This window comes from Pandoraea sp. ISTKB (assembly GCF_001721285.1).
GTDB classification, from domain to species: domain Bacteria; phylum Pseudomonadota; class Gammaproteobacteria; order Burkholderiales; family Burkholderiaceae; genus Pandoraea; species Pandoraea capi.
In genome coordinates, this window is sequence record NZ_MAOS01000050.1 from 1 (window position 1) to 230,686 (window position 230,686).

Sequence of the window (230,686 nt, forward strand, 5' to 3'; positions counted from 1 at the left end):
TCTTCCACCGCGATTTCGTCGAACGGATTCATCGACATCTTCACGTTCGCAATGTCGACGCCCGTGCCGTCGCTCTTCACGCGAACCTTTACGTTGTAATCCACTACCCGTTTGACCGGTACCAAGACCTTCATGCGGAACTCCCTTGAATCAAAAAACCGGGCGGCCTGCCGTAACACGGCACTCGCCGCCCTCGAAGATACAAAATGACCTGCCATCCATTTGCGAACCGCGCCGCGCAGACACACTTGCGCACCGGTTCGCGAACCCACACCCGACGTTACTCGATTTCGCGTCCCTTCGTCTCGGGCAACAAGAACGCCGTAATCAACACGACGCAGTAGGCGCCGCCGGCAAACATGCCGATCGCGGTACCCAGACCGCTCGTCTTGGCCAGATAGCCGACCAGACTCGGAAACAGCGCGCCGATGCCGCGTCCGAAGTTATACGCGAAGCCCTGCGCGTTCGCACGCACGGCCGACGGAAACAACTCCGTGAGATACGCGCCCATGCCGCTGAAAATGCCCGACGCCGCAAACCCCAGCGGGAAGCCGAGGATCAGCATCTGATCGTTGGTCAGCTGGATCTGCGTGTAAGCGTAGATACTCACGCCCGAGAGCACGGCGAAGATCAGCAGGTTCGCGCGGCGTCCCAGCCGATCCGTCAGATAAGCCCCTGTCAGGTAGCCGATGAACGATCCGAGGATGATCACGAGCAGATAGCCGCCCGTGCCGATCACCGACAGATGCCGTTCCGTCTTCAGGAACGTGGGCAACCACGTCGTGACGGCATAGTACCCGCCTTGCACGCCCGTGCACAGCAGCGCCGAGAGCGCCGTCGTCTTGATCAGCGACGGCGAGAAAATCGCCCATGCCGACGTGCGTTTATCGGCGGATTCCTCGCGCTTGCGCGTGCGCTCGAACAATGCCGGTTCGGGCACGTTCTTGCGGATGAAGAGCACGAACAACGCCGGAATCACCCCGATCCAGAACAGCACGCGCCACGCATACTCCTCCGGCAGGAACGAGAACGACGCCGTGTAGCACAGCGCCGCCACCGCCCAGCCGATGGCCCAGCCGCTTTGCACCGTGCCCACGGCACGCCCGCGATACTCGGTGCGCACGATCTCGCCCATGAGCACCGAACCGACGGCCCACTCACCGCCGAAGCCCAGGCCCTGCAACGCGCGCAGCACGAAAATCTGCTCGAAGTTCTGCGCAAAGCCAATGAGCACCGTGCAGACGGAGAACCACAGAATCGTTACCTGAAGGATTCGCACCCGCCCGTAGCGATCCGCCAGCACACCCGCGAGCCAGCCACCGATGGCCGAGAACAGCAGCGTGACGGTCGCAAGCATGCCCGCCTGCCCCTTGTCGATGCTGAACACCGTGATCAGCGTCGAGATCACGAAGGTGAACACCATGAAGTCGAGCGCGTCGAGCGCCCACCCGCCGAACGCGGCAACAAACGTGTGCCGCTCGGTCTTGTTCATCTGGCGATACCAATTCATCTTGTCTCCTCTTGAACCTCAGGAACAGCGAGAGCGCGACATGCGCCCGATATCGGTAAACCGCAAACCGCGCACCCACCAAGACATCGAGTGGCAGAGGGGGCGGTCAGCGGCCTGCAAAGCCGTGTACGCCAGTTCGCCCTCAGTCGGTCTTCGGAAAACCGTACAAGCGGGCCGGGTTGTCTACGAGAATACGACGCCGCGTGTCGGCGTCCGGCGCCCACTGCGGCAGCAGATTACGCAGCGCGCCGGTGTTCGGCATGCGCGTGAGCGACACGTGCGGCCAGTCGCTCCCCCACACCATACGGTCCGGCGCATCGTCGATCAGCGCCTGCGCGAACGGCGTCACATCGTCGAACGTCGGAAAGCGCTCGCTGATACGGTACGCGCCCGAGAGCTTGACCCAGTATCCGTGATCGCGCACGAGCGAGCGCAGCGCCGAAAATCCCGGCGAGCCCAGTCCTTGCGCGACGGGCGTATGCCCCATGTGATCCACGATGCCCGGCACCGGCAGCGACGTCATGCGCGGCATGAGCTCAGGCAGCGCATTTACGTCCATCAGGAATTGCATGTGCCAGCCCAGGCCCTTGATGCGATGCGCCAGCGTCTCCATCGCCGCGAAACCGATACCACCGCCGAACAGCACGTTGATGCGCAGACCGCGAACCCCTGCCGCGTGCATGGCTTCGAGTTCGGCATCGGTCACATCCGGCGACACCACGGCGATGCCGCGCAGGCGATCCGGGTGACGGCGCAGCGTCTCGAGCATGTAGCGGTTGTCGGTACCGTAGACGCTGATCTGCACCAGTACGCCATACGTCATGCCCGTGGCATCGAGCATGGCGAGGTACTTGTCTTCAGGCGCCGGTGGCGGCGTGTAGCTGCGCTCGGGCACCATCGGGTACGCATCGCTCGCAGCCACCACATGCGCATGCGTGTCGACGGCGCCGCGCGGCACCTCGAACGTGGGTGGATCGATCTCCGGCAGCGGCCCAAGGCACAGCGGCGCTGCGGCGGCGGAAGTTACGGTCATGTCGACTCCTCAGGAGGCGCGAGGGCGACCGTGACAATGTCGGGCTCACGCCGGGTAAAAACGTCAGGCAAAGGTCAAAGCGAAACCGTCGACTCGGGACAATCGCCTGAACACCGGCGTGCCGGCGCCCGCCCGAGAATGAAGCGTTACAGCAGCTTGCCGGGATTCATGATGCCGGCCGGATCGAACACGGCCTTGATCTCGCGCATCAGACGCAATTCCAGCGGCGACTTGTACTTCGCGAAGTAGTCGCGCTTGAGCTGCCCGATGCCGTGCTCGGCGCTGATGCTGCCACCAAAGCGAGCCACTTCATCCAGCACTTCGGCCGTGATCGCCTCACCGTGCTTCGCCATGAAATCGGCCGGCTCGCCCGCCGGACGCGAGAGGTTGTAGTGCAGGTTGCCGTCGCCGAAATGGCCGAAGATGAACGGACGCACCTGCGGGCACACGCGACACACGCGGGCTTCCGCGCTCGTCATGAATTCGGGGATGCATTCGATCGGCAGCGACACATCGTGCTTCAGGTGCGGCCCGTCGGCGCGCTGTGCCTCGGAGATTTCCTCGCGCAGCTTCCACATTTCCTCGACCTGACCGAGCGTGGACGACACCACGGCGTCTGCGCACAGATCGCGCTCGATGGCCGTCTCGATCACGCGTTCGAGCAAAGCGTTCAGTGCCTGCTCGTCGGCCGTATCGGCGAGTTCGACCAGCACGTAACCGGCATGACGCTCGCCGAACGGCGCACGCACGCCGGGCACGTGGGCCATGACGAGATCGACGCACTCGCCGGTAAAGAACTCGAACGCCTGCATGCGCGGCCCGCATTCGGCGAACAGCAACTCATAGAGCTCCAGCGCCTGACGCGGCGACGTGACCGCCGCGATCACCACCTGACGCACCGGCGTGGGCGCGTACAGACGCAGCGCCGCCGCCGTGATCACGCCCAGCGTGCCCTCGGAGCCAATCAGCAGTTGTTTGAGGTCGTAACCGGTGTTGTCCTTGCGCAGCGTGCGCAGGCCATGAAGGATCTCGCCATTCGGCAGCACGGCTTCGACACCGAGCACCAGCTCACGCGTCATGCCGTAGCGCACGACGTTCACGCCGCCGGCGTTCGTCGCAAGATTGCCGCCGAGCTGACACGAACCTTCGGCAGCGAGGCTGAGCGGCAGCAGTCGGTTAGCGTCGCGCGCGGTGCGTTGCAGGTCTTCGAGAATGCAACCGGCTTCGGCGACCAACGTGTTGGCGATGGTGTCGAGACTACGCACGGCGTTCATGCGATCGAGGCTCAGCACCACGTTCTGCTCGGACTTGTCGGGCGTGGCGCCGCCGCACAGCCCGGTATTGCCGCCGCGCGGCACGACCGGCGTGGCAGTGCTCTGACACAGGGCGAGCACGTTGGCGACGTCCTGCGTCGTACGCGGACGCACGACGGCCTGCGCATGACCGCGATACATGCCGCGCCAGTCGGCGAGCCACGGCGCGATGTCGTCGGAGGAAGTGAGCACGCTGTCGGCGCCGATGGCGTCGATCAGGCGTTGAGCGAAAGCGGTGATGGTCATAGATTCACGCGTCGGGGGTTACGGTGTGGGGATGGCGTCTGAGGAGGCACACACGCTCAGGCAGGATTCACGCAGGTTCACTGCTGGATCGGCGCAATGGCGCCGGTGATGATGTCGCGCCCGGGCAGCGTCAGCCCAAGTCGCGCCGACGCCCGCAGCAAATGCGAGAGCGACGCCGCTTTCGCGAGCAGCGGATCGCGCGCCTTGATGGCGTTGAAGACCGCCAGGTGTTCCTGATGCACCTGCGCGGCGAGCCCTTCGTGGCGCAGCGTATTCGTGCGCGCCGCCTGCACGACCTGACGGATTTGCAGATTCAGGTATTGCAGCAGATCGGAGTAATAGCGGTTGTGCGTGGCGCGCGCGATGGCGACATGGAAGGCGGTATCGAACTCCACGCCGTTTTCCGCGTGATAGAGGTTCGTCTCCAGCTTCCCGAGAATGCTCTCGAGCTCCCGAATGTCTTCGTCGGTATGACGCACGGCGGCGAGCGCTGCGGCGGTACTTTCCAGATCGAGGCGAAGCTCGTAGACGCTGGCGAGGTCGGCGGCATTTTGTCCGACCGGCACTTGAAACCCGCTCTGCGGCGTGCGCGCCTTCACGGTCACGCCCGCGCCCTGACGGCTGTCGATCAGCCCTTGCGCGCGCAGCCGTTCCGTCACCTCGCGGATCACGGCGGGGCTCACGCCGTACGTCTCGGAAAGCTGCTTGCCGGTCGGCAGTTTGGTGCCGACGGGATACACGCCCTGCCGGATGGCATCCAGCAACTGCTGTGCAACCTGCTCGGTCAGGGTCCTGGGTTTGGCAGCCATGCGTTCAGATCGTCCGATACTTTTCAGGTTTGCATGTTATCTGAAAACTTTTCTTGAGAGATATCGCGTTAACCCTGATCTCACCTGTCGGGCGTCGCGTCCCCCGCCCTTTTACCAACAAAGCAAAAGCGGCGACGGAGACTCGCTCCCTCGCCGCCTTCGGTTCCCGCAATGCCTTAGCTCGACGTCCGGATTCGTGCGCGATTGACGTCGATCGCAACGGGACTCAGAAGCCGATCAGCGCTTCCGTCACGTGGCCGACGTTCGGCGGCGATGCGAAGCACTCGCTCACCAGTGCGCGCCATTGGGCGAAAGCTTCCGAGTTGCGGAAGTGCACCGTGTGGTCTTCCAGCGTTTCCCAGGTGACGACGAGGCTGTAGTGCGTCGGTTGCTCGATGGACTTGAGCAGACGCATGCCGTGGCAGCCCTTCGAGCCCTTGAACAGCGGCGCAGCCTTGGCGACACCTTGTTCGAACTCGGCTTCCTTGCCGGGCTTCACTTCGATCTGGGCGATTTCAAAGATCATGGTTTTCCTCTGAGATTTGTCCGTGGTCGTGCGGTTGTCGATGCTGCGATCCGATGCAACATCGCCATTGTTTTCTGCGTTCGCCTTGCGTTCGCACGGCTTGCGCGACTCGTTCGCTGTTTGCTCGCTTCCGCCGCGTGTTGGCCCGCCGGGGTTCGGCGTCGTCGCGGGATCGTCGGCAACGGACCGGAGTGGCGCCCCGTCGCCGCGAGAACGCTCGATTCTATACCGCGCGTTCGTGACACGCATCGCGTGCGCCGTCGCCCATCCCCTACCGACGCTTTCACGGCGCCCGCCACCGGCGGGCAACCGTGCGTGCACGACGATCGGTCATTGCTGCGCACGAGAGCACCATGAACGTGCACCAAATCTCCCACGGCATCGAATCGCCAGATAAAACCCCCATGTAAATCAAAGCGATAAATAAATCTGGCATTGCTCTTGCATATCTTCATTTCTCCTCACGTTTGCACCAAAAGAGCACATTCATGCCCAATTCCAATACACCCGGCGACGTGCTGTTCCTGCTGCTCGGCGCGATCCTGGTTCTCGCCATGCACGCCGGCTTTGCGTTTCTCGAACTCGGCACCGTCCGCAAGAAGAATCAGGTCAATGCGCTGGTCAAGATCCTGACCGACTTCGCCGTTTCGGGTCTCGCGTACTTCTTCATCGGTTATCCGCTCGCGTACGGCGTCGATTTCTGGTCGAGCGCCACCGTGCTGTCCGAGCACAACGGTTACGCGCTGATCAAGTTCTTCTTCCTGCTGACGTTCGCCGCCGCTATCCCGGCCATCGTCTCGGGCGGCATCGCCGAGCGCGCCAAGTTCCACCCGCAGTCGGTGGCCACGTTCTTCCTCGTCGGGGTGATCTACCCGTTCTTCGAGGGCATCGCGTGGAACGGTCACCTTGGCATTCAGGACTGGCTCACACGCACGCTTGGCGCTCCGTTCCACGACTTCGCCGGCTCGGTGGTCGTGCACGCCGTCGGCGGATGGATCGGGCTGGCAGCGGTGCTGCATCTCGGGGCGCGTCGCGGACGTTATAACGGGCAGGGTCAGGTGGCGGCACATCCGCCGTCGTCGATCCCGTTTCTCGCGCTCGGCGCGTGGATTCTGATCGTCGGCTGGTTCGGCTTCAACGTCATGAGCGCGCAGCGCGTGGGCGGCATTTCCGGGCTGGTGGCGGTGAACTCGCTGATGGCGATGGTCGGCGGCACGCTCGTCGCGATGTGGGTTGGCCGCGACGACCCCGGCTTCATCCACAACGGCCCGCTCGCGGGGCTCGTCGCCGTGTGTGCCGGCTCGGACGTCATGCATCCGCTGGGCGCACTTGTCGTCGGCGCTGTGGCGGGGGGTCTTTTCGTGTGGCTCTTCACGGTGACGCAGAACCGTCTGCGCATCGACGATGTGCTCGGCGTTTGGCCGCTTCACGGCGTGTGCGGCATCTGGGGCGGTCTGGCCGCAGGCCTGTTCGGCCAGACATGGCTCGGTGGCTTGGGCGGTGTGAGCTTCGTCGCGCAGGTCATCGGCACGCTGATGGGCGTGGCCATCGCCTTTGCCGGGGGCTATGTCGTGTACGGCGTCATCAAACGCGTAAGCGGATTGCGACTCGACGACGAGCAGGAATACTACGGCGCCGATCTCTCGATCCACAAGATCACCGCAACGCCCGAGCGAGAGACGAATTGGTGAGGCATGGCGAAGGGCGCGTAACCGAGTCGGCGCGCGCTCACAGCCACGTCGACTGAATATCGACGTACGTCGCATCGCGCTGCGTCGGCGGTTCGCCAGATGGTTTGGTATCCGATGGTTTGTTGGACGTCGCCTCCTGCCCACCGGCGCAACCCGACGCGCCCACAACGCGTTCGAGCAACGCCGCGCTCCAGTGTTGATAGAGCAGCAGCAGACGATAGGACGCACGCACCGGGGTCGCGCTGCCGCTCTCCCATGCGTCACCGGTCCAGCGCTGCCCCCAGGGACTCTCGGCGGGATTCAGACTGAGGTAGTTCAAACCGTCGACACACGAGGCATGACACGGCACGTCGAACTCGCTGCACGCGGCTTTGATCTGACTGGCCGACAAAGGATGGCGCGAGGTGAGTAAGCATTCGCGCAGCGTTGTGTGCGATGCCAGCTTCGTCAGCAGCGGCGTGTCGCAATGGCGGGCGAGCTGCGTCACGCGTGCGACGCGATCGAGCATCGTCGCGACGTCGTCCGGCGAGACGTGCGCCAGCCTGGCGTGAAGCGTCTCCCATCGCTGCGTGAGACGTCCGGCGTCATGCGTGAACGCTTCGTTGCGTGCCCACGTGCCGAGCAGACTCGTGACCGCGCGACACGAGTCGAGCATCAGACCCGCCACGCGCAGGATGCCCCGGTATCCGTCCGATATCGCCGATATCGGTGACGTGCCGGTGAACCACGACGGCATCCACAACCCCAGCCGCGCCGGCGGGATTGCCGTATTGGCAAACGTGAACAGCGTTGCGACGTCGCGGGAATGGGTCAACTTGCCGAGCGTGTTGCGCCACGACGTGGTCGCAGCAGGAGACGGCAACACCACGCACGCTTCGAGCAGACGGCACCCCGCCTCCATACGCTTGAGCACCTCGTCCACGGCGTGATGACGGATCAGCGTGGGCGAACCTAACGACTGAGTTAGTACTCCCTTCAAACCTTCGAACGCCAGCAACGTCCAGTCGGCCCACGGGATGCCGAACGGCGTATTCGCCGCCGCCATGTCGCTTGCCCCATGAAGCGACGGTTCGCCGGTCGTGTCCTGCGCTTGCTGAGCCTGCCGTTGATGGAAACACGCCGCAATGATCGCGAGCAGCGACAGATTGCCGACGAGCGACATGGCGTCGCGCGCGGCCCGAAAATGCCATCCCCGGTGCCCGGTAGCAGCGATCGTCTCCAGCCAGGAGGCGATCTCGGCCCCGACACGTTCGGCCGCCGCTTCGGGGGACGGCGGCGACGCGACGCCGTGAGTGGGCGCCAACATCGCCGCCACGCGCTGTCCGGTTTGCGCCAGACGCCCATCCCGCGCATGCGCGAGTTCGAACTCTTTGCGATAGAAATGCTGACAGGGTCCGGTCGTCGCCCACAAGCCCGCCCAGGCCTTGGCGAACGCGCGCGCCAACGCCGGATCGACGCGATGCGTCGCCACCGGCACGCCGTCCATCCGTGCATGTCGTGCGGCGTTCAACGCAGCATTCGATGCGTGCGTAAGCCGCGTACCGAAGTCCGCGCACTCGGCACGTTGGTACGCAGCGTCCTCGCGCATGCCTGCCAGCTCGATCCCCACTTCCGGCCGCTGCCGGATGCCCCAGTCCGGCCCCCAGCCGCTCGCGCCTGCACACTGTTGGTCCCACATCGCATCCTCCTGCAAGATCGTCGTCGGGCTCGTCGACAAACGCTCGATCGAAACCGTCGACTATAGGCAGACGACATCGCACGCGCGGCGCCTTATCGGGCGGGCACGCGTGCAAGCCCCGACACGACGGCGCCACCACGCGCAGGACGAGGCGAATGCGTGTCACCCCAGCGAGTACCCACTTACGCAACTTGTGCGCGACTTCTGCGTATTCCGGGCGAGAGGAGACGCGTCCCCTCTCGCCAAGTGCCAACGCGTCGCGGTAGACTTTCGCCCTATGACCAACACACCTGCTCAAGCGTCTGCTGCGCTGCCCTCGGGCCTGCCCCTCGTGCCGCTGACGCCCGACGAGATCCCGCTCGGCGAAGCGCTGCCGTGGGCCATCGTCGACCGCAACGGCGAGCCGCTGCTCGCCGCCGGCGATATCGTGCCGACACCGGCCGGACGCGACTGGCTGTTCACCTCGTTCGCCCCGCACCGGGTGGCGGACCTCGGCGTGGACGACGCAACGGGCGCCGACACCGATGCCGGGACGGCGACGCAAGTCCCCACTGACAATACGGCCCCTGCGGCGACAGGGTCCACACCGCCCCAGTACGCACTCACCGACCTCAATCTGCGTCCCGGCGACTGGCTGCAAATTCAATTGCCGCCCGGCGCAGGATCGCAACGTGTGCGCACGCGCGTGATCGGCCATGCGCCGAACCAGATGCTGTTCGTGACCGCACCGACCGGCCGCGCTGCCCCACCGACCCTGCAAGCGAGCGAACGGCTCGAACTGTGGACGTTCTCGGGCGAAGACATCTATCACTTCGTCTGCACGGTCGAGCGCGTGGAACGGCTGCCGTTCGATTACATCGTGCTCTCGGCACCGGCCCAGATCCGCCGCAAGGTGCTGCGCCGCTCGCAACGCGTGCCCGCCAAACTGGTCGCCTCGGTCGGCGTCGCCGACGCCCAGCATCTGGCGTTGTTGCAAGACGTCAGCGCCGAAGGTGTGTCACTGCTCGCCGATGCGGCGCTCGGCGCCCCCGGTGACAGCGTGAAACTGGCGTTCCGCGTACGCGTGGGCGACATCGACATGCCCATCGAAGCTACCGGCACGATTCGCGGCGTGCAACAAGGCGACGACGGCCATCTCCACGGCATCGAACTGCCTGCCCTCGAACCGTCGCATTACGTCGTGCTCAAGTGCTACGTGTACGAGCGCCTGCTCGCGCTCGGAGGCGCCTGATGGCCAAGACGAAGGCTCCCGAGGCCGAGCGCCCGCGCACCCTCGCCAGCCAGACGCTGTTCCGCGGCCTCGACATCGTGGAGGCCGTCGCCGCCGGGGTCGACACCGTGCCCGCGCTCTCGGCACACACCGGCATCACCCTGTCGACCACGCACCGGATTGCGTCGGCGCTGGTGCACGCCGGCTACCTGCGCTTCGAACCGCGTCGTGGCTATCGGCTCGGCAACAAGCTCATCGAATTGGGATTTCTGGCGTATCGCCAGATCGACCTGCCGCGTGTGGCGCGTCCGACGCTGGAAACGCTCGCTGGCGAAACGCAAGATACGGTGCATCTGGCCGTTGCCGACGGCTGGGAGGTCATGTACCTCGACAAATTGCCCGGACAACGCGCCGTGGAGATCAGCTCTCGTATCGGGGGACGTAAACCGATCTGCGTGACGGGCGTCGGCAAGGCCCTGCTGCTCGATCAGGACGAAGCGCAATGGCGCGCGCAGCTTGAGCACTACCAGACGCAGGTGCCGTCACACCCCGTGGATACGGCGGCGTGGCTCGCACGCATGCACGACTACGCGCGTCACGGCTATGCGTTCGATCTGGAAGACGACACCCCGCAGATCCGCTGCGTGGCCGCGCCGGTCTACGACGCCAGTCAACGCATCGTCGCTGCGATCAGCGTGTCGAGTACGACCAAGTACATGAGCCGCGAGCGGATGCAGGAACTCGTGCCGAGCGTGAAAAATGCCGCCGCGCAGATCAGCCGTCAGCTCGGCTGGTCGGGTCACGTTCACGCCTGAAAGCCCGCGCCCATAAAAAAACCGGCCCGTCTGACGAGGGGCCGGCATCGGCACCGAGATGCCAAGACTACGTGGGTAAGCCTGGGTAAACATAGGGGTACCGAAACGGTACCGGGAGACGCCGAAACGGCGCATCCCCCTATTCCATCGATCTATCTTTGTCGTGTTCCGTCGCGCATGCTGCCACTCAGGCAGCACGACGCTTGAGCAGGTCGAGCGCGACGTCGACGATCATGTCTTCCTGACCGCCCACCATGCGACGCTGGCCCAGCTCCACCAGAATGTCGACGGTCTTCAGGTCGTAACGCGCCGCAGCCGCTTCCGCGTGACGCAAGAAGCTCGAATACACGCCCGCATAGCCCAGCGCCAGTGTCTCGCGATCCACGCGCACGGCACGATCCTGTAACGGACGCACGATGTCGTCGGCCGCGTCCATCAACGTGTACAGATCGCAGCCGTGGTTCCAACCCAGACGCGACGCCGCCGCGATGAACACTTCCAACGGTGCATTGCCGGCGCCTGCGCCCATGCCCGCCAGACTGGCGTCGATGCGATCACAGCCTTCTTCCACCGCGACGATGGAGTTCGCCACGCCGAGGCTCAGGTTGTGGTGCGCGTGCATGCCGGTGAGCGTTTCGGGATTGAGCACGTCCTTGAACGCACGGAAACGGTCGCGCACATCGGTCATGCCCAGTGCACCGCCCGAGTCCACCACGTAGATGCACTGCGCGCCGTACGACTCCATCAGCTTGGCCTGCTCGGCCAGATGCTGCGGCGTGGTCATGTGGCTCATCATCAGGAAGCCCACCGTGTCCATGCCGAGTTCACGGGCATAGGCAATGTGCTGACGCGAAACGTCGGCTTCGGTGCAGTGCGTGGCGATACGGACCACGCGCGCGCCTGCGTCGTAGGCTTCGCGCAGGTCATGCACGGTGCCCACGCCCGGCAGCAGCAAGGTGGCGACCTTGGCGTGCGTCACGGTTTCGGCCACGGCGGCGATCCATTCGAGATCGGTGTGCGCGCCAAAGCCGTAGTTGAAGCTGGATCCGGCGAGGCCGTCGCCGTGCGCCACTTCGATGGAATCGACCTTCGCCTTGTCGAGCGCCGCCGCGATCGCCTTCACATTGGCGATGCTGTATTGGTGACGAATCGCGTGGCTGCCGTCGCGCAGCGTCACGTCGGAGATATAGAGCTTTTTCTGCGTCATGATGGTGTGTGTCTCCTGTTAGCGCGTGCGACGTTCAGGCCGCGAGCGCCAGGCGGGTGGCGGCGATGCGATCGGCGCAGGCCAGCGCGGCGCTGGTCATGATGTCGAGGTTGCCCGCATAGGCCGGCAGATAGTGCGCGGCGCCTTCCACTTCGAGGAATACCGAGGTCTTCAGACCCGTGAGCTTGCCCAGTCCCGGCACGTTGAGCGGACGCGATGCGTCGAACAGCTCGAATTGCACCTTCTGCTTGAGGCGATAGCCCGGCACATAGGCGTGCACTTTGTCGACCATCGCCTGAATGCTCGCTTCGATGGCAGCCTGATCGCCCGGCTCGGAGAGCACGAACACGGTGTCGCGCATGATGAGCGGCGGCTCGGCCGGATTGAGCACGATGATCGCCTTGCCGCGCGACGCCCCACCCAGCACCTCGATGGCCTTCGACGTCGTTTCCGTGAACTCGTCGATGTTGGCGCGTGTGCCCGGCCCTGCCGACTTGCTCGAAATCGACGCCACGATCTCCGCGTAGTGCACCTTCGCGACTTGCGAGATGGCCGCGACCATCGGAATCGTCGCCTGACCGCCGCACGTCACCATATTGATGTTGCGGGCGTCGAGATGCGCATCGAGGTTGATCGACGGAATCACGTAGGGGCCGATCGCCGCCGGCGTCAGGTCGATGACCTGCACACCGCGCGCTTGCAGCAACTCGTTGTGATGCGCGTGCGCTTTCGCCGACGTCGCGTCGAAGGCGATGCGGATGTCCTCGAAGCCGGGCATGGCCAGCAGGCCATCGATGCCGCCTGCCGTCACCGGCACGCCCAAACGCTCGGCACGTGCCAGACCGTCAGAGGCCGGGTCGATCCCGACCATCGCGCCCATTTCCAGATGCTCGCTGTTGCGCATCACCTTGATCATCAGGTCGGTGCCGATGTTGCCCGAGCCAATGATCGCTACTTTCTGTTTGCGTCGTTCCGTCACTGTCGTCTCCTGAACGTGTCCGTCCACCGGTATGAGCCGCATCGTAATTCCGCGACAACTTAAATGTCAATATGTAAACATTAATCTCATATATTGGGATATTGGAAATGATGAGCTTATCCACATTTTTTGTTCACAAGCCCGTTGATAACTTGCGGAAAAGCATCGCAAGTGACTGATCCGACAGGGAAGATTTCTCGCGCGCGAAAGTTGGGCCAGTTGCTGCAAATCGAGGCGGGACGCGGGTTGGCGGGTCGCTTCGTTATCCACAGAAATTGTTTGCAAGCCAGTGGACAACTCGCGGACAGCTATCCCAAGTGCTTGATCAGAAGGAGAAAAAACGTCGCGCGCATTTGCTGCGCCAAAGCGTAGGCATGTTGGCCTGCTGGCACACGGCAGCCATCGGCAAGTGAGCGGCGAGTTATCGAATTCACGGGCACGGCAGCGCGACCCCGCGTTATCCACAGAAAATGTTCACAACCCGGTGAATAACGCGTCGATATCCGAGGTATGTCGTTGACGCAAAAGGACTTGTTTGTCGCGCAGCAGGTTCAGTCAGTTTCAGCGCAATGATTGAACAGTGCTGGGAAATGACGCAAAAACGCAGCTATCAGAACTTCACGTGGGGCACACGGTCTAGTCCACACGCGACGAGAGACATTTGAACGCTGTCGATGCCGAGCTTCGGTGCCCACCCACCGAGCACACGGGCAATCGCCCATTCAATGTTCTGCGCGTACCCTGTCGACGCGCAAGCGCGACGCCATTCTCGCAACAAGCTTCACTCAACCATGACTACGAACCCCCGACTCACCGGGCGGCTCGCGCCATCGATTTCCGTCGCATCGCTTGCCCCACTCTCCCGGACTTCCCGCCTCACCCCGTTGGTCGCAACGACACTCGCGCTGACATTGTTGTCGCCGCTCGCGGTACGCGCCGACGACTCGCCCGGCGTCATTTCTACCTGGACGGGCGCCATCGCCGACGAGTTTCGCGAGATCGCGACCGAAGGCGCCAGCGATCTCTACGTCCCCTTGCACACGCATCACCTTCGCTTTGCGTACACCCGCGAGAAGATCGACCAGTTCAATGAGAATCCGTGGGGCCTCGGCTACGGACGCGTGCTGTCCGACGGCAAGAACGGCTCGCGCATGCTGTACGCGATGGCATTCAAGGACTCGCATAACGACTGGTCGCCGATGGCCGGTTACGGACGGATATGGAACGTGGCGAATGCGGGCCCCGTGCGTTTCGGCCTCGGCTACACCGTGTTTCTGATGTCGCGCTCCGACACGCTCGGCGGCGTGCCCTTCCCCGCCGCGCTGCCGCTCGCCGAGGTCGGCTTCGGACGCGCAGCAGTGGCCACCGCCTATGTCCCCGGCGGCAAGGGCAACGGCAACGTGCTGTTCATCTTCGGCCGCTACACGTTCGGCAAGCCCGGCTGATCGGGCGACGCCGGCGCGTCTTTGGCGTCACTCGCCGCCGGTGGGTCGGATTCGGGCATGGTGCGCGCGCACCACGCCCCGAACCCGGCGATATAGCAATAAGCCAGCGCAGGAACGAGGAACGACAGCACGATCCCGACGCCATCCGCCAGCGCGCCTTGCAGGTAGGGCAGCACCGCACCGTCCACGATCGCCATGCAGATCAGTCCACCGCCCTCGCTCACACGCGCCCCGAGCCCGCCGACCGACAACGAAAAAATCGTGGGGAACATGATCGCGTTGCCCAGACCACACGCCAGCAACAACCACATGGCGAACGACGCCGGCAACGCCATCGACACAAGAATCAGCGTCAGGTTGTAGAGCGCGCACAGCCCCAGCATCCACCCCGGCGATACCTTGCGCAGCAACCACGCGCCGACGAAACGCCCGACCATCGCCCCGCCCCAGTAAAACGCCAGATACCGGCTCGCATGGGCGTGATCGACGATCCCCGTATCCGTCTGCGTCAGATAGACGATCAGAAAACTTCCGATACTGACTTCCGCGCCGACATAAAGAAATAGCGCCACGATGCCGTAACGCAATGGACGGTGAGCCAACAGCTCGCGTACGTTGCCGAGCACGCCCGGCGGCGACGCGTCGTTGTCGCGCTGTTCCGGCAACGTGAGACGCCACAGGACGATCCCGCCCAGCACGAGTATCGCGGCGAGCCCGCCGTAGGGCGCACGCACAGAGTCGACGGCGTGAGCGTTCGCCGAAGTGGCGGCACCGACCTGCGGCGCGAGTATCCAGAGTGCCGCAAGCGGCGGCCCGACCGTGGTGCCCAGCGAGTTGAACGCCTGCACCAGCGTGAGACGGCTGGCCGCTTCGCCTCGGGAGCCGAGCGTCTCGACATAGGCATTCACCGCGACCTGTAACAACGTGATGCCGCTCGCGAGCACGAAGAGCGCCGCGAGAAAACAGGGATAGGAGACAAGCGCCGCCGCCGGAAAGAACAATGCGCAGCCGAACCCGGCCAGCCAAAGTGAGCTGGCCAGCGCCCGCCGGTAACCGACACGCGCGGTGTATTGCCCGGCGGGGTAGGACACCACGAAATAGGCGGCGAAGAAACTCGACTGAATGAGTGCCGCATCGCGATACGTGAGATCGAAGGCAGCCTTGAAGTGAGGCACCAGAATATCGTTCAGCGACGTAATGAGCCCCATTGCGAAGAAAAGCGTCGCGAGCATCGCGAGTACGCGATTCGCGGAAGGCATAGGGGAAGTCATTGACACAGTGGAGCGACCGGTGGCGCGACTGACGCCAGAGGCCGCAGTAGCAACAGAGGGTGAGACAGGCGGAGAAGCCGGTGAGGCATCCGGTGAAGCAGCGGGATCAGGCGTGCGGTCGACGGGCATGCATGGCTCCAGTGGACAACGGCAGGCGCGCGTTGAAAGCTCAATGAAGGGGGCAAGTTCGTGCAGTGTAGACCGCACTATCGATACCGGGATACGAGAGGAATCCGATTTTTGCGTGACGCCCCGATGTTCGCCGTGGCATCCGCATCGCTCGAAAAGGGCCCGTTATCCCTTGTTTTTCGCCGCTTTCGACGCTTGTCAGCCGACGTCTTTTGATCGACTATCCGCAGCATAGGACATGCCGCAACATTCGGGGAATCATCATGCGGAGTTTCAAATCTTTGGGAAAAGCGACAGGTTGGCTCGTCGCCGGCATGCTCGGCGTGGCCGGTGTTGCCGGTATGGCCGGGTCGGCGTACGCACAATCCGGCGGGACTTCGGGAGCATCGGGTACGTCCCGCGCGCCAGCCGCTGCATGCAACTGCGCGCAGATCATCGCGGACTGTTCGGCATCGGTGTCGGTGTTGCCAACGCGCGCGCTCAACGGCGTATTTTCCGCCGATGTCACGTTGCAGACCGACGCACCGTCGTGCGCCAAGGTCGATTACCAGCTCGACGACACGCCTTACGTCACGATTCTGCGTGACGGCGCGCAAGGCAGTCAGCGCCTGTACGGCACGCGCCCGCTCACCCGCAACAGCCTCTCGCACATGTCGTGTCACGTGTGCGCTGCGGCGCCGGCGCCCGTGCCTAACGACGGTCTGAGCGCCGACATGGTGCGTGTCGATGGCGCCCCCGGCACCTTCAGCGTGGCACCCGCACCCGCCGTGCCGACGGCAACGCCGACACCGGCCGTGTCCACCTACGCGCCGCCGGCCACTGCCGCGCAAAATGCGAGCATCGCCGCGACAGCGACACCCGATACGCCACTCCCGAGCACCATCGGCGACACGGCAGGGCTCAATGCCGTGAACGCCACGAGCGCGGCGAACACCAACTCACCTGAAGTCGCGCGCGACGTCGCCGCCATCAATGCGCCCGCCCCTGCCGGCACGACGATCGTCACGCCGCCGATTCCGCCCAACGCGCAAAACCTGGTTCAGACCAGTGCGCCTGCGCCGTTGCGTCTGGTGAATCCGTCGGGACGCTGGCGCGGCCTGTGCACGAATGCACCGCCGTGGTGGGGACTGTTCGGCAAACCGATGACGCGTCTGATGGCACTCGCCCTCAATGGCTCGCAGGTCACGGGCAGCGTCGACGACGTTGAGCCCAATGTTCACACCACCGTGCAGGGCACGCTCGCGGGCGATCGTCTGCAACTCGCAGGCAGCTACGGTGCGAAGCACGACATCACTTTCGGTGCCGACGGCACGACCCTCACCGACGCCTGGTGTAACGGCGACGGTCGCTGCGAAACCTGCGAAATGCAGCGTTTCTAAGGGTTTTCAGGCGATGACGGTCTCGCGCGACAGCGTGCGGGATCGTCGGCATCGCACAAAAATCCCATAAAAATTCGCGTCGAAAAATGCATCGAAAGGTGCGTCGGAATGTGCGCGAAAACCCGAGTCCGGATCGTCGAATGCATCGAGTGACACACGCCCTTGCACGGCATGTCCTCACGACAGTGCGAACGTAACGAATCGAAACCGGGTCGAAACCCGATCGAAATGCACCGCGAACGCCGCTCAGCCTTGTGCGGCAAGCGCGCAACATAATGCGCGCACTACTCGCATAAAGCGATTTCTTAGGTAGAATCGTCGGCGCAGCAAGACGTAACATTCGGGTGGCCGTTCTCCGACGGCACTTTCTTATTCTCATCGATTGGATCGATATGGCAACGGCAAAGAAAGCAGCAGCAAAGAAGGCCCCTGTGGCGAAGAAGGCTCCGGCAGCAAAGAAGGCTCCGGTAGCGAAAAAGGCAGCAGCACCGAAGGCAGCCCCGAAGGCTGCTCCGAAGGCAGCCGCTAAGGTTTCGCCGATCAAGGAAGCACTCAACAAGACCCAGCTCGCAGCACACATCGCCGAAACCTCGGCTGTCGCCGTCAAGGACGTCAAGGCTGTGCTCGCCGCTCTCGAAACCACGATCGTCAGCGCTCTGCACAAGAAGGGCGCAGGCGAATTCACGCTGCACGGCCTGTTCAAGGTCACGTCGCAACAAATCGCTGCCAAGGCGAAGCGTTTCGGCAAGGACCCGTTCACGGGTGAAGAGCGTTGGTTCCCGGCCAAGCCGGCTTCGGTGCGCGTGAAGGTTCGCCCGCTGAAGAAGGTCAAGGACGCCGCCCAGTAAATCTTGCCCTCGTGCCGCGGTGAGCTTCACCGCAGCGCGAACGGTCAGACGCTGACAGCAGTTCCTGAAGACGGTGCCGATGTTTCGGCACCGTTTTTTTTCGTCCGGAATTTTTGTCTTCTGTTGCGTCTTCTGTTACGGCTTGTCTCCCCCGATCGTCTCGCGTGCTGATGCGAAGACGGATCGCGACGACTGATTTCGTCATCCTCAACAACCTCGACGCGCCCCGTCATCCACTTCGTCCTCAGGGTTTTCTCTGGGGTTTTTGCGGAGTGGACGCCTGCCGAACCGGCCGCTACCATCGCTCGGGACACCCCCGTCGCCATCCGTCGTCCCGCCTCATAGGAACGGGCACGAGCGCACACGACATGCTCGCCACTGGCGACGTCTTCGCGAACTCAGGAGATCCGCATGACCCGCAAGTTTTCGCGTCACCCGTCGCAGGGCGAGTCGTCGCCAGTGCATCCGAACGCACATCGCGCATTGCCGGAACCAACGCGCCACGCCGCTACCCCGTCCCGTCGCAACTTCCTCGCCACGCTCGGCGTCGCGGCCATGCCCGCCAGTTTCGTCGGCTCGCTGGGCGGCACACTCGGCAGTCTGCTCACCGGCACCGTCTCGTTGTTCGCCACGCCCGCACACGCGCAGACCGTTGCGGACATCAAGAAGAAAGGCACGATCAACGTCGGCATGCTGATCGACTTCCCGCCGTATGGCACCACAAACGCACAGGCCCAGCCCGACGGCTACGATGCCGACGTCGCGAAGTTGCTGGCCAAAGACCTCGGCGTGAAGGTCAACATCGTGCCGGTCACGGGACCGAACCGCATTCCCTATCTGCTCTCCGGCAAGGTGGATGTTCTGGTCGCCTCGCTCGCCATCACCCCCGAGCGCGCCAAACAAGTGCAGTTCTCGAAGCCCTACGCGGCAGCGACGATCCAGTTGCTCGGCAAGAAAGGCGCGCCCATCAAATCGGCAGCGGATCTGAAAGGACTGCGCGTGAGTGTGGCACGCGCGAGCACGCAGGACGCCGCCGTCACCAAGACCGCACCGGAAGGCACCGAGATTCGCCGCTTCGACGATGACGCCGCCGCCATGCAGGCGCTGCTCTCCGGTCAGGTCGATGCCATCGGTTGTTCGGTGACGGTCGCCAACGTGATCAATACGCGTGCGCCCGGCCAGTTCGAACCGAAGTTCAATCTGCTGCAACAGGCGATGGGGATCGCCATGCGTCCCAATCAGCCGGAGTTGTTGGCAAGCGTGAACGACTTCGTCACACGCAACACGACGAATGGCGAGTTGAACAAGCTCTATCGAAAGTGGCTTCAGACGGACTTGCCGCAGTTGCCATAAATAGCCTGCCGGCGTCCCAGCTTCCCTTCATCGCTGCCACACCGTGCCGTCGCCGGACATCCATCCGGCGGCGCACACCCCTCCCCCATCCGCTCACCGGATATCGAGATCGTATCGAAATCGTCATTTCGATATAGTTTTTTGACGAATTCGATATACCTCCCGTCACTTCGAACGCCCCTGCAACCCCCGTTTTACCGTCATTTCCCCTACTGACCTCAAGGTCATCGAAAAAATAATTTTGCTTTCGATGCAATTTAGATATATCGTAAACACGTCTTAACTACATCGATAAGGAGTCGCATCATGCGTGGATCACGTGGCGATTTCATGGGCCGAGGCCCGTTGGACCTGGACAAAATGGATTTTGGCGACGAACGACGCGGTGGGCGTCATGGACGGCGCGGCGGTGGCGAAGGCTATGGTGAGGGGCGTTTCGGGCGCGGCGACGAAGGTCGTGGTGAGCGCGGCGAACGTGGCGGCCGGGGTGGTCGTGGCGGCGGTCGCCTGTTCAGTCACGGCGGCTTGCGCCTCGTGCTGCTGCATCTGATCGCACAACAACCGCGTCACGGTTACGAACTCATCAAAGCCATCGAAGAAAGCGTGAACGGAACGTATAGCCCGAGTGCCGGCGTCGTCTACCCGACGCTCACCCTGCTCGAGGAAATGGGCTACATCCGTGTGCAGGAGAACACCGGCGACAGCCAGCGCAAGTCTTACGAGATCACCGACACCGGCCGCGAGTATCTGGCCGAGAACGAGGACTCGGTGACGGAATTGCTGGCCCGACTCGCGACACGCCGCGAGCGCTCGGAGGACATGCCGCCGCAAGTCATGCGCGCGCTGCATAACTTCAAATACGCCGTGCATTTGCGTCTGGGCGCCGAGCCGCTCACGACCGAACAAGCCAACGCGTTCGCCGCGATTCTCGACGCGGCCGCACAACAACTGGAGCGACTCTGATGCAAGACAACGCTGCACCGAACGTCATCCCCGATCGCACGCCGCAGCGCGTGCGTCACGAACTGCGCTTTCGCCTGCTCGAAGTGCGCAACATCGAAACCCTCACGCCGAACATGCTGCGCGTGACCCTCGGCGGCGACGATCTCGCGGGCTTCACCAGCCCCGGCTTCGACGATCACGTCAAACTCTTCTTCCCGAATCCCGAGACCGGCGAACTGGCCGTGCCGCAAATGGGCCCGGAAGGACTCTCGAAACCGGCGCCGGGCGACGCACCGCGCCTGATGCGCGACTACACGCCGCGTCAGTACGACGCCGACTCGAAAACACTCGTGATCGACTTTGCGATGCACGAGTCCGGCCCCGCAACGCAGTGGGCACGCTCGGCCAAACCGGGTGACAAGCTCGGTGTCGGCGGCCCGCGCGGCTCGTTCGTCATTCCCATGAACTACGACGGTTATGTGCTCATCGGCGACGATACGGCGCTGCCGGCGATCTCGCGGCGTCTGGCCGAGTTGCCGGCCGGTGCACTCGTTTTCGTCTTTGCGGAAGTCGACAGCCCGGCGGACCGCCTGCGCTTTTCGAGTGAAGCCGATGTCGTGGTCGAATGGATTTACCGCGAAGGCGCACCGGCAGGCCAGAGCACCGCATTGATCGACGCCCTTCAGGTCGCGACCCTGCCCTCCGGCGACCTGCACGCATGGGTGGCGGCCGAGGCCAGCGTGGCGAAAGCCGTGCGACGTCACCTCGTCGAGAATCGCGGGCTGAATCCGAAATGGGTCAAGGCGGCGGCTTACTGGCGTCGCGGCGACGCTGCCGTTCACGAAAATCTGGACGACTGAGCCCGGGGGCAGCACGTGTATGCTTTCTATCCCCCGCTGAAGAAAGAGCGCTTGCTACGTATGAATAAGCCACTGCTGCCCGACAACAACCTGTTCGACGGCCTGCCCTCGCGCCCCGATCCGGCGGCGGCCGAGCAATTCGACACGCTGATCGCATGCCCGGGGATGCGCGTCGAGCGCATCGTCTCGACAGGACAGGCATCGCCCGAGGGCTTTTGGTACGACCAGCCGCAGCACGAGTGGGTCGTATTGCTCACGGGCAGCGCAGGCCTCGCCTTCGACGACACGCCGGGACAGACGCTCGTGTTGCGGCCCGGCGACACCATCGCTATCGAGGCCGGTCGCCGTCACCGGGTCGAGTGGACTGCGCAGGGCGAGACGACCGTCTGGCTCGCGATTCACTACGACTGACCGGCGCGCGGCGTCCCGCTTTTTGCCCCGTTCGTTGTCCCTTTGGAGAAATTCCCTGCCGTCTTTCGGAATTGCCTGATAGAAATGCCGGGAACAAATTCCGACTATGAAAACGCGCCCGGGGATGTCGAATTTCGGCACCCGGAGGGCGGTTCACCCATAGGGGGTACGACGACATGGAGCAACGCAAACGACACGACGGTTTCGAACGTTGGGCAGCGGGCGCGACGGCGCGTCAGGCCGGACGGGACGATGCTCGCTGGCGTGTGTTTCGCGCACCGGAGCAGGCGGACTTTCACGGGTTCGTCGTCTGGTGCTACACACAGGGTGTGTTTCTCGGTCAGGAATTCGACCGGCGCACCGACACCATCACGCACTGCTATGTGCGCAACGGCGCCTGGGCCGTGCAATTCGATTCCTTCGCCGAAGCCTGCGAGCGCGCTTTCGACATTCACGCACCCACGCTGATCCTGTATGCACCGGAGCGCAACGGCAGCGTCTTTATCACGAGTACGGAGCAATACGCCGATCGATGACGCAGGCGCCGGGGAACGCCCGCCGTCCTCCCATCGCGATGCCGCGTTGAGATCACACCGGCCAGCGGCGACGCTGACCGGTGTTTTTTACGCGTTTCAGGCGTAGTTACGGATGTCGTCGATCTCGGTCTGACCGAAATCGTCGCGCTCAGTGAGCGCCAGAATGCGTCGGGCGACGTCTTCGGGCGTCGACAGCTTGCCGCTCGCCTTCATCTCCTGAAAACGTGCCAGCGCCGGGAAGCTTTCCACGCTGCTGCTGCGAATCGTCTCCTGCATGCCGGTGTCCACCACGCCCGGGGCCAGCGAGATCGCCTGCACGCCATGCTCGCGATGCTCCGCATTGACCACACGCGTATACATATCCAGCGCCGCCTTGGTCGAACAGTAGACCGCCCAGCCGGCGTTCGGGTTACGACCGGCGCCCGACGAGATATTGACGATCTGGCGCTTGGCGGCGAGGCCCTGCGTGGCAGCGAGGAAACGCGCCGTGAGCAGCATGACGGACGTGACGTTCAGCGCGAACGCAGCGCCAATGGCTGCCGGTTCGGTCAGCGCAGCGCTGTTGGCGACCGGATTGACCGTGCCTGCGTTATTGATCAGCAGATAGCGACCGGCATCGCGCGGCAGCGCGGCGAAGATGCGCTCGGCCGTCTGCGCGGCAGCGTCGGTATCGGCGAGATCGACGGCGATCTGTTCAAGCGAGACGCCCTGCGCGCTGGCAAGCGCCGCGAGTTCGTCGTCCGTGCGACGTGCGAGCGTCACAAGTCGGGTGCCAGGGGTGAGCAAACCACGGGCGAGCGCCGCGCCGAGGCCACGGGAAGCGCCGGTAAGAATCGCAATCGTTTGGGACATGAGGAGAATCGCGGTCGGACAACGCCGCAAAAATAGACTGAGGGGACCGCCATTATCCGCGCATCCCCCGAACCCCGCTATACCGAACCAAAGTCGCTTTTTCGCGTGAATCGGGCAAACGCCGGTGAAAACCGTGAAAACGAGGGATGCACGGATAAAAGGCCCTTCGACGGTGCGTCAAAACGACACCGGGCGCCGCCGGAGCGAAATGGACTATTGCGGAATATAATCGCGAACTCGGAACGCTTATCACCTAGCCTATTAATAAGGCATCTGGCGAAGACCCTAGGAACGGTCAGCTCGCAGTGCAGCGCAGGGATTTATTGCGCGTCAATGCCCTGAATCACCAAGGTTGTCGCGGTAAACACAGGTGTTTTAAGTGCACTGCACATTACCGCCTTATGGGTATATATTCCCCCCTCATGGAAACGATACCGAAAATCATTTCGGCGCCAACTGCTGCGTCGGCCACAAGCAACACCGCACGTCCTGTGCCCCCGCGCCCGCGTCAATATGATGCGCGCCTGGCACGCTGGCTGGTCACGCCCCTCGTCAACACGCCGGTCACGCCGAATCACCTCACGACCGTCCGTCTGATCGTCGGACTGGCCTGCACCTGGGCGTTCGCGCAAGGCAACTATGCGATGGCCAACCTTGGCGCCATCCTGCTCGTGCTCTCGAACTTCATCGACCACACGGACGGCGAGCTTGCCCGCATCAGCGGCAAGACCAGCCGTATCGGCCATTTCTACGATCTGGCCTCCGACGCTTTCGTGACGGTGCTGCTGTTCGGCGGCATCGGCATGGGCGTGGCAGCCGCCGCGCCCGGCAAATTCCCGCTGCCGGTGCCGCTGTCGGCCTCGACGCTCGGCTGGATCGCCGGTGTCGCCGTCGCACTGATCTTCTTCCTGCGCATGCGCATCGAAGAGCGCGTCGGCAAATCGGGCACGAAGCAGGCGTCCGTGGGCGGATTCGAGACGGAAGACGTGCTGTACCTGATGCCGCTCGTCACGCTGTTCGACGGCACGCGCGGTTTCCTGATCGCCGCGGCCATCGGCGCGCCGCTTTTCGCGCTGCTGGTGATTGCCGATTATGTGCGCGTCATGCGTCGTCCGCTGCCGTCGAAGGCCGACGCCAAAGTCGCCGCCGATGCGGGCCAAACGACCCAGCCGGAGGCAGTCGCGCCGATGGCGCCCGCCGCATTCGCCGCAGACGCGGAGATCGAACGCGCGATGGACACCATCGACTTCGACGGGGTGACCCGCGAATTCAAGTCGCAGGACGCCTTCATCTATATGGAGAAGTTCCTGCCGCAGTCGGTCACGGAGCAACTGATCGCCGCCGCGCGCGCCGTCACGCCGAACGTGAACCGCAACTATCTTCCCGGCCACAAGCAGGGGGGCAGCGTGAGCCGTCATACGCTCGACGAGTTGGCCCCGTTTGTCGCCGAGTTGTATCGCTCACCCGCCCTGATGCGCTTTCTCGAGCGTCTGGCCGGTGAGAAATTGCTGCCATCGCCGCAGGACGACCCGCACGCGTACGCGCTGTATTACTACACGCGTCCGGGCGATCACATTGGCTGGCACTATGACACTTCCTACTACAAGGGCCGCCGCTACACGCTGCTGCTCGGCGTAGTGGACCAGTCGAGCTGCAAGCTCGAATACCGGCTGCACACGCGCAATCCCGGCGTGCCGCAAGTCGATGGCGCCGTGGCGTATCCGCCGGGCGCGCTGGTGTTCTTTGACGGGGACAAACTGCATCACCGGATCACGCCGCTCGGCGATAACGAGGAGCGAATCTCGCTCACGTTCGAGTACGTGACCGACCCGCGCATGGGCACTTGGCAGCGTTTCATCTCGAACATGAAGGACGCCATTGCCTATTTCGGTTTCCGGCAAGTGTTTCGTCAGATTTTTGGACGGACGAAACGCTAAATGAACCGGACCGCTATCGTTTCACTCACCCTCGGTTTCGCCCTTTTCGTCGCACTGCTGATCTGGCAGGGCACGGGATCGGTGATGTCTACGCTGGCCGTTGCCGGCTGGGGGCTGCTGCCCATCGCGGCCTTCCACCTCGTGCCGCTGGTGCTCGACGCTGCCGCCATTCAGGTGCTCGTGTCGAAGTCGTGCACGCTGGGCCGCGCTACGCTCACCCGCTGGGTCGGCGAATCGGTCAACAGCCTGCTGCCGGCCGGTCAGATCGGTGGTCCGATCGCGATGGTGCGTCAGATGAAGCAGCGCGGCATGGCTGGTCGTGAAGCCGCCGCCGCCATCACCGTGAGCACCACGCTCCAGGCGGTCGCACAGATCGTTTTCGCGCTGCTGGGGCTCGCCGTGTTCGGTATCGGCGCGTCGCACCGCACGGGCGATAGCCTGTGGTTGCCGATGCTGCTCGCGACCGCGCTCGTCTCCGCACTGCTCTATGCGTTTTACGTCGCGCAACGTCGCGGCATCTTCGGCTGGGCATTCCGCATGCTCTCGAAGATGTCGTCCAAGCGCGACTGGTCGTCGCTGCTCGACCGCGCCGACGCCGTCGACGAGATCGTGCAGCGCATGTACGGCCATCGTCGCCAGGTCCTCGCCAGCTTCCTGTTCAGTCTGGTGGGCTGGATCGTCGGCACGGCCGAAGTCTGGCTGATTCTGCAATTCATCGGGCACCCGGTGAGTTGGGTCGATGCCCTGCTGCTCGAAAGCCTCGGTCAGGCGATTCGCGGCGCTGCGTTCTTCGTGCCGGGTTCGCTCGGCGTGCAGGAAGGCGGTTATCTGCTGCTCGCCCCGCTCGTTGGTCTGCCGGCCGACGCCGCGCTGGCCCTGTCGCTGGCCAAGCGTACGCGCGAGCTGCTGCTCGGCGTGCCCGGCCTCGTCTATCTGCATTTCTCCGAACGTGGCTGGCGCCGCCAACGCGCCGCGCAACAAAGCGTGTCGATGCCGACCGCCACGGATACTGCACCGCTCTAAAGAAGGATATCGACCATGCGGGCCATCATTCTCGCAGCAGGCATGGGCCTGCGTTTGCTCCAGCCGGAAAACCAGCAGTCGCCCAAGTGCCTGCTGAAGTTCGACGGAATGTCGCTGCTGGAGCGCCACCTCCGCATGCTGGCGGCTGCCGGCATCACGGACGTCGTGCTCGCGCTCGGCTTCCATCACGAACAGGTGAGCGAGGAACTCGACCGTCTGAACTGGACACCACGCCCCAAGATTTATCTCAACCCGGAATTCAATCTGGGCAGCGTGCTCACGCTGCATGTCACGGCCGAAGCGATGACCGCCGGTGGCGACGTGCTCGTGATGGATGCCGACGTGCTCTACGACCAGCGCATTTTCAACGCGCTCGTCGCGGGTGAGACGGCCAACCGCCTGCTGATCGACCGCGATTTCGAAGTGGGCGACGAGCCGGTCAAGCTGTGCCTGCGCGACGGCGTGCCGGTCGAGCTGCGCAAGCAAGTCATGGTCGGTCTGGAATACGACACCGTGGGCGAATCCGTCGGCTTTTTCCGTTTCAACGAAGCGACGGCCACGCGTCTGGCGGAAATCACCCGCGATTACGTCGAATCCGGCCGCGCCAAGATGCCCCACGAAGAAGCCGTGCGCGACTTGTTGCTCGAGCGCGGCGCACAGTTTGAAACCGCCGATGTCACGGGTTTCCCGTGGATCGAAATCGACTACCCTGAAGATGTAAAGCGCGCCGCCGATGAGGTGCTGCCGCAACTTGAACCGCTCACGATGGTGTCCGAATGAACGCTCCCGACGCATTCACCCTCCCGCCGACCGCTACGCGCGCGGCACAACTGCGCGCCATGCTGCGCAGCAACCAGCTCGAATTCCTGATGGAAGCCCATAACGGCATCTCGGCACGTATCGTGCGCGAGGCCGGTTTCAAGGGCATCTGGGCGTCCGGCCTGACCATTTCGGCGCAGTTCGGCGTTCGCGACAACAACGAAGCGAGCTGGACGCAGGTCGTCGACAACCTCGAATTCATGGCCGACGCCAGCGATCTTCCGATCCTGCTCGACGGCGATACCGGCTACGGCAACTTCAACAACATGCGACGTCTCGTGCGCAAGCTGGAGCAACGTGGCATCGCCGGCGTGTGTATCGAAGACAAGGTCTTCCCGAAGACCAACAGCTTCATCGGCGGCGAGCGTCAGCCGCTGGCCGATATCGACGAGTTCTGCGGCAAGATCAAGGCCGGTAAGGATTCGCAGGCCGACGACGATTTCTCCATCGTCGCCCGCGTCGAAGCGCTGATCGCCGGCTGGGGCATGGAAGAAGCCCTGCGCCGTGCCGAGGCCTATCGTCAGGCCGGCGCCGACGCCATCCTGATCCACAGCAAGCTCAAGCGCGCCGACGAAATCGTGCAGTTCGCCCGCGAGTGGGGCAATCGCTGCCCGCTGGTCATCGTGCCGACGAAGTACTACAGCACGCCGACCGACGTGTTCCGCGAGGCTGGCATCAGCCTCGTGATCTGGGCGAACCACCTGATGCGCGCGGCCACCTCGGCCATGCAATCGGTCGCGGCCGATATCTACCGCAACGAAACGCTCATCAACGTCGAAGACCGCGTCGCGACCGTCGACGAGATCTTCCGTTTGCAGGATGCCGACGAATACACGCAGGCCGAAGATCGTTATCTGTCCGCCGCGAATGCACCGCGCTCGGCCATTGTGCTGGCCGCGAGCCGTGGCAAGAATCTGGAAAGCGTGACGACCGATCGTCCGAAGGTCATGCTGCCGGTCGCCGGCAAGCCGCTGCTGCGCTGGCTGGTCGACGGCTTCAAGAAGCAGAACGTGAACGACATTACTGTCGTGGGCGGCTATCGTGCCGACGCCATCGACACGGCCGGCATTACGCTTGCGATCAACGAGCGCCACGCCGAAACCGGCGAGCTGGCCTCGCTCGCGCGCGTGACCAATGCCTTCACGCAGGACACGGTCATCTCGTACGGCGATCTGCTGTTCCGCAGCTACATCGTGCGCGATCTGGTCGAGAGCGATGCCGACTTCACCGTCGTGGTCGACTCCACCGCCGCAGCCAATGCTGCCAACGCCAGCGTGCGCGACTTTGCGTACTGCTCGGGTGGCGACGACCGCGGTCTGTTCGGCCAGCAAGTGCTGCTCGAAAAGATCAGCGGCAACGCCTCGGACGCCGGACGCACGCCGAACGGCCGCTGGATTGGCCTGCTGGGCGTGCGTGGCGAGAACGGCCGTGCGCAACTGCAACGCGTGTTCGCGGCATTGCAGACGCGCGCCGACTTCGACCAGCTCGGCATGCCGGAGCTGATCAACGCCCTGGCCGCCGATGGCGCCAGGATCGAAGTGCAATACGTGCACGGCCACTGGCGCGGTGTGAACGACATGGAAGAATTCCGCCGCGCGGCCGACTTCGCCCATGGCCAGACGCCGTTCAACGGTGGCGCTCCGGAGACGCAAGGTGATTGAGGCTGGACAGTTCGTCGAAGCCGCGCGCAAGCACGGCTTCACGTGGTACACCGGCGTGCCGTGCTCGTTCCTCACGCCGTTCATCAACTACGTGCTGCAAGATCCGACGCTGCATTACCTGTCGGCGGCCAACGAGGGCGACGCCGTCGCCATCGCGGCAGGCGCGACGCTCGGCGAAGGCCGTGGCGCGCGTGCCGTCACGATGATGCAGAACTCGGGCCTCGGCAACGCCGTGAGTCCGCTCACGTCGCTCACGTGGACGTTCCGTCTGCCGCAGTTGCTGATCGTGACGTGGCGCGGCCAGCCGGGCATCACCGACGAGCCGCAACACGCGCTCATGGGGCCGATCACGCCGGCCATGCTCGACCTGATGGAAGTGCCCTGGGAGTTGTTCCCGACGGAACCGGAAGCGATCGGTCCGGCGCTGGAGCGCGCAGTGCGTCACATGGACGAGACCGGCCGCCCCTACGCACTCGTGATGCAAAAGGGCAGCGTGGCATCGTTCCCGCTGCAACCGGCCGAGCGCCCGGCACGTCCGGCGCAACCGGCACCGGTGTCCGTCGTGCGTGGCGTGGCCCCGTCCGACATGCCCACGCGTCGCGACGCCCTCGCCCGCGTGATCGCCCACACACCGCTCGAAGGCACCGTGGTGCTGGCCTCGACCGGCTTCTGCGGCCGTGAGCTGTATGCCCTCGACGATCGCGCCAATCAGCTCTACATGGTCGGTTCGATGGGTTGCGTGACGACGCTGGCGCTGGGTCTTGCGCTGGCACGTCCCGACCTGCGCGTGGTCGCCCTCGACGGTGACGGCGCAGCGCTCATGCGCATGGGCGCCTTCGCCACACTGGGCGCTTACGGTCCGTCGAACCTCGTGCATCTGCTGCTCGACAACGCTTCTCACGACTCGACCGGCGCGCAGGCAACGGTGTCGCCGACGGTGTCGTTTGCCGGCGTGGCGGCGGCCAGCGGCTATGCGCTCGCGCTCGAAGGCGATACGCTGGATGTCATCGAGCAACTGTTCGACGGCCGCACCGCCAGCCTGAACGACGGTCCGCGCTTCGCATGCCTGACCACGCGCCCCGGTACGCCGGACGGCCTGCCGCGACCGAAGGTCACGCCGGAAGCCGTCAAGTCGCGTCTGATGGATCACATTGCACAACGCGCACAGGCTTCGGCCTGAGCGTCTCAATGGCGGCTTAGCCACCGCATGACCGCCGCACAAATGCTGCTTAACTGCTGAAAACTGACGAGGAAGCTTCGCCATGCTGTTACTGAATCCGGGCCCCGTGACCCTGACCGAGCGCGTTCGCAAAAGCCTGCTGCAACCCGATCTGTGCCACCGCGAGCCCGAATTCTTCGACCTGCAGGACGAGGCCCGCGAGCGTCTGACGGCCGTCTACGGCCTCGATCCGGCCGTGTGGACGCCGGTGCTGATGACCGGCTCGGGCACGGCTGCCGTCGAGAGCATGACGGCCGGTCTCGTGCCGGAAAACGGTCGACTGCTGATCGTCGAGAACGGCGTGTACGGCGAGCGTATCTCGCAGATCGCCAAGCAGTACCGCATCGAACACGACGTCATCCATTTCGAATGGATGCAGGCGCCGGATCTGGCGCAAATCGTGGCCAAGCTCGACGCAGCAGGCGATCGTCCGTACACGAACGTAGCCATCATCCACCACGAAACGACGACCGGCCGTCTGAACGATCTGACGGGTATCGCACGCGTTTGCCGTGAGCGCGGCATCGATCTGCTGGTCGACGGCGTGAGCAGCTTCGCCGCCGAAGCCATCGATTTCAACGATTCGGGCATCGTGGCTGTCGCCGCGACCGCCAACAAGTGCGTGCACGGCGTGCCGGGCGTGTCGTTCGTGCTGGTGCGCAAGGATGCGCTCGCCAAGGCCTTCAGCCGCACGTATTACCTCGACATCGCGCGTCTGGCCAAGCTTCAGGCTGAACGCAACACGCCGTTCACGCCGTCCGTACAGGCTTACTATGCGCTGGTCGAAGCGCTGCGCGAACTGGCCGACGCCGGTGGCTGGGAGAAGCGTCACGCGCACTATGGCGCACTCGCCGAGCAGGCCCGCGCCGGACTGGCCGCGCTGGGTATCGACAGCGTGCTGCCGCCGAACGAGTCGTCGGTCGTGCTGCGAGCGTACAAACTGCCGGCAGGCGTCGACTATCCGCGTCTGCACGACTGGCTGAAGGCCGACGGTTTCGTCATCTATGCCGGTCAGGGCGGTCTGTCGAAGGAACTGTTCCGCATTTCCACGATGGGCAACCTCACAACGGCCGACATCGATCGCCTGCTGGCTTCCTTCGCCAAGCTGGTGAAGTAAGCGCGCAGACGGGCGCTCAGGACGTTTAGCCATGACCGATTTGCTAGCCAGCATCCACTCCCCGACCGAATTGCGCGCCCTGTCGCGCGCCGAACTGCGACGTGTGGCCGACGAACTGCGCGCCTGCGTGCTCGAGAACGTCTCGCGCACCGGCGGGCATCTGTCGTCGAATCTGGGCACCGTCGAGCTGACGATCGCCCTGCATTACGTCTTCGATACGCCGAACGACCGGATCGTGTGGGACGTGGGTCACCAGACCTACCCGCACAAGATCCTCACGGGGCGGCGCGAGGCCATGCCGACGCTACGTCAGTGGCAAGGCCTGTCCGGCTTTCCAAAGCGTGACGAGTCGCCGTACGACACGTTCGGCACGGCGCATTCGAGCACGTCGATCTCGGCGGCGTTGGGCATGGCGCTGGCGAGCAAGGTCAAGGGTGAGAAGCGTCATGCGATTGCCGTGATCGGCGATGGCGCCATGACGGCCGGTGAAGCGTTCGAGGCCTTGAACAATGCCGGCGTCTACGACGACCTGCCGTTCCTTGTCGTGCTCAACGACAACGACATGTCGATCTCGCCGCCGGTCGGCGCGCTCAATCAGTACCTCACGCGTCTGATGTCCGGCCAGTTCTACTCGGCGGGCAAGGAAAGCGTACGCAACCTGCTGCGCAACGCACCCGCGCCAATGCGCGAACTCGCACACAAGCTCGAAGAGCACGCCAAGGCCATCGTCTCGCCGACGGGCACGATGTTTGAGGAATTCGGCTTCAACTACCTCGGACCGATCGACGGCCACGATCTCGACGCGCTGATTCCGGCGCTCGAGAACATCAAGGCGCTCAAGGGCCCGCAGTTCCTGCATGTCGTCACACGCAAGGGTCGTGGCTACAAGCTGGCCGAGGCCGACCCGGTGCTGTATCACGGCCCGGGCAAGTTCAATCCGAGCGAAGGCATCCGTCCGGCCGCGCCGGGTACCGTCTCCGCCAAGACCTACACGCAGGTGTTCGGCGAATGGCTGTGCGACGCCGCCGCAGCCGACCCGCGTGTCGTCGGCATTACACCGGCCATGCGCGAAGGCTCCGGCCTGGTGGAGTTCGAGAAGCGCTTTCCCGAACGGTATTACGACGTGGGCATTGCCGAGCAGCATGCGGTGACGTTCGCAGGCGGACTGGCAACGGAAGGTCTCAGGCCTGTCGTCGCGATCTACTCGACGTTCCTGCAGCGCGGCTATGATCAGTTGATTCACGACGTGGCCTTGCAGAACCTGCCGGTCCTGTTCGCCATCGATCGCGGTGGTCTGGTCGGCGCGGACGGGGCGACACACGCGGGCGCATACGACATCGCGTATCTGCGCTGCATCCCGAACATGGTGGTCATGGCTCCGGCCGACGAGAACGAATGCCGCCAGCTGTTGCAAACGGCGCTTGGCATCGACGGCCCGAGCGCCGTACGTTATCCGCGTGGAACGGGGCCGGGCGTGAAGACAGAAGCTGGTCTGTCGACGCTGCCCGTCGGTCGCGCGCAAACGCGTCGCCAGAGCGCCGCCCCGGCAGGTCACCGGGTCGCGATTCTGGCGTTCGGTTCGATGGTCGCGCTGGCGGAACAGGTGGCAGACGAATTCGATGCCAGCGTGGTCAACATGCGCTTCGTGAAGCCGCTCGATGAAGCGACCGTGCTCGACATGGCACGCACGCACGATCTGGTGGTCACGCTCGAAGAAGGCGCCGTGATGGGCGGTGCAGGCACGGCGTGCATCGAAGCGTTGAATGCGCACGGCGTGCTGGTGCCGGTACTGCAACTGGGACTGCCCGACACGTACATCGATCAGGGCACGCCGGCGCAGCAGCTTGCGTCCGTCGGTCTCGATGCGAAAGGCATTGCCGAGTCGATCCGGCGGGCAATGGCCGAGCGTCTCGGTGGCAAGATCGAAGCCGTGTAATCACCGCAACACCGGGTCTCACGACAAAGCAAAACGGCACCTTTCGGTGCCGTTTTTCATTGCGCAGGGGAATCAGGACATCAGGACTTCGGCGGCGGCGCCGCGCCATCGCGCGGCTTGCCCATGAGCACCGGCTGAAAGAACACCGCACCGATCAACGTGCAGACCAGCGAGAGCGCCAGCAGCTTGCCCATGCTCGACGTGCCCGGATGGTGCGACAGCCACAGGCTGCCGAATGCGATGCCGGTCGTCGCGGCCGACAGCACGATCGCCTGCGTCAGCCCGGACGCCAGCAGACGATACTGCCCGTGCCGCCACGCGATCACGTAGTAAATCTTGAACGCGACGCCCACCCCGAGCAGCAGCGGCAAGGCAATGATGTTCGCGAAGTTCAGCGGCAAACCGATCAGCACCGTGACTTCAAGCGTGACCGCCGCCGACACGAGCAGCGGCACGAGCGTACGCAGCACGTCGCCGAAACTGCGCAACGCCAGCCACAGCAGCACGGTGATCGACAGCAACGCCCACACGCCCGCCTCGATGAACGCGCGGATGATCGTATTGGCCGAACGAAGGATCGAAATCGGCCCTCCCACGGCGTCCGGCGTCGTGCGCAGCACCGCTTCGGTGAACTTGCGCAGCATCACGTCGTCGCTCGGGTCGGCACCCTTCGCCACACGCGGGGAGATGTTCACGAGCGCGCGTCCGTCGGCGGCTACCCACTGCGAGGCGATGTCCTGCGGCAACGACTCACGCGTGACCTGCTGCGGTTGCAGCGCGTCGCGCAACTGGCCGAGCGCGAGCTTCAACGGATCGGCAATCGCATGATCGGCACGGTCGCGGGTGGCCGGATCCGCTGCGGCGAGCTTACGTAGTGCGGCGGCCAGACGTTGCGCCTCCTTGGCCCCCTCGCCGGGATAGTCGAGCGCGGCGTCTTCCAACTGACCTGCCGCCGTCTTGAGCGCCGACACGCGCGTCGCGTCCGGCACGCTTGCGAGCGGCGTCTGCGTGAGCACGGGCAGCAACGACTTCGCCGACGCCGCGATCATCGCCAGCTTGGCGGGTTGATCCGCCGGCAGGAACGTCGTGAGCGTCACGACACGCCCCACTTCCGGCACCGCGCGCAGTTTCGCGGCTTCGGCATCGGCGGCGGCCAGATCGGGCGCGAGCAACTGCACGTCGTTGACGCCCGCCTCCGGCGAGTTCGACAGGTCGATGAGCGTCGCCATCGACTCCGTGTGCGGGTCCTTCAGATGCAGCGGGTTGAAGTCGAAATGCAGATGCGCGAGCAACGGCAACCCGGCGATCACCAGCGCCAGCGTGCCGTAGAGCAACGGCTTGCGATGCTTTTCGGTGAAGTCGTCGACCGGACCGAGGCTGCGGAACCCCGGCGGGCTCGCCTCGCCCTTGGGCTTGAACACGCTGATGAGCGCCGGGAGCAACGTAATGGCGGACGGGAACGCCACGCACAGAATGCCCACGCCCGCGATCAGGCCCAGCTCGGACACGCCGCGATAGTCCGTCGGCAGGAACGAGAAGAAGCTCGCTGCGGTGGCGGCGGCGGCCAGCGACAGCGGCATGGCGATCGCCTTGCCTGCACGCGCAAGTGCGCCGCGCAGCAGTTCGTCGCCGCCCACGCCGTCTTCATGTTCCAGACGATGGCGTTCCTCGCGATAGCGCACGCCAAACTGAATGCCGAAGTCCACGCCGATGCCGACGAACAGCACGGCGAACGCCACGGAAATCATGTTGAGCGCGCCGACCATCATCAGGCCCAGCGCGAAGGTGACGGCCAGCCCCGCGAGCAATGTGATGAACACCGCGAGAATCATCTTGCCCGAGCGCACCGCCAGCCAGAGCACCACGAGCACGGCCAGCAGCGTGATGACGGCGTTCGGCCCGGCGTCCTGACGCACCGAGGCGAACTCCTCGTCCGACAGCGGACGGGGCCCCGTGAGACGCACCGTCGCCCCGTAACGCTCGGCCAGCTTCAGGTCGGCGACGGCTTCGCGAATCCGCGTGGCAGCGTTGGCGCCCGCTTCGAGGGCCGCGTAGTCCAGCACGGGCTGCACCTGCACATAGCTGCGCGCCACGGTGTCGGGGGCCACGAGTGCGCGCCACGACATCGCCGCCGGTCGCGACGGATCGTTGGCGAGCACGGCCTCGGAAGCATCGGCCGCGTTACCGAGCAGATGCGTCATGTCCGAGAGCTTCACCTGCCCGGTGAGCAGCGGCGTCTGCAACGTCACCGACAGCAGGTTCGACAACCCGGCCAGGCTCGGATCCTGAGCCAGACGGTTGAGCAGCGGCTTGGCGTCTTCAAGCTTGCCGGTGAGCGACTTCACGTCATCGGTCGAGGCGAACAACAGTGCGTTGTGTGCGAAGAAATCTCCCGCGCCGGGACGGCTCACCGTGCGGAACACATCGGTTTCCGTTTCCAGCTTCTTCGCCAGTTCGGCGGCGGCCTTGTCGGCAAACTCGGCGGCCGGCGCCTGCACGACCGCCAGCGTCAGGTCGGTCTTCTGCGGGAAAGCACGGTCGATCTCGCGACCACGTTCGGCAGCAGCGGTATTCAGATCGATCAGGCTGGAGATGTCGGTGTTGATCGCGAAGTGCTTGGCGACATACACACAACTCGCCACGACGAGCAGCAGCGAAGCGAAGATGACCGGGTACGCGTGCTTCGCCGAAAAACGGACGATGCGCACGACGAGCGAAGTCAGCATGTAGCGGTTCCGGAAGAAAATGGACGTCTCACCGTCGGACTCGGCGCCCTTCCCATCAATCGGCCCATGCGTAACGAAAGGTTAAACATCGGCACAAATGCGGAACCAATCGGGGCCAATGCCCGTCGATCAGCCCAGGGAATGCGACGAAACGGTGAATTTACAAAATCGCAGCAGTATACAGGGGCCGCATGAGCATCACGTGCACTACACTACGGCCTACTCCGAATTCCACTGACTCAGACAAGCTGGCATGAACAAATTTCTGGTGACGGTTGCCGCCGTCGCATTGAGCGGCATCGGTGGCGCGTCGAGCGCCTGGGCGCAGGCGAGCGCCAATCCGAACGACATGGTGAAAACGGCCGTGGAGACGGTCGTCAAGGGCGTGAAGGCCGATGCGTCCGCCAAAACGGGCGATGTCAACGCCACGGCCAAGGTCGTCGCCCGCGATTTCCTGCCCTACGCCGACTTCCTGCGCACCACGCGCTACGCCGTGGGCACGAAGGTATTCGACGCCGCAACGCCGGATCAGCAGAAACGCGTTTTCGAAGAATTCCAGCAACTGCTCGTGAACACGTTCGCGCTGCAACTCTCGCAGGTGCGCGGCAGCGACATCTCGTTCAAGTTCGATCCGGCCAAACTCACCGCGAACAGCAGCGATGTCGTGGTCGGTGCGACCGTCAGCGGCCCCGGCGACAACCTGTCGGTGGCCTACCGTCTGGCGAAGACCGACAAGGGCTGGAAGATCTACGACATCAACATGATGGGCGAGAACGTGGCCAATGCCTGGCTGATCCAGTTGTACCAGCCGCAATTCAAGGCACGCATCGCTCAGGGCGGCATCGATAGCCTGATTTCGTACCTGCACGAGAAGAACGAGCGTTTCGGCAAGTAAAATCAATAACTTAGCGCTCCGGATCACCGCCCGCCGGGCCGATCCGGCCTGCATTCAGCGACGTTCGACTGGGATCGCATCCGAATCGGCGCAGATCTCAACCAGATAGGCGCCGGTTCGTCAACATTTACGCAACACCTGCCGACGTTTTCCCACAGGGGGTCGTCAGCATAATTTGGCGGCGGCGGTTACAATCGCTGCTTGTCAAACGACCGGACGGCGGTCCCCCCACGGGTGCACGCGATTTGCCATCGAAACGGGCCTTGCGTGCGTCATGACGTCACACCGATCAGGATGTGGCGAGCCATGAACACCCGATAGAAACCGCCATCCCGGCCGACCTGAGCCGGAGAGCTGAATGCAAGTCCTACTTGCCCAACCCCGCGGGTTTTGTGCGGGTGTCATACGTGCTATCGAGATCGTAGAACGTGCGCTGGAGAAATACGGCGCCCCTGTCTACGTTCGTCATGAGATCGTCCACAACAAACATGTGGTCGATTCGCTCAAGGCGAAGGGCGCACGCTTTATTGCCGAGTTGTCCGAAGCCCCTGCGGGCGCTGTCACCATTTTCAGCGCGCATGGCGTCGCACGCGTCGTCGAGCAGGAAGCCGAGATTCGCGGCCTCAAGGTGCTTAACGCCACGTGCCCGCTGGTCACCAAGGTGCACATTCAAGGCAAGAACTACGTGTCCGCCGGACGCGAAGTGATCCTGATCGGTCACGCAGGCCATCCGGAAGTCGAGGGCACGATGGGCCAGATCGACGGCCCGGTGCACCTCGTGCAGACCGAAGCCGATGTCGACGCCCTGCCGCTTGCCATCGACACGCCGGTCTCCTATGTAACGCAGACCACGCTGTCGGTCGACGAGACTCGCGGTATCATTGCTGCGCTGCAACGTCGCTTTACCAATATCGTCGGCCCGAATACCAAAGACATCTGCTACGCCACGCAGAATCGCCAGACCGCCGTGCGCGAGCTGTGCGAGCGTGTGGACGTGCTGCTCGTGGTCGGGGCGACGAATAGCTCGAACTCGAACCGCCTGCGCGAAATCGGCTCCGAAATGGGGCTGCCGAGCTATCTCGTGGCCGATGGCTCCGAGGTAAATCCGGAATGGGTGCGCGGCAAAGCCCGCATCGGCATCACCGCAGGGGCGTCCGCGCCCGAGCGCATGGTCGAAGACGTGATCGACGCGCTGCGTCGCATCGACACGGTCGAAGTGACTCTCATGGACGGCATCGAGGAAACCATCCAGTTCCGCTTGCCGTCGGAATTGACCAAAGACGAGCCGGCCGCCGCACGCCACGCGGTCGCTGGCTAACGCTATACGAACAGGAGCCGAACTTGGCCATCCCCTTCCTGCAACAGGCGTATGTTGGCGCCTATCTGATGAAGCAACGCTTCAAGGGCAACAAGCGTTATCCGCTGGTGCTGATGCTCGAACCGCTGTTCCGCTGCAACCTGGCCTGCTCGGGCTGCGGCAAGATCGACTATCCGGATCCCATCCTGAACCAGCGCGTGTCGCTCAAGGACTCGCTGGATGCCGTGGATGAATGCGGCGCACCGGTCGTCTCGATCGCCGGCGGCGAGCCGCTGCTGCACAAGGAAATGCCGCAGATCGTCAAGGGCATCATCGAGCGCAAGAAGTTCGTCTATCTGTGCACGAACGCCCTGCTGCTCGAAAAGAAGATCGACGACTACGAGCCGAGCCCGTTCTTCGTCTGGTCGATCCACCTCGACGGCGACCGTGAAATGCACGACGCCGCCGTGTCGCAGGAAGGTGTGTACGACCGCGCCGTGGCCGCCATCAAGCTGGCGAAGTCGCGCGGCTTCCGTGTGAACATCAACTGCACGCTGTTCAACAACGCCGATCCCGAGAAGGTCGCCAAGTTCTTCGATTCGACGAAGGACCTGGGCCTCGACGGCATCACCGTTTCCCCGGGCTATGCCTACGAGCGCGCCCCGGATCAGCAGCACTTCCTGAACCGTTCGAAGACCAAGCAACTGTTCCGCGACATTCTCAAGCGCGGCAACGGCGGCAAGAACTGGACGTTCAGCCAGTCGAGCCTGTTCCTGGACTTCCTCGCCGGCAACCGTTCGTACCACTGCACGCCGTGGGGCAACCCGACGCGTACGGTGTTCGGCTGGCAGCGTCCGTGCTACCTGCTCGGCGAAGGCTATGCCAAGACGTACACGGAACTGATGAACACCACCGACTGGGACAAGTACGGTGTGGGCAACTACGAGAAGTGCGCCGACTGCATGGTGCACAGCGGCTTTGAAGCCACGGCCGTGAACGAGACGATTTCGCACCCGCTGCGTGCACTCGGTGTGGCGCTCAAGGGCGTGCGTACCGAAGGCGCAATGGCCGAGGACATCTCGTTTGCCAAGCAGCGTCCGGCTGAGTTCGTGTTCTCGAAGCACGTCGAGATCAAGCTCGACGAATTGCGCCGGGCCAAGGCGTAAATGCCGTCGCGAGTGCTGGTCACCGGCGCCTCCGGGTTCGTCGGTTCTGCGGTAGCACGTACGGCGCTCGCGCGCGGTCATGAGGTTCGCCTGCTGGTGCGTGGCACCAGCCCTCGCGCGAACCTCGCCGACCTGCCTGTCGAAGTCGTGGAAGGCGACATGCGCGACGCGGCATCGATGCAGCGCGCGCTTACCGGCGTGGACGCCCTGCTCCACGTCGCCGCCGACTACCGCCTCTGGGCGAAAGATCCCAACGACATCATGCGGGCCAATATCGACGGCACGCGCACCGTGATGGAAGCGGCGCTGCGTGCTGGGGTCGGACGTGTGGTGTACACCAGCAGCGTTGCCACGCTGCGCGTGCACGACGCCGTCGGCCCCGTCGACGAAACCTCCCCGAACGACGAAGCCACGACCATCGGCGTGTACAAGCGCAGCAAGGTCGCGGCCGAGCGTCTGGTCGAGCGCATGATCGCCAACGACGGCCTGCCCGCCGTGATCGTCAATCCGTCCACGCCCATCGGTCCGCGCGACATCAAGCCCACGCCGACCGGACGCATCATCGTCGAGGCCGCACAAGGCAAGATTCCGGCATTCGTCGATACGGGCCTGAATCTCGTGCACGTCGACGACTGCGCAGAAGGCCATTTGCTGGCGCTCGAACGCGGGCGCATCGGCGAGCGTTACATCCTCGGTGGCGACGACGTACTGTTGCGCGACATGCTCGCAAGCATCGCCGGCATGGTCGGACGCAAGGCGCCGAAGATCGCACTGCCGCGCTGGCCGCTCTACCCGCTGGCAATGGCAGCACAAGGCGTGGCGCGCTTCACCGGCAAGGAGCCGTTCGTGACGGTGGACGGCCTGAAGATGTCGCGTTATCACATGTTCTTCTCCTCCGAGAAGGCCAGGCGCGAGTTGGGCTACACCGCCCGCGCTTACCCCGAAGGCCTGCGCGACGCGCTCGCCTGGTTTGGTTCTGCCGGATATCTCTCATGACTGTTTTGGCCTGGATCGCCGCCCTGTCGCTCGCTATCTGGATTTATCTGCTGAGCTCGCAAGGCGGCTTCTGGCGTGCGCGTGAGCGCGACGATCTCGACGAAGACCGTCTGCCCGCACCGGCCGAATGGCCTGCCGTGGCCGTCGTCATTCCTGCGCGCAACGAGGCTGAATCGATCGGTCAGGTGGTCGAATCACTGTGCCGTCAGGACTATGCCGGACGGCTTCGTATCGTGGTCGTCGACGATCAGAGCAGCGACGGCACCGCCGATCTCGCCCGCGAAGCGGCTACGCGTGCAGCGGCCGACGGTCTCACGCGCCGCGTGGACGTGCTCAGCGGTCAACCGCTGCCCGGCGGCTGGACCGGCAAGATGTGGGCCGTTCGTCAGGGTGTGGCGTTCGCCAGCGACCCCGCGACGAACGACGACGGCATCGCGCCGACGTACCTGCTTCACACCGACGCCGACATCGCGCACACGCCCGAAAACGTACGCCGTCTGGTCACGCGTGCGACCGGCGACAATCGCGTGCTCGTCTCGCTCATGGCGAAGCTGCGCTGCACGGCGTGGTTCGAGCGCACGCTGATTCCGGCCTTCGTGCTGTTCTTCCAGATGCTCTACCCCTTCGCGTGGGTGAACGATCCGAAGAAGAAGATGGCCGCCGCCGCAGGCGGTTGCATGCTGATTCATCGGGCGTCGCTCGAAGCGGGCGGTGGCATCGAAGCCATTCGCGACGAAATCATCGACGACTGCGCCATGGGACGCCTGCTCAAGAAGCAGGGTTCGATCTGGCTGGGATTGACGGAGCGCGCCGTGAGCGTGCGTCCGTACGACAATCTCGGCGAGATTCGCAAGATGGTCTCGCGCACGGCTTACGCGCAGTTGCAGTACTCGCCGGTGCTGCTGGCGGGCACGATCGTGTCACTGCTGCTCACGTTCATCGTGCCACCGGTCATGACGATTTTCGGCTCGGGCATTGGTCAATGGCTGGGCCTCTTCGCGTGGATCGCCATGACGATCTCGTATCTGCCGATGCTGCGTTTCTACCGTCAGTCATCGAGTTTCGGGCCGCTGCTGCCCCTGGTGGCCGCGCTCTACACGGTCTTCACGTTCGACTCGGCGCTGCAGCACTGGCGCGGCCGTGGCGGCATGTGGAAAGGCCGCGCGCAAGCGCGCGGCCAGCAGTCGTCGTCGAACTGAATCCCTTCAGAGTAAACAGAAGGACGCCCCGGTCTCGACCGAGACGTTCCGCATCACTCGCCCGAACGCTGCGTGATTCGACGGTAAAGCGCCACCGCGGCTGCTCGGAGATCGCGGGCCCCATCATTGGGGGCCGCTTCGAGCACCTCGCCTTGCGGCGACAGTAGCGCACGCACACGATGTGCTGCGCGTGCCTCGTCAGACGCGAGTTGCAGCGCATGCCGACGCCGTGACTCGGGCAGCCTCTCTCTGATCTGCACCGCGCTCGTCTCTGGACGCCGCCGCAACGCCCTCGGTTCGTCCAACGCCTCGCGATCGAACCGACGATGATCCAGACCGGTGGACGGCATTGCAGGCAACATCGGCATGGTGGCTTCCAGACGCGACAATGCCAACGCGCGCACCGGATTCGGATCGATCAGCGGGCACATGCCCGGCGCATCGCCGGGGCGCGAAACGGATGCGCTCAGTCCCAGCACGACCAGGGCCGTCTGCAATGGCGTGGAGGGCTGCAGTTGCGACACAGCCGGCAACATCGCTCGCGTGGATTGCGCCTCGTCGGCAGCGTCCGACACGATATACGGTAGGCCGAGACGTTCGGGACATGTGGCGCGCCATTGCTTCGTGGTAGCGCACCATGTCCACGCCACCCCGACCCCGGCAAAACGCCAGCGGTAGGCGACATCAGCAATCTTTCGCGCCAAGTCGCGAATACGATCGAACAACGTCTGTGCGGCCCATGACACCGAAAACTCGGGGGCATCGGCAAAGTCACTCTCGACGTCGCTGTCGGAGACTTCGTCACTGGCCAGTTGCCAGGCCCGAACGACTTCAATGGCTTCATCGGCGTCTAGGCGGCGCCATACCTCGTAGGCAGCAGCAGGCGACAAGAATTCCATGCGTGTCGTGTATGTGTCGTTGATACGTTCGACGAACTGTCCGATCGTCTCCCGCGTCTCGACGTCGATATCTTCGAGACTTTCTTCGTAGGCAAACAAGCACAGCACGAAGTAGATCGAACGTTCCGATACACCGGATGGTTTTGGCGTCTGCGAGAAAAGCCTGTCAATCAACGCGTGGATAGCGTCACCCGGAACTTGCGACGCAGCGGGATCCTGCAGATCACGCAACGTCGTTGAGATATAGGTGCATGTTTGCAGAGCGGCGCGGAGGTGCTCCGGCCGCAAAGCCAGCAATGTGTCGTGCGTCGAACACGTCATCGCCGATTCCGCCGGATTGTGCCGCGTTGTCGGCACGTCATTCGCCACGGTCAAGTTAGGCGTCAGAGCGCCAGGGTTCGAGATGCTACCGATCATGAAATCTCCACCAGAATGGGTCGGAACGTCGACGTCGGTCGTGGCTAGCACGCGCAGCCGACTACCCACTCACCGGCGACGACGGTGTCGCAATCCCCATCGCCTCCCGCAAGCCTGTGGCGTGCGTAAGCAACGTGGGGATGCCCCGTCATCCTTTCCGACCAATCGGGTGGTCACTTTCAGGATTGGCTCCCGGTGCCGGAGCGCCACGAATCGCCCACACCGAAGCCATGTCAGGCAGGGCGGGAGATCGGCGCAAGCGGGGAGATACGCGACACAAACTGGGGGGATTCCCCAAGGGTTTCCGCGCACATCCCACTTTACGCGCGGCGCGCGCCGCGATTTCCCCCTGATTCAATGCTGATCATGACGCTGCGCGTCTCACGGCGCAGCCCATTGCTGCAACCCAGTCCCGAGGCACGTGAATGCTCTCAGAGGCGCCTCAAGCGCGGCGTTTTCAAGCGGATCGAGACACTTAGCCGTACCCGCATTGAAATATGTGCTGGTTCGCGGCACCTTCAACCACTGTTGCCTAGCGCTGTCCGAACACGCCTGCGCGACGACGCGATCGTTGCCATCCACCCCCAGGCACTGCGCTGGCTGACTCACGCGATGCAGGCGATATTGCGCATCATGACTGAAGATCTGATTCGCGTTGGGCGAGCAGTGATACAACCCGGCAGCCGCACCACCGCTCAACAAGTCCAGGCAATACCCCGAGAAGGTGTTTCTCAACTGCTTGTCCTGAAAAGGCGCCGACGGATTGGCACTCAGCGTACAAATTGCCTCTGTCGAACAGAACGATTTGGCAACCGACATGCAATTGCCGTAGGTATTGGTGCGGGTGCTGGAGGGTCTCACGGTTCCGCCATTCGCCGTGGGAACGCCATAGACCGCAATCGCTGTCGGAACAGCCGCGCAACTCGGCAGTTCGTTCTGCCCCTGCGAAAAATTCTCGACCCATTCGACCAGTTGCGATAGCCCGCCGTAAGAGGTCGGCACGACGATCGTGGCCACGGCGACTTGTGCATTGGTCTGAGTATCGATGATCGTCGCGCGCCATCCATCAGCCCCGTCCTTGGCAACCTTGATCTTGTACGTCACGCCCTCCTTCCATGCGTAATTGATCCAGCACTGCACACCGTTGCCTTCGTGGGAGAAGTAGCCGCAATTCGCACCCGCCGAGTCTCTCCATCCGGTCGCATTCCAGATCGAGAAATTCAATATCTTGTCGTAGCCGGATACACTCTGGAGTCCGACATATCCGGGATCCTGTGTTCCCGTGAAACTCCATTGATGCGCCCAATAGGTCCTTCCGTTGTATCCGGGCTCTTTCGTCACGGTGATGGTGAACTCCATATCGTGATATCCCCCGGAAACGACCGGAAACGTTCGATACACGATCGCCATGCCACCTGCAACGACCGCATGAGCCGGCCCGTGAAGCAATGCCAGGCATAGCGCCAGGCCTAATGCAGCCGCATGAAGTATTCTTCGAAGCGCGGTCATGACGTGCTCCTTTCGCCCAGATTCGATGGGACATCAACGACGCGATGTGCCGCCTCGTTCACACGAGGTCGCACCGGTCACGCTGCTATACCGTAGGGCAAAAGTCGTTCGCTGCCACCTGTCAACGTTGTCAGGTCAAGCGCGTCAAAGGATCAAATCCCGGCCATTGCCGCCCCAAACCCTTCGCCGAGGCGCAACGCGACGATCTGACGGCCATGCGTCATCGCCTTTTTGGCGCGTCCGGCGTCCTGCCCCACGCGTAGCAGTGCGGGCAGTTGGAGCGGGTTGCCCGCCAGCGAGCGGAGCACGCCAAGAATGTCGGTGGAACCGTCGCTACGCATCCCAGCGAGCGCCGCCGGGGGCAGCGACCGCTCGGCAGGATCGATCACCACGCGCGCCACGACGAACGGCAATCCATGCGCCTGCGCCACGCGCGCCACGATATGCGACTCCATGTCGGCCGCCGCCGCGCCGCTCTCGCGGAACAACGCGGCCTTGTCGGCGGCACTCACCACCGGGGCCGTCACGCCGGCCGTATCGGCGCGCAGGGCTCGCGGGATGGCACGATGCAATGCGTCGGCCCACGCAATGGACGTCACGTACTCGCGTGCCTGCTGCGGCATGTCGAGCACCTTGTGCGCAATGACCCACTGCCCGGCCTTCACACCGGGAATCAACCCACCGGCCGTGCCGAAGCTCACAAGACCACGGGCGCCCTCGCGCGCAATCGTCGCTTCGAGTTCGCCTGCCAGCGTGCTGTTCTGCGCACAGACGACTCGCACCCCGTCGCCCCGGGCGATGCGGGCTTCGAACGGCATACCGGTCACGATGACGATGGGCTGGCTCATACGCTTCCTTCAGCGATTACGACAATAGCGGCAATGGTGGCAACAACAAGCGACTCGCCCCGGCCATCGACGCGAAACCAAAAGCGCGCGATGCCGGGGCGACGAATTCCCGATTCAGGCGACGTGCGTCGATCTTACATGCCGCACGGCACCGGGCAATCGTTGCGCACCGTGAGGTTACGGTAGCGTGCGAGCGCCCACAGCGGGAAGAACTTGCGATAGCCGTGATAACGCAGATAGAACACGCGCGGGAAGCCCGTCGCCGTGTACAGTTCCTCGTCCCACAGGCCTTCCTCGTTCTGCGTGTTCAGCAGATAGTCGATGCCGCGCTTGACCGCCGGATGCTCGGCCTTGCCCGCCGCCATCAGACCGAGCAATGCCCACGCCGTTTGCGACGAGGTGCTCGCGGCCGCCTCATAGCCCTTGTATTCGAGCTTGTAGCTGTCGCCGTCCTCGCCCCAGCCGCCGTCGGCGTTCTGGATCGAGAGGAGCCACTGGGCTGCCTTCACCATCGCCGGATGCTCCGGTGCAATGCCCGCGCCCGCCAGACCGCACATGGCCGACCACGTGCCGTACACGAAATTCATGCCCCAGCGGCCGTACCAGCTACCGTCGGCTTCCTGATCGTCGAGGATGTACTTCAGCGCCAGCGCGGCAGATGCCTTGCGCTCCGGCGATTGCGGCAGTTGCGCGAGCATCGACAGGCAGCGCGCGGAGACGTCGACCGTCGGCGGATCGAGCAACGCGCCGTGATCCGAGAACGGAATATTGTTCAGATACAGATGCGTGTTTTCGGGTTCGAACGCGCCCCAGCCGCCATTGCTGCTCTGCATGCCGATGACCCATTCGGTGCCGCGATCGATGGCGTATCGCATCGGGCGCGTGCTCGCATCGATCTTGTCGTTCTCGAACTTTCCGGCGAGCTTCTCGTAGCGGTCCATAGCCATCGCCACCACGGCGGTATCGTCCACGTCCGGATAGTGCGGATTGGCGAACTGGAAGGCCCAGCCTCCCGGGCGCACATTCGGACGACGCGAAATCCAGTCGCCGCGCACGTCGAGAATCTGCAACGGGACGAGCCAGTCCAGCCCCTTGCCCGCCAGTTCGATGGCGCGCTTGTCCCCGGTTTCGAGCAGTGCGTGCGCGGACAGCGCGGTGTCCCACACCGGCGACAGGCACGGCTGCACGTATGTCTCATGATCGGCCGGCGTCACCAGCTTCTCGACCGACTTGCGGGCAATCGCGCGGCTCGGATGATCTTCCGGATAGCCAAGCACGTCGAACATCATGACCGCATTGGCCATTGCCGGATAAATGGCGCCGAGACCGTCCTCCCCGTTCAGACGCTCTTCGACGAACGCCACCGCACGCTTGACCGACTTCTCACGCAGCTTCTTGGGGAAGAACGGATCGAGCGCACGCAGCACATGATCGACGCCGGAGAAGAACGTGAACCAGAAACGGCTCTGATGCGGCGCACGCTTCGGAGGACCGACATCCTTCGGGCTGCCGATGAACAGCTCATCGATCTGCACGCCCTTCGGATTGCGCGCGAGCGGACGCTTGGCCTGCAACACGAGCAACGGCACGATCACCGTGCGCGCCCAATACGACACTTTCGAGAGATGGAACGGGAACCACTGCGGCAGCAGCATGATCTCGACAGGCATCATCGGCACCGCCTTCCACTCCAGCACGCCGTACAACGCCAGCAGAATGCGCGTGAAGACGTTCGAATTCTGCGCACCGCCGCGCGAGATGATGGCCTCGCGGGCGCGCACCATGTGCGGTGCGTCGACGGCATCGCCGATCATCTTGAGCGCGAAGTACGCCTTCACGCTCGCGCTCATGTCGAACTTGCCGTTGTAGAACAGCGGCCAACCGCCGTGCTCGCCCTGAATGCGACGCAGATACGCGGCAATCTTCGCCTCAAGTTCGGCGTCGACCTTCTCACCCAGATGATGACGAAGCAGCACGTACTCGGCCGGAATCGTCGCGTCGGCTTCCAGCTCGAAGAGCCAGTGACCGTCGTCCTGTTGCAGGTCCAGCAGCGCGGTGATCGAACGGTCGATACCGGTTTCCAGCGTCTGCGTCGCCATCGCCGTGCTCACCTTCTGGGCGAGTTCGGTATGCAGTTTGAGGTCCACGGCCGTGGCAGTGGCCGTGCGTCGCGCTTCCTTGTCGGAAGCATCGCGTATCGTATCCATGGCGTTCTTGCCTGTTCAAGGCGTAAAGACGATAAAGTGGCGCGCTTTACACATCGGTAAAAATGATGCGCCGATGAAACGTTCCTGCTGTGGGCGGTGCCGGCACGATGGCCGGCGAGCGCGGCGACAGTCGCCCGGGTCAGGCCCGGAGCAACATGTCGGCGGCACGATTGCCGCTGCGCAACGCGCCTTCGATCGTGGCGGGCAGCCCGGTGGCCGTCCAGTCGCCGGCGAGCACGAGGTTGCGCCAGCGGGTCTTCGCACCGGGCCGACGCTTGTCCTGCGCCGGCGTCGCCGCGAACGTGGCGCGCTTCTCACGCACCAGTTGCCACACCGGCATCGGTGTGGACGGAATCTTGCAGGCCTTGGCGACCTCTTCCCAGATGCGCAACGCGAGCGATTCCCGCGACTCGTCGAGCAGATGATCCGCGCCGCTGATAGTCACCGACAACCGCCCGTCGAACGAGAAAATCCAGTCGCTCACACCGTTCACCACGCCGATCATCGGCGGGCAGCCCGGCGGCGGCGGCACCTGGTAATGCGCATTGACGATGGCACGGTATTCGTCCGGCGTCGTCAGATCGGGCACCAGCGACGCGGCCACGTTCGGCGGCACCGCGAGCACGACCGTATCGTCGGCGGCCAGCGCCTCCGGGCCATCGCCGAAATCGATCGATTCGACGCGACTGCCATCGGCGGCGTAGTGCAGCGCCCGCACGCGGTGCTGCATCATGACGCGCGCGCCCTTGGCTTCCAGATAGGCCAGCGCGGGCGTCACGAACGTGACATCCAGCCCTTCGCTCGCGATCAACGGATGGCAGGCCTTGCCGCCGGGCACCAGCGTCTCGCGAATCACCGCGCCGGCCATCTGCGCCGAACCTTCCGCCGGATCGGCGTTGAGCACGGCGAGGAACAGCGGATGAATCAGCCGCTTGTACAGCGCGGGCGGGCAATTCATCGCGTCGGTCATCGTGGCGTCCGGCCCGGCGCGCAACAGCGGCGCCAGCGACAGATAGTCCGACCACTTCGTGCCGGGCACGCGAGCGCGCTTATCGAAAATCCACCACGGCACACGACCTTCCGACAAACGCACCGTCCAGCGCTCGTCGCTGTCGAGGTCGACGAAAGCGAACTCGGCGCGACCGGGACCGGTGAGCGTATGTTCGGACCCGATGGTGCGCGTGAACTCGCGCATCGTCGAGTTGCCCGAGAGCACCAGATGGTTGCCGTTATCGATCACGGCATTCAACTGACGGTCGAAATACGATCGGCAGCGCCCGCCGGCCTGCGGCGCCGCTTCGTGCAGCACCACGGGCACACCACGCGTGGCGAGCCTGACCGCGGCGGCCAGCCCTGCGAGACCGGCGCCGATGACGTGAACCGTGCCCGCCATCAGAAAGCCATCTGCCGCAGCAGCATCAGGATCAGACGCCAGCGCGGAACACGCACGCGCTCGCGGGGCACGGCAAAGCCGCGCGCAATGAGTTTGTCGAGAATCGCACCGTAGGCGCGCGCCATCACCGCCGGGGCGATCACCACGCGACGCGGATGCCGCGCCATGATCGCGCGCGCCCGGGCGTAGTGTTCACGCGCCTGCGCGACGAGCGGCGCACAGGCACGGTCGAGTTTCGCGGCGACGACCGTCTCCGGCGTCGCACCCACGATACCGGCGTCCGCCAGCGTCTCGCGCGGCAGGTACACGCGTCCGATGCCGGCATCCTCGTCGATGTCGCGCAGAATGTTCGTCAACTGGAGCGCCCGGCCGAGGTGGTACGACAGATCGATGCCGTCCTGCTCGGGCATGCCGAACACCTTGACCGACAGACGGCCGACGGCACTCGCGACACGGTCGCAGTAAAGATCGAGCGTCGGGAGATCAGGGGCGACGATGGGGCCGCACGCGTCCATTTCCATGCCGTCGATGACCGCCAGAAAGTCTTCGTGCTTCAGGCCGAATTGCTTGACGGCACGCGCCAGATTCGCGAGCGACGGCGTCGGGCGGCCTTCGTACAGATCGGCCAGATCACGTCGCCACACGGCCAGACGCGCCATGCGGTTCGCCGACGTGTCGTCGCCGTCGTCGGCGATATCGTCCACGGCGCGGCAAAAGGCATAAATCTCGAACATGCCTTCACGTTGCGCGGGCGGCAGAATGCGCATGGCAGCATAGAAACTGCTGCCCGACGCCACGCGTGCACTGCTTTGCTCAGGCGAAATTTCGATCGGTTCGGCGACGCTCACGAGGCTCCTCGTCCTACAGGGGAACAGGGTGACACTGCAAAACGCCGGAAAAATCCGGCAAAGGGTGAAGTATACCGGGGATTGGCACGACTTTCCCGACAGGATGAGGGGCGATGACATAGAATCTCGGGGCATTGCGCGCCGCCCTCCGACCTCGGTCGACCGGCCGATGCCGACCCGAGACGGTCGGTTTCAGGCCAGATGCGTTTCCGACACCCCGAATCCGGGCGGCATTGCCCTCATTTGCCTCACCAGCCTGATGACTTCCGAAGCCAAGATCGAGCACTACGAGAACTTTCCGGTCGCCAGCGTCCTGCTGCCGCGCGAGATGCGCGCGCCGGTCGGCGTGATCTACAACTTCGCCCGCACCGCCGACGACATCGCCGACGAGGGCGATGCCACCAACGCCGAGCGCCACGCCGGACTGGCCGCCTATCAGGCCGAACTCGACAAGATCGCCGCCGGCACGCCGACCTCGCCCGACAAGCCTCTGTTCGCCGCGCTCGCCCGCGTGATCGTCGAGCACCAGCTGTCGGTGCAGCCGTTCTCGGACCTGCTCTCGGCCTTCGATCAGGACATCGAGACCAAGCGCTACGGCACCTTCGCCGAGCTGCGCGACTACACCCGCCGCTCCGCCGATCCGGTCGGTCGCATCATGCTCAGGCTGTTCAAGCTTGACACCCCCGAGAACATCGCCTGCTCCGACGACGTCTGCTCGGCCCTGCAACTGATCAATTTCTGGCAGGACGTCGAAGTCGACTGGCGCAAGGCGCGCGTGTATCTGCCGCAAGACGACATGGCGCGCTTCGGCGTGACCGACGCCGACATCGGCGCGCAGAAGTACGACGACAACTGGCGCGCCCTGATGCGCTACGAGGTCGATGCCGCGCGCAAGATGATGCTGCGCGGCGCCCCGCTCGCCAACCGCGTGCCGGGCCGCTTCGGGCTGGAGCTGTGCTGCGTGGTGCACGGCGGGCTGCGCATTCTCGACATGATCGAAGCCGCCGATTACGACGTCTTCCGCCATCGTCCCCAACTCGGCAAGTCCGACGGCATTCGCGTGTTCCTGCGTGGCCTGTGCATGAAACTCAGCGGCACGCCGCCGAAGGCCTGACGTCCCGCCTCTGAGTCCTGCGCCGCCCAGCCTCCGCAGGATTCAGCGCCACGCGTGCCAGGCCACCGTGGCACCACCATTTACCTCATTTCTGGCGCTTCTCTACCGTCCACGCCTGCCTTACCGTGATGGGACAGTGCGCGCCGCCTCCCGATGAGCGGCGCGTTCCCCCATCCCCTCGCGGAGTCCGGGCACGTGAACCTGCCTGCCAGCCTGCAACGTCTCACCCCGAACCGTTCGTCCGTGCGCTCGCATGCGGGCGTGCTGTTCGCCATCGTCGTCGTGACCTGGGGCGTGAACTGGCCGGTCAGCAAGGCCTTGCTCGCGCACGTGTCACCGTGGTGGAGTGCGGCGCTTCGCTCGGTCGTCGGCATGGCAACGCTGTTCGTCATCGGCGCCATGACCCGGCGTCTGGTGTGGCCCAAACGTGGTGATCTGCCGGTCATCCTGAGCGTCGGCGTGCTGCATATGACCGTGTTCTCGCTGCTCGTCGCGCTCAGCCTGCAATACGTCAGTGCCGGGCGCTCTGCCGTTCTCGCCTACACCACGCCGCTCTGGGTGATGCCCGCCGCCCGGCTGTGGCTGGGCGAAGCGCTCACGCCGAGGCGGCTGATCGGACTGGGCTGCGGGCTGCTCGGGCTTGCCGTGATGTTCAACCCGCTGGCCTTCGACTGGCACGACCGCCACGCCGTCTTCGGCAATGCGCTGGTGTTGCTGTCGGCCTTCGTCTGGGCCATCGCCATCGTCCACATGCGTGCGCACCGCTGGGTCAACGGTCCGTTCGAACTCAGTCCGTGGCAACTGTTGCTCGCGAGTGTGAGCCTGTGCTCGATGGCTTTCGTCGTCGACGGCGCGCCGCGCGTCACCGGCTGGGCAGTCTTCTCGGGCCTGCTGACGTATGGTGGCGTGGTCGGCGGCGGCATCGCCTACTGGCTCGCGGGCGTCGTCACGCGTCGACTGCCGGCCGGGGTGACCTCGCTCGGCCTGCTCGGTGTGCCCGTGATCGGCACGCTGGCGTCGGCGCTGATCCTGCGCGAGTCGCTCGGGCTCGACGTCTGGCTTGCGCTGGCGCTGATCGTCGGCGGCATCGCGCTCGGCACGGTGCCCCGCCCTGCGACGCCATGCCGCACCGACACATCGTCCTGAGCGCCCCTGCGCTTGACCCATCGCAAAAACCGTTCGCCGCGCGAATGCCAGACTGCCGGAACTGCCCTGCCCACATGCCGCAGGCATAGCCGCGGGCAACTCTCGACGAACGGAACTGACATGAACGAGCAATGGTTGACGCTGGCCGGCCGCCGGCTGGTGCCGGTGGTGCAAGGCGGCATGGGAATCGGCATCTCCGCGCACCGGCTGGCCGGTACGGTGGCGAAGCACAACGGCATGGGCACGATCGCGAGCATCGACCTGCGTCATCATCATCCGGACCTGCTCGCCCGTATCGACTGCATGCGCGGCAGCCACAGCGCTGACGACATCAAGGCCGCCATCGAAACCGTCAATCTGATTGCGCTCGACCGCGAAGTCCGGGCGGCCAAGTCGATTGCCGGGGGCAACGGCCTCATAGCGGTCAATGTCATGAAAGCCGTGAGCGCGCATGCGTCGCTGGTGCGTCAGGCGTGCGAGAGCGGTGCGGACGCCATCGTCATGGGCGCGGGACTTCCGCTCGATCTGCCCGAACTCACCGCGTCGTATCCGCACGTCGCCCTCATTCCCATTCTTTCCGACTCGCGTGGCGTGAGTCTCATATTGCGCAAATGGATGAAAAAGGGACGGCTCCCCGACGCCATCGTCATCGAACACCCCGGGCATGCGGGCGGCCATCTCGGTGCATCGCGCATCGAAGAACTGGGCGATGCACGCTTTTCCTTCGACCGCGTGCTCGACGAATGCCGCGATATCTACGCGTCGCTGGGCGTCGAATGGACGCGTGTGCCGCTGATCGTCGCGGGCGGTATCCATCGGCACGAGCAGGTGCGGCAGTGGCTCGACAAGGGCGCGGCGGGCGTGCAACTGGGGACGGCGTTCGCCGTCACGGAAGAATCCGACGCGCACCCGGCCTTCAAGGAAGTGCTCGCCAGCGCGCGGCCAGAGGACATCGCGGAGTTCACCAGCGTGGCCGGTCTTCCCGCGCGCGCGGTGCTCACGCCCTGGCTGAAGAAGTACCTCTCGCGCGAGACCGCGTTGCAGGCCAAGGCCAAAGTGCGTCAGTGTCTGGAGGGGTTCGATTGCTTGCAGGCATGCGGGTTGCGCGATGGCGTGGCACGCATCGGGCAGTTCTGCATCGACCTCAAGCTCGCGCAAGCCGTCCGGGGCGACGTCGCGCGCGGGCTCTTCTTCCGTGGACGTGATCCGCTGCCGTTCGGCGAGCGCATTCGTCCCGTGGCAGACCTGATGCGTTACTTGCTCACCGGCGTATTGCCGGGTGAGTCGCCGGGTGAACTGCCGGGTGCAGGCGCCTCAGGCATGGCGGGAGGTGCGACGGGTGGCGTCGCAGCGGGCGTCGCGGCCGAAGCACGCTCGGCGATACGCTTGTCGAGGAACGCGGCCAGCGCGGGATCGTTCACGGTGAGATCGAACTGACGCTCGTCGACGGCATTGAAATAGCCGTCGCACAGTTCGGCCTTGGCGGCCTGCGTCGGCTGGTCGTCGATGGTGTTCGCGTAGACGACGAACTGACGCTCGACGAGCCTCGGAAACTGGTTGGCAAGCAGGTCGTCGAAGCGCCGCTTCGCCTCGGGATCGGTGTAGACGGCCCCCAGTTCGGCGCGCACGCGCTGCCCTTCGGCAAGATAGTCGCGATGTCTGGCTTGCCAGGCGCGCAACACGGCATTGCCGTGCACCTTGGTCGCCTCGCCATACAGCCCGCACTTCTGCACGAGCCGGTCGAGCACCTGCCCCACGCCTTCCGGCGAGGCGATGGCCGCGCCCATCAATTCGGCGTCGTTCTTGTACTGCGGGGGCTGTGCCGCGCAGACCGTCGCCCAGACGAGCGCCGCGCCCGCGCAGGCGAACCTGCGTCGCCATGCTATGCCATGTCGCATGATTGCCGCATCAGAGGAATGGCGGGCTCGGTGGCCCGCTCTTGGAGATATCGCATCGGCCCGGATGTCGATGGCAGCATCTTAGCCGAAGTTGCCGACTGACGACGCCGCGCCGTTGCAACGGTGGCATCGGGCCGTCATCAAAACGTCACCGACCGCGCTCAACCACTATCAAGCGCTATCGCCCGTCATCAGCCCGACGTCGGCACGACACAGGCATCCGGCCCCAGCTTCGCGACCACGAAGCGTACGAAGTCATCGAGCTTGGACGACACATAGCGCCCGGCCAGATGCACGAGATGCATCGGCTCGCTCAATTGCGCCTGCGCTTCGAGCACGCGCACCAGACGTCCCGCCTCGACTTCCGGCGCCAGCAGATACTCGGGCAGCAGCGCGATGCCCATGCCGTGCACCGCCGCCTGAAGTTGGGCGAGCGGATTGTGCGCGGTCAGACGTGCGTCGCGCGTCGGGCCTGCTACGCCCGTCATTCCCACATGACCACCCGCAGGATCGAACGTCCAGCGCCCGAGCAGATCGTCGTAGCGAAAGCCGAGGCAATCGTGTCCGGCAAGATCGGCGGGCTGGCGCGGAATGCCGCGCCGCGCGAGATAGCCGGGCGACGCGCACGCCACGCGCGTCACACCGCGCAGCGTATGCGCGATCAATCCCGGCTCCGGGCTGCCGCCCGCCTGAAACGCCGCGTGAATCCCCTCTTCCTCCAGATCGACGGCGCGGTCCTTGAGCGCGAGATCGAGCGCGACGTCCGGATGCGTCTGCAAGTACTCGGCGAAGATCGGCATGAGCAGATGCGAGCCAACGGTCGTAGGCGCGCTCACACGAAGCTGACCGACGGGGCGCGCCATCGCCGCCATCGCCGATGTCATCGAAGCGCCCGCAGGCCCGCCATCCCCCAAGGCATCGGCGTTCTCGATGCGCGCAAGCACTTCCGCACACTCGGTGAAGTAGCGCTCGCCCAGCGCCGTCGGCACCTGACGTCGCCCGCTACGGCGCAACAGCGGCTGGCCGAGCCGGGCTTCGAGCGCCTGCACGTGACGCGTCGCCGTGACCGGCGACATGCCGCAGGCCGCCGCACCGGCAGACAGACTCCCCGCGCGCACGACCTGCACGAACACCTCCATGCATTTCAGGCGGTCCATGATCAGTCGCGCAGCTTGGCCCGATCGATGGACATGTGCGTCGGCATCATGTTGTTGTTGGCGTTATGCATCACCCACAACGAACCCGCGACGATGATGGCGATGAGCCCGGCCGTACACAGGAAGATGGCCGAGTTCTGACGCTGGCTGCGCTTCGCCCCGATGTGCAGGAAGTACACCAGTTGCACGACGAGTTGCGCAACACACAGCACGACGATCGTCGCCAGCCCCCAGCCCGCCGGCACCAGCTTCAGCATCACCGCACCGAACGACGCGAACGTGAGCACCAGCGACAGAAAGAATCCGACGACGTAATCGCGCAGATGACTCTGCGAAGCGTAAGCGCCGTGATCGTGAACTTGAGCGCTCGTCATACGAACTCCCGCAGATAGACGAAGGTGAAGACACAGATCCAGACGAGATCCAGAAAGTGCCAGAACAGGCTCAGGCATTGCAGACGACGGCGCACCACCGGATCGAAGCCGAAGCGGCCGATCTGGTGAATCATCACCGCGAGCCACAGCAAGCCGCACGTGACGTGCAGCCCGTGGGTACCCACGAGCGTGAAGAACGCCGACAGGAACGCGCTGCGGCCCGGGCCTGCGCCTTCGTGCAGCAGCGCCGAGAACTCATAGACTTCCATGGAGACGAACGCCGCACCGAGCGCGAACGTGATCCACAGCCAGCGCTGCACGACACCCTCGTTGCCCGGGCGCATCGACAGCGACGCCAACCCGAACGTGAAGCTCGAGAGCAGCAGCAGCATCGTCTCGCCGAGTACGAACGGCAGCTCGAACAGCTCGCGGCCGGTCGGCCCGCCGGCCGTGTTCGCCGCCAGCACGCCGAACGTCGCGAACAGCACGCAGAAGATGAGGCAGTCGCTCATCAGGTAGATCCAGAAGCCGAGCGTGGTCGTCGCGCCGGCGTCGTGATGACCGTGAGCGTGGTCATCGGCCCCGGCCGAAGCGCCGGGAGCGTGGTGGGAATGAAGAGATGCCGAGGACATCAGGCGGCCTTTTGCAGAGATTGACGCGCAGGAAGCGCGACACGCAGGTCGGCAAAGCGGGCGTTTTCGATACGCTCCACTTCTGCCGCCGGCACGTAGTAATCGACGTCGCGGTCGTAGGTGCGCCACAGGAACGTGGCAATCGTCGCGATCAGGCTCGCCCCGGCCAGCCACCAGATGTGCCAGATCAGCGCGAAGCACATCACGAAGCTGAAGGCCGAGACAATGAAGCCCGTGCCGGTGTTACGCGGCATATGGATGTCTTCGTAGTGCGTCGGCTGCACGTAGGCAAAACCGCGTTCCTTGTCGTCCCAATGCTGTTCGAGCGAGTCGATGCGCGGCACGTGGGCGAAGTTGTAGAACGGTGCGGGCGAAGACGTCGCCCATTCCAGGCTGCGTGCATCCCACGGATCGCCGGTCAGATCGCGGTTGGCGTTGCGGTCGCGAATGCTCACGAAGAGCTGCACGCCGAAGGCCAGAATGCCCAGGCCGATCAGGGCCGCGCCGACCATCGCAACGATCAGGTACGGCTGCCAGTCAGGCTGAACGTAGTGGTTCATGCGGCGCGTCATGCCCTTGAAGCCGAGCACGTACAGTGGCATGAAGGCGAGGTAGAAGCCGATCAGCCAGCACGCGAACGAGATCTTGCCCCAGCGCTCGTTGAGCGTGAAGCCGAACACCTTCGGGAACCAGAACGTAATGCCCGCGAGGCAACCGAACACCACACCGCCGATGATCACATTGTGGAAGTGGGCCACGAGGAACAGCGAGTTGTGCAGCACGAAGTCCGCGCCCGGCACCGCGAGCAGCACGCCCGTCATCCCGCCGATGGCGAACGTCACCATGAAGCCGATGGTCCAGAGCGTGGCCGAGTGATAGCGGATACGGCCCTGATACATCGTGAACAGCCAGTTGAACAGCTTCACGCCGGTCGGGATCGAAATGATCGTCGTCATGATGCCGAAGAAGGCATTGACGTTCGCGCCGGAGCCCATCGTGAAGAAGTGGTGCAGCCAGACGAAGAACGACAGAATGCCGATCGACGACGTGGCGTAGACCATCGACTTGTAACCGAACAGCGGCTTGCGCGAGAAGGTCGCGATGATCTCCGAGAACGCCCCGAACGCCGGCAGGATCAGGATGTACACCTCGGGGTGGCCCCAGATCCAGATCAGGTTCACGTACATCATGGCGTTACCGCCCAGCTCGTTCGTGAAGAAATGCATGCCGAGGTAGCGGTCGGCGGTGAGCAGCGCGAGCGTGGCCGTGAGCACCGGGAACACCGCGACGATCAGGATGTTGGTGATGAGCGCCGTCCACGTGAACACCGGCATCTTCATCAGGTTCATGCCCGGCGCACGCATGCGCAGGATCGTCACGATGAAGTTGATGCCCGTGAGCGTGGTACCCAGCCCCGATATCTGCAACGACCAGATGTAGTAATCCACCCCGACGGTCGGGCTGTATCCCAGTTCAGAGAGCGGCGGATACGCGACCCAGCCCGTGGCGGCGAAATCACCGACGAACATGGACATCATGACGAGCACCGCGCCCATTGCCGAGAGCCAGAACGACAGCGAGTTGACGAACGGGAACGCCACGTCGCGCGCACCGATCTGCAACGGCACGATCACGTTCATCAGGCCCAGCACGAGCGGCGTGGCCACGAAGAAGATCATGATGACGCCGTGCGCCGTAAAGATCTGGTCGTAGTGATGCGGCGGCAGATAGCCGGCTTCACCACCGGCGGCAATGGCTTGCTGCGTGCGCATCATGATGGCGTCGGCAAAGCCGCGCAGCATCATGACGAGCGCCAGCACGATATACATGACGCCGATGCGCTTGTGGTCAACCGAAGTGATCCACTCTTTCCAGAGATAGCCCCACTTGCGGAAGTAGGTGATGGCGCCGAGCAGCGCCGCCCCACCGAGGAGCACGACAGCGAGCGTGCCCATGATGATGGGTTCGTGCCAGGGAATGGCGTCGAGATCGAGTTTTCCGAACATGACTTACTCCGTGAGCGCGCGCTGGGCGGCGGGTTGCACCCCGGCGTCACGCTCGGGACGCTGCGCGAGGAGCGCGCGGCTGTCCAGTTGGCCGTCCACGCGGCAATTGGCGGCGGCAATGATGTCGTCGATGGCACGGTTGCCCGAGACGCGCATGCCTTGCGAGCTGGCGTCCATCGGTCCCATGTATTTGCCGACGACGGCGTCGAACAGGCCCGGCATCACGTTGGCGTAGATGCCGACCGGCGCGGCGGTGCCCGGTTGTTCGAGCTTGACGTAGGTCGGTGCGTCGAGCGTATCGGGCACGGCCTGCGCTTCCTTCACCCACTTGTCGAAGTCGCCCTGCGAGGTCACGTGCGCCTTGAAATGCATGTCGGAGAAGCCCGGGCCGCTGTAGGCCGAGGACATGCCCGCATACGTGCCGGTCTCGTTCGCGATCAGGTGCAGCTTCGTCTGCATGCCGGACATGGCGTAGACCATGCTGCCCAGTTGCGGAATGAAGAACGCATTCATCAGCGATTCGGCCGTGATCTTGAATTCCACAGGCGTATCCACCGGCAACACGAGCTTGTTGACGGTCGCGACGTGATAGTCCGGATAGATGAACAGCCACTTCCAGTTCAGCGCGACGACTTCCACACGGATGGGTGCTTTTTCACTCGCCACCGGCTCGATCGGCTGATACGGATCGAGCTTGTGCGTCGTCTCCCAGATCATGACGGCGAGCGCCACCACGATAATGACGGGGATCGTCCACACGACGACTTCAATCTTGGTGGAGTGCGACCACTTCGGCGAGTACGTGGCGGCGGTATTGGTCTCGCGGTAGCGCCAGAAGAACACCAGCGTGAGCACGATCACCGGGATCACGACGAGCAACATCACACCCAGCGCGATCAGGATGAGGTGCTTTTCCTGTTCGCCGACGCTGCCTTTCGGATCCAGCAACTCCAGCGTGCAACCGCTCATGGGCACCATCGCCACTGCCGCGGCAAGGCGCGCGCACCACGTGTGCCAACGTGTGCCGGCTGTCGTGTCTGCCCTTCCTCTGCGGGTGGGCGAGACGTTATGCATGGACATCTTAAGCCTCTATGTATGTATATAACATTTGCGTTACGAATGCTACGCATGCGCATATTCCATACATCGCGACATAATGACGCACTTGGGAACCGATATCGCACTCGGTGCCCTCTCCCACCCGCAAGGGATTGAAAAATGAAAAGCGCCCGGAAATTTGGCTTCCGGGCGTCATTTCGACCGCAAATGAAGGCGCTTGCGGTGGAGATTACGGCATCACTTCATATACCTACATCAGAACCGCCATGTTGCCGACACGGACCCCGCGACGTCGGCATCTCCTGCTTTGTAGAAGTTGCTCGACAAGGCCGCCCCGAACACGATTCGCTTGGCCACCCGGTACGACACGCCGGCTTGCAGCCCAAGGCTGTCGCGCCCGACGACCTCACTGCGCGTCGTGAATGCGGCGCCCGGATAACCCGCGAACGTCGCACGCTGATTGATCGCCCCGCTTGTCAGCTCGTGGTTCCACGTCGCCTGAAGATTGGCCGTGAGCGCATCGCCCGAGACCATCGGCAGATCGAAGCGCACCTCGCCGCCCACCCGCGTGCGCAGCGAGTTGAACGTCTTGCTGTCGAGATGCAGACGCGCACCGTCGGTACCGTCTTCCGTGAGGCTCGGACGATACAACGCCGTGTAATCGAGCGCAGCCACCGGGCCTGCGCTGGTGGTGCTGTTCAACTGCCAGCGCCATCCGCCGCCGATACTGGCCGACGCCGTCGCCCCGGTCCACGTGCCGCGCGGTGAAGTGGAGTAACCGTTCACGGCGATGCTGCGGTCCATACGGCCGTCTTCAACACCGATCCGAGCCAACGCGAATGCGTGCGGGCCGGAAAGTGTGTCAGGCGCGTAGCGGGCATGCACGCCGAGGTCCAGTGCGGTGGTCTTGCCCGAGCCGGGTGTCTGTCCGTCCAGACGCGTCGACTGACCGCTGATTGCGCCGTGCGCGCCGAGTGTCCAGTCGCGCCCTTCGCCCGCCACCTTCTCCGCGCCGAACACGACACCGTAGGTGTTGCCGCTCGCCCCGGCCATGTCGCCGTCGCGGCCACGCCAGTAGCCGCTGCCGAAGGTCATCGCGAACCCGCGCCAATTGCCCGAGAGTGCGCCCTCCCCGGCCATGCCAGCGCCCTTCGTGCCATCAGCGCCCACGGCGGCAGCCACCATATCGGTGATCTGACGCTCCCGCAGCAGCCCGCCCGTGAACATCGCGCCGTAGGCGGCAGGCGTGAGTTGCGGTAACGCCTTGGCGATGCCACTACCGTCAGACGCCGAGAAGTCGAGCGCTGCGACGAGCGCTTGCAGATCGGCCCCCGCACTGCCGGCGATGCGATCGAGTACCGCCCCGACACGGCGGCTGTTGCCGTCGGTGCCGTACTGCGAATAGGCGTTGGCGGTACGCGCCACCTGCACACGGTAGGTATTGCTGCCGAGCGACGACGCCGTAGCCAGCAGCGTGGGCGACGACAGCAGCGTCGTCACGTTGGCGAACGCGCCGTTGATGCTCGACGCATTCAGCCACTGATCCGACGAGACGGTCATGCCGCTGGCGTACCAACCGCGTTGCGGCGCGATCGCCAGCGTGCCGTCGAGCGTTGCGGTGCCGCTGACCAGTAGCTTGCTGAAGGTGCCATCTGCTGCCAGCGACGAAACGAGACGGCCGGTGCTTGTCTGCGTGTAGTCGCCGCCGATGCTGATGAAACCGCCCGCCAGCAGCGGTGCGACCGTACCCGCGTTGATGAAGGTGCCAGCCGGGTCGAGCACGTAGCGGCTATTGCCGGTGAGCGTGGCGCCGTGGTTCACGGTCACGTCATGCACCGTGTGATCGCCGTTGATCTGGGTCGTGCCGCCCGCCATCGTCAGCGCGAGATTGCTGCCGACGATGTTGCCGTCGAAGCGCAGATTGAACGTGGGATCGGCCTGACTCGTGGCGACGCCATTCGCGTCGGGCGTCAAACCGAAGCTCAGTTGGGTCAGGCGCAGTGCGCCGGTGGTATCGCGCTGGGCGTACTTCGACACGATGTCACCGTAGAGCGCCGCCCCGCGCATGATGTTGATCTGTCCGACGTAGCCGTTCTCGGACATGTACAGCGAGGCGTACTTGCCTGCGAGTCGGCCGGTGATGTCGGCGCGCGTCACGAGCGGGCCGTCGAGTTCGTCGAGCAGCGGCAGCAGGTTCTGGCTGGCGTCGTACTTCACATAGATGTATGAACCGCGATAGTCGCCGTTATAGCCCGTATCGCCGAAATCGCCCAGCGCGTTATGGCCGAAGTCGAAGCTCGCGGCAATACCGTTTTCGCCCAGCGCCTGGACGTCACCACGTTGCACAAACGTATGGTCTTTCCCGTACGCGAACATCACGCCGCGACCGTTGCTGCCGTCGGCATAGACCCGCGTTCCCGGCAGCACGGTGACGTTGTTCCCGACGCCATCGACGCGAATGCCGGCCCCGCCCGCTCCCGCGCTCAGCAAGTCGGCACGCTGCGATACCGTGTTGTTGCTGCCGTAAATGTGCAGGCCGAGACCCAGCGTCGCCGTGTTGTAGGTATTCGGCACGTAGGCGGTGCCGTCCGCATTGCGCCCGAAGAACGGGTTGTCGTTCACGACGGTGAGGCCGTCGTTATAGATTGAGCGGCCGAAGAAATTGCGCCGGTCGATGTCATAGCCGATGTCTTGCAGCGCCGCCAGTTCGGCCTCCATGAACGCCGTGTAGTTGCGGTACGACTGGTGGCTCATCAGGCTGTTCTTGAGCTCGATATGCGAGTAGATCGGCGCATCATAAAAATCGCCCTCGGCCATCGCCCGTACCGGGATGCCCTTCATGGCGCCGTCGAGCACTTCCCTGACGTGATCGCCGGCGAAATACGCCGTGTCTTTGCGCGCGTCGAACGCCGTGGGGTCCACCGTCCCCACATTCTCGGGCGTCAGAATATTCTGCCCCGGCTGCGCCTGACGGTCGTTGTCGTCGTAGAGATGCGCCGACCAGGCGTCGAGCACCGTCGCGAACTGGTTCGTATGCAGGGTGGAGGACACCGTCGTTTCATGCACGTTGGCGGCAACGCCCAATGCGTGTGCCACCTCATGCAGCATCACGGCCGGCATGTCGGCCTGTGCGTTCAACGGGATCTGTGAGGCCGCGTACGGGGCCGTCGAAAAGTTCATGTCACCCAAGGTGATTTCACCGTGGGCGCCGTGATAGGTAGCGCGCACCAGCGGGCTATTCTGCAACGCCGCCTGCACGAGCGTGGGATTTTGGTCGCCTGTCGCTGTTGGGTCGTTCGGATCGAAGACGTAAGGACTGAAGGCGTGCGCGCCCTTCTCCGTGCTCATGCCGACGTTGATGGTGGCTGGCGAACTGCCCGGCGTCACCTTGATGACTTCGGCCCAATAGTTCAATGCGCCGCGGATCTGCTGGATTTGCAGCGGCGAGAGCGTGCCCGTCGAAAACTGGTTGTCTACGCCGTTATCGGCAAAAGCGCCATCGGTCGGGGAAAACAGCCGCGCCTGTATGAACGGCGTGCCGTAGCGGTCTTCAATATCGATTGGCGTGTAGGCCTGTGCGGCCGACGTCATGGTGCAAAGCGCCGCAAACGCGACGCTGGTCATCCGAATCGTCCTCATTCAGTACTCCGTATCCATTTATCGCTGCTGTAAGGCTTTGTAATGCGATGCGAATGGTACGGAGCGCCCTGTACGACGTCACTGCGATTTATACGGGGTTTGGCGACGACCACCGCCAAACCCTTGTGGAATAAGCACTTTTTTCCTTTCGAAGTCCTCAGCAGCGGCGAAATGGGTCTCGCCTGTATTAATCACAGTTTCGCCGTCGGGGGGTGATGACGATACTTCACTCAACGGCCAACGCAGCGAACCACAACGAAGCAAGCACGCAGCGCCAGCCGCCAAACCCACTTAACTGACTCAATATCGACTCAAGGAGAAACACCATGCCCGCACTCATCACCTACGGCTTCGCCTCGGTCCTCGGCCTGATCGGCACCATCGCCCCGATCTTCGGCTGATTGCAGCGCCTCCCCTTTCCATCCATACCGGAGAACACGACCATGAGCCTCCTCCTCAACCTCGTCGACAGCCTCTTCTACAACGACACCTGCATCGAGACCGGCATGCAGTGCGCCATCCACGTCGGTCACGTCTTCGGCTACTGAGCCGGACATTGCGCACACGCAAGGAGAAACGATCATGATCGACCACCTGGCATCGATGGCACACATTGCGATCAACATCGCCTTGGAAGTGCTGCCGCGCTTCGCCTGACCTGACGCTTCACCGTTCGCATCACTATCAAAAGGAGATTCACCATGGTTCGCGCTCTTGCTTACGGCATTTCCGAGCTCTATCACCAGTTCGGTCATCTGCTGCCCTTTCAGTTCTGAACGACGCATGCCGACATATCGCCGAAAAGGACCGCCCAGCGGTCCTTTTCTCTATGACGTGCCGATGTTATTGACCGAAATTCGTCGTCCGGTGATTTTTTTAGTACGATTTCGGCATTCCATTAAAAAAACCGGGGCCAGCGGGATGTCATCTCCCACCAAAGTCTTTTGCATTGAGGACGACCACGATTCGGCAGACCTGATTCGCGAGGATCTGACGGACCGGGGCTATGTCGTGAAAGTGGCGCATGATTTTTCGGCGGCATTGGCAACGCTTGCGGCGTTCATGCCGGACATCATCGTGTGCGACGTGAACGTGCCGGGCATGACCGGCTTCGAATTTCTGGAAAGCGCCCGGGGCATCATTCAGGGCGAGCGCAAGATTCCTTTCATCTTCCTGACGGGCAATGCCGACAAGGAATCCATCATGCGCGGGCACAGCACCGGCGCCGACGAGTACATGCTCAAGCCGGTGGATTTCGACGTACTCGACACGGTGATCCGCAAGTACACCGAGCATGAGGAGGCTCCGGAGGGCACGCCGCTGCCGTTCGGTCTCACCCGGCGAGAAGTGGAAGTGTTGCAATGGTCAGCCAAGGGCAAGACGTCGGCCGAGATCGCGATGATTCTCGAATTGGGGAAACGCACGGTCGACTTCCATATCGATAACGCCCGCGAAAAGCTGAACGTCGCCACGCGCACGGAAGCCGTGGTTCGCGCCGCCCTGCTCAACATCATTCAGCTCTGAGCGCGTTATCGCGCCGGGCCTTCTCCCCTTCTACGCATGTCGAAAGCGTCTTCTTCACCTTCATCGGCCGGTCAATCGCTTCCCATCCGGGGGCGGATGTATCTTTTGCTCGCGGTGTGCCTCGTGGCGATGATCGCCGTGGGCATCGCGGTGCACTATCAGGTCGATTCCGCACAGCAGCGTGCCATTGCGGCCGAGCGCGCACAGATCGAGAACTTGAGCGTTCTCGAAGAACTCAACGATTACATTTCCGACTTCCGCACGGTCGAGTCGGAGGCCCTGGCGCCAATGTCGCCCAAGGCGCTGGCGGATATCCGCACGGCAGCAGATGAGTTCGACGACAAGATCAAGGCGGCATCCGAGCGTTATCAAAAGGTGCTGGTGCACGACGAATTCCGTCTCGCCTTCTCGAAGTTCCAGTCGCAATGGGCGCAGTACCGCCGGACGTCGAATCAGGTGTTCCAGTTGGCGCAGGGCGGCAAGCTGAACGATGCGGCACGACTGTATCGCGGGGAATCGAGCGCCAAGTACACGCAGGCGAACAGCACATTCGGGGCGTTGGTGTTTCGCAGCACCGAGTCGCTGATCCGGGATGTCGAGGCGAAGAACACCGACGCCCGAAAGCATCTGCTGAAGATCGATGGACTGATCGTCGCGATGATCGTCGTCACGCTACTGTGTCTGATCTATGTGGATGCGGTGATTCTGCGGCCGCTCACGCATCTGATCCGGATGGCGGGGAACGCGGTGGCGGGCAAGGACAAGCTGCGGCTGCCGTGGCTGTCGCGCGGCGACGAAATCGGGACGTTGTCTCGCACGTTGTCGAAGATTCAGGACAGTACGGCGTCGTTGGTGCGCAATCAGAAGCTTGCGACGGCGAAGAACACGATTTTGCAGCGTGCGCTGGCGAATGAGGAGCGGCTGAACAACTTCCAGAAGACGTTCCGCTCGATGGCGACGCACGAATTCCGCACGCTGCTGAGTGTGATCGACGGTCATGCGCAGCGTCTGCTCAGCCCGCGCAACGAGGAGACGGATTCCCGTCCGCGTTACACGAAGATTCGCGAGGCGGTGGCCAAGCTGAACAACCTGATTCAGAACTGGCTGGATGCAGCGCAGAGTGCCTCGCTGGACGACCCGAAGTTCGGCAAACGCGCCGAACTCTCGCTCGTGGCCTTGCTGGAGGATGTGCGAGGCGTGGGCGCCGACATGTTCCCGAATGCGACGATTACGGTGCAGGCCCCGCAGGGGATGGACAGCCGCATGATCGGCGACAGCAATGTGCTGTTCCACGCGTTCATCAATCTGGTGAGCAACGCCACGAAGTACACGATGGCGCAACCCGCCATCGACATGAGCGTGTCGGATAAGGGCGAAGCGTTCGAGGTCGTGCTGCGGGACAACGGCACGGGTATTCCGGAGGAAGAACTCAAGGAGATCTTCCAGATGTCGTTCCGCTCACGCAGTAACGCTGTGCTGGAAGACGGCTCTGGCGTAGGACTGGCTGTGGTGTACGCCGCCATCGAATTCCATAAGGGGACGATCGACGTCACCAGTCAGGTCGGTGTCGGGACGACGTTTACGATTACGTTGCCGAAGCAGCCCGTGGTTGAGGAGGCGGTGGCAGGTTGAGGATTGAGGGTCACGATGACCCGACAAGGATTCATACGACGCTTTGCTCACGAGCATTGGGGGGGACCCAGCCCGTCCCCAATAGCAAGGCATCCAGTTTTTTATACAAGCAGCCTAACGCTGCGCATCTGCGCTTCGGAACACTCCATGCACGAAATCATTTGTCCTCATTGCAAAAAGGCGTTCAAGATCGACGAAGCTGGCTACGCCGATATTCAAAAGCAGGTCCGCGACAGCGAGTTCGATAAGCAGCGCGAAGAGCTGGAGAAGCAGTTGCACGAGCGGCTGCGGCTGGCCGAGCAGGAAAAGCAGAATGCCGTCGCACTGGAACAAGCCAGGCTGGCCGGTGAAATGACGAGCAACGCCGCCAACAAGGATGCAGAAATCCAGGACCTCAAGAACCAGTTGGAGGCGGCCGCCATGGCCAGCCGTCTGGCCGTGACCGAGGCCCTCAGCGGACTGGAAAAGGAACGAGATGGGCTGCTCCACCAGTTGACGCAGGCGCAAAGCGAGCAGCAAAGCGCGGAACAGCTAGCAGCCGCTCGGTTGCAGGTCGAGCTGGAGAAAGCCGCTGCGGCCAAGGATGTCGAAATCCAGAGGCTCAAGGCCCAATTGGACGGCGAAGTCCTGGCACGCCAGCTGGCCGTGACCACCGCCGTCAACGATGTGCAAAAGCAGCGTGACGAGCTTGCGCAGCAGTTGCATCAGGCCCAGGCCGAACAAAAATCACAGGCCGAGCTGGCTCAGGCCCGATTGGACAGCGAGCTGCAAAAAGCCGTCACCAGCAAAGAACTCGCATTGCAAACGTTGAAATCGCAGTTGGATGCGACATCAGTCAGCCACCAATTGGCAATTACCGAAGCCGTGGGCAAAGTGCAGCAAGAACGGGATGCACTCAAAAACAATCTGGACCGCGCCTCACTGGAAAAGGAACTGGCCGAAAAATCGCTCAAGGACAAGTACGAAACCCAGCTCAAGGACCGGGACGAAGCCATTGAGCGCCTGCGCGACATGAAGGCAAAACTCTCGACGAAGATGGTCGGCGAGACGCTGGAACAGCATTGCGAAATCGAATTCAACCGCATCCGCGCCAGTGCTTTTCCACGCGCCTATTTCGAGAAAGACAACGACGCCAGCGGCGGCAGCAAAGGCGACTTCATCTTCCGGGAGAGCGACGACGCGCAAACGGAAATCGTCTCGATCATGTTCGAGATGAAAAACGAGAACGACCAGACGGCTACGAAGAAAAGGAACGAAGACTTTTTCAAAGAGCTGGACAAGGATCGTTCGGAGAAAGGCTGTGAATACGCGGTGCTGGTTTCGTTGCTGGAGCCTGATAGCGAGCTTTACAACAGCGGCATCGTCGATGTCTCGTACCGCTACCCGAAGATGTACGTAGTGCGACCGCAGTTCTTCATCCCGATGATTACGCTGCTGCGCAACGCGGCCATGAACTCACTACGCTACAAGTCCGAGCTGGCCCTCGTGAAAGCGCAGAATCTGGATATCACTCGCTTCGAGAGCCAGTTGGACGACTTCAAGACTTCGTTTGGCCGTAACTGGCGTCTGGCGTCCGACGGTTTCGAAGAAGCCGTCAAGCGCATCGACGAAGCCATCAAGGATCTGGAGAAAACCAAGGACGCGCTCTACAAGTCGGCCAATAACCTGCGGCTGGCGAACGACAAGGCCGAAGACCTCACCGTCAAGAAACTGACTCGCGGGAACCCGACCATGGCGGCTAAGTTTGCGGAACTGAAGGGAGAAGATCCGACTGAGTCGAATTGATATGGGGTCAAAAGCGGGACGAGCCCTAACTGCGGCAACTTAGGCGTCGGGCTTTGAATATGCGAACATCTCATTACTTTCCGCTTTTACTCCTTGCTCTCGCAAGTACAACATAGGCCGACAACATTTATATGGGTGATCAGGTTGTTATCGTCATGGATTACGGCAGTCGTGACTTGACACGACTATATCAACTCGAAGACGAACTGGGCGTCATAGCGAAGCAAGCAAGTTCTGGGGAGCTTGATGGACACGAAGTTACGATAGACGGTCGCAAGGCGACTATTTATATGAAGAGCGTGGACGCGGATCGACTAATTGCGGCAATACGTCCGGTCCTAAAATCGCATGATTTTTCCCGCGACGCACACATTAGCCTTGACCGTTAGGAGCTCACGATCTTGGCTAGCCAAGCGTCGCTCTCGGCACGGAAACGGGCACCTTTGACTGGTTGCAATCGGCCAGAAGCAGCCAGTCGGATTATCGGCCAAGAGTCACCGTCCGACGTAGAAGTGAGCGGCCTGCGCGAAATGCCGCGCAGGCCCGATTGAATGCTGAGTTAGAAAGGCAAACTAACGAGAGCCCCTGTCATTTACTCTTTGTGGGGATACTAGATTTGCTCGGTTTGAGAGCCGGTGTATTCCCTGGTGTGGTTTTGTTGTCGCGGCGACGCTGATCCGGTTTTCCTGTTGATTTGGCTATCGGCTTTGGTCCTGGTTTAAGTGCCATGAATGCTCTCCTTTTTGGTTTAAGAATTACAACGTGCACGTACCTTCTGACTTGATTATAGGGGAACAGCCAGCAAAAAATTCGACCAAGCAGCCCGCTTTTCTGGATTTCATGTATGAATGTTGAGCGTATTCTTACTCACTCGCAACGAAAAGTGTCCCCGAGACCTCGGAGGGAGCAACGTCACAGCGCTTGTCGGAAAGATCGCTTAGGGGTGTGGATTCAACCGGTCGATGCAACAGGTGGAAATTGGCCATCAGCAGCCGCTCAGGCTAGACTGCTCACATTGGTCAATGCAGTAAAGAAACGGACAATCCGTCAATGGAAAAACCAGTCACGTTGGGCCAAACGTACCTCATAACGTTCGACTTTCTCCATGGGGAGCGGGAGTGGCTCAGGTGTTCGGATGAACCCGACCGGCTCCTAGACAGCCTTGCACTGCGGAATGCAGCTGAACGCTCAGGGCGTTCCGATGGATGCCGCGATATTGCCTGAATGGATTGAGTCCACCCGAAGGGTGTTCCAAAGTAATCAGATATCCAGCCGCTAAAAAACCCGTCCCTTGTCAGTTGCCGTAACCTCGGCATTTCCGTCGCCAATCATCTTAAGTGGCACCTCGCCGACGCCAATCGCACGTTCGACGAGCAATGTGTCGCCTTTAGTCACTAGCAACTCCTGAAGCTTGCCAAAATCTCCGCACCAAAGAGTTTCGACGTCTTGGTCGCGCGAGGTGTCGTGATTTTTCGTTAGTGCAACGGCCCGAACTTGGAGCCGGCCCGTTTGGGTGTGGCCACCGAGTTCCACTCCATAGTCAGGGACGGACGGATTCTTGACGACGACTCGTCCATCGCGTGCCCACGCCGTCTGCATTCCCTCATTGACCTCGTAGCCAAGCCGAGCCAGACCGTTCAGGATTACATCTCGCCGAGCCTGTGCGGCTTTTCGGTCCTGCTCCCGTGCGATTAACTCGCGGCATTCGGCTGCAAGCCGCCTAATCTCATTTAGCGTCGTTGCTGGGCCGCACTCTCTTATTTTGCCGACGAGCGCTTTTGCCCCAGCGCTAGCTTCGGCACTCATTTCTGAGGCAAGCTCGTGAAGCTCCTCGATAGCCGCGTTATGCGTGCGAGACGTTTTCACTGCACTTGCGAGATCAAGTATCAAGCTGTCAAGCAATAGGTTGCGGCGGGATTCGTTGACATCCCTTTCGATCAACCGTAACTTTTCCGCAAACGTGGCGACTCCGGATTCATCGAGGAGCACCTGCGCTTCTGCGATTTGACGGTCGACTCGGTTAATGAGCGGATTATGCATCCGCGACATATTGGCGACCTTCCACTCTCCAAAATCCTGAGTCCTTTCGCCCCCCAACAATCGGCCGGCAAGCTCCATCTGCGCCATACTGATTTCTCGCGAGGTTTCCGGTACTAGCAAGCCGAATCCGCGAGCAAGCAAAACATCTGCGTCTAAAACCTCTGCCCCCGAGGCAACAAGGGCAAGCTTTGATACCAAATCTTGCGGCGGTTCGACTCCCTTCGACTTGAGCGCGGCCAACAATGTCGTGGCGCTGTCTCGCCCTTGCCTCCGGCGCTTAACAAGCTGTTCTGCTTTATCGATCGCAATGGCTTGGCGCCGAATCATATCGTCCTTTAAGAAGGCAATTTCGTCCGTAACCTTCTTTTGCAGCTCCGAGAATGCGTCTGTCGCAATCAAGGCAGCAAGCCCGCGTTGACGCTCGCGGGTCGCCGCAATCTCTTCGGCAGAAAGCTCCCCGATTCGTTGTCCAGCCGCCGCCCAAGCGACTATCGCCTGATCGAGCCGCCGAAGATGCCCTTCACAAATAGCAAGCACTTCTTCGCGAGTGACAATGCGAACCACCTTCGGACCACTCATGCTGCAACCTCCGACTTCAGAGCGCTGTAAATCGCCGCCTTCAACCGACCTCGCTCCTCTTCAGCGTTGTGATACCAACCTTGCGATGAAACCCGGTGGAGGTTTGGAATGGCGCGCCGCAATACGGACGGGCGCCAGATTTCACGTGCACGGGCTCGTTGTAGCAACGGGTGACGAGGAGCGTCACATTCGATACCGATTGCGTACAAGCCCGTTTCTGGATCGGCGATGGCAAAATCAAGTCCGAAAGCGTCGCCTTCCTGTGCACTGACCGGAGACAGGCCAAGGTCGCGAAGGAACTCAAGGACATCCGTCGCGAAGCCATCATTGTCCGCAGTTCCGCGCAGTTTTGCATGCGCGCGCTCGCTGCTCATCCGCCCGAGGAGCGAACGGCCGCTTGGGAATTCTCCATTGGAAATTGCGCGCGCGTACTCCAAATATCCCTGAAGATAGTCACGCGGGATGGCCGGCTGTCTCTTGGTATTTAGCATGTCGGAAATGTCGCGGATTGGCATCGAGGTGACCAGCACGACCTTCTTTCTGGCACGAGTTACAGCGACATTCAAGCGCCGCTCCCCGCCCCTTTGTCCTAGCACGCCGAAATAGCGCTTGAACGCGCCTTGATTGTTGCGCCCAAACGTCGTCGAGAAAACGATAACGTCGCGCTCATCCCCTTGGACGTTTTCCACGTTCTTGACGAATACACCCATGTCTTCACCACCGTCGGAGCGATCAGCCTCTTCCCGATAGGCGTTACGGAAATCCTCGTCCTCTTCTGCACGAAGCTCAAGCCGCTCCTCAATCAGGTTAGCTTGCTTGAGGTTGAAAGAAACGATACCAACGGACGGTCGCTGGTCGTAAGGCTTCCTCCATAACTCGGCAAGGTATTCGACTACGCGGTCCGCTTCGTCCGAATTCGTCTGACGTTCATAGACACCATTCACGGGAATCAGCTCAAGCGGCTTGACCGCTCGAATCGTCCCTTCGGGGTGTCGCACCGGCACACTCAGTTCGTTGTCGTAGAAAGCAGCGTTCGAGTAACCAATCAATTCACGGTACTCGGACCGATAGTGGATCTGCAGCGTGGTTACAGGCAGGGAAGTCCGCGCCATTTGAAGGAGGTCAGGGCAATCCTTGATCTCACGACGATTCCAGGTGTCCTCGAAGAGTTCGCGCTCCTCCTCCGTAGCATTTTCGTCGAGAAACTCCCCGTCATAATTATCAGGCTCGTCGCTGTCTACACGGCCGGAGAAGAAGTTCGCCGGTGGCATCTGCTTTTCATCCCCGCTGACAACAGAAATGCTGCCACGGAAGAGCGTCGGAACAGCGTATTCCACCGGCATTTGCGACGCCTCATCGTAGACCACAGTATCGAACAGATTTGATTTAAGCGGCAGAACGCGGCTCGCCACATCCGGGTTCATCATCCAGACAGGACGCAGCGCCATCAATCCGAGCCCCGTGCCAAGCTCGATGAATTCGCGCAATCGGCGAGAGCGGCGCCCCGTCAAGCGTGTGACATCCTCCCAGTCTCGGGCTGAGCCAAGTCTGCTTCGGTCGATGCCATTGCGCAGTACTTCCCGATTAAGACGGCGCATTTCCTCGTCCGCGTTTGCCAGTGCCTCCACCTTTGCTGCCGTCTCCCCCCTATCAAGGAGGAGCTCTGGCGTTTCCTGCTCGAAACGGCGCTTCCAGCCAAGTCGAGCTTCACGATTTATCAAGCGGCGCACTTCCCAGTCGATGTCTTCTGGGGCGATACCTGCGAACACCTCCGCGTGTGGCCGCATCACTGCGAAAACCTCAAGGGCTTGGGGATTAAGATGCTTCGCTCGCGTCCGGAACTGTTGGAATGCGGCAAGTGTGGGCAGCGCATCTTTGATGCGATTGAGTGGCATTTGATAGGAGAGATTGTCCGCGACTGCGCTTCGGCACGCGTCCGCTAACTCAGGAACGATCCACTCTTCGAGTACGCGCAATGCCTCGAGACTGTGCTGACGAGCGTTATAGCGAATGAATGCTGTTTCAAATCCATCGAGTAGCTGTCTGACGGGCGCCTGATCTCCTGTCATTACGGCGGAATCAAACTCGTCGCCACGTGGCGCAATGGAGAGATGCTGCGAAAGCTCACGGATCTCTTCAAGTCGCCGAAGGCGGCTCAAACACTCCTCTGCGAGTGTCGGGCCACACGTCTGTGAGACGGTATCCAACTGCAGCGACTTGCTCGTCGCGTTTAAGGCCTCTCGCTCTTGCCGCCATGACTGTTCAAGGCGTGCAGCCGCCAGCAGCGCTCGAACGGCGACATCCGTCGTCGGGGCCCCGCAACTCGCGAGGTATTTTCTCAAGCCGCTACGTCTGATGTACGTGGTGGGATTGATGCGACTAATGAACGTTGGAACCCGTGTGGCAAGTGTCGCTCGCATTTCGATGGCGTTCAGCTCGACGAGGGGCAATTTAGCTAACGCGGGCGACAGCGTTTTGTCATAAGCGCCGCCGTCGATGGCGAGTAAATTCTCATGGAGCTGCTTTAGTGAGGCGTAATGCTTATGTCCCGGGGCATCCTCTCTGTTCGCCGGACGAAACAAAGGTAGCCATTGTGCAAGACGCTTGCGCTGTGTCTCGTCGAGGTTTACCAGTCGGATAGCGTTGCTATCGAGCCAGGCACGATATGGCGCTGGATCTTCGACGTCAAAGCGGGCTGGATGAGCGGCAAGCGTTTCGACACGTAACCGCTCGGCTTCGATGAAGCGAACGAAAACGTCGGTGTACTCCGCGATTGTTGCAGGGTCGGTAGCAAACGACTTCAGTTGGACCAACGCGCTCCCTTCAAATTTCGCGGGCAGCCAGTAGCGCGCCAGCGGGGCGCACTGTTCCTCAAGCGCCGTTAGCGAGGATATGTCCAACTCGGCCAACTTCCCCCTCAGTTGGGGAACGCTCGGTGGCGCTTCGCCAGCTTCCAACTGGATCAATTCGCCAAGCAAGGACCGGTAACTCAAGCCGGTTGACTCGTCCACATGGTGGAGCGCTTGATGTTGTCGGTCAAGCTCCCCCTCAAGCGCTTCAATCCTGGCGGCCATGCGTTCACGTTGGCGCGTCCAGTTGGTGTCAAACGGCGAGCCCCGGTTGACTGCATCGAGCTGCTCTCGAACTGCTCGGATGGTTGGCTCTCTATCCTTATTCACATCGTTGATCATGACAATGCGATCACCGAGCCCTTCTGCGACCAATCGCTTGTGCACGACTTCGAGTGCCGCATGCTTCTGGCAAACGATTAGCAAGCTCCTGCCTCGCCCAATTGCGTCTGCAACCATGTTGACGATCGTCTGGCTCTTACCGGTTCCGGGTGGCCCTTCGACCAAGAGACCCGGACCTTGTCGCGCCTTCATGATCGCGGATTCTTGAGACGGGTCGCTGGAGACGGTCAGAAAACGTTCGAGTTCTGCGGCCGGGCCGTCGGGTGCCTCCTGCACAGACTTGTCATCGAGTCGCAACATTGAGGCAAGCGAGGTTCCCGACGGCGATAAGACCTTCAATTGGCGCAAGTCCTCACCGATGGCTTGGCCGGCGAAGTCCACATGGAAAAGCACCGCGGAGCAGGCGAGACGAGGCTCGCCTGCGGGCACCTCGACCGCTGGCGACGGTAGCGCGTCAAGCTGACGCCGCTCGATGTTTGCCAACATCCCAAATGCGTCAATGACGTCAGCTACCTTCAGGGCCGAGCGACCCAATACATCATCGGCCGCGGCACGCCATGCTTTCACCGCATCCCTTCCTAACAGCCCCTCAAGCGCAGGATTCAAGCGCACCTCTTCGCGCTCACAATCGAAAGCCAACGCAACCTGACCACGAGCGCCAAGTTCCATCAGGAGTTTGACAGGCCAAAGCAGGATTGGAGTAATACGTGGACGCGAGCCACTACGGCTGTCCCGGGTATGCAGGAACGGGAAGCCCAGATACATCCCGTCAATACCCGTATCTCGCTTGTATAAAGAAGTTTGACGATGGAGCGTGTTCAGTCGGCTCTCCAGCGTCAGGTTTGCTCCGAAAATGGCGGGGTCGATGGAAACCGACTGTGCATTGCGTTGAAGTAAGTGCTCGAGCAATGCGGTACATGAATACCGCTCGCTATTCAGTTCATGAACGTCAACACGACCGGTCGTCTTGCCGATTGTCATGCGCACCAATGGACCGCGCAGTACGGTTGTGGCGACCTTCTTCTCAAAGAATTCCAGGATTTGCGACACATACTGTTGCTTCTGTGGCTCCAGCCACTGCTCGGTTGGCACCGAAAGCAAAACGAGGACCTGGTGCAATGGGAGGCGTCGCTCCAGGCGAAAATGCTCAGCCCAGCCATCGATAGAACTAATGCCAGTGTGCGCGAAGCCGGCGATACGGTCGTCGACCCTACGAAAGAGTTCAGGACGGGGATGCGTGAGCTCGTTGCGAGCCACTTCCTTGTCAAAAGTAAGAATCTGCTCCCGCTTAGCAATGTCGGTTGCTTGATTGAGAATTTCGTCAACGCTGCGGAACTGCGTGATCTTTGCACTCAGAAGGACAATGAGGTCTTCTTCGCTGACGATGCGACGTTCCGATAGCGAAAGCAAGCCCGGGTGCGTCGAGTCGGGTAAAAGGAGGCGGCGCGCGTCCCATTGCGCTGCGAGTTGGGCTCTAGACGTGGAAAGTACTGCGATTCGCAGCATGTCCTCATCCAGCTCAATCGCGTGATTGTGCGCTCGGTTTCGGACTTCATCGGTGCGCCTCTGAAGCCTCAAAAGCCATGTCTCAGTCTGCAAGCGCTCAAGGAAAGAGGGGATGGCCCCAGTTACCAAGTCGTAACCTTCTAGCGGGTTGATGAGCAACCAGCCTGGGGTGACAATCTCGCCACGCAGAATAAGTGGCATCTCGGGATTCAACAGCTTTAAAGCGATCATCAGACGCCAGTCGTCGTCCACGCCATCGAGTAGCACCGCTTGACGCAGGCCAGCGAGTTGCTTTGCCAAAACGCCAGCGTGTTCGGCCCATGTGACCACAAGACCTCGGCAGAGATGGTCGCGGGCCTCCTCCCAGTTCTCACGTTCTGCCGCCGCAAGCGCGAACATGCTAGGTTTCCGATACTGTTTGGCGCCGAGCGTGATACTTGCGCCTTCCGCTGAGTCAGTCTCCGTGGCCTGAGACGCCGGAGCATCGACCGGCTTACCATCGAGCCACGCTTTGACCTGGGGCCATTGCCAGCGTTGATGCCGATCACGGGCCAACAAACCTCGCAGAAGCAGGTGAAGTGATGGATCAAGGTCGTCGGGCGGCGTGACGCCATTTGCAAGCACGTGAATCAAAAAGGCTCGCGGATTGACGCCTTCAAAACACTTACCCTCGGTCAGTTGCTCAAGCAGGATCATGCCGAGGCTCCACCAGTCAGACGCCGCGGCAACGCCGCCAGCGATGGCTTCGGGTGCCATATAACGCGTCGTTTCGAGCGGAGAAACGATGTCGAGATCAAATTCTGACAGACGGGCCGATCCGAATCCGCTGATCACCAGATCAAGCGGATCTTTACTACGCACAAGCAATGTGCCCGGGCGGAGGTCGCGATGTCGCAAGCCTGCTTCCGAGAAGGCGTTGAGTGCCTGTCCAAGTTCATCGACTACGTGACGGATCGTTGCAATGTCCCGCAGAGCAATGCCCGCGTCGGCAAGCGTTCCGCCGCTAAGCTCTTCCGCGACTTCATAAGCCCGAGTATCCCACCGGCCGGTTGCGATGATCTCCGGAACGTGTTCGCGAGGAAGACGACGGACGACATCGTAGACTGACGTGTCTGGTTCAGCGCCGTCGCGGTAAAGCGTAAGTATTGCCTGCCGGTCGGTATCGCTATGCTGGGCAATGAACCGCTCGCGCACACCGTCCGTACTTGAAATTTGCCTGAGCAGGCGCCAACCGTCGATTTGCGTCTCGGCGTGTGTTTCGAATGTACCGCCGACGATATCAGTTTCACCAAAACTCGCGGCATCACTTTTGGCATTTTCAACGATGTTCGGATCTGCCCCGCATTCAAGGCACATCAGATCTCCGTCGTTCATCGTGTGCCCGTTTGTGCACGTCTGTTGTGGGAAGACTCTCGAGCCGAAATCGAGCTCTGAGTCGCCCTGTCCATCGCGGGTAACGATTTCCTGTTCGCGCCACCCGCGCGCCCTGATTGGCAGGCCAGACAGGTCCCAGTCACACTTGCCGCTGGCGACGATGCCCGCGCAGAACCATTCATCAACAGACCTTTCGGTCTTGCAGTTCGGGCAAAAACGCATCATTGCTGACATTTCCTGTCTTATCTGTTCGGCGCTTTGTCAGCGCTGATCTGGACTCGATGGCCCTGATCGGTCAATAGGTCGCGTAATCGCTGGAAGTCATCCCGGTTCGGAATTCCCGCGAACCAGACGCTACCGTCCTCATCGAACATGACGTCAAGCGACTTGTCGCTCTCGGTCAGCTCTCGCTCATACTGTGAATAGAGTGCCCTGCCACGCTCCGTGAGTATATGCAGCCGCTGGTTGTCACTACCGCGAAGAGGACGGGTGTGCGGGACATCTATTTCAAACGGGTCGGTGACGAGCGCATCAATTGCGCCATTAACCCGTTCCAGAGTGCCTGCGAGCGCCTCAAAGGAGTGGCCGCTGTAGACCAGAACATCAGCGCTAGATGCTTCTTGCAGGGCGCCGACAAGCGAGACTAGAGCATCCGGTTGATCAAATGGCTCCCCCCCGGAAATAGTGAAACCGTCGGCTTGAGGTAGCCAGATCCTGATTTGCTCCAACACCCGCCCGACTGTCGACTCGCCGCCGGTCATGGTCCACGTATCGGCTGATATGCATCCCGGGCAGCGTATGCTGCAACCTTGGAACCATATTCCGATCCGTCTTCCTGGCCCCAAGGATGTGACGGGGAAATGCAAACGTGACAGACGAATGTTCATGACTGTTGGTGCTTGTGCAATTGCAGTTCACCGTCGGCAATGTTGGTGACTAGAAAGCTATCGCCGGGCTTCGCATCCTGATCGAACATGCCGCGCGCGAGCGGGTTGATCAGATGCGCCTCGATCTGGTTACGGATGCCACGACCACCATTGGAAAGATCACTTAGGCACCGATGCTTGAGAGCAACCACCGACGGTGGGTCCAGTTCGATGGAAATTCCCTGAGAAGCAATGTCGTCGAGAGCGGCGCCGATCATCTGGTCAAAAATATCTTGCGCGACGTTCTCCCGGATGAAATCGAAAACAATAATGTTCTCGCCAATCCGGTTCAGGATTTCGGGACGGTTGAGCACCAACTTAAAGTGCCGTTGAATTTCAGAGAGCACTTTCGTGCCAATGTCGTCAAAAGAATCCTCTGGGACGACATTGGGTACTCGTCGCCCAAGCTCGGCCTCACGGAAAATGCCCAGATTCGAGGTGAATACGATCAGCGCCTCGGAAAAGTACACCCTGTCTCCTCGCCCTGACGTGAGCACGCCGTCGTCGAGAATTTGCAGAAACTTATCGAGAATTCGCGGGTGCGCTTTTTCGATTTCGTCGAAAAGCACAACGCTGAACGGTCGCTCCCGAATTGCGTTCGTCAACTCTCCGCCAACGTCATAGCCGACGTACCCCGGCGGCGCACCAATAAGCCGTTGGTCAGAATGCTCAGAGCTGAACTCGGACATATCGAAGCGAATATATGCGCTCTCATCGCCGAAAAGAAGGCTGGTAATCGTCTTCGCAAGCTCCGTCTTCCCCACGCCCGTCGGTCCAGCAAGAAACGCGACGCCGCGCGGCCTGTTGCCTTTTCGCTGCACACCAACGCCGGTCATAGCTCGCTTGACAAGGTCAAGCATGTGCGTCACTGCATGGGGTTGTCCCTTAACCCGCTTTCGGATCGTAAGCTCAGCGTTGCGGATCTTTTCACGATCAATTCGAAGCCACGGGTCTTCCGTGACGCCAACCTTGTAGCGTCTGACGGCATCGGCAATCTTGCCGATGGGGACGCTTTCGACACGAGCGAGGGTAGCGATTGCATTCATGTCTGCGAGCAATAGGCCCTCGGTACCATCGATGAATGCAGACTCGGCATCTTCCATGATGGCCGGTGTTGCCTCTCTTGAGCCAGGCACTCCTCGCAGAAGCGCTGGTGAAAGCGCGCGCCTAGCCGCGCTGTCGGGTTTGGAGACGGGCACATGCCTGATTCTCGGATTGCCAATAAGCAACCAGTCGGGCAAGTCGCTTTCCTTGTCAACAACCCAAAGTACAGTATTGAAGAATGGGCGACGCCGTTCGCCGGCCGGCCGTGGTGTGGACGTGTGTGATAGAACGAGTGCACGCGTAAAGAGATTGTGTTCTGCCGCGCTCAGTGACTCCGTCCGGACGGCTAGTCGAGAGGCAAAGTCTACGACAAGCGCTATCGGCGGGCCCTCCATCGCAATAAGTCGCTCTAGGCACGCGGTTAGCACGTCGATTCCGCCAAGCGCTGAATTTCCAACCGGAGTCAAGCCGAGACGCCGTAGCGTATCTTCGCCTCTTTCGACCTGATGTATGCGGCTTTCCGGAATGCTAAATCCGGAAACAGGATTCCAGACCACCAACTGAGCATAGCCGGCTTCGCCAAGGTTATCCGCGAGCGTATTCACAAGCGATTGAGCCGTGATCATTTCTGGCGCAACCTCGCAGGCCTGCAAATCTCTGACATTTCCGGAAAGGACAAACTGACTCTTCAACGGCAAGAATCGCAGTAAGTCTTTCAACCAGCGAGGATTTTCAAAGGCAGGCATGGCATATTTTAACGACTTAAAAGTAATGCAAGACGTTATCATAGCCTGCCACGCATCGGCATGCTAACGACAAGACATCGTTAGTTGTCGCGTAAAAATCACGTTCTAATGGCTTGATTGTTCGAGACTAGCCGGCACGGCATAGCCGATTTTTTAGTCGTCGCCAGCAATTGGACTAGGTGGAGAAGCAACTTCATGGAATGAAGGGCATGGTTCAAGCTTGTAGCTCATCCCTGGTGGGCGCAACGACGCTTGGCATGAGTACTTGAAAGATAATAATTTGCGGCAAATGAACCGCATTAATCCGGGATCTCTCATGGACGCGCTGGGAAGTATTTTTGTTGTTATTGGTGTGCTTACGGTAGTGGTCGGCGTATTCGGTTTTGTCGACACACGCAAGGTCGATCGTCGATTTAGAACCGGCTATAAGAACAATGAGCCGGACACAAGAAACTTCCCGCGATCTGGCAGAAGAATACTGTGGGGCGCAGGGATTTGCATTGTCGGTGCGGCACTGAACAATCTCATAGGAGCGCATAGTGTTCCCGGTCCGGCAAACTCGCCGCAGGTCACGGGCGCTTCTAATCGACTAGAGCAGCTTGAAGCACCCCCACGCTCGCTGGGAACTGCGCCGCAGTCCGCTGAGTCTGCGCAAGAAGGGCCCGTCAAGGACGTCCAATCGACAAACGAGCGAGTTGTAACTTCATCCCTTACTCCACACCGCGAACCTCCGCATACGTCTTGGGACGGCCAACAACCCGGGGGCGCCCAGACCTTTGTGACGAGTTTTGATTGTGCTCGCGCAACATCAAGCGACGAATTGCAGATTTGCAACGATCCAGGGCTTGCAGCGATGGACGTTGAGTTGGGACAGATGTATCGAACAGCGCTGGCATCTGTAGCGGATCCCGATGCTCTCAAACGCTCGCAGTTGGATTGGTTGTCATCTCGTCGTACATGTGGCGACAACCTGAACTGCCTGCGGCAAAAGTATGGCGAGAGAATTGGTCAGTTCAATGGCTCGCTGGGCGCAGCGCCGCTGCCTTCCTTGCAGTTCGAAGCAACGAAGCCCTGACGGGCTGATTCGCGTAGCTTGGCTGTTGCCGATTGGTTCGAGCGCGACGTATCCGTGATACTGGGCGCCAGCCGCTTATGCCCAATACAAATTGATCTGAATTATTTGACGATTAGGAGGATGACCGCCTCCAAATCATGGGAGCTTCGCCCCCCCCAGTACAGAATGTGGCTGGCGTTGAATGTCGTGGCTAAAGAATAGCGCAATGAGGTGAATATGGATTCTGCGCAGGACAAGATCACCGGAGAAATCGTTGAAGCCGAACAACTCTGGCTCATCGCCTCAGTCGACAAGGACCGATACGTGTGTCGCGGGTGCGGGATCAAGCTCACGCCCGCTGCTTATCGACCAGAAAACGTGGTCCGGCCCTACTTCACTGCGAGGGACACCGATCACAGACCGAACTGCGATGTCGACGGAGAGCGAAAGCTGGCTCGCAAGGGCAAGAAGCAACGCCTAAGCACACCGAGGGACGGCTTCCCTGCCCCGTATCCATCAAAGCTGGTCCTGCGCGATCGACGCATCATTACTGACGGGCCAGACTCCGAAGACAGTGATGCGACACGTGGGCGAGACGCGAGCGCCAGACGAACGACCGGCAGCGACCAAGATACACCGACAACAAGTCGTCGCCGTGCGGCAAACACAATTCGACCAATCTGCCGGACGTTCATAAACTTCCCATACGACCGAGATCTAGAACTGGATGTGCCTGGCGTCCTTGCCACAAAGTACATTTCCGTATTCAAAAAGCTGAAGTGGGACGAACTAGTCTCATACCCGGACGCTCGGATCTTCTATGCAGCCATTCGGTGGAGTAAACCCGTCGAATCAGACGAATATCTCGAGATCATTGTGGACGCGGGTGAACGCGATCAGGAAAAGCGTCTTACACAAGGGCACCGCATTCGAGTCGAATGGGCAGAATGGAGCAAGGCGAAACGCACATACGTTCGCAATGAGATTGAAGCTGCTCGCAAGGAAGCGATAGCGGCCAAAAACAGCGGTGCGAATGAAAAGGGATATCTGTTCTTTATTGGAGCGCAAGACGCCGGAGACGTATCGCTATTCCACGTAAACGACCACCGATTAATCTGTTGCCTAGTTGACGACATAACCTACCCCACAATTGCCAGGTAACGGTCAAGTCCGTCTCTAAGATCGGTCGCAGGTACTTCGTTGCGCTACATTTCGGGCTGCCAATGGAGCCAACTTAATTGGAGTCGTTGGCAGAAGCAGGCTTTTTCCTCGACCCAGCGCACAGACCGGAAATTGCACTTGCTCCGAACACGCGCTGCGTCATGTCATACCGTTCGTCGCCCGACGGAAAATCGCACTGCTGCCCGTCTGAGCATGAAGTTCGGGAGACGAACCTCGAGAAGGGTCGGTCACTTGAAACCGCCCTCGCCCAGAAGACCTTAATACCTGCGTCCTCAAATCGGTCAGGAGTAATCACGTGACACAGTGGGCCTCCAATAGGTCGCTCTGACCTGCCCCCCCCAATCTGCGGGCCTTTATAGCATCTCGCTGGGGTTGTCGCGCACGTTTCCGAACGACCACGAAATGCTCGCTCACGGCATGGTGATGTACGACGCCTGGTTCGCCTGGTGCCGCGAGAAGCAGGCGGAGACCCATCAGTGGCCTCCGCAGATGCCTTAGCCGCGTTCCCTGTTCGTGCACTACTGGAGTAAGGGGCGCTCGGCGGACTTGGCCACGATGGTTCCACAGGCGGCTACCGCGTGAGGCGGACAACGACAAAGCACGCATCAGGCGACCAAGCAAATGAAACACCTACTGTTACATCGTCTAAATAAGATTTAGCCCGCGAACTCGTGAGTTGAGAGCGGACACAACGAGTTCCCGACGAGCGGCCGCTCAGGGTCGGATAGCGACCTTCAGTAGACGCACACTCAATCTCCCTTTGCATGAAAGGAGATTGTCATGAACTCCGAGAATGTCGTGGTTAGCCATCGTGTGCCATGGAACAAGGGCAAACTCACCGGGCTAAAGCCGCCGCTAAAGCTCCGAGAAATTTGGGCGATCCGGACAAGGCTTCAGATGGCGTCGAACGTCCGTGAGCTTGCGATGTTTAATCTCGCAATCGATAGCAAGCTTCGAACTTGCCCTTGAGATGGCAGAGCAAACCGAGGTTTGATGTACCTCGGCCGGCGAGCGGTCGCTTGCAGGCCAGGAAGCGTCGTTCATCTCGGCGCTTGGCGTGACATTGGAGCGGCGCCTTCACATTCAATAGCGGTCATCCTTCACCAAACAAAGCGTTGACAACCATACTCGCAAACCGAACTATAGATACTCCGCAGGACACTTCCTAAAATACGTGCCAACTCGGAAAACTATGACCGCGAAGACCACGCGCACGATCAAATATTCAATGATCGGAGATATTCGAAAGGGCGACCTTTACGCACTGCTTTCGGTTTGTACCGACCATGACCTAGAGCCACTTCTCTCCCTAATCAAAGACCGTGTGAGCAGCTCGATCGAATCAGACGAAGATTACAAGAAATCCCCCTCACAACCGTCCCGGTTCTACCGCGCAATTGGTGACGAGATTCGAAGGTTTGGCGGCAATACGATGGCCAATACGGTGCGTCGGGGCGGTCCTGACTACAGTGAGATCGTCGGTGACGTATGCAAAAGATTTGGTGTTCCCTTGAACGAAAGCGATATTATCAAGAGCGAATCGGCGTTGCTGAACCTGTATCTGGACGTTGAGTGGTCGACGCTCCCCCATTCCGAGCGCGATGCCGCAGCGGAACGGGCGCGGGCCAAGGTGCTATCCGAAGCGACGAAGTTCTCGAACGTGGTCAAGGGCAACGCAGCCAAAGGACCGCTTGTGATATTCGGGCTTCCGGGAGTACCCGCACTCACAACACTTGCGCTTGCCGACCCCGCATATCGCGTTACGGCGCCCTGCGTACTGCATATTGCGTACGTGCGCCGCCTGGTCCTGGAGTCGATAGCGTCAAACTCCACCGCCGTGTTCGAAAGCGCTCCGGCGGTACCGCAGTCCTTGACGCGCTCCGCCACATTGGCCGTCGGCGAGACGGGCGCTGACTCGCTGGTTTCGCTGACGCGCATTTCCGAACCTGTCGTTGAAAACTGGCTGCTCGCGAGTAGCGGCGCCGATATCGGTAGACTTAGCCCGTTGTTCCAGGCGGTACCGAGCCTAGCCGCAGCTCAGAACGTTGCGTCTAACACCTACATGGAAGTGGTGATCAATGGGCCTCTGCTGAAGGCAAAGGGCACAGAAGGCTATCGGTTGATCGCGATGATCGATGGCAAACCGAGTCACGGTACCCTTCTCGATCCTTCGGCGCTGTCCAATATCGTTAACGCTGGCGCTCTCTTGCAGGTCGCTTCTGTCGCACTTGGGCAAAAGCATCTCGCTGACATCAACCGAGAACTCAACGAACTGAAAAAGACCGTCACGTCCATTGAGGATTTCCAGAAAAATGGTAGATTCGCGAAGGTCTCCGGGCTTGTCACATATCTCGAACAAGTCGCTCCCTCGGTGATGGCAGGCGAGGCGCCGGAAGGGTTGCCAATGGTTTTCGAAATGAACGAACAGACGCTTTTGAGCGTTCAAGGTCATCTGCGAGAGGACATCGCCCTGGCAATTAATGAGATCGCCGAAATCAGTGATCCTGACACCTTTGGTACCAGCGGCATACACACCGCACTCAAGGGACATCACGCGCGACTCGCAAGGCTTTGTGCGGAGATGCACGTCTGTATTCGAGCACGCGCAGCAGTTCTACAACTCGCCGTGACTCTCGGCCTAAGCGAAAACCTCAAAACTACGCGGCTTGACGATATCCGGGAATCGTTGCAAGACCTGCGCGAGGATGGCCCACTTATCGCCAGCGCAACCAACCTTATGCGTCAGAGGGCACAAGCGTTGTCTGCGGTAACAAACACGAATTCAACTGTTTCACAGCGCAAGCTGGAACTCCTAGCACTGAACCAGCAATTTATTGATCAGCTAAAGCTCTCCCGGGAAGACGTAGAGCGCGAACTCAAGGCTGCGATCGGGTTCTTTCGCCAGCAGGCTGAGCCCGTGCGATTGCTTCTAAAGCTGGATGGCGAGAGGATAATAGGCTCGAAAGTCGCGTAGTACAGCGGCCGATGCCCGAATGTCGGCAAAGGCCGCAAACTCGCCGGTCGATACGGCTGCTCGAATGGCTGTTCGTCTTTGGAAGCTGCCGAAGGGCTCGGGTTGCGTCGAAGGACTGTTATGGGTCGTCAGCGGTCCGTCGCAACTGGCGGAAATCGGCCAGTTTGAGACGTTCGACAAGTCGATCTCGTTGCTGAGCCACGGATCAGAACCCGGGTGCTGGCCGCCAATGAATAGATGGCGGAAACGGTTTTCCGATCATGAAGGCAATGAATATTTCCACAACCTGGTCGGACATGAACCACTCATCCGACCGCATGGGAATGTTGCCCCCGCCGAACACCAGAATTGTGCCGTCTGGACGGACTGGACTTGGCTTGTCATGGAATGCTCTCTGTCGCCGCGCCCCGTCAGTTTCGAAATGCTCAATCATGCAGGAAACGCCACCACCAGCAACCTGTACATAGTTTCCCCGGCTATCTGTCAGAGACGCATATGAGGACGGTCCATAAGTTCGCAGCGACTTAACGGCGCGGCTGATTTGAGTCTGCGTGGGTGCAGTGATACCTGCTTTACCTTCAATGTCGAATATCATTGGTCGATTTACTTCGATTCTAGCGGCGGATGAGTAGCATCGTACCAACGCCCCAGTCGTGGATGTTGAGCGACCGCTGTCGGCAAATCATAAGGACCGCATCGGGTCGGGATGGTGCGGACGGCAGACGGCCAGAAACGGTCGTCGGCAGGTCCTATCCAAGAGGCTCCGGTAGTCCAACTAGTACGGAGGAAAAATATGGGGATACCTAGTTGGCTGAGCGCCCCATGCGAGAATCCAAACCTTGAATTGGCAAGGGTGTTCGCAATCGCGCTGCTCACCGATACGCCCTACGCTAGAGAAACGCTCTCACACTGTTATTACTTAATCCCAACAGGGGGATGAAGCGCCGAACATTTCCGAAGTGTGGATCGACCACTTCTGGACGGCGATATCTGATACCCATCCTCAGGAATGGAGAAGGGCGACGGGAACCAGCGAATCCTTCGCCCGCTTCGTACATGCGAAATGGGGCAAGTGACGTGTGCAAGGATCATTGAGGACTTTCACGTCACTGGATGTCCATTTTGGGTCGGGATCGACCCGTAGCACGAGGCCACTACGGAACCGAAGAGCACGCTTCAAACAAGCCTAAAACGCCCTCTCCGACCCGATATTCAACGCAGACGACGCCAACACTAAACCAACCTCACCCCACCAACACCCCACTCGCCACCGCTGCACGAGCCGCAGCCGCTGCCAGACGTTGCGGATCACCACCATGCACGCGCATGAGCACATCACCGACTTTCACCCGCTCTCCAACAGCGCAAAGCAGATCCACACCCGCTCCCAGATCCTCGGGCGCACCGGCGTCGCGGGCGATGCCGGAAATCTCCCAGCCGTCGATAGCCGCGACGACACCGTCTGACGTTGCCACGACGTTCACGAATTCCGTGGAAGGCGTCGCATAAGGTTTGCGTCCCTGCGCGTCTACGATGCGTTCGAACGCGCGACGGGCCGAGCCGTCCGTCAGCAATGCTTCCGCGATAACCGGCGCCTTGACGACATCGCCGCCAAGCGCCGGGTCCCACGACAGAATCCGTGACGCGAACGTCAGCGCTTTCGCCCGCAGATCGGCTGGCGCAGCGGCGTCATTGTCCAGAACCTGCAACACATCACGCAGTTCCAGCGCCGGGCCGATGCCTCGACCGATCGGCGCACGGCCATCGGTGGCGAATGCCTGCACGGTCATGCCCAACGCTGCCCCGACCCGCTCGAACAGCGCGCCAAGTTCGCGCGCCTGCGCTTCGTCCGCCATCTTGGCCTGCGGCCCCCACGGCAGATCCACTACCACGTGCGTGGCACCGGCACAGAACTTCTTGGAAAGTATCGATGCGACCGACCATCTCCGCGTATCCAGCCGGAGCGGCCGAACCATCGCGTTGGTCACATCGTCGACGCGAGAGTGATTGAGACGTCCGTTCCAGACGATGCAGCCCCCGGCCTGCGCCACTGCTGCACGCATTTCGGTCGCATCGAGATCGACGCGTGTCGCCGCCTCCATCGCGTCGGCCGTTCCCGCCGCCGACGTGATCGCACGCGACGACGTCTTCGGCATGCACAATCCGTAAGCCACGACCAGCGGCACCACGATCAGCGTGATGCGACTGCCCGGCACACCGCCCATCGAATGCTTGTCGACGACGATCGGTCGTCCCCAATCGATGCGCGGCATCAATCGCGTGCGGGCACGCGTCAGCGCAACGATCTCGTTGTCGTCGAGCCCTTCGATCAACAGCCGTAGCAGCGCTTCGCCCTCTTGCGGCGCATAGCGCTCATGCATCAGGTCGTCGAGGAGTAACGTCCACGACGCCTCGTCAAGCGTTGCACCGGCACGCTTGGCTTCCGCCAACCCCAGACTCTCCGGGGGCGCCGCACACGTCTCCAACGCTTCGACGAAACGCGCGATGCCGATGTCACTAGTGCTGTCGTTCGACACGCGCACGAGCGGCACTTCTGCCGGATAGGCCGTGACGGTGCGAGCCAGTCGCGCAACGATCTGCTCAGGCGTCTCGCGCCCGCGCCCGGCGATGCGCATGGCAAGCACCTCGGCCGGTGCACTGACTTCAATGACGATCAGGCGCGGCACCCGGCCAATGAGCTTGGGCAGAATCGCCCGGGACCCATTGGCCACCACGTGACGGCCCTGCGCAAGATCGTCACGCAGCGTGGCATCAAGCCCGTAGTGCAGCCCGTGCGCCTGCCATGTGACGAGAAACGCGCCCTGCGCATCGCGAGCGGCGAACTCGGCTTCGGTCACGCCGATGTGCGCCTCACCCGGAGCGTCGCCCGGACGGGTAATCGTACGTGTCGCGAACACGTACCGGCCACTGTCGGCGAAGCGCTCCTGCGCCCCGTCGATCAGCGTGTCCTTGCCGGCCCCACTGGGGCCGACCACGAAGAAGAAAATCCCGGGGCGCGTCATGGTCGGCGTCGGCGTATCGAGTGTCGGTAGATGTCGATGCCCGGATCAGGCTTCGTCCAGGCCGATATCGACGGCCGGGGCCGACTGCATGATCTTGCTCGTCGAAATGTAGTCGACGCCCGTCTCGGCAATCGGGCGAATCGTATCCAGACGAATCCCGCCCGACGCTTCCACCTTGCACTTGCCGTTGATCATGGCGACAGCCGTCTTCATGTCTTCGACCGACATGTTGTCCAGCATGATCACGTCCACGTCGGTCTCCAGCGCCTCGCTCACCTGATCGAGGCGGTCGCATTCCACTTCCACCTTGGTAAGCATCGGCACGAGTTTGCGGGCACGCGACACTGCGGCCTTGATGCTGCCGGCCACCGCGATGTGGTTGTCCTTGATCATCACGCCGTTATCCAGCCCCAGGCGATGGTTCAGCCCGCCGCCACAACTTACGGCGTGCTTTTCCAGCATGCGCAGACCCGGCGTCGTCTTACGGCTGTCGAGCAGTCGGGCACGGGTGCCTTCGATGGCGGCGACATAACGCGCCGTTTCGTTGGCGATACCGCTCATGCGCTGCACGATGTTCAGTGCAGTGCGCTCTGCCGTGAGAATGCTGCGGGCGTTACCCGAAACGTGCAGCAGGATCGCACCCTTCGGGGCATGCTCACCGTCACGCACTTTCACATCGATCTTGAGCGTCGGATCGTAACGCTCGAAAATTCGCGCAGCCACTTGAATGCCGGCAACGATCACCGGTTCACGGGCGTTCATGACAAAAGCACCGGTGGCAGATTCGTCGATCATGGTCTGCGCCGTGAGGTCGCAATAACCGATGTCTTCGGTGAGCCACAGGTCGATCAGGCGGTCAACAGCAAAACGGTCGTACATGGCGGTTCCTCAGTCAGGACTCGGAAGGGTTATTCGTAGCGTACACACTTAAAATAACGCCTTCAAGGAAAACAATTCCCCTTGTCGGTAGAGAAAAACCCTATGTCTCTGATTGACCGTTAATTGACGGCCTTTATGGCATTGGCGGGAGCGGTAATTGACGGTGCGAGGCCATCGGTAGGCCTCTTATTTTTGTAGCGCATACACTTTTTGTTCGTGCTATACATCCGTCAGTGCCGAGTGCACACGCCCGAATTCTCGCCGGGCGGACGATTCACCCATCCCTTACAGTCATCGGGAATCGCCATGTCTTATATCTCAACGCCAAATGTGGTTGAAGCTGTGGCCACGTCGAGCGCCGACACCGACGCGGTCTACCGCAAGGTCACAGTGCGTCTCATCACCTTCTTCTGTCTTTGTTATTTCGCGGCTTATCTCGATCGCATCAACGTCGGGCTGGCCAAACTGCAAATGCTCAGTGCATTGCAGTTCAGCGATACCGTCTACGGGCTGGGCGCCGGTTTGTTCTTCGCCGGCTACATCCTGTTCGAGGTGCCCAGCAACCTGATTCTGCAAAAGGTCGGCGCGAAGCTCTGGATCGCGCGCATCATGGTCACGTGGGGCCTGATCTCGGGCGCGACGGCCTTCGTCTCGACACCCACGCAGTTCTATGTGTTGCGCTTCCTGCTCGGCGTAGCCGAAGCCGGGTTCCTGCCGGGCGTGCTGCTGTATCTCACGCGCTGGTATCCGGATGAGCGACGCGCACGCATCATCGCGCTGTTCATGGTCGGCCTGCCGCTCTCGAGCATGATCGGCAGTCCGCTGTCGGGCTGGATCATGCAGATGTTCGATGGCGCCCACGGTTTCGGCGGCTGGCAATGGCTGTTCGTGATCGAGGCCATTCCGTCGGTCGTACTGGGCATTGCGATCTTCATCTATCTGCCGAACGACATCGCGTCGGCACGCTGGCTCACGCCGCAGGAAAAAGCGGTGCTCGTCGCCAACCTCGACAAGGACGCCAATGTGCACAAACGCCACAATCTCGGCGCCGCGTTCTCCGACGTGAAGGTGTGGATGCTGGGACTGATCGACCTTTGCGTGCTGCTCGGCCTGTATGGCGTGAGCTTCTGGCTGCCGACGATTCTGAAAGACACCGGCGTCAAGGACCCGTACACGATCGGCTGGCTGATGGCGATTCCCAACGCACTGGCCGTTATCGGCGTGCTGGTTTGGGGCGCACGCTCGGATCGACTGCGTGAACGCCGCTGGCACATCGTGCTGCCCTTCCTGCTCTCCGCCGTGGCGATGTTCATCTTTGCGAGCGGCTCGCACGGCACAGCGATGACGGTCTTATTGTTCTCGCTGATCAATCTGGGCGCGGCGGCTGCCATGCCGGTGGTGTGGGCGGTACCGTCGACCTTCCTGAAAGGGGCGGCTGCGGCAGCAGGCATCGCGTTCGCCTGCTCGCTGGCCAACCTGGGCGGCTTCCTGAGCACCTACTTCATCGGCTGGCTGCGTGACACTTTCCACACGCAATCGGCCGGCATTTACGGGTTTGCCGCGTGCATGCTGATCGGTTGCGCGCTGGCATTGGCGTACCCGAAGCACGTCGTGAATCGTTGAAGATGGCTTGAAGTGAAGGCTGTGCGAATCGAATGACTCACATGATTTGCACAGCCTCGTCGGCTGAGGCAAGACGCTTCAACCGACGAGCGTTTTACCGGCTTCCACGTCCATGAGCGACGTCACAGGAAGACGATGTCGACGAGCGGTCAGATCCGCCGCAATCGACACCGCAATCTCCGGCGGCGTCCGCCCGCCCAGATACAACCCGACAGGGCCGTGCAACCGCGCAAGCGCCTCTGACGTCACCCCGAACAACGCCAGCCGCTCGCGACGCTTCTCGTTGTTGCGACGCGAACCGATCGCACCGACGTAGAACGCCGGCGACATCAACGCTTCCATCAGCGCGAGATCGTCTAGCTTGGGATCGTGCGTGAGCGCCACGACCGCCATGCGCGCATCGGGACGCATGCCGACGACGGTATCGTCCGGCATCGTGCGTACCAGCGTCGTGCCGGGCGTATGCCAGCCGTCCCGATACTCCTCGCGCGGATCGCAAACCGTGACGGCGTAATCGAGCGTGAGCGCAATGTTGGCGACGTACTGCGTGAGTTGCCCGGCGCCAATCAACAACAGCCGCCAGGTCGGTCCATGTGTGGTGACAAGACGCGTGCCGTCGAAGGTACAGGCATCTCCGTCGAGATGCTCGGCGAGCGGTGTGAGCGTGACGTGGCCCGTGGCCATGTCGAGCGTGCGGCGCATCGCCCGGCCGTTGCACATCGCCTCGATGAGCGCTGGCAACAGGCTCGCGCTCGACAACGTCTCGCGCACCAGTCGCATCGTGCCGCCGCAAGGCAGGCCGAAACGGTGCGCTTCGTCGGCGCTAACGCCATATTCGATGCATTCCGGCAGCCCCGAGGGCGCGCCGTCGCGTAGCAGGCGGTCGATCAGATCGTCCTCGATGCAGCCGCCAGACACCGAGCCGACGAGTCGCCCGTCATCGCGAATGGCCAGCATCGCGCCGGGCGGGCGCGGCGACGATCCCCACGTTGCGACCACGGTGTAGAGCTGCACCGCACGCTGCTGCGAGAGCCAGCGTGAGGCGGTTTCGAGAACTTCGCGATCGACGCTGTGCATGGGGGGCTCCGTAAATCGGGCGAACGCTCAGGGATGGTGTGCGGCGCGCGCACGGGCAGCGGCGCCGCTCAGGTTTTCCCATGCGGGCTGGTCGGGTGCGTAGCGCGTGCGGATGTAGGCGGCGAGTTCGGCCATCTGGCGATCGTCGAACGCGTCGCGGAATCCGGGCATGTAGCCGAGGCCTTCCGTCGCGGGCTGATCGATGCCGTTCATCAGCACATGCATAAGGTTGTCGGGGCTGGCCTGACTGACGCTCGTATTGAGCCCCATCAGCGGTCGCACGCCAAAGTGCCCCACACCGCCCGATTCCGTATGGCAAACGGCGCAGGCCGCCTCGAAGGCGCGACGACCGTTCTCGAGTCCGAGCGTGGTCGCAATGTCCACACCCGCAGCGCGATTACGCACGAGATCGGCCACCTTGGCCGTGTCGGGTTGCGGCGACAGCGACGAGATGTAATGCGCAATGGCGCGCACGTCGGATTCGGGCAACGCGGCAAGTCCGGACACCACAGGCGCCATCGGACCCGCGGCGACCCCGTGCTCCGGCGAGAAGCCAGTGCGTAAATAATCGAAGAGCGCCGCCTCGGTCCACGGCACCGGCGTGTCGGGAGTACCGACGAGCGGCGGCGCACGCCAGCCCTCCGCTTCGCCGCCACGCAGATACAGCTTGTCGCGCTCGGCGCCGAGCATATTGCGCGGCGTATGGCAGGCCCCGCAATGCCCCGCGCCGTCGACAAGGTAACGACCGCGATTCCACAGCGTCGACTGCGACGGATCGGGACGATATTCAGCGGTGTCGTGATACATCCAGTTCCACCCGGCGACCAGACGGCGCTGGTTAAGCGGGAACGGGAGTTCGGTTTTCGGTGGCGTATTCGAGACGGCCGGTTGCGACATCAAATACCCGTACAGCGCGAGCATGTCCGGCTCGCTCATTTTGGCAAACGATGTGTACGGAAACGCGGGGTATAGATGCGAGCCGTCACGTGAGATGCCCTCACGCATGGCGCGCGCGAAGGCGGCATACGACCAGCGACCGATGCCGGTCTCGGGGTCGGGCGTGAGGTTGGTCGAGTAGACGGTGCCGAACGGTGTTTCCAGCGCAAGGCCACCGGCATTGGTCGCGCCACCCCGGGTCGTATGGCAGACGGCGCAGTCGCCCGCCAGAGCGACCTGTCGTCCACGCTCCAGCGTCGCAGCAGACCACAACGTGTTGTCTGCTGCCGAGATGGGGGCAATTTCCGCGGGTCCGGGCAGCATGGCGCAGGCCAGTCCGACCAGCCCGCCGATCAGTCCGCCGATGCCGCCGCCCGCGAGCCAGCGACGCCAGCGTGCCGGGCGACGTCGGTCAGCAGGGGCATTTGCCGCGCCGGCAATCTCTGCTGCAACCGGATCGCGAAACGCCTGACGCAGGCTGGCCGGATCGAACGGCGGCCGACGCAGGCGCACGCCGGTCGCATCGAACAAGGCATTGGCGATGGCGGCGGCAGCCGACGCTGAGGCGTTCGCCAAACGGCGAGCGTCAGCCTCCGAGAGCTCGTGAGGCGCATGCGCGCCATCCGGCATCTCGCTTGCCTGTGTCAGCGCGCGTTGCAGCGCAAGCGCGACGGCAGCCTGATTGTCGTTGGGGTTATCGGTACCGGTTTCGTCGTGCGCCGCTTCGGCGTGCCATGCCATGCCCAGCGCGCGCTGCATCGCGTCGGTGATCTGCCACGCGGGCAGACCGCTCACGTGAGGGGCGGCGTCAGGCTCGCCCGTCGCGGCACCGGCGACCACGCGGCGAATCGCAATGTCCCCCGATTGCGGGTTGACATCCAGATCGACGATCCACGCCGACCAGGCATCCGGGGCACTGTCCGTCGCGTCAGAGGCGCCGCCATCGAAAGCGAAACCCCGACCGCGACGCCAGCCATCCGGTACGGCCGGCGCATCGGCGCGCTCCGGCAGTCCCCACGCGGCGCGCTGCGCCACCATGCGGATGACCTCACGCGCGCCGGCGTCTTGCCGGGGATCGAGATGGTGCAGGCGGTAGCTGACCGGGTCGTACCCGGCGTCCGCAGCCGCTTCGTCGATGAACGATTCGCGCGCAAACGTGTGCGCTTGCGGCGGAATTCGATGGCCGACATCGCTCACCTGCATGGCGCTGACGTCATGACGATAAAGCTGCGGTGGCGGCAGTGCATGGTTCTGCGATGCCACCATGGGAGGCGCGGCGTCGCCGGGGGTGGCATCGCTGGATACCTCTGCCCGGTAGTCCCAGGTGCGCAACGTGCCGTCGGCGCGCGTGCGCGCCGTCACGTCGAGCCGGGCGACGGCATCGCCGTCGAGCGTCGGCCAGCCGTAGGTCGCATGCGGCCCGTCGTCCGGCGTCGGCGATCCGAAGGCGGCCTCGGTGGCGGGAAGTGCATCGGCGTTGCCGGCGGGCACGACGCGGTGCGCGTCGCCATCGCCACGATGGACGCCATCGACGCTATCGATCCGTGTCATGTCGCAGGTATTGCGCCGCGCGATGCACGGCCTTGACGATTTCGTAGTGTGTCCCGCAGCGGCACAGATTGAAGCGCAATGCGGCGTGAATCTCGCTGTCGTCGGGTGTGGGATTGCGATCGAGCAACGCCTTGGTGCTCATGATCATGCCGTTCAGGCAATACCCGCACTGCGCCGCCTGCTCGTCGATGAAAGCGCGCTGGATCGGATGCAGATCATCGATCCGGCCCAGCCCTTCGAGCGTGGTGACCTCGCGTTCGCGAGCGATGCTGACCGGCACCACGCATGAGCGCGTGGGCTGACCGTCCACGAGTACCGTGCAAGCGCCGCATTGACCGAGCCCACAGCCATACTTCGGGCCGTTGAGCGCCAGATCGTTACGCAGCACGTAGAGCAGCGGCGTGTCCGGTGTCGCATCCGCCACAGTGTGGCGCTCGCCGTTCACACACAGCGTGACAGGTCCTGCGACGGTATTCGATACGGCCATGGATTACTCGCAGACGAAAAATCGGGGTGACGCCGTCCGTACCGGACGCCTCACCCCGCAGGTTCATGCAAGTCCTGTGCCTGCAAGTCAGGCGACGGCGCTCAGCGGCGGCGCAACCGTGCGCGAGGAAGCGGGGACGAGGGGGATCTCGAACACATCGTAACCGAACACCCAGGCCGGGTCCTCATTGGTGCGCAGCCAGGTATTGTTGTGGGACACGCGCTGCACCTCGGAGGCGCGCGCCGCACGGTTCGCCTCGTAAAGCGCGAAGGCATTGCCGTAATCGGTGACGCCCACTTCGTTCAGGCAGCGCGTGAGCATGGCGGCGTCTTCGATCGCCATGGCCGCGCCCTGCGCCATGTGTGGCTTCATTGGATGGCAGGCGTCACCCAGCATGACCAGACGACCACGACTCCACAGCGGCAGCGGGTCGCGTTCGAGCAGCGGCCACTTGGTGATCGTCGGCGAGACTTCGATCAGATGCTGCACGTCGGCATGGTAGCCGGCGAATGCTTCGAGCATCTCCTCGCGGCTGCTCGGCAGCATGGACACGCCAGCCGGCCATTCCTTCTGCGGCACCCCGGTCACGTAGTAATACTCGTCCTTCTTCTCGGTGACGTAGTAGACCATCATGTGGCGATCTTCCGACCACCACTTCACGCACATGTCGTAAGGCTTGTTGCCGAGCAGCGATGCCGGGAACACGGCGCGATGCGCGACATACCCCGTGTAGCGCGGCGGCTCCGCGCCCAGCAGATGCTCGCGAACCTTCGAGTTCACGCCATCGGCGCCGATCAGGATATCGGCCGTCTCGACGGTGCCGTCGGTAAAGGTCATGCGCACTTCGCGACCGGTGTCTTCCACCGATTGCAGGCACTTGCCGAAGCGGATGGTGCCCGGCGAGACGGCGCGCGTCATCAACTCGTGAAAGTCGCCGCGATGCACCGTCAGATAGGTCGCACCGTAGGTCTTCAATGCGAACTCACCCAGCGGAATCTGCGACATCGCCTCGGCCGTCTTCCAGTCGCGGCTGTACCAGTAGTCGGGGTGCGAGCCCATGACGTTGAGCGCATCTTCGATGCCCAGGCGACGCATGATCTTCATCACGTTCGGCCCCAGGTGAATGCCGGCGCCCAGACGCGAGAAGGCCGGGGCCTGCTCATACAGCGCAACGTCGTAGCCGCTGCGCTCCAGCAGACCGGCGGCAGCCGTGCCGCCCAGGCCTGCGCCGATAACGGCGATGCGTGGTTTGCTCATGAAAGCTCCTGATCGTGCGCCCGGCTTAGCCGTGAATCGGGGGAACATCCGGGCTGGTTGAGTTCGATGAATCAAAGCGTACACACGATAAATTTTGATCGCAAGAAGAAAAATGTCACGTCAGGGTTTGCCCCGATAAGAATCGATCAATTCACGCAATCGCCTTGATTCATGCGGCTTCATGGGCGGCAGCGAGGATTTTGTCTTGTGTTGCGAAAATATAATGTGTGCGCTAGAGTTTCTCGCACCTTGACCATTTATGGTGTGTGCACGGTATTGCTACCGTGCGCCACCCGGGTCGCCCAACCCTTCGGGAGAATGCCGTCATGACCAAGCAATTCCGCATCGGCCAGATCGTGCCGAGTTCCAACACCACCATGGAAACCGAGATTCCCGCGATGCTGCGGCTGCGCGAGACGATCCGCCCCGAGCGCTTCACATTCCATTCGAGCCGCATGCGGATGAAGAAAGTGGTCAAGGAAGAGCTCGCGGCCATGGACGCCGAATCGGATCGCTGCGCGCTGGAGCTGAGCGATGCGCGTGTCGATGTGCTCGGCTACGCCTGTCTCGTGGCGATCATGGCCATGGGTCACGGTTATCACCGCGTGTCGCAGAAGCGTCTGACGGAGAAGACCGTCGAGAATGGCGGCGCGGCCCCGGTGCTCACGAGCGCTGGTGCGCTGGTCGATGCGCTGCGCGTGATCGGTGCGAAGCGCATCGTTGTGGTGGCGCCGTACATGGTGCCGCTCACCGAACTGGTCGTCGATTACATCCGTAACGAAGGCTTCGAAGTGATCGCGTATCGCGCGCTCGAAATTCCCGACAACCTCGACGTCGGTCGTCACGATCCGAGCCGTCTGCCGGACATCGTCAAGACGCTGCCCTATGACGATGCCGACGCCATTGTGCTTTCCGCGTGCGTACAGATGCCGTCGCTGCCTGCGGTGTCGAAGGTCGAGGCCATGACGGGCAAGCCCGTGATCACGGCGGCGATCGCCACGACCTACGCCATGCTGCGCGAGCTCGATCTGGAGCCGATCGTGCCGGGTGCCGGGGCGCTGCTCTCCGGTGCGTACTGACACGCCGCCTCTCCTCCTGCCCGACATCACGACTTTCGCGGAGCCTGCCTCATGCCTTCCACGTTCCAGTACGGCGCCAATGTGGCCGCCAACGGCATTCGCCAGCATTACCTGCGCTATGGCGGCGCACACGGTGCGCGCGCATCGCGCCCGGCCATCGTGCTCATTCCCGGCATTACGAGTCCGGCCATCACGTGGGGCTTCGTCGGCGAGGTGTTCGGCCGTGAGTTCGACACCTACGTGCTCGACGTTCGCGGGCGCGGCCTGTCGAGCGCGTCGGCCGATCTCGACTACAGCCTCGACGCGCAAGCAGATGACGTAGCCGCGCTCGTTGCCGCACTGGGACTGGCGCGCGTGATACTCGTCGGCCACTCGATGGGCGCGCGCATCGCCGCACGCGCCGCCCTGCGCGAGCCGCACGGTCTGGTGTCGGTGGTGCTGGTCGACCCGCCGGTCTCCGGTCCGGGCCGCCGCGAGTATCCGGGCAAGCTGCCTTGGTATGTGGATTCGATGGCACTCGCACGTGCGGGCACCGATGCCGAGGGCATGCGCGCCTTCTGTCCGACATGGACGGAAGAGGAGCGCACGCTGCGCGCCGAATGGCTGCATACCTGCGACGAGCGCGCCGTGCTGGCGTCCTACGAAGGTTTCCATCACGACGATTTCCACGCTGACGCCGCGCAGTTGCGGGTGCCGTCGCTGCTCATCACGGCGCAGAACGGCGACGTGGTGCGCGACGAGGACGTTGCGGAATTGCAGCGCGCCACGCCGACCATGCAGCATGTGCGTGTGCCGAACGCCGGCCACATGATTCCGTGGGACAACGCGGCGGGTTTCTATGCGGCGTTCGGTGACTTCCTCGGCGCACCGCTCGGTGGGCCGGTCGCCGTCTGACGATCACGCCACGAGAACCCCACGAAGGCGCCGTACCAAGAGGTCAACAAGGAGTCAAACGATGGCCATCAGCGATTACCAATTGATCGAAGCCTGGAAGGAAGTGCTCACGCTCTCGAAGCTGACGCCCGGGCAGACCGTCACGATCCTCACGAGTTCGTCGACGCATCCGCAAACGCTGTCGTGCGCGCTGATCGCCACGCAGTCCATGGGCGCGATCGTCAACCGGCTCGACCTGCCGCCCGTGAACGGCGAAAAGGCGTTCAGCCGCGACTCGCTGGCCTATCTCGGCACCACGCCGCTGACCGGCAACCGCGCTGCCATTGCCGCGCTCAAGCACAGCGACCTCGTGCTCGATCTGATGACGCTGCTGTTTTCGCCGGAACAGCACGACATTCTCAAGGGCGGCACGAAGATCCTGCTCGCCGTTGAACCGCCGGAAGTGCTGGCGCGCATGGTGCCGACACTGGCGGACAAGGCCCGCGTGCTGGCCGCCGCCGAAAAACTGAGCGCAGCGCGCGAGATGCGCGTGACGTCGCCTGCCGGTACGTCGCTGATTTGCCCGATGGGCGAATTCGGTCCGACGGCCGAGTACGGATTCGTCGACGAGCCGGGACGCTGGGATCACTGGCCGAGCGGCTTCGCCCTCTCGTATCCGAACGATCACACGGCGCACGGCACCATCGTGATCGATCGCGGCGACATTCTGCTGCCGCAAAAGCGCTATGTCACCGAGCCGATCGTGCTGACCGTGGAAAAGGGATATGCCACGCGCATCGAAGGCGGGGTGGACGCCGCGCTGCTACGCGACTACATGGAGACGTTCCGCGATCCCGAAGGCTATGCCATCTCGCACATTGGCTGGGGGCTGCAACCGAGGGCGCGCTGGTCGACGCTCGGGTTGTACGACCGCGAAGCGACGATCGGCATGGATGCACGCGCGTTCGAAGGCAACTTCCTGTTCTCGCTCGGCCCGAACAACGAAGGCGGCGGCAGCCGCACCACGACGTGCCACATCGACATCCCCCTGCGCCACTGCACGGTGTCGCTCGACGACGCCGTCGTCGTGCAGGACGGCCGGGTCGTGAACGAGTGAAAGCGAATGATCCGTGCGGCATCGCGCCGCGCACCCTACCCAGAGACAAGACGTCATGAGTGATACCTCTCAACACGCCGAAGCCCATGTCTATCAACGCCAGGGCTTCGGCACGCCGCTGCCGGTGCAGGGCAATATCGGCTTGCTGATCATCGATCTGGTGGTCGGTTTTGCCGACCCGAAGACCTTCGGCGGCGGCAACATTCCGCAAGCCATCGCACGCACGGTCGACGCGCTGGCGCTCGCGCGTCGCAACGGATGGCCGGTGGCGCACAGCCGCATCGTCTATGCCGACGACGGCAGCGACGACAACGTGTTTTCGCTCAAGGTGCCGGGCATGGCAACTCTGACCGAAGATCATCCGAACAGCGCCATCGTGCCGGAGCTGACGCCCGCACCGGGTGAACTGGTCGTGCGCAAGGTCGTGCCGTCGGCATTCTTCGGCACGCAGCTCGCGCCGTGGCTCTCGCAGCGCGCCGTGCAGACGCTGCTCGTCGCGGGTGCGGTGACCAGCGGCTGCGTGCGCGCGAGCGTGGTCGACGCCATGTCGCACGGCTTCCGGCCGCTGGTGCTGTCCGACTGCGTGGGCGATCGCGCCATCGCACCGCACGAGGCCAACCTGTTCGATATGCAGCAGAAATATGCGGCCGTGATGCCGCTGTCGGACGCCATCGAAGCCATCGAGGCCGCTGACAAGCGCACTCGCTGACGCACAAGGCCCGCCGCGCGCCCGGGATCGCGGGCGCATGCGGCAGGAATCCCAGGAATAGCGGGAACGGCTGGCAAGTTGGGAAGAACGACTGCAGGGTGATTGACGGGGCAATATTGGCCCCCTACCGTGACGAATGGCATGGTGCGACGGCACTTGCCGAACCACAGGAATCTGCTTGTGAATCGCACCGAATTACTGGCGCGCGACGGCTGCCTGACAGTCATCCGCCAGCCCGTCAAACCCATCAAGCCCGCCCCCGGTCAGCCGGGCAGCCATTCGAGCTTCGTGCCGGAAGTCGCCGAAGTGTTCGTCGCTGTGCTCGAAGACGGCCGGATTCTCGCGTTCAACGGTCACGTCGATCTGGGCACGGGCATCCGCACGTCGCTCGCGCAGATCGTGGCCGAAGAGCTCGATGTCGAAGCCGCTCGGGTGTCGATGCAGCTCGGCCATACCGACGCAACGCCCAATCAGGGCCCAACCATCGCGAGCGCCACCATTCAGATTTCCGCTGTCCCGCTGCGTTGTGCGGCGGCGCAGGCGCGTCATGCACTGATCGGGCTGGCCAGCCGTCGATTCGACATTCCCGTACAACAACTGTCCTGCGACGGCGGGCGAGTGTTCGGTGAAACCGCTGGCGGCGTGGCATGCAGCGCCACTTTTGCCGAACTTGTGCGCGGCGAACGCATTGCGCTCGTGCTGAATCTGGAAACCCCGGTTAAGGACCCTGCCACCTATCGCGTCGTCGGCAAATCGTCGCGCCGCGTCGATCTTCCGGCCAAGGCGACCGGAGAACTGACCTTTGTGCACGACGTACGTGTGCCGGGCATGCTGCATGGTCGTGTCGTGCGTCCGCCCTACAGCGGTATCGATTCGGGCGCGTTCGTCGGAGCGTCGCTGCTGTGCGTCGACGAGTCGTCCGTCATGCATTTGCCGGGGGTCAAAGCTGTCGTCGTGATCGGCGACTTCATCGGGGTTGTCGCGCAGCGCGAGGAGCAGGTCATTCGGGCGGCGCGCGAGCTTCGCGTGACATGGAAACCACTACCCTCGCTGCCCGCCATGGACGACCCGGCGACGGCCATCTCCACCGCACCGGCCACGCGTCGTGCGCTGCTCGACGAAGGCGACGTGGCGTCGGTCTTCGCGCGCGATGACGTGGTCACACTCGAACGCACTTACGTCTGGCCCTATCAGATGCACGGCTCGATCGGTCCGTCATGCGCCGTGGCCGACTACCGCGCGGAGGACGACGGACGAATCACCGTCTGGTCCGGCACACAAAACCCCGTGTCGCTGCGCTACGACCTGTCGCAGTTGATCGCCCGCGACGAATCGCAGATCGATATCGTACGCATGGAGGCATCGGGTTGTTACGGACGCAATTGCGCGGATGACGTCTGCGCCGACGCGCTGCTGCTCTCACGCGCCGTGGGTGCGCCGGTGCGCGTGCAACTGTCGCGCGCCGACGAACATCTCTGGGAGCCGAAAGGCACGGGCCAGGTCGTGACGGTTCGCGGTGCGGCAACACGCGACGGCGAGTTGCTGGCCTACGACTTCGCCTCTCGCTACCCGTCCAACGATGCGCCCCTCCTCGCCTCGCTGCTGACCGGCGCGATACCCCCGACGGGTGGCGTCTTCGAAATGGGCGACCGCACGGCGGTATCGCCTTACGAGAGCCCGAACCGCCGCTTCGTTTGCGACGATATGGCACCGCTGGTGCGCGCCTCATGGTTCCGAGGCGTGTCGGCGTTGCCCAACTCGTTTGCCCACGACGCCTTTGCCGATGAAATGGCGGCAGCCACGGGCGTCGACCCGCTGCAATTCAAGCTGCGCCACCTCAAGGACGAACGCGCCATCGAGCTGCTCGAAGCGGTCGCCGCACGCGCGGGCTGGACGCCCCGATCACACGACACCTCTCGCTGGGACGCCGCGCCGCGTCATGCGCGTGGACGCGGTGTGGCCTACGCGCGTTATGTGCACAGCCGCTTTCCCGGCTTCGGGGCCGCATGGTCGGCGTGGATTGTCGACGTCGTCGTCGATCGCATGACCGGCGAGGTGACGGTGGAGCGCGTGACAGTCGGCCAGGATACGGGCACGATGGTCAACCCCGACGGGGTGCGTCATCAGTTGCACGGCAACGTCGTACAGGTGCTCAGCCGCTCGCTCAAGGAGCGCGTGCGCTTCGTGGACGGCAAGGTGTCGAGCCGCGAATGGGGCAGCTATCCGATTCTGACCTTCCCTGAACTGCCTGCGCTGGACGTCGTGCTCATGCCGCGCCAGGGCGAGCCGCCGATGGGGGCCGGAGAGTCCGCCTCGGTGCCGGGGCCAGCAGCATTGGCCAATGCGATTTACGATGCGGTAGGTGTGCGCATCGTCGCGCCGCCGTTCACGCCGGAAACCGTGCGCGCCGCGTTGGCGGGTACGGGCCGGCTGATGCCGGCGCAACCGAGTCTGGTGCCTTCCATGTGATGGCTTGACGGCATGCGCATGAAGGCGTGAGCGTGCCGACGAACGATATCGAGGCAGTTACCTGACCTCCGCGGCACGGGGTTTACGCGGCCTTACGCGTCTTTCTCCGTGGTCTCGCTATCCATCATCTTGCGCAGCAGGAACACCAGCGCCACGCGCTCGGCCGTGTTGAGCGCGCCGTAGGTGCGCTCGGTCACTTCCTTGGCGAACGGCACCGTGTGATTGATGAGGGTGAGGCCTTCGGGGGTGGCGCGCACGAGCAGCTTGCGACCGTCGCTCGGGTCGGTCGTGACTTCAATGAGGTGTCGCGCCTTGAGACGCTCGACCACGCCGCGAATGGTGGCCTGATCGATGGCCGTGGTCTTGACGATATCGTTGAGCGAGCACGACTGCTTTTCCTTGACGGTGCACAGTGCGACGAATTGCGCGGCGGTCAGGTCCGAATCGGGAATGGCGTCCTGAAAGATGGCAACGTGGCGCTGGTAAGCGCGGCGCAGCAGGTGGCCGATCTGATCGTGGAAGTCGTAGGAGTCTTTGCGCGACGTCATGAAGCGATGCCCGAATGGAAAGTGATGAAGTGTACACCCTGAAAGTGTGACGACCAAAGTGCTGATATTCCGTAGTTTGTGCTGCATCAAACGCATGACGTCACTGCAAATCGGGGTGCTTCAGGCGAGTGCATGCCGGGTGACGGAGCACCAAAGCCGGGAGTGTCTGCACCAGCATACGTCGCGCATCGAAATTTATAACGTACACATTAATTTTTTCATTGGAAATTGCACGATCATGATGTGACGATGCGTGCACGAAAATGCAGGCGATGCATCGACAAACCCCTTTATTTCTTCGGCCTTTTGCATGATGCAGTGCAGCTGAGTGCAAACCCCTAGGCTGTGGCACGAACATTGCGTTGCAATGATTATTTGAGTGTCTACAATGTATTTTGCGCGAGCGGGGTGCGCGCAGAATCCGACAAACCTTTTGCATGTTGGACCCGGAGCTGATGATGACGAATCTGTTCAAGCGCGCTTGCCTGACGTTGGGCGCTGCGGCCATGCTGGTGCCCGCGGTACGCGCAGTTCACGCCGAGGAGATCTCGGTGACGCAGTGGGGCAACAGCCTGTACGGGCTGCCGTATGCCGTAGCGATCGACAAGGGCTTGTTCAAGAAGGCCGGCATCGACATTACGGGCATTCTCAGCTCCGGCGGTGGCGGCACGACGGTGCGCAACATCCTCGCCAGCAAGACGCCGTACGGTGAAGTCGCGGTATCCGCAGCACTCGCCGCAGCGCGTCAGGGCATGGACATCGTCATCGTCAATACGGGCACGCGCAGCGTGGCAGAAGCGTCGATGGTGACCATGCCTAACAGCAATGTGAAGTCCGTGGAGGATCTCGTCGGCAAGAAGGTGGCGATCACCTCGCCCAAGAGCGTGTCGGAAATGCTGTTCATGATGGTGTTGCGCGACAAGGGCATCGATCCCGCCAAGGTGACGCGTGTGGCGTCGGGCGGCTACGTCAACGGCATGACGATGCTTGAGCAGGGTGCCGTAGCCGGGGCCGTGGCGATCGAGCCGCTGTCGATCGTGCGCAAGGACAAGTACCGTGTGGTCTATCGTGCCGGCGACGTGCTTCGCCCGATGACCACATCGGTGGGCATCACCACGCGTGAATTCGCCAAAGCGCATCCCGACGTGCTGCGTGCGATCATTGCCGGGCGTCGCGCCGGTGTCGACGCGACGTATGCGGACCCGGCCGGCGCGGCGAAAATCATCGAAACCAGCTTCAAGCTCTCGCCGGCGGTCGCCAAGGAGGCCGTCGACAACATGGAGCGCTCGCGCATGTGGAGCACGGGCGAGTTCGATCGCGAGGAGCTCGATCGCATGGTCGACGGGCTCAAGCTCGTCGGGGAAATCAAGGACAACGTGGACTGGTCGAAACTCGTCGACACGAGCTTCCTGCCGGCCGATCTGAAAGCCAAGGGGAAGCTATGAACCTGATGCAAGCGAATTCCAAGCTCCATATCGTCGAGGCCGTGGCAGCACGCGCGCCCACGCCCGTCACGCAACCGGAGGCCCATGCGGTGCTCACGGGGGTGATGCGCTACTTCAACAAGCCCGGCGAGCGTGAGCTGTTTCATGCGCTCGGCCCCATCGATCTGACGCTGCTCAAGGGCGAATTCTTCTCGGTGGTCGGGCCGTCGGGTTGCGGCAAGTCGACGCTGCTCGACGCGCTCGCCGGACTCGCCAAACCCAGCAGCGGCACGGTGATGTTCGAGGGCAAGCCGGTCAAGGGCGTGCCGGACGGCGTGGGCGTAGTGTTCCAGGAGGACGCCTCGTTTCCCTGGCTCAACGTGCGCGACAACATCGCGTTCGGCCTGCGTGCGGCAGGCGTCGATGGCGCCGAGATCAACCGTCGCGTGGAATACGCCATGGGGTTCATGGGGCTGCGCGACTTCGCCAAGGCGTACCCGGCGCAGCTCTCGGGCGGCATGCGTCAGCGCGTGTGCATTGCGCGCACGCTGGTGATCCAGCCACGGCTGATTCTGCTCGACGAGCCGTTCGGCGCACTCGATCAGCAGACCCGTCTGCTCATGGGCGACGAATTGCTGCGCCTGTGGCGTGAAACGTCGGCCACCGTGCTGCTGATCACGCACGCCCTCGACGAAGCGGCCATGCTGTCCGATCGCGTGGGCGTGATGTCGTCGCGCCCCGGTCTGTTCATCGACATCGTGGAGACGGGCTGGTCGCGTGATCGCGACAGTCAGGTGGTGTCCACACCGCGCTTCGGGGAGATTACGTCGCGCCTGTGGGAGAAGCTGCGTATCGAGTCGCTCAAGGTCATGGGCGCCGACGGCGCCGCGCACTGACTTCATGGCCAGAGGAGTCGTGATGACGCAACGAATCATCAAGCGGGAAACCCTGTGGCGCAGCGGCGTGGTGATCGGCTTCGTGCTGCTCATCGAGTTTCTGTGCCGCGTCGGCGTAATCCCCACGGAAGTCATGATTGCACCGAGCGCGATGGCCGGTCATGCCATCGAAGTGCTGCGCGACGGCCGTTTCGCCCACGATATTGCGACGAGCCTGATCAATATCGTCGCGGCTTCGGTAACGGCGGTGGTGCTGGGCTTCGTGCTGGGACTCGCGATTCATGCGATGCCCAGCGTGCGGCGCGCGCTCGAACCGATGATCGTGAGCTACTACGCCGTGCCGACGTTCATCTTCTATCCGGTGTTCATCGTGCTGTTCGGCGTGGGATCGCTGCCGATCATCGCGATTGCCGTGATGCTCGCGGTGGTGACCATGATTACGGCCACGCTTACCGGACTCGATCGCATTCCGCGCTCGCTGTCGAAGACCGCCAGGGTGATGCGTCTGTCGCCCTGGCAGTCGGCGTTGCGCGTGAAGCTGCCTGCCGCGCTGCCGTATCTGTTCAGCGGCGTGAAATTGTCGGTGGCGTATGCGTTTATCGGGGTGATCGCGTCGGAATTCATTCTGTCGGGATCGGGCATCGGATACGCGATCGGATACGCCTACAACAACTTCCAGAACGACGACATGTACGCGTTGATGCTGATGGTGCTCGTCACTGTCACGCTGATCAACGTGGTGCTCAACCGGCTCGACGCGCGCTTTCAGGCGCGGCGTCAGCGCTGAGCGGGCAACGGAGAATTCGCATGAAAAATCTGATCGGACCTACCTGCGTCGTGCTGGTCGTGGTGCTGCTCTGGGAGGCGTTGCATCTCGCGGTCGGCGGTGCGTCGCTCAGTTCACCGGCGCAGACGGTCGCGGAATTGTGGCAGATGCTCGGCACGGCGTCGTTCTGGGATAACGTAGCCGAGACCGGCCGCGCGCTGATCTACGCGCTGGTGATTGCCGTCGCGGGCGGGATTGCGCTGGGTGTGCTGCTGGGCATCAACCGCATGGCCGGCACGGTGGCCGAGCCGCTGCTGGTCAATCTGTACTCGCTGCCGAAGGTCACGCTATATCCGCTGGTGCTGCTGGTCTTCGGGCTGGGACTCTCTGCCAAGGTGGCGTTCGGTGTGATGCACGGTCTCATCCCGATTCTCGTGTTCACGATGAACGCGATACGTCAGATGAAGCCCGTGTATCTGCGCGCGGCGCAGACCATGCGCATGCCGTTCCGGGAGACCGTATGGCGTGTCGTGCTGCCCGCCATCTTTCCCGAGATCGTCGCCGGTATGCGGCTGGGCTTTTCGCTCACGCTGCTGGGCGTGCTGATCGGCGAAATGTTCGCTTCGCAAAAGGGGCTCGGCTATCTGCTGACCAATGCGATGAACCTCGGCGACATCGGCACCATCATGTCCGTGGCGCTGTTCCTCACCATCTTTGCCCTGACCTGTAACGGCCTGCTGATGGCGGCGGACAAGCGACTCACGCATCGGTAAATGTGCAACGGTGACGGAGGCGGCATAATGCGGGATCCATGCCGCCCTCCCCACCCATGAGAAACAAAGTCGACAAGAATGGCCCCGATCGCGGGCTCGACCGCTTCGATCTGAACATCCTCGATCTGCTGCAAACGGATAACCACCTGTCGCATGGGGCAATCGCGGAACAGGTTGGCCTGTCGACACCGTCGGTGCAACGTCGCATCAGTCGACTGGAAAGCAAGGGGGTCATCCGGAGCAACGTTGCGGTCCTGAACCCGCAACTCGTCGGCAATCCGGTCACCGCGGTCATCGAGTCGCGGCTGGTTGAGGATCGAAGTGTCGTGATGGATCGGGCGAAGCTGTATTTCCGCGACGTCGACGAGATTCAGCAGTGCTACTTCGTGAACGGCGGCGTGTCGTTCATCATCATCATGATTTCCCGGGATTTGCAGCACTTCGAGCAACTCATCCGGCAACACTTCGCCGATAACCCGGACATCCTCACCTATCGAACGCTGATCGTGCTCGATCAGGTGAAAACCGGCCTGAAGATCCCTCTCTTCGATCTGCCGTAACGGGGACGATCAGCCGTCCGTCTGCTGCCGGGAAAACAACGCGCACCCCGCACACGCCGCCATCACACAGCCGATGCCCACGCATTGCGTGATCGTCAGCGTCTCGTGCAACACGAGCCATCCGGCAATCGCACTGACGGCCGGTGATCCGCTCAACAGCACCCCGAACACCCGCGCGGGCAAACGACGCATCGCATAGATGTCGAGCAGGAACGGCAACATGCTCGACAACACCGCCACGCCAAACCCGACGAACAGGACATGCGGCGCCAGCAACGCCCTGCCCGCCTGGGACACGCCCAGCGGCACGGCAATCAATGCGGCAATCGCCATGCCAACGGCCACCGTTCGCCCGCCGCCGCCCGACGCTTCACGGCCGACGATCACATAGATGCCCCAAAACAATGCTGCCGCCAACGCGAACAGCACGCCCCGGATATCGATTTCCCCATGCACATCGCCTATCGCGAGCCACACCATGCCGAGCGCCGCGAGGGCAATCCAGACGAGGTCGGTCTTCTTACGCGAACTCACTAGCGCGGCAAGCAACGGCCCCATCACCTCAATGGAGATTGCGATGCTCACGGGAATGTAGGCGAAAGCGCGATAGATGAGCAGATTCATCAGCGCGAGCGTGATGCCGTAGGCAAGCATCGTCCGCCAGGAAATGCCGAGTTGCCGGAGATTCAGATGCCACGGTCGGAATACCGCGATGAGGACGAGCGAGGAAATGCCAAGCCTTAGCGCGGCGACGCCCTCACTGCCCACCAGCGGGAACAGCGATTTCGCAAACGCCGCCCCCGATTGCACCGATACCATCCCGGCGAAAGCGGCCGCGAACGCTGTATTCCGATTGCTCGACATCGAATTTCATTGCGCGAAAGAGAGAGAAGCCATTGTATTTTTCTCTCGTGATGAATCTCCTCGTAAGCGATCGCCTCACGAGTAATCTGATCGATCTTTCATGCCGGATGAGGAAAATGCTCGCGCCGCTTCGTGATGACGCGTAATCGCGTGGTGATTACGCCGGCGGGCTCACATCCGACGCATTCCCCGCCCCGCCCAACACCTTGTAAAGCGTCATGCGATTGTTCAGACGGTTCAGACGCGTCTGCGCATCGGCGGTCTGCGCGGTGCGCAGCAACTGGAGTTGTTCGAGCCACGGCTGCACGCCGATGGCGCCCGCCCGATAACGTGAGCGCAACAGCGTCTCGGCGCGTTGCGCCTGCGTGACCGACAACGCGCGCTGCTCGCTTTCCTTAGTGATCTGATCCCGTGCAGACAGGGCATTCTCGACTTCGCTCAGCGCGGTGTAGAGGCTCTTGCGGAAATTCACCACCGCCTCCTCGTACTGCGTTTGCGACACCTTGATCTGCAACTGCATCGTGTTCCACTGAATGAACGGCAGCGCCAGCCCCAAACCCAGCGAGCCGACAGGGTTCTGCAACACGCGCTCAAGGGACGTGCTCGTCGTGCCCAGTTGCCCGGTCAGCGTGAACGTCGGGTAGAAACTCGTGCGGGTGATGTCGACGTTAGCGAGCGTGCCGCGCAGGCGCAACTCCGCCGCGCGCAGGTCCGGCCGGCGGCCGAGCAGTTCGGCAGGCAGTCCCGCCGGGACCGCCGGTAGCGCCTGCATCGGCAACGTCGACGGCTCCGCCGCCGCCTGCTCGGGCGGACGATCGAACAGGATCGCCAGCGCGTTGCGGTTCTCCGTACGCTGCTGCACCAACAATGTCAGGGCGGCGCGCTGGTCCGCCAGATTCCCCTCCGTCTGCGCCACATCCAGCCCCGACACCGCGCCCGCCGCGTAGCGCGAACGTACCAGCGCCAGAATGCGCTCGGTATAAGCAATGTTGCTTTCTGTGTTGGCGATCTGCTGATTCAGGAAACCGATCGTCCAGTAGAGCTGCGCCGTGGTGCCGATGAGCGACAGGCGAGCGGCCTCGCGGTCGGCATCGGTCGCTTCGTACTCCCAGCGCGCGGCGTCGCGTTGCGCCGCCAGCTTGCCCCACAGATCCAGTTCGTACGACGCCGTGGCCTGCAAGGTACTCTTGCGTCCCATCGCATGCGTATCGAGCGTGCGCGACACCGTGCCGTTGCCGTTGACCGTCACCGACGGCGTCAGGTTCGTGTCCGCCAACCCGGCCTGCAACTGCGCCCGGTAGACGCGAATCCCCGCCACCGCCAGATCGTTGTTGACGGCGAGTACGTCGGTGATGAGCTTGTCCAGCACCGGATCGCCGAACGCACGCCAGAAGTCGGGGGCGATGACGGCCGCCGTGGACGCTGTGCCTGCCCCCGGCGCTGCTGCCCATTGCGCAGGCACCTGCACGGCGGGAAGCGGGTCGTGACGCACACCGGCACACCCCGCGAGCAGCGCCGCCACGCTCGCCAGCGCGAGCACCGAGCGGCTGAGGGACGACACCGGGGAGGGCGACGCAAGCGACGCCGTCGACGAACCTGACATCGAACGAGTCGGACGAGCGGGATGAGTATGAGCAATCATTCGGGTCATCTGGCAATACCTCAATCGCGGGCAAGCGCTTCGACCGGATCCAGCCGCGCCGCATTGCGCGCAGGCATGAAACCGAACACCACGCCGATGAGCGTCGAGCACAGGAATGCCGTGACGACCGACCCCATCGAAAACACCATCTTCCATTTCTCGACGAACAGCGAGAACAGGAAGCTCGCCCCGAAGGACAAGGCAATCCCGATCGCGCCGCCGATCAGACACACCATCACCGCTTCCACGAGGAACTGCTGCATGATGTCGCTCTGACGTGCGCCGACCGCCATGCGAATCCCAATCTCCCGGGTGCGCTCGGTCACCGACACGATCATGATGTTCATCACGCCGATCCCGCCCACGACGAGCGAAATCACGGCGATCAGCGACAGCAGCAGCGTGAGCGACTGGCTGGTCTTCTCGACCGTCTTCACCACGCTGTCCATGTTGTACGTGAAGAAGTCCTTGCGGCCGTGACGCTGCGTCATGAGCGTCTCGAGGCTCTTCTCGGCCACCTTGCTCGGCTGACCGTCGCGCACCCGCACGGTGATGCTGTCCACGTTGCGCTGCCCGAACAGCCGCCCGGCCGCCGTCGTGTAAGGCACCCAGATGTTCAGGCTCTTGGTGTCGCCGAACGCGCTCTTCTTCTCCACCGTCACGCCGATCACCACGCACGGCAGATTGCCCACGAAGATCACTTCGCCCAGCGGGTTCGGATTCGAGCCAAAGAGCTTGCGACGCGTGTTCTGATCGATCACCGCCACCTGCGCCTGACGTCGCACCTCGTCCGGTCCGAACGCAATGCCCTGCCCGATCTTCAGACCGCGCACCTGAAAGAAGTGCTCGCCCACGCCCGTGACCATGGCGCTCGCGTCGACGTTGCGGTAACGCAGCAGCAGACTGCGCGCCGTCTCGGGCGTCGCGCTGTCCACGTAGACCTGCTCCGAGAGCGCCTGCACGTCTTCGGGCACCAGCGTCTGAATCGCCGTGGCGCGGTTATCACCCCAATCCTTACCCGGGTAGATGTTGATGGTATTGGTGCCGATACTGCCGATCTCGGCCAGCATGTAGCGCTTCGCGCCCTCCCCGATCGCCACGATGGAGACGACTGACGTGATACCGATGATGATGCCGAGCATCGTCAGGAAGGTGCGCAGACGGTGCGAAATCAACGCGATCCACGCCATGCGGAACGCCTCGGCGAAGCGACCGACACCGCCCGTCCAGCGGCGCGGCGGAATCGCGCCGCCATGGCTGGCATTCACCGACGCCGGATCGGTTGCCGATGCCGCCGATGCCTCGGCCTGTGCCACTTCCTCGGGCGACTCGTCGGGCGGCGTGGCGTGCGCAGGCGCGTCCGGCTCGACCTCCACCGGCATATTCTCGCGGTCCGCCACGATCTCGCCGTCGCGAATCTCGATGATGCGGCGGGCGTGCGCGGCCACCTTCTCGTCGTGGGTCACGATGATGACCGTGTGCCCCAGCGCGTTCAGTTCCTTGAGAATGCGGATGACTTCACGGCCGCTGCGCGTGTCGAGCGCGCCCGTCGGTTCGTCCGCCAGAATGACTTCACCGCCGTTCATCAGCGCACGCGCGATACTCACGCGCTGCTGCTGACCGCCCGACAACTGGCTGGGCCGGTGCTCGGTGCGGTCCGCGAGCCCGAGCCGTTCGAGCAGCATCACCGAACGCGACCGACGCGCAGCGTGCGGCGTGCCCGTGTAGACGGACGGCATCTCCACGTTCGACGCCGCGTCGAGGTGCGGCAGCAGGTGATAGCGCTGGAAGATGAACCCGAAGTGCTCGCGACGCAGTTGCGCCAGCGCGTCGGCGTCCAGATCGCGCGTCTCGCGTCCGGCCACGCGGTAGCTGCCTTCGCTCGGATGATCGAGACACCCGAGAATGTTCATCAGCGTCGACTTGCCCGAGCCCGACGCGCCCATGATCGCAACGATCTCGCCCGCTTCGATGGTGAGGTTCACATCGCGCAGCACGACGACGTCGCGCTCGCCCGACGGGAAGCGCCGGGTGATGCCCGTGAGCGACAGCATCGGGTGCGGGCTGGCCCCGAGGGCATCAGCCGCGTTTTGAGACGTTTCGGAGGCTTGAGTCATGACGCTCGACATCCTCGGCTTCCTTTATTGAGCGGCGCCCGACGACGTGTCGGCCGGCGTCGACGCGCCATCGCCCGCCTCGCCGATCACGACCCGGTCGTCTGCGGTGAGACCTTCACGCACTTCGACGCGCACGTTGTTGTTCAGCCCCGTGACGATCTGACGCGTCACGGCGTGCCCATCCTTGGCGTCCTTGTCCAGCACGCGCACTTCGTAACGATCGGGGCCGACCTTCTTGCCCAGCGCCGCCACCGGCACGCTAAGCGCCTGCTTCGCCGTGCCGAGCAACACGTTGACCTGCGCCGTCATCGAAATACGCAGGCGATGATCGGTGTTCGGCACGTCGAACAGCGCGTTGTAGAAGACGGCCGTGTTGTTTCGCGTGGCACCGCCGCCCAGCGTGCTCTGCGTGTCGAGGAAGTTCTGCGGCGCAGGTTCGATGGCGCGCAGCTTGCCGTAGTAACGCTTGTCCGGATCGCCGAGGATCGTGAAGTAGGCGGTCTGGCCCGGGGAGATGCGAATGACGTCCGCCTCCGAGACCTGCGCCTTCACGGTAATGGTGTCCATATCGGCGAGCTTCAGAATCACCGGCGCCTGCTGCTGCGCGATCACCGTCTGGCCTTCCTGCGTGACGATGGCGACCACCTGGCCGTCGATGGGCGCCACGATACGCGTGTACCCGACGTTCGCACGTGCCGACTCGATGGCGACGCTCGCCTTGCGGATCTGGGCATCGAGTCCGGCGAGCGTGGCGCGCTGCGTGTCGAGCGCGGCTTGTGCCGATTCAAAGTCCTGACGGGACGTGGCGTCGTCGGGCAACATCTGACGCTGCCGGGCAAAGGCCAGCTCGGCCTGCTTCAACTGGGCCGTCGTCGAGCGCTTTTGCGCCTGGAGATTCTGCTCGTCGGCTTCGGCCTGACGCAAACCGTTCTGCGCGAGCACCGGATCGATCTCGGCGAGCCACTGCCCCTTCTTCACCTTGTCGCCAAGCTTGACCTTGAGCGACTTCAACTGGCCGCTGACCTGCGCGCCGACGTCGACCTGCTGGAACGCCTGAAGCGTGCCGGTGGCGAGGACGGTGTTTTCGAGGTCGCTGCGCTCGACCTTGGCGCTGATGTACTGCGGGGGCTTCGGCGTCGCAAGACTGCGCAGACCGAGCACCACGAGAACGATTAGCACAACGAGGCTGGTGACCAGATAGGGCCGGCGGCGAATGAACTGGATCATGGAACGAAGTTGGCGATCAAAAAGGCACGTCAAAAATGGGCAGTACGGGTGCGGTGAAAGCGGCGGTAAGACTGGCTGGCCGGTCGTTTTGCCGACCGTACGCCGTCCGACACACTCCGGCACACAAAAGGTTGAGAGTTTAAGGGGTTTGGACAGCATTGGGGCCGTGTCTGCCCATCTGTCGTTTCGTTGCCAGCAGTGTCGCACCGGGCCATGCGCCTGAAAACCTGTACAAATCACAGTGAACCGGCCCGCAAACCCTTAAAAACTGGGAAAAAACGCATGAAGTGATATAGTCGCCCGGCCTTTGCAAGGGACATCATGAAAACAGAAATCTTCTACGCCCTGTACCTGATCGCCATCGTGACGGAAGCGATGTCGGGGGCCATCATGGGGATGCAGCGCGGCATGGACCGCTTCGGACTCGCCTTCGTCGGCATGGTGACGGCGCTCGGCGGCGGCACGATCCGCGACGTGCTGTTCGGCCGTCACCCGCTCGTGTGGATTGCGCATCCCGAGTATTTGCTGCTCACGCTGGGGGCGGCGACGCTCGCGTCGATCGTGGCGCGCCACATTCACCGGCTGCGCATGACCTTCATCACGGTCGACGCCATCGGGCTGGCGGCCTTCACGATTCTGGGATGCGATATCGGCATGACCGTGAGCACGAGCCCGGTCATCGTGGTCCTCGCGGGGGTGCTCACCGGCATTGGCGGCGGCATGCTGCGCGACCTGCTATGCGGTCAGGTGCCGCTGGTGCTGCGCCGTGAGATGTATGCAAGCGTGGCGTGCATTGCCGGCGCGATGTATGTCGCGATGCTGCATTTCGGTGTGCCGAACGGTGTCGCGACGGGTGTGGGTTTCGTCGGCGGCTTCGTGATCCGCATGCTGGCGGTGTGGTTCGGCTGGCGCTTCCGTACGTTCGAGGACGAAGCCCCCTCGGAACCGTTGCACTGAGGCGTGCTGCCGGTGGTGACTCAGGTCTTGCACGCAGCCGGTGCGTCACTGACTTTCACCGTACGCCGCGCCTCGCCGATGCCGCCGCTCGCCTCCCGCCCCGTCTGCATGGCGCAGTAGTCGAGCGTCTGACGCAGCAACGTGTCGACCTTGCGTAGCGAAAGACCGTAGCGGGCGGCAACCTCCTCACGCGTGAGATCGTCGATGCGCAGCTCGACGAGCACACGACGATGATGACCGGACATCTCGTCGAGCGCTTTCGAGAGCGCAGCCAGCTCTGAGCGCGCCCCCGCCACCGCTTCCGGCCCCGGACCGCGATCCGGCAGCACGTCGAACACCTCACCCTCGTCCGCCAGCGACGCCCACATCCGGCGGGCGCGCATCTGATCGACCGCCAGGTTGTAGGCCATACGGAACACATACGTTTCGCCCCGGTGCACGGCATCGGGCAGCGTGGCGCTGCCGAGCCGTACCCACGCGTCGTGCAGGCTGTCGCTGGCCGTATCCGGACAACCGATGCTGCGTGACAGACGCCGCAGCAGTCGGTCGTAATTCGCCTCCAGACACTCGCGCAGCACCTGGGTGGCAGAACCCGTACCGGCTTCCTGCGCCTGCGCGTTGCGAACTGCGGCCTCGACACTGACATTGCTCAGATCCATGCCGGCGCCCCCGCTTCCACTCCCAACCGCCCCAACCAGTCCCGCTTCTCCGTATTGCCCCTGCGCGAACATTGTGTGCCCCCCGATACCCATGAACGCTTCTGTCATTTCTGCAAGCCTCAATGACAAGACGGATATCGAAGGGCAAATCCGCAGACTATTTTTTGTAACGCGTCGGCAGCTGTCACAGATGTGCCTTTTCCTCCCGCGTGAGCTGCATCTTCTGAGCGTCGGTCAACTCGCCATTCCCAACCAGTTGGAATGCACTGCCCGGGTCGTAGCTCATCTTCACGGGCGACGTGATGGCAGCGCCCTTCTGATCAGGTGTCCCGCCGCTCGCATCCCCCGCGCTCAACATGCGCACGGAGAAGATCGACGGCGCGTTCTGACGCTGCGCCACGCGCTCGCGGGCCATCGCGTCCTGCGCGGCCGACGCCGCCTGTGCCGCCGTCGCGCTCGCATTGGTGAGCGCCCCCACGTTGACCGCCGCGATCACCGGCAGGCCCGTCGACTTGCCCTGCACTTGCACGTTGGCCGCATTGACCACCGCCAGCGCGGCGAAGTTGACGTTGCCCGACACACGCACCCCGGCTTCACCGGCATCGATCGTGCCTAGCGGGGCCACGAGGTCGACGTCGCCCGGCGGCACTTCCGGCAGCGGTGCGAGCGTGGCGATACCGGCACCGCTGGACGGTGCAGCCGGCGAGAGCGTCACGTTGCCGACGTCGTCGTACACGCGCCGGGGCGGCGTGTAGAGGACCGTCGTCTTCGAGCCGCGACCGGCGTTGATGTCGCCTTCGGCAGACCAGGCCTGAATACTCCCGCCGAAGGTCGTCATCACACGCGACAGGCCGAGCAGAATGCTGTCGCGGCTGTACAACTGGATATCGCCGTCGCCCTGCGTGACGATACCGGCCGCCGCCCCGGGGGTGACGCCTTCCACACCGACCAGCGTGCGGCCGCCCGGGTTCAGCATCTGGATGCTGCCGCCGAAGTTCGTATGGACCCCGGCGTCGCTCGTGATAGGGATGTTCACGCCGCCCACGTTATTCATGCCCGTCACGCTGCTGAACATCGTGATGGCACCCGAATAATCGATGGGTTGCCCCTGCGCATCGAGCGTGGGGAACAAGGTGGCGATGGCGTCGCGACCGCGCAGATAACTCCCGTAGCGCGTGCTCGCGGCGTCGTTGTACTCGCGCCCGCCCGCCAGCAGTTCCTTGAAGTACACCTGCCGCACGAACACGCCCTGCTGCGCCGACGGCAATGCCAGGAAATACGAGAGCGCATCGCGCTTCGTGCCGGTGTAACCGAAGCGATCCGTGAGCCACGTCACCAGTTCGTCACCGTAGGCGTGCGCGACCTTGCCGCTGCCGGCGAGTGCCGATCCCGTCGGCAACTGGTTGGCGGGATCGAAGTACAGCTTGGCAAAACCGGCGTAATCGGGGCCGTTCGCGCCCACACCCGCGAGCACTGAGATGTCGGCGCCACCAGCCGTGTTCGACGGATTCACCAGATCGCCCACGCTCGTGAGCATGCCGTAGTAGCCCTGATACAGATTGCGCCCGGACTGTACTTGCAGCAAGCCCGGTCCAAGCACATTCGCCGACTGGTAGAAAATGTCGCGTCCGGCCTGTATCGATGTGATGTCGCCCGTCGCCACGTTCAGGAACGTGCTCGGCGTCGCCCCCACGCCGACGATGTCGCGCCCGGCCATCACATCGAACGGCTTGGCCGCGATGTACCAGGTGCTGTGTGTCGGGATGAATCCCGCCGAAAAGTCGTTGACCACACGGGCGATGGTATTGCCGATGGTGAGATCGTCGATATCGACACCGACATAAATGCGCGACGAGACCGTGTCCTGCGCGTGCAGCAGCGATGTCACCGTATCCTCGCCGTACGCCAGCGGATTGTTGGCGTACTCGCGAATGGCGCCGTTGGACGGTGCGCTGTTCAGGCTGTCGGGCCCCGAGGCATTCAACGTCTGAAAGAACGGATGCTGTGGCGTGGCCAGGCTCGACATGTCGGCACCGGACATCGCGACCGTCGCGCCCTGCCCGTAGATCGTGCCCGCAGCGAGCATCTCCAGTTGTCCGACGGGTGACGAAATCAGTTCGATGTTGCCACGCGGATCGGACGGCCCGAGCTGGGTGTTGAACCGGATATCGCCGTTGGCCGCCACAACGCTCAGGCTGCCCGGCAGATACGTCGTGCCGTTCGTCATGGCATCGCCGCCCACGCCGCCGTCGAGCGGCGCCACGTCGCCACCGGCGGTGAACAGACGAATGCCCGTCTCCGGCCGATAGAGGGTGAAGCGGGTATTGCCGCCCTTCCCGACAGTGCCCGCGGCATTCGTGTAATAGCTGCCCTCGACGTCCGTGCTCAATGTCATCCCCGCATCGCCTGCACCGCCGAGCACGAGGTCACCGCGCGTATTGATGCTCACAGTACCGTCACCCGGAATCACCGTCGGCCCACGCGTGAAGGTCACGCCCTTGATCGTGTCGAACGATTGCGCTCGCGGGTCGAGGGACTTCCAGTACAAGCCATTGCCATAGGTCGCCATCGCGCCGATCGATCCGGCGTCGATGGTGGTATCGCCGCGCAGGGCCGTCACCGCGCCGAAGTAGTCTGCCGGATTATCGGACTGACCGACCGAGGGGCGGCCGTTGAGCATGCCGCCGACCTTCACGGTCAGGTCGCCGCCGCCGGTCTGCACGACCGTGCCGTCTGCCAGCACGCGTCCGGTCGATGCCACCGCCAGATCGAGGCCGGTCGATTGCGTGATGTTGGTGGACGTCATCACGCCGGCGTTGCGTCCGGCGATCACGGTCAGATTACCGCCGCCGAGTGTGCCGATACCCTGGAAGCCGACAATACCGAGGGCGCCACTGAACGGGCTGGTTTTCACCATCGCCCCGAAGTTGATGCCCCATGCCGTCGGATCGGCGGTCTGCCCTGCGCCACCCTGTCGCCACAGCCAGTTCGACGTGATGTCGCTGTCGACGTAACGCGTGGCGTTGTCGCTCATCTGGATATTGCCGGTCACGTCCTGCTGCGCCGAGATCAGCACGTCGCCGCCATGCTCCGGGTACCAGACCTGCACGCCACCGCTGGACGCCGTGTTCGCCAGGTTGTACGGATTGCTGCCGTCGGCCGCAAGCATCGGCGCCGACGTCGTGCCTGCCGTATAGACGCCATAAGGCGTGGCTTCGCTGAAGCTGCCGCCCGCCAGAATGTCCAGATTGCCGGTGCCGGTGCGCAGTACGCTGAACGTCGTGGCGCGTTGCGAATTGTTGTAGGCGGCATCATTGAGCGTGACGTTGCCCTGACCTGCCAGGGCTTGCGCAGTCTGCACCGCACGCTGGTCGGCCGCGGTGATATCCGCGCCGCCGACGAGGCGGATCGACGACGATAGCGTGCCCGCCGCAAGCATGCGCGCCCCCGCCGAGGTGCCCGGTGCCCCGGGAGTTGCCGGGACCACGACGGCCCCCAACGTCGGCAGTGTGGCGATATCGAAGATCAGGTAACCGTTCGCGCCGAGCGATGGTCCCGGATCGAGGGTCGTGCCCGCCGGAATGGTGCTTCCCGGCCCGTATTGATGCCCCGCGACGTCGACGAACGGCACCCCGTAGATCGACACCATGTCCTGATAGAACTGATCGTTCGGAATGGTCCAGTCGTTCATCAGCGTCACGGCGGTCGTGTAGACGTAGCTGGAATTGTTCAACCCCGTGTCGTTAGGCGACCAAAGCTCGGCCTTCGGATCGTGCGCAATGTCGATTGGCGAGTAGACGGCAGGGACACCCTGCGTCGGTCCGAACCCGTCGGAGAGGCTGCCCTTGATCGTGAGGTTTCCGCCCGCACGCAACACCAGCGCCATCGGCTCGCCTGCACCATAGCCAGCCGAGTTCGGGTCGCGGTTCGCCCCCGGACCATAGCGGTACTTCGCGAGATCGATATCGCCGATGGTCGACAAGTCGCCGGTCGACGCGATCTGCACACCGGGACGCAAGTGATAAGCGTCGCCATAGGCCGAGAGGCCCGCTGTGCGCGTGGCAAGTGCACCGTTGCCCGCCGCCGCGTTCATGAACGCCGTGCTGGCCGCATCGTAGCCGTCGAGCGTGGCTTGCGAAATCACGCTGCCCGGCGCGAGGTTGTACGTCCAGAAGCCATTCAGGGCGATGCTGTTGGCACCGCGAATGTTCAGCGCGCCGGGTGCGTTGATCGCGATGTCGCCCGACGTTTCAGCCGTGCGCACGGCGTTCAGCACGATATCGCCGTAGTGCTTGCCATCTGGCGTGCTGACATCGAGCGTCGCCCCCGGCGAAAGGGTCATGGTGCCGCCCGACGCCGTGAGTTCGATATGGCCGCGATTCTTCGCTTCGATGGGCGCGCCGTAGCTGTCGACCTGCAACCGCGTGCCATGCGCGTCGAGCACTGCCGTGCTGCCCAGGGTAAGGCCGTTGGCGCCCGCCAGACGGATCGTGCCGGGGGCCGCGCCGGAAGCGTCGATGGTGCCGTTGACGGTGAGGTTGCCGCCGTCGACCGAGATACCGACGTTGCGTGCCTTCACACCGTCGCCGACCGTCAGGTCTCCTTGCTTCTGCACGAACACGCGCGAGTCGAAGAAGCCACCCTGCGTCAGCGAGGCATTCAGGCCGGCGAAGTCGGCGAACGTCCCCGCTTCGGCACCGAAATCGCCGCTCAGATAGCCGGTGTTGGCCGCGCCGCGCAACTGACCGCCCAGCGTCACCGTGCCGCTCCGGGCGTCGACCGTCATCTCCCCGGCGTTGTTGTTCTGCGCCGAGACATCGACGATCGATCCGCTCGATTGCGTGACGTTACCCTGCGTACTCGTCAATGCCAGCGTCCCGCCGAAACCGTAGACAATCGCATTCTGAATCCGCGACGTTTGCCCGCTCAGGTCGAGACGGCTGCCGTCCGCGAGCACGATGTCGTGCGTCGCATTCACCGCGAGCTTGCCGCTGGGCAGCAACACGGTACTGCCGATACGCACGTTATCGCCCGTCAGGTCGATCTCCGCGCCGGCAACACTCGACGTTGCCGTGCTCGGCGTGGTCCCGGCAGGCGCCACGACATCGAGCTGGCCGCCCGTCACATAGCCGGTGATGGATTTCTGCATGCCCGTGAGCAGCGGCGTCGCGAGCGTGAGATGGCCGCCCGTGCCACTCTGGCCAAACACTGCGCCGCTTTGCGTGCTCGGCGCCTGATAGACGAAGAGCGTGCTGTGGCCGGCGGACACGATGCGATCGCTGGCTGTCAGATCGACGTTGCCGAAGCCGTAGATCGTGCGCGTCACGCTCGACGTGTCCGTCGACAAGAACTGACCGAGGTCGATCTCCTTCGCAACGAGGCTCAGGGTGCCGGCACCCGTGCCCGGTCCACCGGTCGCGATGGCTGGCGCCGTTGCGCCGACCACGCCATTCCACGTCAACCGGTCGGCAGCGATAGTGGCATGATCGTCCGTGCTGCCAAGGCCGTAGATGGCCGGGGCTTTCAACACCACATCGACGCCCGAGCCACGCGTGTCCAGACGACTGCTGCCGAAGACGTTGATGGCCCCTGCCGCGCCCAGCGTGATTTTCTCGAGCGCCGGCGCACCGCTCGCCGGATCGCCTTGCATGAGCGTCGAGAGCATCGCCTGATTGAACAGCATGCCCGCGGGATTGCCCGCCGCTGCGACTTGCGCCGCGTCGCCCACATTGAGCGCCCCCACGGCCAGCGCGATATTGCGTGAACCGAAGCGTGCGGTCGAATCGAGTGTCGATGCGCCATTGGTCGACAGGACCAGCGTGCCTTCCGAGAACAGGCCCGAGCCCGCGCCGATGGTGATCGTGCCGTTGCTCGTTTGCGCGCCGGCGAACGAGACGTCGCCGTTCGACAGACCGAGCACCGTGTAGTTAAGCGCGACGTAAGGCAAGCCGGTCACGGCCGAATCCAGCGGTGACGCACCCTTGCCGATCGTCGTCAGAGTGACGTCGTTGCCGAGCGTAATGTTGTGACCGACCAGATAGATTTCGCCCGCCGACAGCGTCACGCCATCCCTCACGAAAAGATCGGTGCCGTTACCCCGGAAGGTGAACTGAGGCGGCGCCGTCGCGGTCACCGCTGCAATGCCGTTGATGCTGAGTCGCGGCGCATCGATGGCGCTCAGATCGTTTGCGCCGACCGACACGCCCGTGAACCCTGCGGTACGCGTGCCGGTCGTGATCTCGCCGACGTTTTCCACAGCCGCCTGTCCGGCGATGCCACCCTGCGCCGCCTGAAACAGTGCACGACCGTCGAAGGTAAAGACCGGTGTCGTCGGCACGACCGGCGGGGTGTTGAACTGAATGTCGAGCACCTTGCCGTCGCGCGGCAGCATCGGTGCGATGTTGCCGGTCTGTACCGCCTGACTGGTGAGGAAGTCGCTGTAGCTCTGTTCGTTGAACTGCGAGTATTTGCGCACGGCATCGGCAGACGTCACCAGCACGGTTGATGGCAACTGGCTGCGCGCCGCGGTGTTCGCGATGCTGAGGTACCCCGCCGTCAGGTAGGTGCCGTTGCCCGCTGCGGTTGCCGTGGCAGGCAGCGTCTGCCCCGCACCGCCGATCTCGACACGATACGCGCCCGGCAGCAACGCATAGGTCGACGGCAGCAGCGTGTAGGTGCCTGCGGGCAAGCCCGGCACGCCGTCGCCGATGGTGATGCGCTGCCCGACCACCGGGTCGCCCGCCCCGTTTTCCGGCGCAACCGGCGCATAAGCGGAGGCATAGCCCGGCACGATCGCGTAGACCTTGTCGCCCGGTTTGCTGAGCTTCATCGTCGGATTCGCATTGACGAGCGCAGTGTTCAGCACGTTGACCGAACCGCCGCGCCCCGACACGAAGCCCGCGCCGGTCAGCGAGCCGCCACCGCTCAGGTCGAGTACCGCGCCGTCGTCCACGGTGAGGGTCTGTCCTTGCAGACGGATCCCCGCATCCATCCCTATGCCCCCGGACGTAAACCCACCCGCCGCAAGTGGCTTGATGCTCACACCGTCATACGTGTAGGTGACACCGTCGAACGTACCGCCGTACGGCATCGTGAGGCCGTCCGTCGATACGGAAGTCACGCTGCCGGGCAGCAACTCGATGGACTTCCCCGTCGGCACCAGCCCCGGCACGGCGTTGACGCTGCCGAAGATCAACTTGCCGAACGGCGCGCGCAGGACAGCGCCCTGCTCGATGTTCGGTGCCAGCAGATACAACGTGCCGAAGGCCGACATCGGCATGTCGGGCACGTCGGCCGTCGTGCGGCCGAGCTTGAGCGTGGCAGCGTAGTTGACGTTGCCCGAACCTGCGACGATGTTCGCCATTGCGCCCGTTGTCGGATAGATCTGCGCCCCCTCGAAATCGAAATCCCATCCTGTGATGACCGAGGTGCCTGCCTGCAACGAGGGCGTCGGCAGGAAACGAATGTCGCCCTGACTCACGAACCGGGTCGTCTTGAAGCCTTGCGCGGGCGTGAAGACGTTCTGGAAGATCGTGCCGTCGTAATACGACGTGTTTGCGCCGAAGCTGATCGGGCCCTGAAGGTCGATGAGATCGGCGTCGACTTCGAACGTGGCGTTGGTCGGAATGGTGTTCGGCCATGCTTGTCCGATCGCGCCGGTGCGATACCCATCGCGATAGATCGCGGGCGTGGCACTGAAGCTGATGTAAGGGGCCGACAGACGGACGGTGTTGCTCGTCGGGCTCTGCGCGCCGGCCTTGGGGACGTCCGACGTGATCGCGTTGGCCATGAGCGACAGGCGCTTGTCGAGCGAGAGCGACACATCGCCCTTGAAGATCAGATAGTCGGTCGAGAGCAATGAGGCTGACGAGAATCCCCCGTCCCTGATCTGATCGGCGCTGATCGCGCCCTGTCCGAACGAAAGCCCGGCAACGGCCGACGGCCCCGACAACGCGACCGGCGTCCCTCTCGACTGCGTGACGACGAACATGCCCGGCGCCAGCGGCCCCAATGGAATCTTGCCCTGCGGATCCTGAAACTGCGCCGTGAGGAGCGAGAGCGACAGATCGCCGCCCAATGCACCGGCCCCGCCGGAGAACGCATGGGCGTTGCCGTCGAGCATGAAACCGCTCGTCGTACTCAGCGAGATGGCGCCACCGTTGGACGCCAGCGTCGTGCGGCCAGTCGCATTGGACGGTTGATCTGACGCGCTGGATACGCCCGATAGGGTCGCGGTGTCGACCGTCACGGCTGCGCCGTCGGCATTCAGCACGGCCCCCGGACGCACGATCACGAACGACGGACCGCCATTCAACGTGATGCTGCCGCCATCGGACACCGTGCCATAGGTGTGCCCCGTGGCATCGACCGCGGTGTAACCGTAGCCCGACACATCGAGGCTGGCGGTCGGCCCGAGCCAGATCGACATACCGAGGTTCTTCCCGTCGGCGTCGAAGTTCCGCGCACTCGGCAGCACGTTGTCCGCCTCGTTCGTCAGTGCGATCTTGCCACCGCGCGCAGTGAGCGCCCCGTCGATCGTGATCTGCCCGAACGAATCCAGCGTGATGCTCTGCCCCGGGTCCACCACGATCGCCGCGCCCTGCCCCACGGAGACATCCCCGCCCGTCGCATTGCCCTGGTAGTCCTTCGTGACGGAGCGCAGCGTGAGGCTCGCGCCCGCGCGCTGCGTGAGCGTGCCGGTCTGCGCGTTCTCGGCGAACAACGGCGGTAGCGCCAGCGTCATGGCAGCCGACGGATCGCTGCCCGTGGGTGCATCGACACTGTTCGCGCCGAAACGATACACGGGCATCGTCGGAGCCAGGACGACACCGTTATCGACCCGCACGCCCTGTCCGCCATTGAGGTCGTAGCTGGAAAACCCTGCGCTGAAGAACTGGGCATCGCTGCCGGACGCCCCCGCGTTGAATACCGAGACGGGCGCCACAGCGACATTGCGCGAGAGGATCGTGCCGGCGGGCACGATGGCGCCGACAGGGTACGTCACATCGGTATTGCTGATCGTGCCCGCCGTGTACACCACGCGATAGGGCTGGATCGCGAAGCCCACCGGGAACACGCTCGACGGGATGATCGTCCCGGCCGGAATGCTGTTGACGTTGTTCGTGCTGAAGATGTTGAAGATACGCCGACCCTGCGGCAAGGTGCTTCCGCCGTCGAACGTGTCGTAGCCGCTACTGCCGTTCGTCTTGTAGGCCAGCACGCGCACGCCTGCCGGCACGACCCACGGCGCGGCGGTCGGTACGTTGGGGATCGTGTCGACGGTAACGGGCACGGGCAGCGGCACGTCGAGGATCAGCTTCGTGTGAGCATCCACCGTCGAAAACGGCAACGGTGTCCCGGCTGGCACGGTGTACGGCTCCGAGAGCTTGACGGCGACATTGGCCGACGTGCCCGCCGCGAGCACGCCGCCGGCGAGTGCCGCGTTCGCGCCGATCATGATGGCATCCGGCGTGGAGATCGTGAGCTTGCCGCCCCCATTCACGCCGTACGCGACGATCTTGCCGTCGAGCACCAGCGTGCCGACGTTGACGTTCACGTTGCCCGCCGAATCGCCCGCGATCAGTGTCACGTTACCGCCCGTGCCGCCCTTCGTCTTGCCGCCGACAAGGATCGCGCCGCCCGACGACACATCGATCAGGCTACCGTCGGCCACGCTCAGATCGTTCGTCGAATCGAACGTGACGTTGCCGCCGTTGAGGTAGGCCGTCTTCGACAGCGAATCCGGGTCGATGGCCCCATTGACCCAAAGCCCGCGTACGTCGATCTTCGCGCCGGTGTTCAGCGTCAGGCTGGCCGTGCCGTCGGGCTTAACAAGCGCCGTCGGGTACGTGTCGCCTGCGCGCAGATAGGTGTTGGAGAGGTTCACCGTGCCCGACGGCGCGGTAATTGTCGCGCTCACGTCGACATCCGGCGCGACAAGGTTCAGCCTGCCGCCGTTGTCCAGGCGCAAGTCGCCGCGCACCGCGATATCGCCGGACGAGACCAGATCCAGTTCACCGAAGCCTTCGCGATTCAGACGCGTGTTGTCTAGCCACAGGGTGTTGATTCGCGACGCGTCGAGCGCGTCGCTCACGGTCATTGCCGACGTGATGTCGTCCACGGCCCCGATCACGACATCCGACGCAAACGCGCCGGTGCGACCCGGCCCGGTGTACTGGCCCAGCGTGAGCGACCCGGCGCGCGCCACAGAGAACTGACTCAGCGCGTAGCCGTCCGTGAGGCCGGTCGGACGCGCCTGCGTCTGCACGGGACCGGTGTAGACGTTGGCGATCACGTCGCCTTCGAGCACGGCCGTCGGCGCGGAGATCGTCAATCGACCGGCGTCACGGCCCACGGTATAGCCGTTTTGCAGCACGCGCGTGGGCGCGATGAGCGGGCTGGCGTACGACTCGGTGGCACTCGTTCCCCAGCGCGGGTGCGTGACTTCGAAACCCGTGTAGACGCCCGTGTAGAGCACGCTCGTCGGTGCCGTGTTGACGTTGTAGATCTGACCGTCCGCCCCTCGCAACCACGACTGGTTGAGGTATCCGGTCTGCACGTTGTACGTGCCGCCGGACAGGTTGATGGACGCGCCCGTCTGCGTCACGACCTCGTTGCCCCCAAGTGTTACCGTGCCGCCCTGCGCCGCCCATTCGCCAATGCCGTGCGACTGATTCGCCAGATAGCCGCCGACTTCGAGCAGGCCGCCCGGCGTATACCAGCGCTCGTTCGCATAACCGCCGACACCGGCCGGGACATAGACCAGACGCCGACGGTCGACATACACGTTGGCATTGTTCAGCGCAGCGTTATCGCGGTTGCCCGGCGCATCGCGTTGCTCGTTGCCCTGCACGTTGATCTTGACGTTGTTGCTGTCCATCGACAGCGACACGCCGACGGCGCCCGACACGTCCAGTTGCGCACCGTTGGCGACGAAGCTGCGCTGCGTGGCGCTCACGGCGATCTGTCCGCCCGTGGCGAGCGTCAGCGAATTGCCCTGAAACTCGACGTTGCCGCCGCTCACGATCTCCACGCGCGACTGGTCGCGACGGTCGGAGAGCTTCGAGAGGTTGTCGAACAGTCCGGAGGACGAGCCCGCGCGCAGGATGTCCTGCGCCGCCGAATCCTGCATCAGCGCGGTGCGCTGGCTATCGAGCGCCGTCGCGCCGTTATCGCTGATCAGCACCGATGTCAGCGCGCCGCTGCCCAGCGTCACCTTGCCCAGCGTGTCGCTCGCCGAGTTCAGCAAGTGAATCGTGCCGCGCGTGTTCACCGTCGTCGTCGACACGGCTGTACCCAACTGCTGCACGTCGCGCCCTGCCATCGTGATGTCGCCCTCCGGGGCCATCATCAACCCGGTGTTCACCACCTTGCCGGCCACGCTTTGCGCGACGAACTGCGGCGAGATTTCGTTGCCTCTCGTCGTAGACGGCGTGTTCGCGTCCGTGCCCACGCCCTTGCGAATCACGAAGCTGTCGCCCGCCGAGAGCGCCACCTGCCCCTGCGGCGTGACGATCGTCCCCGCGTTGCTCACCTCGCGCCCGAGCATCAGCACGTAGCCGCCGCCCTGCGTCACCGACGTCGGCGTGCGCGTCGTGATGTTCGCGCCCGCCTGCACTTCGACCTTGCCCAGCGCGTCGGTAAAACTCGGCGTCGTGCCGTTGGCGCCGTACAGCCCACCGGTCTGGAACTGTGCGTCGGTCATCTTCGCGGCGGCCACGACCAGATTACGCGTATCGATCTGGCTCGTGCCGCCGAAAATCACGCCGTTGCGGTTCAGGATCAGCACCGTCCCGTCGCCGTGAATCTGCCCCTGAATCTGGCTAGGACGCGCGTTCGGATCGTTCACACGGTTGAGCACCGACCAGTCGCTCTGCTGTGCGAAATTGACCGACGTGTTGCGTCCGACGTTGAACGTCTCCCAGTTCAGAATGGCCTTGTCAGCCGTCTGCTGGATGTTGACGTTGGTCTTGCCGTTGGCGGTGGATTGCGTGGGCGCGTTGGCGTTGATCCAGCCTTTCGTCAGGCTGTTGGTGTCGACCTTGAGGCCGCCTTCGGTGAGGCCGTCGGGGATCGTGGCGTCGCTGTTTGCCGCAGCCGCACGCGCATTCGCCTGCGCCGCCTGCATCGCGGCGATGTTCTGCGCCGCCGAACTCAGGTTCGCAATCGAGCGCTGCAACTGGGCGTTCGCCTGTTGCTGCTGCGCCGACGGGTCCATGAGCGATGTCACCGGCATGCCGTTGGGCAGACGCCCCGTCTGCGTGGCCGTGGCCTGCGCCGCACCGCGCGCCGCGAACCACGCGTTGCTGAAAGCTTGCTGTGCATGCGCGGCAGACGACGCGAGCAGCGTCAGTGCGGCCGCCTGAACGAGCGGCTTGCGGTGCAGTGTCCGGATGACGTGTCCCAGGCGGCGCCGCTCACGCTTGCGTGGCGAGTCGGTCGTCGTGTCGACATCGGATGAACGCGCAGCCGAGGGCGGCGTGGGCGACGTGGGCGACGTGGGCGCTGAGGACAGCGGTGAAGCGCAGACGAGAGGGTTCGGTTGCATGTCGAATGTGCAGTGGCAATCGGTTAGCGGCCGTTGCTATCGCATCGATGCAAGCGGCCTTCCCTCTGATGACGACGCTCACTTCGCAAACCCGCAAAGCCGTCCTCGAAATTTGTCTCCGTCTTCGAATCCGTGCTCGCGTCCCGCCTCCGATGTCCGCTAGCCCACGACGACGATGCCGCCCGGAAGATGCGTCACATTCGCGCCCAGCACCGCCTGCATCTGCGCGAAAATCTCGCCGATACTGTCGATGCGGAAGCGCCCGCTCAGGTGTTTCTGTGCGAGGCGATCGTCGATCACTACGACTCGCCCGCTGCGATAACGATTGATCTCGTTCACGACGTCGGGCAAGGGCGTATCGCGGAACACCAGCACGCCCGAGCGCCACGCCGTCGCGACGGTGGTGTCGACGTTCGTCGCCCGCCCCAGACGCTGCCCCTGATAGATGACCTGCTCATGCGCGCCCAGTTGCACGCGGTTACCGCCCAGTTCGACGCGCACCGATCCGGACACACAGGTCACGCACACGCGCGAGTCGAGATTGCGCACTTCGAAGTTGGCTTGCGTGCCGATGGCGCGCCCGTCGCCTGCGGCAACGACGAACGGCCCGCCGCTGCGCAGGTTATCGACGGCAATCTCGCCATCGAGCAGGTCGATACCCGGGGAAACACTTTGCGACGTTTGCCCGCCGGTGCCGGCAGGCTTGAGCCAGGCGATACTCGTGCGCGTATTGAGATTGACGGTGACGTCGTTCGCGAGCGCGATCTGACGTTGCTCCCCCGTCGAGGTACGGTAATCGGCATGCGCCAGCGAGGTCATCGCGCCCCAGAGACCCACTGGCGCAATCATCGCCGCACCGACACCGGCCACCGACGCCAACGCGCCGCCGAGGAACACACGACGTCCCACACGCTTCGGACGCCGGACCTCCGCGCGCTCACGCGAGCGCACCATCTCGCCAGCGGGGCCGAGATCGCGCCACAGGCGTCGTGCGTCGGCAAACGCCGCAGCGTGTGCCGGGCTCGCGTCGCACCACTGTTGCAGCGCCTGTGCATCGGCCACGGTGGCGCTGCCGGACGTGAGACGTCGCACCCACGCGTGGGCGTCGCGCTGCACGGCCTGCAAGGCCAGCGTATCGGGCACGGCCTGCCGCGATGGCTGCGGCGCGTGTCGGTTCGGGCTGTCGGGTGCTGCCTTCATGTCGGGTATATCTGTCGATCCTCTGCTTGCAACGAGCGTGCTATCTGTCATGCCGCCCGTGCTTATTGACACCATTCAACGCAATCCATCCCTTGCGGGAAACCTCGGACAATCCGGAACCCATCCGGAATCCGTCCGAAACATTTTGGGCCGTCCTGATGAGAAGACGCTCACCGACGCCGGATCCCGCAAGATTTTTCGAAAATATTTTTCATCGCGTCGCACGACCGTCATAAAGCCGTGCCTCATCTGTCGATGTGCGCGGCGCAAAACTCCTGCGCCTTCTTCAACTCCAGTTCGACCAGCCTCAAGGAAATCCCGAAGCGCTCGGCCACTTCGCGCTGCGCGAGACCATCCAGACGCACCGCCAGGAGAATCTCGCGGCGACGCTGCGGCATCTGCTCCAGCACGCGCGCCAGTTCGTGAAGATCGGAATTCGCTTCGGCAATCTGTGCCGGACCGGGATCGGGGCTCACCAGATCGAGCATCGTCTCGATCTCACCCACACTTAGGCGACGATCCTCGGCGCGCTGCTTGTCGATGGCCGCGTGATAGGCCATGCGATACAGATACGCCCCCGGGTTACGCACCGGCTCGCTGGTCTGCGTGCTCTCCAGACGCACCCACGTATCCTGCAAGGCATCGCCCGCCAGATCCGATGAACCAAGCTTGCGCGACAGCAACGTCTTGAGCTGCCCGTAGCGCTCGACGAGCAAGTCCCTCAGCGTGATGCGCACGGGATTGGCATTCTCCGTCCTGTCTGCGCCTTGCGCATCATCGGCCCTATCTGCCATTCCGGCCTCCGGTACGCTGCCTGCCAGAGGGGCGCTCCTCTGCCGGATCGCCACCCCCATCGCACCCCCAACGGCGGCCCGATGCCTTCGGCAGAATCACGAACGTGAACGGCTGTGCGAGCGATGGCGGCACGGGTTCCCCGATGCGTACCCCTTGCAGTGCGCCGACGACCAGCCGGTCGACGCTCGCATCGCCGCTCGTTCCGAGCAGCCTGACCGGGCCGATTTGCCCGTCGGCGTCGATCCACAGGCGCAGCGCGATGCGGCGCGCCCCCTGCGCCAGCACCGGCTGCGCGCAAAAGGCATCGTGCACGCGTGTCTGGACGAGGCCGAAATAGCGACGGCCCGCACCTGTCTCGGCGGACGCCTCGTCGACAGGATCGGACGTACCGCGCCGCAACGGCACGAGCGCCACCGTCTTGTCGCTGGTGTAACGCGCGGCGAGACCGCTGCCTTCGAGCAGGAGCGTGAGCGCGGCACGTGCGGACATCTCGCCCTGCACCGGCACCGAGACACGGCCAGCCGTCAGAGAACTGTCATACAGCAGGGAGATGTCGGTGAACGCGCCGTAAGCTTCGAGCGCGGACTGCAACGGCGCGGATGGGATGTCGAAACGCAACAGCGGTGCGGGCGCGGTGCCGACATCGGCAGACGCGGCCAATGCCATTGAGGCTGACTGTCCTGCATTCGCACCGGACGCGCCGCTGCCGGGCACGACATCCGTCGCCCAGACACGGGCAGAGCAAGCGCAGGAGCAGATCATCGCGATGCACAGTATCAATATCGGCTGCGGCGTGCTTTTCGCTATGGTTCTGAGCATGTCCGCGCTACTTGGCGCACTGCGGACCCGGTTCGGTGGGGGACGGATCGCACGCGTGCGGAATGGAAATCTGCGCGCAGGCTAGCAGTCCGGTGTGAATTTTTTGTTACATCCTCAATTTGTTATGAGACCGAACCGTCTGACAGCGCCATGTCCGGAACTCCGACATGGCGAGCGTCATTACCGAGTCGACGGCACCTCGAACGACTCGAATGTTTCCGCCACAACCGGGCCGCCATAACCGTATTTGGCACGTGGGCGCAGCATGAACGCCTGCGTGCGTTGCTCCATGACATGCGCCACCCAGCCCGCCGAACGCCCGATGATCCACATGGCGGTCGACGTACCGTCGGGCAATCCCAGCGCCCGTGCGAGCGCCACCAGCCCGGTCGCCAGACCGGCGTGGGCGTTCGCCTCGGTGCGCATGCGCTCCAGAAAGTCGAGCGTCAGCCGGGTGTTCCTGCGTAGCGCGTCGTCGATGGTGCCGTCATCCGTCTCGTTCATCAGTTCGCCCGCGATCTGCATCATCAGATCGGCGCGCGCGTCGCCGCCCGGATATAGCGGATGATTGAAGCCAAGCAGACTCGCACCATATTCGCGGACGCGCTGAACGCGCGTGTCCAGCGCATCGAACGGCTCGCACAGCAACAAGGTCTCGATCTTCTCGGTGCTGGTGCCGGTGGTAAAGCCGATGTGTGAGCCGATGGCTGCCGCCACACAGCCGAACAGATCGGCGTTGGTGGACGCCGCCACGCGCGCGGAGAACGTCGCCGGGGCGAGTTCGTTGTCCGCCAGCACGACGAGTGCCGCGTTCATGGCGCGCAGCCTCGCAGGTGTGACAGCACTGCCGGCCGCACGCAGCAGTTGCGTCGCAACACTCTCGTCGCGCTCGCGCGCCACGAAGCGTCGCTGCGGCCCGAGAAAGCCCACGCATCCGACCATGCAATGCAGCATCGCGCGGGCCGCCTGCACGGCAGTGCCGTCGGCCAGTTCACGCGCGCCACGCCCATGCATGGCCAGCGCGAACGGCACCATGCCCAGCAGGTTGCCGATGTCAGCGCTCGCCACTTCGCCGTCGTAGGTCGACAGAAAGCGCAGCACGTCGGGCGGCGTCTCCTGCATCGGCCAATCGGCGATGCTGTCCTGCCAGATCCCCGTCATCAACAAATGCACGACTGATTCGAACGACGCCCCGCCGCTCGCCAGATCGATCGCCAGCCGGTTGCGATAGCGCGGACCGTGCGGCGTGATCTGCGTGATGGCCGAGTGCAGCACCGGGTCGCCGAAGCGCATCGTCGATTCCGCCACGGCGCCGGTCGGTGCCCGTCCCCGCTTGCGGGTTGCCAGACGCTCGACGTCGCGACGCAGGTAAAGGCTCTTGCGGCCGTCCTCATGCGGCCGCGCACGGATCAATCCCCGGCTCACATAGGCATAAAGCGTGGCCGGCTTGATATCGAGCATCGCCAATACGTCTTCACGCGTCATCAGGTCGGTTTGCTGCGTCATCGTCTCCCTCTGAATGGTCTCGCCACGCACGCCGTCGCCTCGCTGCGACGGCTTTGCGGCACATCATGCCACATTCATATTGACTTTAAAAATCAATATTGATAAACAAAAATTCGATCAGTAAAGTCATCTCCGCGTGCACAGCAAAGTCATTGCCAGACAACAAAGACACTGCGAGCCGGCTTCGTCCGAGCGTCGACAGGTCGCCCATTCGGAGACAACGCATGGCCCTGGACCTACCCTCGCGGGCAGGCGAACGCATCGACGTTCGCGACACCCTGCAATCCGCCCCGCTAGGGGCCTTTCACTACCGGCTCGCGACACTGCTCGCGCTGATCCTGCTGTTCGACGGCTTCGATCTGTACAACGCCGCTTACATCGTTCATGACGTCACCCGCCTCTGGCATCTGACACCGAGCCAGATCGGCGTGCTGCTGTCATGCGGACTGGCCGGATTCGCCGCCGGCTCGGCCGTCTCGGGGCCGTTCAGCGACCGCATCGGCCGCCGTCGCGTCTTGCTCACCGGCATCTGGCTGTCGGGGGTGATGAGTCTTGCCATCGGGTTATTTGCCCACGATCTGCGCACCTTCATCGGACTGCGCTTCGTGATGGGGATCTCGCTGGGCCTGCTCATGCCGGTCGCGGTCACCTACATCAACGAAATCGCGCCCAAGCGCAGCGCCAACGTCTTCACCATCGTGTTCTTCTCGTGCGGATGGATCGGTGGCGCGACAGCGTCGGGCTTCATCGCTGCATGGCTCATCCCGCAGTACGGATGGCAGAGCATGTATTACGTGGGGGCGCTGTCGGTGGTGCTGGCGTTGGCGCTTCAGTTCGTGCTGCCGGAGTCGGTCTCGTTCCTCGCCAGTCGTGGCCAGCAGGAAGCGGTGCGGGCGCAGCTCACCCGGCTGTGGCCTGCGCGTGCGGCCGAGTTCGCCACGGCGACATTCACCTCGCCCGACGCCGGCGTGAAAGCCGGTTCGGTCGCCGCGCTTTTCTCCGGTGAGTTTCGCCGTCAGACGATTTGCCTGTGGTCGATGGGCGCGTTGTCGCTCTTCTCGTCGTATGGCCTGTCGGGCTGGCTGCCCACCATCATGCTGGCACGCGGCGAGAACCTCTCGACGAGTTTCGCCTACGGGTCGCTGCTGGTCTTCGCCTCGGCATTCGGCAGTCTGCTCACCGGTGTGGTGGCCGACCGCATCGGCAACCGCCGTCTCGCGATGTCGCTGGCGTGGTTGTGCGGCGCGGCGGCCATCGGGGTGCTCGCAACGATCACCGGCGGCTCGGTCACGTTCGTGGGCATCGTGGTAGCGGGCATGTTCGTCATCGGCACGCAGACCGTGCTCAACAACCTCGTCGCCGTGAGCTATCCGACGGAGATCCGCAGCACCGGCGTCGGACTCTATCTCGGCATTGCCCGGGTCGGCGCGATGTGCGGCCCGGCCATCGCCGGCGTGCTGCAACAGGCAACGGGTGGCGCGGGAACGATGTTCTTCGTGCTCGGCGCAGCACTCGTCACCGCCGCGATGCTCGTCTTTCTCGTCGCACGCCCGGAAAACCTGCCGAAGGCCCCGGCCTTCGGTCATTGACTCCTTACGTCTGCATCGGAACGCTTCATGAACAGACTGACCCTTTCGCTCGCCGTCAACGACTACGACCACGTGCGCGATCTGCTCGACGGTCGTGTCTCGGCCCAAGGCATCGACCTCGTGCCGTCCGTGTTGCCCGTCGAAGAAATCTTCTATCGCACGACGCATTTTCAGGAGTGGGATCTCTCGGAGATGTCGCTCGCCAAATATGCGTCCCTGCGCTCGCAGGGCGACGACCGGCTGATCGGTTTGCCCGTGTTTCCGTCGCGCGTGTTTCGCTTGTCGTCGCTCTATGTACGCGCAGACGGCAGCGTGTCCTCGCCGACCGACTTGCGCGGCAAGCGGATCGGCGTGCCCGAGTGGGCACAGACGGCGTCGGTGTACTCGCGCGGCTGGCTGGTGCAGGATCAGGGCGTGGCGCTCGCCGATGTGGAATGGGTGCAAGGCGGCGTGAATCAGGCAGGACGCCGGGAGAAGGTCGCGGTGCGCGTGCCGGAGGGCGTGCGTTATCGCCCGTCGCCCGAGAAGTCTCTCACCACCCTGCTGCTCGACGGCGAGATCGACGCGATCCTCAGCGCGCGTCCGCCAGCGCCGCCCCCGGGGCGCGAGCGCGAAGTGATCCGGTTACTGCCCGACTTCGAGACCGCCGAGCGGTCCTATTTCTCGCGAACGGGCATCTTCCCGATCATGCATCTGATCGTGATGCGGCGCGATGTCTTCACCGCGAATCGATGGATCGCGAACAACCTCGTCAAGGCGTTCACGCAGGCGAAGGACGCCAGCATTGCGCGACTCGAAGACATCACCTGTTCGCACTTTCCGTTGCCGTGGATGAGCCAGCGCGCAGCACAAGCCCGCGAAATGTTCGGCGGCGATCCGTGGCCATACGGTGTCGCGCCCAACCGGGTCACGCTCGACGCCTTCCTGCGCTTCGCCTTCGAACAGGGTGTCTGCCATCGCGAGATGCAGGCCGACGACCTGTTTCCGCCCGAAGTCTCGGCCGCCGTGCGGGTGTGATCCGGCCCGGCGCCTGCCTTCGCGCTCCGACTTTCCATGCTTCCAACGACACCTCTCCGACACCATCATGCAAGCCCAAACCGCTCATACCCCCTACGTTCCCGCAGAGACCGAACACGATGCGATGACGATCGCGCAACTGTGCGAAGACCTCGCCGCTGCCAATCACGTACTCGCCCATCATGAAGTGCTCGACGGCTTCGGTCACGTGAGCGTGCGCGATCCGCGCAATCCGGCGCATTTCCTGATCGCGCAATCGATGGCGCCCGAACTCGTCTCGCCCGACGACATCCTCACGCTCGACCTCGATTGCCAGCCGGTCGACGGCGACACGCGCAAGCGGTATCTCGAGACGTGGATCCATAGCGAAATCTATCGCGCCCGTCCGGACGTCAAGGCCATCGTGCACAGCCACTCGCCGTCCGTGATTCCGTTCGCCGCATCGTCGGTACGACTGCGCCCGGTGTATCACATGGCAGGCTTTCTCGGCAGCGGCGCGCCGGTGTTCGACATCCGGCACTGCTTCGGCTGCACGGACATGCTCGTGCGCAACGGCGAACAGGGCAGAGCGCTCGCTGAGTCGCTGGGCGACTCGGACGTCGCCCTCATGCGGGGTCACGGCTTCGTGGCCACGGCCCCGTCGCTGCCCGCCGCCGTCTATCGTGCGATTTACACCGAACTCAACGCGGGCATGCAAGCGAAGGCCATCGCGCTCGGCGGCGACGTGACGTATCTGGACGAAGAAGAAGGCAAGCGCTCCACGCAGACCAATCTCGGCGTGATGGAGCGGCCCTGGACGTTGTGGAAACGTCAGGCGGCAGCCCTGCGCGGCGAGTGATCGAGCGTCGGTCCGCGTGCGCGCAACCCCGTTGTGCGCACCGCAAACGCACGGGTCGCCGGTGAAGCGATCACCACGGCACCGTGCGTCCGAGGTAATCCACGTAATGCAGCCCGGCGCGGCCCTCGTGCGCGGTGATGGTGTGGATCAGCGCGGGAATGCTTTCGTCGATGCTTAACCGCGCCCCGGCGCCGCCCATGTCCGTGCGCACCCAACCGGGCGCCATCAGCAACAGCGCGCGCGGGTCGTCGCGATGCCGCGCGGCGAAGCTGCGCATGAACATGTTCAGCGCCGCCTTGCTGCCGCGATACACCTCGTAATTGCCGTTGGTATTGTTCGTGAGGCTGCCCTGCCCCGACGACATGACACCCAGCGTGCCGCTCGCGGGCACCAGAGACTCGAACGCCTCGATCACCCGCATCGGACTCAGCGCGTTCGTGACCATCACGCGCACGAACTCGTCGGTGGATACGTCGGCAATCGTTTCCCGGTCGTCGTTCTTCACCCCGGCGTTGACGAACAGCAGGTCCAGACACCGCCCGGACAGCCGTTCGCGCAAGCGTTTGACCTGCGAGGCCACCGCAATGTCGACGGTCTCGACTTCCAGCGCGCCGTTCGCCTTGGCGGCCAACGCATCGAGCCCGGCGCACGAGGCTTCGCGTCCCGTCGCGATCACGTGCCAGCCGCGTTCCAGATAGCCCTCGACCATCGCGAATCCCAGCCCGCGCGAAGCGCCGATCACCAATGCCGTTTTCCGGCGCGTCGTTTCAGATGTTGTCTTTTGCATATGCCATTCCTCTTCAAAGTCGCTACACGCGTCGCGCCTTCGCCACCGGCGACATGCCGGGCAGCCGTGCGACGCGACCCGCAGAGAAATATAGGAGGACGGGATACCTGGCGGAAGACGCAGCGATTGCACTGATAACATGCACGAAACGCCTTATCTCGTGCGAAGCCCCGTGCACGCGCCATCACGACTGGAAACGCCTATGTCCGACCCCGATCTGAATCTGCTCGTTGCGCTGGACACCTTGCTCGCGCAGGCGAGCGTGGCAGGTGCCGCGCGGCAACTCGGGCTGAGTGCGTCGGCCATGAGCCGCACGCTGAGTCGTCTGCGCGAGGTCACCGGCGACCCGCTGCTGGTGCGTGCGGGCCGACGCATGGTGCTCACGCCGCATGCCGAACACCTGCGCTCGCGCAGCCGCGGCGCCGTCGATGAGGCCCGCGCCCTGCTGACGCCAGCTGCGGCGTCGCTGGATCTGGCGAACCTGCATCGGACGTTCACGATTCGGGCGAACGATGGCTTTGTGGAGGCGTTCGGCGCGCGCCTGATCACGTCGGTGACAGCAGTCGCGCCGCATGTGGGTCTTCGGTTTCTGCCCAAGGCAGAGAAGCACGCGGACCCGCTGCGCGAGGGGCGCGCCGATCTCGAAATTGGCGTACTCGGCGCCGTTGGAAACGCGGGCAACATGGGACCGGAGATTCGCGTGCAAGCGCTGTTTCGCGACCGGTTTGTCGGTGCGGTGCGCTCGGGTCATCCGCTGGCGACGGGCATGTCGTCCGGCACTTCGTCCGATAGCCACAGCGATACCCCGCCTAGCGTCGAGCGATACGTCGCCTTCGGGCACGTCGTGGCATCGCGCCGGGGCATTGGCAACGGACCGGTCGACGACGCGCTCGCGGCGTTGGGGCATCAGCGGCAGATCGTCGCCGTCGTGCCCAGCTTTCCGGCAGCGCTGGCGGTGGCGCAGACGTCCGATCTGATCGCGCTGGTGCCGGTGTCGCTGCTGCAAGCGCCGCACGCACGGCGAGGACCGGCCTCGCCCGCCCCCTTCCACAGCTTCACGCTGCCCGTCGCAACCGCTCCGGTTACCGTGTCGTTGATCTGGCATCCGCGCATGGACGCCGATGCCGCACATCGCTGGTTGCGTCAGCGCATCGTCATGGTGTGCCGTGGCGACGCCGCCTGACGGCCGAACGCGCCAGCGGCTTTAGCGCCGCTCCGCCTGTCGCGCCTGAGCCCGCCACTGCGCGGGCGTCACGCCGACGACCTTCTTGAACACACGCTGGAATGCGGCATCGGACTGGTAGCCGACGGATTCGCCGATGTCGGCCACGGATGCCGTCGTATGCGCCAGCTTGCGGCCTGCGAGCGTCATGCGAATCTCGGTGAGGAAGTCGTGCGCCGAGCATCCGAGCGCCTCATCGAAGCGCCGTGAGAACGTGGCGCGCGACATGTGGCACAACTCGGCCAGATCGGGCAACGACCACGCACGCTCCGGCGTATCGAACATCGCCGACAGCGCCGGTTGGAGACGAGGTTCGCGCGCGAGGGCCAGCAAGCCGCGCGGCGAGTTATCGCTCTCGCTTGCCGCGCGCAGCGTCATCGCGAACAAGGCCCCCGACAGATTGCCGACGAGCGCTTCGCATCCGGCCTCCTGCGCCATCGTTTCGTCGCGCATGAGCGCGATCAGCCGCGCCAGCCGGTCGCCGATACTGCCCGGCGCCGGTGCCTGCCCATCGGCCTGCCGCCCCCCTCGCACCACCATGCGCGACGGCAGGTACGTCTGAATCAGCCCATACGGCACCGTGCCGAAGAAGAAGCGTCCGCACAGCACGTCGGCCGCATCGCCGTTGCCCTGACGCAAGATGGTGAAACCCGCGCCCGCTTCGAAGTGCGGCGGGTCCTTCTGACGCCCTTCCCCCTCATGCAGGGAATGCGCGTGCCCCGCCGGAAACATCACGATATCGCCCGCCGTCATCACGACCGGCGCCCCGTCGCCATGCTCGACGGTGGCGGTGCCGCTCAGCAGCAAGTGCCAGGCGATCTGACTGTCGGGCGCACGCGCCTCGTCGATCCGCCACGGCGTGCCGAAATGACAACGGAAGTCGAGTTGTCCGGTCACGGGAATCAGTGTCAGGAGGCGATCCAGCAGATTCATAGGGGTGAGGTCCAGGATTCGTCTTGAGACGATTGAGCATAATACCGAGAAAAACAGGCATTAAAGATATCACCAATCCTCCCTAAGATGGGATCCATGCCGTCGCCACTCTGTCGCGGTATTTCCAACCCACTGAAGGAGTTACACCATGAGCCGCATTTCCACCGTTTCGCCCCAAGACGCTACCGGCCGCACCGCCGAACTGTTCGGCAAGATCAAGGCCGGGATGGGCAAGGTGCCTAACCTCTTCCTGACGATCGGCACCCACGCCCCGGACGCCCTCGAGACCGCGCTCGGCCTCGACGCCGTCATCGGCAAGACCAGTCTGGCGAAGCAGGACATCGAGACGATCCGTCTGGTGGTCAGCGAAGTCGGCGGTTGCGATTACTGTGTGGCGGCCCACACGATGGTCGGCAAGATGGCCGGTCTTGCACCGGAGGCCATGCGTGCCGTGCGCGCCGGTGTGGTGTCCGGCGACGACCGTCGCGACGCGCTGGCGCACTTCGTCCGTACGCTGGTGACCACGAACGGCACCCTCGGCAACAGCGAATACCAACGGGTGCGCGACGCCGGTTTCACCGAACGTCAGATCATCGAAATCGCGCTGGTGATGTCGGGCATCACGTTCACGAATCTGGTGAACCGCATCAACGACACGGATCTGGATTTCCCGCGCGCCGACTGACCCCGTCGTTCCGCTCGCGCGGTGTGTGAAAGTGCAAAGCGCCTCCCGGTGTGCCCGGGAGGCGCTTTTGCTTTTGCTGATACTTTTGCCGTTGCCTGAGACGTCGGCCGTGATTGAACACGGCACGACGTGGCCTGATGTGGTGTCACATCAGGGCATGACCGGCGGATGATAGGTCAGCGTCTGTGCGAGCCACCAGAGCATGATGATGACCACCGGGAAGTGCACCAGCAACTGCGTGAACGTGTAGCCGACCACGTCGCGAGCCCGCAGACCGAGCACACCCAGCAACGGCAACATCCAGAACGGGTTGATCAGGTTCGGCAGCGCTTCGGCCGCGTTGTACACCGTCACGGCCCAGCCCAGATGCACGTGCAGATCGTTGGCGGCCTGCATCACGTACGGCGCTTCGATGATCCACTTGCCGCCGCCCGACGGCACGAAGAAGCCCAGCACCGCCGAATACACGCCCATCACGCCCGGGAACGACTCCTGCGACGAGATCGCCACGAAGAAGCTCGACAGGTGATGCGAGAGCGTCTGCCCGTCGAGACCCGGCGCCTTCGTCAGCAGATAGGCAATGCCGCCATACAGCGGGAACTGAATCAGCACGCCCGCGACCGACGGCACCGACTTGGCGATGGCATCGAGAAAGCGGCGCGGACGCCAGTTCAGCAACATCCCCAGCATCAGGAACAGGAAGTTGTAAGTGTTCAGATTCGAGATCGCCAGCAGCGGGTCCTTGGTCGTGAACTCATGACCGATCCACAGCGCGCCCAACGCCACGATGAGCACCGTCACCAGCGGGCTGTATTCGAGCCAGTCACCGGGACGTTGCGGACGTCCGTATGACTTCGTGGCATCGTCGAGAGACACACCGAGGTCGGCGGCCACCGTCGCACGGTCGTCGCGCGGCGCGGAGTAGTACGCGAGGATCACGGAGATGACCGTCAGCACGGCGGCAATCGCCATCGATTGCGGCAGGAAGATCGTGTCCGAGAACGGAATGACACCGGTGATCTCGATGATCGCCTTCGGCAAGCTCGCCGGATTCGCCTGCAACTGCGCGGCCGATGAACTCAGACCCAGCGCCCACGTTGCGCCCATGCCGAGATACGCCGCCGCACCGCCCGCACGATAGTCCATGCGGATGTCGTCGCGCCGGGCGATGGCGCGCACCAGCAGACCGCTGAACACCAGACTGATCGCCCAGTTGAACAGCGAGAGCACGATACTCACGAAGGCCACATAAGCCACGGCGCTGCGACCGCTGCGCGGCACGGCGGCCATCTTGCGAATGAGTGCGGCGGCCGGCGGGGAAACCGCGACGACGTAACCGGAGATGGCGACGATCGCCATCTGCATCGTGAACGGAATCAGGCTCCAGAAGCCGTCGCCGAATGCGACACCGACCTTGACGGCCGGCACGCCGATGGCGAGGGCGCCGCCAGCGCAAACGACCACGGCAAGGGCGGCGAACAGATAGGCGTCGGGAAACCAGCGCTCGGACCAGCGCGTGACCGATGCTGCCAGACGTTCAAGTAGGCCACCGCCTTGCGGCGACGGCGTGGTGCTCGATAGTGAAGATCCCGGTTTCATTTCCTGCGTTCCCCTTGCTGTAGTGTGTGCTTGATTGACGTACCGAACGCCCGTAGCCGTTCAGTGATCCTGCTGGTCTTGCGTGGCGCGCCAGACGAGCATCGCGGCCGCAAGGTCTTCGAGCGCGGTGCCCACCGCCTTGAAGACGGTGCGTTCGTCGCGGGTGTTGCGACGAATGCGCCCCCCGCGGCAAAGATCGGCGAGCGTGCCCCGCACGTCCTGCGCCGTGAACACGCCGCGCGACATCGGCCCGAGCAACTCGCCCGACTTCGCCAGCGCCTCCTCGGTGTCGACGAACAACGTCGCACCGGCAAAGCACGCGTCGTCCGCCTCGCGCATCTGCGGCGTGAAACTGCCGATCAGATCCAGATGCACGCCCGGCGCGAGCCATTCGGCCTGCACCACGGGTTCAGTGGCCAGCGTCGCGCAGGTCACGATGTCGGCTTCTGCGACCGCCGCGCGGGCGGTCTCGCAGACTTGCGCCTCGAAGCCCTGCGCACGCAATCCGTCGACGAGTCGCGCCGCGGCGGACGCATCGCGATCCCATACGCTCACGCGCTCGATCGGGCGCACCGTGCGATGCGCGAGCGGCACCAGCGAGCCCACGCGTCCCGCGCCGAGCAGCGCGAGGTGCGACGCGTCTTCACGCGCCAGATACGCCGCGCCCAGCGCCGACGCGGCTGCGGTGCGGCGCGAGGTGATTTCGTTGCCGTCCATTTGCGCGAGCGGCACTCCCGCCGTGGCGTCGTACAGCAGATACGTCGAATGCAGGCCCGGCACACCACGCTGGGCGTTGGCCGGTGCAATGTTGACCGTCTTGATGCCGAGGAAGCCGCCCGGCTGCCACGCCGGCATGATGAGCACCGTGGTGGCTGCGCCCGTGGCCGGGTCCGGAATGACGTGCGTGTGGCGCAACGGCACTTCGCATCCCTGCACGAACATGTCGTTGAGCGCGTCGAGCAACGGGCCGAATGCCAGGGCGTCCCGGGTCGTGGCAGCGTCGATGATTTTCATGGGGTCGGTTCCTCTCTGAAATGGACGGAAGGAAAGATGGAGGGAGGGAATCTCAGGCGTCGATGACGATGGCTTCGCGCGGCACGGCCTGACAGGCCAGACACATGCCCGGCTCGTCGAGCGCCACGTCGCCCATGTGATCGACTTCACCTTCGAGCACGCGCACCGCGCAACTCTCGCACTGTCCGACGCGGCACCCGCTCGGCAGCGACAGTCCCAGCGACTCGGCGAACGACAGCAGACTGCCGTGCGACGGCGTCCAGACGGCCTCGCGGCCCGAACGTGCGAACCGCACAGGCCACGCGGCGTCGGCATCGGCACGCGGTGCGCTCGGTGACCGGAAGGCTTCCTTGAACATGTCGAACGCCGGCATGCCGCGCGCCGCGAGTCCGCCCATGACGGCAGCCATCATCGGCTCCGGGCCGCACAGGTAGACACGCGCGCGGCGCGCGATGAGCGTGTCCGGCACGACCGCCGCCGACAGACGCTCGGACGACGCGTAGTCGCGCCCGAGCACATCGACGTCACGCGGCGCGTCGTAGTAATTGACGATATGCACGCCCGGCAACCGTGCGGCCAGCGCCGCCAGACGCTCGCGAAACGCATGCGTCGCGCCGCTGCGATTGGCGTAATGCAGCCAGACTTCCGGTGTCTGCCCGACACCCCGCTCGGCCTGTTCGGCAAGCGATTCGAGATAGCAGAGGAACGGCGTGATACCGATGCCCCCGGCAAAGCACACCACAGGCTGACGGCTTTGCAGCGGCATGACGAAGCGTCCGGACGGCGCGCCGAGTTCGATCACGTCGCCCACACGCGCGCCGGTATTGAGCCAACTGGAGACGATACCCTCGAACGGCTCGCCCGCCGCGCTGCGCCCCTGCTGATGACGCACGGCGATGCGGTAACCCCGGCGGGCCGGCTCGTTCGCCGGTCCGGTAAGCGAGTAGGCACGCGTGACCGGTTGCGCATGACCGGGCACCGGTACGCGAACGGTGACGTGCTGCCCCGCCAGATAGTCCGGCAGCCCCACGTCGTCTAACGGTTCGAAGGCGATGGCGCGCACGCCATCGGCTGCCGCAGCGAGTTCACTGATACGAAAGCGCGCCAGACCGTCCCACGGACGATGCGACGGATCGCTCGCGGCGTCGCGCGCCACATCGCAGCGAAACGAGCGCAACGGCGACGACCCGCTGATCGGATCGATGTCACGCGTGGTCACCAGCGCGTTGAAGTTGCTCGACTGCTCGCCCGTCATGACGAAGCCGCGTCGGCCCACGCTGTCGCACGCCTGCCACCAGCCGTACTCGGCGAGCAGCACGTCTTCGCCGACGCCGGTATCGAACGCCGCACGAAACCGTGCGACGCCCGCCGGGGTCGTCACCCGCACCCAGTCGCCCTGCGCGATCTGCTTGCGCTGCGCCAGCGCCGGATGCAGATGCACCACCGGATCCGGCGCGCGCACGCGCAGGCTCGCGAGGCCGCGATGCTGGCTGTGACAGTAGTAACCGTTCTTGGTCGAGCCGAGCACGAGCGGGAAGCGTTGCGCTTCGTCTTCCGTTACGTGACGTGGCGCCACATGCACCGGCACCGGCGGGTAGCCGTGACGCAGCAGACGCTCGGAATACAGTTCGACGCGCCGCGTCTCGGTCGCGAAACCTCGCACGCCCCCGGCTTCGTGACGCGCGTACTTGCGCTCGTACTGCGGTTGGGGACGCGAAATCCCCTCGGGGTGTGCACGCAGCGTCTGCACATCGAGCCCGGTCGGGGCGAGTTGGTGATTCCACGCGGCTTCGAGGCTGCCGCCGAAAAAGGCGTCGCCCATGCCCAGCCGCACGGCCAGATCGAACACGATGTCGTTGTCGCTACGCGACTCGCCGCGCGGTGACACCATGCGCTGACGCAGTTGAATCAGGGCATCCGCCCGATCGTCGATCTCGAAGCCGGGGCGCAGACCCTCGCGCTCCCACGGCGTATTCACCGGCAGGAGGATGTCGGCGTAACGCGACGACGGCGTCTCGAACAGATCGCAGTGCACGTGGAACTCAAGCGCTTCAAGTGCCTGCTTCGCCATCTCGTAGTCGGCGTGCGATGCCAGCACATTGGTACCGAAGCAGAACATGGCGCGAACGCGATACGGCTCGCCGTCGAGGATCGCTCGATACGTGTCGCGTGCCGTCACCCAGCCGCGTGCGGGCGGTCCCAGCGGACGCTCGTCGATGCCCAACGCCTTCGCCTGCTGCTCGGGACTCAGCAGTTCATGTTGCGCAACGGCGTTCACCGGCTGACGCGTCATCACGCGATTGCCACCGCGCCGGTCGAAGCTGCCCGTGAGCGCGTACAGCACGGCAATGGCGCGCTCGATCTGCGTGGCGTTGGCATGCTGCGCCACACCCGACCATGCGTGATACGCGACACGCTGCGCGCCGTCGAAAAGGCTGGCCGCCGCGTCGAGTTGCTCGGGCGTCACGCCGCAAAGCTCCGCGACCGTCTCGGGGTCGTAAGGGGCCAGCCCTTCGCACAGCAGGTCGAACGCGGGACGGCAGACGATGCGCTTCCCGTCACGGCCATCGACCGTGAACTCGCCGCGCAGCGCCGCGTAGTTGGCGGCGTCCCGTGTCAACGCGTGGGTGGTGTCGTAGACATGCGGGGCGGCAGCCGCTTCGTTCCAGATGACGAAGGCGTCCGGCAACGCGCTGTCGTACGTCGCCAGTTCGCCAGCCAGCAGGAAATGGCCGTTATCGCTGCGCACGAGCATCGGCGCGTTGGTCCAGCGTCGCACGAAGGTGTCGTCGTAGCGCCCAGTGTCGATCAGGCGACGCGCGAGGCCGAGGGCCAGCGCCGCATCAGTGCCGGGACGCACCGGCAGCCACGCGTCGGCGTCGCCCGCCAGCGGCGTCTTGCGCGGATCGACGACGAGCAGCCTGGCGCCGCGCGCACGTCCGCGTCCGATGGCGTTGGCCTGACTCAGCCACGTGCTCGTCGGGTTATGGCCCCACAGCATGATGACGTCGGCTTGCGCGTAGTCGGCTGTCGGCATGCCGCAGCCGAACGTGAACGCGTGCGCGAAGTCTTTGTGCCAGTTGCAGATTTCCGTCGCATAGACGGTGTTGGGGCTGCCGAACACCCGGATGAAGCGCTCGATCCAGTCGATGCTGTCGGACAGCGGCGTGCCGCTCGGGGTGGTGACGCCGAACGCCACGGCATGGGCGCCGCTCTCACGCCGGATGTCACCCAGACGCGTGGCGATTTCGGTGAGGGCCTGATCCCACGAGATGCGCTCCCAACGCGGGTCGTCGGCGCCCTTCGGGGCCGTACGGCGCAGCGGCGTGGTCAGGCGATCCGGGTGATGCACCAGCTCCGGCGCCGCCTTGCCCTTGCGGCACATGGCAGCGCCGTTCGGGTGCGACGGATCGGGCTCGACCGCGATCAGCGCGTCGTTTTCCACGCGATTGAGCGTACCGCAGCGGGATCGGCACAGCGTGCAGAACCCGGGCTTGACCTCCTGAACCATGTCCCGTGCATCTCTATAGGAATTGATATTCCGATGCTATACAGGGGGCAGTTTTATTACTAATATAAAAAATATAGTTTGCAATATTGATTTTTTCAATGAAACCAACCCTGCGTCAGATCGAGTATTTCGTGGCGGTGGCCGAGACGGGACAAGTGATGCGCGCCGCCGAGCGGTGCAGCGCGTCGCAGTCGTCGCTCACGATTGCCTTGCAGAACCTGGAGGTCATTGTGGGCACGCCGCTGTTCGTGCGTCACGCGAAAGGATTGCGACCGACGGAAGCCGGCGAGCGCTTCCTGCGACATGCCTACCGCATTCTCAACGCCACGGACGATGCGCTGCATGAAGCGCGCACCCTGCCCGACGACGCCGGTGGCCGGTTACGGCTGGCCGTCACCGAGACGATCTCCGCCTATCTGCTGCCGTCGGTCGCGAGCACGCTGTCGAAGCGCTTCCCCAACGTCGAACTGACGCTGATCGAGGGCGACCGGGAGGAACTGGAGGCGGGGGTGCTCGCGGGGGATGTGGATCTCGCTCTGCTGCTGGTATCGAACGTCGTCGCTGACGGTCTTGTCTCGCACACGCTGCTGCGCTCGACGCGCCGTTTATGGACAAGTCCGGGGCATCCGCTGCTGGACAAACCGACGGTTACGCTCGACGACGTGCGCGGCCAGCGCTTCTTGCTGCTCGACATGGACGAACACGTGCAGACGGTCGAGCGCTACTGGCATGCGGCGAAGGTCGAGCCGGTGGTGCATTTCCGCACGCGCTCGATCGAGTCGATTCGCAGTCTGGTGGCGCAGGGGTATGGCGTATCGATTCTCTCGGATCTCGTCTACCGGCCGTGGTCGATCGATGGCGGACGGATTCTGCGACGGGATCTGGGCACGGGCGTGCCGTCGATGGATGTGGGACTGGTGTGGGCGGCGCAACGTCCGCCGCAAGGGCTGACCGAGCGTCTCGTCGGTGCGCTACGCACGCTCATCCGCGAAATCAACGATCGCGGGCATATGGGCATCGAGTAAGGGGCTGACGACGGCTTGAGCGCCGCCGCCCCTCATCCGGATCACGCGCGGCGCGTGGCCAGCTCAGCGCCTTGACGCAGTGCTTCGAGCAGACTGCCTTCGTCGGCAATGCCCTTGCCTGCGATGTCGAATGCCGTGCCGTGATCGACCGACGTGCGCACCACTTGCAGGCCGACCGTCACGTTCACGCCAGCCTCAAGACCCAGCACCTTCACCGGGCCATGGCCCTGATCGTGGTACATGGCGACGACGAGGTCGAAGTCGCCGCGACCCGCGCGGAAGAACAGCGTGTCGGCCGGCAGCGGGCCTTCGATGTCCCAGCCGCGCTCGCGCAACAGTTGTACCGCCGGCACGATCTTCTCTTCCTCTTCGCCGTAACCGAACAGACCGTTCTCACCCGCATGCGGATTGATGCCGCACACTGCGATGCGCGGGTTCGCGATACCCGCCTTCACCAGCGTGGCATGACCGCGCTCGATGGTCCGTTGCACCAGACCCGGTTCGATCTTGCGAATGGCGTCGATGATCCCGATGTGCGTCGTGACGTGAATCACGCGCAACTGCGGCGCGACCAGCATCATCGACACTTCGTCCACGCCCGTCAGATGCGCAAGCATCTCGGTATGACCCGGGAACTTGTGACCGCCTGCGTGCAAGGCTTCCTTGTTGAGCGGCGCCGTGCAGATGGCGTCGATCTCACCGGCTTCGGCAAGCTTGGCGGCGTGCGCGATGTACTGATATGCGGCGTCGCCGGCGATGGCCGACAGTTCGCCGAACGGCAGGTCTTCCGGAATCAGGTTCAGGTCGATGCACTCGATCACGCCACGCGCGAACGTCGCCTCGGAGACCGTCTTGATACGACGCACGGTCAGCGGCGTCTTGACGATGGCGATGGCCTGTTCGAGACGGCGTGCGTCTCCGATCACCACCGGACGGCACTGCGCATAAACGCTCTCGTGCGCCAGACTCTTGACGATGATTTCCGGGCCGACGCCAGCCGCATCACCCATGGTGATGCCAATGACAGGGAGGTAAGGGTTCATGGCGTTTGCGTTCCTATCCGTTTCGTTGGGGGTGTCCGGCCTGTCACTGCGATGGCCGGAACGATATCCAAATGTGTTGCTGTTGTGCTGGCGGTACCGCTCACCCACGCGCCGCAGCGCGCAAATGCCGATAGGCGCTGTGAAGCGCAGCCTCGCCGCCGAAGGCACCGGCCTTCGTGACGACGTGCATCGGCGTGCCGTTCGCGGGTCGCCCCACGGCCACACCCGGTTCGACTTCAGAGAGCAGTTCCAAAGCACCGATGTTCGCAGCGCTCAGCATCGCGCGCGCGGTCTCGCCGCCCGTCACGATCAAGCCTGACAATTGCGTGAAATGCGGTGCGATCAGCGCCGCCAGTGCGGCCGACAGCTGCGCGCCTTCGGCGGGATCGAACGCATCGTCGCGCCCGATGCGCACCAGCAGATCAGTGCCCTGCCCGATGGCCTCGCCGATGCGCGCGCACCAGTCCTCGCTCTCGGGATGCGACGCGCCCGCGCGCAGCACCTCCGGCGGAACGATCCACTCGACCACGTCGTTGTCCTCGCACAGCCGCGCGCACTGCTGACGCGAAACGGCGGACAGACTACCGACCAGCGTCAGGATGCGGCCAGCGGCGGCGTGACGACCGGTCGTCGTGTCGTTCGCTGTCGCTTCCGCCTTCTCGATCTCGATCTCGCTCGTCAGCGCAGCGCTTTCCGGCGTTTCGAACAACGCCGGCAATTCGGCCAGCTCGCGCGCGAGGCCGCCCGAACCGACCCAGAAGATATCTGTGAGCGTAGCGCTCGCCCGCGCGAGCATGGCGAGATCGTCGTCCGTCTGCGCATCGACGATCAATGCCGTGACGCCATCTTCGCGCGCCTGCGCGATGGCTTCACCGAGCGCCGCCTGCACTTGCGCGAGCTCGCCACGCAAGGCACTTGCGGACACAATGCGCGACGTCATGCCGGCCGCGGCCAGCATCGGCGCCAGACGCGCTTCCTGCCCTTCGTGCTCAAGCTGCCAGGTGTCCGTCTCGGCCAGTGGTACGCCGCGCACGAACACTTCGCCGTTGCGCACGGTGCGGCCCGTGGCCGGGAATGCGGGTGCGACGATCGCAAGCCCCGCGAGCGGCTGCAACGCCGCGACTTCTGCGACCCAGTTGCCACGCAACGTGGAGTCGATTTTCTTGTAGAGACGACGACCCGGGGCCGCCAGCCGCCGCCAGGCGGCAACGGCACGCGCCGCTGCATCGGCCGGGGCGAGACGACGCGTATCCGTGTCGATCGCAACGACCTGCGCCAAGGCATTGAAGCCGTCGACATCCAGCGACACCACACTACGCCGTCCGGCATTGGTAAAGCCGATGGCACAGTCGGCAGCGCCGGACAAATCGTCGGCGACAATCAGAACACTCACTGCACGGCCCCCTTGCCTGCCATTGCACCGCGCGCCATGGCACGCTTGGCAACGGCTGCCGTCAGGATCGGCGAGACGATGGCGGTCACGACCACGCAGGCGGCCACGAGCAGCGTTGCGCTCTTGGCGGCTTCTTCATAAACCGGGTTCGCTGCCGCGATCAACGCAGGCACCGCTGCCGCATTGCCCGCCGTGTTGGCGGCGGCCGTACCGGCCACCCCCGTGCCGCCCGTCAGACGGTCGACGATGTACAGCGGAATGCCCGTCACGACGACCACGGCGAAACCGAGCAGGATGCCCAGCAGACCGGCTTGCCAGACCTTGTGCAAATCGAGACCGGCGCCGAGCGCCAGCGCGAAGAACGGGATCATGACCGGCACGGCGCGTCCGAGGAAGTCGCGCATCTCGCGGTCGAGGTTACCCAGCAGCATGCCCACGGCCAGCGGCAGAATGCTGCCCACCAGCGTCGGCCACGGGAACGCCGACAGACCGGCAACGCCCAGCGTGACCATCGTCAGGAACGGGCCCGATTCGAGCGACATGATCGTATAGGCGCCCACGTCTTCCGAACGGCCGTATTGCCCCATCAGCGCCATGTAAAGGCCGCCGTTGGTGTCGTTCATTGCGGCGACCACGGCCAGCGTGGAGATGCCGGCGAACATGCCCGACGACACCGGCGCTTCACCGAGGAAGTGACCGAGCACGATACCGACGACGATCGCCGCGCCCACCTTGGCCGCGAACAATGCGCCGCCCTTCTTGATGAGGTAAGGCGTGGCCTTCACGTCGATGCTCGCGCCCATGCAGACGTAGAACACCGCCAGAATCGGCAGCGCGCCCGTGAACAGCGCATTCGTGAACGAGCCGAAGAACTTCGGCATGCCCGGCATGAACGTGGCGATCAAGGAGCCGATCAGCAGGGGGACAATCATCATCCCGCCCGGCACGCGCTCGATCCCGCGCTTGATACGAATTTGAGCCATTGTTGTCTCCCGACTGATATCGATATTGATTAATCGATCATTTTTTTGATCGATTTGAGCAGACGGAAGTCTAATCGCTGCCAGAAAAATGTGCAAATTTTGTGACTAGGGGTTTATCCTCGGGTGAAATCGATCAAAACGGCATCATCGAGCGACGCCAAAATGATTGAATCGATCATTTTCGATCGATGCCAGTCACTGGCACCGCTCGACGACCACGCCACTCGCTCGCCGATCGATTTCCGGACGCGGCAAGCTACACTATGCGCGCCGCATGGCGATCCTGCTTTCGGCACCTGCGTGGGTGCCCGTGCGGGCAACTTCGTAGCGTCCGGCTGTGCAGACCTACGGCATCCATCCGCTGACTGAACTTCCATGAAAGTAGCCAACCGCCGCGAGGCGATATTCAAAGCTGTCCTGTCGGGCATGACCGATGTCGCGGCGCTCTGCGCGCACTTCGGCATGTCGGAGGCGACCGTGCGGCGCGACTTGCGCGCGCTGGCGGACGAGCGGCGCATCGTGCGCACGTACGGCGGCGCGGCCGCGCCGGTGCGCATGCACGAACCCGAAGAGTCGCTGGAATTGCGACGCGAGAGTTTCCGCGAGCAGAAGGACGCCATCGCGCGCGCCGCCGTCGCGCATGTGGCAGACGGCGACACCATCTTTCTCGATGGCGGCACCACGACCGAAGCGATGGCGCGCTTTCTGGCCGGACGCGAAAACGTTCAGGTGGTGACGAACAACCTCCTGGCCGTGGGCGCGCTCGCCGCCAATAAGGTGCCCGTCACGCTGATCGGTGGCGACGTGCGCCCGTCGAGCATGAGTGTGCTCGGGCCGCTGGCGCAACTCGCACTCTCGCGCGTGTCCGTCGACAAGGCATTTCTCGGTGCGGACGGCGTCGTCGCCGGTCGTGGACTGTGCGAAGCCTCGGCGGAACAGGCATGGCTCAAGGAGTGCATCATTCGCCAGTCGGCCAGCGTCTATGTATTAGTGACGGCCAACAAGCTCGATCGCGCGAGCCAGCAGCACTGGACCCCGTTGGAGCGCGCGTGGACCCTCGTCACCGACGCGCCGGCCGATGCCGACGCACTCGCCGAATTCCATAAACACGCCGAAATCGCCGTCGAGTCGGTACGATGAATTCAGTACGATGAAGTCAGTACGATGAAGTCGGTGCGCTGAACGCCGTCTGAACATGACCTTGTGTGCCGATCCGTGACGTCGCTCGTCCCGGTCGGCCTTGTAATCTGCCGAGACATTTATCCACCTCAACGCGACGTCAATTCGTTGGGATGTGCCGTCGAGATTTGTCCCGCGCAGAATATCCGTCATTGCGCGATGTGCGCGTTTGCCCGAGCGAAACCCCGATGACGATGAACCGACGCACGCTGCTGCGCTCCATGACCCTGGCGAGCATGGCGGCAATGGCTGGCTCCCTGCGCGCCGCCCCGCGCGCCACCGAAGCGCGTGCGACGCAGATTCCGCTATGGCCGGGCATGCCGCCCGGTGGTGGTGGCCCCGGCGGTCACGTGGAAACGAGTGCCAAGGGCGCCGTCAGCAATGTCGCGACGCCGTATCTCGACGTCTATGTCCCTGAACGTCCCAATGGCGCGGCGATGCTCGTGGCGGCGGGCGGCGGTTACAAGCGTGAACAGATGGGGTCGGAAGCGATTCCCGCCGCGCAGTGGCTCGCTGAGCGCGGCGTCACCGCGTTCGTGCTGGCGTACCGTCTGCCGAACGAGGAATGGGTCGACGGCGCGCTCGCGCCGTTGCAGGACGCCCAACGCGCCATGCGCATCATTCGTTCGCAAGCGCACCAGCGCGGGCTGGACGCGGAGCGCGTCGGGGTCCTCGGCTTCTCCGCAGGCGGACATCTGATGGGATTGACGGCAACGCGCTCGGGCTTCGCGTCGTATCGTCCGGTCGACGACATCGACACGCATTCGGCGCGACCGGCCAACGCCGCTTTGATCTACCCCGTCATCACCCTGCTGCCGCCGTACGATCACACCTCCACGCGTCGCATCCTCGTCGGCAATCATCCGACGAAGCAGGAAAGCGCAGAGTGGTCCGTGGAAACGCACGTGAAGCACGGGTGCCCGCCGGTCTTTCTGACGCAGGCGGACGACGATCCCATCTCCAACCCGGAGAACACCCGCATCATGAAGCGCGCCTGCGAGCAGGCCGGGGTGCCGGTCGAGTTCCATCCGCTTGCCAGCGGAGGTCATGGTTTCGGTATGGGGAAACCGGGCACGCCGACCGTCGAATGGCCGGCCTTTTACGAGACGTGGCTACGCGCTCGTCAGATGATCGCCTGAATGCGAGACGGCAGCCGGTAGCGAAAGCCGAAGGGAGCGAGGCGCAAGACACCTCGCGACTGTCAGTCCGTCGATTAGCTAGCAGCGTCAGCCCGCCGTATTCCTCGCCGCCGGGCCATGCACCAGACGCGAGTACGAGACGAGCATCGACACCAGTTCCTGCGTGGCCAGCGTGAACGGCGCCGAGCGGCGCGCCACGAGACAGACATCGCGCGGATCGAACGCCTCCCGAATCGGAATGCTCGTCAGCGCGCCGGAGAACAGCGTCAGCTCCGAGAGCACGCGCGGTTCGATCGTCAGATAGTCGGACTCGCAGACGATGTGAAGCGTCTCCAGCAGCGACTCCGCCGTCAGCACGATCTTCGGTGCGCCGAGATTCTCGGTATTGAACAGGCTGATCAGCCGGTTTTCGGCCCCCCCGACAATCCCCGCCGGACGGATACTCACCCACTCGCAATCGACCAGATCTCGAATTGACGTGACGTGCGCCTTCGGATGCCCCTTGCGGGCGATCACGCTGGGCACCGAACGGTACAGACGCTCGATGGACAGATCGACGTCGCTCACCTGCGGGGCGAGCGGCGCGAGGGCGAAATCGAGCCGTCCGTCGCGAATACGCTCGATCAGCATCTTCGTGTAGCCGCTGGTGACATGCACCTTCACGCGGGGAAAGCGCTCGACAAAGCGCTTGACCACCGGCAACAGCAACTCGGCCAGCGGTTCCGACGTCACGCCGAGCGTGATGTTGCCTTCCTCTTCACCGCGCGACTGCATGACGTCCTGCGACGCGAGTTCGCAGTCGCGCAGGATGGCGTTGGCGCGCACCAGAAAGCGCTCACCGATGGGCGTGAGACTGATGCCCTGATGCGAGCGGTTGAGCAGCGTGACGCCCAACTCGCCCTCCAGGCCCTGAATTGCCTGCGTCAGGGTGCTTTGTGCGATGTCGAGCGTGCGCGCCGCGGCGCGAAAACTTCCCTGCTCCACCACAGCGCAGAACACTCGAAGCTGGACTAATGTCATGGGACCTCTCATCGTCTTGACGGGCCGGCGCGAGGATCGCGGACATGGCAGTCATGCCCGGGCCGGTTCGCTTGCGCCGCAAACGCGCCATCGTACCGCACTACCCCGGCGCCCAAGCCCTTCCCGGAAGTCAGGCGGCGCGAACGGTCGCGCCGGCCTGCGTCGCCACGGGTGCGACGAGCTGGTACAAGTCCTTGCAGTTGTCCAGTTCGGGGATCAGATCGATCACACGGCCCACGCCCGCGTCGCGTGCGAGGTCGTGCAAATAGCGCAACGTGGAGAAATCTTCGAGCGCGAAGCCCACGGAGTCGAACACCGTGACCTGTTCGGGCGTCTCACGTCCCGCCACTTCGCCCGACAGCACTTGCCAGAAATGGATGACCGGCGAATCTTCGGGCAGATGTTGAATCTCGCCTTCGATACGTGTCTGCGGTTCGAACTCCACCATGACGCGCGCCGCCGTCACGATATCGGTATGCAATTCGGTCTTGCCCGGGCAGTCGCCGCCAACGGCGTTCAGGTGCATGCCCGGCTCGATCATGTCCGGCGTTAGGATGGTCGCGTTCGCCTTGTCGGCCGTGACGGTCGTCACGATGTCCGCCCCGCGCACGGCGTCGCGCGCTGAAGTGGCGCACACGATGCGCAGGCCGGGCACGTTCGAGAGGTTGCGCACGAGCTTGGCGGTGGCATCCGGATCGACGTCGAACAGACGGATCTCTTCGATGCCCAGCATCGCGTGAAACGCGAGCGCCTGGAATTCGCTCTGTGCACCGTTGCCGATCAGAGCCATCACACGACTGTCGGGGCGCGCCTGCACCTTGGCGGCCAGCGCCGACGTGGCGGCCGTGCGCAGCGCGGTCATCAGCGTGAATTCGGACAGCAGCAGCGGCGCGCCGGTGTGCACGTCGGCCAGCACCGAGAACGCCATCACGGTCAGCAGATTGCGACGCGTATTGATCGGGTGACCGTTGACGTACTTGAAACCGTACAGGTCGCTGTCGGAGACGGGCATCAGTTCGATGACACCGTCCTTGGAGTGGTTGGCCACACGCGCCGACTTGTCGAACTCGGGCCAGCGCAGGTAGTCGTTGCGGATGTAATCGGCCAGTGTCGCGATGAACGGCGCGACACCGGTTTTTCGTAACAGCTTTTGAACGTCGTGAATGTCGATATAGCGAGTCATAGATTGTCTCGTTGTCAGAATTAGGTTCGGCCTACATTGGCGTCTGGCTTGGCGAAAATGACGAAAGTGTCGAAGTCGATGGATCGGGCGCCGATCACGCCCCCAGCAGCATGCCGGTGCGTTGGGAACGATGTCCCGTGACGCGCCCCAGCGGATCGCCCGCGTTGACGAAGCGCACGTCGCGTCGCATGTACATCACGCCCTGCGTGCGACTCACCAGCGTGGTGATGTCGCCCGTGACCGGGTCCACGATGTCGAAGACCGGCTGATCGATCTCGACCAGCGCGCCGAGGGCAGCCCGATGCACGAGCACGCCCGCGCACGGCGCGCGGAACTGCTCGCTGCCGGCGAGCGGCGTCGCCGGATACGGCAATTCGGGCAGCGGCGAGACTTGCCCGTCCACATCGCCCGTGTAGGTCAGGTATTGCAGGATGGCGCTGGCGTCGGCCTCGGCCTGCTCGTACGACACGTCGCGCTGACCGCGATGCTCGACCGTCACCGACACCGGACCGGAGGGCATCGGATACGTCGCGCCGAAATGCTGGCGAAGCTGATACCACGTATAGCTCTGCGCTTCGTCGAACGAATGCGCGCCCGAGTCCAGCGCCAGCAGGTTCGCCTTCGAACCGAGATAACGAGCCAGCGGCTCGGCGGCGGGCCAGCATTCGTCGCCGGTGTAAAGATGCATCGTCGCTTCGCGCGAGCAGTGCAGATCGAGCACGATGTCGGCATCGTGCGCCTGAAGCATCAGCAGCGACTGAAGCGCCCCGAAGGCATCGGTGACGGGACGCGCCAGCAACGCCTCACGCCATGCAGCACGCACACGATCCCGGTTGCGCGCGATGTCGTCCGTCAAGGATTCCGGCTGCTGTTCCAGCAACTTCACGATGGCGTCGAACAGCATCGGGAAGCTACGGTTGTAGTTGCGACCGCTGGCGAGTTCGAAACGCCCCTGGGGCGCGCCCATCAACCACTGGTTCAGACCGAGCGGGTTCGCCACGCTCAGCAGCACGACTTCTGCACGCAGACGGCCCTGCGCTTCGAGCACGAGCAACTTCTCGCGAAGCCGGGTGGCGACGAGCATGGCCGGAATCTCGTCGGCGTGCAGCGCGGCCTGCACATAGACCTTGCGCCCGCAGTTCGCCTCACCGAAGTGCTGTGCCACGACGGATTGCGCGGTGCCGGTGCCAACGAACGGCAGGGGGTGGATTACGCTTTGCATGAATGGAATCGAATCAGGTCGTACAGGTATAGCCAAGGCCGGATCGTGAAAGCACCAGCCGATGAATCAGTGTAGGCAGACGAGCGTCGCTCAGGAATGCGGTCGCACCGATCAGGATCATCTTTGCCAATCACCCGGGTGCATCGGAAAACCGATTCCCCCGGGGTCGAACATCAGTCACGTTGCCGGACGCCCTCAGGCGGCGAGCACGGCCACGCGATGCGCCTCGTCCACACTGCCCGCCACGCTCGCGAGCGTGGGCATCGCCTGCGGCGAACGCTCGGGGTCGTAGTACGGCAGCGAGGCGTCGTGCGGGCCAAGCGCGCGCGTTTGCACCGCGAAGCCCGTCTCGCGATTGCCGCGCAACTCCGGCACCGCCTGCAACAGACGCCGCGTGTAAGGGTGCGCCGGCATGTCGAAAATCGCATCGCGCGTGCCCGACTCCACGACATGCCCCCGGAACATCACGATGACGTGATCGGACAGTTGCTCGACCACGCCCAGATCGTGCGAAATCAGCAGACAAGCGAAGCGATACCGTGCCTGCAAGGCAACCAGCATTTCGAGCACCTGCTTCTGCACCGTGACATCCAGTGCCGAGACCGGCTCGTCCGCCACGATGATCGCGGGATGGCTGGCCAGCGCCCGTGCGATTGCCACGCGCTGGCGTTGTCCGCCGGAGAGCTGATGGACGAAGCGCGGCCCGAAGCCACCCAGTCCCACGTCTTCCAGCACCTGCGCCACCCGCTCGCGACGCTCGGCGGCGGTGAGCGACGTGTCGAGCCGCAGCGCTTCGTGCACCAGTGCCTCGACACGCATGCGCGGGTCGAGCGACGAGTACGGGTCCTGAAACACCATCTGGATCGAGCGACGCGCCTCACGCAACTCGCTACGCGTGCCGTCCCCGGGGAACGGCTTGCCCAGCACCTTGACTTCGCCGCCCGCGAGCGGCAGCAAGCCCATGATGGCCTTGGCCATGGTCGTCTTGCCGCTGCCCGATTCGCCGACGATGGCGAGCGTCTGTCCTGCGCGCAACGAGAACGAGCACGGGAACACCGTCGGCACACGGGTCTTGCCCCACAGGCGGGTCGGCACGAGATAGTCGATGGCGACCTTGTCGACCTCCAGCACACGCTCGCCGGCCGGGGTATCCACTTCATTCTCGCTGTCGCCGGTACCGCGCGCGTCGCGACGCGGCAGCGATTCGAGCAGGCGCTGCGTGTAGTCGTTGGACGGATGCGCCAGCACGCGCGCCACCGGGCCGGTTTCGACGAGATCGCCGCGTCGCACGACCATCACCCGTTCGGTGTAGGCGGCGACGAGCGCAAGATCGTGACTCACGAAGATCAGCGCCGTGCCCTCTTCCCGTGTGAGGCCGATCATCACGTCGAGCACTTCCTTTTGCACGACGCAATCGAGCGCCGTCGTCGGCTCGTCCGCGATCAGCAGGCGAGGCTTGAGCAACATCACGGCCGCCAGCAGAATGCGCTGACGCATGCCCCCCGAGAACTCATGCGGGAAGCGGTTCATGCAGCCCTTCGGGTCCCGCACACGCACGCGTTCGAGCATGGCGATGGCCTTCTCACGCGCTTGCGCCTCGGGCACGCCACGGCGGCGCACCAGCGCCTCGACCATTTGCTCGCCGATGCGGATCGCCGGGTTGAGCGACACCATCGGCTCCTGGAACACCATGCCGATGTCGGTGCCGCGCAGCTCACGCCACACCTGCGGAGTCAGATCGAGCAACGAACGGCCATCGAACTGCATGGACTTCGCCTGCACCGACGCTGAATCCGGCAGCAGGCCCAGCAGCGCCTTGCCGATGAGCGTCTTGCCGCTGCCCGACTCGCCGACGATGGCCAGCGATTCGCCGGGACGCAGGTACAGATCGATGTCGCGCACGACGTCGCGCTGTCCGCCCTGCCCGTCAGGGAAAGCAATGCGCAACCCTTCGATCGAAAGCAACGCGCCAGCTTCGGCGGCCCGGGTGGCCTTGTGGTTATCAGATGTCGAGGTCATTTCGCCTCCTTCATGCGGGGGTCCAGCAAGTCGCGCACGGCGTCTCCCAGCAGGTTGATACCGAACAGCGCCAGCGAGATCGCCGTGCCGGGGAACAGCACGAGCCAGAACGCCTGCTCGATGGACGAGCGGCCATCGGCCAGCATGCCGCCCCACGTCGGTTCTGGCGCGGGCACGCCAAGTCCCAGAAAGCTCAGCGCGCTCTCGGCAAGCAAAGCCGAACCGAACAGCGACGTCGAGAAGATCAGCAGCGGCTGCACGCAATGCGGCAGCACGTGCCGGATGAACGTCCAGACTTCGGAATTGCCCATGGTGCGCGAGGCGATCACGTAATCGCGGGTGCGCAACGACAGCACGGCGCCACGGGCGATACGGCTCACGGACGGCGTGTAAGCCAGTCCGAGCGCGAGCACCACGCCCCACTTCGACGGCCCGAGCACCGTCATGATGCCGAGCGCCAGCAGCAGACCGGGGAACGCCATGAGGGCGTCGACCAGCATGCCGGCGATACGGTCGAGCCAGCCGCCGACGTAGCCGCAAATGGCGCCGATCAGCGTGCCGCCGGCCAGTGCCAGCAGGACCGACGCGAGACTGACCGTGATGCTCACGCCCGCACCCGCCATCAGACGCGAGAGCACGTCGCGACCGAAGGCGTCGGTGCCGAACCAGTGCTGCATGCTCGGCGCGGCGTAGCGCGCATAGAGATCCACGTCGATCGGGTTATAGGGGGTGTAGACGAGATCGACCGCGGCGATCAGCACCAGCAGCCCGACCAGAAAGCCGCCAATCCAGAGGTTGGCGCGATGTAAAGATTTCATGGCGTTCAGTGTTTGAGTCGGGGGTCGAACAGCGGATAGAGCAGATCCACGATCAGGTTGATGACGACGTAGATCAGCGCGATCACCAGCAGACATCCCTGCACGACGGGGTAATCGCGTGCATAAATGCTCTCGACCAGCAAACGCCCCATGCCCGGCAACGTGAAGACGGTTTCGATCACGGCGCCGCCCGCGAGCAAGTGCCCCACGACCAGGCCGATCACGGTGAGCGCCGGACCGAACGCGTTCGGCAGCGTGTGACGGGCGAGCACGCGTCGCTCGCTGAGTCCCTTCGCCCGCGCATGGGCGATGTACTCGAGACGCAGCACGTCGATGCTGCTTGCGCGGATCATGCGCGTGACGACCGCAATTTCTCCGAGACTCACGGCAATGACCGGCAGCACGAGGTACTTCAGCGACCCCCATCCGGCCTGCGCGAACGTCTGATAACCGAAAGTCGGCAACCAGTGCAGCTTCACGCCGAAGACCCAGATCAGCAGAATGCCGGACCAGAAACTCGGAATCGAGACGAGCAGGATCGTCGTCATGACGACAGCCAGATCGCTGCGATGGTTCTGACGCCATGCGGCGAACAGGCCCGCCGGAATCGCCACGAGACACGCGATTACCGTCGCGCTCAGCACGATCTGCGCCGTCACCGGGAACGCCTCGGCGATGAGCGTCGAGACCGGACGATGACGCGCGATCGACATGCCCAGATCGCCGCGCAGCAGATGCTCGATCCAGTGCAGGAACTGCATGGGCAGCGACTCGTCGAGACCGAACTCATGGCGCAGGTGCGCGAGCAAAGCCGGGTCGTGGATATCACCCAGCATCAGCGTGGCCGGATCGCCCGGAATGGCGCGGATCATCGCGAAGACGAGCACCGCCACGATCACCACCGTGGGGAATGCCATCGCGATACGTTTGAACAGATACGTCGGCATGGCCTCAGTCCTTCGTCACGTTATAGAAGCGCTTCAGACGCAGCGGCCAGGTCGTCACGCCATGCAGGCGCGAGCTAACCAGAATCAGGTCCGGCGAGTCGTAAAGCACGAGCATCGGCGCGTCGGCCAGCATGCGTCGATGCAGTTCGGCGAGCACTTTGGCGCGCACGGCTTCGTTGGTCTCGCCCGAGATGCTGCGCAGCAGCGCGAGCGCATCCGGGTCTTCCCACTGCACCAGCGGGTTGCGCGACTTGTCGCCCAGCACATCGGCGAAGATCAGCGCAGGGTCGGTACGCGCGGTGTAGCCGAAGGCCATCAACTGGAAACGGCCCGCGCGGTAGTCGGCGAGTTGCTTGCCCCACTCGACCACCTGCAACTTGACGTTGATCCCGGCTCGCGAGAGCAACGATTGCAGGTACACGGCCATCGTGAACATGTGCGAGTAGCGACGGTTCGTCTCCAGCGTGATCGTCTGCCCGTGATAGCCCGCTTCCTTGAGCAGGCGTTTGACCTCGGGCAACGACTGCACGTAGCCCGCCTTCGTGACGTCGGTCGCGAGCGCGCTGGCATTGGGCACGAGCGACGGGTTGTAGCCCGTGCGCCCTTCCGTGACGGCATTCGCGATGCCCGGCAGGTCGGCGGCCAGTGCGATGGCGCGTCGTATGCGTACGTCGGAGAGCAGCGGATCGCGGTTCTGGATCAGCAACGTGGCCGGATCGGCGCCGGGCCCGGCGACGATATGCCAGGCCGGATCCTTCGGCGGCACGATCTGCTCCGACATGTTCATCGCATCGATCTGCCCGGCCATGAGCGCGGAGAGTTGCGACGTCTCATCGGGAATCACGACGAAACGCACGTCGGCGTGAGCGATCTTGCTGCCCGCCAGACCGCTGGCTTCTTCCTTGCGCGGCTGGTACCCCTCGAACGGCTTGAGCAGCACGTACTGCCCCGGCTGCCAGTCGCTGAACTGGTACGGTCCCGTGCCGATGGGATGCACCCACTTGCCCTGTGCATCCACGCTTTCCGGACTGAGCACCGCCATCGGGCAGCGCGGGTCGGTCATGTGGTTGAGGAACAGCGCCGAGGGTTTATCGAGCGAAAACACCACGGTGTTGCGATCCGGCGCGTGCACGCCGAGCACCTTGGCGCCGGCATGCCCGTCGTAGGCGCGGCGGCAGTAGAACCCGGTCTTCGGGTTCATGAAGTACTCGTAGCTCCACTTCACGTCGGCCGCGGTGACCGTCTTGCCGTTGTGGAATTTCACGCCGTGACGCAGATGGAACGTGTAAGTCTTGCCGTCCGGCGAGATGTCCCACGAGTCGGCGAGCATCGGCCCGATGCTCATGTCGGCGCGCAGCGCGACGAGCGACTCGACTACGTGCGCGAGGATGGTGTCGGTCGCGGTGTTGCGCAGAATGCTGCCCGGCATCGACGTGGGCGTGTCGGTGCTCAACGCGAAGCGGATCTCGCGATGCGGCGCTGGCGTAAGCGGTGCCGGCGATGCCTGCCCCGCGTCGGTTTGCGCGACTGCCGTGCCCGCGAGTGCAAGGGCAGCAAGCGTCGTGGCGGCTGCGGCAAGGGTCGCGCCGCGCAGACGTGCACGTAAGCCGGGACGCGACGTTGTCGTCATTGTTTTTGGGAACATCGGAAATCGTTGGGATAGAAAGAGCCGGCGCCGGGACGTCGTCTCCTGAAGACGTCACGCGGCGCGTCTGAACGACCGGCTGGCGATCTCAGCGCAGGCGGTATTCCACGAATTCGCGAGATTCGTACGGCTTGCGCGCGATCCACAGCACACCCTCGGCGGCGTCCATGAGCGTGGTCGAGACCGTCGCGGCAATGCTGTCGAAGCTGACCTTGCGCGGCACGCGCAGCACGCCGACCGGTGCGCCGAAGTCGTCCGCCAGCGCCGCCTTGATGACGTTCCAGTCGATCTTGCCCTGCGTGCGACGCGCGTCCTGCAGCGCCTGCGTGACGCGGCGCTGACGGTAGATCGAGTCCGGGCTCTTGGCCAGACCGAGATCGCGCAGCTTGGTGCGCGCCACCGGGCACATCCAGTGGTTGGCGTGCACGAGCACGTCGTCTTGCGGCGTGAGCCAGAAGATTTCGTCCGGCGCGCATTCGAGATCGACCGCTTCGCCCTTGGCGTCGGCAAGCATCAGATTGTTCGACGCATAACGACGCGTGCTCCACAGCGCCTTCATGGCGTCGGCCATGCTGGTCGAGTCGAGCATACGGCGGCGAATCAGGGCGAGCGGCGTGTCCGCCTGGCCGGCGTTGACGTAATCGCGATCGGACGTAAGGAAGTTGCCGGAGAGCGAGAGCCCTGCGCTGTTGATGCCATGACGGCCCAGCGTGCCTGCCTCGGTGAACACCAGCAGGTCGGGACCGTCCTCGCGACGCATGCGCAGCACGATGCCGGTATCGGCGCACTCTGCACGCCAGTCCCAGTTGTGTGCGTGCATCAGGCGGCCGGTCGCGCTGGACGACGGCATGACGATGAGCCCGGTACACCCGTCGTCGAGCGCCTTGCGGGCTTCGCCGATCTCATCGTGGCCGTACATCATTTCCGTACGGCAGTTGATGAGCACGATGTCCTCGATCGTGAGCCCTGCGCCTTCGGCAATGCCGCGCATCTCTTCGAGATAGCTCGCGTCGAACGCCTCGATGATCGGCACCATGCGCGCGGACAGGGCGCGCTGACGCTCTTGCGACACGCCGCGCTTATCGAGTTGCGAGCGATACAGGGCCAGACTGCGCGCCACGCGCTCGGGCACCTGACGTCCGTGCGCAAGTCCTCGCTCGAAGGGATCGCCGCTCACATCGACCAGCGGAAAGGCTTCATTGGCATTCATCGTGTTTTGTCTCGTCAAGTCCTGAATCTGGCTGGATTTTCATGGGTTTCCTGCATGCAAGGCACATGTCGGAACCATGACACCCAATCATCGTAAGAGGCCAAATCTCGCCCGGGAAGCACGGACTCGGCGATCGGTATCGCTTTTGCCGATCACGACACCTTGCGCCCGCAGAAAAACCGTTCATCTGCCGGTGCAAGCGCGCCGCGAAGTCCCATCGGCGTTGTCGGCGGCGATTCCCTCCAAACAGCTTCAAATAAGGGTTTTCCCGAGGACTAAAACCCTATCGGAAAAATCGATCGTGAACCGTAGAAGTTGGCTTCCGCGACATTTCTTTTTCTTGAAAACTCTGCCCTCGTCAATGCAGGCGGCCCGCCGCCGCTTGACGTGCGGCCCGTCGATCCAGCGGCGGACGCTCGACTTGCGAATCACTCTTACAACAACCCCGCACGGCAACGCCGACTCGCCGCGCTGCGCCGTCGCGGGTTCAAGTCCCTTGGAGATGTCACGATGAAGTATGGAATGCCGGCGATTGCGCTCGCCAGTTGTCTGGTTTGCGGCAGCGCTTTCGCACAGAGCAGCAATGTCCGTTTGTACGGGTTGATCGACAACGGATTCGTCTACAACAACAACGCAAAAGGCGCGTCGCAATACCAGTTGGCCTCGGGCAACCTGCAAGGCAGCCGCTGGGGCATCGCAGGCACGGAAGACCTCGGTGGCGGGCTGTCGGCCGTGTTCCGTCTCGAAGGCGGCTACAGCATCGACACCGGCGCACTCGGTCAGGGCGGCTCGCTGTTCGGCCGACGTGCGACGGTCGGGCTGGCAAACCGCTACGGCACCTTCTCGCTCGGACGCCAGTACGACGCCCTCACGGATTACATGGCGGGCTACTCCGCCACGGGATCGGCGCGCGGCGACGTGGTCAAGTCGTGGGCCGGCGTGTACGGCGCACACCCGGGCGATCTGGATAACCTCGGCGGCTCGAACCGTACCAACAACGTCGTGAAGTATTCCAGCGCGAACTTCAACGGTCTGTCGTTCGAGTCCGCTTATAGCTTCGGCAACAAGGCGGGCGATTTCAGCAGCAGCCAGAGCTTCAGCTTCGCCGGTGCGTATCGCAACGGCCCGCTCGACGCCGGTGTCGCTTATCAGAACGTGCGCAACCCGAACTACGCCAACTGGGGCGTGAATCCGAGCGCGAACAACGCCACGTCGGCCAGTTCGCTCAACATGAACAGCCCGGTGTACAGCGGCTTTGCGTCCGCCAAGACGATGCAGGTCGTCGCGGCCGGCGCGGCGTATCAGATCGGCACCGTGCGTATCGGCGGCATCTACACGAACGTCGAGTTCCAGCATCTGGGCGGCACGCCGGGCAACGGCCTGAATCCGCTGAAGCTGGCGGGCACTGCCGTGTTCAACACGTATGAGCTGAACGTCGCATGGCGTCCGATTCCGGTGGTGCAACTCGCCCTGTCGTACGCGCTTACGCGCGGCAATTCGGTCGGCAGCGTGTCCGGCGCGAACTACGGTCAGTGGAACCTCGGGGCGGACTATGCCCTCTCGAAGCGCACCGATCTGTATGCCGTGATGGTGTACCAGCGCGCGTCGGGCGTCGATTCGACGGGCAAAGCGGCTGTCGCGGCCGTGGCGAACCTGACGGCGTCGTCGACCAATTCGCAGGTCGGGGCGACGGTCGGCATTCGTCACGTGTTCTGATATCGTCTGCGCCTATCGCCACTCTGCCTTGCGTTATGCAACGTTTGCCCAGAACTTCGCGCACCCTCGCACTGTTGGGCGATAGCTGGGTGCGCGGCTCGGGAATGCCGTTCGCGGCAACCGGTCGCGCGCCCACCTACTTCGTCCCTCAACTCGCACGCACGTTACGAGAACGCTTCGGAGACGCCGGCGGCGGCTGGTGCGGTCTGTCGTACACCACGGATGCGGATCGGCGCGGCGGCTCTGCCGAGCCCGACCGATGGCATCAGTCCGGGGTCGGCAGTTGGCGGACCAACGTCCGCAATCAGCCAACGCCGGACATCTGCACCAGTGTGAGCGACACGCCCGGCGATCTGATTCACGTGACGTGGCTGGGTGACGCGACATCTGCGGTCGTGCTGCATGCCTTCGCGGGTGGCGCCATCAACTACCGATGGAACGGCGGACGCTGGCACGGCCTGACGCTCGGCGGCGGGGCCGGTCAATCCCGGTATGCCTTGCAGGACTTCCCGGAAACGGGCGCATGGACGCTGGATATCGCCGTGGCACAGGGCACAGTCACGCTGTCCGGCATCGAACATCGCGCCGACATGATCGGTATGGTCGATATGGTCTATAAGGTCGATGTGGCCCCTATTTCCGACACGCCCGGCATCCGTGTTCACAATCTCGGTGCAGGCGGCAGCACCACGGCCGACTGGCTTGCCGCCATGCGCTCGGCCTCCTGGTTCACGGGCGTTCACTCGCTGGGGATCGACGCCGCAGTGCTCCTGCTGGGCACCAACGATCAACGCGATTTCGACGCGGCCACCTACCGTACCCATCTCGACGAGATCGTCGAGCGTCTGCGCAGCCAGTTGCCGTCGATGAGACTCACGCTCGCGTGCTCGCCTGAGAACAGCGGCGACGAGCCGCAACGACGTGCGCGTCCGATGTCGGCCTATCAGGACGCCGCAGCCACCGTCGCCGCGCGTCACGGTTTGTCGGTGGTGGATTTGCAGCAGACATTCGGCGACGTCGCGCAGTACCGCCACGACGGCCCCAACCCTTTGCTCGACGCGTCGCGCCTCCATCCGAATGGGCTCGGCAGCGCGGTGCTGTGCGAACGCATGACGCAAGCGTGTCTGGCGATGCTGGAAGCCCATTGATCCCTCAATCGACGCAAGGTCTGCCCTTGCGTCGATCTTATTTTTCGTCGTTTGACTTATACGGGCATATGCCCACATAATCCGGACATCGCCTCACCCTGAGCATGAAACCTCGTATGAACGCATCGAATCCGGTCCCCGGCGTGTGCAACAACACGGCCCTGCGCAAAGCGGCGCGGCACGTGACGCGTTTTTACGACACGTGTCTGGCCGATACGGGGTTGCGCGGCACGCAATACGCCATTCTCAATCTGGTGGCGACGCGGGGACCGTCGACCATCGCGGATCTGGCCGAGACGCTTGTCATGGATCGCGCGACGATGGGTCACAATCTGCGCCCGCTTGAGCGCGACGGACTCATCGCGATCCGCGTCGGGCAACGCGACCGGCGCGAGCGCGAAGTCACGCTGACCGACGAAGGCATGGCCCTCGAAGCCGAAGGCAAGCTCGCGTGGAACCGCGCGCAGAAACAGTTCGAAACCCTGTTCGGCAAGGAAGACGCGCTCGCCATGCGTCGTGTCATGGCGCGGATTGCCGCACTCGACCTCCAGGACAACGACGCTACCGAGCGTCGATAAGCGACACACCGGATCACGCGGGCCGCCCAGTCCGCGTTTTCATTTCTCAAATACGGGCATATGAGGATATTTATGCGGTATTCCCTTCGTAGTTGCACGCTGCTTCCGATGATGGCGCTCGCCATGATGCATGCCAGCGTATCGTTTGCCGCCACTTGGTCGCCCGGCGATGAAGCGCGCGTCCGCTCGCTGTTTCTCACGCAGGTCGCGGCCGAAAACGCCCACGACATCGCGACGCTCGACACCGTTCTGGCGGACAGCGATGCCGGACGCCCGTCCCCCGTGTCGTTCGTCGCGCGGGCCTATCGCTTCTGGGGTAAGGACGCCGTCATGCAGCACTTCCGCGAAGCCTTCGCCGGGACATGGCACCTCGAACCGGATGCAGCCCAGATTCAGGTGATTCCGCTGAGCGACGACACCGCCCAACTCTACGCGCCGACGCAAGTCACGCTCGGCGGACCGGGCAAACCTGCCACCACGGCCACGTTCCTCATCAACCAGTTTGCCGTTCGCACGCCGCAAGGCTGGAAGTTCACGGCGATTCTTCCTGTCCCCGCGCAATAAGGAGGCCGACGATGCTCCGGCAAACCCTCACGACATTCGGCGTTGCGCTCGCGTGCGCGATGTCCGTCCTCCCGCAGTCGAGCCACGCGGCGACGAGTTTCAGCGACAGCGATCGCGAGCAGGTGACCGCACTGTTCGCCAAGCAGGCGAACGCCGCTACCGCACACGATCTTGCCGCATTCGAATCGGTACTGGCCAACCCGTCGTCCGACGGCACGGACCCCGTCGTCTTCGTCGCGCGCGCCTACCGTTACTGGGGCAAAGCGGCGCTGGTCGAGCATTTTCGCGAGACGTTCAAAGGCGTATGGAAATTCGAGCCCGATATGGCGCAGTTGCGCATCGTGGCACTGACGCCCGATGTCGCCCAGTTGTACGCGCCCACGCAAATCACATTGGGACACACCGATGCCGACGCGCGAACCGCTCCCTATCTCGTTTATGAAGTCGCCGTACGCACGACCGACGGCTGGCGCATTGGCTCGATCGTGCCAATTGCCGCGCAATGATCGCAGCACAGGAGAAACACTGAAATGAAAGCAGCCGTGTATTACGTGAACGGAGGCCCCGAGGTCTTCCGCTTCGAATCCGTGGACGATCCCGTCTGCGGCCCCGATGACGTCGTCATCGATATTCAGGCCATCTCGCTCGAAGGCGGCGATCTCATCAATCGTGAGATTCGTCCACTGGCGCGCGTGCCTCACATCGTCGGCTATCAATGCGCGGGCGTGGTCAGCGAGGTTGGCGCGCACGTGCGCAACCGTCAGGTCGGGCAGCGTGTCGTTGCCGTGCTTGCATGGGGATCGCACGCCGAGCGCGTGGCAGCGCCGGCGGCCGATACGTGGGTCGTGCCTGATGCGCTGGACCTGATGGCCGCCGCCGCGATTCCGGTGGCATGGGGCACCGCGCATGAGTGCCTGTTCCACACCGGCGGCCTTCAGGCCGGGCAAACCGTGCTGGTGCACGCCGGGGCGGGCGCGCTCGGGCTTGCGGCCATCCAGTTGGCAAGCGCCGCCGGCGCCACCGTCTACGCGACGGCGTCCAGCGACGAGCGGCTGTCGCGCCTGACACCTTTCGGCATGAGCGCCGGCATCAACTACGCCGCCGACGACTTCGTCGCGCGCGTGAAGACGCTCACCGGAGGACGCGGCGTCGACCTCATCGTCGACAGCATTGCAGGGACCACACTCGTGCGCGGCGTGGAGGCACTCGCTTACGGTGGACGCATCGTGACCGTAGGTGTATCCGGGCGCGATACCACCCGGCTGGACCCGGTCAGCCTATGGCGCGGCAATCAGAGCGTGCACGGCGTGTATTTCCCCACGCGTCTGGATCATGAGCACGACCGTGTGCATGCGGTCGTCGACGCGTTGATTCGTCGCGTCGCCGATGGTGAGCTCAAGGTCGTGATCGACCAGACCTTCCCGCTCGATCAGGCGCAGATCGCGCACGCCTACGTGCAGTCGCGAAAGGCGTTCGGGCGCGTGATGATGACGCCCTGATTCGCGCCCTGAAATACGCAGGAACGCTCAGAGATCGCTGGTGCGCGGAATGACGACGGCTTGCCCATGCAGCTTGCCGTCGTCATCGATCAGTTGCCAGAGCGTGACGTCCTCGATTCTGAATCGCTTGCCGCTCTTGGTAATGCGCAAGCCGCTATAGCCTGATTCGTATCCAAGTCGCTGAACGCGATCCAGAAATTGCTGACGCTCCTCGCGATTGGGGGCTTCCGCACATAGCCGTGACGGCAACGCCGTAATCTCGTCCCACGTATAGCCGAAACGTTGCTGTGCAGTCTTGTTCCCGTAAATGAACGTCGGATCGGCCGCATTCTCGTGTGCCAGCACGCCAAACGGCGCGTGCTCGTACAGCCATTCAGCCGCTTGCTCGGCAGGGATGTCTTCAGGGACTAGCGGACGGCCAAGCAGTCGGGCATGGCTATCCGCGAGGAGTTGGAAAAACGCGGGATCAGAGTGACGCGGAATCATGTGGCAACTTCAACTACGGATTACGGAAGGCCCCCACGATACCGCATCCTCATGAACAAAAAAGGGCAACGGCCGGAGATACCACATCGTCCGGTCACCCTCGTCGGCAACAAACGCTCACTGTCCGAGCATCAGTTCCAGATTCTGAACCGCCGCCCCTGACGCGCCCTTGCCGAGGTTGTCGAGCACCGCCGCCAGCAGAATCTGGCCGTTTTCCTTGTGCGAGAAGACGCTCAGCTGCATGAGGTTGGTCCCGTTTAGCGCTTCGGGATCGAGTTGTTTCCCAGCGCCTGACAGGTCCTGCGGCATCACCTGCACATATTTTTCATCGGCATAGTGAGCCGACAGACAGCGGTGTAGCGTCTCGCCGTCCACGCCCGGTGCCAGCAGACGCGTCTCCAGCGGAATCGTCAGCACGATCCCTTGCCGGTACGAACTGTACGAGGGGATGAACATCGGCCGGAACGCCAGTCCCGAATGCTGCTGGATTTCAGGCACATGCTTGTGCACCAGTTCCAGGCCGTACACGCGGTGCTGCGAGCGGCTTATCGCATTCGGTCCTTCATGCTCGTCGACGCCCGCACGTCCGCGACCGGAATACCCCGCCACGGCGTTGATGCTCACAGGGTAGTCGCGCGGAATCAGCCCCGCATCGAGCAACGGCCGCAGTAGCCCGACGGCGGCCGTCGGATAGCACCCGGGATTCGAGACGCGGCTGGCGCTCGCAACGCGCGATGCCTGCGCTTTCGTCAGTTCCGGCAGGCCATACACCCACTCGGCGTGCGTGCGGTGGGCAGAACTGGCATCGATGACCCGCACACGCGGATTGACGATGGACGCCGCCGCCTCGCGCGCTGCGGCATCCGGCAAACACAGAATCGCGATGTCGCAATCGTTGATCGCTTCGGCACGGCGTTGCGGATCCTTGCGATGCGCGTCCGGCAGCGTGACCAGTTGAATATCGGTGCGACCGCGCAGCCTGTCATGAATCTGCAAGCCCGTGGTGCCCTGATCGCCATCGATAAAAATCAGCGGAGAAGCCATGTCCGATTACCCCTATCTCTCGTTCGTGAACCGTATCGAACTGTTATCTTCGCGCTGCGGTTAAAATAAAAAAAGTTGAATTTCATGAACCTGAAATTCCATTTTTCTGAATCAGGACATTGCGATGCGAGAGATCAGCCTGGACCGCTTGAAGACGCTCGTTGCCGTGGCCGACAGCGGCTCGTTTGCCGACGCCGCGCAGGCGCTGCATCTCTCGCCGCCGACCGTCAGCCTGCACATCTCGGATCTGGAAGCCCGCGTGGGAGCGCAACTGCTGTCACGTAAGCGCGGGCATGTGCGGCCGACGTCCGTCGGCGAGGCGCTGGTCGAGCGCGCCCGACGTTTGCTGGCCGACGCCGAACGCACGCTGGAGGACATCGAGCGTCATGCACAGGGGTTGGCCGGACGCGTACGGATCGGGGCGTCCACCGGGGCCATCGCGCATATCCTGCCGCAGGCGCTCGAAACGCTGCGGCTGGATCATCCGGACATCGACGTTCAGGTCGCGATTCTGACGTCTCAGGAGACGCTCAGCCGTCTGCACCGTGGCGCGCTGGATCTGGGACTGGTCGCGTTACCGCAGCCGGAGGTCAAGGGGCTGACGATCCGGCAATGGCGGCGCGATCCCGTCATGGCCTTCCTGCCTGCGCACTGGTCCAGCCCCAAGACCGTAACGCCCGACTGGCTGGCCAGCCAGCCGCTCATCCTGAACGACAGCACCACACGCCTGTCGCGCCAGACGGCCGAGTGGTTTGCCGTGGCGGGCCATCGTCCGACGCCGCGTATCGAGCTGAACTACAACGACGCGATCAAGAGTCTCGTCGCGGCGGGTTACGGCGCAGCCCTGCTGCCGCACGAGGCCATGACACCCCATACCGACGAGCGCATCGCCATGCGTGCGCTACGACCGGCGCTGTGGCGGGAGTTGGGCATCGCACACGCCACCGGCACGCTCGAACGCTCCACCCGGCACGTGCTCGACGCCCTGTGGGGACTACGCGTGCGCTGACCTTGCTCCGCGCCCGCCAATCCCCCATTCCCGCAATTCACGCCGCCGCAGCCACCGTGAACACGGCGACCGTGCCGCGCATGCGGGTGGCCTGCTCGTCGAGCGACTGGGAGGCTGCGGCCGCCTCCTCGACGAGCGCAGCATTTTGCTGGGTGACTTCGTCGATCTGCCCGATGGCCTGATGAATCTGCTGGATGCGGTGCCCCTGATCGTCCGACGCCGAGGCGATTTCGCCGACGATGCCCATGACACGCGTCACCGCCTGTTGCACCGACGCCGTCACCCGCCCGACTTCCTCCGCCTGTGAAGACCCCGCTTGCACGGTCACGACGGACTGTTCGATCAATCCCTTGATTTCCCTGGCAGCACTCGACGAGCGCTGCGCGAGGTTGCGCACCTCGGCAGCCACCACGGCGAAGCCCCGTCCCTGTTCCCCCGCGCGCGCCGCTTCGACGGCGGCATTGAGCGCAAGGATGTTGGTCTGGAATGCAATGCCTTCGATAAGGTTCGTGATCTCGGCGATACGCGACGCACTCGACGAAATATCGCTCATCGTCTCGACCATCCGCTTGACGACCCGATGCCCCTCCTCCGAAATTCGCGTGGTGTCGATCGCCAGCGTATTCGCCTGATTCGCGCTGTCCGCGTTGCGTTGCGCCGTCTCCGTAATCTCGCCGAGGCTCGCCGCCGTGTGCTGGAGCGACGCGGCCTGCTGCTCCGTGCGCGATGACAGATCGATGTTGCCGGCGGCGATCTGCTGGGACGCCACACTGACGGCATCGCTCGACGTGCGCACTTCGGTAATCACGACCGAGATGCGTTCGAGCAACTGGTTCAGCGCGACGGCCGTCAGACCGATCTCGTCCCTACGTGCGACGCTCGCCGGTTGCGACAGGTCGAGCGATTCGCTCATGTGCTGCAAAGTGCGCTGAAGCCGCTGCAAGCCGTCCCGGATCAGTTGATACAGCCGCGCACCCAGCGCCCCCGTCAGGACCAGCGCCGCCAGCACAATCGCCGCCATGACGCCGGTCGCCATGCGATAGGCCTGCGCATTCTCGGTGCGCACCGTCTGCCCCTGCTCGACGTTGTAGGCGAGGTGCCTGTGCAGGCCCTTGTTGAGGTTGTCGGCTGCCGTGTGGACGTCGCCCCCGTCGTGCAGCATGCCGAGCGCTGCGTCCCGGTCGCCGGCACGCATGCGCGCGAAGAACGTCCGGCGCGCCTGCCGATAGGCGGCGATGTTCGCCAGATCGGCATCGAACAACTGCCGGTCGGCGGCGTCGATGAAACCGTGTGAGCGATATTCACCGAGATGTTGATCGTAACGACGGTCGGCGTCAGCGATGATTTTTTCCATCGACTGACGGCTCGCGTCGTCGACACCGTCTACGACATAGCGGTAGACGTTCAGCCGCATGTCGCCGACATCGTCGAGCGCCATGGACATCGATTGCAGACCGGGAATGGTCTGTGTCTCCAGCCCTTCGATGCGGTTGAACGCATGCCCGAGTTGCAGCAAGCCGTATCCGCCGACAAACGCCAGCGCGAACAAAGCCACCCCCAGCGTGACGACGAGACGCCGTACGATAGTCATTTCGTTACCCCCGATCAGTGTTTCGGCACAGTCCATTGAGATCGCACTCGCGGCGACTGCCAGTGAAACACTTGAGGATCGGGGTTTATTCCGGCACCACAGGCATCTCGTGCGACTCCCCGTCTTCGACGTTCTGTGGCGTGGCGTTGGTCCGCCGGCGCAGCAGGGTGTCGCGCGCCGTGCTCAGCCTCGGGCCGAGGTAATTTGCCCCGGCTTCCGCCTGCTCACCGATGACCTGCGCGCCTTTGCCGATGGCGTCTGCCCCGGCGTTGACCGCCGTCGACACGCCCTTATGCACCAGATTGCCGATGGCGGCCGAGGCACCCCGCGCGGCATCGACGGCGGGTTGCGTGACGATGGCGGCCGTGGTCCACGAGGCGAACACGCCCGCCGACGTGACGGTGCGTGCCGCATGCCGCGCGGCCGAGACGCCCGCCTCGCCCGCACCGGCCTGCCTGGCCAGCGCCCCCGCCCCGGTCGTGGCCATCGTGACCGCGCCCAACCCTGCCCCCAGCGCACCGACGTTCATCGAGAGACTCGTGGACGACAGCAGCGTCTGCGGTGCGCTGAGCGTCGCATCCACGGTGTTGACCAGCGCCTTCGCCACACGCCCTGCGCCATTGGCCGCCGCGCCCGTCCACGTGGCCGCCTTGAGCGCCTGATACTGCGCTTTCCAGTCGGTACGCCCGAGCAGGTACTCCGGTCCGACGCGATGGTCGCGCTCGGCAAAGTACCGGTTGCCGACGTTGAACCCCGCCCCTGCCAACGGTGATCCGATCGCGGCCAGCCACGAATCGGTCTCTGCGGCCGCCGCTGCGTGGCCCAGTGCCGTCATCGTCGGTCCGACGACGCCACGCACCACGTTACGCGCGGTGAACGTCTGAATCGACGCGGCGCTTTGCCCGACGGCACGCAACATGCCCGCCTCCGCCCGGGCTTTGGCCTCGGGCATCGCCCCTTCGAGTGCTGCGTGCGGCGCGGCGAGCCATTGCGTGTCGGTCATCGCCGGGCCCAAGGCCTGCGATCCCACGTGATCGATGGCGCCGGAGACCATGCCCGCCGCTGCGCCCGCCTTGAAAGCGTCCGGCGCATGCCGCAGCCCCGGCAACGCGTTCATTCCTGCCACCACGGTGTCGCCAATGCCCGGCAGCGTGTCGAGCAGACGAGACGCCACACCGAAAGGCACCGAGCCGACGAAACCCCGCGCGCCCTCACTGCCAATGTCGTGCCAACGCGCTTTGGAAAAGGTCGCCGCTACGCTCTCGCCGGTTTCCCCCATCGCGACCAGCCCCGCGACACGGTCGTCGATCTGCGCGGCGAGCACGTCGTGGTTCGAGTCTTCGCCTTCGGTGGCGTGACGCATGAAGTATTCAGCGACGACAGCATGGACACCCGCCTGCCGGACCGCACGCGCCTCCGGGGTCTCGACCGACGCCGTCGAGGTCGCTGAAGACATCGAGGAAGCCAGGGACGCCGACGACGCCTGCCGTTCCACCGGTGTGGGCAGCGCCGCGCGTGGTCTGCGCGACGCCGCGCCCGACACCGCAGGGCCGAGAGGACGAAGGGATTGGAACGGTTGGAGCGGCTGGAGCCGTTGGGAGGAAGACGCCGAAGACTCGGCCGCGAAGTTCGCTGATGACGGCGTCACCGGATGCGGCGTCGCGGGTGCGGGATGATTTGCGAGATCGGCAGACAGATTGGGGGAGCTTGGGATTTTCATGGTCCACATTATTTTTAGTTAGGAATTCGAAATGTATTCCCAACCACTCCCACCCCAATGCTCAACCCGAAGCCAATGCGCGTCATGCGAAGCGAGGTCATCGCTTCGCCCACCCCTCTTTCAGTGAACAGCGGTGGCGGGATTACCACCGAGGTACGCGTCCTGAACGCGGGGATCGTCGAGCAACGTGCGTGCGTCGCCATGCAACACGATGCGTCCGGTTTGCAGGACGTAGGCGTCGTGCGCAATCGCCAGTGCGAGGTTCGCGTTCTGCTCGACCATGAAGACCGTCACGCCGCTCTGGTTGACCGTCTGAATCAATTCGAGCACGTGGTCGACATAGCGGGGCGACAGGCCCATCGTGGGCTCGTCCATGCACAGCAGGCGAGGCCGCCCCATGAGCGCACGCGCCATGGCGACCATCTGCTGCTCACCGCCGGAGAGCGATCCCGCTGCGAACGTCAGCCGCTCCTTCAGGCGCGGAAACAGCGACAGCATGCGCTCGTAGTCATCCTGAATCGCCGCCTTGTCGCGTCGCGAATACGCGCCCATCAGCAGGTTCTCCCGCACGGTCATCGCCCCGAACAGACGCCGCGACTCCGGCACCGAGCCGATGCCGCGCCGGACGATGGCCGGCGTCTTGAGCCCCGTGATGTCCTCGCCCGCGAAGCGCACCGTGCCGCGACGCGGTGCATGCAGACCCAGCACGATCTTCATCGTCGTCGATTTGCCGCTGGCGTTACCGCCCAGCAGGCAGACGATCTTGCCTTCGTCAATCGAGAAGCCAAGGTCGAAGTGGACTTGCGACGGTCCGTAAAAAGTGTCGATTCCCGACAGTTCCAGCAAACTCATGCGGCTTCCCTCTTGCGATCGTTATCGCGTTGCGTGCCCGCCGCCTGCTGTGCGTAGCGCGTGCCGAGATAAGCCTCGATCACGCGCGGGTCCTGCCGTACGTGTTCCGGCGACCCTTCGGCGATCTTGTGCCCGTCGTCCATCACGATCACCCGGTCGGACAACGCCATGACCATCTCCAGCTTGTGCTCGATCAGCAAAATCGTGTGGCCTTCGGACTTGAGTTCTGCAATGAGTGCCTGCATTTCCGCCGTCTCGCTCGGATTCATGCCAGCGGTCGGTTCGTCGAGCAGCAGAATGCGCGGCTGCGACGCGAGCGCCCGCGCAATCTCCACGCGTCGGCGGTTCGCATACGACAGGCTGTGCGTGGGATGGTCCAGACGCGGCGTCAGCCGCTCACCGAAGCGTGCGATCAGCGCGAGCGCCTGTTCACGCAGCGCGGCTTCTTCCGCGCGCACGGCAGGCGGGCGCACCAGCGCCAGCCCGAGTTCTGCCAGCGCCCCCAGCCAGCGTGCCACGCCTCGTCGTCCGCTCCCCGGGATCACGGCTTGCAGCCGGGTGTGTGCGCCGACGAGCACGTTATCGAGCACCGAGAGGTTCGCGAAGACGCGTCCATGCTGGAACGTGCGCGCCAGCCCGACGCGGGCGACCGCTTCCGGCGCCCAGCCCGTAATGTCCTGCCCGGCCAGCGTGACGCGGCCGCCATCCGGCCGATCCGCCCCGCTCACCACGTTGAACAAGGTCGTCTTGCCCGCACCGTTCGGGCCGATCACGCTCACGAGTTCGCCCTCGTTCACATGAAGCGTCAGCGGTGCAAGCGCCGTCAGCCCGCCGAAGCGGCGCGTGAGGCCATCTATCTGTAAAAGCGAAGCCATCAGCGGGTTCCCAGCAGACCTTGAGGACGGAAGCGGATCAGCAGCAACAGCGCCAATCCGTAAATCAGCATGCGATAGTCGGCGAGGCCCCGGAACCACTCCGGCAGACCGATGAGCGCAAGCGCCCCCAGCACCGCACCGGCCAGGTTGCCCAACCCGCCGAGAATGACCATCGTGATCGCGAGCACCGACACCTGCGACGTGAACGTCTCGTGATTGATGTACGAGAAGACGTGCGCCATGATCGCGCCGCCCATGCCTGCCACCGCACCGGCCACACCGAAGGCCAGCCCTTTGTAGCGATCGAGCGCAATGCCCTGCGCGCGTGCGGCCACGTCGTCGTCGCGCATGGCACGCCAAGTGCGCCCGAGATGCGAGCCGAGCAACCGCCACAGCGTGAACGACAGCACCCCGAGCACCGTCAGCGCGATCCAGTACTGGCCGCGCACGTCGAGCACTTCGAAGCCGCCCAGCGACAGCGGCGGAATGCCTGCGACCCCGATGGGGCCGCGCGTGAAGTTGCCGCCATTGAGCACCACGAGGGCCACGATCTCCCCGATGCCGAGGGTGGCAATCGAGACGTAGTGACCGCGTAGCCGGAACGCGGGCCAGACGAGCAGCGCGCCGATCACGCCGGTCACCGCGCTCGCGGCGAGAATCGCGCCGAGCACCGGCCATCCTGCATCGAGCGCCAGTAGCGACGACGCGTAGGCGCCGATCGTCAGCAGCGCCGCCTGACCCAGCGACACCTGCCCGGCAGTGCCGGCCACTACCGTGAGCGACAGCGCCAGCAGGCCGTACAGCCATGCATTCGTCAGCGTGCGCAGCAGGTAGTCGCCGACCAGCGCAGTCGGTGCGAGCGGCAGCAGCGCCGCCACGACGAACGCCAGCACCCACCAGCGCGGGCGTATCACGACCGGACGACTCGGTGCAATGAAGGTGCCCGTCAGCGGTTCGGGTGGGCGCGCCGCTGCACGCGAGAACAACCCGTTCGGGCGCCACACGAGCACGATGATGAGCAGCACGTACGCAAACAGATTCCGATAGCTCGATCCGAGCAGCCCCACGCCCCAGCTCTCGATGACGCCCAGCAGCAGGCTGCCCGCAATCGCGCCGGGCACGTTGCCCACGCCACCGATCACCTGCGCCACCACGCCCTTGAGCGTGGCCTGATAGCTCATCGACGGATCGATGCTGTTGTAGTACATGCCGACGAGCACACCGGCCACGCCGCCGAGCGCACCGGCAATCGCGAATACGGTGCTGTTGACGACATCGACGTCCACGCCCATCTGTCGGGCGGCGTCGCGATCCTGCGCGGTGGCGCGCACCGCCCAGCCCAGTCGCGTGAAGCGCAGAAAGCCGAAGAGAATGGCCGCCGTACCAATGCCCACACCGGCAATCAGCAAATCCAGCGCGCCGATGCTGCCCCCGCCGATGGACAACCGCCAGTCCGGCAGCGGATTCGGCAGCGCGCGCGGATCGGCGCCGAAGCCGAGTTGCACGCACTGATCGATCACGATGGACACGCCGATGGTGGCGAGCAGCGGCGCGATGCGCGGCGCGTTCTGCAACGGACGCAACGCGAGTCGTTCGATTACCGCGCCGAGCAACGCACACCCGATCACCACAATGGCGAGCGTCGCCAGCAGCGGCGTGTGCAGATAGGTAATCGCCCCCCATCCCAGAAAGGCGCCGACCGAGTAGACGGAGCCGTGGGCGAAGTTGATCAGATGCGATACCCCGAAGATCAGCGCCAGCCCGACCGCCAGCAGCGCGTAAATGTTACCGACGATCAACCCGTTGATCGTGTAGTCGAACCATGAACCCATGACATCATCCAGAACTTTGCGACGTGCGCCGTTGCGACTTCGTCGTACTCGTCTTCGTTGTGCTTACTTCGCCGCGACCTTGGGCGCATCGCCCTGCCACACCACGAACTGGCCTTGCCTGACGATCAGGTGAACGTTCTTCGCCTGCGCCACGCGACGGGTCTGCGGATCGAAGGCGACCTTGCCGAAGACGATGCTCGGCGCATCCTTTACCTGCGCAAAGCCCTTGCGTGCCGCCTCGCGTGAGGCGCCGAATTCACGCAACACGGTAGCGGTCACGAGCAGGGCGTCATAAGCGCGTGCGGCGAAGGCGTCCGGCTCCTGCTGGTACTTCGCGCGATAGCGGGTCACAAAGCGCTGCACTTCGGGGCGTGGATCGTTAGGGAAGAAGTTCGAATCGAGATGCACGCCTTCCGCCGCCGCACCACCGAGTTCGAGGAACTTGGGCGAATAGAGCGAGCTTGCGCCGATGGTCGGCAGCGTCACCCCGGCCTGACGCGCCTGACGCACGATCTGCGCGCCATCCGGCGCGTAGGAGATGAGCACCAAGCTATCGGGCTTGGCATCGCGCACGCGCACCAGCGTCGAGCGGTAATCCTTTTCGTCAGGCTGATAACCTTCGGCCGCCACGACCTTCGCGCCGTATTGCTCGGCAGCCTTTGTGAACAGGTCCTTGCTCGTGCGTCCCCAGTCCGTGTTCAGATACAGCACGGCCACGCGCTTGAGGCCGAGCTGACGCACCACGAAGTCGGCCAGCAACGGCTGTTCTTCTGCCTGACTGATCGACGTACTCCACATGTAGTCGCCGCCCTTGGTGAAGTCAGGATGCGAGTTGGTGAAGCCGAACTGAATCAGCTTGCCGCGCTGATAGATCGGCGAGGCCGCCATCGACGCGGGGCTGGAGAAGTCGCCCAGTTCCACGAGAATGCGCGGATCGCCCACGAACTTCTGGGCGATGGCAACCGCCTGACGCGGATCGCTCTGGCTGTCCTGAAAGTCGAGGCTGAGCGGATGCCCCTTGATGCCGCCATCGCCGTTGATATCGTCCAGCGCGAGGTCGAACCCGCGCTTCCATTGCAAACCGTACTGCGCGTTCTGCCCCGTCACCGGCCCCGATACCCCGACCCAGACGGGATCGCCGGACGCCGGTGCCGCAAGCGCCGGGCGCAGATGCAACGCGACGGCCGCCACGGCCAGTGCCGCGCCAAGCGCCAGGAACTTGCGCGGCAACCGGTTGGGCAGCAGGCGCGGACTTTGAGACGGATGAGGCTGGGTTTGGGAGGAACCGAGGGAGGAAGCGAGGGAGGAAGCGAGGGAGGAAAACCACTGCGGGAGACGGAACGAATTTGCCATGATGACGGCCTTCACATGCGGGCGCGGTAGGAACCGAGGGAAAGATCCGATCCTACGACTGCGTCCGGCACCGGCTAAGCAATTGTTTATGCGAAGCTTATGCGCGCACATCGGGAATGCAATGCTGGCTAGCAGAACCTTCCGTCCCGCCATGCCATTCGCGCGTGCGCAGCGAAGTTCCGCGGCAACACATTCCAACATAAACCATTACAAAATTCTCCCGGAATACGCGGCAAAAACCGGGATTAAGCCGACAACGGACGTGTTTGCTCCACTGAACCCCCTCAATGGAGTCACACAAGATGAGCAGCAACGAAGCCAACAACAGCCGCCGTTCCTTCCTTTCCACGGCGACCCGTCTGACGATGGCCGGCGCCGTCGTCGGCCTGCCCGCTGCGGTGCCCGGTACGGCGAACGCCGACACGCCGGCGCCCGCCAGCGAAGGCATGGGCAACGAGTACAACGAAGCAACCTCGCAGCACGCGCTCGACGCGCTCGAGAGTGCGTTCGGCGTGCACCCCGGCGAACGACGCAATCACACCAAGGGCATCGGCGTGACGGGCACGTTCGTGGGCAACCCGGCAGCCGCATCGCCCTACTCGCGCTCGCTCCTGTTCTCCGGAAAGGCCATCGATGTGGTCGGACGCTTCTCCATCGCCGGCGGCAATCCGGAAGCCGAAGACGCCGAGCGCAGCACGCGCGGTCTCGGACTTCAGTTCCGCTTGCCGAACGGCAGCCTGCATCACATCACGATGCTGCACACACCGATGTTCTTCGCCACGATGCCGAAGACCTTCATCGACAAGTTCTTTGCGCTGACGCCCGATGCCGCCACCGGCAAGCCGAATCCGGAAGTCTTCAAGCAGTTCCTCGCCACGCATCCGGACCACGCGTCGCAGGCCCACTTCCTCGGCACGGTGAACCCGCCGTGGAGCTATGCGAGCGCGGCTTACTACGGCATTCACACGTTCAAGTTCGTCAATGCCAAGGGCAAGGTGACGATGGTCCGGTGGCGCTTCGTGCCGCGTGACGGTGAACGCTCGCTGAGCGACGACGAACTCGCCAACGCACCCCGCGACTTCCTGCACGCACGGCTCATGGAGCGCCTGCACAAGGGGCCGGCGAAGTGGGACATGCGAGTGGCGATCGGCGAGCCGGGCGATCCCGTCATCGACCCGACCGTGCTCTGGCCGAAGGAGCGTCAGGAGTTCGTCGCCGGCACGCTGACGCTGAACGCCGCCCAGCCGCAGGAACATGCCCCGAGCTACGGCATCAACTTCGATCCGCTGGTGATGGCCGACGGCATCGAACCGAGCGACGATCCGATCCTGTTGTTCCGCTCGCCGTCATACGGGCTGTCGTACTCCCGGCGTCTGCGTCACATCTGAGTTCAAGCGCACGGCGCAGGTGGGTGGCTCACGGATGCACGTCGGCGATCGGTGTGCCGTACGCCACCCAATCGCCGTCCGCCGCCGGTACCGACAAGATCACCCCGTCGACCGGAGACACGACCGGGCTGAGCACGCCATCGACTTCGAGATAGGCCACGCTCTGCCCGGCGTTGACGTTCGCGCCCGTCGCCAGCGGCGTGTCTGCGAGCGGATGCGTCAGACGCAGCACGCCGGTCGCTGTCGCCTTGATAGGTGTCGTTGGCGACCCTGACGCGTGCACAGCTTCGGCAACGACATTCGCAGACGTCGCAATGCCCATGCTGCCGTCATCCGCCACCACCGTCGGCAGGGCCCGGTCGAAGCGAACCCGCAGGCTATGCGCGCCGCTCGTCATTTCGCATTCGGTGACGTCGCTCGCTTCGAGCGTGGCGAGGATCTGCCCGATGTCGTCCAGTGTCATGCTTGTCGCTCCGGTGCGAGCGCGCCGCTCTCGATCAGGCGCTCAAGGTGATGGATGTCGAAACCGCCCTGACGAAAGCCCGGCTCGTCCATCAGCACGCGGTGCAGTGGCACGGTGGTCTCGACACCGCCGATGCCGATCTCGCCGAGCGCGACCTTCATGCGCGCGATGGCCTGCTCGCGCGTGGCGCCATGCGTGAGCAGCTTGCCGATGAGCGAATCGTAGTTCGGCGGAATCGTGTAGCCCGGGTAGAGATGCGATTCCACGCGCACTCCCGGCCCTCCCGGGGCAAGCCACTGCGTCACGGTGCCCGGCGACGGCAGGAACGTCCACGGATGCTCGGCGTTCAACCGGCACTCGATGGCGTGCCCCGTCAATCGGATGTCATCCTGCCGCACGGACAACGGCTCACCCGCCGCCACGCGCAGTTGCTCCGCCACGATGTCGATGCCCGTCACCAGTTCCGTCACGGGATGCTCGACCTGCACGCGCGTGTTCATCTCGATGAAGTAGAACGCACCGTCTTCGTACAGGAACTCGAAAGTGCCGGCGCCGGTGTAGCCCACGTCGAGACAGGCCTTGGCGCACAGCGCGCCGATACGCGCGATCTCGGCCCGGTCGATGCCGGGAGCCGGGGACTCCTCGATGATCTTCTGGTTGCGTCGCTGCATCGAGCAGTCGCGCTCACCCAGCCACACAGCGTTGCCGTGACGGTCCGCCAGCACCTGAATCTCGATGTGACGCGGGCCTTCGAGGAAGCGTTCGAGATAGACCTCGGGATTGCCGAAGGCGCGTCCGGCTTCTTCACGCGTCATCGCCACTGCATTCAGCAGGTCTTCCGGTGCGCGCACGATGCGCATGCCGCGCCCGCCGCCCCCACCGGCCGCCTTCACGATCAACGGGTAGCCGACCTGCGCGCCCATTGCCGTGATGGCCGCGCCGGCGTCCTTGCCGTCCGGCAGCGCGCCCTCGGAGCCGGGCACGCACGGCACGCCCGAGCGCGTCATCGCCTGCTTGGCGCTGACCTTGTCGCCCATCATGCGAATGGCCGACGAACTCGGGCCGACGAAGGTCAGTCCGGCGCGCTCGACCATCGCGGCAAAATCGGCGTTCTCCGACAAGAACCCGTAGCCCGGGTGGATCGCCCCTGCGCCTGCGAGCTTCGCCGCAAGAATGATTTCGCTTTTCGCGAGATAGCTTTTCGGCGACGGTGCGGGGCCGATGCAGATGGCGCGGTCGGCCAGTTGCACGTGCCGCAGCGATGCGTCCGCCTCCGAATACACGGCAACGGTCTTCAGGCCCAGCGTCTTGCAGGCGCGAAGCACGCGCAACGCGATCTCTCCGCGATTCGCGATCAGTACCGTATCAAACATGCTCGGTCTCCAGCGGTTCGATGACAAACAACACCGTGTCGGGTGTCACGGCGGTCCCATCGTCTGTGGCGATCTCCACCAGACGACCCGCGCGATCCGCATCGATGCTGTTGAGCAACTTCATTGCTTCGACGATAGCGAGCGTCTGCCCTTCCTGCACGACATCGCCGACCGATACGAACGGCGGCTGATCTGGCGCAGAGGCGCGATAGAACGTGCCGACAAGGCCCGCCGTAACGGTGTGTCGGGTCGTGGCAACCACCTGTGGCAGCGTCGTTGGCCGGGCCGGAACACACTCAGGGGCGACGGATTCGATGGGGGCGGCAGCGGCAGGCGCACGCGCCCCGATACCCCCGCTCACCTGTCGCGTCAGCCGGATGCGTGTGCGCCCGTCGTCATGCTCGATCTCGCTGACGGACGTGCCTTCGAGCAGCCGCAGCAACGGCGCCAGTGCTTCGTGATTCATGGGTGCTTCACCTCTGTGTCGCCTCTGTGGCTGCTGTATCAAGCGAACGACCGGATCGCCACGCCGTTGCTTTCCAGGACCTGACGCACCTTCGCAGCCATCTCGATCGCCCCGGGGGTATCGCTGTGCACGCAGATCGTGTCGATCTGCACCGGCAGCAGATTGCCGGAGACGGTTTCGATGGCGCCGGCCTTGACCATGCGCAACATGCGCTCGGCAGCAAACGTGGTGTCGTGCAGCACGGCCCCCGGCAGTTTCCGGTGCACCAGATGCCCGGCTTCGTCGTAAGCGCGGTCCGCAAACACCTCGCACTTGACGCGCAGACCCATCTCGCTCGCCACCGTCTGCATCAGCGCCCCGGCGAACGTCACGCAGACGAGTTCAGGATCGACAGCCTTGATCGCCCGTGCAATCGCGGTGGCGATGTCGTGCTCGGTCTGCGTCAGATTGCCCATCGCGCCGTGCGCCTTCACGTACGTGATCGGATGACCGGCATAGGCCGAGAGCGCCTGTGCCGCGCCGATCTGATAGGCGACGAGACGCTCGATTTCGCCCGGCGTGAACGGGATGATGCGTCGGCCGAAGCCCCACAGGTCGGGGAAGCCCGGATGTGCGCCGACGGCTACGCCGCGCGCCTTGGCCATGCCGAACGTCCGGGCCATGATCTCGGGGTCACCCGCGTGCATGCCGCACGCCACGTTGGCGGACGACACGATGTCCAGAATGGCTTCGTCGTCGCCCATGCGATAAGCGCCGTAGCCCTCGCCCATGTCGGAGTTCAGATCGATCTGCAACGACGGCTGCGCTTGCGACGCTTGGTGTTGGGTGTTCATTTTCGGTGTCCTTTGGTAGGGATATCTCGCTCGTGCACACACGTCGGCTCAGCCGCGCGAGGACATGAGCGCGAGTGTCTGTTGGAATTTTTCGATTTCACGGGCGCGTGCCCGACGCCGTTCGAGCGCCTCGTCGAGGTCGACCAGCGCAAAGCGAATCCGGCATCCCACGGGGGCCTGCGCGAGCTTCCACAGGTCCGTCTCGATGACGGTCGCGATCTTCGGGTAGCCGCCGCAGGTGTTGGCTTCCGCGAGCTGCACGATCGGTTGACCGGACGGCGGCACCTGCACGGTGCCCGGCACGATGCCGTGCGAGAGCAGTTCGAGCGGTGCAGCGAGCGTCAGCTCGGGACCCCGCAGGCGGTAACCCACACGGTTCGCCTCCGGTGTGATCTCGTACGCCTCGCCGGTGAACGCCTGTCGTGCCGCTTCGGTGAAGTGCCGGTATTCGGCCGCCGCGACCGCATGCACCGTCACCAGCCCTTCGCCGAGTGCCTGCCAGAAGGCAGGCAATTCAGCCGGTACCACGCCCAGCCCCGTCGCATGCAGGGGACGCTCGGCGGTCTCGCGCACGGCGAGTACGTCGCCACGTCGCAAGCCACGTCCCTCGAAACCGCCGAACGCCCCCTTGAGGTCTGTCGATCTCGACCCCATCACCGGTTCGACGTCGATGCCCCCGGCCAGACTCAGATACGCCCGGCCACCACGCTTCGGACGCTCGATCACCAGCGTCTGTCCGGCGCGCGCGGTGCGGCTCCACCACGGCGGCAGCGCCACGTCGTCCAGTCGCACGACGCAATCGGCACCCGTCACGGCAAACGACATGTCGCGCTGGAACCTGACGCGAAACGGAAACAGGCTGATTTCGACGGCCGCGTCGTTCGCATCGTTGCCGGTCAGCGCGTTGCCGAGCGCGAGGGCGAGCGCATCCATCGCGCCCGAACGGCTCACGCCGAAACCCAGATGCCCTTGGCGTCCCGCGTCCTGAACGAGGTTGGGCGCGCCGTTGGAAAGAATCTCGATCACGATGCAATCCCCGCTACCGTAAATCGAACCCGGTCGCCGGGCGCCATGAGGCACGGCGGCGAGCGCACGGGATCGAAGAGTTGTGCGTCGGTACGCCCGAGCAGATGCCAGCCGGACGGCGCGGTACACGGCATGACACCCGCCTGTGCGCCGCCGATGATGACCGTGCCCGCCGCCGTCTTCATGCGCGGCACGCTGCGGCGCGGCACCGCCATCTCCGCAGGCAGGCCGGTCATGTAAGCGAAGCCCGGCATCGACCCGATGCATGCCACCTCGTACGACGCTTCACTGTGGCGACGCACGTACTCGCGCACCTCCAGCCCCAGCGCCGAGGCGAGCGTGATCAGGTCCTCCCCCGCTTCGCCGCCATAGACGACGGGAATCTCGATGAGGCGGTCCGACAACGGCTCCGGCTCGGTCGTCTCCCACAGGCGCAGCAATGCGGCCATTGCCGCGTCCGGATGCAGACGCAACGGATCGAACAAAAACATCACGTTGTTCACACCGAGCACGACTTCCGCCGTAGCATCGCCCTCGCATTGCGCGACGATGCGCCTGGCGAGCGCCTGAAGACGGCGCTGCATCACGGCGTCGAATTCGCCGCCGGCCGGATTGAAAAGCAATGCCCCCTCACCGGCCGCGTCGATGGCAGGAACCGAGCGCGTCGCATCGTCACGCTGTCTGGCTTGCGGCGCCGCCGTCTGCGGCGCCGTGCGTTCAACCGTCAGTACGCTCATGACTCACTCTTCCAACGGTTTGCCAGCCGTTTCGCGTGCCGCCATCAACGCGACGAGCGTGACGACGAGCCCTGCCGTGATGTAAAGCGCGATGTACGTCCAGTCGTGGAAGGCTTTGTAAAGCGAGGTGAAGATGAGCGGCGCAAAGCTGCCGCCAAGAATGCCGCCCAGCGTGGCCGCCAGCGACGCCCCGGCATAGCGCACGCGCGTCGGGAACTGCTCCGTGACGAACGATGCCTGCGGGCCGTACATCATGGCCTGGAAGAACATACCGACGACGACCGCCAGCACGATCCATACCGCTTCACGGGTGTCCATCAGCGCGAAGTACGCGAATGCCCACACGATGGAGCCGAGCGTGCCCGCGCCGTACACGACACGTCGCCCGAGCTTGTCGCACAACGCGCCGAACAGCGGCACGCACACGGCATGGATGGCAGCACCCGACATAGTGGCGAGCAGCGCGAGCGAGCGCGGCAGATGCAGTACTTCCGTCACGTACGTCAACGTGAACACCACGAGCAGGCCGTAGACGATGTCGGACCCGATGCGCACGCCGCCCGCGATGAGCAGACGCCGCCAATAGCCGGAGAAGACTTCCTTGATCGGCATGTCCGACTTGTGATTGCTGCGCTCCAGCGCCTTGAACATGGGCGTCTCGTCCACACCGCGACGCAGCCACAGACCGAAGGCCACCAGCACCGCGCTGGACAGCAGCGGAATACGCCAGCCCCAGCTCTGGAAAGCCTCGGCAGACATGCTGATGGTCGCCACGGCAATGAAACCCGCACCGAGCAACGTGCCGCACGCCGGGCCCATCTGCGCAAACGACGCGTTTCTGCCGCGCTGATCCGGTTTGCCATGCTCCATCGACAACAACACGGCCCCGGCCCATTCGCCGCCGATGGCCGCGCCCTGGAAGAAGCGCAGCAGCACCAGCAGGACCGGGCTCCACACGCCCCATGTGTTGTAACCGGGCAGCAGCCCCATGAGCCCCGTGGCTGCTCCCATCAACACGAGGGTGGCGACCAGCACGAAGCGGCGACCGAGCTTGTCGCCGAGATGCCCGAAGAGGAAGCCGCCGAACGGACGCGACAGGTACCCCACCGCGTACGTCGAAAACGCGAGGATCGTGCCCGAGAGCGGGTCGAATGAGGGGAAGAAGACAGCGTTGAAGACCAGCGCCGCCATCAGGTTGTAGACGGTAAAGTCGTACCACTCCAGCGTCGTGCCGATGGAACTCGCGGCAGCGAGACGTCCCATGCGGGGACGATGGCCGCCGGACGTCTGCACTTCCGGCGCGGATTGAATGATCGTTCCAGTGTTTTCCATCACGTCAGCTCCGTTGCCGAGAGTTTCCACGTCAGGCAGTAACGCGCGACTTCGCCGGGGCGGCTGTCGAGCGCCTGTGCGGCGAAGTCGGCCGCGCGGGTGTTGGACACTTCACTGCTGCTCTCCACGATGAAGATCGGGTACATGCGGCGCGTGGCAAGGTCCTCCTGCGGCAGCGGGCGGCTCAGTTCGTCGTTCGGGCTGAGCAGGTAAGCACGCACGAAGCCGGGGTCCTCCGACAGGCGCGCGCCGACTTCGGCACAGCGCTCGGCGAGTGCCTGCGGATCGTCCGGCAGGTTCAGCGACAGGGTCGCGACGTAGGCGCCGCTGCCCAACCCCACGCTCGCACTGACGTCGCCGATGCGACGCGTGGGCGCCACCATCTTCGGCAACGTGCGCTGCGACCACGCTGTCTGATGCTGGAAGGCATGCGCATACGCCGGCGAGGCGAACACCGCAATCGACTCGGCCCAGTACAGGCTCAGATACTTGGGACGTCCCTGCAACGCGACATATCGCGCCGCCGAGATCACGCCGCGCATGCGCACGCGCTCCTCGACATGCTCACGGTCGTACCACGCGTTGAAATCCGCTTCATCGGCTTCGAGAATGTCCGAAGCCACGAACAACATGCCTTGCTGTGTTACCGGGTTCATATGCGCCTCTGTCGTTTCGCTAGGGTGACGCTATCGTCAGTAGCCAATAAACCGGTCGCAAACGGGTTTTTCTGCGGTGGCCCGATAGATTTTTCTTGTGAGTCAGCGTCTTCGGAAAACGCCCGGCTGATAGCCCCGGCATATCAGGCCGTTACGGACTTCGGAATTGACGGGTAAATTTCGGCGATCGAGAGTGCCCGTAGAACACATCGAATACGGAGACCGCCATGAACACCCGCTTCCTCGAGAGTTTCCTGCTGGCCGTGGAGCTGGGGAGTTTCCGCGCGGCTGCGGAACGCCTGCATGTCACGCAGGCGGCGATTTCGAACCGTATTGCGTCGCTCGAAGAGGAATTGGGCGCGCGGGTATTCGACCGGGGACCGGGCGAGATCCGCCTGACGCCGGTCGGGCTGCGCCTGATCAGCTACGGCGAGCGCATGCTGGAACTGCAACGCGAGATGATGCAGCTCGGCCGCACGGATCGGCATTTGCTCGGCAGCGTGCGGATCGGCGCCATCGAAAGCGTGGTCCACACCTGGCTTGTCGGCTTCATGCAGCATCTGCACGCCACCTATCCCGGCATCGAATTGCAGTTCAGCTCGGAATCGACCAGCCGGCTGCATCGCAGCCTGCGCGACGGCGACGTCGATATCGCGCTTCAGACCGACCAGATGATCGGCGAGGGCATCGTCAGCAAGGCCTGCCTGCCGATGCCGATGGGATGGGTCGGGGCCGCGCAGTCGTCACGCGCGCTGGACGGCAACCTCCCGCTCATTCTGAGTCAGCCCACGATCACGCTGAGCAAGGGTTCACAGCCTTATCTGGTGCTCAAGGATCTGTACCGGCGCGCGGGCATGCCGCTGGGGAAAGTGCATTGCGTGAGTTCGATCGCCGCCATCATCCAACTGGTCCGCTCGGGCTTCGGCAATGCGATGATTCCGCTGCCGCCCGTGGCGCGCGAGATCGAAGCCGGAGAGCTTCGCGTCATTGCGAGCGAGCACCCGCTGCCCTTGCAGGGGCTGGTCGTCAGCTATGTTGAGAATCGCGCGTCCGACGCGATCCGCTTCGTGGCGGAGCTGGCGTGTCAGGAGGCGGATCACTATATGAAGTCGCTGAACTCGCCGAGCTTGATGAGCGGCCTGAGCGGGCCGGCCGCTGCCTGAGCCACGACACCACGGCATCGACCATCGGGTGATGCCGGTTGGCGTTCCACGCCAGCGCTGCCGTCACCACCGTCACCTTCTCCTTGAGCGGACGAATCACCACATTGGCCGGGGCGAGCTTGCGCATCGACGCCGGCACCAGCGCCACGCCCTGCCCGCAGCTCACATAGGCGATCTGCGACGTCACGGAGCGCACCTCGTGCAGCACGCGCGGCGCGAAGCCGTGTGCGCGACACACCGCCGTGAGCATGTCGAAATACACCGGACTGACCTGCCGCGACGACATCACCAGATGCTCGGCCGCCAGCGATTGCAGACGCACGCGCGGCAGCGCCGCCAGCGGATGGCCCATCGGCAGCGCGACCGCCAGCCGATCCTCCGACAGCGGCAGCGTCGCGATCCCGCTGCCGATGTCGCCATCGAGCCGCACGAACGCCAGATCCAGCTCGCCCGCCTCCAGCCCCGGCACGGCTTCGACGCTGTCGATCTCCCGCACGAACACGGTGAGATGCGGATGAGTCGCCTTGAGACGATCGATGATGGGCGGCACCGTTTCGAGCATCGCAGAGGTGATCGCCCCCACGTGCAGCACGCCTGACTGGCCGGCGGCGACCTCCCTGACGATGCGCTCCAGTTGCTCGACCTGACTGGCGAACTGCCGCACCGCCGGCAGGATCGCCGCGCCCGCCGGGCTCAGATGGGTGCCCTGACGCGAGCGCTCGAACAGTTGCAGCTTCAGCGAGTGTTCGAGCACCTTGATCTGCTCGGTGAGCGGCGGCTGCGACATGCCCAGCCGGGCGGCAGCACGCCCGAAATGCTGTTCCTCGGCGACCGCGAGGAACATCCAGAGCTGCCGGATCAGGCGAAAGTCGATGGTGCTCATGGGGATATTGGCGCAGCGCGCGCGGATTCAGTATTCCGAAAATCGTATCACTAAGATACTCAGATCAAAATTTACATATCAGCAACGACGCGTGACGATGGCTGCACGTTCACAGGAGTCCTCATCGCGATGTCCCAGCCTTCGATCCTCGATCGCCTTGCCGCGCTCGACACCAACACCGTCTCCGACGCCCTCGACTTCCTCGGCCTGCCCGGCGCGACCTACGGCCTGCGCCCGCTCTGGGAATGCCCCAAGATCGTCGGCCGCGCCAGCACCATTCAGCTCGGCCCGAAGACCGAAGCCAAGCCGACCGTCCATCTGATCTCGCCGGTGATCGACGCCGTGACCACCGACGACCGCGTGCTGGTCATCGCCGGGGGCAAGGACGGCGTGTCCTGCTGGGGCGACATCCTCGCCAACGCCGCCACGGCGCGTGGCGTGCGCGGTTCGATCATCGACGGCCTGAGCCGCGATATCGAAGGCAGCGAATCGGTCGGCTATCCGGTCTTCGGACGCGGCATCACGATGATCAGCGCACGCAATCGCGTCGTTCAGGTCGACTCGGGCTCGCCCGTGACGATGGCCGGCGTGACGGTGCACGAAGACGACTACGTGATCGCCGATCGCTGCGGCACGGTATTCGTGCCCGCCGCGCGCATCGGCGAAGTGCTCGATCTCGGCGAGCGCATCGCCCACCGCCAGGACGGCATGGTGGCCGCCGTACGCGCTGGCCGTCCGGTCGCCGACGTCATGCACGACAAGGAATTCGACGCCATTCACGCATCGCAAGCGCATTAACCCTTCACCTCGTTCAGCACGCTCAACACGCCAAGGAGATTCCCCTATGACGCAAGCTCGCCAGGCCAGCACGGAAGACCGCGAACTGGTTGCCTTCTTCGAAGGCCTCGATACCCCGGGCGTTTCCGATGCCCTCGACAGGCTCGGACTGCACGGCCAGGCGCTCGGCATCTCGCCGCTCGCGAACTATTCGAAGCCTGTCGTCGGCCCGGCATTCACGGTGAAGTACGTGCCGGCAACGGTTCCCGCCGGCACCGTGGGCGACTTCATGGACGACGTGGCCGAGGGCGACGTCATCGTGCTCGATAACGACGGGCGCACCGATTGCACCGTCTGGGGCGACATCATGACCCAGTACGCCGGCCTGCGCGGCATCGCCGCCACGGTCATCGACGGCGTTTGCCGCGACGTCAGCAAGGCGCTCGGCGACAACTACCCGATGTTCACGGCCGGACGCTTCATGCGCACCGGCAAGGATCGCGTGCAAGTCGAGTCCGTCAACTCGACGGTGTCCGTCGGCACGGTGCGTGTCGCGTCGCGCGACATCGTGATCGCCGATGCCAACGGCGTCGTCATCGTGCCGCGTGCCCGCGCCCGCGAAGTGGCGAAGATCGCGCACGACATCGAAGTCATCGAAGGCGCCATTCGCGAACGCATTGCCGGCGGCGCAACGCTGGGCGAAGCCCGCACCGCGTTTAGCTATCACACGCTGCAAAGGAAAGCATGATGAGCACCACGACTTACGACGCCTCGCAACTCGAACAGGCCCGCAAGCTCGGCACGTCGACCCTGTTCGAAGCCTCAGGGCTGTCGACGAGCGCCGTTGATGTGCAGATCCGCACCGTCTGGCCCGGTGCGTCGGTGGCGGGCCCGGCCTTCCCGCTGGAATGCTCGCCCGGCGACAACCTCGCCATCCACCTTGCCATGGAGAAGGTGCCGCGCGGCAGTGTGCTCGTGGTATCGACCGGCGGCTTCGTGGCCGGCTACTGGGGCGAAGTGCTGACGGTGGCGGCCATTGCCGCCGGCGTGGCCGGTCTGGTGATCGACGGCGGCGTGCGCGATATCGCGGCACTCACCGCGCATCGCTTTCCCGTCTTCACGCGCGGCATTTCCATGCGCGGCACGATCAAGGCGAGCGTGCCGTCCATCGGGGCGCCGATTCAGTTTGCCGGCGCACCGGTGGCGAGCGGCGATCTCGTCGTGGCCGACGACGACGGCGTGCTGATCATCCCCGCATCGCAAGTGAATGACACGCTCGCACGCGGGCAAGCCCGCTTCGACAAGGAGGCGCGCGTCATGGACCGCCTGCGTGAGGGCGAGACGACCGTCGATCTGCTCGGTCTGGCGCAATGGAGGACTGCCGGGTGAGCCAGCAACCGCACACGCTCAATCGCCATCTGGCCGCCGCCCGTCCTTCGGCGACGTACAAGGTCATGGACCGCGTCGCCGCCGCCCGGGCGGCGGGCGCCAGCATCATCTCGCTCAGCGCCGGGGAGCCGGACTTCGACACCCCTGAGCACGTTCGTGAGGCGGGTATTGCCGCGATCCGTGGCGGCCAGACGCGCTATTCGCAGGTCATTGGCCTGCGGGCGTTGCGCGAGGCCATCGCGGCCAAGTTCCAGCGCGAGAACGGGCTGGATGTCGACTGGCGCCACACCATCGTCGGCACAGGCGGCAAGCAGGTGATCTTCAACGCGCTCGCAGCCACGCTCAACGAGGGCGACGAGGTCATCGTGCCGGCGCCCTATTGGGTCAGCTACCCGGAGATCGTGCAACTGTGCGGTGCGACGGCCGTCACCGTGGCCTGTGGCGCGGACAAAGGCTTCAAGCTGACGCCGGATGCCCTGCAAGCCGCCATCACGCCCCGGACCCGCTGGCTGATCCTGAATTCGCCGTCGAACCCGACCGGTGCGGTGTACAGCCGTGCCGAATTGCAGGCGCTCGCCGAGGTGTTGCTCGCGCATCCGCAGGTCCTCATCCTCTCGGACGATATCTACGAACACCTGATCTTCGACGGCATCGCGTTCAGCACGATGGCGCAGGTCGAACCGCGCCTGCGCGATCGCACCCTGACGATGAACGGCGTGTCCAAGGCGTACGCGATGACGGGGTGGCGCATCGGTTTCGGTGCGGGGCCCGACTGGCTGATCGAGGCGATGGAGAAGCTTCAGGGGCAACAGACGTCAGGCGCGAGTACGATTTCGCAATACGCGGCGCTGGCCGCGCTCACTGGACCGCAGGACTTCATCGGCCAGTCACGTCGCGTGTTCCAGCGGCGACGCGACGATGTCGTACGCGAAATCAACAACGCGTGGGGTCTGCACTGTGAAGTACCGCAAGGGGCGTTCTATGTGTTCGCGTCGTGCGAAGCGCTGATCGGCTGCGTCACGCCGACGGGCACCGAGCTTGCCACGGACGAAGACGTCGTGGGTGCGCTGCTCGACGAAGCCGGTGTCGCCACGGTGCACGGCAGCGCCTTCGGGCTGGGGCCTTACCTGCGCATCGCCTACGCACTGGACGACGCCTCGCTGGGCCGCGCCTGCAACGCCATCCAGCACTTTTGCCAGACGCTCTCGAAATAGGAGCCGCCATGACGCAGAACACGCATGACGTGGCGACGTCCAACGCCTTCGAGACGTCCACCGTCGCGCTACGCATCGACGGCGTGCCGGTCAACGTGTCAGCCATCCACCGGCAAGGCACGCGCCCGCCGGTCGTGATGCTGCACGGCTTCGGCTCGACGAAGGAGGATTACGCGGACATCGCCTTGCATCGCGGTTTCGATGCAAGGCCGTTCCTCGCTTACGACGCGCCCGGTTGCGGGCGCACCAACTGCGCGGACCTTTCGCGGCTCTCCATCCCGTTTCTGGTCGAGACCGCCGTGGCGATGCTCGAACACGTGGGATTCGAGCGCTTTCATCTGGTCGGTCACTCGATGGGCGGACTGACGTCGCTGATGCTCGCGCACGCCATGCCGGAACGGGTGCTGAGTTTCGCGAACATCGAAGGCAATATCGCGCCGGAGGACTGCTTTCTGAGTCGACAGATCGTGGACTATCCCGACGACGAGCCCGAGCGCTTTTTCGACGCATTCATCGAGCGCGCCCACCGTGCCCCGGCGTACGCCAGCGCGCTGTATGCGGCGAGCTTGCGGCACAAGGTCCGTGCGGAAGCCGTCGGCGGCATCTTCCGCTCGATGGTCGACCTCTCCGATCATGGCGAGCTGATGGACAAGTTCCTGGCGCTGCCGTGCCCGACGATGTTCATGTACGGCAGCCAGAACGCGTCGCTCTCGTATCTCGCCGACATCGAGCGCAAGGGCGTCGCATTGGCGGAAATCCCCGCCTGCGGTCACTTCCCGATGTACTCGAATCCTGTGCTGATGTGGCAGACGCTGGAACGCTTTCAGACGTCTGCCGAATCGCTCAGTGCCGCGGCGTAGTTTCCGTCGAAGTCTTGAGCGTGGTTTTCGAAGCCGTCGCAGGATTCAGAACGAAGTCGTAGTGCAGTGAATAGCTGCCGTCATCACGCCGCACCCACGACGCGATGAGCGACTGCCGCACGCCGAAGACGGCATCCGAATCGAGCCATTGATCGTCTTCTCGGAACACGTGCGTGACGAGCGTCTCATAGCCCGGCGCTTCGATGCGGAAGTGCAGATGCGCGGGACGCCACGGATGTCGCGCCGTCGCTGCCAGAAACTCGCCGACAGGGCCGTCGGTCGGGATCGGGTACGCCTCGGCCAGCACGCTGTGAAAGTGGTAACGCCCCTCGCTGTCGGCATGCAGCACGCCACGTCCCTGTGCGGCGTCGAGTTCGTCGCGCTGCACGTCGTACAGCCCTTGCGCGTCTGCCTGCCAGACATCGATCTTCGCGCCTGCAATCGGGCGCCCCGACGGATCGAGCACGGCGCCGCTCACCTCGCAAGGCTCGCCCGCTGCGCCATTCGCCACGTCCGCGCCGTTATCGTAGTGCGGCGCGTCGTCGACGAAGAACGGCCCGAAAACCGTAGCTTCCGTGCATTGCGGCGGCTTGGCGTTGTTCATCGCGACGGTCAGCATCGATAGCCCCAGCACGTCGCTCAACAAAATGAACTCCTGTCGCTTGTCGTCGCACTTCTGACCCGTCGCGGTCAGGAAAGCGATGCCCTTGGCCCATTCGTCTTCCGTCAGACTCACTTCACGGGCGAAGTCGTGCAGATGGCGCACGAGACTGCCGAAGACCTCCTTGAGCCGCGGGTCCGGCGTGTCGGCGAGTCGGGCGATCACTTCCTGCGTGATCGTATGTTGGTCGAGATTGCGCATCGAATGTCCTTGAAATCGGAAGAGTTACTGCTTGTCGTACTGTTGTCTCGCCTCGCGAAACCCTTGTGCGTTGTCGATCACCCATCGCCACAGCGGCACCATGCCGGCGAGCAATCCGCGCCCGAGCGGCGTCAACTGATACTCCACACGCGGGGGCACTTCGCGGTAGTCGTGTCGCGAAATCAGACCGTCTCGTTCCAGTTGGCGCAACGTGCGTGTGAGCATGCGCTGCGTCACGCCGTCGAGCCGGCGCGCGATCTCCGCATGCCGCAGCGTGCCGGCCACGCCCAGCGCATGCACGACACCGAGCGACCAGCGGTTGCCCGCGTGGGTCAGGATCTCGCGCTTGAGGCCGTCGTCGTCGGCGCTGAGGGCATCGCACGCCTCCTGCGACTGCTGCAAGAGGGCGTCGAGCGAGGGGGTGTCCGGTGGCAGTATCACGCGTGTGCCTTCTTACCAAGGATTCGTAACGTCACTATTATTCGCAACTTGACCGGAGTTGCAAATGACTTATCGAATCCCCCACGACAATCACGTTCTCGTCCTCGGTGCCGGAGAACTCGGCGAATGCATGCTGCGTGAAATGGCCGCGCAGCGCGATGCGGGACGCGTCGCATCCGTTGCCGTTTTACTGCGTCCCGAGTCGGAAACGTCGTCGGATCGTCGCACGCGCCTCCATTCTGCGCTGCGCACGTGGCGAATCGATGTCGTCGAAGCCGATCTCGTGACGGCAGACGAAACGGCGCTCGCCGACATCTTCCGCCGCTACACGCAGATCATCTGCTGCACGGGCTTCGTCGGTGGCCCGGGCACGCAGCGCAAGATCACGGGCGCTGTCCTCAAAGCCGGCGTCGCGCACTACATTCCCTGGCAATTCGGCGTGGATTACGACGTCGTTGGCCGGGGCAGTGGTCAGGACGTCTGGGACGAACAGCTCGACGTGCGCGACATGCTACGCGCTCAGGACAAAGTCCGCTGGACCATCGTGTCGACAGGGATGTTCACGAGCTTCGTGCTGCTGCCGGCATTCGGCCTCGTCGACCTCGATGCGGGGGTGGTGCATGCGCTGGGCGATCCCGACTTCTCTCTGACGGTCACGACGCCGCAGGACATCGGCCGCCTGACCGCGCTCATTGCGGCCTCTCGGCCGGATTTCGACGATCGGGTCGTACACGTGGCCAGCGACACGTTCACGTATCGCGAACTGGCGAGTACGCTGACGCAGGAACTCGGCAGACCGTTCACGCTGTCATGTTGCGATATCGCGCAACTCAGGGCCGATCTCGCCGCGCATCCGGACGACACGATGCGCAAGTATCGGCTGTCGTTTGCACGCAAGGATGGCGTGGCATGGCCAGTGGCGCAGACGTTCAACGCGAAGGCGGGGATTGCGGTCACCGATCTCGCGGCATGGGTGCGCGAGTGGCGAGCGGGACAGGAAGCCTGATGGGGATGAAAGCCGGGGATGAAGGCCGGAGACGAAGGCCGGTGCGGATGCCACACGCGGGGATGACCCACGTGTGGCACCGAAAGCCGCGTGAAACCTCACGCGACCTTGAGACGCTCAGTCAACCAGCGTCTCAGACATTTCAAGCATGTCACGCATTGCGCAGCGCCGGACGCGAGCCCTTGCCGAGTACCACGTTGGCGACCACGGCGACGACGATGTTCACCGCCAGCGCGATCAGGCCCGTGTACATCGAGTACTTGTCACCGCCGAGCGTGAACGTATGCACCGGCTTGATGCCGTCCGCAAACGCCAGCCAGCTGCCGCACACGATACCGAAGGCCCAGCCCGTCAGCAGTGCGCGTGCGCCGAACCAGCCCACGAACAGACCGAACACCAGTGCCGGGAACGTCTGAAGAATCCACACGCCGCCGAGCAGTTGCAGGTCCAGCGCGAACTGCGTCGGCAGGAACAGGATGAACACCAGTGCGCCCAGCTTCACCACCAGCGACACGATCTTGGCGACCTTCGCCTCACCCTCGTTCGAAATATTCGGGTTGACGTAAGGCTTCCAGAAGTTGCGCGTGAAGAGGTTCGACGCACCGATGGACATCACCGCTGCCGGCACCAGCGCACCGATCGCGATTGCCGCAAACGCGAAGCCTGCGAACCAGCTCGGGAACAGACCGTTGAACAGCGCCGGGACGACGTCGTTGTTGGTCGGCACCTTCACACCGGCAGCGTAGGCCATGAAGCCCAGCAGCGCGATCAGGCCGAGCAGCACGGTGTAGGCCGGCAGGAACACGGCGTTCTTGCGAATCGTGTTGGCGTCCTTCGCGGCGAAGATGCCGGTGAGCGTGTGCGGATACATGAACGCCGCGAGCGCCGAACCGAGCGCCAGCGTGGCGAACGGCAGGAACTGCGTCGGCTTGAGCGTCAGGCCCGTTGCACCGCCCTTGTTCGCGAAGACGTCGCGCGCCGAATCGAACACCGCACCGTAACCGCCCAGCTTTGCCGGCACCACGATCACGGCGACCAGCACCACGATGTAGATCATCAGATCCTTGACGAACGCGATCAGCGCCGGTGCCCGCAGACCTGCCGAGTACGTGTACAGCGCGAGAATCACGAACGCGGCGAGCAGCGGCAATTCGCCCGTCAGCCCCAGCGCCTTGATCACGACTTCCATCCCGATCAGTTGCAGCGCGATGTAAGGCATCGTCGCGACGACACCGGTGAGCGCAATCGCGAACTCCAGCGGACGCGACTGGTAACGGCCGAAGACAACGTCGGCAGCCGTCACGTGACCGGCCTTGTGCGCCGCATGCCACAGCTTCGGCATGATCAGGAAGACAATCGGATAGACAAGAATGGTGTACGGCAACGCGAAGAAGCCGTAAGCGCCGACCGCGTAGACCAGTGCCGGCACTGCGATCACGGTATAGGCGGTGTAGAAGTCGCCGCCGACCAGGAACCACGTGATCCATGCACCGAAGTTACGTCCGCCCAGACCCCACTCGTCCAGATGGGCGCCTTTGTTCGACGGCCCGGCCATCCAGCGCGACGCCCAGAAACCCATGACGGTCACGAGGATGAAGAAAAATACGAAGACCGCGAGCGCGGTCCAGTTGATACCGGCGTCCATTTACTCTTCCCCTTTCTTCAGACCATCGCGGAATACGATCCAAATCAGTAGCGAGGTCAGCGGCACCCAGGCGAACTGGTACCAGTAAAAGAAGGGAAAGCCCCAAAGGGACGGCAATTCACGGTTGTAGAACGGCACCCACAACAAACCGATGAACGGCAACAATAACAGTAACCGCATCTCAGCAGATCTCCTCTTGTTTTAATTCGACGAAGGCGCACATTAGCGACGCCTAAATACACTCTAGCCGAACGATGGTGGATTTGCCGGTGCGCCGGAAAGCCCCATAAATCATGGGGTTTCACGAATGCGAAGCGATGTTGCGTGTATCGAAACCAATGCGCCGCGCCGCATTGTCGACGACGGTTTCAATGGTTGAAATGGACCACGATTTTCTTCGATTTCCTCGGGACTTACCTTGAAATATCAAGCACTGAATACGCACCATAAACAAGCGTGACGCGCACAGATCACTGAAATACGTATTCAGCCTCGTTGAATTTTTTGCGAAGAAAAATATTGACTTATTCCGATTCTTATCTACGTAGTGATACGTAGTCGGGCAAAACGCCCATCAGCCTGTCGCTATCCCGGCAGCTTTCGCCGTCGCAACACCGGGTCATGTGAGGCACGGCGCCGAGGTCGGCTCGGTCGACCCTGCCGCAAGGTTCGCGAGCGCAAGCAGCATGCTGACGCAGGCGTCAGCGACTTCGCGGCCCTTGTGACGCAGGTGCTCGTCGAAGAATGCGTAATGCTCGTCGTGCGAGTGAAAATGATGCGGCGTGAGCGACATCGAGAAAACGGGCACATCGGTGTCGAGTTGCACGCGCATCAGTCCGTCGACCACGGCTTGTGCCACGAACTCGTGACGATAGATGCCGCCATTGACGACCAGCGCTGCACCGACGATCGCGTCGTACTGTCCGCTTTGCGCGAGGCGTCGGGCGAACAGCGGAATTTCGAACGCACCCGGCACATCGAAATGGCGGATGCATTCGGCGGGCACGCCCAGTTCGGCCATGCGTGACTGGAACGCGTCGCGGGCGCCGTCCAGCAGATCGGCGTGCCAGCCGGCCTGCACAAAGGCAATGCGGTGAATATCGAGAGAATTCGTCATAACTTGTCTTTCGCGAGCCGCCAGCGCCTGGCCCGTCAGGCCGCTCAGGCCTGCCCGTCATGCGCCACTGGCGCAGGCGGCTCGCTCACTTCCTCATTTCATTGGCGACGCATCACGAAGCGTCGGCCGACAACTGTGCCGCCCCCGCCGTGCGGCGGGTGAGCAGCGTTACGACCACCAGCGTCACCACGTTGAATGCCAGTGCGACGATGCCCACGTTGAGATCCTTGAGCGCATCCGGCAGGAACGGGAACAGCGCGGCCACCGACTTCTTCGTGAGCAGATCCCACGCCACCGTCGCTTCGCCGACGATGATGCTGGCGAACGCCGCCGGGCGCGTCACGAGGTTCTTGCCGATCAGGCTGGCCAGCAGCACCGGGAACAACTGTGTGACGAGGGCATACGCCATCAGCAGCAGCGCCACGATGGTCTGCCCGCCGCCCAGCGTGAACAGCACCGCGAGCGCCATGATCGCCGGGGCGAGCCACTTCGCCACACGGGCCACGTGAGCATCGCTCGATTGCGGGCGCATCGGGCGGTACACGTTGTTCGCCAGCAGCGTGGCCGACGTCATCAGAATCATCGAACCGGGCACCAGCGCCGTGAGAATCCCGGCCGCGCCGATCACGCCGACGAACCACGGATCGAATGTCTTGAGCGACACCTTGAACAGCGCCAGATCGATGTCGCCGCCCGTCAGCCCCGGCACGGCGAGCACCGCCGAGAAACCCACGAACAGAATGAACAGCAGCATCAACTGGTAGATCGGCAGCACGAAGGCATTACGACGCAGCACCTCTTCGCGCTTGGCCGTGTACGTGGCCATGAACATGTGCGGCCACATATAGAAGCCCAGCGTCGACAGAATCACCGTGGAAACCATCCAGACCGGGCTTTCCCCCACGTCGCGCAGCGCCAGAAAACCCGGCTTGGCCTTCTCGATAGCCGCGAACATCTCGCCCACGCCACCGTAGTAGTGATACGGCAGATAGAGACCGAGGAAGACGGCGACGAACATGACCAGGGCATCCTTCACGACAGACGTCCAGGCCGAGCCGTGCACGCCGGACAACGCCACGTACACCGCCACCACGATGGCCCCGATCAGCACGCCCTGGTTCGACGAAATCGCCGAGTAGGACGACACGCTGACAATGATGCCCAGCCCTTTGAGTTGCAGCACGAGATACGGCACGAGCGCGGCAAACCCGACGATGGCGACGAGCACGCCCAGCACCGGGCTGTTGTACTTCGCGGCGAAGAAGTCCGGCTGCGAGATCAGACCGCGCTCCTTGGCGTAGCGCCAGATCGGCGGCAGAAGGAAGTACGACAGGATGAACGGCAGGCTGCCGTACCCGAGCAGGTAATACGCGCCCGCCCCGTGTCCGTACGCGTAACCGCTGCCGCCAAGAAACACGAACGTCGTATAGATTTCGCCCGCCATGAGCAGAAAGACGATGGCCGCACCGAAACCGCGACCGCCAACCGCCCACTGCTCCAGACTCATGTCCTTGCCACGACGCGCGCGAATGCCGAGGAACAGCGCCAGCGCTACGGCCAGAAAGATGAAGATCAATGCGCTATTCATGCTCAGGCTCCTTCGCCACCGTGATCGGCCGATGCGAGCCGCGCCTGATCGGCATAGAAAATGATGGCCATCACGATGGACGTGAGCACCAGCGCCCCGGCCAGCCATGCCAGCAGAAAGGGCATGCCGAGCACGTACGGCGTGACGCGATTGACAAAGAACGGACCTACCAGAACCGCCAATACAGGTAGGAGTGCTAAAAGATATATGGACCGCATGAACATCTCCAGGTTGTTCCCGTTTGCTTGTCGGGCCGAGCGGCCGATCGCGCAAAGCGATCGCCGTTCGGCTCGTCACGAATGCGGTGAAGCGTGTCCCGTACGATTCCCCGCGCCGGATCCGTCGTCGGGTTACGCCGGATCCATCAGGTGAGAGATGCTCTTGACGTGCGTGTAGCACTCGAGTCCCTCGGTACCACCTTCCCGGCCGTAGCCGCTGTCTTTCACGCCGCCGAACGGGGTTTCCGAGACTGCCGAGACCAGATGATTGATGGCGAGGTTGCCGACTTCGAGTTCGTCGCCCAACCGGTACGCATTGGCCGCCGAGCGCGTGAAGGCATAGCCCGCAAGACCATACGGCACGCTGTTGGCACGTGCGATGGCGTCGTCCAGACTGTCGACCCGCACGATGAGCGAGAGCGGACCGAACGGTTCTTCGAGCATGGCGCGGGCATCCATCGGCACGTCCGCCAGTGCGGTGAACGGGAAGACATATCCCGGCCCGTCGGTGCGTTCGCCGCCGCAGATCGTGCGCGCGCCACGGGCGAGCGCGTCGTCGACCAGCGAATGCAGCGCCGCCAGACGACGCTGGTTCACGACCGGCCCGATATCGCTCGACGACTCCAGCGCATGCCCCGCGCGAATCGCGCCGCCGTGGCGGGCGAAGGCCTCCACGAAGGCGTCGTAGACCTTGTCGTGCACGAAGAAGCGCGTGGGCGCGACGCAGACCTGCCCCGCGTTGTTGAGCTTGCCTTTGACGCAGGCGAGCGCGGCCGTCTCAGGGTCGGCGTCGTCGCACACGATGACCGGCGCGTGACCACCCAACTCCAGAATGGCCGGCTTCATGTGTTTGGCCGCCAGCCCCGCGAGATGCTTGCCGACCGGGGTCGAACCGGTGAACGTGATGCCACGCACGACCGGGCTGGCGATCAGATGGGACGAGATCATCGCCGGGTCGCCGAACACGAGGTTGAACACCCCGTCCGGCAGACCGGCATCCTGAAACGCCTGCGCCATGAGCACCGCACCGGCAGGCGTCTCTTCGGCGGCCTTGAGAATGATCGAGCAGCCGGCCGCGAGCGCCCCGCCGACCTTGCGGGCGGGCGAGCTCATCGGGAAGTTCCACGGCGTAAAGGCAGCGATCACGCCCACGGGCTCACGCACGACCGTATGACGCATGCCCGGCTCGGCGGGAATCACACGTCCGTAAAGGCGCTTGCCTTCATTGGCGTCCCATGTCATCAGGTCGCAGCCACGTAGCACTTCGGCACGGGCCTGCGCCAGTGTCTTGCCCTGCTCCAGCGAGATGGCGAAAGCGATGCTCTCCACCCGCTCCTTGAGCAAGGCGATAGCGCGCAGCATGATCTCGGTTCGCTGCGCGGGCGACGTGCGCCGCCACACACGAAACCCTTGCTCGGCGGCCGACAGTGCGGCGTCGAGATCGGTCAGCGTTGCCGTGGGCACCATGCCGATCGTCGTGCCCTCCGAGGGGTTCGTCACCGGCTGGCCCGGCGCACTGCGCCACTGACCGCCGATCAGCATCTTGATGTCAGGATAGGAATACATGTCAACGTCTCAAATAAACGGGAAGTAGAGAACGAACGCGATCCAACGCGCAGGCATGCGCTACCGCTTGCCGCCGGCCATCCGGCGCGATGCCGGGTGCCGACGCAGCCGCCACATGGCAACGCAACCGAGCGCAGGGCCAATGGCCAGCATGCCCATGCCACCTGCCCAACCGAGATGCGCGACCACAACCGGTACCAGCCGGATGCTGGCCAGCGTGAGCAGGAACCCGGCGCAGGTCTGGGCGGTGAGCAACGTGCCGACCGACGTGGGGTCCGCCAACTCCGCGACAGCCGCCGAGAACTGCGCCGAATCCGCGATCACCGAGAACCCCCACACGAACGCCACGGCCATGACCACGGCGATCGGGGCGCCGGGCAACCAGCCGATGACGGCGGCGCACGTCGCGCTCGTCGCCATCGCGCCGATGGTCACGAGCGTTCTGCCGACACGGTCGGCGAGCAGTCCCCCGGTCCACGCGCCGAGCGCGCCGAACGCGATTACCGCGAAGGTCAGCACTTCGGCCTTCTCGTGAAAATCCGCCACGCCATGCAAGCTCAGCGTGTATTGCAGGAACAGGCCGAGCCACGCCCACATGGCATACAGCTCCCACATGTGGCCGAGATAGCCGAGATTCGCGAGGCGCACGGCCGGGTCGCGCCACGCTTGCGTGACTTTGGAGAAGTCGACCCGTGCCGCTCGCTTGATGTTCGGGCCGATACTCGCGAAACCGATCGCGACACCGGCCGCCAGCGCCAGCATCGCCGCAACGAGATACACCCAGCGCCAGTCGAGGCTCTGCCATCCGCCGATCAGATGCGGGCTTGCGGAACCGAGCGTGAGCGCCGCCACGAGCAAGCCGATCAGCAGCCCTAGGTCCGCTTTCGCCCAGGTCGTCACGAGCCGGATGCCGACCGGATAGACGCCCGCCATGCACATGCCGGTGAGCAGGCGCAGGGCGATCGCCAGCGGGCCGGTCGGCGGCAGCACAGCCAGCGCGCCTGTCGTGAGCGCCGCCATCAACGCCGACGCCGCGAAGATTCTGCGCAGGTCGTAGCGATCCGGCAGCGCGAGCGTGGCCGACACGACTGTGCCGATCACGAACCCGAGCTGCACGGCACCGGTGAGCATCGCCTCATCGCCCGACGCAATCGCCTGCGTGCGCTTGATGAGGGCGACGGCCGCCGTCGACGAAAACCAGACGCCCATCGCCGCCACCTGCGCCAGCAGTACGATCGCCAGCGATGCGCCCTTGCCGCGCGGCGCGCGAGGGTGGCGAGCGGTGCTCAGAGATTCCATGAAGCGTCCGTCCTCAGGCCGTTGCCGACTGTGCAACCATGCCCACGCGGTGAAACCCGCGGGCGAAGTAAATCAGGCCATCGAGCGCACCCGCCGAGCGAGCCGCCTTCACTTCGCAGAAGAAGACCGTGTGCGTGCCGACTTCCGTGATCGACGACACTTCGCAATCGAGTACGCTGACCGCACCGCGCAGCGCCGGCGCACCGGTATGCATCGTGTCCCAATCGCCGCTGGCAAAGCGCGTCTCGATGGAGAGATCCTTCGTCGCGAACTGCATGGCGATGTCGCGCTGATCGGCGCTGAGCACGTTCACGCACAGGCGGGCGTTCTCACGCATCACGGCGTTGTTGCGGCTCGCCCGATTGATGCACACGAGCAACGTGGGCGGATCATCGGTCACGGCGCACACGGCAGACGCCGTGCATCCCGCCAGACCGCCGGGGCCATCGGTGGTGATGACGTTGACGGCGGCGCCGAGACCCGCCATCGCTTCACGAAAGATCGATTTGTCCACCGTACTCTTGTCCATGTCCTTCACCTCGTTCGATACGTGACGGTTGCGATTGCTGAGATTCACGTCGGGCTTACTTCGCGCCCGAACGGTATTGCGCAGCGTTGTGCGTGTGCGGCAGACGGTCGTGGCCGAAGAGCTTCTTGCGGTACGTGCCCTCGCCGTACGACGTCTTGTACGCGCCGCGCTCCTGCAACAGCGGCACCACGAGATCGATCACGTCGTCGAAGCATTCCGGCACCACCGTGCGCGACAGGTTGAAGCCGTCGATGCCCGTGGCTTCGCTCCACGTCATCATCTGATCGGCGATAGCGTGCGCGGAGCCGACCCACGGCGTCTGGCGGCTGCCCAGCACCATCTGTTCGAGCAGTTTGCGACGCGTCCACTGCGGACCGGTGGCGCGGGTCATGGCCGTCACGTTCGACACGATGGCCTGACTCTTGCCCGTGTCGATCGGCTCGTCGATGTCGTACTTCGCGAAGTCGATGCCGAGCGACGCAGCGGCGTGAGCCAGCGCACCTTCCGAGCTGACATAACGACGGTACTCTTCGAATTTCTCCTTCGCCTCGGCATCGGTACGACCCACGATGGGCGTGGCGCCCATGAAGACCTTGACGTCGTTGCCGCTGCGCCCATGCTCGACGGCCTGCGCGCGGATGGCGTCGACGATCTCCTTCACGCCGTCCATCTTCTGGCCGTTCACGAAGACACACTCGGCATGCGTGGCGGCGAACTGGCAACCGCGCGGCGACGAACCTGCCTGATAGAGCACCGGTGTGCGTTGCGGCGACGGCGCGCTCAGATGCATGGCGTCGACCTTGTATTGCTTGCCATGGTGATGAATCACGCGCACCTTCGACGGATCGGCGTACACGCCGCCCGCACGGTCGGCGACCACCGCGTCGTCGTCCCAACTGCCTTCCCACAGCTTGTAGACGAGCGACATGTATTCGTCGGCAAGGTCGTAGCGATCGTCGTGCGCGATCTGGCCGTCGATGCCGATGGCGCGCGCGGCGCTGTCGAGATAACCGGTGACGATGTTCCAGCCGATGCGCCCGCCGGTGAGGTGATCGAGCGTGGACATGCGACGTGCGAACAGAAACGGTTGCTCGTAAGTGAGGTTCGCCGTGACGCCGAAACCGAGATGCTCCGTGGCGGCGGCCATCGCCGGGATCAGCATCAGCGGATCGTTGACCGGCACCTGCACGGCGTTGCGCAGCGCGGCGTCGGCATTGCCGCCATAGACGTCGTACACACCGACCACGTCCGCGAAGAACATGCCGTCGAAAAGCCCCTTCTCCAGCTTCTTCGCGTAATCGACCCAGTAGCGAAGCTCGCCGTAGCGCGTGGATTGATCGCGGGGATGCGTCCAGAGACCTTGCTGAATATGACCCACGCAGTTCATCTCGAAAGCGTTCAGTCGAATTTCACGGGGCATGTTGACTCCTTGTCTGCACAGATTTGAAGGCGGAATCGACTGCTGTCGAATCGTCGTTTCTGTTTACTATAGTAGACGATTGACTACGATCAAAAATGTTTCAGATGGGGGTTAACGCGTAATTCGAGGGGAGATGTGAGGCGGAGGCCGGGCGGGAGTGGGGGCGGGGCCGCGCAGGGAGACGCCGGTAGGCACACGCGTGGCTTGTATAATTTCGCAACCCGAAACCCTTGGAAACACAGCATGACGCCCCCGATGGTCGATCCGACGCCGGCGATTTCGCATCGCATCCGCATCGAACGCGAGTCTCGCGGCTGGTCGCTGGGCGATCTCGCCGAGCGCTCCGGCGTGTCGAAGGCGATGATCAGCAAGATCGAGCGCGGTGCCGCGTCGCCGACCGCCGCGTTGCTGGGACGTCTGTCCGGCGCATTCGGCCTGCAACTGTCGATGCTGCTCTCGCTCGCTGAACAGTCGGGAGAGCGGCTGAGCCGCGCCGACGAGCAACTCGTCTGGCAGGACCCGGAGACCGGTTATCTGCGCCGAGCGGTATCGCCGCGCAATGGTGGCATGCTGGAACTGCTGGAGGTCACGCTGCCGCCGGGCGTCAACGTGTCGTATCCGTCGTCGGCATTCACGTTCCAGCATCAGCAGATCTGGGTGCGTCAGGGCACGCTGACCTTCGAAGAAGGTGAGTTGACGTATGAACTCAAGGAGGGCGATTGCCTGCAACTCGGGCCGCCCGCGCCCTGCACGTTCCGCAATCCCGGCAAGCAGCCTTGCGTCTATGTCGTGGCGCTGGTGCGTCGATAACCCGGCAGCAAGTGATGACTGGCGTCAGCCTTGTCCGTCACGATGCCGGTATTGCTGTGGCGTGAGGCCAAGCGAGGCGCGGAACATTCGTCCTATGTGCGATTGATGCGAAAACCCGCATTCGACGGTGACGGCGGCGACAGCGGCGAGCGGCATGTCGTTCGTGGTGATCATGCGCCAGTGCGATCTGTGTCGTCATCGGTTCACCGGCGGAAATTTCGTGATAGACGTTGCTCACGTGCAGAGGCACATTGTGTGTCCGTTCCTCTCCCGCCCAAACACTTCGCACAAGGAGTTTTCATGCGCACCATCGGCCTTATCGGCGGCATGAGCTGGCAGTCCAGCGCCGAGTACTACCGCATCATCAACGAAACGGTTCAGGCCCGGCTAGGGCCCTTGCGCTCCGCGGAGATGCTGATGTTCAGCGTCGACTTCGGTCCCATCGAGCGCGCGCAGCACGAGGGGCGCTGGGCCGATGCAGGGGCGCTGTTGCAACAGGCGGCAAAGCGCCTTGAAGCGGGTGGCGCGGAATGTGTCGTGCTATGCACGAACACGATGCACAAGCTCGCCGACATGATCGAAGACGCGGTTTCCATCCCTTTGCTGCACGTTGCCGATCCGGCGGGCGAGGCCGCACAGGAGCGCGGCATAACATGCGTGGGCCTGCTCGGGACCGCGTTCACGATGGAGCAGGACTTCATCAAGTCGCGGTTGACGCAGAAATTCGGTCTCGACGTGCTGACTCCTGATGCGCCGGATCGCGAGATCGTCCATCGCATCATCTATGACGAGCTTTGCGTGGGCATCGTCAAAGACACTTCGCTTGCGGCGTATCAGGACATCATGGCGCGACTGGCCTCGCGCGGCGCGCAGGCCATCATCCTCGGCTGCACGGAAATCTCGTTGCTGGTGAAGCCGGAGGACAATGCATTGGTTCTGCTCGACACCACCGCCCTGCATGCGCAGGCGGCGGTGGCGTTTGCCCTCACGTCGGTGCCTTCCCCATTGCGCTGACACGCGTTGCCGCGCGCAACATCGCCTCGATGCTCTGCTCGACATCCGCTTCGGTCGTCGCCCAATTGGCGACGCTGATGCGCATGGCCGGGCGGCCTTGCCACACCGTTCCTCCGCACCAGCAGACGCCATCGGCCTGAAGCGCATCGATGATGGCGCGCGTCGTCTCCGGCGAGCCGAACGAGACGAGTACCTGATTGAGCACGACGTCATTCAGGACTTCGTAACCGTGACGGGACAAACCGTCGGCGAACCGCTTCGCCAGACGGCAAAACCGTGCGACGAGATCCGAGACGCCGTCGCGCCCGAGATGCAGTAACGCCGCCCAGACTTCAACACCGCGCGCGCGGCGCGACGACTCCGGCGTGTAATGCGACGGCTCGCGCTCGCCTGCCTCACCTTCTGACAGATAGGCGGCGTTCACCGACATCGCAGCACGCAAGTGGACCGCGTTTCTGACCAGCACGATCCCGCTGTCGTAAGGGACGTTGAGCCACTTGTGACCGTCCGTCGCCCAGGAATCGGCCAGGGTGAAACCTTGGGTCAATGCATCGAAATCGCGGTTGGCGAGCGCCCAGAGACCGAACGCACCGTCGACATGCACCCACGCCCCCGCGGCCTTTGCCCGGCGGCACACCGCCTCGGCCGGGTCGAAGTCACCGGTATTCACGTTGCCCGCCTGAAGGCAGACAAGGGTGCGCGCGTCGAGATCGGGCAGGCACTCCGCCCTCAGCCGCCCCCGTGCATCGGTCGGAACACGTATGACCCGCTCGCTGCCAAGGCCGAGAATCGACAGCGCTTTGAGCACGGTGACATGCACTTCATCGCCGACCACCACGCGAATCTCGGGCGCACCGTACAGGCCTTGGGCCTCGACATTCCAGCCGATGCGAGCGAGCAGTGCGTGCCGCGCCGCCGCCAACCCAGTGAGACTCGCCATCGACGCGCCGGTGACGAACGCTCCGGCAACGTCGCCCGGTAAACGGAAAAGATCGCGAAGCCATTGCAGGGCGACGTCTTCCAAGGTCGCGGCAATCGGGGAGGTCCATCGATAGCAGGCGTTCTGATCCCAGGCGGTCGCCATCCAGTTCGCGGCCACAGTGGCCGGCAAGGCGCCACCGATCACGAGGCCGAAGTAGCGGCCGCCGGAAGTCGCCACGGTTGCCGGTGAGCCAATCTCGTCCAGACGGCGCAGCACTTCCATGGCATCGACGCCCTGTTGCGGCAATGCGTGATGCAATTCGCCGAGCCGGTCGAGCGCGGCTTGCGACGGGACTACCGGGCGGACGCGCACGGTTTCCAGATAGGCCGTTGCGCGCTCGGAAGCTGCCTGCAATAACGTCGGCAAAGACGGTTCATTCATGATGACTCCGGATCTTTCGGATTCGCTATGCCGGGCCGAAGCAACGGCACCGACATCGGCGGCGCCACACAGGACAGATCCGGGTCAGTGATCGACCAGGTCCCTGCCAGACGCCGGTTAAGCGCGGCTGCGCTGCGAACGCAACCACAAGAACTGCACTATAGACCCGACGACGAAAATGCCCAGCCACGTCGCCAGCGCCCCGCGCACGAGCGGCGATTCGGGGCCACTAGCGAGCGGATGACTCGCGGGCAAGCGGGTCAGCGTCTCGTTGATGCCCGGCACCAACAGCAGGAAGAAGCTGAATCCGAAGGCGAACTGCGACAGGTACGGACGCACACGTCCCAGGAAATTGAGTTTAGGGATCACAAGTCCGCCCAGCGTCGCGAGCAATGCCAGAATGCCCAATGCATGACCAACGTTGAAGCCGCCGGTACTCGACAGGCCAAACGACGTCAGCACCGAAATCAGCATGCCGACCAGATAGACCCGGCCAGACCGACTGGCACTTTCAATGGTGCGATACCGGGCGAAGCTGACGAACCCGGCGGCAAACGTGACGAGACTGATCGCGGTGTGCGCCGCGCCCAACGTGGAGATGGGATGAGGCATGGTGGAGACTCCGTTTGAAATGGCCCCGTTACGTCATCGCCATACGTAATGGCAGGGTGAACACGAGGCGAGAACTACCGTCAAAAAACAACCAACTAGTTGATCGATTACAAGCGTTAAAAAATTGGGCGCCTGGACGCCCACGTTGAGATTGCTGCGCTTACTGAATGCATGACCTGTCGTACTCAGTCTGACGGACTCAGGTCGACGAAATCAGTTCGACACACTCAGCCGACTGATCGCCACTTGCGATATCGACCGGAACGACTCTGCATCGCCCAGCGCGCGGGCCGTCAGCATGGCGCCGTGCACCGTCGACATGAACGCTTGCGCCTCTACCAGCTCAGTACCGCAAAGGGTGAACTGCCCTTTGGCCACACCGGCCTCAAGCACCGACGCGATCCACGCCGTCAGGCCGTCGAAATAGCCCCGAACCTCGTCGGCAATGTCCTTCGGGATCATCGGCAGTTCGGCAGCGAGCATGGCGCAGATGCACATGGGCATCGAACCATCACGAATGCATTCGGCCCAGTAGTTCGTGTATGCGCCCAGTCTCGCCTTCGGATCTTCGACGTGCTGATCCAACGCTGCTAACCCGTCCCGGGCTTGCTCCCGGTGACGCTTGACGACCGTCAGCACCAATTCCGCCTTGCTCGGGAAATGGTGATGGATGCTGGCCTTTCCGATGTTCACGCGCTCGGACAAGTCTGCGTAGCTGAACCCGTGATACCCCCCCACCGCAAGCAATTGCTTCGCGTGGTCGGCAATTTCAGTCGCTCGGGGTGACAGCTCGATGGTCATGGTCCTTTGGCTCAATGGGGCGGGCGACTGCCCGGAACGAGACTTCCGGGCACACCGCCGACGCTAATGCATGGATACAATGACAACCAATCTACTAGTTGGTTGGTTGCATGTCAAGACCGATGTTGAGATTCGGATCGGGAAGTGCTGCCTCATCGGTCTGCCATCGCGCCTTCACGTTATCAAGCGGCAGACGGGAATACCGCCGAATCAGTGCGCAGTTGTTCGACCAGCGAAGCCAGCACAGGCTTATCCAGCGCCTGAACGGCATAGCAAAGGCCGACGCGACGCGACATTTCGAAGCCGTCGATGGGTGAGACGATCACGTTCGCGTGTGCGCGCGCCAGTGATTCTGGCGCGACGCACGCCCCCAGCCCCGCAGACACGAGATCCAGCGCCAGCGCCAGTGTCTGCGCCGTGGCAGCGGGTGCGCCGGCAGCCGCGCCGTAATACGGCAGCAAGCGTTGATGCGTCGGGTGTTCCGGGCAGACGATCCATGGCAACCCGTCGGCATCTCCGCCCGCTGGCGTCGCCAGCACGTAGGGCTCGACGAACATCGGCAGGAACAACTCGTCCTCGCAACGCCCGTCTTCGGTAGACAGGCGGGCATCGCCCTGGCATCCATCGAGCAGATTGACGAACAAAGCAGGCGCCGCCTGCCGCGCCCGACTGACGAATGCCGCGACATCGCGCCCGGCGATATCCGCCTCCACGCCGATATCGATCGCCGAAACATTTCCTCCGTGACGGAATTGTCGCGTCATGGAGTCGGTCTGAGACAGAATCCGGCGAGCCTGCGGATAGAGAATGCGCGCGGCTTCGGTGACCGCCACGCCGCGCGCCTCACGGGTGAAAAGCTGTGTGCCGAGCAAGTCTTCGAGGCTCTTGATCGTTCCGGACAGCGCTGGCTGACTCAAATGAAGCCGACGCGCCGCGCCCGTGATGTTGCGTTCTTCGAACACAGCGATGAATGCCTTGAGTTGACGACCATCCATAAATTTCTCCGATGCCTGCGAAAAGAATAAACCATTTTTCGCCGCTGACATTTGTGCCTAGAATTTTATTCAACGCTTATTGATAAGCAGCACCAATATCTGGAGGTACCTGATGACCGCAACGCAAAAACCCCTCGTAATCATTACCGGCGCCAGTTCGGGCATTGGCATGACGACGGCACGCCTGTTTTCGTCTCACGGGCACCCGCTGTTGCTGTTGGCGCGCCGGCTGGAGAAGATGCAGTCGCTGGAATTGCCGAACATGATGACGCGCTCGGTGGACGTCACCGACCGCGAAGCCCTGGCGGCCGCCGTGCGCGAGGCAGAAAAGCAATTCGGACCGGCCGACGCCCTCATCAACAACGCCGGCGTGATGCTCCTTGGCGATATCACGCGACAAGACCCCAACGAATGGGATCGCATGATCGACGTCAACATCAAGGGCGTGCTGAACGGCGTACATGCCGTCGTCAACGGCATGGTCGAGCGCAAGCGCGGCACGATCGTGAACATCAGCTCGGTGGCCGGACGCAAGACGTTCCCGAACCATGTCGCCTATGTCGGCACCAAATTTGCCGTGCACGGGTTGTCGGAAAACCTGCGCGAAGAACTCTCGCCGCACAACGTGCGCGTGGTGACGATTGCACCGGGTGCGGTCGACACCGACCTGCTCAGCCACACCACCGACGAAGCCATCAAGACCGGCTACGAAGCTTGGAAAACCGAGATGGGCGGCAAGGTGCTGTCGGCGGACGATGTGGCGAACGCCATCTATTACGCCTACGCTCAGCCCACCGGCGTGTGCATCCGCGAGATCGTGCTGGCAGCAACACGCCAGCAGGCGTAAGCGTCGCTTGACGGGCGACGCCTCGCCATCGACGGCAGCGGGCATTCCCTGCCCGCTCACCCCGGCTCAGGCTCAGATGCCCTGCCCGCCGGACACTTCGATACGTTGCGCATTCACCCAGCGATTATCGTCGGTCAGCAGACTGGCGATCATGGGACCGATGTCGTCGGCGACGCCCACACGGCCCAACGCCGTCATGCCGGCGAAGAAGCGGTTGAACTCCGGCGTATCGCGCACGGCACCGCCGAAGAAGTCCGTCTCGATAGCGCCGGGCGCCACGACATTGACCGCAATCTTGCGGTGACCCAACTCCTTCGCCATGTACACGGTCAGTACCTCGACAGCGCCCTTCACCGCCGCGTACGCCGACCAGCCCTCGGCGCACACGCGTGTCAAACCCGTGGAGAGATTGACGATGCGCCCGCCGTCGGCGAGCACCGGCAACAGCGTCTGCGTCAGGAAAAACACGCCTTTGAAGTGAACGTCGACCAGTTTGTCGAATGCGGACTCATGCATTTCGGCAAGTGGCGCGACGTCACCGTGACCCGCATTGTTGACGAGATGGTCGAACGTATCGCGCCCCCAGGTGCGTTGCAGCGCGATCTTCAGGCGTTCGGCAAATGACGCGAACGTGGAGACATCGCCAACGTCCAGTTGCAGGGCAATCGCCTTGCCGCCCAACGCTTCGATTTCGGAGACGACGGCGAGCGCGTCGGCTTCGCGCGACTGATACGTGAGAACAACATCGCCGCCATGACGCGCGATGGACAAAGCGGCATTGCGACCCAGACCACGACTGCCGCCGGTAACGAGAGAAATTTTGCGCATCGCGCACTCCTTGCTGACTGAGAGGGAGCGACCGATTCTGCGGCGCAACGCGACGATACCCTTTGCCCGATTCGCTTCGTCGTTGGCCTGTTTCTCCAAAGATCCCTCCGGGGCGATGCCACGACTTGCCGAATGTCGTTACGATGCTCCGGTGCAACAACGACGACCGAACCACAGAGGAACCTCGGCTGAACGGTGACTGAACGGCGGCATGACGACATGAACGACACCTTGCTTGCGGCGGTGCGCAGATACACCGAGACGTATGCCGACCCGACCGGCGTCGCCCGGCCACCCGTGCCGGGAATGAGTCTCATCCGGGCCGCCCGGCCGAGCGGTATCGACTATGCGATTTCCCGGCCAGTGGTCTGCCTCGTCCTGCAAGGCAGCAAGCGCGTCGCCATGGGCACGCAAATGTTGTCGTTCTCCGCAGGCGACTCGCTGCTGATTACGTCCGACGTCCCCACCGTCAGTCAGATCACACACGCCAGCGCGAGCGAGCCTTACCTCTCGCTGATTCTGGACCTCGATCTGAGCGCCATCGCAGAACTTGCGATGGAAATGAAGCTGGCTCCGATGCCGCAGAACGCCCACGTACAGGTCGAACCGTCCGATGAAGAGGTCGCCGATGCGGCGTTGCGTCTGCTGCGCCTCGTCGAACGTCCGGCGGCCTTGCCCGTGTTGCAGTCCCAGGCATGGCGCGAGATCCACTATTGGCTGCTGGTCGGCAAGCACGGCCCGGTCATTCGTCAGCTCGGATGGCCGGAGGGTCATGCGCAACGCATCGCCCGTGCCGTTGCGACGCTTCGCGCCGAGTTCACTCACCCCATTCCGATGGCGCGGCTGGCCGATATCGCCGGCATGAGCCTCTCGTCGTTTTACAAGCGCTTTCGTCTGGCGACTTCGCTCTCACCCCTGCAATTTCAGAAGCAGCTACGCCTGATAGAAGCGCGGCGCCTGATGATCTCGGAAGCGATGTCGGCAAGCAGCGCCGCGTTTGCCGTCGGCTACGAAAGCGTTCAGCAGTTCACCCGGGAGTACAAGCGGATGTTCGGGTTGCCGCCACAGCAGGACGCCGACCTGACCCGAAACGTCGTCGGCAGCTAGCCGACACATCACGCCCCGCTGCTGCGCCGGATTTCCACTTCCACGAGCGATAAGCAGCCGTCCTGCGCCGAATTCCCCCACGCCGAATCCCGCATTGAATTTCGGACCAACAGACCGAAATTACAAAAACAATCTCAACAATCACCTGAAATAACGGCGTAAACCCGAATTTTCCACAGAATATTCGGAGCGTAATCTTCATTAATGGACATAACGTCCAATTATGGAGATGCAATGAAGCTGGAAATCACCCCCTGCAACGCACGATTGGGCGCCGAGGTTCGCGGCATCGATCTGTCCCAACCCCTGACCACCGACGCGCGCACCGAGATCGAGACCGCCATTGCGGCGCATGCGGTGCTGGTGTTTCGCAACCAACCGCTATCGCAAGACGCGCAAGTAGCGCTCGCGCGCAGCTTCGGTCCGCTGGATCTCGGACTGAAACGCGTGAAGAAAACCGCCAGCCGGTTCCGCTACGACGAATTGCTCGACATCTCGAACGTCGGTGTCGACGGCGAAATCGCGGCACGCGATACGCGACGGATTGTCGGCAATCTCGCCAATCAGTTGTGGCACAGCGACAGTTCGTTCCAGAATCCCGCCGCACGCTACTCGCTGCTCTCGGCCATCACGGTCGCGCCAAGCGGCGGCGACACCGAGTTCTGCGATCTGCGCGCCGCCTGGGACGCCTTGCCCGAAGACTGGAAGCGCGACATCGAAGGCCGCGATGCGGTGCACTATGCACTGCACTCACGCTTCATGCTCGGTGACACCGACTACAACGAAGCGCAACGTGCGGAATTGCCGCCCGTCACATGGCCGCTGGTACGAACGCATCCGGATTCCGGACGCAAGCTGCTGTTCGTCGGCGCCCATGCGTGCGAGGTTTCCGGCATGACGCTTGCCGAAGGCCGCATGCTGCTGATGGATCTGCTGGAACATGCAACGCAACGCGAGTTCGTCTACGTGCACAAGTGGCAACCCGGCGATCTGGTGATGTGGGACAACCGCAGCACGCTGCATCGTGGGCGCCGCTACGACTTGTCCGTGCGGCGCGAGATGCGCCGCACGACAACGCTCGATGTCGACGGCAGCCATGACGACGCAAACGATGTCAGCCCCGCCGCACGCTCGCCGCAAATGGCCTGAGCTTCCACAACAACGATGAGTGCCGCCGCCGACCGACGCTCGCGCAGGCGCGCACCACGCATCCCGTCAAGATGACAGGAGACAACGATGAACACACGTACCGGGCAGGCGGAGGTATTACGCATGTCGACGACGGGCGCACCACCGGCCGTCGAGGCGGCCGATCTCGATCGCATCGTCAGCAAGGCCGGGCGACGCCTGATGTGGTTTCTGGTCGCGCTCTATCTCGTCGCGATCCTCGACCGCAGCAACATCTCGTTCGCCGCGCTCACCATGAACAGCGATCTGGGCCTGTCGCCAAAGGCGTATGGCATCGGTGTGGGGGCGATGTTCTTTACCTACGCGCTGTTCGAGGTGCCGAGCAATCTGCTGCTCGCACGCATCGGTGCGCGAGCGACGCTGACCCGCATCGCCATCCTCTGGGGCATTGTCACGATGCTGATGGCTTGCGCCGTCGGGCCGCTCAGCTTCTGGGGGCTTCGCGCATTGCTCGGCGCCGCCGAATCGGGGCTTTTCCCCGGCGTGATGCTGTTTCTGAGCTTCTGGTTTCCTTACGCCTGGCGTGCACGATATAACGCGGTGTTCAACCTCGCGGTGCCGATCGCCTACATCGTGTCGGGTGTCGTCTCCGGCGCATTGCTCACGCTGAACGGCGCCTGGGGACTGGCGGGCTGGCAATGGCTGTTCATTCTCGAAGGGCTTCCTGCCGTGGCGCTCGGCGTGATCGGCGCGTTCTATCTGACCAACCGACCGTCCGAAGCCCAATGGCTCACGCCCGTCGAACGCCAGTCGCTCCAGGCAGCGCTCGACGCGAATCCGCCCTCGGCGAAAGTCGTCGCGCCCACGTCGATGCTCCGCGCGCTCGTCAACCCTGTCGTGCTCACGATGGGTCTGTGCAACACGCTGCTGTTCTGCGGTCTGACGTCGGCGCAAATCTGGCTGCCGCAGATGTTGAAGACCTATCATGCGTCGTACATGACGATTGGGCTGCTCGCCGCGATTCCGCCGCTCGCAGGCTTGCTCGGCATGCTCGCGCTCGGACGCCTGTCGGATCGCTCTCAGCATCGCTTCCTGCACGCGTCGCTCGCTTTCGTGTTGTCGGCATGCGGCTTTGCGCTGGTCGCGATGTCGAACTCACTGGCGACGATGCTGACCGGCTTCACGCTGGCGAGCGTGGGTGTGCTGGCAACGCAAGCGATTTTCTGGACGATTCCGCAATCGTTCCTGCATCGCTCGACGTCGGCCGGCGCTATCGGTGCGATCGGCATGATGGGCAGTATCGGCGGTACGGTAATGCCGATGATCGTGGGCGAGTTGCGTGCGCAAACGCATTCGTTCACCGCTGGCTTCACCGTCGTCGCCATCGTTTGCCTCGTGGGCAGCGCACTCATCGGTGTGCTGCGTTCGATGATGACTTCGCAACGATAGACACGCCCGGCGCGCCAACCGGCGGCGCCATTGAGGTAAGCTCGCACACGAACCTCCGGCGCGCGCTCCCCCAAAGGGACGCCGCCGGAAACGACGACTTCCCACGCCCATGACAGCCACCACGCCCAAGGAAATCCGCCCGAAAGTCTCCGATGACGATGTCTCTGCCCTGTCGCGCGGTCTCGCGCTACTGGAGACCATCACGGCATCGGTCACCCCGCTGACGGTCAAGGAGCTTGCCGAACAGACAGGTCTGCCGCGCCCGACCGTCGCGCGTATCGCTTCGACCCTCGTGAATGCGGGGTATGTCCGCCAGCTCGAAGGCAAGGATCGCTACTTTCCGACCACCCGCTCGCTCGAACTCGCCAACACCTTCCTCTCGCACTTCGACATGCGCAAGGCGGTGCGACCACTCCTGCGCGAGCTTGCGGAAGAGTGCGGCACAGCGGTTCACCTGTGCCTGCGCAACCGGCTCGACATGGTCGTGATCGAATCGGTCCGGCCATCGGTCGGCCCGATCACCGTGCGGCTCGGACTGGGCGATCGGCTGCAACTCGCACGCTCGGCGATTGGTCGCGCCCATCTCGCCAGCCTGCCGCCGGAAGAGCGCGACATGCTGCTCGAATCGCTTCGCATCTCCGGCGCGAACGAAGGCATCGACCTGCGAGCCATGATGAAGAAGGCCGTGAACGAACTCAGTGAGAAAGGCTTTGTGAGCGCATTCGGCGACTGGCACAGCGACATCAACGCCGTTGCCGTGCCGCTGCAATCACCTTCCGGCGAGCGCTTCGCGATCAACTGCGGCGGCCCCGCCTTCCTCTGCTCGCCCGAGACCTTGCTCGAAGACATCGGTCCACGCCTCGTCGACACGGCGCGAAAAGCACAGGCCTTGAGCGGAAAGGTCGTTCTGGGATCGGTCTGAGGCGTCACGCGCCGTCGGTGGCAAGCGTGATACGAACGTCATCGCGACATTAGGCATCCGCCTCCGACGGCACCACCGCAATCGCGACCTTTCCTCTGACGCCATGGTTGGCGCCTTCGAGCCGCGCATGCGCCAGCGGAATATCGGCAAGCGAATACACCGCGCCCACATGGGGACGCAACTGTCCCCGCTCGACCAGCGTGTGCAATTCGTCGAGCTTGCCTCGGTTCTGGCGCGTGAAGACGAAGTGATAGCTCGCGTTCTTCCCCCACGCCTGAATCAGGTTTTGTGGCTTCGCAATGTCCACGATCGACACGACACGGCCGAGTTGCGCAAGCGCGTCCGGGCTGCGCGACAAGGTGTCGCCACCAATCGTGTCGAATATGACGTCGACGCCCTGCCCCTGCGTTTCACGCAGCACCGCATCGACGTAATCCTCTGTCGTGTAATCGATGACCACGTCGGCCCCGAGACTTTTCACGAAGTCGGCGTTGGCCTCGCGCACCGTCGTGAGCACGCACGCCCCCATCGCTTTGGCTAGCTGAATCGCCACATGCCCCACGCCGCCCGCGCCACCGTGCACAAGCACACGCTCCCCGACCCGAAGTGCCGCGCGCACCACCAGCGCCTCCCACGCGGTTCCACCGACGAGCGTCAGACTTGCCGCCTCAAGGTGACTCAATGACGGCGGCTTCCTGCCGACAATCGCCTCTGCCGCGACGTGGTACTCGGCATAACTTCCCGGGCCGTCGAATATCTGCGGGGTGTACCAGACCTCGTCGCCCGGCGCGAATGCCGTCACGCCCGGGCCGACGGCTTCGATAACCCCCGACACGTCGTGACCGGTGATGGACGGCAGCGGCACCAGGTCCGGATAGTCGCCGCGACGGACCTGATAATCGAGCGGGTTGATGGACGTGGCATGCACGCGCACGAGCACCTGCCCCGCGTGCGGTATGGGTTTGGGCACCTCCCACAGCTCGAACGCTGCCGGGCCGCCGAATGACTTCAGTACGATCGCTTTCATGACAACCTCTCAATTCTGGAAAAAGGGATATCGGGATTTGTCGATATATACCAACAAAAAAATTCACAGATCCTTGCCGATGATGTTGGCAAGCGCTGCGATGGTGGCTTCGTTGCGCTTGTAGTAAGTCCACTGACCGATGCGCCGGACTTCGACCAGCCCGGCGCGTTGCAACGTCGCGAGATAGTCGGACACCGTCGACTGCGACAGTCCGACGCCTTCCTGAATGCTGCTCACGCAAACGCCGACCGTGTTCACATCCCCCTCGTCCTGAGGCGGGAAGTGCTTTGCCGGGTCCTTGAGACCTTTCAGGATCTCAAGGCGCGTCCGGTTCGAGAGGGCTTTGAAGATGTCGAGCAATTCCATCGCGCTATGATATCGAGATTTTCCGATATGTCAATGTGACGATGGCCGATGATTGAACGACTAATCGGCTCGTGCGCGGGCGAGATGGCTCGCAAACAGACAGAGCATTTCGTACATCAGCGTCGCGCCGACCAGCGCCGTGTTGCCGCCAACGTCGTACGGCGGCGACACTTCGACGACATCGCCGCCGGCCCAGGCAATACCGTCGAGCGCACGCAGCAGCGCGAGCATCTCGCGCGTGCTGAGACCGCCCACCTCCGGCGTGCCGGTGCCGGGCGCGTAGACGGGATCGAGCGCGTCGACATCGAGCGAGAGGTAGACGGGTCCGTCGCCCACGACCTGCCGGGCGAGCGCCGCCACCGCGGCGGCTCCCATCGTCTCGAACTCCTCGATGAACACCACGCGCATGCCCTGCGCCTGCGAATATCGCCAGCCTTCGTCGGAACCCTGCGCGCCGCGAATCCCAATCTGGATCGAGCGATGCGGATCGATCAGTCCCGCCTCGATGGCCCGCCGGAACGGGGCGCCGTGCGTGAATTTCGAGCCCTTGAAGGTATCCCACGTGTCGGTGTGCGCATCGATGTGCACGAGTCCGACGGGCTTCGCGGGCTGCATCGCCTGCAACACCGGGTAAGTGATGGAATGGTCGCCACCGGCAATCAGCGGCAACTTGCCTGCTGAGAAGATCGGTGCGAAGAACTCCCGGATATCGGCATGGGCCAGTTCGACGTCGTAGAGATTCGAGAACGGCACGTCGCCGACGTCACCGATCCGACATACGTCGAACGGATTGAACCGCGTCACGTGATGGATCGGTCGCATCATGGTCGACATGTTGCGAATCTCGCGCGGCCCGAAGCGTGCGCCCGGACGTGCCGTCACACCGCCGTCGTAGGGCACGCCCGCCAGGGCGATGTCGAGCGACTGCCACGCCTGCACGAACGGCACGCGCATGAACGTGGGAATGCCGGCAAAGCGCGGCAATTGCATTTGCGATACATCGGTGCCTGACACGATGAATGCGCTCCTAGAAGGTCGGTGGCGTATTGATCCAGAGCACGCGGGTCACCGTCTCGCCGGGATTGCGATAGCTGTGCGGCAACGTGCTCGGAAAGTGAAACGAATCCCCGGCACTCAGCACATGACGTTCCTCGCCGAGCATCAGCTCCAGCGTGCCCTCGATCACGTAGCCCAGCTCCTCGCCGATGTGCGATATCTGCTCGTCACTGCTCGTGTTGGGCTCGATGACGTGGATATCCCCTTGCAGCAGTTGCCCCTGCCCCGGCACGACCACGCGCTCAAGCATGATGGAGCCGCGATTGCGCTTGGTCGGAAAGCGCACCACCGGACGCTGATCGCTGCGATGCACCGGTGACGACGTGAGATCAGGACCGGAGACCAGCTCACCGATATTCGTGTCGAGCGCGTGGGCGATGCGATGCAGCGTGGCCAGCGAAGGCGTTGCATTGGCGCGCTCGACCTTCGAGAGCAGGCTCTCGGAACATCCGGCGAGTTCAGCCAGCGCCTTGAGCGTGAGTTGCCGCACGAGCCGCGCGTGTTTGAGCCGCAGGCCGAGCGAGTCGTTGGCCCCCGGGGCGCCGGCCGTCTTGCGGCCTGCGCCACCGGAACCACTGGCGTGGCCCGGCGCGGCAGAGGATGAGGCGGATTGACGTTTAGCCACCGTGATTTATCGAATAGGGATGAATGCAGCAAACTCAGCGGAAGACCGCAGGAAAATCAGGCCAGCACCGTGAACTCGACTTCCACCGGGTTCAGGGCGTTGATCGGAATGATATCTTGCGGGCACGCCGACATCACGACGACACAGTCCATCACCGCACGAATGTCGACATGGTCCCCCGCCTTCGAGACCGGCGGCAGCCAGTCGATCGAGTAATCGGACTTGATCGGGATATTCATCCACAGATTGAACGGCTGCGGCACTTCGCGCGCGCGCAGGCCAATGGCCTTGAGGGCGAGCCGCATGTTGTCGGCGCAGTTGTCGTGATAGCCCTCAACGCCCAGATTGCGGTAACGATACAGATCGCACGCGGCGATGAGCGTGTCGTGCACGCCCGGCGACGTGTCGGTCACAAGCTCCGCAATCGGACGGCGATGGTTCGTCACGAGCGGATCGCCGGGATGCGGAATCACCTTGTCCAGATAGGCACGCGTGTGCTCGAACGACAGGAACTCGTTGAGGTGCTCGGCGTTGAAAATCCACGTATCGCAGACCTGCGTGCCGTGAGGATTCGCAATGCGGATCGTCTGGCCCGCCTTCACGCGAACCGCGCGGCCGCTGCGAGCGGGCACGGTGTAGGTCTTGCCCGGTTCGGGGGTGCCGTCGGCGGAGATCGGTTCGGCCAGCGTGGCGTTCTCGCCCAGGGCGTTGCCGTTGTCGGGCGAGTGCGTGTGATCGTGCGTCTGGTCGTGGGTGTGGCTGTGCGACATGGTTGGCAAACTCCTGTTCAGAAGGGATGACTGAGTGTCGTGATGCAGTGTGCGAGTGCCCGGGCACCCAGCACGAGATGAGCGTCGTCGGTGGCTTCCGCCGGGTTGTGGCTGATGCCGCCCCGACTGGGGACGAACAGCATGGCCGTGGGGCAATGCTGTGCGAGATACATGGCGTCGTGGAATGCGCCCGAGGTCAGGCGCGGCACGGTGCCAAAGACCGATGTGCAGGCCTGCTCGACGTGCCCGAGGACATCGGGATGAAACGCGACCGGCGCGTGCTGGAACAGTGCGCGCGCCGACACGCCGTGCCGCACGACGCACTGCACGAGTGCGTCGTCGAAACGCGCAAGTACCGTCGGGTCGGGATGACGAAAGTCGACGGAGAACGTGACTTGCGAAGCAATCGTATTGATCGCGTTCGGCGTGACCGACCAGCGACCGAACGTCACACGCGTGTGTTCACCACCTAGCGACAATGCGATCGCTTCGAGTTCGGCGCGCACGACACAGGCCAGCGTCATGGCGTCGCGCCTTGCGGCCATCGGCGTCGTGCCCGCGTGCGCGGCCATGCCTTCGCAACGGATGTCGTACCAGCGCACGCCTTGAATGCCGTCGACGATGCCGAGCGGTGCGCCCGCCATTTCCAGCAAGGGACCCTGCTCGATATGCAACTCGACGAAGGCGCGCATCGGCGCCGCCAGCGGGCGCGCCGTCAGACCCGGCAAAGCGCGTGTATGCGCATCGATGGCGTCGGCCAGCGGTACCCCGGCCGCGTCGGTCACCGGCAGATACTGCGCCAGACGAGACGGTTCGACGTACGCGCTGGACCCCATTGCGCCGGGCTGAAACCGGGTGCCCTCCTCGTTGGTCCAGACCACCACGTCCACCGGATAATGCGTGCGGATATCGAGTGCAGCGAGCGTGGCCAGCACTTCCATACCCGCCAGCACGCCATAGCACCCGTCGAGCTTGCCGCCGGTCGGCTGGGTGTCGGCGTGGCTACCGGTCACGACCGGCGGTACGTCGTGGGCGCCGGGGCGACGAAAGAACAGATTGGCGCACGCGTCGACATGCACCTCGCATCCCAACCCGCTGGCGCGCTCGACCAGCCAGGCACGCGCGTCGAGATCGACGGGACTCAGCGCCGGGCGATCGACGCCACCGTCGACGCGCGCACCGAACGACGCCAGTGTCTGGATGCTGTCGAGCAGACGCGCCGGATCGACATGGGCGGCGACCCGGTCCGCGATGTCGCGGGTGACGTCGTCCGCGAGATGCCGGACATGACGATCAGCGTCGCCACTATCGACGCCGTGATCCCCGGCCTGATGAGACGACATCGGTGAAACGCTCATGATTGCCCCTCCACGAGACGCATGGCGGGCGCGACAGACGCGACTGATGCGACCTCGCTCCCCGGCAAACTGCGCTCGAACCACGGCTTGAGAAACTGTTGCAGACGTGGCGAGCGCGACTGACCGAACAGTTGTGCGGGCGCGCCGGTTTCCACCACACGTCCGGCTTCCATGAACACGATCCGGTCGGAGATCTTCGCGGCGAAGCTCATCTCATGTGTGACCATCACCATGGTCATGCCGTCCTGACCAAGGCTGCGAATCACGGTAAGCACCTCTTCGACCAGTTCCGGATCGAGTGCAGACGTCGGCTCGTCGAGCAGCATGACTTCCGGCTCGATCGCCAGCGCCCGCGCAATGCCGACACGTTGCTGCTGACCGCCGCTCAGCCTCGACGGATAGACGTCCGCCTTGTGATCCATGCCCACACGGCGCAGCGCGCTCATCGCCTTAGCATGCGCCTCGCGCTTGCCAATCTTTTTCGAGAGCACGAGTGGCGCGGCAACGTTCTCGACAACTGTCATGTGCGGCCAGAGGTTGAACTGCTGAAACACCATGGCGACCGGCCGCCGGACTTCCGCGATGGCGGCATCGCTGTCGCGATCGCGCTCGCTGCGTCCCGACGAGTGATAGCCCAGCAACTGGCCTTTGATCCACACTTCGCCTTCGTCATAGGCTTCGAGGAAGTTCATGCAACGCAGCAACGTCGTCTTGCCGGAACCGGACGGGCCGATCAGGGTGACGATCTCACCGCGTGCGATATCGAGATCGATACCTTGCAGCACGCGCACGTCGCCATAGGACTTGCCGACGCCACGTAGCGAGAGAATCGGGAGTTGGCTCATGGACATCTACCGAAGAAAAGGGATGAAACGCAGGGCACGGCGCGCAATCATCGCGACCGACTGCGTGAGCAGCCAGTAACCGGCGATGAGCAGCGCATACGGCAACACATAGGTGTACGTGGAGGACACGATGTCACTGGCGGTCATGGTCAGCTCGGGCACCGTGATGATCGACGCGACCGCGCTTTCCTTGATGACGAGAATGACCTGATTGGCCAGCAACGGCAGCGCGAAGGCGAGCGCCTGCGGGCATTCGATCGCGCGAAACACGGCCCAGCGGCCGATGCCGAAGGCTTGCGCCGCCTCCCGTTGCCCGCGCGCGACGCTGTTCCAGCCCGCGCGGAAGATTTCCGCGAAGTAAGCGGCGGCGTAAACGGCCAACGACACCACGGTGGCGTCGACAGCGTCGAGCGTGATGCCCAGCGCCGGCAGACCGAAGTACACGATCATCAGTTGCGAGAGATACGGCGTGCCGCGAATGAGCCACACGTACAGGCGGTACGGCAGGCCCAGCGCACGCGGGAAGCGCAGGCGTAAGGCATTCAGTAGGAAGCCGCCCGCCATGCCGAGCATTGCGGCAATCACGCTGACCTCCAGCGTGACGAGCATCGCCGCGAGATAGCGTGGAATGAGGGGCAGCATCGCCGAAATGAGATCGTTCACGAGTCGAGGCTCCGGGCTCAGGTACGGCGCGCCATACGGCGTGCCCAGACGGCGCCGGCCACCGACACCAGCGACGTGATGACCAGATAGCCGAGTGCGGCCATGGAATACACCTCCAGCGGACGGTACGTCGCAGACGCCAGTTGCTGCCCCACGCGCGTGAGATCCGTCACCGTAATGACCGACACCACGGCCGACGCCTTCACGACGTCGATCACTTCGGACACGAGCGCGGGAGACGTCAGCGCCGCGACCTGCGGCACTTCGATGCGCCAGAGCGTCTGCGAGCGCGTGAGGTTGAAGGTGCGTGCCGCTTCGATCTGCCCCCCAGGAATGGCGCGAAAACCCGCGCCGAGAATCTGCGACTGATAGGCCGCCGTGTTCAACGCAAGGCCGATCACGGCGGCGATGCTGCCGGGCCAGGTCAGCCCCAGCGCCGACGGAATGAAGTAGCACACCAGCAACTGCGCAAGCACCGGGGTGCCGCGCACGATGCTGATGTAGATACGTGCGACCCGCGAGACGACACGGCCACCGCTCGTCTCGACGAGATACAGAAACACCCCGCCGAAGAAACCGAACACCACGGCCACCGCCGAGATCCACAAGGTCGTGACCGCGCCGTCGAGCATCTGCGGCAAGTAGCCGAGACATCGGGCAAGGAGATCGGGAACGATCGTGGGAGCGAGAGCGGCAGCGTTCATGGTGTCGGGGCTGGCGAGGGGCAGACGTGTCGACCTGCGTTACATCGTGGGTTCGGGAACGGCGTCGGCCGGCACGTCCATCGTCGAGCCGAACCACTTCTGCTGGAGTTGCTTCATGGTGCCGTCACGGTTGGCACGGGCGATGCCATCGCTAAAGAGTTTGACGAGCGCGGCGCTGTCGGCGTCCTTGCGTCCGACCCACGCGAAGTAGGTCTTCGGGCCGATCGTCTGCGACAAGATCGTGAACACCCCGGGGCGCGCCTTCATCAGCGGTCCGAGATTGGCGACCGATTGCGCGACGGCATCGATGCGACCGACCGCGAGATCGGCGTAGGCTTCATCGAACGCCACGTATTGCTTGATCTGCTTGATGCCTGCACCGCCATCTGCCTTGAGCTTCTTGTCCAGCGCGATGAGTGCCTGAAGCTGCGCAGAACCGGTTTGCGAACCGACGGTCTTGCCGTTCAGATCGGTGGGCGTCGCAATGCCCTTGTCCCCTGCGCGCACGAGCACGCCGGTCGTGGCATCGGCCACCGGCACGGTGAAGGCAAAGTGGCTCGCGCGGTCCTTGTTGATCGTGACCGCCGTGACCACGATGTCGAAGCGCTTCGCATCGAGACCGGGCAACAGCCCCTGGAACGGCAGGTCGAGTTGCTTGACCTTGACGTCGGGGAGCGCCTTGAGCACGTACTGCATGAGATCGGCGTCGTACCCGACGATCTTGCCGTTCTCCACCGACTCGAACGGCGCATAACGCGCTTCGGTAGCAATCGTGATTTCCTTGTTTGACTTGACCCGGGCGAGCAGGTCGGCGGTTTGCGCCCACCCCGACGTGGCCGTCAATAGCGCGACCGAGCCGGTCAGCGTGGCCACCAGAGTGCGAATGAGAGAGAACGACTTTTGCATGATGCTCCTTGTCAGGCCAGTACTGCCGAAGGTCGGCTTTAGGAAATAAACATGAAACCCATTCAAGTCACTTGAATAAAGATCCATGAGCATGAACCGTGCCAACGTGGCGGATGACGTAGCGAAAGCCACGCCGGTATTGGCTGAGGCAGACAAAGGCGACGAGCCTTGAGGGATGGACCGGCACGCAGGCGCGTGTCGACCGGGTGCGGACATGCACCTCACGCGTGCACGACGCACCGAAAGCGGCACGATGCGCAGCAGGGTTCGCATCGATCCGACGCAGAAGAATTTGGGGACGACAACTCGCCGCTTGCGCGGACCTTCGATGGCCGCGTGGATGGCGTCTATGTGACGAGGGCGCCGGTCATCGTGATATCTCCGTGCGCCCTACGGCGTCATTGCCGTTGGAGGGGACTCACATCTCGTCGACCGCCGTCGTGGCGGTGGGCTGCCCGTCTTGCTGCTCCAGCGAGAAGCGATTGCGGGTATCGACGTAGAAGCTCGCGCCAAAGCGGCCCACGGGGAAATAGTTCTGCAAACGCACTCGCCAGGTCTGCGTGTCGATCAATTCGTCGCGTGCGTGCATGCGCTCGACGCGTCCGATGAAGATGTGGCGACTCGGGGTCTCCAGCGTCTCCCACAACGTGCATTCGAACGCCACCGGCGCCTCGGCGATCCGGGGCGGCGCGACGAGACTGCTCGGCACCGGCGTGAGCCCCGCGTGCGCCAGTTCGCTCTCGCTCGGCGGCAGACGCTCCCCGCACGCGTGCATGCGGGCGGTCATCGCTTCATCCGTCAGATGCACGACATACTCGCGGTCGCGCAGGATATTCGTCGCCGTGTCCTTGAGTGTGTCATCGTCGAGCCGGTTGATCGAAAGCATCACGATCGGCGGTTCCTCGCCGAGCATGTTGAACATCGAAAACGGTGCGGCGTTGACGGTGCCCCCGTCGTTGATCGTGGTGACGAGGGCAATCGGGCGCGGCACGATCAGGCTCGCCATCAGCTTGTAACGCTGATACGCCGTGATTTCGCGGAAGTCGATTTCCATGCGATCTCCTCAGGCACGCTTACGGCCGGCGCGTTTGACCGCGGGCGTGGACGGGGACGATGAAGGGGATGGAGGCGGCATCGTGTCCTGGGCTGCCGCGACCTCCGGCAAGCCGAGCAGCGACGCCAGACTCTTCTGCCCGCGCATCCGGGTCGTCTCGATACGACGCTCAAGTTCTTCGAGGTGCGACTGCATCCGGGCAATGGCGCCGGGGGCGTCGCGCTGCTCGATGCACGCCACGATCGCGGTGTGTTCGTCGTGCTCGCACGGCGCGTAACCGGGTGGCTCGTACAGCCCCACGATCAGCGAGCATCGCGAGATCAGCTCGGTGAGATAGCGCAGCAACACGGCATTGCCCGCGAGCGCCGCCACACGCAGGTGAAAATCACTCGCCAGACGCGCCCACGACGGCTGATCGAAACGGTGCATCGCATCGTGCTCGGCGTCGAGCTGACGGCGCAGCATGACCAGGTCGTCGTCGGTCACCCGCGACACCGCCAGTTCGACCAGCGAGCGCTCCAACGCGCGCCGCGCTTCGAAGATCTCCCGCGTTTCCTCCGGTGTCGGCTCGGCAATCACGGCGCCCTTGTTCGGTCTGAGCGTGACGATGCCGTCGTGCGCCAGACGCTCCAGCACCCGCCGCACCACCGCGCGTCCGACGTCGAACAGCTGGCAAAGCTCCGGCTCGGGCAGCTTCGTGCCGGGCGTGAGGCGATGCGCGAGCACACCGTCGACGATGGTGCGGTAGATGTGCGTCTCGATGCGCGTCTCAGCGCTCATCGCCTCATCGTTCGCGACCGGCAGGTGCAATGAGAGAAGACGGGTTTCGGTGTCACCGTCGTGGGCCGAAGGGGCAGTGGGGGCTGTAGGGGCCGCTGAGCGGCGCGCACGGGAAACAGGCTTGTCTGCGGGCATGACGGGCGTAGTGGGCAAGGACGATGAAGGCACTGAGAGCACTAAAGGGAGTAGAGACGACGTCCCACAGTCGGGACACGCCGGGCAATAGGATTTGAGTGTCACGCTGGCTCACCCCCTGACGGCGGCCGGCTCGGCGACGCTGACGGACGCCACGTGCGCGGCGATGTCGCCCGGCGTCGCCACCCAGATCTCGCCGCGCTGCGCAGCCTGCGCGATGGGCGTGAGCACGCGTCGCAGATGCCGCAGGCGGTAAGGCTGCCCGACCAGATAAGGGTGCAGAGCAATGCCCATGACCAGCGACTGGCCTCGCGTCGGATGCTCCGCCTGAGCGTACATCTCGTCGAAGTTGTCCGCAATCATGTCGGCAAACGCCGCGCCGTCCATCTGGCGGCCGATGATCATCGGAATATCGTTCACCTCCTGCGGATAAGGCACCGACCACAGGGTCCCGTGCGCCGTTCGCATGCGCACCGGACGGTCGTCGTGACACCAGTTCAGCGTATAGCCATAGCCGGTGCGCACCAGCAGATCCGGCGTGTGATGCGTCTCCGAGATCCAAGGCGAAAGCCATCCCGACGGCGTGTAGCCCGTCGCTTCCGTCAATCGCGATCGGCAGTGTGCCAACAGCTCCCGCTCGTGCGCGTACTCGAAATCGCTTTGCCGATGGGCGTTGGTGTGACCGTGACCAATCAGCTCATCGCCGCGCGCCACGCAGGCGTGCACGAGTTCGGGACAGTGATCGAGCAACGACGTGTTGAGCACGACACCCGCGCGCATCGCGAGATCGCCGAACAGATCGAGGCATCGCCATGCGCCGACCCGGTTGCCGTACTCGCGCCAGCTGTAGTTGAGCACGTCGGGCTGCGGCGAGACCGGGCCGAGATTCGCGCCCAGCCCTTCCCCGAACGCGAAGTGCTCCAGATTGAAGCCGAGATAGACGGCGAGTCGCGCACCGTTGGGCCAGCGATACGTATCGCGCGCCGTGATCGGCAGATAGTCGAAGCGATCGTGCGAGCGCAGTGTGCCGAAGCGCGCCTCGCGAACGTCGGGCGCATCGCGCACGTCGGTGGTCGCGAAATCGTCAGGTGATGAAAGCGGCAAGGTCAGAGTCATCGTGTGTCGTCTTGAAACATTCGCGCACCGCCACAGTGCGGGCGCGTTCCGAGTTGGCGCAAAACGCATCGTCAACGAACGTCATACCCAATCGTTCGCAATTTCGATGCCAGATCGTCAACACCTTGGCGTGCATATCGTGTGACGCCATTCATCCGAAATGTCGACGAGGTGGCATGCCTCTTGCGTACGGCGGGGACATAGCGGGTCGTGCCCGTTGCCGGGATGCCCGACCATCCCTTCCCTTCGCATCCGATGTGTCGCTTCGACATGTCACATGTCATCACGGAGATTGCTCATGCCTGCCTCTGCCCGTCACAACGCCGTCTGCGCCACTACCCCATCCATCCCTGCCGCCCCCTCCCGCCGTCGCTGGCTTCGCGCCGGCGCCGTCGCACTGGCGGCTGCGGGCATGGTCGTGAGCGCAGCGGGCTACGCCGCAGACACCATCAAGATCGGTCTCGTCACAGCGCTCTCCGGGCAGTCGGCACGTGCCGGTGAAGCCCTGACGCGCGGCATGACCATCGCCATCGATGAAATCAATGCGAGCGGCGGCGTGCTCGGCGGACGCAAGCTCGAACTGGTGCGTCGCGACGACGAAGGCAACCCCGCCAAGGGCGTGCTGGCCGCGCGCGAACTCATCTACAAGGACAAGGTGGCCGTGCTCTTCGGCGGTCTGGATACGCCGGTCTCCATGGCCATCGTGCCTATCGCCAATCAGGAGAAAGTGCCGTTCATGGGACCGTGGGCCGCCGGTACGCCGATCACCCACAACGGCGCCAATCCGAACTATGTGTTTCGCGTGTCGGCTGTCGATGAAATCGTCGATGGCGCCATGGTGAACTACGCGCAGCAGAACTTCGGCGCGAAGAAGCTCGGCCTGATTCTCGTGAACAACCCGTGGGGTGAGTCGAACGAGAAAGGCATCGTCGCGGCACTCGCGGCGAAGGGCATGAAACCGGCGGCCGTCGAGAAGTTCGAGGCGACCGACGTGGACGTCACGCCGCAACTCGGACGCCTGAAGGCCGCAGGCGCCGACACGCTGCTGATGGTGGGCAACGTCGGACCGTCGGCACAGGTCGTGAAGTCGCTCGACCGCATGGGCTGGAAGGTGCCCATCGTCTCGCACTGGGGTCCGGCGGGCGGACGCTTTACCGAATTGGCCGGCCCGAACGCGAAGACCGTGCATTTCGTGCAGACGTATAGCTTCTTCGGCGCGACGTCGCCAGTCAGCACGCGTGTCGTCGCTGCGCTCAAGGCCAAGTATCCGGACATCAAGGGGCCGGACGACATCACGCCGGCCGTCGGTGTCGCCAACGCCTATGACGCCATGCGCCTCACGGCCCTGGCCATCGATCGCGCAGGCTCGACCAATGGCGACGCCATTCGCACCGGCTTCTACAAGATCGACCGCTACGAAGGCCTCATCAAGACGTACGTGAAGCCCTTCAGCGAGCAGCAGCACGACGCCCTGTCCGCGCAGGACTACGTGTGGGCACAGTTCATCGACAACCGTATCGTGCCGGTGACACCGACGGGCGCGAAGGTCGCCGCGAAGTAAGCAGGCCATCAGCAAAACACATCGACCGGACGAATTCGTCACACGACACCGGCAATGAACGGGCGCCACCGCGTGGCGTCCCGGAGGACATCTCATGCAATGGATCTCGGCGCTCGTCGCCGGCCTTGGGCTCGGTAGTATGTACGGCCTCATGGCGCTCGGCTTTCATCTGACGTTCGCGGTGAGCGCAACGGTCAACTTCGCGCAAGGCAGCTCGATGATGCTGGGCGCCGTGCTCGCCTACACATTCGCGCAGACGCTCGGGTGGCCGATGCCGCTGGCCATCGTCGCGGCGCTGGCGCTCTGCGCCGTCTACGGGCTGGTGGTCGAACGGCTCGCCGTTCAGCCGTTCGTGCGGCGCGGATCGAGCGCGTGGCTCATGGCGACGGTGGCGCTGGGCATCGTGCTCGATAACGTGGTCATGCTGACGTTCGGTACGGAACCGCGCAGCCTGCCCTCGCCGCTCGCGCAAAGCTCGCTGCACATCGGCGATGCCGGTCTCGGCGTCTATCCGCTGCAATTGCTGATCCCGGTGGTCGGTCTGGCGCTCGCCGCCTCGTTGCATTACGTGTTGCGCCGCTCGCGCTGGGGTGTCGCCATGCTCGCCGTGGTGCAGAACCGCGACGCCGCACGGCTCATGGGCATTCCCATCCAGCGCACGATCGCAGGCGCGTTCGCCGTCTCGACGTTACTCGCCGGTATTGCGGGTGTGCTGATCGCACCGCTCTTCAACGTGCAGGCGGACATGGGCACGGTCTTCGGTCTCAAGGCATTTGCAGTGGCGATTCTCGGCGGCTTGTCGAGCGCCTGGGGGGTGATGATCGCCGGTCTGCTGTTCGGTGTGACCGAAGCGATGATCACGGCAACGCTCGGGTCGAGCTACACACAAATCATCACGTTCGGGCTGGTCATCGTGTTGCTGGCGATGCGTCCCGACGGCATGTTCGGTCGCGCGGAGGTGCGTAAGGTATGAGCGATTCTTCTTTGCGGCTGGCATCGCAATCCTCGCCGGTGTCGGCAACGACGGGGCGTCGATTGTCGCGCGACGCTCGCGACGGTCTGGCCCTCAGCGCCACACTCGCTGTCGCGTTGCTGGCGATGGCCGGTGCCGCCTGTGTGGTGAACGGCTACTTCGTCGTGGTGATCGCCGGCGTCGCGCTGCTCGCCATCTGCGGCGTGGGTCTGAATCTGTTGCTTGGACTGACGGGGCAAGTGTCGTTCGGCCACGTCGGGTTCTATGCCATCGGCGCCTACGCGGTGGCGATTCTGACCACGCAGGCGGGCTGGCCGTTCTGGCCGGCATGGCTCGCGGGGGGTGTGATCGCGGCACTGACCGGCGGTCTGCTGGCGCTCCCCGCGCTGCGTGTGCGCGGGCCGGGACTGGCCATGGTGACGATCGCCTTCGGGTTCATCGTCGAGCACGGCGCCGTCGAATGGCGCGGCCTGACGGGCGGTCAGAACGGGTTGATGGGCGTGATGCCACCAGGCATCTTCGGTATCGCAGGCAGCGAACGTGTCGTCGCCGTCGCAGCGCTGGCGGTGCTTGCGGTGGCGTTGCTGGTCTACGCGCGCGTGTCTCGCGGTGCGTGGGGAGCCGCCATGCGCGCCGTGCGTGACAGCGAAACGGCAGCGGCGTCGATCGGTATCAATCCCCTGGTCGTGAAGGCGGTAGCGTTCGCGTTCTCGGCCGCACTGGCGGGTCTCGCGGGTGGACTCTTCGCGCCGTTGCAGGGCATGGTCACGCCGGGCATGTTTTCCTTCCTCCAATCGATCCTGTTCGTCCTCGTCGTGATGATCGGCGGCGCGGGCACGATTGCCGGGCCGGTCGTCGGCGCGGTGATCGTCGGACTGCTGCCCGAATTTCTCGCGAGCCTCGAGAACCTGCGTCTGTTGTGTTTCGGCGTACTGCTGCTGGTCGTGTTGTGGGGGGCGCCCAATGGCGTGATCGGTGTGCTCGGGAAATGGTGGACGTCGCGGCGCGGTGGCCCGTCGGACGACGTGGGTGCCGGGGCTGCGTCAGCATTGACCTTGCCTGTGCTCGCGACATCACGACGCAAAGGCCTTGCCGCGCATGGACTGGCGATGACGTTCGGTGGCGTAAAAGCCGTTGCCGACCTCTCCTTCGAACTGCCGCCCGCACGGGTGACGAGCCTGATCGGTCCGAACGGGGCCGGCAAGTCGACCGTCCTCAATATGCTCTCGGGCTTCTATCGGCCGCTGTCGGGCACCCGCGCCCTGGGCGCGGACGATCTCCCGGCCAGGGGCGCCTGCGACAGCGCGCGGCACGGCGTGGCGCGCACGTATCAGACGTCGCAACTGTTCGGCGGCATGAGCGTGCTCGATAACGTGACGCTGGCGTTGAGCGCAGGGCGGCTTGGCGGGTTGCTCGGTGTCGCGCGCATGCAGGGCAAGGCGCACCGCGACGAGGCACGAGCGCTGCTGCGGGCGTGCGGCTATCACGGCGACGTCGATCTGATGGCCGCCGATCTTGCGCACGTCGACCGACGTCTCGTGGAGATCGCACGGGCACTGGCAACGCGCCCGAGTGTGTTGCTGCTCGATGAACCCGCCGCCGGGCTGTCGACGCAGGACAAGACCCAATTGGGCAGATTGCTGCGGCAGATCGCGGAGAGTGGCGTGGCCGTCGGTCTCGTCGAACACGATATGTCGCTGGTGATGGGCGTGTCGGACGGGATCGTCGTGATCGACGCGGGGCGCTTCCTCGCGCAAGGCACGCCGACGGCGATTCGTCACGACGAGCGCGTGCGGCAGGCGTATCTCGGTGCCGCCGCGACACCGGTGGCGGACGCAGCGCAGACCGACACACCGGACGAGCCGATCGAACGAAGTGCATCGGCCTCGCCCGAAGTCCTTGGCGTCGGCAAACTGACGGCGGGCTATGGCGCAGCGCCGGTACTACACGACGTCTCGATTCAGGTGCGTGACGGCGAACTCGTCGCCCTGCTCGGCGCCAATGGCGCGGGCAAGTCGACCCTCATGCGGGCGCTGGCGGGTCTGCATCGACCCGTGAGCGGCGGCATCACGTTCAACGGGCGCGACCTGTCGCGTCTGGAGGCTGCGAAGATCGCCGCATTGGGGGTCGTGCTCGTGCCTGAGGGGCGTCAGGTCTTCCCGGAGCTTTCCGTGCTCGACAACCTGCGGCTCGGCGCGTTTCCGTGCGGACGTCT

185 protein-coding genes and 5 pseudogenes (1 of these 190 cut by a window edge) are annotated in these 230,686 nt (G+C 63.7%); 81 read left to right on the forward strand and 109 right to left on the reverse strand.

The window, feature by feature from the left end; genetic code table 11:
- From A9762_RS28605 to A9762_RS18935, 6 genes and pseudogenes are all read right to left on the reverse strand, one after another.
- A pseudogene (locus tag A9762_RS28605) lies at positions 1-134 on the reverse strand (electron transfer flavoprotein subunit beta/FixA family protein); the annotation flags it as partial.
- Positions 135-280: 146 nt separating this feature from the next.
- On the reverse strand, positions 281-1,510 hold the full coding sequence (locus A9762_RS18915; RefSeq protein ID WP_069343566.1) for an MFS transporter: 1,230 nt from the start codon (positions 1,508-1,510) through the stop codon (positions 281-283).
- Positions 1,511-1,652: 142 nt separating this feature from the next.
- Positions 1,653-2,543 (reverse strand): amidohydrolase, encoded by an 891-nt coding sequence (locus tag A9762_RS18920; RefSeq protein ID WP_069343567.1) that lies wholly within the window; start codon positions 2,541-2,543, stop codon positions 1,653-1,655.
- 146 nt (positions 2,544-2,689) lie between these two features.
- Positions 2,690-4,102, reverse strand: coding sequence for an FAD-binding oxidoreductase (locus A9762_RS18925; protein ID WP_069343568.1), 1,413 nt, complete (start codon positions 4,100-4,102; stop codon positions 2,690-2,692).
- A 77-nt stretch (positions 4,103-4,179) separates the two neighbouring features.
- Positions 4,180-4,911, reverse strand: coding sequence for a FadR/GntR family transcriptional regulator (locus A9762_RS18930; RefSeq protein WP_069343569.1), 732 nt, complete (start codon positions 4,909-4,911; stop codon positions 4,180-4,182).
- A 226-nt stretch (positions 4,912-5,137) separates the two neighbouring features.
- A complete protein-coding gene (locus A9762_RS18935; protein WP_069343718.1) occupies positions 5,138-5,437 on the reverse strand; it encodes an antibiotic biosynthesis monooxygenase in 300 nt (99 codons plus the stop codon).
- A gap of 488 nt (positions 5,438-5,925) precedes the next feature.
- Between A9762_RS18935 and A9762_RS18940 the strand changes: the two genes are divergently transcribed.
- Complete coding sequence (locus tag A9762_RS18940) at positions 5,926-7,128, forward strand: ammonium transporter (RefSeq protein WP_069343570.1); 1,203 nt, start codon at positions 5,926-5,928, stop codon at positions 7,126-7,128.
- A gap of 37 nt (positions 7,129-7,165) precedes the next feature.
- Here the strand turns inward: A9762_RS18940 and A9762_RS18945 are convergent, their stop codons facing one another.
- A complete protein-coding gene (locus A9762_RS18945) occupies positions 7,166-8,806 on the reverse strand; it encodes a hypothetical protein (RefSeq protein ID WP_170836279.1) in 1,641 nt (546 codons plus the stop codon).
- Between the two features lie 277 nt (positions 8,807-9,083).
- Between A9762_RS18945 and A9762_RS18950 the strand changes: the two genes are divergently transcribed.
- Both A9762_RS18950 and A9762_RS18955 read left to right on the forward strand, forming a co-directional pair.
- Positions 9,084-10,037 (forward strand): flagellar brake protein, encoded by a 954-nt coding sequence (locus A9762_RS18950; RefSeq protein WP_069343572.1) that lies wholly within the window; start codon positions 9,084-9,086, stop codon positions 10,035-10,037.
- The gene (locus A9762_RS18955) at positions 10,037-10,831 is read left to right on the forward strand and encodes an IclR family transcriptional regulator (RefSeq protein ID WP_069343573.1); all 795 of its coding nucleotides are present in this window, start codon (positions 10,037-10,039) and stop codon (positions 10,829-10,831) included. Before A9762_RS18950 ends, A9762_RS18955 begins: the two co-directional genes overlap by 1 nt.
- Before the next feature lie 187 nt (positions 10,832-11,018).
- Here A9762_RS18955 and dmpG read toward each other — a convergent pair whose 3' ends face one another.
- Both dmpG and A9762_RS18965 read right to left on the reverse strand, forming a co-directional pair.
- A complete protein-coding gene (gene dmpG, locus A9762_RS18960; RefSeq protein ID WP_069343574.1) occupies positions 11,019-12,038 on the reverse strand; it encodes a 4-hydroxy-2-oxovalerate aldolase in 1,020 nt (339 codons plus the stop codon).
- A 34-nt stretch (positions 12,039-12,072) separates the two neighbouring features.
- Positions 12,073-13,017, reverse strand: a complete 945-nt coding sequence (locus A9762_RS18965; RefSeq protein WP_039403844.1) for an acetaldehyde dehydrogenase (acetylating) — start codon at positions 13,015-13,017, stop codon at positions 12,073-12,075.
- Positions 13,018-13,808: 791 nt separating this feature from the next.
- Here A9762_RS18965 and pagP point away from each other — a divergent pair.
- Positions 13,809-14,462, forward strand: coding sequence for a lipid IV(A) palmitoyltransferase PagP (gene pagP / locus A9762_RS18970; protein WP_170836281.1), 654 nt, complete (start codon positions 13,809-13,811; stop codon positions 14,460-14,462).
- Here the strand turns inward: pagP and A9762_RS18975 are convergent.
- Positions 14,438-15,721, reverse strand: a complete 1,284-nt coding sequence (locus tag A9762_RS18975; protein WP_083254092.1) for a sugar MFS transporter — start codon at positions 15,719-15,721, stop codon at positions 14,438-14,440. The two genes, pagP and A9762_RS18975, sit on opposite strands and share 25 nt — an antisense overlap.
- Positions 15,722-16,143: 422 nt before the next feature.
- On the opposite strand from A9762_RS18975, the gene A9762_RS18980 reads away from it, so the two are divergent.
- The 7 genes from A9762_RS18980 (at position 16,144) to A9762_RS19010 (ending at position 22,191) form a co-directional block, all read left to right on the forward strand.
- Positions 16,144-17,241, forward strand: coding sequence for a hypothetical protein (locus A9762_RS18980; RefSeq protein WP_139133290.1), 1,098 nt, complete (start codon positions 16,144-16,146; stop codon positions 17,239-17,241).
- A 392-nt stretch (positions 17,242-17,633) separates the two neighbouring features.
- Positions 17,634-18,089 (forward strand): HU family DNA-binding protein, encoded by a 456-nt coding sequence (locus A9762_RS18985; protein WP_069343577.1) that lies wholly within the window; start codon positions 17,634-17,636, stop codon positions 18,087-18,089.
- 555 nt (positions 18,090-18,644) lie between these two features.
- Positions 18,645-19,442, forward strand: a complete 798-nt coding sequence (locus A9762_RS18990) for a transporter substrate-binding domain-containing protein (protein WP_069343719.1) — start codon at positions 18,645-18,647, stop codon at positions 19,440-19,442.
- Between the two features lie 345 nt (positions 19,443-19,787).
- Entirely contained in the window at positions 19,788-20,405 is a 618-nt protein-coding gene (locus A9762_RS18995) for a PadR family transcriptional regulator (RefSeq protein ID WP_371443116.1), read from the forward strand.
- Positions 20,405-21,244, forward strand: a complete 840-nt coding sequence (locus tag A9762_RS19000; RefSeq protein WP_069343579.1) for a siderophore-interacting protein — start codon at positions 20,405-20,407, stop codon at positions 21,242-21,244. Before A9762_RS18995 ends, A9762_RS19000 begins: the two co-directional genes overlap by 1 nt.
- A gap of 60 nt (positions 21,245-21,304) precedes the next feature.
- A complete protein-coding gene (locus A9762_RS19005; RefSeq protein WP_069343720.1) occupies positions 21,305-21,655 on the forward strand; it encodes a cupin domain-containing protein in 351 nt (116 codons plus the stop codon).
- A 176-nt stretch (positions 21,656-21,831) separates the two neighbouring features.
- Positions 21,832-22,191 carry a hypothetical protein gene (locus A9762_RS19010; protein WP_069343580.1) on the forward strand — a complete coding sequence of 120 codons (360 nt, stop codon included), beginning with the start codon at positions 21,832-21,834 and terminating at the stop codon, positions 22,189-22,191.
- 96 nt (positions 22,192-22,287) lie between these two features.
- On the opposite strand, the gene A9762_RS19015 is transcribed toward A9762_RS19010, so the two are convergent.
- Positions 22,288-23,043, reverse strand: coding sequence for an SDR family oxidoreductase (locus A9762_RS19015; protein ID WP_069343581.1), 756 nt, complete (start codon positions 23,041-23,043; stop codon positions 22,288-22,290).
- A 422-nt stretch (positions 23,044-23,465) separates the two neighbouring features.
- Between A9762_RS19015 and A9762_RS29465 the strand changes: the two are divergent.
- The 8 genes and pseudogenes from A9762_RS29465 to dxs all read left to right on the forward strand — a co-directional run.
- Positions 23,466-24,053 (forward strand): annotated as a pseudogene (locus A9762_RS29465) (CDP-alcohol phosphatidyltransferase family protein); the annotation flags it as partial.
- A gap of 177 nt (positions 24,054-24,230) precedes the next feature.
- Positions 24,231-24,980, forward strand: coding sequence for a 2OG-Fe(II) oxygenase (locus tag A9762_RS28615; protein ID WP_371443120.1), 750 nt, complete (start codon positions 24,231-24,233; stop codon positions 24,978-24,980).
- Positions 24,981-26,003, forward strand: a complete 1,023-nt coding sequence (locus A9762_RS19025) for a flippase-like domain-containing protein (protein WP_069343582.1) — start codon at positions 24,981-24,983, stop codon at positions 26,001-26,003. It abuts the gene before it with no gap.
- 15 nt (positions 26,004-26,018) lie between these two features.
- Positions 26,019-26,783, forward strand: a complete 765-nt coding sequence (locus A9762_RS19030) for an NTP transferase domain-containing protein (RefSeq protein ID WP_069343583.1) — start codon at positions 26,019-26,021, stop codon at positions 26,781-26,783.
- Complete coding sequence (aepX, locus tag A9762_RS19035; RefSeq protein WP_069343584.1) at positions 26,780-28,483, forward strand: phosphoenolpyruvate mutase; 1,704 nt, start codon at positions 26,780-26,782, stop codon at positions 28,481-28,483. Before A9762_RS19030 ends, aepX begins: the two co-directional genes overlap by 4 nt.
- Positions 28,476-29,663 carry a phosphonopyruvate decarboxylase gene (gene aepY, locus A9762_RS19040; RefSeq protein ID WP_069343585.1) on the forward strand — a complete coding sequence of 396 codons (1,188 nt, stop codon included), beginning with the start codon at positions 28,476-28,478 and terminating at the stop codon, positions 29,661-29,663. Before aepX ends, aepY begins: the two co-directional genes overlap by 8 nt.
- A gap of 82 nt (positions 29,664-29,745) precedes the next feature.
- Complete coding sequence (locus tag A9762_RS19045; RefSeq protein ID WP_069343586.1) at positions 29,746-30,819, forward strand: 2-aminoethylphosphonate aminotransferase; 1,074 nt, start codon at positions 29,746-29,748, stop codon at positions 30,817-30,819.
- A 31-nt stretch (positions 30,820-30,850) separates the two neighbouring features.
- Positions 30,851-32,755 carry a 1-deoxy-D-xylulose-5-phosphate synthase gene (gene dxs, locus A9762_RS19050; protein ID WP_069343587.1) on the forward strand — a complete coding sequence of 635 codons (1,905 nt, stop codon included), beginning with the start codon at positions 30,851-30,853 and terminating at the stop codon, positions 32,753-32,755.
- A gap of 80 nt (positions 32,756-32,835) precedes the next feature.
- On the opposite strand, the gene A9762_RS19055 is transcribed toward dxs, so the two are convergent.
- Positions 32,836-35,481, reverse strand: coding sequence for an MMPL family transporter (locus A9762_RS19055; RefSeq protein ID WP_069343588.1), 2,646 nt, complete (start codon positions 35,479-35,481; stop codon positions 32,836-32,838).
- A 253-nt stretch (positions 35,482-35,734) separates the two neighbouring features.
- On the opposite strand from A9762_RS19055, the gene A9762_RS19060 reads away from it, so the two are divergent.
- The 5 genes from A9762_RS19060 (at position 35,735) to A9762_RS19080 (ending at position 41,034) form a co-directional block, all read left to right on the forward strand.
- Complete coding sequence (locus tag A9762_RS19060; RefSeq protein ID WP_069343589.1) at positions 35,735-36,376, forward strand: phospholipid-binding protein MlaC; 642 nt, start codon at positions 35,735-35,737, stop codon at positions 36,374-36,376.
- Positions 36,377-36,734: 358 nt separating this feature from the next.
- Positions 36,735-37,694 (forward strand): 4-hydroxy-3-methylbut-2-enyl diphosphate reductase, encoded by a 960-nt coding sequence (gene ispH, locus A9762_RS19065; RefSeq protein ID WP_069343590.1) that lies wholly within the window; start codon positions 36,735-36,737, stop codon positions 37,692-37,694.
- 23 nt (positions 37,695-37,717) lie between these two features.
- The gene (gene hpnH, locus A9762_RS19070; RefSeq protein ID WP_069343591.1) at positions 37,718-38,839 is read left to right on the forward strand and encodes an adenosyl-hopene transferase HpnH; all 1,122 of its coding nucleotides are present in this window, start codon (positions 37,718-37,720) and stop codon (positions 38,837-38,839) included.
- Positions 38,840-39,835, forward strand: a complete 996-nt coding sequence (gene hpnA / locus A9762_RS19075) for a hopanoid-associated sugar epimerase (RefSeq protein WP_069343592.1) — start codon at positions 38,840-38,842, stop codon at positions 39,833-39,835. It abuts the gene before it with no gap.
- A complete protein-coding gene (locus tag A9762_RS19080) occupies positions 39,832-41,034 on the forward strand; it encodes a glycosyltransferase (protein ID WP_069343593.1) in 1,203 nt (400 codons plus the stop codon). The genes hpnA and A9762_RS19080 overlap by 4 nt, the downstream gene beginning before the upstream one ends.
- A 53-nt stretch (positions 41,035-41,087) precedes the next feature.
- Here the strand turns inward: A9762_RS19080 and A9762_RS19085 are convergent, their stop codons facing one another.
- The 6 genes from A9762_RS19085 to hpnD form a co-directional block, all read right to left on the reverse strand.
- Positions 41,088-42,350 (reverse strand): hypothetical protein, encoded by a 1,263-nt coding sequence (locus A9762_RS19085; RefSeq protein WP_069343594.1) that lies wholly within the window; start codon positions 42,348-42,350, stop codon positions 41,088-41,090.
- A 381-nt stretch (positions 42,351-42,731) separates the two neighbouring features.
- The gene (locus A9762_RS19090; RefSeq protein ID WP_069343595.1) at positions 42,732-43,859 is read right to left on the reverse strand and encodes a DUF3472 domain-containing protein; all 1,128 of its coding nucleotides are present in this window, start codon (positions 43,857-43,859) and stop codon (positions 42,732-42,734) included.
- A 152-nt stretch (positions 43,860-44,011) separates the two neighbouring features.
- On the reverse strand, positions 44,012-44,707 hold the full coding sequence (locus A9762_RS19095; RefSeq protein WP_083254094.1) for a phosphorylase: 696 nt from the start codon (positions 44,705-44,707) through the stop codon (positions 44,012-44,014).
- 134 nt (positions 44,708-44,841) lie between these two features.
- Positions 44,842-46,806: a squalene--hopene cyclase gene (gene shc, locus A9762_RS19100; RefSeq protein ID WP_069343722.1), complete on the reverse strand. Its 1,965-nt coding sequence runs from the start codon at positions 46,804-46,806 to the stop codon at positions 44,842-44,844.
- 247 nt (positions 46,807-47,053) lie between these two features.
- A complete protein-coding gene (gene hpnE, locus A9762_RS19105) occupies positions 47,054-48,307 on the reverse strand; it encodes a hydroxysqualene dehydroxylase HpnE (protein ID WP_069343596.1) in 1,254 nt (417 codons plus the stop codon).
- Positions 48,307-49,155 (reverse strand): presqualene diphosphate synthase HpnD, encoded by an 849-nt coding sequence (gene hpnD, locus A9762_RS19110; RefSeq protein ID WP_083254095.1) that lies wholly within the window; start codon positions 49,153-49,155, stop codon positions 48,307-48,309. The genes hpnE and hpnD overlap by 1 nt, the downstream gene beginning before the upstream one ends.
- 28 nt (positions 49,156-49,183) lie before the next feature.
- Between hpnD and hpnC the strand changes: the two genes are divergently transcribed.
- The 3 genes from hpnC to A9762_RS19125 all read left to right on the forward strand — a co-directional run bounded on the left by hpnC (position 49,184) and on the right by A9762_RS19125 (position 52,852).
- Positions 49,184-50,269, forward strand: a complete 1,086-nt coding sequence (hpnC, locus tag A9762_RS19115) for a squalene synthase HpnC (RefSeq protein WP_371443117.1) — start codon at positions 49,184-49,186, stop codon at positions 50,267-50,269.
- 195 nt (positions 50,270-50,464) lie between these two features.
- Positions 50,465-51,415, forward strand: a complete 951-nt coding sequence (locus tag A9762_RS19120; protein WP_240493630.1) for a DMT family transporter — start codon at positions 50,465-50,467, stop codon at positions 51,413-51,415.
- A 120-nt stretch (positions 51,416-51,535) separates the two neighbouring features.
- A complete protein-coding gene (locus A9762_RS19125; protein WP_240493631.1) occupies positions 51,536-52,852 on the forward strand; it encodes a nitronate monooxygenase family protein in 1,317 nt (438 codons plus the stop codon).
- Positions 52,853-53,504: 652 nt separating this feature from the next.
- On the opposite strand, the gene A9762_RS19130 is transcribed toward A9762_RS19125, so the two are convergent.
- From A9762_RS19130 to A9762_RS28625, 7 genes are all read right to left on the reverse strand, one after another.
- Entirely contained in the window at positions 53,505-54,470 is a 966-nt protein-coding gene (locus A9762_RS19130) for a LysR substrate-binding domain-containing protein (RefSeq protein ID WP_069343598.1), read from the reverse strand.
- A 2-nt stretch (positions 54,471-54,472) separates the two neighbouring features.
- On the reverse strand, positions 54,473-54,844 hold the full coding sequence (gene cyoD / locus A9762_RS19135) for a cytochrome o ubiquinol oxidase subunit IV (protein WP_069343599.1): 372 nt from the start codon (positions 54,842-54,844) through the stop codon (positions 54,473-54,475).
- Positions 54,841-55,476: a cytochrome o ubiquinol oxidase subunit III gene (gene cyoC, locus A9762_RS19140; protein WP_069343600.1), complete on the reverse strand. Its 636-nt coding sequence runs from the start codon at positions 55,474-55,476 to the stop codon at positions 54,841-54,843. Before cyoC ends, cyoD begins: the two co-directional genes overlap by 4 nt.
- Positions 55,476-57,482 carry a cytochrome o ubiquinol oxidase subunit I gene (gene cyoB, locus A9762_RS19145; RefSeq protein WP_069343601.1) on the reverse strand — a complete coding sequence of 669 codons (2,007 nt, stop codon included), beginning with the start codon at positions 57,480-57,482 and terminating at the stop codon, positions 55,476-55,478. Before cyoB ends, cyoC begins: the two co-directional genes overlap by 1 nt.
- Before the next feature lie 3 nt (positions 57,483-57,485).
- Positions 57,486-58,466: a ubiquinol oxidase subunit II gene (gene cyoA, locus A9762_RS19150; RefSeq protein ID WP_256388782.1), complete on the reverse strand. Its 981-nt coding sequence runs from the start codon at positions 58,464-58,466 to the stop codon at positions 57,486-57,488.
- A gap of 330 nt (positions 58,467-58,796) precedes the next feature.
- Entirely contained in the window at positions 58,797-62,180 is a 3,384-nt protein-coding gene (locus tag A9762_RS19155; RefSeq protein ID WP_069343603.1) for an autotransporter domain-containing protein, read from the reverse strand.
- A gap of 311 nt (positions 62,181-62,491) precedes the next feature.
- The gene (locus tag A9762_RS28625) at positions 62,492-62,965 is read right to left on the reverse strand and encodes a hypothetical protein (protein WP_139133292.1); all 474 of its coding nucleotides are present in this window, start codon (positions 62,963-62,965) and stop codon (positions 62,492-62,494) included.
- Here A9762_RS28625 and A9762_RS19160 point away from each other — a divergent pair.
- From A9762_RS19160 to A9762_RS19170, 3 genes are all read left to right on the forward strand, one after another.
- Positions 62,964-63,704 (forward strand): response regulator transcription factor, encoded by a 741-nt coding sequence (locus tag A9762_RS19160; protein WP_371443118.1) that lies wholly within the window; start codon positions 62,964-62,966, stop codon positions 63,702-63,704. The genes A9762_RS28625 and A9762_RS19160 overlap by 2 nt on opposite strands.
- Before the next feature lie 36 nt (positions 63,705-63,740).
- On the forward strand, positions 63,741-65,336 hold the full coding sequence (locus A9762_RS19165) for an ATP-binding protein (protein WP_083254097.1): 1,596 nt from the start codon (positions 63,741-63,743) through the stop codon (positions 65,334-65,336).
- Between the two features lie 147 nt (positions 65,337-65,483).
- The gene (locus A9762_RS19170; protein ID WP_083254098.1) at positions 65,484-67,121 is read left to right on the forward strand and encodes a DUF2130 domain-containing protein; all 1,638 of its coding nucleotides are present in this window, start codon (positions 65,484-65,486) and stop codon (positions 67,119-67,121) included.
- Between the two features lie 1,275 nt (positions 67,122-68,396).
- Here A9762_RS19170 and A9762_RS19175 read toward each other — a convergent pair.
- The 4 genes from A9762_RS19175 to A9762_RS19190 are packed head-to-tail and all read right to left on the reverse strand — an operon-like array spanning position 68,397 to position 78,527.
- Positions 68,397-69,740, reverse strand: a complete 1,344-nt coding sequence (locus A9762_RS19175) for a hypothetical protein (RefSeq protein WP_069343606.1) — start codon at positions 69,738-69,740, stop codon at positions 68,397-68,399.
- Positions 69,737-76,036 (reverse strand): AAA domain-containing protein, encoded by a 6,300-nt coding sequence (locus A9762_RS19180; RefSeq protein ID WP_069343607.1) that lies wholly within the window; start codon positions 76,034-76,036, stop codon positions 69,737-69,739. Before A9762_RS19180 ends, A9762_RS19175 begins: the two co-directional genes overlap by 4 nt.
- 17 nt (positions 76,037-76,053) lie before the next feature.
- Complete coding sequence (locus A9762_RS19185) at positions 76,054-76,698, reverse strand: 4Fe-4S single cluster domain-containing protein (protein WP_069343608.1); 645 nt, start codon at positions 76,696-76,698, stop codon at positions 76,054-76,056.
- Positions 76,695-78,527, reverse strand: a complete 1,833-nt coding sequence (locus A9762_RS19190; RefSeq protein ID WP_069343726.1) for an AAA family ATPase — start codon at positions 78,525-78,527, stop codon at positions 76,695-76,697. Before A9762_RS19190 ends, A9762_RS19185 begins: the two co-directional genes overlap by 4 nt.
- 289 nt (positions 78,528-78,816) lie before the next feature.
- On the opposite strand from A9762_RS19190, the gene A9762_RS28630 reads away from it, so the two are divergent.
- From A9762_RS28630 to A9762_RS19210, 5 genes and pseudogenes are all read left to right on the forward strand, one after another.
- A complete protein-coding gene (locus tag A9762_RS28630; protein ID WP_139133293.1) occupies positions 78,817-79,602 on the forward strand; it encodes a lysozyme inhibitor LprI family protein in 786 nt (261 codons plus the stop codon).
- Positions 79,603-79,818: 216 nt separating this feature from the next.
- Complete coding sequence (locus A9762_RS19195; protein WP_069343609.1) at positions 79,819-80,742, forward strand: hypothetical protein; 924 nt, start codon at positions 79,819-79,821, stop codon at positions 80,740-80,742.
- A gap of 345 nt (positions 80,743-81,087) precedes the next feature.
- A pseudogene (locus A9762_RS19200) lies at positions 81,088-81,261 on the forward strand (chromate resistance protein ChrB domain-containing protein); the annotation flags it as partial.
- A gap of 282 nt (positions 81,262-81,543) precedes the next feature.
- Positions 81,544-81,726 (forward strand): annotated as a pseudogene (locus A9762_RS19205) (integrase); the annotation flags it as partial.
- Positions 81,727-81,955: 229 nt separating this feature from the next.
- On the forward strand, positions 81,956-83,737 hold the full coding sequence (locus tag A9762_RS19210) for a hypothetical protein (protein ID WP_069343610.1): 1,782 nt from the start codon (positions 81,956-81,958) through the stop codon (positions 83,735-83,737).
- Positions 83,738-84,981: 1,244 nt separating this feature from the next.
- Here the strand turns inward: A9762_RS19210 and phnN are convergent.
- Positions 84,982-86,760 carry a phosphonate metabolism protein/1,5-bisphosphokinase (PRPP-forming) PhnN gene (phnN, locus tag A9762_RS19215; protein ID WP_069343611.1) on the reverse strand — a complete coding sequence of 593 codons (1,779 nt, stop codon included), beginning with the start codon at positions 86,758-86,760 and terminating at the stop codon, positions 84,982-84,984.
- A 45-nt stretch (positions 86,761-86,805) separates the two neighbouring features.
- Complete coding sequence (gene nadC / locus A9762_RS19220) at positions 86,806-87,639, reverse strand: carboxylating nicotinate-nucleotide diphosphorylase (RefSeq protein ID WP_069343612.1); 834 nt, start codon at positions 87,637-87,639, stop codon at positions 86,806-86,808.
- A gap of 306 nt (positions 87,640-87,945) precedes the next feature.
- Between nadC and A9762_RS19225 the strand changes: the two genes are divergently transcribed.
- Entirely contained in the window at positions 87,946-89,262 is a 1,317-nt protein-coding gene (locus tag A9762_RS19225; protein ID WP_139133294.1) for an MFS transporter, read from the forward strand.
- Between the two features lie 78 nt (positions 89,263-89,340).
- On the opposite strand, the gene A9762_RS19230 is transcribed toward A9762_RS19225, so the two are convergent.
- The 4 genes from A9762_RS19230 to A9762_RS19245 form a co-directional block, all read right to left on the reverse strand.
- The gene (locus tag A9762_RS19230; protein ID WP_069343613.1) at positions 89,341-90,339 is read right to left on the reverse strand and encodes an XdhC family protein; all 999 of its coding nucleotides are present in this window, start codon (positions 90,337-90,339) and stop codon (positions 89,341-89,343) included.
- 27 nt (positions 90,340-90,366) lie between these two features.
- Complete coding sequence (locus A9762_RS19235; protein ID WP_069343614.1) at positions 90,367-92,826, reverse strand: c-type cytochrome; 2,460 nt, start codon at positions 92,824-92,826, stop codon at positions 90,367-90,369.
- Positions 92,810-93,313: a (2Fe-2S)-binding protein gene (locus tag A9762_RS19240; RefSeq protein WP_069343615.1), complete on the reverse strand. Its 504-nt coding sequence runs from the start codon at positions 93,311-93,313 to the stop codon at positions 92,810-92,812. Before A9762_RS19240 ends, A9762_RS19235 begins: the two co-directional genes overlap by 17 nt.
- An 87-nt stretch (positions 93,314-93,400) precedes the next feature.
- Complete coding sequence (locus A9762_RS19245; protein ID WP_069343616.1) at positions 93,401-94,570, reverse strand: FAD-dependent monooxygenase; 1,170 nt, start codon at positions 94,568-94,570, stop codon at positions 93,401-93,403.
- A 326-nt stretch (positions 94,571-94,896) separates the two neighbouring features.
- On the opposite strand from A9762_RS19245, the gene A9762_RS19250 reads away from it, so the two are divergent.
- From A9762_RS19250 to A9762_RS19270, 5 genes are all read left to right on the forward strand, one after another.
- Positions 94,897-95,649, forward strand: coding sequence for an Asp/Glu racemase (locus A9762_RS19250; RefSeq protein ID WP_069343617.1), 753 nt, complete (start codon positions 94,897-94,899; stop codon positions 95,647-95,649).
- 51 nt (positions 95,650-95,700) lie between these two features.
- Complete coding sequence (locus A9762_RS19255; RefSeq protein WP_069343618.1) at positions 95,701-96,543, forward strand: alpha/beta fold hydrolase; 843 nt, start codon at positions 95,701-95,703, stop codon at positions 96,541-96,543.
- 61 nt (positions 96,544-96,604) lie between these two features.
- Complete coding sequence (locus A9762_RS19260; RefSeq protein WP_069343619.1) at positions 96,605-97,639, forward strand: 2,5-dihydroxypyridine 5,6-dioxygenase; 1,035 nt, start codon at positions 96,605-96,607, stop codon at positions 97,637-97,639.
- Between the two features lie 55 nt (positions 97,640-97,694).
- Complete coding sequence (locus A9762_RS19265) at positions 97,695-98,348, forward strand: isochorismatase family protein (protein ID WP_069343620.1); 654 nt, start codon at positions 97,695-97,697, stop codon at positions 98,346-98,348.
- 180 nt (positions 98,349-98,528) lie between these two features.
- Positions 98,529-100,817, forward strand: a complete 2,289-nt coding sequence (locus A9762_RS19270; protein ID WP_069343621.1) for a molybdopterin cofactor-binding domain-containing protein — start codon at positions 98,529-98,531, stop codon at positions 100,815-100,817.
- A 92-nt stretch (positions 100,818-100,909) separates the two neighbouring features.
- Here A9762_RS19270 and A9762_RS19275 read toward each other — a convergent pair whose 3' ends face one another.
- Positions 100,910-101,365, reverse strand: coding sequence for a MarR family winged helix-turn-helix transcriptional regulator (locus A9762_RS19275; protein WP_069343622.1), 456 nt, complete (start codon positions 101,363-101,365; stop codon positions 100,910-100,912).
- A gap of 437 nt (positions 101,366-101,802) precedes the next feature.
- On the opposite strand from A9762_RS19275, the gene A9762_RS19280 reads away from it, so the two are divergent.
- Genes A9762_RS19280 through A9762_RS19300 form a run of 5 tightly spaced genes read left to right on the forward strand, consistent with a single transcriptional unit; the run spans position 101,803 to position 105,784 of the window.
- Entirely contained in the window at positions 101,803-102,810 is a 1,008-nt protein-coding gene (locus A9762_RS19280; RefSeq protein WP_240493633.1) for an ABC transporter substrate-binding protein, read from the forward strand.
- On the forward strand, positions 102,807-103,685 hold the full coding sequence (locus tag A9762_RS19285; RefSeq protein WP_069343623.1) for an ABC transporter ATP-binding protein: 879 nt from the start codon (positions 102,807-102,809) through the stop codon (positions 103,683-103,685). The genes A9762_RS19280 and A9762_RS19285 overlap by 4 nt, the downstream gene beginning before the upstream one ends.
- Before the next feature lie 22 nt (positions 103,686-103,707).
- Positions 103,708-104,472: an ABC transporter permease gene (locus tag A9762_RS19290; protein ID WP_069343624.1), complete on the forward strand. Its 765-nt coding sequence runs from the start codon at positions 103,708-103,710 to the stop codon at positions 104,470-104,472.
- A 20-nt stretch (positions 104,473-104,492) separates the two neighbouring features.
- Entirely contained in the window at positions 104,493-105,224 is a 732-nt protein-coding gene (locus A9762_RS19295) for an ABC transporter permease (RefSeq protein WP_069343625.1), read from the forward strand.
- A 56-nt stretch (positions 105,225-105,280) separates the two neighbouring features.
- Positions 105,281-105,784 (forward strand): Lrp/AsnC family transcriptional regulator, encoded by a 504-nt coding sequence (locus tag A9762_RS19300; protein ID WP_069343626.1) that lies wholly within the window; start codon positions 105,281-105,283, stop codon positions 105,782-105,784.
- A 9-nt stretch (positions 105,785-105,793) separates the two neighbouring features.
- On the opposite strand, the gene A9762_RS19305 is transcribed toward A9762_RS19300, so the two are convergent.
- The 4 genes from A9762_RS19305 to macA all read right to left on the reverse strand — a co-directional run bounded on the left by A9762_RS19305 (position 105,794) and on the right by macA (position 111,634).
- Positions 105,794-106,648, reverse strand: coding sequence for a DMT family transporter (locus A9762_RS19305; RefSeq protein ID WP_069343627.1), 855 nt, complete (start codon positions 106,646-106,648; stop codon positions 105,794-105,796).
- A 157-nt stretch (positions 106,649-106,805) separates the two neighbouring features.
- Complete coding sequence (locus A9762_RS19310) at positions 106,806-108,251, reverse strand: efflux transporter outer membrane subunit (protein WP_069343628.1); 1,446 nt, start codon at positions 108,249-108,251, stop codon at positions 106,806-106,808.
- A 59-nt stretch (positions 108,252-108,310) separates the two neighbouring features.
- Complete coding sequence (locus tag A9762_RS19315) at positions 108,311-110,344, reverse strand: MacB family efflux pump subunit (RefSeq protein ID WP_371443121.1); 2,034 nt, start codon at positions 110,342-110,344, stop codon at positions 108,311-108,313.
- Positions 110,345-110,431: 87 nt separating this feature from the next.
- Positions 110,432-111,634: a macrolide transporter subunit MacA gene (macA, locus tag A9762_RS19320; protein WP_069343629.1), complete on the reverse strand. Its 1,203-nt coding sequence runs from the start codon at positions 111,632-111,634 to the stop codon at positions 110,432-110,434.
- Positions 111,635-111,955: 321 nt separating this feature from the next.
- Here macA and A9762_RS19325 point away from each other — a divergent pair, with 321 nt between their 5' ends.
- A complete protein-coding gene (locus A9762_RS19325; RefSeq protein WP_069343630.1) occupies positions 111,956-112,591 on the forward strand; it encodes a trimeric intracellular cation channel family protein in 636 nt (211 codons plus the stop codon).
- 20 nt (positions 112,592-112,611) lie between these two features.
- Here A9762_RS19325 and A9762_RS19330 read toward each other — a convergent pair whose 3' ends face one another.
- The 6 genes from A9762_RS19330 to A9762_RS19355 all read right to left on the reverse strand — a co-directional run bounded on the left by A9762_RS19330 (position 112,612) and on the right by A9762_RS19355 (position 130,117).
- Positions 112,612-113,250: an RNA polymerase sigma factor gene (locus A9762_RS19330; protein WP_069343631.1), complete on the reverse strand. Its 639-nt coding sequence runs from the start codon at positions 113,248-113,250 to the stop codon at positions 112,612-112,614.
- A gap of 184 nt (positions 113,251-113,434) precedes the next feature.
- The gene (locus tag A9762_RS19335; protein ID WP_069343632.1) at positions 113,435-125,797 is read right to left on the reverse strand and encodes a filamentous haemagglutinin family protein; all 12,363 of its coding nucleotides are present in this window, start codon (positions 125,795-125,797) and stop codon (positions 113,435-113,437) included.
- A gap of 159 nt (positions 125,798-125,956) precedes the next feature.
- Positions 125,957-126,997, reverse strand: coding sequence for a FecR family protein (locus A9762_RS19340; protein ID WP_170836282.1), 1,041 nt, complete (start codon positions 126,995-126,997; stop codon positions 125,957-125,959).
- Between the two features lie 245 nt (positions 126,998-127,242).
- Positions 127,243-127,791 carry an RNA polymerase sigma factor gene (locus A9762_RS19345; protein ID WP_083254107.1) on the reverse strand — a complete coding sequence of 183 codons (549 nt, stop codon included), beginning with the start codon at positions 127,789-127,791 and terminating at the stop codon, positions 127,243-127,245.
- Entirely contained in the window at positions 127,781-128,458 is a 678-nt protein-coding gene (locus tag A9762_RS19350) for a secretin and TonB N-terminal domain-containing protein (RefSeq protein WP_069343633.1), read from the reverse strand. Before A9762_RS19350 ends, A9762_RS19345 begins: the two co-directional genes overlap by 11 nt.
- Positions 128,459-128,791: 333 nt before the next feature.
- On the reverse strand, positions 128,792-130,117 hold the full coding sequence (locus A9762_RS19355; protein WP_240493634.1) for a citrate synthase: 1,326 nt from the start codon (positions 130,115-130,117) through the stop codon (positions 128,792-128,794).
- A gap of 224 nt (positions 130,118-130,341) precedes the next feature.
- Here A9762_RS19355 and A9762_RS19360 point away from each other — a divergent pair, with 224 nt between their 5' ends.
- From A9762_RS19360 to A9762_RS19370, 3 genes are all read left to right on the forward strand, one after another.
- The gene (locus A9762_RS19360; protein WP_069343634.1) at positions 130,342-131,706 is read left to right on the forward strand and encodes an MFS transporter; all 1,365 of its coding nucleotides are present in this window, start codon (positions 130,342-130,344) and stop codon (positions 131,704-131,706) included.
- A gap of 27 nt (positions 131,707-131,733) precedes the next feature.
- Entirely contained in the window at positions 131,734-132,723 is a 990-nt protein-coding gene (locus A9762_RS19365; RefSeq protein WP_069343635.1) for an ABC transporter substrate-binding protein, read from the forward strand.
- 124 nt (positions 132,724-132,847) lie between these two features.
- Positions 132,848-133,561, forward strand: a complete 714-nt coding sequence (locus A9762_RS19370) for a class II aldolase/adducin family protein (protein ID WP_069343636.1) — start codon at positions 132,848-132,850, stop codon at positions 133,559-133,561.
- A 70-nt stretch (positions 133,562-133,631) separates the two neighbouring features.
- Here the strand turns inward: A9762_RS19370 and A9762_RS19375 are convergent, their stop codons facing one another.
- On the reverse strand, positions 133,632-134,348 hold the full coding sequence (locus A9762_RS19375; protein WP_069343637.1) for an SDR family NAD(P)-dependent oxidoreductase: 717 nt from the start codon (positions 134,346-134,348) through the stop codon (positions 133,632-133,634).
- Positions 134,349-134,550: 202 nt separating this feature from the next.
- On the opposite strand from A9762_RS19375, the gene A9762_RS19380 reads away from it, so the two are divergent.
- Entirely contained in the window at positions 134,551-135,531 is a 981-nt protein-coding gene (locus A9762_RS19380) for a LysR family transcriptional regulator (protein ID WP_069343638.1), read from the forward strand.
- 21 nt (positions 135,532-135,552) lie between these two features.
- On the opposite strand, the gene A9762_RS19385 is transcribed toward A9762_RS19380, so the two are convergent.
- Positions 135,553-136,503, reverse strand: coding sequence for an AraC family transcriptional regulator (locus tag A9762_RS19385; RefSeq protein ID WP_069343639.1), 951 nt, complete (start codon positions 136,501-136,503; stop codon positions 135,553-135,555).
- A 148-nt stretch (positions 136,504-136,651) separates the two neighbouring features.
- Between A9762_RS19385 and A9762_RS19390 the strand changes: the two genes are divergently transcribed.
- A complete protein-coding gene (locus A9762_RS19390) occupies positions 136,652-137,188 on the forward strand; it encodes a carboxymuconolactone decarboxylase family protein (RefSeq protein WP_069343640.1) in 537 nt (178 codons plus the stop codon).
- A gap of 150 nt (positions 137,189-137,338) precedes the next feature.
- On the opposite strand, the gene A9762_RS19395 is transcribed toward A9762_RS19390, so the two are convergent.
- Genes A9762_RS19395 through A9762_RS19405 form a run of 3 tightly spaced genes read right to left on the reverse strand, consistent with a single transcriptional unit; the run spans position 137,339 to position 143,312 of the window.
- A complete protein-coding gene (locus A9762_RS19395; RefSeq protein ID WP_069343641.1) occupies positions 137,339-138,787 on the reverse strand; it encodes a short-chain fatty acid transporter in 1,449 nt (482 codons plus the stop codon).
- 60 nt (positions 138,788-138,847) lie between these two features.
- On the reverse strand, positions 138,848-139,801 hold the full coding sequence (locus A9762_RS19400; RefSeq protein WP_069343642.1) for an ornithine cyclodeaminase family protein: 954 nt from the start codon (positions 139,799-139,801) through the stop codon (positions 138,848-138,850).
- A 52-nt stretch (positions 139,802-139,853) separates the two neighbouring features.
- A complete protein-coding gene (locus A9762_RS19405; protein ID WP_069343643.1) occupies positions 139,854-143,312 on the reverse strand; it encodes a molybdopterin-dependent oxidoreductase in 3,459 nt (1,152 codons plus the stop codon).
- 98 nt (positions 143,313-143,410) lie between these two features.
- Here A9762_RS19405 and A9762_RS19410 point away from each other — a divergent pair, with 98 nt between their 5' ends.
- Positions 143,411-144,337: a LysR family transcriptional regulator gene (locus tag A9762_RS19410; RefSeq protein ID WP_069343644.1), complete on the forward strand. Its 927-nt coding sequence runs from the start codon at positions 143,411-143,413 to the stop codon at positions 144,335-144,337.
- 41 nt (positions 144,338-144,378) lie between these two features.
- On the opposite strand, the gene pdxA is transcribed toward A9762_RS19410, so the two are convergent.
- The 3 genes from pdxA to A9762_RS19425 form a co-directional block, all read right to left on the reverse strand.
- Positions 144,379-145,380 carry a 4-hydroxythreonine-4-phosphate dehydrogenase PdxA gene (pdxA, locus tag A9762_RS19415; RefSeq protein ID WP_069343645.1) on the reverse strand — a complete coding sequence of 334 codons (1,002 nt, stop codon included), beginning with the start codon at positions 145,378-145,380 and terminating at the stop codon, positions 144,379-144,381.
- Between the two features lie 100 nt (positions 145,381-145,480).
- On the reverse strand, positions 145,481-146,773 hold the full coding sequence (locus A9762_RS19420; RefSeq protein ID WP_069343646.1) for a four-carbon acid sugar kinase family protein: 1,293 nt from the start codon (positions 146,771-146,773) through the stop codon (positions 145,481-145,483).
- Positions 146,770-147,756, reverse strand: coding sequence for a 2-keto-3-deoxygluconate permease (locus A9762_RS19425; protein WP_069343647.1), 987 nt, complete (start codon positions 147,754-147,756; stop codon positions 146,770-146,772). The genes A9762_RS19420 and A9762_RS19425 overlap by 4 nt, the downstream gene beginning before the upstream one ends.
- A 375-nt stretch (positions 147,757-148,131) precedes the next feature.
- Here A9762_RS19425 and A9762_RS19430 point away from each other — a divergent pair, with 375 nt between their 5' ends.
- Both A9762_RS19430 and A9762_RS19435 read left to right on the forward strand, forming a co-directional pair.
- Positions 148,132-148,896, forward strand: a complete 765-nt coding sequence (locus A9762_RS19430; RefSeq protein ID WP_069343648.1) for a DeoR/GlpR family DNA-binding transcription regulator — start codon at positions 148,132-148,134, stop codon at positions 148,894-148,896.
- Positions 148,897-149,123: 227 nt separating this feature from the next.
- A complete protein-coding gene (locus tag A9762_RS19435) occupies positions 149,124-150,074 on the forward strand; it encodes an alpha/beta hydrolase (RefSeq protein ID WP_206093600.1) in 951 nt (316 codons plus the stop codon).
- A gap of 87 nt (positions 150,075-150,161) precedes the next feature.
- Here A9762_RS19435 and A9762_RS19440 read toward each other — a convergent pair whose 3' ends face one another.
- The 8 genes from A9762_RS19440 to A9762_RS19475 form a co-directional block, all read right to left on the reverse strand.
- Positions 150,162-151,094 carry a LysR substrate-binding domain-containing protein gene (locus A9762_RS19440; protein WP_069343649.1) on the reverse strand — a complete coding sequence of 311 codons (933 nt, stop codon included), beginning with the start codon at positions 151,092-151,094 and terminating at the stop codon, positions 150,162-150,164.
- Positions 151,095-151,224: 130 nt separating this feature from the next.
- A complete protein-coding gene (locus A9762_RS19445) occupies positions 151,225-152,277 on the reverse strand; it encodes an ornithine cyclodeaminase (protein ID WP_069343650.1) in 1,053 nt (350 codons plus the stop codon).
- 94 nt (positions 152,278-152,371) lie between these two features.
- Positions 152,372-153,499 (reverse strand): succinylglutamate desuccinylase/aspartoacylase family protein, encoded by a 1,128-nt coding sequence (locus tag A9762_RS19450; protein ID WP_069343651.1) that lies wholly within the window; start codon positions 153,497-153,499, stop codon positions 152,372-152,374.
- A 195-nt stretch (positions 153,500-153,694) separates the two neighbouring features.
- A complete protein-coding gene (locus A9762_RS19455; protein ID WP_069343652.1) occupies positions 153,695-155,518 on the reverse strand; it encodes an ABC transporter ATP-binding protein in 1,824 nt (607 codons plus the stop codon).
- On the reverse strand, positions 155,515-156,336 hold the full coding sequence (locus tag A9762_RS19460; protein ID WP_069343653.1) for an ABC transporter permease: 822 nt from the start codon (positions 156,334-156,336) through the stop codon (positions 155,515-155,517). Before A9762_RS19460 ends, A9762_RS19455 begins: the two co-directional genes overlap by 4 nt.
- Before the next feature lie 5 nt (positions 156,337-156,341).
- Positions 156,342-157,283, reverse strand: coding sequence for an ABC transporter permease (locus A9762_RS19465; protein WP_069343654.1), 942 nt, complete (start codon positions 157,281-157,283; stop codon positions 156,342-156,344).
- Positions 157,284-157,287: 4 nt separating this feature from the next.
- Entirely contained in the window at positions 157,288-158,913 is a 1,626-nt protein-coding gene (locus tag A9762_RS19470) for an ABC transporter substrate-binding protein (protein WP_069343655.1), read from the reverse strand.
- Between the two features lie 103 nt (positions 158,914-159,016).
- Positions 159,017-160,138, reverse strand: a complete 1,122-nt coding sequence (locus A9762_RS19475; RefSeq protein ID WP_069343656.1) for a C45 family peptidase — start codon at positions 160,136-160,138, stop codon at positions 159,017-159,019.
- Positions 160,139-160,648: 510 nt separating this feature from the next.
- On the opposite strand from A9762_RS19475, the gene A9762_RS19480 reads away from it, so the two are divergent.
- The 6 genes from A9762_RS19480 to A9762_RS19505 all read left to right on the forward strand — a co-directional run bounded on the left by A9762_RS19480 (position 160,649) and on the right by A9762_RS19505 (position 165,643).
- Positions 160,649-161,854: a porin gene (locus A9762_RS19480; protein ID WP_069343657.1), complete on the forward strand. Its 1,206-nt coding sequence runs from the start codon at positions 160,649-160,651 to the stop codon at positions 161,852-161,854.
- Positions 161,855-161,898: 44 nt separating this feature from the next.
- On the forward strand, positions 161,899-163,002 hold the full coding sequence (locus tag A9762_RS19485; protein ID WP_170836283.1) for a GDSL-type esterase/lipase family protein: 1,104 nt from the start codon (positions 161,899-161,901) through the stop codon (positions 163,000-163,002).
- A gap of 116 nt (positions 163,003-163,118) precedes the next feature.
- Complete coding sequence (locus A9762_RS19490) at positions 163,119-163,580, forward strand: MarR family winged helix-turn-helix transcriptional regulator (protein WP_069343659.1); 462 nt, start codon at positions 163,119-163,121, stop codon at positions 163,578-163,580.
- Positions 163,581-163,652: 72 nt separating this feature from the next.
- Complete coding sequence (locus A9762_RS19495; protein WP_240493635.1) at positions 163,653-164,144, forward strand: nuclear transport factor 2 family protein; 492 nt, start codon at positions 163,653-163,655, stop codon at positions 164,142-164,144.
- An 11-nt stretch (positions 164,145-164,155) separates the two neighbouring features.
- Entirely contained in the window at positions 164,156-164,650 is a 495-nt protein-coding gene (locus tag A9762_RS19500; protein WP_240493636.1) for a nuclear transport factor 2 family protein, read from the forward strand.
- 24 nt (positions 164,651-164,674) lie between these two features.
- Positions 164,675-165,643 carry a zinc-binding alcohol dehydrogenase family protein gene (locus tag A9762_RS19505; RefSeq protein WP_069343661.1) on the forward strand — a complete coding sequence of 323 codons (969 nt, stop codon included), beginning with the start codon at positions 164,675-164,677 and terminating at the stop codon, positions 165,641-165,643.
- Positions 165,644-165,670: 27 nt separating this feature from the next.
- Here A9762_RS19505 and A9762_RS19510 read toward each other — a convergent pair whose 3' ends face one another.
- Together A9762_RS19510 and argC are read right to left on the reverse strand one after the other, a co-directional pair.
- The gene (locus tag A9762_RS19510) at positions 165,671-166,129 is read right to left on the reverse strand and encodes an MEKHLA domain-containing protein (protein ID WP_069343662.1); all 459 of its coding nucleotides are present in this window, start codon (positions 166,127-166,129) and stop codon (positions 165,671-165,673) included.
- Positions 166,130-166,246: 117 nt separating this feature from the next.
- The gene (gene argC / locus A9762_RS19515) at positions 166,247-167,173 is read right to left on the reverse strand and encodes an N-acetyl-gamma-glutamyl-phosphate reductase (RefSeq protein ID WP_069343663.1); all 927 of its coding nucleotides are present in this window, start codon (positions 167,171-167,173) and stop codon (positions 166,247-166,249) included.
- A 124-nt stretch (positions 167,174-167,297) separates the two neighbouring features.
- Between argC and A9762_RS19520 the strand changes: the two genes are divergently transcribed.
- Positions 167,298-168,182, forward strand: a complete 885-nt coding sequence (locus A9762_RS19520) for a LysR family transcriptional regulator (protein ID WP_069343664.1) — start codon at positions 167,298-167,300, stop codon at positions 168,180-168,182.
- Positions 168,183-168,219: 37 nt separating this feature from the next.
- On the opposite strand, the gene A9762_RS19525 is transcribed toward A9762_RS19520, so the two are convergent.
- Positions 168,220-169,773, reverse strand: a complete 1,554-nt coding sequence (locus A9762_RS19525) for a methyl-accepting chemotaxis protein (protein ID WP_069343734.1) — start codon at positions 169,771-169,773, stop codon at positions 168,220-168,222.
- An 85-nt stretch (positions 169,774-169,858) separates the two neighbouring features.
- Positions 169,859-171,136: a hypothetical protein gene (locus A9762_RS28635; RefSeq protein WP_069343665.1), complete on the reverse strand. Its 1,278-nt coding sequence runs from the start codon at positions 171,134-171,136 to the stop codon at positions 169,859-169,861.
- On the opposite strand from A9762_RS28635, the gene A9762_RS19535 reads away from it, so the two are divergent.
- A complete protein-coding gene (locus A9762_RS19535; RefSeq protein WP_069343666.1) occupies positions 171,135-171,449 on the forward strand; it encodes a hypothetical protein in 315 nt (104 codons plus the stop codon). The genes A9762_RS28635 and A9762_RS19535 overlap by 2 nt on opposite strands.
- Positions 171,450-171,613: 164 nt before the next feature.
- Here A9762_RS19535 and A9762_RS19540 read toward each other — a convergent pair whose 3' ends face one another.
- The 4 genes from A9762_RS19540 to A9762_RS19555 form a co-directional block, all read right to left on the reverse strand.
- Positions 171,614-172,345 carry an ABC transporter ATP-binding protein gene (locus tag A9762_RS19540; protein WP_069343667.1) on the reverse strand — a complete coding sequence of 244 codons (732 nt, stop codon included), beginning with the start codon at positions 172,343-172,345 and terminating at the stop codon, positions 171,614-171,616.
- Positions 172,342-173,220 carry an ABC transporter ATP-binding protein gene (locus A9762_RS19545; RefSeq protein WP_069343668.1) on the reverse strand — a complete coding sequence of 293 codons (879 nt, stop codon included), beginning with the start codon at positions 173,218-173,220 and terminating at the stop codon, positions 172,342-172,344. The genes A9762_RS19540 and A9762_RS19545 overlap by 4 nt, the downstream gene beginning before the upstream one ends.
- The gene (locus tag A9762_RS19550; RefSeq protein WP_069343669.1) at positions 173,220-175,052 is read right to left on the reverse strand and encodes an ABC transporter permease; all 1,833 of its coding nucleotides are present in this window, start codon (positions 175,050-175,052) and stop codon (positions 173,220-173,222) included. Before A9762_RS19550 ends, A9762_RS19545 begins: the two co-directional genes overlap by 1 nt.
- Positions 175,053-175,115: 63 nt before the next feature.
- Positions 175,116-176,405, reverse strand: a complete 1,290-nt coding sequence (locus A9762_RS19555; RefSeq protein ID WP_083254122.1) for an ABC transporter substrate-binding protein — start codon at positions 176,403-176,405, stop codon at positions 175,116-175,118.
- A gap of 302 nt (positions 176,406-176,707) precedes the next feature.
- On the opposite strand from A9762_RS19555, the gene A9762_RS19560 reads away from it, so the two are divergent.
- Positions 176,708-177,793 carry a catalase family peroxidase gene (locus tag A9762_RS19560; RefSeq protein WP_069343670.1) on the forward strand — a complete coding sequence of 362 codons (1,086 nt, stop codon included), beginning with the start codon at positions 176,708-176,710 and terminating at the stop codon, positions 177,791-177,793.
- Positions 177,794-177,821: 28 nt separating this feature from the next.
- On the opposite strand, the gene A9762_RS19565 is transcribed toward A9762_RS19560, so the two are convergent.
- From A9762_RS19565 to A9762_RS19600, 8 genes are all read right to left on the reverse strand, one after another.
- Positions 177,822-178,256 (reverse strand): biotin/lipoyl-containing protein, encoded by a 435-nt coding sequence (locus A9762_RS19565; RefSeq protein WP_069343671.1) that lies wholly within the window; start codon positions 178,254-178,256, stop codon positions 177,822-177,824.
- Positions 178,253-179,629, reverse strand: coding sequence for an acetyl-CoA carboxylase biotin carboxylase subunit (gene accC, locus A9762_RS19570; protein ID WP_069343672.1), 1,377 nt, complete (start codon positions 179,627-179,629; stop codon positions 178,253-178,255). Before accC ends, A9762_RS19565 begins: the two co-directional genes overlap by 4 nt.
- On the reverse strand, positions 179,622-180,095 hold the full coding sequence (locus A9762_RS19575) for a biotin/lipoyl-containing protein (protein ID WP_069343673.1): 474 nt from the start codon (positions 180,093-180,095) through the stop codon (positions 179,622-179,624). Before A9762_RS19575 ends, accC begins: the two co-directional genes overlap by 8 nt.
- A 38-nt stretch (positions 180,096-180,133) precedes the next feature.
- Entirely contained in the window at positions 180,134-180,928 is a 795-nt protein-coding gene (locus A9762_RS19580; RefSeq protein WP_069343674.1) for a LamB/YcsF family protein, read from the reverse strand.
- Positions 180,929-180,976: 48 nt separating this feature from the next.
- On the reverse strand, positions 180,977-181,954 hold the full coding sequence (locus tag A9762_RS19585) for a biotin-dependent carboxyltransferase family protein (protein WP_069343675.1): 978 nt from the start codon (positions 181,952-181,954) through the stop codon (positions 180,977-180,979).
- Positions 181,951-182,691 carry a 5-oxoprolinase subunit PxpB gene (gene pxpB / locus A9762_RS19590; RefSeq protein ID WP_083254112.1) on the reverse strand — a complete coding sequence of 247 codons (741 nt, stop codon included), beginning with the start codon at positions 182,689-182,691 and terminating at the stop codon, positions 181,951-181,953. Before pxpB ends, A9762_RS19585 begins: the two co-directional genes overlap by 4 nt.
- Before the next feature lie 3 nt (positions 182,692-182,694).
- The gene (locus A9762_RS19595) at positions 182,695-183,954 is read right to left on the reverse strand and encodes an MFS transporter (RefSeq protein ID WP_240493643.1); all 1,260 of its coding nucleotides are present in this window, start codon (positions 183,952-183,954) and stop codon (positions 182,695-182,697) included.
- Positions 183,955-184,022: 68 nt separating this feature from the next.
- On the reverse strand, positions 184,023-184,679 hold the full coding sequence (locus A9762_RS19600) for a DUF4286 family protein (protein WP_069343677.1): 657 nt from the start codon (positions 184,677-184,679) through the stop codon (positions 184,023-184,025).
- Between the two features lie 227 nt (positions 184,680-184,906).
- On the opposite strand from A9762_RS19600, the pseudogene A9762_RS19605 reads away from it, so the two are divergent.
- Positions 184,907-185,695: pseudogene (locus A9762_RS19605) on the forward strand (LysR family transcriptional regulator); the annotation flags it as partial.
- Between the two features lie 10 nt (positions 185,696-185,705).
- On the opposite strand, the gene A9762_RS19610 reads toward A9762_RS19605, so the two are convergent.
- Entirely contained in the window at positions 185,706-186,725 is a 1,020-nt protein-coding gene (locus A9762_RS19610) for a LysR family transcriptional regulator (protein WP_083254113.1), read from the reverse strand.
- Between the two features lie 129 nt (positions 186,726-186,854).
- Here A9762_RS19610 and A9762_RS19615 point away from each other — a divergent pair, with 129 nt between their 5' ends.
- The 5 genes from A9762_RS19615 to A9762_RS19635 all read left to right on the forward strand — a co-directional run bounded on the left by A9762_RS19615 (position 186,855) and on the right by A9762_RS19635 (position 190,965).
- On the forward strand, positions 186,855-187,523 hold the full coding sequence (locus tag A9762_RS19615) for an RraA family protein (RefSeq protein WP_069343679.1): 669 nt from the start codon (positions 186,855-186,857) through the stop codon (positions 187,521-187,523).
- A gap of 46 nt (positions 187,524-187,569) precedes the next feature.
- Positions 187,570-188,250, forward strand: coding sequence for an RraA family protein (locus A9762_RS19620; RefSeq protein WP_069343680.1), 681 nt, complete (start codon positions 187,570-187,572; stop codon positions 188,248-188,250).
- Positions 188,250-188,891 carry an RraA family protein gene (locus A9762_RS19625; protein WP_069343681.1) on the forward strand — a complete coding sequence of 214 codons (642 nt, stop codon included), beginning with the start codon at positions 188,250-188,252 and terminating at the stop codon, positions 188,889-188,891. The genes A9762_RS19620 and A9762_RS19625 overlap by 1 nt, the downstream gene beginning before the upstream one ends.
- A 65-nt stretch (positions 188,892-188,956) precedes the next feature.
- On the forward strand, positions 188,957-190,105 hold the full coding sequence (locus A9762_RS19630; protein ID WP_240493644.1) for a pyridoxal phosphate-dependent aminotransferase: 1,149 nt from the start codon (positions 188,957-188,959) through the stop codon (positions 190,103-190,105).
- Between the two features lie 8 nt (positions 190,106-190,113).
- A complete protein-coding gene (locus tag A9762_RS19635; protein ID WP_069343683.1) occupies positions 190,114-190,965 on the forward strand; it encodes an alpha/beta fold hydrolase in 852 nt (283 codons plus the stop codon).
- On the opposite strand, the gene A9762_RS19640 is transcribed toward A9762_RS19635, so the two are convergent.
- Together A9762_RS19640 and A9762_RS19645 are read right to left on the reverse strand one after the other, a co-directional pair.
- Positions 190,949-191,827 (reverse strand): intradiol ring-cleavage dioxygenase, encoded by an 879-nt coding sequence (locus A9762_RS19640; protein WP_069343684.1) that lies wholly within the window; start codon positions 191,825-191,827, stop codon positions 190,949-190,951. The genes A9762_RS19635 and A9762_RS19640 overlap by 17 nt on opposite strands.
- 24 nt (positions 191,828-191,851) lie before the next feature.
- Positions 191,852-192,268 (reverse strand): helix-turn-helix domain-containing protein, encoded by a 417-nt coding sequence (locus A9762_RS19645; protein ID WP_240493637.1) that lies wholly within the window; start codon positions 192,266-192,268, stop codon positions 191,852-191,854.
- A gap of 64 nt (positions 192,269-192,332) precedes the next feature.
- Here A9762_RS19645 and A9762_RS19650 point away from each other — a divergent pair, with 64 nt between their 5' ends.
- Entirely contained in the window at positions 192,333-193,274 is a 942-nt protein-coding gene (locus A9762_RS19650; protein ID WP_069343685.1) for an aromatic alcohol reductase, read from the forward strand.
- A 151-nt stretch (positions 193,275-193,425) separates the two neighbouring features.
- Here A9762_RS19650 and mctP read toward each other — a convergent pair whose 3' ends face one another.
- From mctP to A9762_RS19695, 9 genes are all read right to left on the reverse strand, one after another.
- A complete protein-coding gene (mctP, locus tag A9762_RS19655; RefSeq protein ID WP_069343686.1) occupies positions 193,426-194,919 on the reverse strand; it encodes a monocarboxylate uptake permease MctP in 1,494 nt (497 codons plus the stop codon).
- A complete protein-coding gene (locus A9762_RS19660) occupies positions 194,920-195,099 on the reverse strand; it encodes a DUF3311 domain-containing protein (RefSeq protein WP_069343687.1) in 180 nt (59 codons plus the stop codon).
- A 439-nt stretch (positions 195,100-195,538) separates the two neighbouring features.
- Positions 195,539-196,036: a 6,7-dimethyl-8-ribityllumazine synthase gene (locus tag A9762_RS19665; RefSeq protein WP_069343688.1), complete on the reverse strand. Its 498-nt coding sequence runs from the start codon at positions 196,034-196,036 to the stop codon at positions 195,539-195,541.
- A gap of 112 nt (positions 196,037-196,148) precedes the next feature.
- Positions 196,149-197,624: a sodium:solute symporter gene (locus A9762_RS19670; protein WP_069343689.1), complete on the reverse strand. Its 1,476-nt coding sequence runs from the start codon at positions 197,622-197,624 to the stop codon at positions 196,149-196,151.
- A 2-nt stretch (positions 197,625-197,626) separates the two neighbouring features.
- Positions 197,627-197,848 (reverse strand): DUF3311 domain-containing protein, encoded by a 222-nt coding sequence (locus A9762_RS19675; protein WP_206093602.1) that lies wholly within the window; start codon positions 197,846-197,848, stop codon positions 197,627-197,629.
- A 126-nt stretch (positions 197,849-197,974) separates the two neighbouring features.
- The gene (locus A9762_RS19680; protein ID WP_069343690.1) at positions 197,975-199,408 is read right to left on the reverse strand and encodes an NAD-dependent succinate-semialdehyde dehydrogenase; all 1,434 of its coding nucleotides are present in this window, start codon (positions 199,406-199,408) and stop codon (positions 197,975-197,977) included.
- Between the two features lie 60 nt (positions 199,409-199,468).
- Positions 199,469-200,707: an MFS transporter gene (locus tag A9762_RS19685; RefSeq protein ID WP_069343691.1), complete on the reverse strand. Its 1,239-nt coding sequence runs from the start codon at positions 200,705-200,707 to the stop codon at positions 199,469-199,471.
- Between the two features lie 13 nt (positions 200,708-200,720).
- Positions 200,721-201,284, reverse strand: a complete 564-nt coding sequence (locus tag A9762_RS19690; protein WP_371443119.1) for a flavin reductase — start codon at positions 201,282-201,284, stop codon at positions 200,721-200,723.
- Positions 201,285-201,291: 7 nt separating this feature from the next.
- The gene (locus A9762_RS19695; RefSeq protein WP_069343692.1) at positions 201,292-202,656 is read right to left on the reverse strand and encodes an LLM class flavin-dependent oxidoreductase; all 1,365 of its coding nucleotides are present in this window, start codon (positions 202,654-202,656) and stop codon (positions 201,292-201,294) included.
- A 243-nt stretch (positions 202,657-202,899) separates the two neighbouring features.
- Here A9762_RS19695 and A9762_RS19700 point away from each other — a divergent pair, with 243 nt between their 5' ends.
- Positions 202,900-203,466, forward strand: a complete 567-nt coding sequence (locus A9762_RS19700; RefSeq protein ID WP_069343693.1) for an XRE family transcriptional regulator — start codon at positions 202,900-202,902, stop codon at positions 203,464-203,466.
- A gap of 24 nt (positions 203,467-203,490) precedes the next feature.
- On the opposite strand, the gene A9762_RS28240 is transcribed toward A9762_RS19700, so the two are convergent.
- Positions 203,491-203,640, reverse strand: a complete 150-nt coding sequence (locus tag A9762_RS28240; protein WP_083254114.1) for a helix-turn-helix domain-containing protein — start codon at positions 203,638-203,640, stop codon at positions 203,491-203,493.
- A 126-nt stretch (positions 203,641-203,766) separates the two neighbouring features.
- Here A9762_RS28240 and A9762_RS19705 point away from each other — a divergent pair, with 126 nt between their 5' ends.
- Positions 203,767-204,480, forward strand: coding sequence for an aspartate/glutamate racemase family protein (locus tag A9762_RS19705; RefSeq protein WP_069343694.1), 714 nt, complete (start codon positions 203,767-203,769; stop codon positions 204,478-204,480).
- On the opposite strand, the gene A9762_RS19710 is transcribed toward A9762_RS19705, so the two are convergent.
- From A9762_RS19710 to A9762_RS19725, 4 genes are all read right to left on the reverse strand, one after another.
- On the reverse strand, positions 204,452-205,843 hold the full coding sequence (locus tag A9762_RS19710) for a pyridoxal-dependent decarboxylase (protein WP_069343695.1): 1,392 nt from the start codon (positions 205,841-205,843) through the stop codon (positions 204,452-204,454). The genes A9762_RS19705 and A9762_RS19710 overlap by 29 nt on opposite strands.
- A gap of 117 nt (positions 205,844-205,960) precedes the next feature.
- Positions 205,961-206,455 (reverse strand): hypothetical protein, encoded by a 495-nt coding sequence (locus tag A9762_RS19715; RefSeq protein ID WP_069343696.1) that lies wholly within the window; start codon positions 206,453-206,455, stop codon positions 205,961-205,963.
- 213 nt (positions 206,456-206,668) lie between these two features.
- Positions 206,669-207,256: a TetR/AcrR family transcriptional regulator gene (locus A9762_RS19720; protein ID WP_069343697.1), complete on the reverse strand. Its 588-nt coding sequence runs from the start codon at positions 207,254-207,256 to the stop codon at positions 206,669-206,671.
- Positions 207,257-207,438: 182 nt separating this feature from the next.
- Positions 207,439-208,251, reverse strand: coding sequence for a LysR family transcriptional regulator (locus A9762_RS19725; RefSeq protein ID WP_069343698.1), 813 nt, complete (start codon positions 208,249-208,251; stop codon positions 207,439-207,441).
- 112 nt (positions 208,252-208,363) lie between these two features.
- Between A9762_RS19725 and A9762_RS19730 the strand changes: the two genes are divergently transcribed.
- On the forward strand, positions 208,364-209,098 hold the full coding sequence (locus A9762_RS19730) for an SDR family oxidoreductase (RefSeq protein WP_069343699.1): 735 nt from the start codon (positions 208,364-208,366) through the stop codon (positions 209,096-209,098).
- A 72-nt stretch (positions 209,099-209,170) separates the two neighbouring features.
- On the opposite strand, the gene A9762_RS19735 is transcribed toward A9762_RS19730, so the two are convergent.
- The gene (locus A9762_RS19735; protein WP_069343700.1) at positions 209,171-209,926 is read right to left on the reverse strand and encodes an SDR family oxidoreductase; all 756 of its coding nucleotides are present in this window, start codon (positions 209,924-209,926) and stop codon (positions 209,171-209,173) included.
- A 219-nt stretch (positions 209,927-210,145) separates the two neighbouring features.
- Between A9762_RS19735 and A9762_RS19740 the strand changes: the two genes are divergently transcribed.
- From A9762_RS19740 to A9762_RS19755, 4 genes are all read left to right on the forward strand, one after another.
- On the forward strand, positions 210,146-211,033 hold the full coding sequence (locus tag A9762_RS19740) for an AraC family transcriptional regulator (RefSeq protein ID WP_069343701.1): 888 nt from the start codon (positions 210,146-210,148) through the stop codon (positions 211,031-211,033).
- Between the two features lie 234 nt (positions 211,034-211,267).
- Positions 211,268-212,182: a TauD/TfdA family dioxygenase gene (locus A9762_RS19745; RefSeq protein ID WP_069343702.1), complete on the forward strand. Its 915-nt coding sequence runs from the start codon at positions 211,268-211,270 to the stop codon at positions 212,180-212,182.
- 87 nt (positions 212,183-212,269) lie between these two features.
- Complete coding sequence (locus tag A9762_RS19750; protein WP_083254115.1) at positions 212,270-213,610, forward strand: MFS transporter; 1,341 nt, start codon at positions 212,270-212,272, stop codon at positions 213,608-213,610.
- Positions 213,611-213,719: 109 nt separating this feature from the next.
- Positions 213,720-214,532, forward strand: a complete 813-nt coding sequence (locus tag A9762_RS19755; protein WP_069343703.1) for an IclR family transcriptional regulator — start codon at positions 213,720-213,722, stop codon at positions 214,530-214,532.
- Positions 214,533-214,581: 49 nt separating this feature from the next.
- Here the strand turns inward: A9762_RS19755 and A9762_RS19760 are convergent, their stop codons facing one another.
- From A9762_RS19760 to A9762_RS19820, 13 genes are all read right to left on the reverse strand, one after another.
- On the reverse strand, positions 214,582-215,559 hold the full coding sequence (locus A9762_RS19760; protein ID WP_069343704.1) for a zinc-dependent alcohol dehydrogenase family protein: 978 nt from the start codon (positions 215,557-215,559) through the stop codon (positions 214,582-214,584).
- A gap of 63 nt (positions 215,560-215,622) precedes the next feature.
- Complete coding sequence (locus tag A9762_RS19765) at positions 215,623-215,925, reverse strand: helix-turn-helix transcriptional regulator (RefSeq protein WP_069343705.1); 303 nt, start codon at positions 215,923-215,925, stop codon at positions 215,623-215,625.
- A 60-nt stretch (positions 215,926-215,985) separates the two neighbouring features.
- On the reverse strand, positions 215,986-216,939 hold the full coding sequence (speB, locus tag A9762_RS19770; RefSeq protein ID WP_083254116.1) for an agmatinase: 954 nt from the start codon (positions 216,937-216,939) through the stop codon (positions 215,986-215,988).
- 13 nt (positions 216,940-216,952) lie between these two features.
- Positions 216,953-217,606 carry a cupin domain-containing protein gene (locus A9762_RS19775; RefSeq protein WP_240493638.1) on the reverse strand — a complete coding sequence of 218 codons (654 nt, stop codon included), beginning with the start codon at positions 217,604-217,606 and terminating at the stop codon, positions 216,953-216,955.
- Positions 217,607-217,662: 56 nt separating this feature from the next.
- Positions 217,663-218,376 (reverse strand): DUF1989 domain-containing protein, encoded by a 714-nt coding sequence (locus tag A9762_RS19780; protein ID WP_069343707.1) that lies wholly within the window; start codon positions 218,374-218,376, stop codon positions 217,663-217,665.
- A 17-nt stretch (positions 218,377-218,393) separates the two neighbouring features.
- Complete coding sequence (locus A9762_RS19785; RefSeq protein WP_240493639.1) at positions 218,394-219,734, reverse strand: M20 family metallo-hydrolase; 1,341 nt, start codon at positions 219,732-219,734, stop codon at positions 218,394-218,396.
- Positions 219,731-220,579, reverse strand: coding sequence for an amino acid ABC transporter ATP-binding protein (locus A9762_RS19790; protein WP_069343742.1), 849 nt, complete (start codon positions 220,577-220,579; stop codon positions 219,731-219,733). The genes A9762_RS19785 and A9762_RS19790 overlap by 4 nt, the downstream gene beginning before the upstream one ends.
- Positions 220,580-220,585: 6 nt before the next feature.
- The gene (locus tag A9762_RS19795; RefSeq protein ID WP_240493640.1) at positions 220,586-221,242 is read right to left on the reverse strand and encodes an amino acid ABC transporter permease; all 657 of its coding nucleotides are present in this window, start codon (positions 221,240-221,242) and stop codon (positions 220,586-220,588) included.
- Between the two features lie 17 nt (positions 221,243-221,259).
- Positions 221,260-221,946 (reverse strand): amino acid ABC transporter permease, encoded by a 687-nt coding sequence (locus A9762_RS19800; protein WP_069343709.1) that lies wholly within the window; start codon positions 221,944-221,946, stop codon positions 221,260-221,262.
- 39 nt (positions 221,947-221,985) lie between these two features.
- Entirely contained in the window at positions 221,986-222,852 is an 867-nt protein-coding gene (locus A9762_RS19805; RefSeq protein ID WP_069343710.1) for a transporter substrate-binding domain-containing protein, read from the reverse strand.
- A gap of 418 nt (positions 222,853-223,270) precedes the next feature.
- Positions 223,271-223,906, reverse strand: a complete 636-nt coding sequence (locus A9762_RS19810; RefSeq protein ID WP_069343711.1) for a flavin reductase family protein — start codon at positions 223,904-223,906, stop codon at positions 223,271-223,273.
- 9 nt (positions 223,907-223,915) lie between these two features.
- Positions 223,916-224,686 carry a GntR family transcriptional regulator gene (locus A9762_RS19815; protein WP_083254123.1) on the reverse strand — a complete coding sequence of 257 codons (771 nt, stop codon included), beginning with the start codon at positions 224,684-224,686 and terminating at the stop codon, positions 223,916-223,918.
- Between the two features lie 246 nt (positions 224,687-224,932).
- On the reverse strand, positions 224,933-225,937 hold the full coding sequence (locus tag A9762_RS19820; protein ID WP_240493641.1) for a polysaccharide deacetylase family protein: 1,005 nt from the start codon (positions 225,935-225,937) through the stop codon (positions 224,933-224,935).
- Between the two features lie 412 nt (positions 225,938-226,349).
- Here A9762_RS19820 and A9762_RS19825 point away from each other — a divergent pair, with 412 nt between their 5' ends.
- The 3 genes from A9762_RS19825 to A9762_RS19835 form a co-directional block, all read left to right on the forward strand.
- On the forward strand, positions 226,350-227,498 hold the full coding sequence (locus A9762_RS19825) for an ABC transporter substrate-binding protein (RefSeq protein WP_069343712.1): 1,149 nt from the start codon (positions 226,350-226,352) through the stop codon (positions 227,496-227,498).
- Between the two features lie 94 nt (positions 227,499-227,592).
- Entirely contained in the window at positions 227,593-228,471 is an 879-nt protein-coding gene (locus A9762_RS19830; protein ID WP_069343713.1) for a branched-chain amino acid ABC transporter permease, read from the forward strand.
- On the forward strand, positions 228,468-230,686 hold the 5' portion of the coding sequence (locus A9762_RS19835; RefSeq protein ID WP_083254118.1) for an ATP-binding cassette domain-containing protein. Its footprint extends 433 nt past the window's final position; only the first 2,219 of its 2,652 coding nucleotides appear in the window; its start codon is at positions 228,468-228,470; the stop codon falls past the right edge of the window. The genes A9762_RS19830 and A9762_RS19835 overlap by 4 nt, the downstream gene beginning before the upstream one ends.

Excerpts from the sequence above, each read along its gene's own strand:
- A9762_RS19715 (WP_069343696.1), bottom strand. The coding sequence starts at position 206,455 with ATGCCTCATCCCATCTCCACGTTGGGCGCGGCGCACACCGCGATCAGT.
- pdxA (WP_069343645.1), bottom strand. The coding sequence starts at position 145,380 with ATGAACCCTTACCTCCCTGTCATTGGCATCACCATGGGTGATGCGGCT.
- A9762_RS19675 (WP_206093602.1), bottom strand. The coding sequence starts at position 197,848 with ATGTTCATGCGGTCCATATATCTTTTAGCACTCCTACCTGTATTGGCG.
- A9762_RS19000 (WP_069343579.1), top strand. The coding sequence starts at position 20,405 with ATGCAAGACAACGCTGCACCGAACGTCATCCCCGATCGCACGCCGCAG.
- A9762_RS19620 (WP_069343680.1), top strand. The coding sequence starts at position 187,570 with ATGACGCAAGCTCGCCAGGCCAGCACGGAAGACCGCGAACTGGTTGCC.
- A9762_RS19315 (WP_371443121.1), bottom strand. The coding sequence starts at position 110,344 with ATGCTGTCGCTCACGGGCATCACCCGGCGCTTCCCGTCGGGCGAGCGC.
- A9762_RS18940 (WP_069343570.1), top strand. The coding sequence starts at position 5,926 with ATGCCCAATTCCAATACACCCGGCGACGTGCTGTTCCTGCTGCTCGGC.
- A9762_RS19025 (WP_069343582.1), top strand. The coding sequence starts at position 24,981 with ATGAACCGGACCGCTATCGTTTCACTCACCCTCGGTTTCGCCCTTTTC.
- A9762_RS19335 (WP_069343632.1), bottom strand. The coding sequence starts at position 125,797 with ATGCAACCGAACCCTCTCGTCTGCGCTTCACCGCTGTCCTCAGCGCCC.
- shc (WP_069343722.1), bottom strand. The coding sequence starts at position 46,806 with ATGGCGACGCAGACGCTGGAAACCGGTATCGACCGTTCGATCACCGCG.
- A9762_RS19210 (WP_069343610.1), top strand. The coding sequence starts at position 81,956 with ATGACCGCGAAGACCACGCGCACGATCAAATATTCAATGATCGGAGAT.
- A9762_RS19550 (WP_069343669.1), bottom strand. The coding sequence starts at position 175,052 with ATGGGTTCATGGTTCGACTACACGATCAACGGGTTGATCGTCGGTAAC.
- A9762_RS18955 (WP_069343573.1), top strand. The coding sequence starts at position 10,037 with ATGGCCAAGACGAAGGCTCCCGAGGCCGAGCGCCCGCGCACCCTCGCC.
- A9762_RS19710 (WP_069343695.1), bottom strand. The coding sequence starts at position 205,843 with ATGAATGAACCGTCTTTGCCGACGTTATTGCAGGCAGCTTCCGAGCGC.
- A9762_RS19475 (WP_069343656.1), bottom strand. The coding sequence starts at position 160,138 with ATGAATGCCAATGAAGCCTTTCCGCTGGTCGATGTGAGCGGCGATCCC.
- A9762_RS19300 (WP_069343626.1), top strand. The coding sequence starts at position 105,281 with ATGAGAAACAAAGTCGACAAGAATGGCCCCGATCGCGGGCTCGACCGC.
- A9762_RS19430 (WP_069343648.1), top strand. The coding sequence starts at position 148,132 with ATGAAAGTAGCCAACCGCCGCGAGGCGATATTCAAAGCTGTCCTGTCG.
- A9762_RS19250 (WP_069343617.1), top strand. The coding sequence starts at position 94,897 with ATGACCAAGCAATTCCGCATCGGCCAGATCGTGCCGAGTTCCAACACC.
- A9762_RS19610 (WP_083254113.1), bottom strand. The coding sequence starts at position 186,725 with ATGAGCACCATCGACTTTCGCCTGATCCGGCAGCTCTGGATGTTCCTC.
- A9762_RS19660 (WP_069343687.1), bottom strand. The coding sequence starts at position 195,099 with ATGCGGTTACTGTTATTGTTGCCGTTCATCGGTTTGTTGTGGGTGCCG.
- A9762_RS19755 (WP_069343703.1), top strand. The coding sequence starts at position 213,720 with ATGACAGCCACCACGCCCAAGGAAATCCGCCCGAAAGTCTCCGATGAC.
- A9762_RS19390 (WP_069343640.1), top strand. The coding sequence starts at position 136,652 with ATGAGCCGCATTTCCACCGTTTCGCCCCAAGACGCTACCGGCCGCACC.
- A9762_RS19425 (WP_069343647.1), bottom strand. The coding sequence starts at position 147,756 with ATGGCTCAAATTCGTATCAAGCGCGGGATCGAGCGCGTGCCGGGCGGG.
- aepX (WP_069343584.1), top strand. The coding sequence starts at position 26,780 with ATGAACGCTCCCGACGCATTCACCCTCCCGCCGACCGCTACGCGCGCG.
- A9762_RS19085 (WP_069343594.1), bottom strand. The coding sequence starts at position 42,350 with ATGATCGGTAGCATCTCGAACCCTGGCGCTCTGACGCCTAACTTGACC.
- A9762_RS19810 (WP_069343711.1), bottom strand. The coding sequence starts at position 223,906 with ATGGAAATCGACTTCCGCGAAATCACGGCGTATCAGCGTTACAAGCTG.
- A9762_RS19155 (WP_069343603.1), bottom strand. The coding sequence starts at position 62,180 with ATGAGGACGATTCGGATGACCAGCGTCGCGTTTGCGGCGCTTTGCACC.
- A9762_RS19680 (WP_069343690.1), bottom strand. The coding sequence starts at position 199,408 with ATGTATTCCTATCCTGACATCAAGATGCTGATCGGCGGTCAGTGGCGC.
- A9762_RS19055 (WP_069343588.1), bottom strand. The coding sequence starts at position 35,481 with ATGCTGACTTCGCTCGTCGTGCGCATCGTCCGTTTTTCGGCGAAGCAC.
- cyoC (WP_069343600.1), bottom strand. The coding sequence starts at position 55,476 with ATGTCCTCGGCATCTCTTCATTCCCACCACGCTCCCGGCGCTTCGGCC.
- A9762_RS19230 (WP_069343613.1), bottom strand. The coding sequence starts at position 90,339 with ATGCACAGCGTCGATCGCGAAGTTCTCGAAACCGCCTCACGCTGGCTC.
- A9762_RS19560 (WP_069343670.1), top strand. The coding sequence starts at position 176,708 with ATGAGCAGCAACGAAGCCAACAACAGCCGCCGTTCCTTCCTTTCCACG.
- A9762_RS19555 (WP_083254122.1), bottom strand. The coding sequence starts at position 176,405 with ATGGCAAATTCGTTCCGTCTCCCGCAGTGGTTTTCCTCCCTCGCTTCC.
- A9762_RS19490 (WP_069343659.1), top strand. The coding sequence starts at position 163,119 with ATGAACGCATCGAATCCGGTCCCCGGCGTGTGCAACAACACGGCCCTG.
- A9762_RS19195 (WP_069343609.1), top strand. The coding sequence starts at position 79,819 with ATGGATTCTGCGCAGGACAAGATCACCGGAGAAATCGTTGAAGCCGAA.
- A9762_RS19545 (WP_069343668.1), bottom strand. The coding sequence starts at position 173,220 with ATGGCTTCGCTTTTACAGATAGATGGCCTCACGCGCCGCTTCGGCGGG.
- A9762_RS19360 (WP_069343634.1), top strand. The coding sequence starts at position 130,342 with ATGGCCCTGGACCTACCCTCGCGGGCAGGCGAACGCATCGACGTTCGC.
- A9762_RS19510 (WP_069343662.1), bottom strand. The coding sequence starts at position 166,129 with ATGATTCCGCGTCACTCTGATCCCGCGTTTTTCCAACTCCTCGCGGAT.
- A9762_RS19275 (WP_069343622.1), bottom strand. The coding sequence starts at position 101,365 with ATGACGTCGCGCAAAGACTCCTACGACTTCCACGATCAGATCGGCCAC.
- A9762_RS28630 (WP_139133293.1), top strand. The coding sequence starts at position 78,817 with ATGAACCGCATTAATCCGGGATCTCTCATGGACGCGCTGGGAAGTATT.
- A9762_RS19650 (WP_069343685.1), top strand. The coding sequence starts at position 192,333 with ATGACTTATCGAATCCCCCACGACAATCACGTTCTCGTCCTCGGTGCC.
- A9762_RS19460 (WP_069343653.1), bottom strand. The coding sequence starts at position 156,336 with ATGAAATCTTTACATCGCGCCAACCTCTGGATTGGCGGCTTTCTGGTC.
- A9762_RS19095 (WP_083254094.1), bottom strand. The coding sequence starts at position 44,707 with ATGAGCCAGCCCATCGTCATCGTGACCGGTATGCCGTTCGAAGCCCGC.
- A9762_RS19750 (WP_083254115.1), top strand. The coding sequence starts at position 212,270 with ATGAACACACGTACCGGGCAGGCGGAGGTATTACGCATGTCGACGACG.
- A9762_RS19010 (WP_069343580.1), top strand. The coding sequence starts at position 21,832 with ATGGAGCAACGCAAACGACACGACGGTTTCGAACGTTGGGCAGCGGGC.
- pagP (WP_170836281.1), top strand. The coding sequence starts at position 13,809 with ATGACTACGAACCCCCGACTCACCGGGCGGCTCGCGCCATCGATTTCC.
- A9762_RS19060 (WP_069343589.1), top strand. The coding sequence starts at position 35,735 with ATGAACAAATTTCTGGTGACGGTTGCCGCCGTCGCATTGAGCGGCATC.
- A9762_RS19455 (WP_069343652.1), bottom strand. The coding sequence starts at position 155,518 with ATGACCTCGACATCTGATAACCACAAGGCCACCCGGGCCGCCGAAGCT.
- A9762_RS19175 (WP_069343606.1), bottom strand. The coding sequence starts at position 69,740 with ATGAGTGGTCCGAAGGTGGTTCGCATTGTCACTCGCGAAGAAGTGCTT.
- A9762_RS19815 (WP_083254123.1), bottom strand. The coding sequence starts at position 224,686 with ATGAGCGCTGAGACGCGCATCGAGACGCACATCTACCGCACCATCGTC.
- A9762_RS19080 (WP_069343593.1), top strand. The coding sequence starts at position 39,832 with ATGACTGTTTTGGCCTGGATCGCCGCCCTGTCGCTCGCTATCTGGATT.
- A9762_RS19170 (WP_083254098.1), top strand. The coding sequence starts at position 65,484 with ATGCACGAAATCATTTGTCCTCATTGCAAAAAGGCGTTCAAGATCGAC.
- A9762_RS19005 (WP_069343720.1), top strand. The coding sequence starts at position 21,305 with ATGAATAAGCCACTGCTGCCCGACAACAACCTGTTCGACGGCCTGCCC.
- A9762_RS19480 (WP_069343657.1), top strand. The coding sequence starts at position 160,649 with ATGAAGTATGGAATGCCGGCGATTGCGCTCGCCAGTTGTCTGGTTTGC.
- A9762_RS19380 (WP_069343638.1), top strand. The coding sequence starts at position 134,551 with ATGTCCGACCCCGATCTGAATCTGCTCGTTGCGCTGGACACCTTGCTC.
- A9762_RS19370 (WP_069343636.1), top strand. The coding sequence starts at position 132,848 with ATGACGATCGCGCAACTGTGCGAAGACCTCGCCGCTGCCAATCACGTA.
- A9762_RS19350 (WP_069343633.1), bottom strand. The coding sequence starts at position 128,458 with ATGGCATTGGCCGCGTCTGCCGATGTCGGCACCGCGCCCGCACCGCTG.
- A9762_RS28625 (WP_139133292.1), bottom strand. The coding sequence starts at position 62,965 with ATGCGTCGTTCAGAACTGAAAGGGCAGCAGATGACCGAACTGGTGATA.
- A9762_RS19625 (WP_069343681.1), top strand. The coding sequence starts at position 188,250 with ATGAGCACCACGACTTACGACGCCTCGCAACTCGAACAGGCCCGCAAG.
- A9762_RS19090 (WP_069343595.1), bottom strand. The coding sequence starts at position 43,859 with ATGACCGCGCTTCGAAGAATACTTCATGCGGCTGCATTAGGCCTGGCG.
- A9762_RS19505 (WP_069343661.1), top strand. The coding sequence starts at position 164,675 with ATGAAAGCAGCCGTGTATTACGTGAACGGAGGCCCCGAGGTCTTCCGC.
- A9762_RS19600 (WP_069343677.1), bottom strand. The coding sequence starts at position 184,679 with ATGAACCCGGTAACACAGCAAGGCATGTTGTTCGTGGCTTCGGACATT.
- A9762_RS28615 (WP_371443120.1), top strand. The coding sequence starts at position 24,231 with ATGGCGCCCGCCGCATTCGCCGCAGACGCGGAGATCGAACGCGCGATG.
- A9762_RS18930 (WP_069343569.1), bottom strand. The coding sequence starts at position 4,911 with ATGGCTGCCAAACCCAGGACCCTGACCGAGCAGGTTGCACAGCAGTTG.
- A9762_RS19375 (WP_069343637.1), bottom strand. The coding sequence starts at position 134,348 with ATGCAAAAGACAACATCTGAAACGACGCGCCGGAAAACGGCATTGGTG.
- A9762_RS19575 (WP_069343673.1), bottom strand. The coding sequence starts at position 180,095 with ATGAATCACGAAGCACTGGCGCCGTTGCTGCGGCTGCTCGAAGGCACG.
- A9762_RS18920 (WP_069343567.1), bottom strand. The coding sequence starts at position 2,543 with ATGACCGTAACTTCCGCCGCCGCAGCGCCGCTGTGCCTTGGGCCGCTG.
- A9762_RS19045 (WP_069343586.1), top strand. The coding sequence starts at position 29,746 with ATGCTGTTACTGAATCCGGGCCCCGTGACCCTGACCGAGCGCGTTCGC.
- A9762_RS19695 (WP_069343692.1), bottom strand. The coding sequence starts at position 202,656 with ATGCCCCGTGAAATTCGACTGAACGCTTTCGAGATGAACTGCGTGGGT.
- A9762_RS19185 (WP_069343608.1), bottom strand. The coding sequence starts at position 76,698 with ATGAACATTCGTCTGTCACGTTTGCATTTCCCCGTCACATCCTTGGGG.
- A9762_RS19410 (WP_069343644.1), top strand. The coding sequence starts at position 143,411 with ATGAAACCAACCCTGCGTCAGATCGAGTATTTCGTGGCGGTGGCCGAG.
- A9762_RS19790 (WP_069343742.1), bottom strand. The coding sequence starts at position 220,579 with ATGAGCCAACTCCCGATTCTCTCGCTACGTGGCGTCGGCAAGTCCTAT.
- A9762_RS19245 (WP_069343616.1), bottom strand. The coding sequence starts at position 94,570 with ATGAGCAAACCACGCATCGCCGTTATCGGCGCAGGCCTGGGCGGCACG.
- A9762_RS19310 (WP_069343628.1), bottom strand. The coding sequence starts at position 108,251 with ATGTCAGGTTCGTCGACGGCGTCGCTTGCGTCGCCCTCCCCGGTGTCG.
- mctP (WP_069343686.1), bottom strand. The coding sequence starts at position 194,919 with ATGGACGCCGGTATCAACTGGACCGCGCTCGCGGTCTTCGTATTTTTC.
- A9762_RS19520 (WP_069343664.1), top strand. The coding sequence starts at position 167,298 with ATGCGAGAGATCAGCCTGGACCGCTTGAAGACGCTCGTTGCCGTGGCC.
- phnN (WP_069343611.1), bottom strand. The coding sequence starts at position 86,760 with ATGACGCGCCCCGGGATTTTCTTCTTCGTGGTCGGCCCCAGTGGGGCC.
- A9762_RS19445 (WP_069343650.1), bottom strand. The coding sequence starts at position 152,277 with ATGACTCGCTATATCGACATTCACGACGTTCAAAAGCTGTTACGAAAA.
- A9762_RS18945 (WP_170836279.1), bottom strand. The coding sequence starts at position 8,806 with ATGTGGGACCAACAGTGTGCAGGCGCGAGCGGCTGGGGGCCGGACTGG.
- A9762_RS19405 (WP_069343643.1), bottom strand. The coding sequence starts at position 143,312 with ATGGTTCAGGAGGTCAAGCCCGGGTTCTGCACGCTGTGCCGATCCCGC.
- A9762_RS19435 (WP_206093600.1), top strand. The coding sequence starts at position 149,124 with ATGACGATGAACCGACGCACGCTGCTGCGCTCCATGACCCTGGCGAGC.
- A9762_RS19235 (WP_069343614.1), bottom strand. The coding sequence starts at position 92,826 with ATGACACGGATCGATAGCGTCGATGGCGTCCATCGTGGCGATGGCGAC.
- A9762_RS19580 (WP_069343674.1), bottom strand. The coding sequence starts at position 180,928 with ATGAACACCCAACACCAAGCGTCGCAAGCGCAGCCGTCGTTGCAGATC.
- A9762_RS19345 (WP_083254107.1), bottom strand. The coding sequence starts at position 127,791 with ATGGCAGATAGGGCCGATGATGCGCAAGGCGCAGACAGGACGGAGAAT.
- A9762_RS19450 (WP_069343651.1), bottom strand. The coding sequence starts at position 153,499 with ATGCAAAGCGTAATCCACCCCCTGCCGTTCGTTGGCACCGGCACCGCG.
- A9762_RS19705 (WP_069343694.1), top strand. The coding sequence starts at position 203,767 with ATGCGCACCATCGGCCTTATCGGCGGCATGAGCTGGCAGTCCAGCGCC.
- A9762_RS19365 (WP_069343635.1), top strand. The coding sequence starts at position 131,734 with ATGAACAGACTGACCCTTTCGCTCGCCGTCAACGACTACGACCACGTG.
- cyoD (WP_069343599.1), bottom strand. The coding sequence starts at position 54,844 with ATGACGAGCGCTCAAGTTCACGATCACGGCGCTTACGCTTCGCAGAGT.
- A9762_RS19225 (WP_139133294.1), top strand. The coding sequence starts at position 87,946 with ATGTCTTATATCTCAACGCCAAATGTGGTTGAAGCTGTGGCCACGTCG.
- A9762_RS19330 (WP_069343631.1), bottom strand. The coding sequence starts at position 113,250 with ATGGATCTGAGCAATGTCAGTGTCGAGGCCGCAGTTCGCAACGCGCAG.
- A9762_RS19780 (WP_069343707.1), bottom strand. The coding sequence starts at position 218,376 with ATGTCGCACAGCCACACCCACGACCAGACGCACGATCACACGCACTCG.
- A9762_RS19735 (WP_069343700.1), bottom strand. The coding sequence starts at position 209,926 with ATGCGCAAAATTTCTCTCGTTACCGGCGGCAGTCGTGGTCTGGGTCGC.
- hpnE (WP_069343596.1), bottom strand. The coding sequence starts at position 48,307 with ATGGCGGGCACGGTTCACGTCATCGGCGCCGGTCTCGCAGGGCTGGCC.
- nadC (WP_069343612.1), bottom strand. The coding sequence starts at position 87,639 with ATGTACGACCGTTTTGCTGTTGACCGCCTGATCGACCTGTGGCTCACC.
- A9762_RS19525 (WP_069343734.1), bottom strand. The coding sequence starts at position 169,773 with ATGACTATCGTACGGCGTCTCGTCGTCACGCTGGGGGTGGCTTTGTTC.
- A9762_RS19720 (WP_069343697.1), bottom strand. The coding sequence starts at position 207,256 with ATGACCATCGAGCTGTCACCCCGAGCGACTGAAATTGCCGACCACGCG.
- A9762_RS18985 (WP_069343577.1), top strand. The coding sequence starts at position 17,634 with ATGGCAACGGCAAAGAAAGCAGCAGCAAAGAAGGCCCCTGTGGCGAAG.
- dmpG (WP_069343574.1), bottom strand. The coding sequence starts at position 12,038 with ATGACGCAGAAAAAGCTCTATATCTCCGACGTGACGCTGCGCGACGGC.
- A9762_RS19665 (WP_069343688.1), bottom strand. The coding sequence starts at position 196,036 with ATGACGAATTCTCTCGATATTCACCGCATTGCCTTTGTGCAGGCCGGC.
- A9762_RS18925 (WP_069343568.1), bottom strand. The coding sequence starts at position 4,102 with ATGACCATCACCGCTTTCGCTCAACGCCTGATCGACGCCATCGGCGCC.
- A9762_RS19825 (WP_069343712.1), top strand. The coding sequence starts at position 226,350 with ATGGTCGTGAGCGCAGCGGGCTACGCCGCAGACACCATCAAGATCGGT.
- A9762_RS19635 (WP_069343683.1), top strand. The coding sequence starts at position 190,114 with ATGACGCAGAACACGCATGACGTGGCGACGTCCAACGCCTTCGAGACG.
- A9762_RS19700 (WP_069343693.1), top strand. The coding sequence starts at position 202,900 with ATGACGCCCCCGATGGTCGATCCGACGCCGGCGATTTCGCATCGCATC.
- A9762_RS19470 (WP_069343655.1), bottom strand. The coding sequence starts at position 158,913 with ATGACGACAACGTCGCGTCCCGGCTTACGTGCACGTCTGCGCGGCGCG.
- A9762_RS19325 (WP_069343630.1), top strand. The coding sequence starts at position 111,956 with ATGAAAACAGAAATCTTCTACGCCCTGTACCTGATCGCCATCGTGACG.
- A9762_RS18915 (WP_069343566.1), bottom strand. The coding sequence starts at position 1,510 with ATGAATTGGTATCGCCAGATGAACAAGACCGAGCGGCACACGTTTGTT.
- A9762_RS19265 (WP_069343620.1), top strand. The coding sequence starts at position 97,695 with ATGAGTGATACCTCTCAACACGCCGAAGCCCATGTCTATCAACGCCAG.
- A9762_RS19190 (WP_069343726.1), bottom strand. The coding sequence starts at position 78,527 with ATGCCTGCCTTTGAAAATCCTCGCTGGTTGAAAGACTTACTGCGATTC.
- A9762_RS19385 (WP_069343639.1), bottom strand. The coding sequence starts at position 136,503 with ATGAATCTGCTGGATCGCCTCCTGACACTGATTCCCGTGACCGGACAA.
- dxs (WP_069343587.1), top strand. The coding sequence starts at position 30,851 with ATGACCGATTTGCTAGCCAGCATCCACTCCCCGACCGAATTGCGCGCC.
- A9762_RS19290 (WP_069343624.1), top strand. The coding sequence starts at position 103,708 with ATGACGCAACGAATCATCAAGCGGGAAACCCTGTGGCGCAGCGGCGTG.
- A9762_RS28240 (WP_083254114.1), bottom strand. The coding sequence starts at position 203,640 with ATGATCACCACGAACGACATGCCGCTCGCCGCTGTCGCCGCCGTCACC.
- pxpB (WP_083254112.1), bottom strand. The coding sequence starts at position 182,691 with ATGAGCGTACTGACGGTTGAACGCACGGCGCCGCAGACGGCGGCGCCG.
- A9762_RS19260 (WP_069343619.1), top strand. The coding sequence starts at position 96,605 with ATGGCCATCAGCGATTACCAATTGATCGAAGCCTGGAAGGAAGTGCTC.
- A9762_RS19500 (WP_240493636.1), top strand. The coding sequence starts at position 164,156 with ATGCTCCGGCAAACCCTCACGACATTCGGCGTTGCGCTCGCGTGCGCG.
- A9762_RS19785 (WP_240493639.1), bottom strand. The coding sequence starts at position 219,734 with ATGAGCGTTTCACCGATGTCGTCTCATCAGGCCGGGGATCACGGCGTC.
- A9762_RS19130 (WP_069343598.1), bottom strand. The coding sequence starts at position 54,470 with ATGGACCGCCTGAAATGCATGGAGGTGTTCGTGCAGGTCGTGCGCGCG.
- A9762_RS19285 (WP_069343623.1), top strand. The coding sequence starts at position 102,807 with ATGAACCTGATGCAAGCGAATTCCAAGCTCCATATCGTCGAGGCCGTG.
- A9762_RS19280 (WP_240493633.1), top strand. The coding sequence starts at position 101,803 with ATGTTGGACCCGGAGCTGATGATGACGAATCTGTTCAAGCGCGCTTGC.
- A9762_RS19765 (WP_069343705.1), bottom strand. The coding sequence starts at position 215,925 with ATGGAATTGCTCGACATCTTCAAAGCCCTCTCGAACCGGACGCGCCTT.
- A9762_RS18990 (WP_069343719.1), top strand. The coding sequence starts at position 18,645 with ATGCCCGCCAGTTTCGTCGGCTCGCTGGGCGGCACACTCGGCAGTCTG.
- A9762_RS19760 (WP_069343704.1), bottom strand. The coding sequence starts at position 215,559 with ATGAAAGCGATCGTACTGAAGTCATTCGGCGGCCCGGCAGCGTTCGAG.
- A9762_RS19400 (WP_069343642.1), bottom strand. The coding sequence starts at position 139,801 with ATGAAAATCATCGACGCTGCCACGACCCGGGACGCCCTGGCATTCGGC.
- A9762_RS19540 (WP_069343667.1), bottom strand. The coding sequence starts at position 172,345 with ATGAGTTTGCTGGAACTGTCGGGAATCGACACTTTTTACGGACCGTCG.
- A9762_RS19565 (WP_069343671.1), bottom strand. The coding sequence starts at position 178,256 with ATGACACTGGACGACATCGGGCAGATCCTCGCCACGCTCGAAGCGAGC.
- A9762_RS19165 (WP_083254097.1), top strand. The coding sequence starts at position 63,741 with ATGTCGAAAGCGTCTTCTTCACCTTCATCGGCCGGTCAATCGCTTCCC.
- A9762_RS19805 (WP_069343710.1), bottom strand. The coding sequence starts at position 222,852 with ATGCAAAAGTCGTTCTCTCTCATTCGCACTCTGGTGGCCACGCTGACC.
- A9762_RS19295 (WP_069343625.1), top strand. The coding sequence starts at position 104,493 with ATGAAAAATCTGATCGGACCTACCTGCGTCGTGCTGGTCGTGGTGCTG.
- A9762_RS19255 (WP_069343618.1), top strand. The coding sequence starts at position 95,701 with ATGCCTTCCACGTTCCAGTACGGCGCCAATGTGGCCGCCAACGGCATT.
- ispH (WP_069343590.1), top strand. The coding sequence starts at position 36,735 with ATGCAAGTCCTACTTGCCCAACCCCGCGGGTTTTGTGCGGGTGTCATA.
- A9762_RS19630 (WP_240493644.1), top strand. The coding sequence starts at position 188,957 with ATGGACCGCGTCGCCGCCGCCCGGGCGGCGGGCGCCAGCATCATCTCG.
- A9762_RS19670 (WP_069343689.1), bottom strand. The coding sequence starts at position 197,624 with ATGAATAGCGCATTGATCTTCATCTTTCTGGCCGTAGCGCTGGCGCTG.
- A9762_RS19725 (WP_069343698.1), bottom strand. The coding sequence starts at position 208,251 with ATGGATGGTCGTCAACTCAAGGCATTCATCGCTGTGTTCGAAGAACGC.
- A9762_RS19340 (WP_170836282.1), bottom strand. The coding sequence starts at position 126,997 with ATGAAGGCAGCACCCGACAGCCCGAACCGACACGCGCCGCAGCCATCG.
- A9762_RS19030 (WP_069343583.1), top strand. The coding sequence starts at position 26,019 with ATGCGGGCCATCATTCTCGCAGCAGGCATGGGCCTGCGTTTGCTCCAG.
- A9762_RS19125 (WP_240493631.1), top strand. The coding sequence starts at position 51,536 with ATGAACGAGCAATGGTTGACGCTGGCCGGCCGCCGGCTGGTGCCGGTG.
- A9762_RS19830 (WP_069343713.1), top strand. The coding sequence starts at position 227,593 with ATGCAATGGATCTCGGCGCTCGTCGCCGGCCTTGGGCTCGGTAGTATG.
- cyoB (WP_069343601.1), bottom strand. The coding sequence starts at position 57,482 with ATGTTCGGAAAACTCGATCTCGACGCCATTCCCTGGCACGAACCCATC.
- A9762_RS19820 (WP_240493641.1), bottom strand. The coding sequence starts at position 225,937 with ATGACTCTGACCTTGCCGCTTTCATCACCTGACGATTTCGCGACCACC.
- A9762_RS19800 (WP_069343709.1), bottom strand. The coding sequence starts at position 221,946 with ATGAACGCTGCCGCTCTCGCTCCCACGATCGTTCCCGATCTCCTTGCC.
- macA (WP_069343629.1), bottom strand. The coding sequence starts at position 111,634 with ATGATCCAGTTCATTCGCCGCCGGCCCTATCTGGTCACCAGCCTCGTT.
- A9762_RS18975 (WP_083254092.1), bottom strand. The coding sequence starts at position 15,721 with ATGCCTTCCGCGAATCGCGTACTCGCGATGCTCGCGACGCTTTTCTTC.
- A9762_RS19730 (WP_069343699.1), top strand. The coding sequence starts at position 208,364 with ATGACCGCAACGCAAAAACCCCTCGTAATCATTACCGGCGCCAGTTCG.
- A9762_RS19180 (WP_069343607.1), bottom strand. The coding sequence starts at position 76,036 with ATGATGCGTTTTTGCCCGAACTGCAAGACCGAAAGGTCTGTTGATGAA.
- A9762_RS19440 (WP_069343649.1), bottom strand. The coding sequence starts at position 151,094 with ATGACATTAGTCCAGCTTCGAGTGTTCTGCGCTGTGGTGGAGCAGGGA.
- A9762_RS19595 (WP_240493643.1), bottom strand. The coding sequence starts at position 183,954 with ATGGGACGTCTCGCTGCCGCGAGTTCCATCGGCACGACGCTGGAGTGG.
- A9762_RS19495 (WP_240493635.1), top strand. The coding sequence starts at position 163,653 with ATGCGGTATTCCCTTCGTAGTTGCACGCTGCTTCCGATGATGGCGCTC.
- A9762_RS19740 (WP_069343701.1), top strand. The coding sequence starts at position 210,146 with ATGAACGACACCTTGCTTGCGGCGGTGCGCAGATACACCGAGACGTAT.
- accC (WP_069343672.1), bottom strand. The coding sequence starts at position 179,629 with ATGTTTGATACGGTACTGATCGCGAATCGCGGAGAGATCGCGTTGCGC.
- A9762_RS19240 (WP_069343615.1), bottom strand. The coding sequence starts at position 93,313 with ATGGCCGTATCGAATACCGTCGCAGGACCTGTCACGCTGTGTGTGAAC.
- A9762_RS19355 (WP_240493634.1), bottom strand. The coding sequence starts at position 130,117 with ATGACGCAGCAAACCGACCTGATGACGCGTGAAGACGTATTGGCGATG.
- A9762_RS19160 (WP_371443118.1), top strand. The coding sequence starts at position 62,964 with ATGCCGACATATCGCCGAAAAGGACCGCCCAGCGGTCCTTTTCTCTAT.
- A9762_RS19395 (WP_069343641.1), bottom strand. The coding sequence starts at position 138,787 with ATGAAACCGGGATCTTCACTATCGAGCACCACGCCGTCGCCGCAAGGC.
- hpnA (WP_069343592.1), top strand. The coding sequence starts at position 38,840 with ATGCCGTCGCGAGTGCTGGTCACCGGCGCCTCCGGGTTCGTCGGTTCT.
- argC (WP_069343663.1), bottom strand. The coding sequence starts at position 167,173 with ATGGCTTCTCCGCTGATTTTTATCGATGGCGATCAGGGCACCACGGGC.
- A9762_RS19535 (WP_069343666.1), top strand. The coding sequence starts at position 171,135 with ATGAAGTATTCAGCGACGACAGCATGGACACCCGCCTGCCGGACCGCA.
- A9762_RS19465 (WP_069343654.1), bottom strand. The coding sequence starts at position 157,283 with ATGCCGACGTATCTGTTCAAACGTATCGCGATGGCATTCCCCACGGTG.
- A9762_RS19305 (WP_069343627.1), bottom strand. The coding sequence starts at position 106,648 with ATGTCGAGCAATCGGAATACAGCGTTCGCGGCCGCTTTCGCCGGGATG.
- A9762_RS18935 (WP_069343718.1), bottom strand. The coding sequence starts at position 5,437 with ATGATCTTTGAAATCGCCCAGATCGAAGTGAAGCCCGGCAAGGAAGCC.
- A9762_RS19685 (WP_069343691.1), bottom strand. The coding sequence starts at position 200,707 with ATGGAATCTCTGAGCACCGCTCGCCACCCTCGCGCGCCGCGCGGCAAG.
- A9762_RS19615 (WP_069343679.1), top strand. The coding sequence starts at position 186,855 with ATGTCCCAGCCTTCGATCCTCGATCGCCTTGCCGCGCTCGACACCAAC.
- A9762_RS18950 (WP_069343572.1), top strand. The coding sequence starts at position 9,084 with ATGACCAACACACCTGCTCAAGCGTCTGCTGCGCTGCCCTCGGGCCTG.
- A9762_RS19745 (WP_069343702.1), top strand. The coding sequence starts at position 211,268 with ATGAAGCTGGAAATCACCCCCTGCAACGCACGATTGGGCGCCGAGGTT.
- A9762_RS28635 (WP_069343665.1), bottom strand. The coding sequence starts at position 171,136 with ATGCGTCACGCCACCGAAGGCGAAGACTCGAACCACGACGTGCTCGCC.
- A9762_RS19015 (WP_069343581.1), bottom strand. The coding sequence starts at position 23,043 with ATGTCCCAAACGATTGCGATTCTTACCGGCGCTTCCCGTGGCCTCGGC.
- A9762_RS19640 (WP_069343684.1), bottom strand. The coding sequence starts at position 191,827 with ATGCGCAATCTCGACCAACATACGATCACGCAGGAAGTGATCGCCCGA.